A 230,686-nucleotide genomic window follows, 5' to 3' on the forward strand; every position below is an offset into this window, starting at 1 on the left:
TCTTTTTTCTTCAGACGCCCCGGGAGATCATCTCTCCGGGGCGTTTTCCTTTTGCCACCCCCCCCCACCCCCCAACCCGGCAGCGCCTAGCAGGGTGTATACGGCAGGCGCAGCGGTGAGGCTTCACTCCAGGACGATCCGGCGTTGCTCATACGCTAATCCTGTAAAAACGCCGTAGCCCCCGCTCACTCCTGACTTCAAGGGGCTGGGTTGGGCAAAAGGATTGCCATTAGACGACCGCGCATCTTGTAGAGAGCGTAGGTAGTGGTAATAAGGTTCGTCCAAGTGAAACAGCCTGACAAACAGCGTATCCCCATACTCATAACTATAGTTGGTTGCCAAGGGGACCTGATCACCGCCTAGCAGTACATCATCTAAAAGAATATCTACATCGGCACCGCTCGTCAGGCTATCCCGGTTAATCAAGAGCCGGTAATAATCCTGCGTGTTAGGATCGTCAGTAAACAGCGTTAGCAGGTACGCAAAGTTCCTGTCGTTATAAAACCATGCTAACGAATCGATCTCCACCCTACGTGAGAGTTTGGTTGTAGCCGTAATGCGTCTGCCTTCTACGTCATCAATCGTCAAGGTAAATGTGTCTTCGTAGTTGGAAGGCACCGTCTCTACCGAGGCATAGTTGTATACTTTGTTCGTCGCGGTATCTACCAAGAACGTAGGTTGCAAGCGTACGGCTTGCTCATTGACTCGGATTACTACGTTGGCATCTGCAACAAAGGGAAAGTTCAGCGAATCGAAATACGCTTGCGTCTGCGTCAACAGCAAACGGTACGGCTTGCCCGGTTCTAGATAAGCCTCCACGACCAACTCCGATTGATGAGCAGGCAGTACAATTTCCACTTCTTTCTCTAAGTTGCACGCGGCCAACAGGCAGAGCGTAAGGAAGTTGAGGAGTTGGATAGAAAAGGGAAGGCAGCGTAGCATAGTTATAGATACGAAGATTTAGGTGCCTTATACTTTTGGCGACGTATGGGTTTGTGCTCAGGATCTTTAAAAAAGCGGAAGTTGAATGTGATGGCCGGAATGACCGGAAACAACGAAACCTGCCGTGCACGAAAGGTCACAAACTTCTGTACATCTTCGGGAGAGCCTGTAAAGTCATCGGGGTCAATCCACTCCTGATCGAAATAAATAAAATAAGGATTACGCCGATTGTATAAGTTATAGATGCTGAACGTCAGGTCGGATTCTCCCCACCGCGGGCGGAAGTGCCACACCAGCCCCACATCCATTCGATGATAAGGCGCCATGCGAAATGTATTGCGTTGCTGATACTCAGGGACGATGCTAATTCCCGGGGGAAATCCGGTCGTGCCGGTGACGTCAGAAAAAAACAGACGGCCCACGGGCAGCGTAACCGCGTTGCCCGTGCCGTAGATCCAGGTGCCAGTAACCGACAAACGTGGCGACAGGTGGTGGGTGACGACCAGGGAAATGTCGTGACGGCGGTCATAACGCGGGAAAAAGATCGCGCCATCATTGATTTCGGGAAACTGCCGGTACGACCACGAAAGGGTATAACCTAGCCATCCGGTGGTGTTGCCCTGTTTTTTTTCCAGGTAAATCTCGTTCCCGTAACTCCACCCTTTCCCAAACACAAACTCTTTCTCTAAATCATTGTTCACAAACAAGTTAGCGCCATCGCGGAAGTCGATCTGGCGCTGCAGCTCCTTGTAATACCACTCGTCTGTCAGAAGCAATCGGCCGTCGAATAACAACAGACTTAATCCGGCAGCGAGTTGATCCGAAACCTGAGGGCGAACCAGGCGAGTCGACGGATACCATACGTCGGTGGGCAACGAAGCACCTGAACTAGCCACCAGATGGATAAACTGCCGCATGCGGGCGTAGCTCGTCTTTAGCGCTACTTGGTCAGAAATCCGGTACCGTAGCGATGCTCGAGGTTCAAGTCCGGCGTAACGCTTCCCTTGATAGAGAAATGCTGACCATCGCAATCCGGCGTCGAGTTGCCAGGCGGGACTGAAATCGATCTTGTCACCTACATAAGCACCTAACTCGGTGGCTTGTAAGGCATTCCCTGCACTGAACAATTCTTCGTCGGCACGCCCGGCGTTCGCCCGGCCTACATCGAACGTATGATGGGTATATAAGCCGCCGAAGGTAATCTGGTGGGAGGACGGGGGCGTAAACGTAAAGTCACTCCGAAACGTCCGGTCCGACACGCGCGACCCAAGCGAAAATTTGAAGGCATCGAAATTGTAACGTACGCGGTAATCGTAATCGGTATAGATCAGACGATTCTCGGCAGAAAGGCGGGAACCGAATTGGTGCTGCCAATTGAGAATAGCGGCAGTGTTGCCCCAGTCGAACCGAATGTTGAACGGATCTTGGTTGAACAAGAAATTATCGCGCCCGTGGTATCCCGAGAGCGTAAGCCGATCGGCGTCTGAGAAATGCGTAGAAATTTTTCCGTTCAGGTCGTAGAACGAATAGTCCGGAATGGCGTTGTAGTCCGGATTGTCTTCGTTCAGGCGATTGATTTGCCGGGTGATCACATCGAAGTAGGTACGGCGGCCGGACAGTAACACCGTTGTGTAGGACGTACCATTCCGATGTTTCAACAAGGGGCCTTCCACGGTAAGACGTGAAGAAATCAAGCCTACTCCACCGGTCATCTGCCATTGTTCAGCCTCGCCTTCGCGCATCGTGACGTCTACGACGGACGAGAGGCGACCGTTGTACTGGGCCGGAAATCCCCCTTTGTAAAGCTCAACCGACTCTACCGCGTCGGTATTGAATACGCTGAAGAAGCCAAACAGATGGTTAGCATTGTAGAGCGGGGCGCCATCGAACAACAGAAGGTTCTGGTCCGAGCCACCCCCGCGTACGTAAAGCCCGCTACTGCCTTCGCCCCCGGACTGGACACCGGGTTTGAGTTGCAGCGTTTTGATGATGTCAACTTCACCGAACAGGGCCGGCAGCAGACGCGCTTCCTGAGCCGTTACTTTTTCCACACTCATCTGCGTGGTGTTCAATTTATCCTGTAACTCACTGGCCGTCACCACTACTTCCTCCAACTGTTCGGTCTGTAGCGAGACGGCGAGCCGCTCGGCGCGTTGGCGTAAGTCGATGCGTCGCGTCACGGTCAGGTAACCTACATACGAGACCTGCACCAGCAGCGTATCGGCAGGCAGGCGGATTGCAAAATATCCTTGTTCGTCGGTAGACGTGCCACGTTGCAGGGACGGAACGTAGATCGTAGCCCCAAACAGAGGGACGCCTGTTTCTGCCTCTTTCACCCAGCCGGTCAGCACACGTTCCGTCACACCTGGTTGTGCCCACGAAGTCGCTACTGTGAAAAGCAGAAATACAGTAAGGGCGTAAAGTCGCGTCATGCAAGCGTTCGTTCGCAACGAAGATGAGAAAAAGCTGATAGAAGCATACGCAAGAACGGCACACGTCGGATTATGGGGCCCTCCATCGCCCAACGCGGCGCAGGCTTCTTTTGGAGATGGAGTGAGGTGCGGTCTGATCGAAAGACACGCCCAGTTTGTAAAAAGCCAAGACTTTTTTAGGCGCCGTTTCGAACATTCGGCAAGATCGGTAGTTCTATCATCAGTCACGAGGTTCTGTCCAGAAGGCTGAACGTCAATTGGTTCGGACGGGTTGGACTTCGTGGTTAACGTTTTGCAGAAAGAGCGCTCACTTCTGTAAACGCTGGTTGGGTATTGACTCAACAGGTGTCTTCATTTTTCATCTTTAATTCTACTTTTTATGAAGCGATTATCCTCTTTAACGTTAATTACGCTCTTGTTCCTCGGAAGTCTGGGGCTAACCAGTGCAGTACATGCACAGGCAAGGGTGCAAATCATTCACAACGCGGCCGATGCTGATGCCGCCATGGTAGACATTTATGTGAACGATGGCATTTTGTACGACGATGTGGCCTTTCGAACGGCTACCCCCTTTTTCGATGCTCCTGCCGGCACAGCGTTCGATGTCAGCGTACAGCCCATGAACAGTACCGATACGGTGGGAGCCCTTTTCAAGCAAACGTATACGTTAGAAGACGGTGAAACGTACGTGATTGTGGCCAACGGAATTTTGCCGGGGAATTTTGATAACTACTCGGCCGATTCAGCTTTCAACCTCTACGTGTACCCCATGGGGCAAGAAATTGTTACCGATGCGAATGCAGTAGATGTATTGGTCTTCCACGGCGCTACAGATGCGCCTGCGGTGGAAGTGAGTGCCGAGGGAGTGGAAACTCCGCTGATCGACGAAATTGCTTACGGCGAGTTTGCCGGGTATCTATCGCTGCCTACGGGAACCTACACGCTGACCGTCAGCACCGCCGACGGCACCACGCAAGTAGCACAGTATACCGCTCCGCTGGAAGGCATTTTTGCCGGGCAAGCAGCGACGGTGCTCGCGTCCGGATTTCTGGACCCTTCCATGAATAGCGATGGAGCCGCGTTTGGCCTCTACGTTGCTCCGGCAACGGGTGGAGAGCTGATTGCCCTGCCGGTCGCTACTGCCGCCGACGATTTTATGACGCGGGTATCGGACCTGCGGGTGTATCCTACGCCGGCTGTGTCGGGAACCTTGTACGTAGAGTATTCGTTGCGCGAAGCTGGTCCGGTTACGTTGAACCTGCTCACCTTGCAAGGACAAAAAATTTCTTCGCAGCACCTTGGCGTACAGCGCGCCGACCAAGGTCAACGGATTGCGTACTCTACACAAGGCCTTGCGCCAGGCATGTACATGCTTCAGTTCCAAACGGGACAAACGCAACGTGCCTATCGCGTCGTGATTCAATAAAGCATAACCCCTTTACTAGAAGCCACCTTCGGGTGGCTTTTTTTATGCAATCAGGGTAAGAAGGCCGGTCGGATAGGAGACACGCGTCAGAAACAAGCCTTCGGGAGGGGCGGCGTGGCCAGCCTGCCGTCGGTCTTTCGACTGCAAAATGTGTTGAATGTCCGCTACCTCTTGTTTGCCGGTGCCCACGGCCAATAGCGTACCTACAATCGCGCGCACCATGCCCCTTAAAAAGCGATTGGCCGAAATGTGGAAAACAAGCTTCTCTTGTTCTGTGTCCCAGTGAGCGGCAGTCACCGTGCACCGAAAATGCGTTACGTCAGTCTTAACCCGACTGAAACACTCGAAATCTTCGTGAGAAAGCAGCAAGGCGGCGGCCTGGTTCATTTTCGCTACGTCGAGCGGAGCGGAAAAATGCAGCGACAGATGAGGCGCAAACGGATCTTTGTGCGGCATCAGGTGATATTCGTACGCGCGCTCCAACGCGTCGAAGCGTGCGTGCGCCTCGTCGGGTACCCGGTACAGATGTCGCACCGCCACATCGCTAGGCAAGATGCCGTTCAGAGAACGCAAGAGGCGGTCAGAAAGGGGGTGGTCGCTATCGAAGTGAACAAATTGCTGGCATGCGTGCACGCCTGTATCGGTGCGTCCGCTGGCTACCACGGCCGTGTCGCGTCGCAGCAGGGTAGACAAGGCCTGTTCCAGTTCGGCCTGCACGGTGTGAGCGTTCGGTTGGGTTTGCCAGCCGTGGTAAGCGGTTCCCTGATAAGCTAGTTCAAGAAAATAACGCACCGGAAAACGAATTAAGTGTGAAAGATCTAATTCTCGAAAAAATCAATCGGAAAATTACGAGGACCTCTGGTGTGGCGCTAAGCTACGTATACGCCCGAAACCAGGCTTCTCCGAAAAAAACAAGGGCCTCCGGCGGCAATTCATGAACCTAAGCTACGCAGCGTCGTAGGTAAACAGAAGGTGTAATTGCTAAACTTGTGGCGCAATCTAACCCTAAACCCTTATGAATAAACTTATTTCTCCCGTGCTTTCGCTCGCCGTAGCGGCACTTCTCTTTACCTCCTGCGACAGTTCCAGTACGTCGTCGGAGACCGATCAGGATACGACCTCGACCGAAGGAGCCATGATGGAATCGGCCAGTGAAGTAACGCTGACCGAAGCTACCGACGTGGCCGACGACGACATGGAAGGCATGTTGCAATTGACTGCTCCCACTTCGACCGAAGGAATACCGGCCGGAAATGTCGATTTCAGCTTCGAAGTAAAAAATTACGAACTCGGTGCGCAGACGCCCGGTGCCGATCAACTGGGCATCGCGAACTCAGGGCAGGGGCAGCACATCCACTTCATCATGGATAACGCGCCGTATTCGGCCCTGTATGAACCCAAGCACAGCACGCAGCTAGACGCGGGTTACCACGTACTGCTGGCGTTTCTGTCGCGCTCGTATCACCTCAGCATCAAAAACCCGGAAGCGTTTGTGCTGCAGGACATGGTGGTAGGCGATGCGCAAAACGTCGAGAAAGCCGACCTCACAGCGCCGCACATGTTTTACAGTCGCCCCAAAGGTGAATACACTGGCAACGATGCCCAGAAAGTGCTGCTCGATTTCTACATCGTGAATGCCGACTTGGGCCAGAGTGGCTACAAAGTACGCGTCAGCGTAAATGGTGAAGAGGTTCAGACTCTGACCAAATGGGCGCCTTATTATCTGGAAGGCATGCCAATGGGCGAAAACTCCATCAAACTAGAATTCCTGGATGCCGACGGTAATCTGGTAGATTCGCCGTACAATCCGGTAGAGCGGACCATCACCCTGACCGGTGCGGCCAGCTAAGCTTATAAAGAGCAACACTCAGAAGCCGGTGTCAATGCCGGCTTTTTTTATGACATAGGGGCAGACAAGCCGCACAACGGAGATCTGACGCAGATCTGCTACCTTTGACCCATGGCCCCCTACGACCTGAATGGCGCGTCCGTGCTGATTACCGGAGGCACGGGTTCTTTCGGAAGTGCTTTTACGGCGCGACTGCTGCAACGCTTTCCGGACGTGAAGCAGATCACGGTTTTCTCGCGCGACGAGTACAAACAATCGGAAATGCGCCGCGCTTTTCCGCAGTCTCCAGTGCGGTTTGTGCTTGGCGATGTGCGCGATGCCGCCCGTACAGAGGAGGTAATGGCCGGTGTGGACGTCGTGATTCATGCGGCCGCGCTGAAACAGGTCGGCACCGCCGAACAGCAGCCCGGAGAGTTTGTAAAAAGCAATATCAACGGAACCGAGAATGTGGTGCGAGCTGCCACGCGACACGGCGTGCAGCGGCTGATTCATCTTTCTACCGATAAAGCGGCAGCTCCGGCCGGGGTGTACGGTGCCACTAAACTTTGTGCAGAGCGGCTGGTTTCAGCGACGGCGGCTTCGTCGAATGCCCCGGTGATGGCTTCCGTACGGTTAGGAAACTTCTTCGGCTCACGAGGCTCCGTAGTGCCAATCTTTCTGGAATTGCGCAAACAAGGCTGGTTTCCTATTCGTCAGCCGGACATGAGTCGCTTCCACATGACACTGCCGCAGACCTGCGATTTTGTTTTGTTCGCCCTGGCCTTTGCGCAAGGTGGAGAAGTGATGGTACCGAAATTGCCTTCGTACCGGTTGGCCGATCTGGCGCATGCCATCGACGCAGACGCCCGCTTGCAGGTAACTGGCCTGGAAATGGGCGAGAAAGTGCACGAAACCATGGTAACCGAAGCAGAAGCTCCGTTCACGTTTGAACTGGACGATTGTTTCATCATCGCCTCGCCCGACCGTTCTACCCACTACCTGTTCGAACGAGGAGCCCGACCTGTGGCCGCTGATTTTCAGTATACTTCTGACCGAAACTCTACCTGGCTGTCGCCTGCCATGCTACGCGAGGCGTTGGCCGAGCTTTATGAGCAAAATTTTGACTTTTCCCGCCCTTCAGTCTAAACAGGCTGCCATCTCCGTCATTGGTCTGGGATACGTAGGGTTGCCCATCGCGTTGGCGTTGGGGCAGCATTTTCGTGTGATCGGCTTTGACCACGAGACGCGCCGCATCGACGCGCTGAAGCGTGGCCAGGACCTCAGTGGCGAACTACCCGCCGAAGATTTCCGCGGAGCCGACGTTACGTTTACCGACCAGGCGGCCGACCTGCAACAAGCGCGTTTCCACATCGTCGCGGTCCCTACGCCCATCGATTCGCACAACAACCCTGATTTGCGCTGGCTGGAAGCCGCGAGCCGTTCGATTGGTAACGTGCTGCAACCGGGCGATGTGGTGGTGTACGAATCGACGGTGTATCCGGGCTGTACGGAAGAAGTGTGCGTACCGATCCTGGAAGCTACGTCGGGCTTGACTTTTCCCGACGATTTCAAAGTAGGCTATTCGCCGGAGCGGATTAATCCGGGCGACCGCGTGCATACGCTGCGGAAGGTGACGAAAGTCGTGGCGGGCTGCGACCAGGAGGCCCTCGCTGTGATCGCCCAGGTGTACGAGACCATTGTGGAAGCCGGGCTGCACTGTGTCTCTTCTATCAAAGTCGCCGAAGCGGCCAAAGTGATCGAGAATACGCAGCGCGATCTCAACATCGCGTTGATGAACGAACTCTCAATGGTGTTTGACCGTATGGGAATCAACACCCACGAAGTGCTGGAAGCGGCGGGCACCAAATGGAACTTCCTTAAATTCACGCCGGGGTTGGTCGGCGGGCATTGCGTCGGCGTAGATCCTTACTACCTGACGTACAAGTCGCAGGAACTGGGGCATCTGCCGAAAGTGATCCTGAGCGGCCGCCAGATCAACGACGGCATGGCGGCTTGGGTCGCTAAAAAAACGGTGCAGCGGATCGTGAAAATCGGGAAAGACATCGTCGGCGCACGTGTACTGGTGTTAGGTATTGCGTTTAAGGAAAACGTACGCGACATCCGAAACTCCAAAGTAGCCGATCTGGTAGCCGAATTGCGCGATTTTGGCGTCGATGTCGACGTGATGGACCCATTACCCGACCCTGAAGACGTCCGGCACGAATACGGCATCGAGTTGATTGAACAACCGCGCGGGCCTTACGAAGCCATCGTGTTGGCCGTGGCTCATACTGCTTTTGAACAGGTGGATGACACTTGGCTCCATACCCATCTGACTACACCAGGGGTGTTGATTGATTTGAAAGGAGAACTGCGAGCGCGTATCTCGGAGGTGGATTATTGGAGTTTATAAAGAAAATATTTTTAATAATCAAGTTTTAATGCAGCGTAACCCCACATGCGTTTTTGATCGCAAGAGTTGGGTTTCTCAGTAAGCTGTTTGCGGACAGTGGGTTTGCGTATTACCTTTGTCAATAGAGCTATCTCTTAATTACTATGAAAAAAGCACTTTTAACTGGCGTAACAGGTCAAGACGGCGCCTACCTCTCGGAGTTTCTTTTGAAGAAAGGCTACGAAGTACACGGTATCAAGCGCCGCTCGTCCTTGTTCAACACCGACCGGATCGACCATCTGTATGAAGATCCGCATGCTGAGAATGTTCATTTTAAGCTGCATTACGGTGACCTGACGGATTCGACCAACCTGATCCGTATTATCCAAGAAGTGCAACCTGACGAAATTTACAACCTGGGCGCTATGTCGCACGTCCGCGTAAGTTTCGATACACCCGAATACACCGCAAACGCCGATGGTATTGGTACACTCCGCATTCTGGAAGCGCTTCGCATCCTGAAGTTGGAGCAAAAGACCAAGATCTATCAGGCCTCTACCTCAGAACTGTACGGACTTGTACAGGAAGTACCGCAAAGCGAGACCACGCCTTTCTACCCACGCTCGCCGTACGCCGTCGCGAAGATGTATGCGTACTGGATCACGGTCAACTACCGCGAGGCGTACAACATGTTTGCCTGCAACGGTATTTTGTTCAACCACGAGTCTCCGTTGCGTGGGGAAACCTTCGTAACCCGGAAAATCACCCGTGGTGCAGCGCGCATTGCCCTGGGAATGCAAGACAAACTGTTTTTGGGGAACCTCGATGCACGACGCGACTGGGGCCACGCCAAAGACTATGTCGAAGCCATGTACCTGATCCTTCAGCAAGATAAGCCCGAAGATTACGTCATCGCTACCGGCATTACTACTCCGGTACGCGAGTTCGTCCGCATGGCGTTCAAGGAACTGGGTATCGAACTGGAATTCAGTGGGGAAGGCGTAAACGAAAAAGCTGTGGTAGCGGCCTGTGCTAATCCGGAGTTCCAACTGGAACTTGGCAAAGAAGTGGTCGCAATCGACGAGCGCTACTTCCGCCCGACCGAGGTGGATCTGCTCATTGGCGATCCTACTAAATCGAAAGAGAAATTAGGCTGGAAGCCCAAGTACGACCTGGCCGCGTTGGTCAAAGACATGATGCAGTCAGACGTCAAGCTGTTCCAACGAGATGCTTACCTGCAGAAGGGCGGCCACAAAGTGATGAATTACTACGAATAGTTGGGTTTTCCCAACTATTCGTTTTTTCAGTTAACCTTACGTCTCATGGATATGAATCCTTCCTCGCGTATCTATATCGCCGGCCACCGTGGCATGGTGGGCTCGGCCATCCTCCGCCAGCTTCAGCAAGAAGGCTACACAAACATCATCACGCGTCGCTCCAGTGAGCTGGACTTGCGGAACCAACAGGCCGTGGCCGACTTTTTTGCGGCCGAAAAGCCGGAGTACGTCTTTCTGGCCGCTGCGAAGGTAGGGGGCATCCACGCCAACAACGTCTACCGGGCCGATTTCCTGTACGAAAACCTGATGATCGAGGCAAACGTCATTCATCAGAGTTACGTGCATGAGGTTAAGAAACTGATGTTCCTGGGCTCGTCTTGCATCTATCCGAAAATGGCGCCACAGCCCTTAAAGGAAGAGTATCTACTGACCGGGCCGCTGGAGTCGACCAACGAGCCTTATGCCATTGCCAAGATTGCAGGCATCAAGCTGTGTGAATCGTACCGGTTGCAATACGGCTGCAATTTCATCTCGGTGATGCCCACCAACCTGTACGGCCCGAACGACAACTACGATCTGAACAACTCGCACGTGTTGCCGGCGCTGATTCGCAAGTTCCACGAAGCCAAAGAAGAAGGAAAACCCTACGTAGAAGTATGGGGCAGCGGCAGTCCGAAGCGTGAGTTTCTACACGCCGACGATCTGGCAGAAGCCTGCATTTACCTGATGCACAATTACAACGAATTGGAATTGGTCAACATCGGGACCGGAGAAGACCTCAGCATCAAAGAACTGGCCGAAACCATTCGCGATATTGTGGGCTTCGAAGGCGAGCTGCGTTGGGATAGTTCAAAGCCCGACGGTACACCTCGGAAACTCATGGACGTTTCCAAATTGCACAGTCATGGCTGGAAACATAAAATCGGCCTTCGCGAAGGCATTACCCGCGTTTACCAGGAGGTAAAGGAACGCGGTTTCGAGAAGGCCCCTGTGGCTTAGCGAGGCCGGTTCTACATCATCAGCTCTCGCTCGAGCGCTAGAACTAGTCAAAAGGGCTGAAAGAGAGCCCTAATTAGGCTGCAAGAAAAATTAACGTTTGTTCTTCTAAAGGGATTGGTCGAAGTTGCAGAAGTTGTGCTTCGAACCAATCCCTTTCTATTGTCAAAGAGGAAAGATCGCAAGTAATGCACCGTAGTCGGACAAAATCACCCGTCAAGCAAGAAGAACCGGCAGCTTGGCTAATGCATTAAGGATGAACTTATTAGTAATAAGCCCTACAGCGGATTTAGGGGGCGGGGCCGAGAAGGCTATCGTAGAAAGTATCGTAGGATTAGCGCAGTCCGGGCATGAGGTCTCCTTAATTCTGCCAGCCCCGGGCCCCCTTGTAGAGTTGTTAAGAGATCACGTAAAGGAGTTTTTCTTTCTCCACTTCGACTGGTGGATCACTCCGAAAGGAGCCCTCACCTCATGGCAAAAAGCGAAGTTTGCGTACGGGTTCTACACCGCAGCCAAGAAAATAGAAGCGGTCATCGCTAAGGTACAACCCGACTGGGCCCTGACCAGTACTATCGCGACACCGGTGCTTGCTATGGCCGCAAAAGCGCAGTCGGTTCCTCACCTTTGGTACATTCATGAGTTTGGTGAAGCCGATCACCAGCTTCCTTTTATCTATGGGAAAAGCCTGAGTTACCGGTTTATCAACACCAGTTCGCAGCGGATCATCGTCAACTCGCAAGCCATGCATGCGTTTGTCAGCCAGTACATCCCTCCTCAAAAACTGCGCTTGGTGTATTACTCCGTAGCAATCCCGGAAAAACCTAATCAACCGGAACAGAATCCGTTCAAGACACCCCTGCAATTGCTGATGATGGGGCGTGTCAGTGCAGGAAAACGCCAGGAAGATGCGGTGGCAGCAGTACATTTGTTGAAGAATAAAAGCATCCCAGTAAAACTCACCATTGTCGGAGGGCGTAAAGACGGCTATGCCGCTTATATCACGAAGAAGGTAGAAGAACTTTCGTTAACGGACGCGGTAGAAATGGTCAGCTTTACCGCTCACCCTTTTCGGTATTATCAAGAGGCTGACGTAGTACTAATGTGTTCGGTGTCAGAAGCGTTTGGCCGTGTTACGGTCGAAGCGATGAAAATGGGGAAACCCGTGGTCGCTTCCGATACAGGCGCCAATCCGGAATTAATCGGTAGCAACGAGCGTGGCCTTTTGTACCGAGCGGGCGATGTACAGCATCTGGCAGATCAGATAGAAGCCCTATACAGAGATCCTAAATGGGCTACACACCTAGCAAAAGAAGCATGGTCGTGGTCGTGGCATAACTGCAATGAAGAGAAGCATTTGCAAGACCTTCTGCAAGTCTTAGTATGATTGACGTCTCTATCATCATTGTAAACTACAATACGGCCGCATTCACCCGAACGTGTATTCAGTCCGTATTTGAGAAAACCAAACAAGTCTCTTTTGAAGTAATTCTGGTCGATAACGCCTCGACCGAGTGCGATCCCGACACCTTCGAAGCCGAATTTCCTGCCATTAAACTCATCAAAAGCGAAAGAAACGTAGGATTTGCGAAGGGGAATAACCTGGGTCTACAGCAAGCGAAGGGGAAATACATTTTGCTGCTCAATAGCGATACGGCGTTGATCAACGATGCAGTTTCTCTAGCCGTCCATAAGATGGAGCAAGACCGGACCATCGGTGCCTTGTCGGCTCAGCTGTTACATGCGGATGGACGTATACAACCTGTCAGCGGGCGTTTCTTCAGTATTTCTATGGAAGTACGCGAATTGCTTCGGCTCAATAAACGTCTTACGCCACCTGAAAGGGCTGATCAATTTCTAGGACCAGAATTTGATCACCGTACAGAAAAAGAAGTCGATTGGATCTGGGGCGCTTTTTTCATGATTCCGCGTGAGGTGGTGGAGCAATTTCCTGAACGTAAATTGCACGATGACTTTTTTATGTACATCGAAGATGTGCAGTGGTGTTATGCGATTCAAAAACTAGGGTATAAGGTCATGTATTTCCCCGAGGCAAAGGCCTACCACTACATTTCAGCCAGTTCGCCCTCGTTAAGAAACGAAAAGGAGAAGTATTACCAAAAGACGTTGCCGAACGCTTTCAAATTGATGCAGTTGGTCAAAGGGAAACACTACCCTTACATTTATTACGCGATCAAAGCAGTGCATTTGTTAACGCTAAGACGGGCTTCAGACCGGCATGATGCTTGGCGGCATGTACAGTTCCTGACTCGCCAACTTCTGACTTCTACAACGCGATGATAAGTAGCAAGGCTTCTATTTCGGTCATCATTCCTGTGAAGAACCGGGCACATTTGCTTCCGGCTACGCTTGATAATATACTGTCACAAACCCTGCTTCCGCTGGAAATTCTGGTGATTGATGATGGTTCAGAGGACGATATTGAACGCGTCAAACAAGCTTACAAAGGGCGTGTGTCGTTTCACATAAATCGGGGAACAGGGCCGGGAGCGGGGCGGAACACGGGTTTACAAATGGCGAAAGGCAAGTACATCCAGTTCTTTGACTCGGACGACTTGATGACCCGTAATAAACTGGCACTGCAGAGCGCTGCGCTAGAGGCATCGGGCCGAAATATGGTGTATGGACCGTATGTTATGGCCGAAGAGGTTGAGACTGATCAGTGGAAACAGCGTGATGTAGTGATGCAATTTGACCCATTGCCGGCGCATGTTTCCTTAGATCAATGGGTTTTGCGAGGCTGGTGTTCCATCACGCAAGCGTGCTTGTTTCGGCGTGAGATGCTACAAGCCGTAGGTCCCTGGCGTGAAGATTTGATGCCTCACGAAGACAAAGAATATATGTACAGAATTGGCTTGGCTGAGCCATGGCCATTGCACGTGCGTGGCGGGTTTGTACTTTATCGGCAGCACGGTAGCCAAATTACCGACAAAAGCACTTCTCTACGCGCAAGAGCCCTTGACGGTCTTAAAGCACACACCAGTATTGCCGGCCAAATTGAGAAAAGCCCGGATGTGCGTACGGAACTTATTTGGAGAGGGCGGCTACAGCATCAGTACCGCTATATAAAGCCTACTGACGAAGAACTTAATCAGTTTGGAATCGCACCGCAACGCGATCCTGATCCAGTAAGTAGCTTATTTTTCCGCTTGAATAATCGTTTTGAGCGATTTCGGACGGGATCAAATTGGGAAACCATGCATGGGATTAATAAGTCCCCTACTTTGTTTGAGCACATCGTAAAACAAGTGTATGCATAGGGCGCTAAATGCATACTTTCAGAATGAAGAGTGTTATTATTTTAGGATCGGGACGAAGTGGCACCAGTACAGTAGCGGGTCTTTTTTCAAGGGCCGGTTACTTCCAGGGGGATAACTATATGGAGGCAAGGACTGCCAATCCCAAGGGATTTTTTGAAGATCTGGAAGTCAACCAGATCAACGAAGATATACTCGCCAGTGCTTACCCCCGAATACCAGAACGAATAAGAAGAATACTGCTGCCCGCTTATCCGTTTCCAGGGGCTCGTTGGTTATCGCGCGTGAGAAAACCTGACCAACTCTCGTGCGAGCCAGCGTTGGCAAACCGTATAAAATCAGTCCTTCAGCAAACGCCTTTTTGTCTGAAGGATCCTCGCTTTAGCTATACGTTGCCGTTCTGGCTTGAGCACATAACCGAACCGACTGTGCTGTTATGTGTTTACCGGCATCCGCAGCAGACCATCGAAAGCATAATGAGAGAATGTCGCGAATTTGGTCCTCTGCATACGCTAAAAATGAATGCCAAGATTGCGGAAGAAATCTGGTATTTGATGTACAAGAGTATTCTAAGTATGCATGCTCAAGTTGGTAAAGAATTTAAGTTCTTGTTTATTCATTTTGAACAGTTATTTGATCAGACAAATGTCAAAAAGATACAAGAAGCTGTAGGGGTTCCCTCTTTGCACAACATAGCGGAAAAGGCAATAGTGAGGAGTAAAGATCCTTTGAAAAATACGATAGGCGCAACGACAGCAAAAGTCTATGCTAGCTTAAACGAACTTTCTGGTTTTACAGAAATATGAGTGTTGATGAAAAACATAAAAATTCTTTTTGTCGGAAATGATGCGGGCCGGACCGGAGCTCCTATCATACTGCTGAATTTTTTGAAGTGGCTTTCTGAAAAAAACGGCTTTTCTCTTCAGCTGCTCTTATGGAATGATGGGGACCTGTTAGAAGAGTACAGGGCCGTTTGCCCTACCAGAGTATGGAATTTCAAGGTGCAGGAGTATGACAACTTTGCCAAGCGGGCTTCCTTGAAATCGGTAGGCTACGTGTACGATACCGCTATTAATAAGCCTAGAATAAAGGCTTGGTTGAAGCGGGAAAAAATGGATCTGATCTATGTGAACACAGGGGCTACAGGACCGCTTATTCCACTGGTCAAGCGCTATCAACCTCAGGCTGCTGTCATCTGCCATGTGCATGAGCTTGAATTTATTCTACGGTTTCACTGCGGACACTATTTTGAGGCAGCCAAACCTTACGTTGATCATTTCATTGCAGCTTCGACGGCAACGGCAGAGAACTTACTAGTAAACCACAATGTGGCGCAGGAGCGCTTATCGGTTGTATATGAATTTGTGAAGCCTATCCACTTGGAAGCAACGGATATTGCGCGTCACCGTAACGAGATCCGTAAGAAGCTGGGTATTCCCTCTGATGCTTTTGTAGTAGGATGTTCAGGCGTTGGAGGGTGGCGCAAGGGAACGGATTTATTTTTGCCCATTGCGAAGCAAACGCTAATCCAGGCAGGTACTTCAGACATCTACTTTGTTTGGATTGGCTTTGATAAAGCAAGTGCCGACATGGCAACCATAAAGTTTGATGCAGAGAAACTACAGATAGAGAAGCACATAAGGTTACTTGAAAAGGTGTCCAATCCTATCGATTACTACTGTGCTTTTGACTTGTTCATGCTTACTTCACGCGAAGATCCTTTCCCGCTTGTTTGCCTTGAAGCGGCCGCCTTATCGGTGCCCTTCATCTGTTTCGAAAAATCGGGAGGAATGCCAGAATTTGCAGAGCAAGGGGCTGGTTTCTTAGTGCCTTACTTATCGATCAATGACATGGCTGCCAAGATTTATAGCTTAAAAGCGACCCCGGATATGCTCCACGAAGCCGGAAGAACAGCAAAGGCTATGGTAGCGGAAAAATATGCCGGTGAAAAAATTGGAGAACAGCTACTGGACACGATAAAGCAATTCGTCGAGCCGTAGCGGACTATGCAATTGTTTCCTGAAATCAGGGTAATGTATCCTGACCATGACTGGGGAAGTGAGTACGTTCCGGAACAAACACAGAGATAACCAGTACCTCATATGCCTGTTGCTATGCCCACACTTGGATTTTACATCCTCTCTTACCAACCACCGGACCCCGTTTTCTTAAAACTTCTGGCACGGTTGCGTGAGATTCCGGGGGCTGTCATTGCGGTGCATCACGATTATGAGCAAAGCGATTTTCCAACGGAGGTAATTGAGCAATATCAACTACAGATGGTACCCCAAAGCCGACGAACCTATTGGAGTCATCTGAATAACGTCCTGGCGACTTTTGACGTCTTAAAGGTGTTGTACGAACACCCTAACCACGTAGATTGGTTTGTGGCATTAACGCCAGGATGCTATCCAATAAAAAAAGCGGAGGAAATCGTTCAGTTTTTTGCCGAGGCCAAAGAAGATTACTACCTCGATATACGCGAAGTAACTTATAAGCAACCCAAAATTGAATTAGATAAGTGGATTGCAGATGGGCTTTACAAAGAAGAGATGTTGAAAATACCTTTCCTTTCAAAGAAAGGACATTTCTACTGGCGCAGTATCTACAAAGAGCGCGCTCAAGAGCAACTTCCGTTTAACGATAAGTTTAAGCTTTACCACGGGTCAAATTGGATGATGATGAACCGAAAGGTAGTGGAAAAACTATGGGAGGATTCTCCTTACCACCATGCGTTAGTAAACTTTTATCAAAAGCACATTCATGGGGAAGACCAGCACCCATGTCCACAAGAAGTGATCATTCCGAGCCTGATCGGCAATCTAAAAGAAGTAAACGGCATTGTCACAGAAAATTATCGCTACATCGACTGGAAAGAGGCAAGCGACTGGCATCCGAATACATTAACCATACGGCACTGGGAGGCCTTGAAGACATCAGACGCTTTATGGGCAAGAAAATTTAACTTTCCGGAGAGCACCGAGTTGCTGGAAAAAATAGACGACGAACTTTTATCATGAAAAATATTGCTGTTATCGGAGGCGGCATTTCTGGCATTTCGGTTGCGCGCATGCTACAAAGCAAGCATACTGTAACAGTATTTGAGCGGGAATCTAGCATCGGAGGCCTGATCAAATGCGAACGTGTTGATGGTAATCTATACCATAAAGTAGGCGGACATGTGTTCAACTCTAAAAATCCTGACGTTACGCGGTGGTTTTGGCAACACTTCGATCAGGAAACTGAATTTGTAAAAGCACGCCGAAAAGCTGGAATCCTGTTTGGAGACTTTACGGTCGATTATCCGATCGAAAACCATTTGTACCAATTACCTGAAGAGTGGGGAAGGCAGGTTTTGCAAGAGTTGGTAACCATTAACAGACAGGAAAAGAAAGCGCCCTTCGAATATGCTCATTTTGAAGAATTTCTGCGGGCAAACTTTGGGCAAACATTGTATCGCCTGTACTTTGAGCCTTATAACAAGAAGATATGGAGGTTTGACTTGAATAAAGTAGCCATGGACTGGCTTGAAGGCAAGCTGCCCATGCCTGAGCTGAACGAAATTCTGATGGCAAACATCTTCCGAGCGGAAGAAAGCGAGATGGTCCATTCGACATTCTTCTATGCTAAAAATGGGGGATCGCAATTCATCATCGATCGTCTAGCGCAAGGATTACAGATTGAAACGAACTTCAACGTCACCCAAATTCGCAAAGAACAGGCGAAGTTTGTCATTAATGAGTATGCTGCTCTGTTCGATTGTGTCATTTTCTGCGGAGATGTGCGCCAACTTAGCACTATGTATGTGTCTTCTGTTCCTGGCTTAGAAGAAGCGTTTGCGTCCGTGGCGCCCCTCCGTTCCAATGGAACATCGAATGTGTTTTGCGAGTGCGATCCGTCACCTTGGTCGTGGCTTTACCTACCAGATCCTACTCTAAAAGCGCATAGAATCATTTATACTGGCAATTTAAGTGAGACAAACAATGCTGGTACGGAAAGACTAACCTGTGTGGTTGAGTTCTCGGGAAAACACAGCAACGAGGAAATGCAGCGTGAGCTCAAACGGTTACCAGGCAACTTACACCCCTTGGCCTACAACTATGAACCTAACTCGTATGTCATTCAAGAGAAAGGAACGCGTCAGGCAATCGAATCGGTGAAATCGACGTGCGAAGCGGCAGGTTTATTTTTGTTAGGGCGCTTTGCCGAATGGGAATACTATAACATGGACAAGGCCATGGAGGCAGCCATGGATCTCGCAGAGGCACATTTTGGCGTGAACCATATATGAGTACGCTTCTTGATTGATTTTGCTAAGAGAAGAGCCATTGTACATCGCTAACAGACTACTTGAGATGAAGTATGATTTCTTATAACCCTTCTCTACCGCTGATCTCTGTCCATGTACCCAAATGTGGTGGTACAAGTTTAGATCAGGTACTGGAAGGGTGGTTTTCTGCCACTCATCTTTATGACCCCAACAAGCACCCTCGGTTGTATCCTTACATCAGTGGTAATGTCTATCTGCAGTTACGGCGCTTCCTCAACATAGGCTACCATCGACATTACCGTATGGATTTATTTCAAGCCGATCCGATAAAAATTGATTTGGAGAATACCTATGGGTTGCTTTTAAATAAGCGTATCCCAGTTTGCATTCACGGCCATTTTAATAACGAAAAAGGCTATGGCGTTTGGGATTACTACCCTACTGCAAAACAGTTTATCACGGTATTGCGCGATCCGCTTGAGATGGCACTTTCTATGTACTTCTACATTAACCAGAACTTTGCAAAAGACGGACTCATTTACTTTGATCAGAATCGGGCCGATCCTCGTCCGCAGCAGAGTTTGAATGGATTTATCAGCGGGCATAAAATCAACATACAAAAGTACTTCCCTATGGAATTAAACGTAGGGAATCTGCAGAAGCAATTGAATACGTACTTTATCCATGCCGGGGTTATAGAGCATCTTCAAACCTATCTGGATGGGCTTGCTGAAAAATTAGGAAAGAAAAAAGTAGAAGTTCCTGTATTAAATGCGGCAAAGCGTAGCTATGAGCCGAGCAAAGATGCCATTGATCGTTTCAAAGACAAAAATAAGCTGGAGTACGCTTTTTATGAGAAAGTCGCGGAGATCAATGCCTGACCCACCATCCCTATTCCTCTCAATTCACGTCACAGTCCCATGCCTTCTTTTACTTTAGTTTCTACGGTTTTTAACGAAAGCCAGCGCTTAGCTCAGTCGATTGAAGACTTGGAGAACCAGTCAGTTGCTCCGGCAGAGATCGTGATTACCGATGCTGGTTCAAAGGACGGCACGTATGAGCAGCTTCTGGAATGGGCCAGTCGGAGTAAGTCGACCGTCAAAATCCTGCAAAAAGTAGGATGTAACGTGGCGGAGGGGCGCAACCTGGCAATACAAGAAGCCACGCAGGATATAATTGTTTCGACAGATTTTGGTTGCCGGTTTGATGCTGAATGGCTGGCATCCCTGACAACGCCTTTTCATGATCCGGAGGTGCAGGTAGTGGGCGGAAACTATACTGTACTCGAAAAAGATCAGAAAACGCTTGCTGCCAAAGCAGCCTATGTGCTTTCCGGTGGATATCAATACCACCTTGACGATACCTTTATCCCTTCTTCGCGTTCCATTGCTTACCGGAAAGACGTATGGCGGCGCATAGGTGGGTACCCGGAATGGTTAACCCTGGCTGCTGACGATCTTGTCTTTGGGAAGCTGATTCGTCAGGAAGGTATCTCCATCTACTTAGTTCAGGAAGCACACGTGTATTGGGGAAGACATACCACCCTTCCAGCATACGGAAAAGAAGCGTTCCGGTATGGACTAGGGGATGGGGAGGCTAGAGTAAACCAGCGAAGTTTTGTGTCGAACTCGGTCGAGACTCTATTGCGCTATGGACTGTTGCTAGCCGCTCTGGATGCCGGTCGCTCGCTCGTGATGAACCAAACACTCAAGAGGCGACATGCGGCGATAATACCCCTGCTGTCGGGGCTGCGTTCGTACCGCTACGCGTACAAAAACTGGTCGCGTTTTCGCAAGCAGGGCTATTCGGCGGAAGTGCTCGCTACGATGCTCAGAATGATTGAGACCACCCGGTACAATTACATAAAAGGGTACCTTCGTGGCTATCTGGGGAGTTCAGCTTTGCAGAAAGAAGAAGCCCGTAAGTTGCAGAAACGCCTTTCATGAGAGTTATTATTTACGAATCCAGTTCTTTTGGAGGATGTTTCCACTACGCGCTTAGTCTACATCAGGCGTACCAAGCCGATGAAAGAATCGAAAGTGTGCATTTGCTAGTACCACATGGAACGGAATACCAGGCTCCAGGTGTGCTGTCCCTCTTGAGCAACGACCAGCCTTCTACACAAAACTCATTAGGAAGAAAATGGACATTCGTATGGCGCCAGTTGGCAAGTCCGGTGCGGCTGTATTTGTATCTGCGACGCCAGCCCTCTTCTATCGTTATCATCAACGATTTTGAGCAATTGACAGCCCCTCTCTGGGTACCTCTGCTAAGACGTTTGAAACGTCGTCACCAGTTTGTGCTTGTTTTGCATGACCCTGATCGAGACGCGTATCCTCCTTCGGTAGTGTATGCAGGATTTACGATGCGCTTGATCGTCTCCCTGATGGACTTGGTGCTGTATCATGAGTACTTGCCCGACAAACCGTATTACAAAGTGCCGGAAGCAACGCGTTTCGTAAGCATTCCCCACGGGATCTATTCTCCGCACGAACCGGATCAGCACTTGCTGGAAAACATTACCCAAAGGGCAGAGGCTAGAAACGTAATTTCCATCATAGGCAATATCAGGCAAGAAAAGAATTATGACGTAGCGATCCAGGCATTGAAATTCTTGCCCGATGTTCAACTTCTGATTGCTGGCAATGCCGCTCATTCGGGAGTAGATGTTGAAGCACTTCGTACCATGGCCGTTGAGCACGGAGTGGCAGATCAGGTGATCTGGATTGAGCGTTACCTGACAGACGAAGAGATGGCGGCGGCAATTATAAAAAGTGATGTGATTCTGCTGTACTACCGCAGTTCGTTTGCATCGCAAAGCGGTATCTTGAATCTGATTGCCCCATTCCGAAAGCCAGTCATCATTGCCGATAGCCAGAGTAGTTTGGCGCAGGTGGCCCGCACTTATGGCTTAGGAAAGTTAGTGGCGCCGGATCAGCTGCCAGCGCTGGTTAGCGCTATTCAGGAGGTACTCACTACGCCTGAAGTAGCGCAACAGGGTTGGCCTGCATACACTGCATACGCCTCGTGGCAGACGCACGTAGATAACGTACTAGATGCGCTAACATGAATTTATTACTAGGCTCCCTCCTGAATTTCCTGTATAACGAGCTGTTGACCCACGTGCCTTGGCATGGACTGCGAAAAACATTCTTACGGATCTTCAATAAAAAAATTCACCCCACGGCGGTAGTGCTGATGCACACGCGGATTTTGAATTTCTGGAAGATCGAAATCGGCCCCCGTGCTATTATCAATCAGCGCTGTTTACTGGATTGCCGTCGGCATCAAATTCGTATCGAAGAAGATGTGGACATTGGGCCTTATACCAAGATCTGGACGGAGGGGCACGACCCCGATTCCGAGGCTCATGCCCTGCGTGGCGGAGACGTAGTACTGAAAGATCATGTTTGGGTTGCTTCGGGCGTAACCATCTTGCCAGGTGTAACCCTGGAGCGAGGTGCGGTGGTAGCAGCGGCGTCTGTGGTTACTAAAAACGTAGGAACCTTGGAAATTGTAGGCGGAAATCCGGCGAAATTGATCCGCATGCGGCACAATCCCTTGCATTATCAGATTAATTACCGACCTATTTTGGAGTAAGCGGCATGAAAGAACGTACCGTAATCCTAGCACATGCTGGAAAGCAGCACAGTTACCAAGTCGCCAAAGCCTTGCTTGAATTGGAGTGCCTGGAAAAGTTTTACACAAGCTCTTACGTTAGTTCAGCTCTGTGGCAGCGGTATTTTTTACAGACCCGAAATACGTACTTTTCACGCCGGTTTTTGCCTGGATTAAGCGGAAAAAGAGTAGACGCAAACTGGCGGTTTGAAGTAAAAGAAGTACTACTGAGGAAGGCATTCGGTAAGTCGAAACGGGTGCAGGAGGCTGTCTACGCCCGCGATGTCGCCTTTGATCAATACGTAGCGCGGCAGCTGCGCCGTCAGCCGGGCGAGATTTACTGGGGTTTCCAGGGGAGTTGTTATGCAAGTTTGCAAGCCGCTCGCGCGGAAGGAAAGATCACCCTCTGTGAGCTGGCAACTGCGCACGTAACGGCGGCGAAGCGTATTTTAGGAGAAGAAGCGCGCTTGCATCCTGAGTGGGCCGATAGCATCGATAATCTGGAGTTCCCGGCCTCGTATGAGAAACGCCTGGAAGAAGAGCCTCTGTGTGCAGACTGGACAATAGCCGCTTCGGACTTTACGCGCCGCTCGCTGTTGGAAGCAGGCGTTCCTGCCGATCGAATCTTGGTTTTGCCGTTAGGGTTCGATCCCACTCGCATTCCCTTTCATCCTAAAAAAGAATCTGATCCGGCAGCTCCGCTGAAGTTATTGTATGCCGGAACCGTAACGCAACGGAAGGGCGTAAAATATTTGCTGGAAGCGATGCAAGGGATCGCTGCGAAGGAAGTGGAGCTACATGTAATCGGAGGAATTCAGGGGAGTGGCAAGGCCTTCAGGCAATACGAACGCGTATATACGTATCATCCTCCCGTCGCACAGGAAACACTCTTTGAGGCATACGGCCAATATGACGCGCTCGTCTTGCCTACCATTTTCGAAGGGTTTGGGCTTGTGATTGTGGAAGCTTTGGCCGCAGGTCTGCCAGTCATCACAACCAGCCATTCTACGGGAGAAGCACTTATCAAAAATGGCGATAATGGCTACCTGGTCCCGATTCGAGATGTATCCGCTTTGCGTACGGCCATCGAAGCGCTAAAAGAAAAAAAAGCAACGGGTGCTTATCTGGCGATGCGTGCTAACGCACGTCAAAGTGTAGAAGAGTATAGTTGGCTACAATACCAAAGCAGGCTCGAAGCTTTGCTGAAGACCATTAGCTAGGTGGAGGAAAGGATAACGTACTGTAGCGAATAACGAGCAATAGATGGGAGTAGTCGACTTTCTTATCATCGGAGCGCCCAAGAGTGGCACTACCTCGCTGTATAATTACCTGAAGCAGCATCCAGGAGTGTTCCTGCCTGAGCTAAAGGAGCCCAAATACTTTGCGTTAAAAGACGTAGATTTAACATCGCTTACGGGTAATCCGGTGGCCATTGACCAGATACGTCATTCTACGGTAACCACATGGACCGATTATCAATCTCTTTTCGAAGGTGCACAAGCGCAGCAGTTGAGAGGAGAAGCTTCTCCCATTTACTTTCATAACGCTCAGGCCCCTACCAACATCAAGGCACTTGTGCCGGAGGTGAAGCTCATCGTCATTTTGCGCGACCCGGTAAGTGCTGTGTACTCAGATTGGCTACATAACATAAATGAAGGATTTGAAGACATCTATGATTTGCATAAAGCCCTGACTGCATGGTCGAGTTATAGAGAAACTAATAAATATATTCCTTACTTGGACTACCTGACGAAGCGCTATTACGGCCGCCACCTGCAACGGTATTATACCCTGTTCCCCAAAGAACAAGTGCTGGTGCTCTTTTACGAGGATCTGTTGCAAGACGCTAGCCTCGTCATGAACCAGGTAACGGACTTTCTGGGACTAAGCCAACACAACCTTTCGTATACGCAAGTTCACATGAAAGGTCGGGGGAAACCCGTTTTTACTACTTTACACCGTTGGGGCAAAATGCTGCACCACCAGTCGTCAAGCGTGGTAAATAACCGGTACACGAGACGGTTGGTGGTAGAGATCGATAAGATCAATCGCAAAAAGGCGTTGCTCTCAAGAGAGGAACGGATGTATCTTGAAAGCTTGTTTCAAGATGACATTCGGCTATTAGAAGAGTTGACGCAAAGGAATCTGACCCATTGGCGCTCAGGAAATGAAAGACGGTAACAGCTTTATATCAAGGGAGGGAGGGGAGTATGCCTATTGAGGTTGTAGAGTTTTTGGTAACGTCTTTACTGGTGCTTTCTGGATTGTACTTTTTCAGAAAGAACGACGAGTTTCTGATATTACTTGCCCTGTTCTTACTGAATACGGGGCTTTATCGCTACGAAGTAGTTCAGTCAGGAGTCGTGAATTGGGTGCGGGTTGCGTACAGCACAGGCGTTGATTTTTTCACCATGACCGACGAACTGGCGTTGGAAGCACTTAACCTTTTTTTATTGGGAACAGCCGTTATGATGGCCTCCTACGCTTTTTTTCGAAAGCAATTAAGGCCGCTGCGTGCCGTAGACTCAGAAGAGCTTTTTAAGGGTTTTATAAAGAAGAAGAAAAATCTGATCATTGGGTTGTTTGTGTTTTTTCTGGTCGCCAACTCTTTTGCTAGAGGTGCCATCCGCGGGGCTATTGCCTATGGCAATAGCTATGCACTGCTGTTCGGGATGGCCATTGGCGGGATTATTCTCTTGATGTACCTGGTTTTCAAAAACATGACCTTCAAGCGGGCGGGTTTGTCAAAGCTGGTATTTGGAGCGCTGATTGTGTTCGCCGCTACTATGTCGTATGGAACGAGTGGGAGGTTTAAGTTTCTTTCGTGGGCCATCGGCATTGGAATCTTGGTGGTGAAAGACATGAAGCCGTGGAAAAAGGTCCAATTATATGCCGCGGGAGGGTTTGGTCTGATTGTCTTGTTTGCATTAGCCGGCGTGGCGCGAATGCAAAGCGTGGAAAATATGACGACCAGCGAGAAGGTTTCCGTGGCGCTTGACCGATTTAGCGCGGGAGAGGACCAAAACATGCTGGATGGGTTCATGATGGTGCTGCAAGTATATCCTGAATTGCTGAATTACCATTATGGTACCGAACACCTGGAGATTCTGGCGCGCCCTATCCCCAGGTCATTGTGGCCCGATAAGCCCGTGGGAGGGTATGCCAATAAGTTAGGATTGAATGACAATATGGGAGGGGCAACCGTGGGGATTTCTCAGACCATTTATGGGTCGTTTTTTGGGGAAGGGGGCATTCCGGGTATCATCATCTTTTCGATTCTGTACGGATGGCTTTTTGCGCGCCTTTTCCGCTATGCGGAGCGTTACCGGTCCGATATGCGCTGGCTGATCAAAGGCATGGTGTTGGCATCGGCGGTGCCTTTGCTACGAGGAGGCGATTTGCCAGGAATCTATGCGTTCATCGGTATGAGTTTCTGGCCGGTGTTTATTCTAATCTACCAGTACAACCAACACCTGAAAAAGCTTGAGCGCCGCAGAAAAAGAGCGCTACGGCAGGCGGCGACGACCACTGCGCCCGCGGAAGTAGTACTCTCCTGAGGCAGGATGATACACCACAAGTTTCTTCAGGCATTTTGTACTTTTGAAGGTGCCCTTCCAGAACATACTTCGGCGACTCAAGCGAGAGACTTCCTCCGGCAATTACCTGCCTGAAGTAGACGGCTTGCGCTTCCTGGCCATCGCCATGGTGCTGTTTTTTCACATGTACTGGTACTTCGTAGTCAGGCATGTGGGTACGTACGCAGATGCATTGTCAGATTACCCCTGGCTTAGCCGGGTGATGGTAAACGGACGGCAGGGGGTTGAGCTGTTTTTTGTGATTAGCGGATTCATTCTTGCTCTGCCTTTTGCGGGCCATTATTTGAAGCAAAAGCGCAACGTCGCGCTAAAGCAGTATTTTCTGCGCCGGGTAACGCGCCTGGAGCCTCCCTATCTGCTGGCGCTGGTGATTCTATTCCTGGCCTCCATCGCGGTGGGTAAATACACGTTTGCAGAGCTATTCCCAAGTCTGCTAGCTTCAGTCGTGTATCTGCACAACATCATTTTTCAGCAGTATCCGCTAGTGACCGTCATCGCTTGGTCGTTGGAAGTCGAAGTCCAGTTTTACATACTGGCGCCCTTGCTGGCAACAGTTTTTGCCCTGCCACCCTGGGGACGGCGTCTGGCTCTGCTGACGGGTATCCTCGGAATGCCGCTCTTGCAGGCAGCGGTGTCTTTACCTTTTGTATCGCTTTACAATTTCCTGCAATTCTTTCTAACGGGCTTTCTGCTGGCGGATGTGTACCTGACCGAGCGTGTGCAACTACCGAATCGCGGGTGGAGCATAGTAGGGGGGAGCCTACTGCTCTTTTCCATTCTTTGGTTGGACATGCACGCGAGCTTGTGGCAAAAAAGTGTTTACCCATTAGCGATTGGCTCGTTCTTCTTTCTGGTGTTTGCGGTCCCGTTTTGGCGTAAATTGTTCAGCCGCCAAGTGCTGGCCGTTATCGGGGGAATGTGTTACTCCATCTACCTCTGGCATTACGCGCTGATTTCGCTCTTTGGACCCTTGCTGCTGAAAAAGCAGATAACCGCCTATTTTCTGACGGATTTCTTCCTTTACACGCTGCTGCAACTGATTCCCATCTTGGTGTTTAGTAGCCTGTACTTTTACCTGATCGAAAAGCCCTGCATGCGTCGTGACTGGTACAAGCACCTCTGGTTCTGGAAATCGCAGGCCTATCCGGTCAACAAGTGATAACAGGCAAGGTCATGCAAAAAATCATCTTGTGGAGCTCGCTTGCGTTAAACCTCTGCGCCTTGCTGGCGGTGGTTGTGCTGAGTGCGCGCTTTAGCCTGTGGGATAAGTTTATCTACTACGGCCGGTCGTTGCCCCGGCAGCCGGTCTGGCAGGAGGAAGTGCGTAAGCATCAGGCGTATGCGCAATTGCATCGCCAGCCCGTCCGCATCGTGATGGTCGGAAACTCGCTGGTGCACGGAGGCGAGTGGGCCGAATTGTTGCAACGATCAGACGTAGTCAACCGGGGCATCAGCGGCGACGTTACGCGGGGCATCCTCGATCGGCTGGAGCCGGTCCTGGCGTTGAAGCCACGCTACGTCTGCATCATGGCCGGGATCAACGACCTGAGTGCTCGCCGTTCGGTGGCTGACGTATTTGCGATCTACCGGCAGATCATCGAAACTTGCCGTGCCGAGGGGATCAACCCCATTCTGATGTCTACGCTCTATACGCGCATGCCCGACTACCTGAACCAGGAGGTGGCGGCGTTAAATCAGGCGTTGCAACGCTATGCGCAACAAGAAAATATCGCCTACCTGGATCTAAACCCGATACTAGCGCCAGAGGGGCGTCTTCAACTGGCCTATACGTACGATGGCGTGCACCTCACGGCAGAAGGTTATCTTCGTTGGGCCGAAGCATTACGTACGCTGTTGCAAACCCTCGCCCCCCTATAGCTCATTAGCCTGTTTGTCTATGTCCCTAACCCCGTCTGAAGAACATGTTTTGTTGGTCTGGAATCGCATTGGCGACTATCACCGGGCGCGGTGGCAGGCCCTAGCCCAGCAACTTGGAACCGACCGGGTATTTGGGGCAGATCTGGGCGCGGCCGATCTCCTGTACAAGTGGGAGAGTACGGATCAGACGCAGGCTACCTACGTGCTTCTGTCCGAGCAACCGGTCGACCAGGCGGATCTTCTCACGCGCATAAAGCGGTTTCGACGCGTGGTGCAGGAACGCCGGATTACCACCGTCTGTCTGTCGGGATACGGGCAGGTGGAGTACCGTATCTTCATCGCCATTGCCCGCCGCATGGGCTGTCGTGTGATTCTCTTCGCCGAATCGTGGTACGGAACTAATCCGTGGGTGAACCGAATCAAACGTTTCTTTTTCCGACGTTGGGTCGATGGCTGGCTGGTGTCGGGTGTGCGGGCTCAGGCACATTTTGTGAACCGACTAGGCATTGATCCCACCCGGATCAGGACGGGTTATAGTGTCGTGGACAACCATCATTTCGCGCAAGGGAATAAAGCGAAAGACAGCTCCCTGCCTACCTTATTGTGCGTAGCGCGGTTCAGTGAAGAAAAGAACCTGACCGCCCTTCTTAAGGCCTTTCGCAAATCGCGACTTATCGATCAGTGGCGTTTGCAGCTTGTGGGAGGTGGTCCGCAGCAGAAGGAGCTGGAAACGCTTGCCACTCATCCACACACCCAACTGCACGGTTGGGTAGCATATGCGCAACTGCCCGACCTCTATGCCCAGGCCGATGCGTTCGTTCTGCCGAGTGTGTTTGAACCCTGGGGCTTGGTGGTGAACGAAGCGATGGCGGCGGGTTTGCCGGTGCTGGTGTCAGAACAGTGCGGCTGTGCCCCCGATCTGGTATCGTCCGAAAATGGGTGGGTGTTTGATGCCGAAAAAGAGGAAACATTGGTAGCAGTGCTGAACCAACTGGCCGAGGTTTCGGTCGAAAGCCTGCGCGCCCGGGGCAAACGTTCGCAAGAAATCATTCAGCATTTTACACCTGACACCTGGGCGTCGGCCATTGTCGCGTTGTTGCAGGAGAATCCTTCGGTTACTGATGTGAAGATTCCCGTGCAGCAAGCGCGGTAATCCGGGCAATTGGTAACTTGCCCCTCATGACACTCGCACGCGTCATCAACCTGGTCGATAATGTGACGCCGGTCAACACCGGCATCTGGCAGGCCGCCATTGCAACGGCACCGCGCCTGAAAGCGCACTACGGTGTGACGTCGGAACTGTGGTTCCCGGATCGTGATGCCTTCGAACCCGAGCAGTTCCCGGATACCACCGCCGTTCCACTCGCCTCACTCCAAACAAAACACGCGTTGCCGACCGCTCAGGCGCGCGGTGCTACGCCCACCGACACGCTGGTCGTTTCGCACGGCAACTGGCATTTTCCGACGCGTTGGGGGGCTGCCTTGCGCCAGGCCGGATACGCCTGGGTATACGTGCCGCACGGCATGCTAGAGCCCTGGAGCCTGCGGCAGAAACGACTGAAGAAGTGGGTGTATTACCGATTGTTTGAAGAACGGATGCTGCGGCAGGCCGATGCGGTGCGGGCGGTGGGGGGACCCGAACGCGATAATCTGTTGCGGCGGTTTCCGCACGTGCATTTGATTCCAAATGGCGTGCCCAAACTGGACGGCGTTTCATTGCAAAAGCCCGCGCGGCGGACGGTGCTGTTCATGGCACGATTGCATCATAAAAAAGGCGTGGTGCCGCTGGTCGAAGCCTGGTTGCAATCTCCGTTGCACAATCATCCGGACTACCGCCTGGTGGTAGCCGGGCCGGACGACGGCGAACTGCCTCGGATAAAGGCGCTACTCCCGCCCTCGGACGAAACGAACATCGAATACGTGGGGGCGGTATTTGGCGAAGCCAAACAACGACTGTTGCAGGAGAGTCAGTTTTTTGCATTGCCCTCGTATAGCGAAGGCTTCCCGACTACCGTTCCGGAAGTGATGCAACACGGGCTGATTCCCCTCATCAGTAAGGGCTGCAACTTTCCGGAGGTATTTGCCGTCGGGCTGGTCATTCCGGCAGAACCCGCGGTGGCATCGATCGGACAGGCACTTCATCGTTTACCGGAAATTAGCGAAGAAAGGCGCGAAGTGTGGGCGAAGCAGGCACGCGATTTTGTGTGGCAGCATTACACGCTCCAGGAAATTGCCGCCCAGCAGATGGCGCTTTACACACGGCTCTTAACGAAAAACTGAAAACGCCCTCCCTGTGGACGTTTCCCTTCAAGATTTGTGGGTACCGATCCTGACGCATCTCGTCAACTTCGGCGTTAGCGTGTGGGTCGTGCACGAAAAGGGGGGATTGCGCGCAAATCTTCCTTATAGTCTGGTATTGGGGTTATATTTTGTTTTCACATTCTACACACCTGTTGTCAACGTCTGGGCCGGCAACCTGACGTTGTACGGTCATGCATTCGGCGCGTATGTAGAGTCTGGACTCTTGCTGTACAGCATGGGCGTCGCCGCCTTTTCGTTAGGATATTTGTTACTTCCTGCTCCTGCCCGCAGGCCGCTGAAGTCGCGCTGGTCGGCCGCTTGGGTCCAACAAAAATTGCCGATGCTGTGGGGTATTTTTGCTGGAGTAATCTTTGTTAACTTGCTGATTTTAGGTGTCTTGTCGAATCGGTGGTCACTGACGCTGCTGTTTTACGCCGGCGGCTATTCGCCCTATTTGGAGGCCTGCACCGATTCACTGATCACGCTCTTCACGCTGGCGCTTGTGTGTCGAGTGCGCCTCCGGTGGCTTGTAGTGGCTGGCGTGTTGCTGTTCGGATTATTCATGCTGGCCGGATGGCGCTACCGTATTGTGATGCTTCTCATTATAGTCGGGGGATGGTGGCTGATGCAGGCGCGGGTCTCGCCCCGCTTCTGGACAAAAGCCGTATTGGGGACCGTACTGGCAGGCATCGTCGTGATGTGGATTACCTTGAATCGTGCGGTGATCGTCCACGGCTGGTACGAAGCCATCACGTTTGACCTGACGCAGTTCGACGAGTCTGAAATTCGGTACCAGACCAACAATTCGCAGGCATTCTTTTCGGTACTGGAATACCTGGACCGTCCTGACGTTTCGTTCGACTACGGACGCACCATGTTTGGCTTTATTCTGGTGCGTCCGTTGCCTGCATTTTTGTTTCCGGAGGGCCAAAAGCCCGACCCGCCCGCGCTGACGCTCCTCCACCAGGCATTTGCGCCTACCGACGAGCGCGTCACGGCGGCGCTGACCAACCTTGGCGAATGGTACGTGGCCTTCGGGTTGCCGGGAGTGGTGCTGGGAATGATGGCGTTCGGTTGTTTGCTGAGCCGGTTTCCTCCGCCCCGTATGGCCAGGGCTTCCACCTCGGACGTGGCCCCCATGCCTGAACAACGTCCTGCGGCGCCGGTGTTGCACCAGACCCTATATCTGTTGCTGACCGCCTGGCTGTTTCAGTACGTTACCCGGGGATATTTGCCGCAGCATGTGGAACTGGCCGTTTACCTGATGCTCCCTTTAGGAGCCCTGGCGTGGTGGGCCCGGCGCGAAGCCAAACGATAGATCACTGCATCTTGGACCTTTCTTCTACCTTTGCCGTATGGCGGAAGTTGACCTGAGCCGATACAATAACGATTGGTACTCGCCCGGGGCGCCCCGGTGGAAACAACTCGTGTGGTTTTTAACGAACGCGCTGTTTTTTATCAATCCACTCAATCCGCTCAGTGGCCTGAAAGTAGCGTTACTGCGCCTGTTCGGAGCGCAGATCGGCGAAGGCGTGATGATCAAGCCCGGGGTAAACATCAAATATCCTTGGTTCCTGACCATCGGAAACCACGTCTGGATTGGGGAAAACGTCTGGATCGATAACCTGACCCACGTCACCATAGACGACCACGCGTGTTTGTCGCAAGGGGCCATGCTGCTCACCGGAAGCCATGACTACAAACAGATTACATTTGACTTGAAAGTAAGCGGCATCACCCTGCGGCGCGGCGTCTGGATCGGAGCCAAGGCGTTGGTCTGTCCCGGCGTCACTGCCGAAACCCATAGCGTGCTGGCTGCTAGCTCCGTCGCTACCACCGATCTGGCTCCCTATATGGTGTACCAGGGCAACCCGGCCGTAGCCAAACGCCCGCGAGACGTGCAAAGCCAAATTCTAGAACGCCGCTGAACGCCGATCGGCTCATCCTATGAAGGTATCCATCATTACTGTAGTGTATAACGGTGCTTCTACAATCCGGCAAACCCTGGAGTCGGTGCTGTCGCAACGTGGGGTCGATCTGGAATACATTCTGATCGATGGTGCCTCGACCGATGGCACAACGGAAATTCTCCAGAGCTACCGGCACCGCATCGACACCCTGGTGTCCGAACCCGACGGGGGCCTGTACGACGCCATGAACAAAGGACTGGCGTTGGCGACGGGCGAATACATCGGGACGCTGAACGCCGACGACTTCTATCCCGGCGAGGACATCCTGCAAAACGTGGTGCGAAAGCTGGAGGCGACCGGTGCGGATAGTTTATACGGCGACTTAAAATACGTGGACCAGGAAAACACGGCCAAAGTGGTGCGAAACTGGCAAGCGGGTCTGTTCCGTCACGATTCGTTCCTGTACGGATGGATGCCACCGCATCCTACTTTCTTTGCCAGAAAACAAGTCTACGAACGGTGGGGGGGATTTCGCACCGAACTGCGTACCGCTGCCGACTATGAGCTGATGCTCCGGCTGTTGTACAAGCATCGTATCTCGACGTGCTACCTGCCGCAGACGCTGGTGCACATGCGTACCGGGGGCGTTAGTAATCAGACGGTAACGGCTCGCTGGCGTGCCAACCGGGAAGATCGCCGCGCGTGGGACATGAACGCACTCCGGCCGCGGCCGTATACCTTGCTGCTCAAGCCGTTGCGGAAGGTCGTGCAGTTTTTGGAACGGTAACTCGGTAAAGTGATACATTTGAGGTTGGTAGTCGGCGTTTGGCCTTCGGCAGGGCTTGCGGATTTCCTCCGGTGAAGGGAGAGCCTGCCGACACCTTTATGCAAACTTTGATAACGTAGTAAGCTTTGATACCGCAACTGTGGCATAAGTGGATAGTACTGGTCACCATCGTGCTATTGGTCATCTTTTTGTACAAAGAGTACATCCGCCCGGCCCTGACGTTCTTTCTGGCGGTGATTCTGCTGATGATCGTGGGCGTACTGACGCCCGGCGAAATTCTGGCCGGACTTTCCAACGAACCGATCGCAACCATCATCCTTCTGATCATTTTAACGGCGGTGTTGCGCAGGAACTACAGCATTGAGCTGATGTTCGATTCGCTGTTCCGAAGGGCGCGCTCGGTGCGGTCGTTTCTGTTGCAGATGATGGTGACGGTCGCTTCGCTTTCCTCCATCCTGAACAACACCCCCATTGTCGCCGTCATGACGCCCTACGTTTACCAGTGGGGCAAGCGGCGCAGCATTGCTCCGTCAAAGCTGCTCATGCCGCTTTCGTTCGCTACGATGCTCGGCGGAATGATTACGCTCATCGGGACCTCTACCAACCTGGTGCTGAATGGATTTCTGAGCCAAAGCCAGGAAACGCTGTTGGAATTCAAGGATTTTTTGCCCTTGGGGGTATTGGTAACGGTCGTAGGAATACTCTACCTGATCACACTGGGCTACAAACTGTTGCCGGAAAACCGCGACGCCCTGGATGCGCTAAAAGCCAATACGCGCGAATACGTGGTTGAAACGCAGATCATCAACGGTTCGACGCTGGTTGGCAAAACGGTGAGCGGCGCCGGCCTGCGGAATTTGCGTGGGATTTACCTGGTGGAGATTGCCCGCGGTGGGCGCACCATTTCGCCCGTCTCGCCCGAAGAGCTGCTCTATCATCAGGATGTACTGTATTTCGCGGGCAATACCGAAACGGTGGTCGATCTGATCAACGAAGACAACGGGTTGGTGTTGCCGCCTCAGGCAACGTCCGATTTGATTCCGGGCGGCGCGCTGGAAATTGTCGAGGCCGTAATTCCTGCGAATTCGTCATTGGCAGGGCGTACGGTGAAAGAGGCCGATTTCCGCCAACGCTACAAAGCCGCCATTGTGGCCATTCACCGAAACGGCGAGAAAGTGCGGGGGAAAATCGGAAACATGCGCCTTCAGGCGGGTGACCTACTGCTGTTGTCGGTGGGCCGGGAGTTCCGGCGCAACATGAACCAGATGCGCGAATTGTACGTGATTTCACGGTTCAGCAATCCCCGACAGCGCCGCAAGAACCGCTACCGCCGGCTGTTTCCGCCGGCTGCCATTGCGCTGATTGGCTGCATCGGTATGGGGTGGATCAAATTGTTTCCGGCCCTGCTGATCCTGCTGAGTATCGCGTTTCTACTCAAAATGGCGAAGATCGACGACGTGAAGAAGGAAATCGATTTTAGCATGGTGGCCATCCTGGTGCTTTCACTAGCCTTGGGGAACGCTTTGTTAAAGACAGGAGGCGCCGATCTGGTGGCCCGATCGTTCATTGCTGTCGCCAATCCGCTGGGGACCATCGGCATCGTGACGGGGCTGTTCATACTAACCACAATCCTGACGTCGTTCGTGACCAACGTGGCGGCGGTTTCCATCGCCTTCCCCATTGCCTATTCCCTGAGCCGCGATTTGGGTCTGCCTCCCACCGCGCTGTACTTGACCATTGCGTTTGCGGCTTCGTGCGCGTTTCTGACCCCCATCGGGTACCAAACCAACCTGATGGTTTACGGGCCGGGCGGCTATACCTTTCGCGATTTCTTCCGGGTTGGCCTGCCGTTGGTACTGATCTATGCCTTGACGTGCATCTTGTATATAATTATCCGATATCAATTTATCTGAGCTATCTTTGACCTGTCGGTGACTTGGATCGGAAGTCTTTTTCTTTTGTATGAATCCCAATATCATTCCTCATCAGCACGCCATCCAGAAGGCAGACCGCCATCGGTTGGCAGAGCATCGTTCGTTTATCCTCTGGTTTACAGGGCTATCCGGGTCGGGTAAGTCCACACTGGCCAACCGCCTGGAACAAAAGCTGTACAAAGACGGCTGCCGGACGTACATCCTGGACGGTGACAACATCCGGACCGGACTTTGCAAAGATTTAACCTTTTCGGAAGAGGACCGGAAAGAAAACATCCGCCGCATTGGCGAAGTAGCGAAACTGATGGTCGATGCGGGCGTAATTGTACTTTCTGCCTTTATCTCGCCGTTTCGGGAAGACCGTCAACTGGTACGCGATCTGGTAAATAAAGGAGAATTTGTAGAAATTTTTGTAAATTGCCCATTGGAAGTTTGCGAACAGCGCGACGTGAAAGGGTTGTACCAGAAAGCACGTCGCGGAGAAATTCGTAACTTTACGGGAATTGATTCTCCATTCGAACCACCCCTGTCGCCTGACATCGAAATACGGAGCAACGAACAGTCGCTCGACGACTCGGTTGACCAACTCTACAGAGCAATCTTACCGTTTCTCAAACCATCTGCTGAGTAATTGTTGTTTTAGACCTAAGTCTAGCAAGTCTATATAGTAAACTAATAATAGTTTAAGCCTAAAGTAGTGACAGTATGCTGAGTTACTATATCAATCACCTGAAAGAACTGGAATCGGAGTCGATCTACGTGATTCGGGAAGTGGCAGCCCAATTTGAGCGGCCTGCCCTATTATTTTCTGGAGGTAAAGACTCCATCGTAATGACGCACCTGGCCTGGAAAGCCTTCTATCCGGCGCGCATTCCGTTTCCGCTCATTCACATCGACACCGGCCACAACTTTCCGGAAACGATTGCGTTTCGCGACCGGCTCGTAGAGCGCCTGGGCGCAAACCTGATTGTAGGATCGGTGCAAGAATCGATCGATCAGGGACGGGCCCGCGAAGAGAAAGGCTACAACGCCAGCCGGAACGCTTTGCAAACGGTGACCCTTCTGGACACGCTCGAGAAACACAAGATAGACGCGGCCATGGGCGGTGCTCGTCGCGACGAAGAGAAGGCGCGCGCCAAAGAACGTTTCTTCTCACATCGGGATGAGTTCGGACAATGGGACCCCAAGAATCAGCGGGCAGAACTCTGGAACCTGTTCAACGGGCGTAAGCACATGGGCGAACACTTCCGGGTGTTCCCGATTTCGAACTGGACGGAAATGGACGTGTGGCAATACATCCACATGGAGAAAATCGAAATTCCTGAAATCTACTTTACCCACGAGCGCGAGTGCATCGTGCGCGACAATCAGATCCTGGCACATTCTGACTTCCTGAACCTGCGGGATACAGAGCAGCCGCAACGCATGACGGTTCGTTTCCGGACGATCGGCGACATGACGTGTACCGGCGCGGTTGAGTCGGTGGCATCCAATCTGGAGGAAATCATCGCCGAAGTGGCCACAGCCCGGACGACGGAACGTGGAACGCGCGCCGACGACAAGCGTTCGGAAACCGCCATGGAAGACCGTAAACGCGCGGGTTACTTTTAGTCTGACAGGGCAGGGGACACCTTGCCCGGCTATTCTGTAGAATTCACTGATAATTAAGATTCTGATGCCAAAAGCGAAAGATTATTTAGATATGGAGCTGCTGCGGTTTACGACCGCCGGTAGTGTAGACGACGGAAAAAGTACGCTGATCGGTCGTTTGTTCTACGACAGCAAGGCGATTATGGACGACCAGTACGAAGCCGTTCAGACCAGCAGCAAGCAAAAAGGACTGGGGCATGTCGACCTCTCGCTGTTGACCGATGGCCTGAAGGCCGAACGCGAGCAGGGCATTACCATCGACGTGGCCTACCGCTATTTTGCCACACCGCGTCGTAAGTTCATCATTGCCGACACGCCAGGGCACATCCAGTACACCCGCAACATGGTTACCGGTGCCTCAACGGCCAACATGGCGCTGTTGCTGGTTGATGCGCGGAACGGCGTTGTGGAGCAGACTTGCCGCCACTCGTTCATCGCCTCGTTGCTGCGGATTCCCCACATGGTTATCTGTATTAACAAGATGGACTTGGTGGATTACAGCGAAGACCGGTACGAAGAGATCGTCGAGGATTACAAAAAGTTTGCGGCCAAGCTTGACGTAAAAGACATCCGCTTCATTCCGATCAGCGCCCTGAACGGGGACAACGTGGTGGATCACTCCTCCAACATGCCCTGGTACAAAGGCCCTACGCTGTTGTATCTGCTGGAGAACGTCCACATCAGCAACGACTACAACCACATCGACTGCCGCTTTCCGGTGCAGTACGTGGTGCGCCCGCATTCTGACGAGTACCACGACTACCGAGGCTATGCAGGCCGGATCGTCAGTGGCGTTTACAAGCCGGGCGACGAGGTCATCGCACTTCCTTCCGGATTTACGTCCCGCATCAAGGCCATCGACACAACCGACGGGCCGCTGAAAGAAGCGTTTGCGCCCATGTCGGTAACCATGACCCTGGAAGACGACATCGACATCAGCCGCGGCGATATGATCGTCCGTGTGAACAACCAGCCGCAATCCGGACAAGACCTGGAGGTAATGCTCTGCTGGTTGAACAACCGGGCGCCTCAGCCGGGTGCCAAGTACTACCTGCAGCACACGACGCGCGAAGCCCGGTGTGTGATTAAAGAGATCCTCTACAAAGTGGACATCAATACGTTGCACCGACTGGAAGAGGACAAAAACATCGGCATGAACGACATCGCACGCGTGCGGTTGCGTACCACCGTGCCGCTGTTCTACGATTCTTACCGGAAGAACCGCGCGACCGGAAGCCTCATCCTGATCGACGAGGCAACCAACGAAACCGTCGCAGCAGGCATGATTATCTAAACAAAGTTGGCGTTGAAGCGGAATGCTTCGACGCACCTGTTATTTGTAAAGGCAGTAAGTGGCGTTGGTCGCGTGTTTGTACGTAACCAGCGCCACTGTGTACATGGCCCCTTTAACCCGAAATTGGAGTGAAGCAACTACTGGAAATCGCAAAGCAGGCCGCCCTGGAAGGCGGTGCTGCCATCATCGAAGTGTACGAAGGTGCTGACTTCGGCATCGAAACAAAAGGCGACCAGTCGCCCCTGACCAAAGCCGATCGGCTGGCCCACAAAAAAATTGTCAGCCATCTGGAACCTACGGGCATTCCGATCCTGAGTGAGGAAGGCAAGGCCATTCCTTACGAAGAGCGGAAGCAATGGACACAGTTCTGGCTGGTAGATCCGCTGGATGGCACCAAAGAATTTATCAAGCGTAACGGTGAGTTCACCGTCAACATCGCCCTGATTGAGCACGGAAAACCTGTGTTAGGCGTTGTCTACACGCCGGTACTGGGCAACCTCTATTGGGGCATAGTCGGTGAGGGAGCCTTCATGGCCGACCGCAAGGGCAATACAAAACCCCTGACCTGTCCGTCGACAGACCTGACGCAAACCGGCATTCGGGTCGTAGCTTCGCGCTCCCACTTGAACGACGAAACCCAAGCCTTCATTGATGGACTCAAGGAACCCCAGCTCGTCAGCATGGGCAGTTCACTGAAATTCCTGATGCTGGCCGAGGGCAAAGCCGACGTGTATCCCCGGTTTGCCCCTACCATGGAGTGGGACACCGGCGCTGCCCAAGCCGTAGTAGAAGCCGCTGGCGGAGAAGTGTTGCGCCACCCGGAAAATACTCCCCTGGAGTATAACAAAGAAAACCTGCTGAACCCTTACTTCTGGGTACGGGGCAAGTAAATTACGATAGTACAGCCGAGGAAACCGAGCCCATCACCTGATGCAAGTGATGGGCTCGGTTTTACTTTAGTGGGCCTGAGTTTCCACTTTTGCATTGACAATTAGTACTTTCGTCGTCTCGTGCGTCTTTCTGACCAGACGCAAAGCGGTCCCTATGCTGTTCAACTCCTTTCAGTTTCTTCTATTCTTTCCGATCGTTATTGCGGCTTATTTCGCCATTCCTTCCAAATGGCGTTGGGCGCTGCTGCTGGTGGCTAGCTACTACTTCTACATGTGCTGGCGCCCTGAATACATCATTCTGATTTTGTTTTCTACGGTGATCGATTACTGGGCGGGGCGCCAAATGGGAAATCGTGCGACACAGCGCGAGCGGCTGCCCTATCTGGTGATCAGTCTGATCATGAACTTAGGCTTATTGTTCAGCTTTAAATACCTGAATTTCTTTGGAGTCTTTATCTGGAAAGCACTTGCGACCGTAGGCTGGGAGCCCGGGCCAACGCCCTGGCATTGGGATATCCTTCTGCCGGTGGGGATCTCTTTTTACACGTTTCAGACCATGAGTTACTCCATTGATGTGTACAAAGGTGTGACTTCCCCAGAGCGGCATTTCGGACGATTTGCCTTATTCGTTTCGTTTTTCCCTCAGCTCGTCGCGGGACCCATCGAACGCTCTTCGCACTTATTACCGCAGTTTCGCCAGCACATGACCTTCGACTATGATCGGATTGCGGCGGGATTCCGACGGATGGCATGGGGTTTTTTTAAAAAGGTGGCCATTGCCGACAAGCTTGCCATCATCGTAAACGAAGTCTACAACCATACGGAGCGTTACGACGGCGATCCGGCTTCTCTCCTGATTGCTACCTTCTTTTTCGCTTTTCAGATTTACTGTGATTTTTCCGGCTATTCGGACATTGCCATCGGTGCTGCCCAGATCATGGGGTTTGACCTGATGGAAAATTTCCGGCAACCGTATTTTTCCAAATCAGTCAGTGAGTTCTGGAAACGCTGGCATATCTCGCTCTCTACTTGGTTTCGCGATTATGTCTACATTCCTCTGGGAGGCAACCGAGTGGTCAAGTGGCGGTGGTACTACAATTTGTTCATCACTTTTTTGGTAAGTGGGCTGTGGCATGGGGCCAACTACACATTCGTCATTTGGGGAGCGCTCCATGGTTTTTATCTGGTCAGTGCACTGGTGCTTAACGATCTCAGGCAAAAGATGCACGTCAGCATTCCTCTCTCGCAAAGCTCGGTTCTCTTGCAAAAGGATAGCTGGCCCTGGAAGACGTTGCACGTGGTGCTCACATTTGTGTTGGTGATATTCGCGTGGATTTTCTTCCGGGCCAATACGTTAACAGATGCGCAGTTCGTCCTTCGGAACTTACTCCGGTGGCCGACTGCGGCTTGGCAGTGGCAGAATTGGCATCTCTGGGAATACGTACTGACCTCGAAGGTGGTGGTAGGTTTCGGGCTAATTCTCGTGCTGATGGGAGTGGAGTTTTTACAAGGCCAAGGCTGGCTTACGGCACAGTGGCCCCGCCGCGTTCCCCGCCTTGTGCGCTACCCGGCTTATGCTGCCTTCGTCGCGATGATCTTCTTGTTAGGAGAGTTTGAAGCACAATCGTTCATCTATTTTCAATTTTGATGCGCACTTCTGTTCTAAAAGGGCTCTTGGGTGGATGGGGAGTTATAAGTCTGGCTTTGTTCCTGCTCTTAAAGCAGGAACGCCTGCCGGGGTGGATGAATACAGCATTGGAGGGGAAAAAAGGTGATCTGTACTACCTCACCAAGTTATCGGCGTTTAGCCAGGCACGAAATGATCAAGACTTCTTACAGCAGGAAAGCAAAACGTCCAGCAACCCTGAAAATGCTGATGTCCTGATCATGGGTGATAGCTTCATGCAGGTATTTGCGAAGGCTATCGATCGGTTTTCAACAAAGCACGATCAGCAAATCTATGTTGTCAGTACAAGACATAATCCGGCGCTACTGGAGCCGCTTTTCAAGATAAATACGTTTGAAAAATTGCTGCAAAAAACGCAGGTGAGGCGGAGACGTGGAGCGCCGCGCACGCTTATTGTAGAGAGTGTTGAGCGTGAGCTAATACGGCGTTTTGCTACGCCTCAACCTATCACCCAGCCTTCTGGACTTGAAAAAAGGTTTGCGGATCTGGCGTTTAGGGCACAAGCTAAATTTAATCAGTGGTTTGTTTTAAAACCTGTCAAAGTAGATTACTTTCTGAAACATAGTGTAGTAACCAGCGCTGCCTACGGAGCGTGGGCGGATGCACGCTTCGCCCTTTTTCAGGAAGTGCCGGGCAACCACCTCTATACCCGAAATCCTCCTTGGCTTTTCTTTGGCCCTACCCAAAGTAATTTTACGGACATTCGTCCTGATTCTTTGATCCAAGAAATCACGGCTAATCTTGTCCTCTTACAAGCGAAATTGTTGGGGCAGTATAACTTGAAACTGGTTTTTATGCCGGTTCCCGACAAACTCTCGGTGTATGGGCATCTGGTGACCGAAAAGCCCTATGATAACTTTGTGCCGCGTCTTTGCAAAGCGCTTGAACAGGCCCATGTACCTGTGATCTGTCTGTACGATGATTTCAAAGCCAGCGCTGAGCCGGTTTACCATCCGACCGATACCCATTGGAACCCTGACGGAATGCGCATTGCTGTGCAGAAGATAGAGCATTTTTTGCCTGCCAGCAACAGCGTATCTATGCAGGAAGGAACTGACCGGTAGCCTCTGGTGCCTAAGCGAAGGTATTCAGGGGAAGAGGCAACCAGATAGGGGGAAAAACGTAAGTTTGCAGGGTAGCCAACAAAAGGCCAGTCGAACATTATCATCCTCCTCACAGCATAAAAAGCTAACGGTAAGCAGAACCACTTACCACAGAGCTGCTTACTTCGGCTGGGAGTGAAGTATACAGCAAGTAGTTATTTTCATGATCGATTACTCTCAACAAGTTACCGTCTATTCGCCTGAGAGTGGATTACGTCGGCCCGGGAGCTTTTTCCGTAGCTTCTGGAAAGACCTTCTCGCCTCGCGCGAGTTAGCCTGGCGCTTGTTCATGCGCAATTTGCAGGCCAGGTACCGGCAGTCTATTTTAGGACACTTATGGGCTTTTATCCCTCCCATTGCTACTACGCTGGTCTGGGTTTTCCTGCGTGGAAGCAGTGTACTGAACATTGACGAGCCTAAGATTCCTTATGCCGCCTTTGTGCTGACCGGATCGTTGCTATGGCAATTTTTTTTGCAAGCCTTGAACGGACCATTGGGGATGGTACAAGGCGCACGCTCGATGCTGACCAAAATCAACTTTCCGCGCGAAGCATTGTTGTTGCAAGTCTTGTATAATAATATCTACAATTTTCTGATCAAGGCTACGCTGCTGGTCATCGTCTTTGTCGTGTATAAAGTAGTGCCCGATGAGCGGATCTTGCTGGCCCCCATCGGGATTTTTGGATTGATGATGTTTGGGTTTGCCATTGGATTACTGCTGATGCCGCTAAGTGTCTTGTACACGGACGTGAGCAATCTGGTCGGAGCCGTTATGCCCTTCATTTTCCTGTTGACGCCGATCATCTATCCGGTGCCCAAAACAGGCATTGCCGCTGTAGTAGGTAAGTACAATCCCATCAGTCCACTGATCAACACGGCTCGCGACTGGCTGACGGGCGTAACTCCCGAGTTTGCTCCCGAGTTCTGGATTATCACAGCTATTTCCATGGTGGTGTTCTTTCTGGGATTGATTCTATTTCGACTTGCCTTACCGCATCTGATTGCGCGCATCGGCTCTTAACAAAAGTTTATGAACGACGAAGTGTTGGTAAGCGTCGAAAACGTTTCCAAAAAATTTTGCAAGGACCTGAAGCGATCGCTCAGGTACGGGGTACAGGACATCGGCACCGAGTTGCTGGGACTACACACCCGACACGAACGTTTACGGCCCAAAGAGTTTTGGGCGGTCGATGACATCTCGTTTGAGTTGAAACGCGGAGAATGTCTCGGTCTGATTGGCCACAACGGCGCGGGGAAAAGTACCCTGCTGAAGATGTTGAACGGGTTGATCAAACCTGACAAGGGACGGATCACGATGAAAGGGCGTATCGGAGCCCTGATCGAGCTACAGGCTGGCTTTAACCCCATTCTGACCGGGCGTGAAAACATCTACATCAACGGTTCGTTGCTGGGGTTTACCAAGAAAGAGATAGACCAGAAGTTCGATGCCATTGTCGAGTTTGCAGAAATCGCCGAGTACATCGACACGCCCGTGCAGAACTACAGCTCCGGGATGAAAGTACGGCTGGGCTTTGCGGTGGCTTCGCAGATGGAGCCGGACGTGCTGATCATCGATGAAGTACTAGCCGTAGGCGATGTGGGATTTCGGATCAAATGCTTCAATGTGATTGCGGAACTGGTGCAGAAAGCTGCAGTCATTTTTGTTTCCCATGGGATGCCACAGGTAGCTCGTATTTCTTCGAGTGTCATGCTGATGGACAAAGGAAAAGAAGTATATCATGGGACAGACGTAGGGAAAGGGGCTGAGCTCTACTATCGATCATTTGATAGTAGCGCTGAGTCAGTGGTATATGGCGACTACCCGCATATGATGCGGAATCTACGTATCTACACAGACGATACAGAAGATACTAACGCCTTCAAGCATCTGGATACCTTGCATATTCAGTTTGACCTATCGTTGCCTGATGCGTTTTCTCCTTTTCGGATGGTCGTCATTATACATGATAATGACTTAAAACCCATTGCGACGGTTTCCAAGAGGGTAGATCATCAGCCGGCCGGAGAATTCAACATCCAGCTAACGGTTCCATCGGTAGCTTTAGATACCGGTAAATACGATGTTGCAATTGCTTTCTACCATTTTGATACTCTTGAGCGACCTACTGTTCTGGCCAACTACCGAAGCGTAGGCAACTTCTACATTAACAACACTCGAGCTGCCTCAGGAGCACCTTTCTCATTACCTGCGGAGTGGGACATTTCGCAACTAATTTCAAAAACATGAAGCGACTCATCAAAAGTTTTTGGCCTAAGTCGTTAGAGAAGGAGATGCCAAGCCAAGACAAAGACACATCTTCAGTGGAAGTTTACACTCCTAAACCAGACGACTTTTTTCTGGTTTCCTACCCTAAATCCGGGAGCACATGGGTGCGATTCCTGTTAGCGAATTACTTCTTTGATGCAGATATCGACTTTGTTTCGATACGGCCATTTGTTCCTGACCTGCATAGCAATAGAGATTTGGTCGATAACCTACAGAAATCGCCCCGTATTATCAAACATCACTTGCTCTTCGAAGAGCGCTTTGAAAAGGCCATCTACGTGGTGCGTGACGGGCGCGACGTAGCAGTAAGTTATTATTTTTTCAACCAGATGCAGGGGCAGATTTCCAAAGAAACGAGCTTCTCTGAGTACTTGAGAAAGCACTTTTTTAAGGACCTAAAACCGTTTGGAAGTTGGGGGACAAATGTCCAATCTTGGTTAGCGCATACCCATGACAGGCAGATAATTGTCGTGCGCTACGAAGATTTGTTAAAAGATGCGGCTACAGAATTGGAGCGAATTGTTACTTGGATGGGGCAGCCGCTTGATGCTCAGAAGATAGCGCGGGCTGTAGAGCACTCACAACTGAAGGCGATGCGAGAGGCGGAGTACAAGTCGTTGAAGCGAGGACCTGAATCTGAACATAAGTTTACTAGAAAAGGCGTCTCTGGAGATTGGAAAAATCACTTTTCTGACGAAGACCTGAAATGTTTTCAAGAAAAATTCGGTGAGCAATTAAGTGCATTAAAGTACGGATAATATGCTTGAAAATATATCATTCCTAGCTACATGTGTCGGTGCTTATGGTGATTCTGGATTAGGCACAGGCGGTTTTTTTTTATGGCATCGCGGTGAAGGTGTCGTAATCGATAATCTAGATTCTACCGGACTAGTTTTTACAAAAGGGTTATGTTATCGTTTCATAAGAGCATTGCAAACTTTGGTTATTTATGATGCATCAGGCGTACGCTCTACTGTAAGGCTATCAGAGGCAAAAGATGTACATGATATCTATGTAACTGAAAAGGAGGTAATAGTTGTTTCAACAGGAACGAATGAGGTGCATTGGTACGACTGGCGAGGGGAAATAATACGAAAATGGAGCCCTGGGGGGAATGGCGATGCATGGCATTTAAACTGCTTATACGGGGTAGATACGGAGATCTATATATCAGCATTTGGTAAGTTCGATAATCACCGTGACTGGAACGGCAACTGTCGTGATACAGGTTTTGTCATGAAAATGCATACAGAGGAGCTAATTATTGAGGGATTAAGCGGGCCACACAATCCTAGAAAGATACATAACCGATGGCTGATATGTGACTCTCATAAAAGAGGCATTCGGATAATTGAGAATGGTGAGAATAATTTTGTTAACCTAGGAGGCTTTACAAGAGGAATTGCTGTGACTTCAAAAGGTTGGTTGGTTGGTGTGAGTGCTGATCGTAAGTCAGCGCTTGAGAACCCAACGGGAAAGATAAAACTTGTAGAGTCTGAAAGGTGTGAAATAATGGAAGAAGTGTCTGTACCTTTTCCAGAGATATACGATATCGTAGAAATTACTCCTGAGTTTGGAAGTGCAATTATTTCTGATCCAAGCAAGTATTTGATAAGCTTGAGTGATAAGGAAAAGGCAAATTTAAAAAATCAAGTAAACTTAGGTCTGGAAGAAATCTATCGGCAGAATGCTATCATAGATCATCTCAAGAAAAAGAATGCTTATTTAGCTAAAAAAAAATCCAAAGACAGTTTGTTTAAAAAAGTATTTCATAGAATAAAGAGTAGGCTTGGTTGATATGGGGCTTATTAATATATTAAGATGGATTAAGTTTGTTTATAAAAATGATCCATCAGTATTACAAAAGGCAAATCAGTTGAGTATTGCTAAAAATATTAGTATGCCTAAGGATTTAGCTATAATTGAGGATGCAGCTGTATTGTACCCTGAGGCTACTATTAAGAATTTTCAAAAAAATAGAAACAAAATAGTTATAAAGAGAAATTCAAGAATAAGAGGGCACTTAAAGTTACTGGCCTATGGCGGATATATTGAAATTGGAGAGAACAGTTACATAGGTGAAAATACACAGATATGGTCAGGAGAGCTTGTGAAAATTGGCAAGAATGTCCTGATTTCTCATGGCGTGAGTATAATTGATACAGATTCTCATGAGTTGAATAGTAGTGATAGAGTAGATACTTATTTATCATTACTCAAAGATGGCCCTCCTACAGACCAGGGTTCTATAAAAACTGGTAGTATCATTATCCACGATGAAGCTTGGATAAGTTTTAATGCAATTATTTTAAAAGGTGTAACGATTGGAAAGGGCGCGATCGTTGCGGCAGGAACAATCGTTACCAAAAACGTTCCTGATTATGCGGTGGTCGCTGGCAATCCAGCTAAAATTATAAGGTATACTACCTGATGACGTGGGAAGAAACAATTGAGTACATCCGCAAGACACCGGCCTATGCTTCGTTGGTGCGCGATGCATATCTGGATGCCGATCTTGCAGCTAATGTTGTACTTTTTCGACAGAGCGAAGAGTTTCAGGAAACCCTCCGCCTATTACGGCACTATCATCCGCAGGCCCAATCTATACTAGACATTGGCAGCGGAAATGGAATTAGTGCGGTAGCTTTTTCTTTGGAAGGCTATCGCGTCACAGCTGTTGAGCCTGACCCAAGTGAAACCATTGGGGCGGGAGCCATTCGGCGCTTGAAAACGGAGTATAACCTGTCGGAGTTAGAGGTATACGAAGCTTTGGCTGAGGAAATTCAGTTTGCTGATGCTTCGTTTGATGTCGTGTATGTAAGACAAGCCATGCACCATGCGCGTGACCTGAAACAATTTGTAAAGGAAGCGGGGCGTGTGCTCAAAAAAGACGGCCTCTATTTTACAGTACGTGACCACGTCGTATTCAACGACGGCGATAAGGTTTGGTTTCTTGACAATCATCCGCTGCAGCAGTACTATGGTGGTGAGAATGCCTTTACGCCAGGGCAATACCAGGAAGCTATAATAGAGGCGGGGATAGCTTTACTTAAAGAATTCCAATATTATGACAGCGTGCTGAACTACTTCCCGTTGACAACGGCGCAAGTGCAAAAGATGCTTGCTCAACAGCAGCGCAAATTTGTTCAACGCCAGCCTTTTCCTTTGCGTGTGTTGATCAATCGCCTTCCATGGTTGCGTCATAAAATAATTCCCCAGAGCTTGGACGAACGCAAAGTGCCAGGACGTATGTATAGCTATATAGGTCGTAAACAATGAAAATAGTAATTATAGGGAGTAAAGGATTTATTGGGTCACATTGCCTTGCTTATTTTCGGTCACAAGCCGACATAGAAGCTTGGGGGTGTGATGTTGTTACCGATTATGTAGACTCAAATTACTTTCTGATCGACGCCACCAATGCCGATTATCGGGAAGTATTCCGTGACCAAGGGTTCGAAGTTTGCATAAATTGCTCAGGGGCTGCTAGTGTGCCGCAATCGCTCGAACATCCCTTGCGAGATTATACACTCAATACCAACAACGTCTTCCGTATGTTGGAAGCCATCCGGCAATTCTCACCGCACTGTCGTTTTATCAACTTGTCGAGTGCTGCTGTATACGGTAATCCATTGTGGTTGCCGATCACCGAAGATGTACCGGTTCGACCGCTTTCGCCCTACGGATGGCACAAGCAGTATAGTGAGCAAATTTGCCAGGAATTTCACGATAGTTTTTCGTTGAGGACGTGTTGTCTGCGTATCTTCTCAGCCTATGGTCCAGGCCTTCGCAAACAGTTCTTCTGGGATTTACATACAAAAGCTCAACGAAATCAGAAAGTTGAACTGTGGGGTACCGGCCAGCAAACACGTGATTTCATCTACATCGATGACCTGATTCAAGTGATTGCTTTAGTGATTAAGCAAGGGGAGTTTGCCGGAACGATCTACAATGTGGCAAATGGGGAAGAAGTAAGTATAGGTGAAGCCGCTTCTGTATTCATGGAGCACTATCCTGTTCAGGCAGACCTCAAGTTCAGTGGATACGAACGACCGGGCGACCCTTTGCGTTGGTGTGCTGACATACGCAAAATCAAAGCGATGGGATATCATCAGCAAGTAAGTTTGACTGAGGGATTAAAAAGATATGTACAGTGGCTCGAAGAAAAATAGGTATAGTATTTTATAACACCCCAGAATGGATTGGGGGCGTGTATTACATCCTTAATTTAGTCAGTGCTCTGAAACGTCTGCCTAACGAGCAGAAACCACATCTGGTCATCTTCACCGAACAAGAAGATGACTTTACTATGGTACAGCAGACCGGCTACCCATATTTGTCAGTGCGCTATTTCCCACAGTATTTTCATCTTCCTGAAAAAAGTCTGGAAAAAAAGATAAATGCATGGAGTCAACGTTTGTTTAGACGGAATCTTTTAGAACGTCGTCCTACAGCAAATGATGCTAAGGTGGTTTTTCCTCTAAACTTGTGGCACAAGAGCTTCAATAGATACTTTAGTTTGATACCACATAAAATATATTGGATTGCTGATTTTCAGGAACGCAAGCTGCCACAGCTATTTGATGAAAGCGAGCTTGCTGATCGTAAACGCTTTCAAGAGATGCTGGCTAGAGGTAGAAAGAATGTAGTTTTCAGCAGTAATAGTGCCGCTCAGGAATTCCGCCATTACTATCCTGAGGCTACTACCCATGTGCATGTCATGCCCTTTGCTGTAACACACCCACCTTATCAGCATTTAGACTTAGACGCAATTAGACAGAAATATGGCTTGACGCAGCCGTATTTTTTTTCACCGAATCAGTTTTGGGTTCATAAGAACCATCGTATTGTTTTAGAAGCAATAAAAGTGCTGAGTCGAACGCAGCCTGATTTTGTAGTAGCTTTCTCAGGCAAGCAAGAAGATTATCGCGTTGCAAATCATTTCCAGTCACTTCAGGATTTTATACAGGAAAATCATCTCAATAAATATGTGCGATTTTTAGGGTTTTTGGATCGTGATGAACAGCTAAAGATTATGGAAGGAGCGGAAGCAATTATTCAACCTTCGCTTTCAGAGGGTTGGAGCACTGTAGTGGAAGATGCGAAAGCGATGAATCAAAGAGTGCTGGCCTCCAATTTAGATGTTCATCAGGAGCAATTGCATGAACAGGGGCAATATTTCGATCCAACTGATGCTAGCGAGTTAGCCCAGCTTATGCAGAAGGCCCTTGCGGTGGATAGAGATAGGCCTGCTTTTAAGTACGATGAATCTGTAGATTTTTTTGCTGAGCGATTTTTACATATAGTAGATAGCATTACTGCTAAATAGTAAATAGATGTTACCTAAAATAACGGTTATTACTCCTTCTTTCAATCAGGGGAAATACTTAGAAGATACAATCAACTCTGTTTTGTATCAAAGCTATCCAAACTTAGAGTACATACTCATGGATGCCGGTAGTACGGATGAATCTCTTGATATTATTAAAAAGTACGAGCGCCACCTTGCTTATTGGGTAAGCGAGCCGGACGAAGGACAAGCTGACGCTATAAATAAAGGTTTTGCCAGAGCAACCGGTGATATCATTTGCTGGCTCAACTCTGATGATTACTACCTGCCAGGGACTTTAAAGTTTGTTGCCGAAAACTTAGCAAATAAAGATGATTCGATTCTTTGTGGTAATTGTGTCCATATAGTAGAAGGAAAATCAAGGGCTTATCCAAGTAAAGTGCACAGTACACTTAATAAATTAGATATTAAGTATTGTGATACTATAGTGCAGCCAAGTAGTTTCTGGCCAAGGGTACTTTGGGAAAATATTGGGAAATTAGATATCTCGATGCACTACGCATTTGACTGGGAATGGTACATCCGGGCTCAAATAGCCGGAGCAAAGTTTATCCCAACGGCCAAGAACTTATCGGTTTATCGTATCCATGAAGAACATAAAACGGGTACTGGAGGTGAGAAACGCCTTCTGGAAATCAAGCGCATCATTGAGCGATATCACGGCGAAGCCACGGGAGATGCCTTTTGGGCCATACATGAAAAGATCGATGAGATCAGAAATATGCGTAAACGGCTACAAAGATGGGGGCTTGACCGAGCCGAGGGAAAAATTCTTAAAGCAATGGTACCCCAAGCAAAACATTTAAGTTGGTTTGAGATTGTTCAATTAAGCTATATGGCAAAAGAAATTGTAGTTTAACTCTGTGAAAAATAAGGGCTGATTCTAATTTTATTAATGACTGCTTCTGATGGCAAAGTTCGATAAATTGATATTCCTACATATTCCTAAAGCGGGAGGATCTACACTGAAAGATGTCTTAAATAGGTATTATTCAGAAGAGAATGTCTATTATCTAGAGGTTATCGATCAACGAATGCAATTGAAAGAGTTTATAGATCTTCCTAAAGAAAAAAAGGAATCCATCCAGCTGTTAGAAGGCCATATGGGGTTTGGATTGCATAACTATTTTGAGCGTAAAGAACAGGTTAAGTATATCACATTCTTTAGAAATCCGGTTGATAGGTTGATTTCTTTATATTACTACATTCTTAAGAATAAAGACCATTACCTGTATGACGAAGTGAAATCTAAAAATTATGCGCTCAGGGATTTTTTGATGAGTGATCTGACCACAGAATTGGATAATGGTATGACAAGGGTGATCGCAGGAAAGTATCCGCCTATAAATCAATGTAATGATGAGATGTTCTATACAGCCATAGACCATCTGCAACAGTATTTTGTTGGCTTCGGTATCATGGAGCGCTATGATGAAAGCTTAGCATATTTTCAAAAAAAACTAGCGTTGGACTCAGTTCCTTTTTATAAAAAGGTAAATGTTAACAGAGAAAGAAAAGAAGTAATTGATAATGAGTTGGCTACTTTGATAAGAGAACGTAACTTTTTAGACGTAAGGATATATGAATGGGCTCTCATTCATTTTGAAAAAGAACTATTGAATCTAAATGATATAGATCATTCACTACAACTCATCAGAGAATGCAGCAAAGCATACAGTGAAGGTAGGGTGAACGTTTCTACAACACTTTCCAGAAAAATATATCAGGAGGGCTATTGGCAGGGATATAAAGATGCTTCTCGTGACTTTCATCCTATAAGGAGAGTCAAAGCGTGGTTAACAAGAAAGAGATAAGGTGTGAGAGCAGGATGAATTAGCCGCAAATCTAAGCTTAAATAGGACAACTGATGTGTGCACAATTCCATGGGGATCATTAAAAGATGGACTGGCAAACTTTTCCCACCGGCTAAAGAGCCTGACGTGCTACTTTTTGCTAGCCGGCGAGGGGGGTCTACAGTAGTAGCCCAAATGTTAGCATCTACACCAGGGACATTATTGGTTGATCAGCCTTTCGATCTTTTTAAACCCGATATACCTGAAGGGCAGCTCAAGTTACAATACCTTCCTCAAAAAGAGCTAAGCCAGTTTATTACGTTATCATCTGACGATGAAGAAAAAGTTAGAACGTATCTGAAGCTTATCATTTCTGGAAATTTATTTCGGGGGGCACATTATAAATCTGCGTGCCGTAAAGTGCTCAAAATAGTAAATGCTTCTCCATTAATAGATTGGATGGCAGATTTACCAAATATTAAAATAGTATATCTAGCTCGCCATCCGGCTGCACAAGCGCTATCTGTCGTAAAGAACCAATGGGGAATAACAGCTAAGCCCTATTTGGATGACGTTAGATGGCGTTCGGCATATCTTAACAAAGAGCAGATTCAACTAGGGTATCAGTTGCTGGAATCAGGAACATATTTGGAAAAAGCTGTATTGAATTGGATACTAGAAAATATATATCCACTTCAGTTTAGTGACACTGAAAAGCTCGTGCTTTTTTATGAGGATTTGATTACCCAGCCTGACCTTGAAATACAAAAAATCTGTGAATTCGCCAAGATAGCAAAACCGCATGCGCTTAAGAATGTGTTAGCAACGCCATCGAAAAGCTATCGTCTTAGTGATCCAACTACTATCAAAGCAATTAACGAAGGAGAAAGTCTCGGAATTATATATAAGTGGCAGTCCGAAATGACCTCTTTGCAAACCGAAGCCTTACAATTAATCTTGGATACTTTTAAAGTCACGTGTTATCGGATGGATACACCCTTCCCGTGTAAATAATCCGTACAAATTCCTATTTATGCCTAGAGTTTCTGTGATATTGCCAACATTTAATAGTTACAGTTTTATAAAGGAGCGTTTAGAGACGATCCTGCAGCAAACGTTAAGTGATTGGGAATGCATTGTGATTGATGGTATGTCTACTGATGGCAGTTGGAACTTTTTACAGAATAAAGCGGCGAGCGACACTCGTTTCAGGTTATATCAATACCCGCCTAAAGGGCCTTACGATGCCTGGAATAAAGGAATAGAAAAAGCAAAGAGTGAGTACGTATATATAGCTACCAGTGACGATACTATGTATACTGACTGTCTGGAAACTATGGTCAATGCCCTAGACCTAAACCCTGATTGTGATATTGCGCACTGCAATCTTATCATTATTGACGAACATGGGAAACCATTTATGGATAAATGGCAATGGCGTCAGTTTATGCCAGGAATATATTTTAATGGATGGTTGGATCAGCCGCATAAACGCTTGGCTCCGCACGATGGGATATTGCATGCCAGTTTACACACTGTATATCATTCTATAACTCAGCTATTAGTTCGAAAAGTTCTTTTCGATAAAGTAGGGGCATTCTCGACTAGATTTGGTGCAATCAGCGATTTTGAGTGGGGAATGCGTGTGTCACTGATAGCGAATACGGTTCATATACCCCGTCCGTTGGCTACTTGGCGGGTACATGGTCAACAGCTGACCCAAGGTAATAAAAACATACATGAAAAAATTTATCATACGAGTCAGCTCATCAAACTCGTTAAGTATGCTTTTCGAAAAGCCGTGCATATAAAGCCCAAATTAAAAGGTATAAGTTTGTTTGAGCTATTGTATCCATATTTTCGTGAGATGTTCTACTATGAGTCGAAGCTGGAAAAAAATAGATATTTATTCTTGCTCAAATGGCTTTTGATAAGGCCGGATGTGGTTTATCATTTTCTTAAGATTCCTGAAATGTTTTCTTCTGAAATGCGATTGCGTCAGGAAAATATTATGTGGACTAGAAAGGCCTTACGAGACTTTGATCTTAATGGTCATTTGGTAAACTTAGCTAGTTAGTATGTGTGGAACAAAAAGACGGATATTGCGGTTCACCCCTTTTGAAAGCGATGCTTGGGGGGGGGGCGGTAAAAGAAGGAGCGCTCAAGTTTCTGAGATTTTGTCGGAGATACCGAAAGTTGAAGTCTTATCCATAAACAAGGTTATTAGGTTTAATAACTACTCCCTCAAGAGAGCGATAGGGTATTATCAGCAAGGCCTTGCGATAAAAAGAAAACACCAAATCCCGTGCTCCAATCATCTATTGATTGTAGCAAATCTGGCAATTGCCTACAAACAATACCTGGAATTGATAAGGACCTATTGGCCGGTTGATAAAATTATATGGGAAAGTGGGAGCGGTTATTCAGGTATAATGGACTTTGTGCTACCCTGCGTTGCTGTAGATCTAGGAGTTGATGTTATAGCGCTTCCGCATAATTTAGATTCGCTGGTCCCAACAAGACGCTTCTCATTATCAGGTGAAGTTTCTCCAAATTGGCTCAACAAGGAGATACACTTTCTTAAAAAGTGTAGTCAAGTCTTTACAATATCAGCGGAAGAGTTGTGGTTATTGCAGTTACATGCGATACCTACTAGCTATTTACCCTATTATCCTTCGGAACCAGTCGCTGCAGAACTTCAAAAGATACGAGATTTTCGGTCTGCATCGCAGCAAAGCGAGCATGTACTCATGTTAGGGACAGCTCGCAACCCACCTACTCGTATGGGAATGGAAGAAGCTTTAAATCATCTTACTAATACTCCAATAGAAGTCATAGTCGCTGGATTTGGAACTGAAACTTTGCAAGAGAATTACAAAAGATTTGCGAATATTCATGTTCAAGGTGAAATTACTCATGAGCAACTCATGGCTTTACTGAGACGGGTGAAAGCAGCACTTATTCATACTGTGCCGAGCTCTGGTGCTCTGACTAGAATTCCCGAGTTACTTAAGGCTGGGTTGCCTGTAGTTACAAGCGAGGTAGCAGCACGTTCCTATAACCATATCGAAGGAATACATATTTATAAACAGTTAGCGGATATACCTCAACTGTTGATGAAGAAATTGTCGGTAGGAGATTATCCATCAATTAGGTGTCATATAGAAAACTTTATAAAATATGTGTAAAGTAAAGGCCTGTATATTTTGAATTTTGCCCATATCATCAATCCAGTACAGGTTAAAGCAACCTCAGATCTGTTCGTGGCCCAACCCGTTACGTTCGAAAGTATGGCCCGGGCACGGCAAAACGGTGCTGCCTTGGCGCAGGTGACGTTGCTGACGGCCCAGTATCCGGAAGATCGCGATATCATTCCAGAATGGTATGTACAGACGCCCGATTTGATCGAATCAGTGCTGGATAAAACGAGTTTCCGAAAAGAGCGCAAGCTGCCGATCATGCGGCACATACTCGATCGGCTCTATGATGGTACCGCTGAGGATACAGATTATCTGATTTACAGCAATGCCGACATCGCCCTTATGCCCTTCTTCTATGAGGCCATTGCAAAAATTATAGAGCAGGGGTATGATGCTTTTGTGATCAACCGGCGTACCATTTCAAAAGATTTTACGCAGCCGGAAGAGCTCCCGTTAATGTATGCCGAGGTGGGGAAGAAACACCCCGGCTTCGACTGTTTCGTATTTCGACGAAGCTTGTATCCTCAATTCATCTTGGGAGATGCCTGCTTGGGAGCTAATTGGATTGGTCGAGTGCTCATCGTCAACCTGATGGCGTTTGCCAATAAGTTCCGTGTCTTCGAGCAAGCCCACCTCACCTTTCATTTGGGTGACGATCGGAGCTGGCGTAATCCGGATTTTGCCGATTACGATGCGTTTAATCGTCAGGCGCTCATCACCATCATCCATCAGTTGCTGGAAAAACCTCATGTGCAGCAGAAGCCGGAAGTTGTGCATTTTTTTCAGGAAATCCTGAAGCGAGATCTAAAGTATGGTGTTGATCCTCAACAACAAAGAGAGCAAGAACAGACTCCTTTTCTCCCAAAATTAACTTTGTGGATACGTAAGGTTTTACATAAGTTGGCAGAAAGAATGGCCAGGAAATTAGGTAAGTAGCGGGCAAAATCGATAAGGCAAAGCTATGCGAAGGGTCCTGGTAGTAATTCTTCTTTGGAACTTCATTGTTCAGCTTGGATGGGCGCAATCCTGGGAATTCGCAGCCTTGCCAGCTGAAGGGCAGGCCTTCAGAAAACTAACTTTTCAGCTCCAGACTCCAGAAGTTTTTGGCAATCCTTTCGATACCCAGGAAATACAACTGTGGGCAGAAGTACGCACCCCTTCTGGAAAAGAAGAAAAGGTGCCGGGCTTCTATTACCAGCCGTACCGGATCGACGAGGCGCGGAAACAGATTACCTCGGCGGGACCCGCACATTGGGAAGTCCGGTATACACCCGAAGATGCAGGCCTTTACCAGTGCCAGTTTAAGACTCTAAGAGGGGGAGATACGTTAGCTCTGGCAAAGCATAGTTTCCAAGTTAGTGAAGCCGCCAACGAGCAGAAGGGATTTATCCGTGTAAACCCAGTGCATCCTAAATACTTTCAGTGGTCTCACACCAAAGAAACACATTTTCTGGCGGGCATTAATTTGTTTGAGCCTGCCTTTGTTATGTGGAATGCGCCTGCGCCCTACCCTAATGGGCTAGACGCCGCAGAAGGATACCGTCTTTATTCTTTGCTTAAAAAGAGGTTAGATGACTTGATTGCGCAGGGAGGAAACACCATACGCCTGCGACTGGATTCTTGGTGGCAGGCGTTGGAAATCAACGAAACCCCACTTCCCGAGACTATTTCAGGATTCCCTAATGGCGTGCCGGGCTTTAAAGAGGGGGCCTATCATCCGCTGATGAGCTTTATCATCGACCAGTTGGTGGAACACGCTGCGGCCAATCAGGTCGCCGTGATGATTACCAGTTGGAATATGAACAACAAGGTACAGTGCCGAGATTATTGCACGTATGTACAAAGCTCGCATCGCAATCCGGACTTGATCCGCAGGCGGTTGTACTACCAAGTAGCCCGTTGGGGCTATAGCCCAACTCTATTTGCCTGGGAGTATTTTAACGAAACGACAGCGGGCAGAGGGGTAAACATTAAAGAGCACTTCTGGCAGGATGTCACTGCCTGGCTGAGGCAGATCGATATCCGTTCAAACTACCGTCTCATCACCAATACCAATGAAGCAACAATAGATATGAATAACAGTCATATCTACCGCTCGCCTCGTCAACACTTTCTGGATTTAGCCGAGTTCGAATCACAAGACCAGAAACCATCAGCAATCACAGAAGGTGGCTATGGGAGTAATGCTCAAAGTAAGAATGATACGGAAGGTCTGGTTCCACACGAATTGTTATGGGGGCAGCTAATGGGGCATCGGAGTGGGTATTTGGTATGGCATGTGCCCTCGCAACTAGAGCCACATGGGCTGGGACAAAGGACTTTTATGCCTGTCCGTGAGTTTCTAAAAGGCATATCTCTGGGCGATTACGACTGGCAAGCAGCGGAAGCGGTACTAGTGGAAGGCCTTGGCGGGCAGATCGTACGAGGAATGGTTGGCGATGAACAATTAGGACTCCTCTGGATCATACGTACACCTTCTACTCAGAAAAAGGAATTGAGAGCACAGGATGGGAATAGCTACCAACTCAGCGCATTGAAGCCGGGTAACTATTTGATTGAATGGTGGGATACGTGGAAGGGACACATTGTTGAAAGACAGTGTATCCATTCAGACGATGGCAAGGTGCTAGTCGCGGTGCCCGATGGGGTCACGCGAGATATAGCAGCTAAAATTATAAGGGTCGATTCCACTTCTCGCAGTTGGGCGCTATGGTGTGAACCTGACCTGCAAGCAAAAATTTATCCTAATCCGAGCCAAGGGAAGTTTTACATCGATAGCCCCAAGAGGATGATTAATAGTGTCGAGGTCTTCAATTTGCTAGGACAACGAGTCTATGTACAAAGAGGCCTAGAGGAGTATACGCTAGAATTAGATTTATCTTCTACAGGACCAGGGGTAAAATGGGTACTATTGCACCTGGAAACGGGTACAGTTACTCGGAAGCTGGTTATTTTATAGTCCTCTGGCATTGTCTCTGCTGGGAAGTAGAAACAAAAAAACTCTTGCTGCAAAATCCTATCTTCATTGTTGGCTTTCCTCGCTCGGGGACTACTTTGTTGCAATCGATGGTTTGCACACAACCCGGGCTTGTGTCGTTTCCCGAGACGCACTTTTTCTCGGTAGTAACCGGCTGGGTCAAGACAGACGCCCAGGGGACGTTGCCTTTTGAGCACATAGAGGAAATTATAGCACGCCAGGAAAAAATGCTGCGGTTTGAAATTTCGGCTTCTCTCAAGCGGGAAATGTTCGCCTTAGCACAGCACAATCAATTGACAAAACCTTGGCTGTTCGAAGCAGTCGTTAAGGATTTTTGCCTGCAACAAGACTTAGAAACAAAAGGGCAATGGGTGGAGAAGACGCCCGATCACGCTCGTTTTATTCAGCAGATTGCCCGATACTACCCACATGCCTGCTTCTTGGGCATCACCAGACACCCCTTAGAAGCAATAGACTCTTTTTACGAAAAACTTGTAGCACACCGCCGGCCCTATCTCGATTTGGCGCGACAGTGGCTAGAGACCGTGCAAAGTATGGAAGATTTTGCTTCACAGTGTCCTTCAAGAATCTACCTGCTACGCTACGAAGATCTGATCGCTCATCCTGAAACGTGCTTGCAAGATGCTTTCAACCACTTAGCATTACCTTATCAGGCAAAACTAATAAAGCGATTTAGCGAAAAAGCGGGGGCTCTTATATTGCCCCACGAAACTTGGAAAAAGAGCAACGTGGAAAGTATAAGGGAACGAAGAAAGAATCGATCCTTTGAGAAGCGCATTCCTTTCATGGCCATCCTAAAAATACAAGAGTTATTGCAGGAGAAAATGACCAATTACGGTTACGATTTCAGCTATAAGATGCTTTCTTCGGTTTACCGTTTATGGAAGAAGTAAAGCAACACTAGCGTAATATCCTATGCTGAGAACATCCTATGCTGAGGTCTGCGTGTAACTATATGGAAAATTGTCACTAAGCAGTAGGTGTCCTATTGTTTAGCATCGCATAGATGAATATTCATCATAAGCCAGACTTTGTTTGTATCGGACCTGAAAAAACGGGTACTACGTGGTTGCATCGGCAGATGAGCACCCATCCACAGATTTTCCTGCCTCGATTTAAGGAGATTCGTTATTTCATTGAGGGGAGCCATGTGCCGGTCGGCAGCTTTCGTAAGCGAGTATCGAGTAACCATTGGCATCACCAGGAATTAAACCTGTACCAGCAGCGGCGTTGGGATTTCTACCGTGACCACTGGAGGAAGTTGCCATCCATGATGAAAGAAATAGGGTGGGACTTTCGGTTCTTGTTTTTGCCACGCACTGATACGTGGTACGCTCGCCTGTTCCGTGCGGACCAGGTGAGCGGTGACATTACCCCGCTCTACTACCTGCTGTCAGAAGAGGAGATTGCGCGGATCCGTACCACATTCCCCCAGATGAAGGTCCTCATCATTCTCAGAGACCCTATTCAGCGAGTGTGGTCAAAAGCTAAAATGAACCTGAGTCGCCACAAGGGGCAGGCCTACGAGCAGATTGTTGAGGAAAAAATGTATCATTTCTTTGATTACATCTTTCAACGTGATGGGTGCTACCTTTCGTTTCTGACTCGCTGGTCAACTCACTTTGATCAGGAGCATCTGTTTATCACTTTCTACGACAAGCTGCAAGAAGATCCACTCGCGTTTATCAACGAAATTTATGCTTTTTTAGGCGTGGAGGAGTTATCGTCTGATGCGGTAGGAGATCACTTTTACCGTAAAGTAAATGCAGAGTTAAAAGTACAGATACCTCCCAAGTATGAATCCTATCTTTTTCGATTGTATAAAGCGTGTATCGTAGCACTAGAAAAGAAATTTCCTACGTATCCACAGCAATGGTTGGAACGTTACGCTCACTATGGTGACGAGTAAAACATGACTAGTACAGATTTGCGCCTTCTTTTTCTGCGAGAACAGTTCAATCACATGGGGCGGCACAGTGGATACGATCTTTTGTTTACGGAAGTGGAGCGTCTTCAGTTCGCTACGTGTTATAGCCTGGCGCGTAACCCCAACCAGCGCTTGCCTCGTGGCTCTACCAGACTCTCCAATTACCTCCTGCGAGGTGCCTCACCGGCGGCGGCACACACCCCACAAAGCACTTTGCTGGAATGGCGGGCCTGGGAGTTTGCCCAAAAACATGCCATTGATATCATCCACGTTGGCTACTTAGAGCAGCATTACGGGTACTTACAGCGAAAGCAGCAGGCCGGGAAAACTAAAGTAGTGGCTTCTGTTCATCAGCCGGCCAGTGGATGGAAAAACAAGCGTTTTGGGAATCCGGCCATGGTGCGGTCGCTCGACGGGCTCATCGTGCTGTGTAAGCAAGACTGTAGCTACTTTACACAGTGGCTTCCCAAAGAAAAAATTCATTTCGTACCTCATGGCATCGATACAGAATTCTTTTCACCTGCTGATCGCCCTTTACCAAAGCAAGAGACGGTGCGCGGAATTTTCGCCGGGCATTGGTTGCGTGATTTTGATGTCTTGGTGAAAGTGGTCGACGACGTAATGCAACAGCATCCCGGCGTGCATTTCGATCTGGTGATTCCGGCCAAAGCGGCACTAACACCCGCGAATGCCATGCGATTGTTGCGCTACCCTCGGGTGGTGTTACACCAGAACATTTCGGACGAAACGTTAGTGAATCTCTACCGCGGGGCTTCTTTCGTGCTGATGCCGCTTTTGGATAGTACTGCCAATAACGTACTGTTGGAAGGAATGGCTTGCGGATTGCCAGTGATTGCCACAGATGTTGGAGGGGTAGTCGATTATGTCGATGCCTCATTCGCGGATTTAATTCCGCCTAACGATATCCAGGGAATGGTCGAGAAAGTGTTGACCATTGCCGCGCAACCTGAAGAAAGCAAAAGGCGAGGCCAGGCCGCCCGAGACTTTGCAGTAAAGCATTTTTCCTGGCCAGTAGTTGCTCAGCAAATGAGCCGTGTTTACCAGCAACTTGGCTAGAAAAGTTTCATCTTGGCTTTCGGCTTATCTTTGGCAGAGAGACTATGTTAAATTAATTCAATTGTAATGAGCGTTCCCCGGATCGCCGTGCTTTCCCCCGAAAAAGCACCCTATTCCACAACCTTCATCAAAGCGCACCTTGATTTACTGGCGGCGGAGGTGCATCATCTATACGGAATTTTCTTCCCGGCTTATCTGGGAAATGGCGAGTCTCTGGCAACGTATGCAGGAGCTACGCGCTACTTCCATAAGGTGAAAAGTTTCGGACGCGGTACCCAAAACAAATACAAGGAGGCATTGCTAGCCCATTATTTGAAAAAAGAGCGTATTCAGTTGGTGCTAGCCGAGTTTGGGCCTGTAGGTGCGGAGGTAATGCCGGTTTGTCGGCAATTGGGAATTCCTCTGATCGTGCATTTTCATGGGTTTGATGCGTACGTACATCAGGTGATAACGCAGTACAAAGAACGCTACTTGGCGATGTTTCACTATGCTGAGGCAGTCATCGGTGTTTCTCAGGAGATGCTCCGCCAGTTGCGTACGTTGGGCGTGCCTGACGAAAAATTAGTGTATAACTGCTATGGACCTAACCCGGCCTTCTTCGAGATAGAACCTACGTTTGCCGCCCCTCATTATCTGGCCATTGGCAGGTTCGTGGATAAAAAAGCGCCTTACCTCACGTTAGCCGCTTTTCGAGAAGTGCACAAGAAAGTGCCTCAGGCAAAATTGACCATGGTGGGCGACGGCGACCTGCTGGAAGTATGCCGTGCATTGCTTGATGGCTGGCAATTGCAGGAGGCCGTTGCGTTGCGCGGAGCTGTATCACACGATGCCATCCTGGCCGAGTATGCGGATTATACCTGCTTTGTCCAGCACTCCATCGTAGCCCCCAATGGTGACTCCGAAGGGACGCCGGTCGGAATATTAGAGGCGAGTGCCGCGGGGCTTCCGGTAGTTGCTACCCGGCACGCCGGAATTCCTGATGTGATCAAACACGAGGAAACCGGTTTCTTGGTAGCCGAAAGAGATATAGAAGGGATGGCTCATTTTATGGCCGAAATGGCAATAGATTTAGAGAAGGCCGCTTCAATGGGAGCTGCCGGCAGGGCCAGAATTCGTGCGTCATTTACTCAGGAGCAGCACATACAACGTCTGGATGCGCTAGTGACTAAGGCACTTGACAAGTGATATAAAGGGACGATTCTATGCAGACGAGCCAACAAGATCGCGCGGAGGAGCCTTTGGTGTCTATTATTGTTCCCCTCTACAATCGGGCCGCTATGTTGGAGGAGACCATCAGGTCAGTGACCACGCAGCGGTACACCCATTGGGAGTTACTTCTTGTAGACGATGGCTCTACTGATGCTACGGTAGAGATTGCCGCATCGTATGCGCAGCACGAGAAACGGATCACTTTGCTAAAGCGTGATCGATTGCCCAAAGGAGCGCCAACCTGTCGGAACATAGGATTTCAGCATGCTCGTGGAGAGTACATTATTTTTCTGGATTCTGACGATCTCTTGGCTCCCCACTGCCTGGAACAGCGAGTGCAAACAATGCAGCAGCACCCCAACTGCGATTTCCTGGTCTTTCCTATGCTGCTGTTTCAGCAACATCCCTACGATGACGACAAAGTTTGGAATGTTGATACGCAGGAAGATGACCTAACCCGGTTCTTGCGTTTGGATGCCGTCTGGCAAACAACAGGGCCCATTTACAAGCGAAACGTTATTGCTACCGTGGGGGGCTTCCATGAGGGCTTGTCATGCTGGCAGGATTATGATCTGCATATGAGAATACTGCTAAGCGACTTCTCGTACCGCAAGTGTTTTGCAGTTGAACCGGACTGTTTTTATCGGATTCACGTGGCTGAGAGCATCAGTCAGGCTACCTATAGTAAGGCTCCACAAAAGATACACGATCGGGCTCAGGTCCTGCTGGAGATTAGAAAACGCCTGATCGGAAAGCATGAGAACCACGAAAACCGACGGGCACTGGCAACAGCTATTCTTGCGGTAGCCAATGACTGGGTCGTAATGGCTTCTGATTTATGGCGGGGGTGGGCTTTGTGGCGGGTTGCGCGACAGGAAAATCTGATCGGGAGAAAGGAGTGGCTCGGAGGAACATTACATCTTATGAACGATTTTCTATTTAAACACAAAATTCATGCGTCGGAACTGATTCGTAAGGTGTACTACCTTACGCGTGTGCGCCTCGTCATGCGCCTGTTACCCCCCGCTATCCTCGAGCCCTCTCTGGGCATTTTTCGCCATAGGCAAAGTGCCTTATCAGGAAAAAACGCTGTTTAGCATACCTAAATCACTCACTGATGGCCGCCGACCATTCCCCCCTTGTATCAATTATTGTCCCCAACTATAACCATGCGCGCTACTTGCCAGAACGACTGGAGAGCCTGTTCGGCCAATCGTTTCAGGACTTCGAAGTAATTCTGCTGGATGATGCCTCAACAGATCAAAGTCAAGCTGTCCTCAAGCAATACGAAGACCATCCTCAGGTGAGTCAAGTCGTTATCAATACCCATAATAGCGGCAGTCCTTTTCAACAATGGCACCGAGGGCTGCAATTGGCTAGAGGGAAGTATACGTGGATTGCGGAATCTGACGACGTTGCCGAACGTAACTTTCTAGCGGTTTTAGTGCCTATTTTGGAAGCAAACCCAGAAGTGGGGGTGGTGTACGCGCAATCCTGGATTATTGATGAGAACAGTCAACGCATTAAATCTTTAAAAGAAGGCTACCCTCTTAAATGGCGTCAGGATCATATCAAATCAGGAAGAGAGGAAGTGCGTGGGCAGATGCTGTTGTGGTGCCCTATTGAAAATGCGAGTGCTGCCTTGTTTCGTACCGAGATAGCTCAAACTCTACCTACGTATTTTGCGACTTTCAGATATTGCGGCGACTGGTTGTTCTGGATTGAGATGTTGCTGCGCTCAGACGTGTATTACTACACCCAGGAATTAAACTGCTTTCGCAAGCATAGTCACTCTACTACAAGCAGTTCTGTTAAGACTGGGGGCTACCTGCTGGAGGGTTACCGAATTGTACGCTACGTTAAAGCGACTTATGGCGTACCTGATGTTTCCAGGATAAGTGAGGGCAAAATGCGTCAGTGGTTGTTTAGAGAAGAAGTCCCGGCGGAGCTGAAGTGGCAACTCATGAAAGAAGGTTTTTATTTCGATAAGCTAGTGCCTTATCGTATGGTGAAAGCTTGGCTTAGAAAGCTGCTATGACCCATTCTGCCCAAGCAAACTCTTCAACTCACTCATACTCTCTTGCAGTTGTGTGAATGCTAAAAAGAAGAGGATGTAGCCTGTTTTGTCCAAATAGAGCAAGTAAGTATTTTAATGTTTTTTACGACAGAATAACCTCTCGATGTGGAGATGGAATGGAATGTAATTGATATTACATTGGCATCGTAACGCAGGTAATAGGCTTATTAGTAGAGTTGGTAGCATATGGTTTCCTTTACCATCGGAATTCTACCTTTCTACAAATGAGAGCTTTGAAACCAGCTTACTTTTTAATTCTGTCTTGTCTGTCTTTTTCTCTTTTAAAAGCACAGTGTCTGCCTACCGCCTCGGTTATTCCTGATACGGTTTGCCTGGAGCAAAGTGTGCAAATCGCAGCGCAAGAAGATTTTGCCAATGCTACCTATGCTTGGAATTTCTGTACCGGACCGATTGGAACGTTTACGGTTGATACTCAGCAGAATATAGCTTCTGCCACTAGTGCAAACGATGCGCGGGATATTACGCTTGTACCGGATAATAACACTTGGGTAGCTTTTGTATCCAGCACGGGTAGTAACACGCTGTACCGGATGAATATGCCAACAGGCCCCCTTGGCAACATGGGCGCAGCTGTAGAAGTGAACATTCCCGCCGCCGCAGGGCTTAATTATCCGGAAGAAGTCAAGTTCGTTAAAGACGGAAACAAATGGTATGCTCTCGTAGCAAATTTGGCAAGCTCTACCCTCACACGGCTGGATTTTGGTACCAATCTGTTGAATACGCAGGTAAGCGCTGTAAACCTTGGCAACCTCGGCGTTTTAAGCGGGCCGAGGGGGATTGAGATTCGAAAAACGGCTAGTGGCTACGTTGCAGTGGTTGCCAATAATAACTCTAAAAGTCTTGCTGTACTCAACTTTGGGAATTCCCTGGCAAATACACCGACCGTAAGTAGTACCATAGTTTTACCGGGGGCAGCACAAATTATTGATGTGGCTGTGGAGCAAGAGTGCGGAGAGTGGTATGGCTACGCGCTGGACAATTCAACCAAGCAACTTTACAAAGTGAAGCTGGGAACAGACTTTCTGAGCCCTACTTTATTGTCTGTGCATAGCCTCGGCAATATTTCCACCAACATTCCGGAAGTCCATATCCAATGGAAAGCGGGTCAATACTATGTATTCCTGTTAGGGAGCAATGGCATGGTCTGGGTAGCCGATGGGGGGAAAAGCTTAAGCAGTACGGAGTTGAGTCAGCCTTCGGTCTTTGCCCAAGCTTCCAGCAGCAATGCTTTTGGTATGGATTGGGCATCCGTCGCATCTGAACTAGTGTGTATAACACTCGATTCCAAGACGCGAAGGGTAAACAGATTTAGGGTCACTCCTTCATGTATCGTTGACGGGAGTAACACAAGTGCAGCCCAACCCTTTGTTAAATTTACAAAAGCTGGGAAAGCCTTCATCGATCTTGCTACCACTACCGAAGGCGGAAGTGTGCAGCGAAGAACCTTTCCTGTGTGGGTAAAGCAAACGCAAGCCCCCCTGCTCGACTTCTCGGCAAACAAGCAGTGCATTACCGAGGAGACAATCTTCGAAGCTATCGATGGGTCAGAAGCTATCTCCTCCTGGAGGTGGGATTTTGGGGATGGCACCACCGCCGCAGGAAAGCGTGTTTCGCATCGGTATGCGCAACCAGGCGAGTATATGGTGACGCTAGTTGGGGGGGGCAGTGCATGTGGTAATACACTACGTCGTGGCGTACGCATTTATCCTGCCGGAACCTCTTATCCGGAATCCGATATGACGCCGCCTACTGCGCTGTGTTCGCAAGAACCTGCCCAATTCACGGATGCGTCTACCTGGAAGGACGGCACGATTCGGCGTTGGCGCTGGGATTTTGGTAACGGGCAGTACAGTGAAGAGCAGCATCCTGTTGTAACGTATGCGGACCCCGGTACTTATCAGGTGACGTTACTTGCATCCGATTCGAGTGGGTGCGGTAATCCGGTGACGAAAACGGTGGTAGTACAGCCGGGGCCCGATGTGGCGTTTGCGTTTTCGCGCGTGTGCTTTGGCGATTCCGTAGCGTTTCAGGATCTGACATCTTTTCCGAATGGAACGGCATTTGCCTCGCGGAGCTGGAATTTTGGTGACACGGCTAGCGGTACTGCCAATTATTCTTCTTTACCTGCCCCTACGCACTATTACGCGGATACGGGGACCTATACGGTTACGTTGGTAGTCAGCACGGCGAACGGCTGTGAAAACATCCTGCAAAAGCAGGTCCGGATTTATGCGTTACCGGAAGCGGATTTTACTTATGAAATGCCGGCCGTTGCGCTCGATTCTAACTACTTCACCGACGTCACGAAGGCCATTGGGCAGAAGGTACAGACGTGGCACTGGGATTTTGGCGACGGCGGCACGGATACCCGACAGCATCCCGCTCATTTTTACAATCAGCCCGGTAGCTACACGGTGCGACTGGCCATTCTGACGGAACAGGGCTGTGCCGATACCCTTACGAAGGTAGTGCAGGTGGAGAACCGCTGTCCGGAGGTAAGCTTTTCTTTGTCAGCAACAGAAGTGGACGCTGGCGAAGCAATCACGGTGACGCCGGCCGTGTCGGCAGATGCGGTGTCGCTAGAGTGGGACTTTTGCACTGGAGATCTGGCGTTGGATCCGCTGGTGCAGATTGGGACACTGTTGCCTGCTGGGCTGGCCGCCGCGAGTGTGCCTGCCGTGGTGCAGCAAGACTCGGTCTGGTTTGCGTTTGTGGCCAGTAGTACAGGGAATCTGTATCGCGCTCCGTTGGACAGTAATTTGGCACCACTCCGCTGGGATTACGTAGGCAATCCTTCTGGGAAATTATCGAATGTCAAAGAGTTGCATCTTCTTAAAGAAGGTAACACCTGGTATGGGCTGGCCATTAACCGGGATAATCAAAACCTGATCCGCATCACGTTCGGCAGCCGCCTGGACAACGACGATGTACTGCCTATGGCAGAAGTAGTGCGTTCGCTGGGGGTGACACCCTCCCACCTAAAAATCGTTCAGGAGAAGGACGCTATCTTCGGTTTTGTGGTAAGTGAAGGAAGCAATGTCGTGCGCCGGTTGAGTTTCGGCAGCTCGGTACTGGCCCTGCCTACCGTCGAAGCCATTTCTTCTCCTTTGCTTCCCTCGGGCATAAGCTTGCGTGACCTTGCCTTGGTGCAGGACTGCAACGAGTGGTGGGGCGTGCTGGTTTCCAGCGCCACGACGTACTATCGATTGGAGTTCGGCCGGTCGCTGGCCAACAGCCCGATCATTAAGAACCTGACCAACCGCGTGCGGACGGCCGACGGCGAAGTGATGCTGCTCGACAATCCCGTCAGTGTTTCGGCTTTGCAGGAAGGAGGAGCGTTTTATGCACTCGTACACAACGCTTCCGGTGTGCTGTGGCGCATGCAATTTGGCGCCTCCATGCGGAACGACGAAGTGGCTGGAACGCGTTTCGCTAACTTGGGTATGGCCAACCTGGAAGGGGTTCGCTATGCGAAGCGAGGCTCTACCTGGGCTGGGTGGGGGGTAAACCGCTCGACTCGGCAGCCCTACCGGGTGATGTTCCCGAACGCCTGCCATGCCTCGGTGGCTACAGTACAGACAACTAGTGCCGAGCCGCAGACACTCACGTATGCCAAAGGTGGCGACTACCAACTTGCTCTTCGTGTGACCAACGCCCGGGGAGATGCCCGGTCCGTATCGCGCTCCATTCACGTGAACGCCAAAGAAACCACGCCGATCACGTGCGAGTGGGCGGGTTTCAACGCACCAGCTACCGTCTGTGCTTTCGATAGTGTCTCCCTGCAAAACGTCTCCGGTGCGCAGGCAACGAATTTTAGTTGGGATTTTTGTGTAGGTGAACTCTTAAAAACCCCTACTACTCGAACGACCGTTTCCGGACTTGCCGGAAATCTGTATCTGGGTTTGGAACCGGTGTGGTACCAGGGCAAATGGTATTTGTTCTCTCCGCTGTTCGACGCGTCGGCCAAGGCATCGCTCGGGCGGTATACGTTGAGTAGCGACATGAGTACCGTTACGGCCAGCACCAACTGGGGCAACGTGGGCGGAACGCTCAATTACCCGGGGCATCTACGAATTGTGGAAGACCACAGCGCCTGGTGGGGATTGGTTGCGAACCGCGCTGATTATACCCTAACGCGCCTGGGCTTTGGTAATGCGCTTACCAACGATCCCACTGCTGAAGCATTGCCTTTGATCAACCGGGCCAACGGCGATCTGGAACTGGTCAAAGACCCGCGTGATGGCTGGGTGGCGCTTGTGTCCAGCCAAACCGATAATAACCTGGCAGTGCTACAATTTGGGTCGAGTCTAGCCAATGGGCCTACGCTCTCCTACATCGTGCCGGGCACCGCAGGCATTCCGGGAACTACGGCGTTGGAAGCAATGGGCGTCATCCGCGAGTGCGATCACTGGTATGTGTTATTGAACGCCCCCACTGTAGAACGCTTTTATCTGCTCGATTTCGGGAATTCTTTGCTCAATACGCCTACTCTGGAGAACATCTCGTTTCAGATTCCTGGTGTGACGGACGTCAATGAATTGACCCTTGTGCGCGATGGCGGAAACATTCTGGCGTTTATGTCGCTCAACGGTGGAGAAATCGTACGGGCCAACTTTGGTGCCTCCATTCGCAATACGCCCACACTTACGCGCTTCTCCAACCTCGGGGTGGAGCGCCCGTGGGGACTGAAGTTTGTGCAAAACGGAAGTACGTGGACAACCTTTGTGGCCCATAATGCCACCACTGGCGCCAAAAGCATCAAGCGGCTGGTGTTTCCCGAAAATTGCGGATTGGCTACTGCCCCGGTAAGAAAGGGGGCTGCGCCCGGCCCCTTGGTGTATACCGAACCCGGGTTGCATCAGCTTTCCTTAACTGCTTCCGATGCTAACGGAAATACCACCACCTTCACGCGCTCGATTCAGGTGCAAATGCCCGTGCGCCCTGACTTCGAAACGGCTGGCGGGCAATGTGTCGGACAACCCATCTCGTTTCTGGAAACCACTACGGTCAGCGCGGGGGGAATTCAGGGCGTGCGTTGGGATTTTGGAGACGGTACCTCTTCATCAGAATTTAGCCCGCAGCATAGCTACACGGCTACCGGCACCTACACTGTGCGTCTGACCGTGACGTCTACCCTAGGATGTGTAATTCCGAAAGAACATACGTTACGCATCTACCCCAAACCACATCCGGATTTTACCTACGAGGCGGAGCCTTGTGCGAACGACTCTATCGTTTTCCGGGATGTCAGTCAGTTTGCGACCGACACCATACGCACCTGGTCGTGGAATTTTGCCGGGTTGGGTACTTCGCGAGAGCAGAATCCGGTTTTCATCTTTCCGGAAGCGGGAACGTACCCCGTCACCCTGACGGTCCGTGGCGTGAGCGGCTGTGATACTTCCGTCACCCGCAACGTTACCCTGAAGCAAGGGCCCGTCGTCGATTTTGCGGTGAATGGAAAGCAAGCTCAGACGTTACAGTTTTGTCTGGGCGAAATCCTGAGCTTTCAGTCTGCGGTCGACTTGAAAGGGACTGCCCAGCAGAGCTTTGCCTGGAATTTTGGGGATGGTACTTCGTCCAACGAACCGAATCCGGTCCATGTGTTCAGCACCCCGGGAACGTACCGCGTGGCCCTGACGGTCGCGAACGACCTGGGCTGCACGACCACCCGCAGCCGACAGGTACAAGTCCGCACGCTGCCCTCCGCTGATTTTTCGTTTACGGCCAACTGTGTGGGCAATACAACCACCTTTACCGTCACTAACGTCTCGACTGACAGTAATTACGACTTGCAGTGGAATTTTGGCGACGGTACCGAAGCAACCGGCGATGTAGTGCGTCATACGTACGACAGTGCAGGCACGTATAACGTGCGTCTTACCATTCTGACGCAATTCGGTTGTGCGTCTACTACCGTACAACAGGTGCCGGTGACAAATGCTCCGGCGGCACAGTTTGCCTTTGCACAAACTTGCGGCTCCTCCCAGGTTGATTTCTCAAACCAAGGCCTAACGGGTACTGGGGTCGTCTACGCGTGGAGCTTTGGCGACCTGGCAGCCGGGCAAGCCAACTTTTCGGCGGAAGAAAACCCAGCTCATGCGTTTACTGCTCCGGGGCGCTACCGGGTAGCACTACAGGTCACTGATCTGGCTTCCAATTGTTCGTCTGTTGTACAGCAATGGGTGGACGTGTACGAGGCGGGCAACGCCGCATTTGCTTACGAGGGGCAATGCGTGAATCAGCCCACACAGTTTTGGAATCAGAGTACGCTCGAGGGTGATTCTGTCGTGCGGTACCATTGGGACTTTGCCGGAATAGATAGCTCACAATTGCAGCACCCGAGCTTTACCTTTCCCGACACAGGACGTTACGAGGTGCATTTGGCGATTGAAACGGCGCGCGGGTGTTTCGACGATACCACCCTATGGGTGCAGGTCTTCGCCTTCCCCATAGCCGATTTTACGTACGGTTCCACCAGCGGTCCCTTGCCGTTAGCCGTGAACTTTACTAACCTAACTCAAAACGCCTCCTCGTTCGAATGGACGTTTGGCGATGGTGCGACCAGTACGGACGCTAGTCCTGTACACGCGTTTGCCGAAGAGGGCGCTTTCGAAGTAGTGTTGATTGCGAGGTCGGAGGGAGGCTGTGCCGACACCCTGCGGCAAGTGGTGAACATCGAAGAGCAGGTCCGGCAGGACGTACACCTGACCAACCTGGAAGTAATGGAAAACGCCGGCAGCCTCACCGTACGCGCGGAGCTGAAAAACGAAGGCAATACAACGATCACAGGACTAACCTTACGGGCCGAACTGGGGAATGACGTGATCTTGCAGGAGCAATGGATCGGCGAGCTGCGTCCCGGCGGCACGGTTACCCATACGTTCGCTTCGCGGTTACTCAACCGTGCTGCGCTCCCGTACTTGTGCGTAGCGGTGGACGCTCTTCCGGCAGAAACCCAGGTGGAGAACAACCGACTCTGTAACGTACGCACTACGCAACTTCAGGTCTTTGAGCCGTATCCGAATCCGGTCAACCATCAGGCCGAATTGATGTATGTCTTGCCGACCGACGGGCGGGTAGAGCTGCAGGTGGTCGATATGACAGGGCAGGAGGCCTTACGCGAGGTAAACGAAACGGCCGCGGCAGGCGTGCATCGGCACCAGTTGTTGGTTGAGGCCCTGCGCCCCGGCGTTTACCATGTGGTAGTACTGTACGCAGAACAGCGTGTGGTGCGTAAGCTGGTCGTTTTGCATTAAGCGAACACGTTAGCGGTACTCAAGAGGCGGCACATAGCCCGTCTGGATGGTTTTAAGGCTACGCCATTTGCCCAGACGGTACGGCCGTTTGGAAAGTACGCGGAAGAGCTGGCCGGCGCTGAGCATCATTGCGCTGCCTCCCAACGTAGAACCAGCCAGCGTGGGGTTGAGCGGCAACATCACGAGTCCCAGTATACCGAACCCAATGCCCGATGTGGTGCCGTTACGGTAAGCCGCCTGTAGGGCATAGTATCCCTTTTTGCGAACGTAAATCTTTCGGATTTCCTGAATGGGCAACACCGCATCCATCACGAGGATGCTGTTTTCCTGCACGCCCTGCAAAACGGTCTCGTACCGGTATGGGTCATCGTAGAGCTTGAATTCCAGCACGTCGCCCGGAAAGAACCGAATGCGTTTCCGGAGCCCTGGCTTTTCCAGCGTCAGGATGCCGGTGGCCGATGACTGCGCTGACAGAGTGGCCCGTACCGACGACTGAGCCGTAGATTGTGCCGTGGCTTTCCAGGGGAAAAGCACCACAGTAAACAGCAGTACCCAGCACCAGTGCGGTCGGAAGTTCATCGGGTTAAACAACGTTAGGCGTACGAAGCTACTTCTTTTGCAGGAGTACGCAAGACGCACCTGCATGAAGAAGACGCAGGCTAACGCTGAGATGTTGCTTCTGCAACGGTACAGACACGAAAAAGGGCCGCTCCATGGAGCGGCCCTTTTGATTGAGGAACGTGACCTTTGTACTATTGTTTGATCACCATGCGCTGTTGCGGTGCTTTGCCCGGCGTTTCTACGCTGATCATGTAGGCACCCACAGGCAGGTGTGCTGTATTCATTTCCCATTCTACCTGGCCTTCCGGAATCGATTGCGTTTCCATCAGTTGACCTGTAGAGGTGAAGACCCGTACGGTAGAGGCCGGCATCGACGCTTCGAAGCGAAGGCGAACCTGATCGTTGAACGGATTCGGATACACTTGCATGTCTGTAGCGACAGTTTGCAAGGTGCTTTCGGTGGTAACCAGATCGGTGGCGGCACCGGAGTTTGCTTTCTGGATGACGATGCCCGACACAACCGCTGCTTGTCTTCTGGATTTGAAGCGGATTTTCAGGTGACCATCGTTTACCCGGACGGTTTTGGTAACGGTGTAGGCCGTGCGGTACCCTGCTTTCGCGTAGATGTCCAGATCGTTGATCACCAGTTTGCCTTCCATTTCTACGTCGAACAAACGTTCGTTACGGCTTGTGAACCAGTTCTCCGAGAACTCCATCGTCACGGTGTAGTCGCCATTCGGTACCGAAACTCCGTACGAGAAGTCAGCTCCAAACCGCTCGTATTGGTAGAGCGAGTTATCCGAGGTGTTCTTGATGTTGTACGTCGTGGCCCGGCGCTGGCTGCCGCCTTTGTAGTAAGCCGAATTGTCTTTCTCGAACGAGATACCACGGCTGTCGGTCAGGCCGAAAGAGGCACCACAGTTCAGGGCTTTTACCAGTCCACCTGGGGCAGACGTCCGGTCGCCTTCGCTACCGCTGGTCGGGGTAATGACCAGCGCTGAGACGCGGCACTCACGGTAGTCGATGTCGAACGTTACGTTCATCACGCCGTCTTTCACCTCAACCGTTTTTTCCAGATCGACGGCGTTAGCGTAGCCGCCCAGTTTGTGCAGATCCACATCCTGGAAGAGCTCTTTTCCTTCTACATGTACGTCGAAGCGACGTTGTCCATTGGACTTATACTTCAGTTCAGCAGTTTTGATGGTGAGCTTGTAGCTGCCGTTTTTCACCGGAATCGAGTAGGTGAACCAGCCAATGCGCTGTGTCTGGTAGAGCTTGTCGTCGCTGGTATTACCAATCGACAGCGAAGAGTAGTTGACGGTCGAGCCGCGGCCGTAGTACTTATCGGCCATGTAAGTCACACCCTTGCTGTCAGTGTACTGACCACCGCCGGCGTTGATGGCAATCTGACCGTTGGTTGGGGTCGGTGCGGCAGGAGAATCGTCTTTCTCGTCGTTAGGCGTCGTGTCAGGTGAAGAAGGTGACGAATCAGGGCCGCCTCCACGCCATCCTTTGCCTTTCGCCGGGCTGCTGCTCGAGAGGCCAAAGTCGCCGGAGCTAGCGTTTTTCCACTGAGGGTTACCCGTTTTGCCGCTGCACTCGTGGCCTTTTTGGTTGCACAGGGTCTTCAGGTCCTTGTGCGTAATGGCGTAGCTGCCGCTGGTCTCGATGCCGACGCGGACGCTGCTGCTGGGCGAACGGTAGAAGTTGTTGTTCGTGCTGTTGTTGCTGGACTTCGATCCTTGGTAGATGATGATGTGGGCACCTTTCGAGTTGTTGTGCGCATCCAGAATGTTGTAACGCACTTTGTTGTTTTTCAACTCGTTGCCGCCGCGAGGCATGCCGTGCAGTACGATGTCCTGCTCGTTGTTATAGAAGGTGTTGTACTCGACGATCGCGCTGGCCGAAGCCGAGATGTAGACACCTTTCAAGTCGTTGTTGTAGATACGGTTGTCTACTACTTTAACGCTGTAGTCATCGCCGCCGAACGAGTGGCCAATTTCGTAAGCAACCCCATGTCGGTTGTTGCTCAGGATGTTGTATTCAACCACGTTGTCGCCGAAGCAGTCATCGAACCAGACGCCGATGCCGTTGTTGTCGCGGACGTAGTTTTTCGAGATGGTCAGACCCCGTACGCCGTTGGTCGACTTGATGCCGCCAGAGTGCCACGCGGTAGAGAAGTTGCGGTAGTTGTTGTCCTCGATCGTGCAATTCTCGATCAGGCTGTTCATGTGCGGACGATCTTCGTCGTACTTCCAATTCGAATACCAGATAGAACCGTTGACGGTGATCCCGTTGCTACCGTTGTGAGTGAAAGAGCTGCGACGAATCTTGTGGTTGTTGCCGCGCATCAGTACGCCGCAGAAATCGCCGTATTCAAAGCTGCAGTCTTCAATTTTCCAGCCGCTGTAGCCCGTGGTGAGCATGCCGACGGCAACACGGTTGCGGGTAGAAGTGGTGTGACGGATCGAAAGATTCTGGATCGTGACGTTGGTCGTGTTGCCCCCGTTCAGGATTTCGTCTTTGACACTAGCCTCCATGTAATGGTTGTTGGGGCTAGAGCGATCTTTCAGCATGCAATAGAGCACATCCGATCCTGGGTCGTAATAGAAAGAGCCGGGCGTCAGGCTGGTAGAGCTGTTCGAGCCTACGATCGACAGGATCATAGCCCCCCCGATCGCCGCGTGAGTAACGTTCCAGCCGCAACGGTTTCCGCGCTGTTGCAGCGGCTTGCCGTCTACAAACAACTGCTGGCTGTTGGTTTTCCAACCCGTCTTTTTCCAGATGTCGCCAGAGTGTTTTTCCCAGCCGGTTACCTTGTCGGAGCCTGCAATGATGGTCTTTCCGGCACCTGCGCCTTTGATGGTAATGTCGTTGTTGGTGACGAGCAGATCACCTTCACGATACGTACCTGCGGCCAGTGTGATCGAGCCCCCGTTGCTTACCTTTTGCAAGGCTTTACCCAGCGTCCGGAGAGGTTTGCTGGAGGAGGTACCCGAGTTGCCATCGCTTCCCGATGGGCTGACATAATACTGAGCATAAGCAGTAGACCCACAGTACATGAGGGCTACAAAGAGTAGCAGTGCAATTCGCTTCATAAGTTTTAACGCACTTTATGGTTCAACAATCGTTTGAGCAAATCCGCTTTTATGATAAACATCTCGACCAAATTCTGCCTTGAGCAGGTGGCAGAAGTCAGTTTTTGAAAGAAAGTAGGGTTCCTATGTGCGTAAAAGCAGGTGGTGTGTACATAGACTTACTTACTTGTGCTTTCTGCGATGCCTTCTTGCATTTTGTTTAAAAGCTTCATGACAAAGATGTTGCATAAAAACTAGATTTCCAAAGCTGCTCCATAAAACTTTTTAGAGTCGCATGTAAGAAATGGATAAGGTTGTGCCTGAGCGTAATTATGCAATTGGTGTTATCATGTAAAATGTCCCTTTAAATGAAGATAATATAATATGTTATGCCTAAAAACAGGATAGAATCTATCTTTTTAGGATAATCGTAGGGATTATAACGTGAATGCATGAAGGTGAATAGGTATAATCATATATGGAGAAATTCTGGTACTATATGAATTTTTATTAATAAAGTACAACAAAATAGCCAGATATGATCAAACAAAAAGGAGGGGTGCAAAAGGGATTAAACCATTGAGGCGATCAGGAACTATTTGGATTATATTTATAGGTAGTTACATGAATTGTGGTGAGAGATATAGGATTATTTTTGGCCGCTGTTGATATATGGAAGTGAGTGGCTGGAAAGAAATTATGAATACGCTTTGTAAGGGGCTGTTTTTCAGTGATTTACAAAATCGCGATTTAGAAAACCTCTTATGTTGTAACAATATTTACTCTGTACTTTGCTGCGGGAAATCGACCAGCATGGTAGGGAGCGAAAAAAATAGTCGGCGTGTAAGGCAATAGCCCGAAGCGAAGTAAGGAAATGCAGGACCTGACAGAGGGGAAAACACAGAAACGGCAAAGCCCTCAGTGCGAGGGCTTTGCCGTTTTATAAAAGAACTGGAATTACAATCAGATGTGAATGACCTCGTCGTAGGCGGCCGCTGCTGCTTCCATGATGGCCTCCGACATGGTGGGGTGGGGGTGCACCGACTTGATGATCTCGTGGCCGGTCGTTTCCAGGTTGCGGGCCACAACTACCTCGGCAATCATCTCGGTGACGTTGGCGCCGATCATGTGGGCACCCAGCCATTCACCGTACTTCGCATCGAAGATTACCTTGACAAAGCCGTCTTTCGCACCCGCCGCGCTGGCCTTGCCCGAAGCGGTGTAGGGGAACTTGCCGACTTTGACTTCGTAGCCGGCTTCCCGGGCCTGCTGCTCGGTCATACCGACCGAAGCGATCTCCGGCTGGCAATACGTACAGCCCGGAATGTTATCGTAACGCAACGGCTGCGGCTTGTGGCCCGCAATTTTCTCTACGCAGATAATGCCTTCGGCAGAGGCGACGTGCGCCAGCGCCGGTCCCGGCACAATATCGCCGATGGCGTAAACGCCCTCTACGTTCGTACGGTAAAACTCATCCACCAACACGCGCCCCTTGTCGGTTTTTACGCCGACCTCTTCCAGGCCAATGCCTTCGATGTTGGTCGAAACGCCTACTGCCGACAAAACAATGTCGCACTCCAGCGTTTTCTCACCGTTCTTGGTTTTTACCTTCACCTTGCAAGCCCCCGGTTTGCCGTCTACCGCTTCCACGCTGGAATTGGTCATGATGTCGATGCCAGCCTTCTTGTACATCTTTTCCAACTGTTTGGAGACTTCTTCGTCTTCGTTCGGAACGATGCGCGGCATAAATTCCACGATGGTGACCTTCGTGCCGATCGAGTGGTAGAAGTAGGCGAACTCCACACCAATGGCACCGGAGCCCACAATCACCATCGACTTCGGCATTTTATCGAGCGACATGGCCTTGCGGTAGCCGATGATTTTCTCGTTATCGATCTTCAGGTTCGGCAGTTCGCGGGCGCGGCCGCCCGTGGCCAGAATGACGTGCTTGGCTTCGTAGGTGGTTTTCTTGCCGCTGGCGTCGGTCACTTCTACCTTCTTGCCTTTCAGGAGCTTTCCGGTTCCGTTGATCGTTTCGATCTTGTTTTTCCGGAACAGGAACTGAATGCCCTTGCTCATGCCATCGGCCACTCCTCGGCTCCGTTTCACCATGCCGCCGAAGTCGACCTCGGCACCGTCGACCTTGATGCCGTAGTCCTGGGCGTGTTGGATGTACTCAAATACTTGAGCGCTTTTCAGAAGCGCTTTGGTGGGGATACAGCCCCAGTTGAGACAGATGCCGCCCAGCGATTCGCGTTCGACCACACCGACTTTCATTCCGAGTTGGGATGCGCGAATGGCTGCTACGTAACCGCCCGGGCCGCTACCAACCACAATCAGATCATATGATGATGCCATGAGGAGTTGAATTGGATCTAGTAAGGATGCGCAAATTAATGCTCACTCCCCGGACGAGCAACCTGCATGGCAGAAGGATAAACGCGGCAGAATGCCGGTCGGTCAGTTGCCGAGCGGAATCAGCTGGAACTCGACCCGGCGGTTGGTCCGGCGGTCTTCTTCCGTACGCTCGGGCGTGACGATGGGGCGCTCGCTGCCGTACCCGATGGCCTCGATGCGGTCCGGATCAATGCGCCCGTCGGCAATAAGGTACAGCTTGATGGCCTCGGCCCGGCGTTGCGAAAGGTCCTGGTTCTTCTCCCGGTCACCGACCGAGTCGGTGTGGCCCGAAATTTTCAGGCCGAAGGCGGGGTTGTCGATCAGGAAGTCGTACAACGCATCCAGGTCGCTGTACATGTCCATCAGGATGTCGGCCTTGCCCTGTTCAAACTCGATGGAGGTGAAGCGAATCTTTTTACTCAGGATCGATTCGGCTTTGGCCTTGATCAGCGTGTCGCCGTTGAGGCGGAACTGTTGCTCGATCCGGAAAAACTCTTCCCCCTGGATGATCAGCAGGTAATTGTTGTTGTTGATCAGGTCGAAATCGAACGAGCCGTCTTTGCGAAGCGCCTTCGGCGCCACTTCGATGCCGTTGTCCAGATCGACGATCGAAACGATCCCCCCAAACGGTTTGCCCGTTACCGAATCGGTCAGAATGCCGCTCAGGCGGGTATCGGCCAGCGGCTGGGCGCCCATCGGCAACGGAAACGAGAACAAGTCGAGGTTATTCATCTGATCTTCCGAGCGGGCGTAAAACAAGTTTTTCGACTCCGAATCGATGGTGAAGTAATTCTCACTACCGATGCCGTTCACCAGCGGGCCAATGTTGCGTGGCTCGGTCCAGCGACCCCGGCGGTAGTACGATTTATAAATGTCGAAATTGCCGAAGTTGACCAGGTGGCCGTTCGAGCTGAAATACAGGACGTTGTGTTTGTGGTGGATGAATGGGCTGACTTCGCTGTTGCGCGTGTTGATGACCGGCCCCAGGTTCCGGGCCGGCGACCAGAGGCCCCCGCGTTTTCTGACCGTATAATAAATGTCGGACAGCCCGAAGCCCCCCAGCCGGTCGGAGGCGAAGTAGAGTGTATCGCCCGAGTGCGAAAGCGCCGGCTGCGAATCCCAGCCCTGGCTGTTCACGCTCGGTCCCAGGTTGCGAATGTTGCCGTACGAGCCGTCTTCCTGACGGTCGGCCACGAAAATATCACAGTCGCCGTACCCCTCGCGGCTTTCGCAGCGCACAAAGTAGAGGTTTGCGCCGTCGGGCGAAAGCACCGCCGACCCTTCGTTGTAGGGCGAGTTGATGTCGGTAAACGGTTCGGCCTCGCTCCAGCCAAACTCATCTTTCCGGCTGATGAAAATGTCTTCGTTCACCGTTTTCTGCAGCACGCCCTTCTGGTTGCGCTTCGACGAAAACAGCAGGACGTCGTTGGCGGCGTTCAGCGTCGGGGCGTAGTCGTCCGAGTAGGAGTTGACCACATCGCCCATGTTGAGCAGCACACCCCGGGGCGGCCGCAGGGTATCGATGGTCTTGCGGTACTCTACCAGCTCGTAATAATAGTCCAGCGGAATGAAGTAGTCGCGGTCCAGCTCGGTGAGCGAGTCGTAGTGCAGTTTGATGCGGGTGATGGCGCCGCGGTGGTGTTTGAGCGTCAGGCGGTAAATCGCTTTGGCCTTGCCCACCTGCCCGAGCCGTTCGTAAAGTTGCCCCAGCCGCCAGAGCAATTGCGTATCTTTATAAAAATTGCCGATGCGAAATTTACCGACGTAATCTTCCAGGAGCGGAAGCACTTGTTCCCATTTCTCTTTCTTCTCCAGGCGGGCTATCTTTGATAATGCTTTAGGGTTATAGTAGCGTAATTCAACGCCACCTTCGTAGAGATGAGGAAACCGGAAGTCGTAATTTTCGAATAGCGTGTCACGACCCGCCGTGCTCACGTTGATGCCGTTCATTTTTTTCTCCTGAGCCCACGCCTGCCCAGTAAGAAAGAAAACAACTACTGCAGAAAAAAACCATACGGATGGTTTGCTATTCATGGAGTTCCGCACAAGAAACGGTCTGAAACTTAGGTACGTTAGACATTTTCTGACAACGCTACATTCCGGCACTTTGGTACTCATTACGTTAGGCCTTAGCCGTAAGAAATTCGTTAAATCGTATCGTACACAGTTGGCCATCATGTCTTACGTTTCCCGCCGAAATGTCGAAAGATTCGGGTATTATGGCAGGTTTAGCGATCTGGCACTTGGCTTGTAAAGGTAAAACTAAACGGATGAGCGGCTTTTGACGTTCATTTATTTCTTTTGGCGTGTCAGTTTGACACCCCGACTTACAACTATATGAAAGATAATTTTCTAGGAATACCTTCTTCTTATCTGGCGAACATGGCAGAGCGTGACAACGGCGAGATGATTCCCATCCTGCCGACCGAAGAGGAGGACGATAAACTTGCGGCAGAAGGAATTCCCGACGTATTACCGATTTTACCGCTAAAAAATACGGTGCTTTTTCCGGGCGTTGTGATTCCCATCACGGTCGGGCGGCAGAAGTCGATCCGGCTGGTGAAGCGGGCCTACAAAGGCGATCGCATCATCGGGGTGGTGGCCCAGCGCACCGATACGGCCGAAGAGCCTTCGACTGAGGATTTGTTTGGCGTGGGGACCGTGGCGCACATCATCAAAATGCTGGTACTGCCCGACGGAAATACCACCATCATCATTCAGGGGAAACGCCGCTTCAGCATCGAAGAGATCGTGCAGACCGATCCGTACATGAAGGCGCGCATCCAGCTCATCACCGAAAACTTTCCCGACGTTCGGAAGAAAGAAACCAAGGCGCTGATTCAGTCGCTGAAGGACATCGCTTCCAAAATCCTGAAACTCAATCCGGAAATTCCACAGGAAGCGCAGATTGCGCTGGACAACATCGAGAGTCCTTCGTTCCTGACGCATTTTCTGTCGTCGAACATCAATGCCGACGTGGCCGAAAAACAGGAGTTGCTGGAGATCAACGACGGCATGCAGCGCGCCACCAAGCTGATGACGGCCATGATGAAAGACGTGCAGATGCTGGAGCTGAAGCACGAAATTCAGAACAAGGTCCACAAAGACATCGACGAGCAGCAGCGCGACTATTTCATCCGCCAGCAGATCAAGGTGTTGCAGGACGAACTGGGGCAGGAGGGATCGGAGCAGGAAATCGAAGCCCTGCGCGAACGCGGGATGAAGAAGAACTGGCCCGACGCCGTGGCGCAGCAGTTCAACAAGGAGCTGGACAAAATCTTGCGCATGAATCCCGCCGCCGCCGAGTATCCGGTTGCCATGAGCTACGCCGAGTTGCTGGTCGACCTGCCGTGGGACGAGTACACGAAGGACAACTTTAATCTGGTGCGGGCGCGCAAAATTCTGGATGCCGACCATTACGGCATGGAGAAGGTCAAAGAACGCATTCTGGAATACCTGGCCGTGCTGAAGCTGAAAAATAACATGAAGGCCCCCATCCTCTGCCTGTACGGCCCTCCGGGGGTGGGAAAAACGTCGCTGGGGCGCTCCATCGCGCGGGCACTGAACCGCAAATACGTGCGCATGTCGCTGGGAGGCGTGCACGACGAGGCCGAGATCCGTGGCCACCGGCGTACGTACGTGGGTGCCATGCCAGGGCGTATCATCCAGAACCTGAAAAAAGTGGGTTATTCCAACCCGGTCTACATCCTCGACGAGATCGACAAGGTAGGCTCCGATTTTCGGGGTGATCCTTCGTCGGCCTTGCTCGAAGTGCTGGACCCGGAACAGAACAGTACGTTCGCCGACAATTACCTGGAAGTGGAGTACGACCTGTCGAAGGTGCTGTTCATCGCAACGGCCAACTCGCTCGATACCATTCAGCCCGCCCTGCGCGACCGGATGGAGATCATCGAGATTACGGGCTACACGCTGGAAGAGAAAGTGCAGATTGCCAAGCGGCACCTCATTCCCAAACAGCGCGAAGAGCACGGCTTGTCGGGCAAAGACCTTCAGTTTACCGAGAAAGGCATCATCAAAGTCATAGAAGGCTATACCCGCGAGTCGGGTGTACGCAGCCTGGAGCGGAAAATCGGCGCGGTGGCGCGTCGGGTGGCGCGGTACGTTGCGATGGAAGAGGACTACCAGCGCTCGATCCGCCCCGAACAGGTGACGGAAATTCTCGGTGCCGAAATCTTCGACCGTGAGTTGTACGAGGACAATGGACGCGCCGGTGTGGTGACGGGGCTGGCCTGGACGGCAGCGGGTGGCGAAATTCTCTTTGTTGAATCGGTACTGAGCCGGGGCAAAGGCAAATTGACCCTTTCGGGGCAGTTGGGCGACGTGATGAAAGAGTCGGCGGTAGCGGCGCTCTCGTACTTAAAGGCCAACGCCAACCGACTGGGGGTGCCGTACCAACTGTTTGACCATTACGACATCCACCTGCACGTACCGGCGGGCGCGGTGCCCAAAGACGGCCCTTCTGCCGGGGTCACCATCCTGACCTCGCTGGCGTCGGTCTTCACCCAACGGCGGATCAAGAAATTGGCCATGACCGGCGAAATCACCCTGCGCGGGAAGATTCTGCCGGTCGGTGGCATCAAAGAGAAAATTCTGGCGGCGCGCCGGGCGGGCATCCGGGAAGTGATTCTTTGCAAGAGCAACCAGAAAGATGTAAAGGAACTGGAAGCCGAGCTGCTAAAAGATTTAACCATCCATTACGTTACTACGGCAGAAGAGGTGCTGGAGCTGGCCCTGTCTAAAGACAAGGTAGAAGAGCCGATCGAACTTTCGTGGCCCCAGGATCACACCGCTGAAAAAGAGAAGGCCAATGCCTGAGTGGCGCATGGGTCTTTTGCATTCACCTAACTTCTGACGCTTTTATCAAGTTTTATGCGCCGACGCTTCCTCTTGTTTGTCAGTTTCTTGCTTACCCAGCAGGTGGTAGGGCAAATTGGAGGACGCGCGGCATTCGATTTTCTGAGCCTGCCGGTCAATGCGCGGTTGGCGGCCCTGGGCAACGTCAACGTTTCGCTGTCGGACCAGGACGTGAACATGATGATGGCCAATCCGGCGCTGTTGCAGGCCGACATGGTGCAGCACGCTACCCTCAACTGGGCGCCCTATTACGCAGGGATCAACAGCGTGTCGCTGGGCTACGCGTTCGATACGCCAAACGCCGGTCCGGTCGGCGTGTCGTTTGCGTACCACAATTACGGAACTCTGACGCAGACCGACCCCACCGGTGCCGTGATGGGCGAGTTTTCGGCGGCAGATTACTGGCTGGGCGGCACCTGGGCACACCGATTGGAGAATTACTCGCTGGGCGGCACGGTCAAAGTCGCCGGATCGTCCATCGGGTCGTACAACGCCTTCGCAGTCCTGGCCGATCTGGGCGCAGCGTTCCACCATCCGACGCGCGACTTCCACGTGGGGTTGGCGATTCGGAACCTGGGCTGGATTTTCGATACCTACGCCCCGGGCGCTACGCGACCTACTTTGCCGCTCAACGTACAACTGGGCCTGAGCTATAAGCCCGAGCACATGCCGCTGCGCTTTTCGCTCACGGCCCACCACCTGGAGCGCCCCGACATTGTCTACCTCGACCCGTCCAAACCCGGCACGTTGGACGCGAACGGGCAGGAAGTAAAAGAAGAAAAAAAACTGGGCGACCAGATCATGCGCCACCTGGTGTTTGGGGGCGAGTTTGTATTGAGCCCCAACTTTTACCTGCGTGCCGGGTATAACCATTTAATTCGACGCGAGTTACGTCTGCAAAGCCGGTCGGGGGGAGCCGGTTTTTCGATCGGCGCGATGGCGCGGATCAAAGCCTTCGAAGTGGCCTTCGCGCGTGGGTGGTACCACGTGGCCGGAGGGACCAGTACCCTGACGCTGACCAGTAACCTGCACTCGGTTTTCCGCAAGAAAACCCCCGCTGCCACACCGCAGTAAAGTTTAAGATGAAACCCTTTTTATTATGATTGAGCAGAACCAATACCTGACACCGCGCGAGATTGTGTCAGAACTAGATAAATACATCATTGGGCAAAAAGACGCCAAGCGCAACGTGGCCATTGCCCTGCGCAACCGCTGGCGGCGCATGAGCGTCGACTCCGACATCGCCCGCGAAATTGTGCCGAACAACATCCTGATGATCGGGGCCACGGGCGTCGGCAAAACCGAGATTGCGCGTCGTCTGGCCAAAATCGCCGATGCGCCTTTCACCAAGGTAGAAGCCTCGAAGTTTACGGAGGTGGGCTACGTCGGGCGCGATGTCGAAAGCATGGTGCGCGACTTGGTCGAGCAGTCGGTCAACATGGTGAAACAGCGCAAAAAAGAGGAAGTAAAAGAACGCGCTACCGAACAGGTAGAAGAGGTGATCCTCAACGCTTTGATTCCCGCGATGAAGCCCCCGCGCTCCGTTTCGACCACCAACCCGGCTGTGGAAGGGGAAGTACCGGAAGACGACTACACGCTGAATCAGAAAACGCGGGAGCGCTTCCGTGAAAAACTGCGGAACGGTGAGCTGGACGACCGGAAAATCGAAATCAACATTCAGCAGAGTCCGGCGTCGGGCATGGGGATGATGGGCCCCGGCGGCATCGACGAAGTGTCGATGATGAACCTCCAGGAAATGCTGGGCAACATGCTGCCGAAAAAGAACAAGAAGCGCCGGGTGTCGATTGCAGAAGCGCGCAAGCTTTTGCTCGAAGAAGAAGCGTCCAAACTCATCGACATGGATGAAGTGAAGGAAGAAGCCATTCGCAAAGCCGAAAATACAGGCATCATTTTCATCGACGAGATCGACAAAGTCGCCAGCGGAAGTGGCAAACAGGGCGGCCCCGACGTGAGCCGCGAGGGCGTACAGCGCGATCTGCTGCCCATCGTAGAAGGGAGCGCCGTCACGACCAAGCACGGCGTCATTGCAACCGACCACATTCTGTTCATCGCCGCCGGCGCCTTCCACGTCTCCAAACCGTCGGACCTGATTCCGGAACTACAGGGGCGTTTCCCCATCCGGGTCGAACTGGACAACCTGACGGTCGACGACTTCTACCAGATTCTGAAAACTCCGCGCAACGCGCTCACCAAGCAGTATGCCGCTCTGCTGGAAGCCGAGTCGGTCGAGCTGACGTTCCAGGACGAAGCCCTGCGGAAACTCGCGGAAATCGCTTTCCGCATCAACTCCGACGTCGAGAACATCGGGGCGCGCCGCCTGCATACGGTCATGAGCCATCTCCTAAACGAGCTGATGTACGACGTGCCCGACGTGATCGGACCCAACGCCAAGATCGTCGTCACGGACGATATGGTCGAGGAACGGCTGCGCGATCTGGTGAAGAACCGCGACTTGAGCCAATACATTTTGTAACGCGTCCAACGCAATATGACCTCACAAGGCCGCTCGTACGAGTGGCCTTTTTTTATGCGCTTCCGGTCCGCGCTCCCTGGCCACTATTAGGGAGTAAAAGCTTGCGCGAAACCGACGGGGGTTGGGTAAATCGCAGAAAGCGGGTTTTTACAGGATTAGCAAGGAAATGCGATGCTGTTAATAAATATGTGGCAATTTATCGTACTTTATTACATCCCTTTTTCTTTCCACCGAATTTGCCCTACGAGCTGATAATCAGCGATTTATCGAAATAGTCGAAAAATATTGTATTAATCTTTGAATTATTTTTGTCTTATTTGTATCATTGTGAGGAAAGAGATAAGAATGACGGGTATCTCTCGAAATATGAAATAATACAGATGGATACATACACGTGTCCCACTGTCGCGAGTACGAAGGATCGCAAGAAGAACGTGGTATAAATGGCGTCTGAAAAAGGGCCCTTCACACCACAACTACCTGAGGATCATACGCGAGCTTCCTTCCGAAAGTCAGTAAGTTTCTAAAATAAGCTAGTTATAACAGTAAGCAGTCTAAAGAAAAGACTGCTCCAAAATAGGTATGTGTCCTTTGCAATAGCCCTTGCAAAGCAGTGCTCTCTTGTTTCTTGTGCGCAAGGGGTCGCTGCTGTGGGCTATTACAAGGCCGTGCTGCTTACTCTTTGATCACCATCTGCTTAAACCAGTCATGTCACACTTTGTACGCTGTTCAGCCAGGCGAAATACCATTCCGTCTGTGCTCCACTTTTTGCATCGGCTCATCGGTCTGCATGCTCCCCTCTCGTTACCCCTTTTGCTGGCCCTGACGCTGGTCAGCCCGCAGACCTGGACCCACGCCGCGTCGGCCCCGTTGCGCGCGGCAGGTGCTACGGCCGCCAGCGTTCCGCTCGACGATCCGATCGAGGTCAAGGTGAACTTCATGAGTGAGTTGCTCAACAACGACAGCGGCGATACCCTCGAAGCCCCGACGGGGTATCTGAAAGATTTCGGGCAGGCGTACGGAACACGCCAAACACCGGAAGGCTACGACTACGGTTGGAAGCGCGTAAGCGACGGCCAACCGTTTGACGTTTCTCAGCATGCGCTGGACAACAGCAATGGAAGTGGCCGGAACCGCCTGGGCAGTGCCTACACGTCCGCTTCCGACCAGGCCAAACTGGAAGGAACGCTGGTCCACACCCAGGGAAATTATCTTAGCTCCTGGGCTGCACAACCGCGAGGCCAGGAAGTGTACTGGGAAGTGGCCGTGCCCAACGGCACCTACGAAGTCACCATCGGCGCGGGTGAATACACCGCGGGGGTAGATCCTGAAATTCACACCTTCAATGCCGAAGGGATAACCGCGATCTCCACCTTCGTTCCGACCGGTGCCAATGCCAGCAGCACCCGGGTGACCAACGGCACGGTTACCGTCGACGTGACCGACGGAGCCCTGACAATTACGGCCCTGGGCGGGATCAATTCGAAAATCAACTACGTCGAAATTACCCAAACAGCAACACCGGCACCTACGCCCGGTGTATTCACATTTACGCCCGCCGGGCTGGAGCTGTCCCTGACAACCGGGACGACCGGCACCGCCACGGCCGATCTCGCGGTCAGTGAAGGCACGCCGACCATCGGCATGGTGGCCGACCCGGCAGCGACCTGGCTGACGCTGCCCGCAGCACCTGCCTTGGGGCAGAATACCTTTGCTGTAGATGCCACGAACCTGGCCAAGAACACGCAACACAGCACGCCCGTTGTGGTCAGTGCCGTTGGGTTCTACCCCGCCGTGCTTCCGGTCAACCTAGACGTGACGCCTTTACCCCCGGTGGCCGTGCCTTTCCGCATCAATGCGGCCGGTCCGGAGCGGACCATTGGAGGAGACGTATTTGCGGCCGATCAGTTCTTTATCCACCGTTCGACCGAAACGACCAATACCAGTACCGGTTCGTACGGAGCGATCGACGGTGTACCCTCCGGCGACGAAGCGCTCTATTACGACCGACGCTACGGCGTGGACATGGGGTATGCCGTTCCGGTGGCCGATGGGCAGTACACCGTATTGGTACACATGGTCGAAAACTTTCAAACGGCTGCCAATGCCCGTGTTTTCGACATTTCGATCGAAGGCACGCAGGTGGAAGACGATCTGGATCTGTTTGCGGCGGGCGGTAATCGGCAAAAGGTGCTGATCAAGCGAAGCTATGACGTAACGGTCGCCGATCAGGAGCTGAACATCGATTTCCTGGCGTCTATCAACAACGCCATCGTCAATGCCATCGAAATCCTGCCGTTTACGCCTGCCAACACGGCACCGGTAGTACTGAACCCGATTCCGGACCAGACGGCGACAGAGGGTGTCGCGTTTAGCTTTGCTGTCCCGGTCACGACGTTCGACGATGCAGAAGACGATGCGCTGACCCTGACGGCTACGCTGGCAGGCGGCGACGCCTTGCCCGCTTGGTTGAGCTTTGCCACCAGCACGTTCAGCGGCACGCCAGAGGCCGGAGATGTTGGGATGTTAGCGATTGTGGTGACGGCCACCGATGGGAGTGAAGCCGTCAGTGATACGTTCGACTTAACGGTAGAGGCGGCCCCAGTGGTCAACCAGCCGCCCACGGTGGCCAATGCCTTGCAGGACCAGACCGCTACGGAAGGCATTGCATTTAGCTTTACCGTGCCGGTCAACACGTTCAGCGATGCCAACGGCGACACGCTCATGCTCACCGCTGCGTTAGAAGGTGGCGCTACGCTGCCCTCCTGGTTGAGTTTCGCTGGAGCTGTTTTCGAAGGTACCCCGATGGCCGCCGACCTGGGTACCCTCAGCCTCGTGGTGACGGCTTCGGACGGTAGTGAAGCCATCAGCGATACGTTTAACCTAACTATTGAAGCGGCACCGGTAATCGGCTGTGATCCGATCAGTTCATTGCCTTGCGAAGACATCGCGGTTAGCCTGCCCTTCTCGCTCGATTTCGATGGAACCGAAGGTGGCCTGGCGGACAAGAACGATGTAGGAACGGGCTTCACCATGGTCGATGCTTATTCCGGTACTCGCCTGGCGGTCGATGGAAGCGTTAGCGTGTCCGAGGTGCCCGGCTATGAGCCAAGCCGCCTCACGGTCAACGCCGGTACACTGACCATCGCCACCAACAAAGGCATTGGCTTCCTGACCAACAACAATCAGCTCAATACCCTGGGCGTCGGCTTTTCCGGGTCAGCACCTTTCGTCGTAGAGACTACGTTACTGCAGCCTTTCAACGGTACAAGCTCGCAGCAGGGCGGAATCTGGGTCGGTAAAAACGACAACACGTTCCTGAAACTGGTAGTGACCGGCAACAAGGTAGAGATGCGTCAGGAAGTGAACGACGGAAGCAGCACGGTGAACGACACGACCAACCCGGACCAGCGCATTACCGAAACCATCACCAACCTGAATCAACAGACGGTCCGCTTGCGGCTGGTCGTCGACCCGCTTGCCCACACGGCGACCGGCTTCTACTCGACCGATGGCGTAACCTATACGAATGTCGGCACGGCCTACGGTACGCCCGCCCTCGACATCAGCGCAATGAACCTGACGGACGGCAACCTGTACGCAGGCCTGTTCGCTACGCACCGCAACGCCTCAACGTCGGTCAATTATACGTTCGAGGCGTTTGCTATTGCGCATCCCCTCACCAATACGGCACCGGTGGTGCTGAACCCGATTCCGGATCAGACGGCGACAGAAGGCGTCGCGTTTAGCTTTGCTGTCCCGGTCACGACGTTCGACGATGCAGAAGACGATGCGCTGACCCTGACGGCTACGCTGGCAGGCGGCGACGCCTTGCCCGCTTGGTTGAGCTTTGCCACCAGCACGTTCAGCGGCACGCCAGAGGCCGGAGATGTTGGGATGTTAGCGATTGTGGTGACGGCCACCGATGGGAGTGAAGCCGTCAGTGATACGTTCGACTTAACGGTAGAGGCGGCCCCAGTGGTCAACCAGCCGCCCACGGTGGCCAATGCCTTGCAGGACCAGACCGCTACGGAAGGCATTGCATTTAGCTTTACCGTGCCGGCCAACACGTTCAGCGATGCCAACGGCGACACGCTCACGCTCACCGCTGCGTTAGAAGGTGGCGCTACGCTGCCCTCCTGGTTGAGTTTCGCTGGAGCTGTTTTCGAAGGTACCCCGATGGCCGCCGACCTGGGAAGCCTTAGTCTTGTGGTGACGGCTTCGGACGGTAGTGAAGCCATCAGCGATACGTTTAACCTAACTATTGAAGCGGCACCGGTGGTCGATGCTTGTACGCCCCTGAGCGTGCTGCCGTGCGACGAGCTTGTCGTCGAGTTGCCGGTCAATCTTTCGTTCTCGGGAGCGGAAGGTGGTCTGCTGGACAAGAACGGCGCGGCGACCGGCTTTACCATGGCCGTTCCGCATTCGGAAAGCCGCCTGCCTGCCGACGGCGCGGCGACCTACCCGGATGTCAATGGCTACGAGCCCTCCAAGTTGCTGATCGAAAACGGTACGTTGATCGTCACCGCGACCAAGGGCATCGCCTACCTCGACCCGCCCGCCAGCAACGAAAACAACAACCAGATCAACAGCCTGGGCGTAGGGCTTCAGAACCTGACGCAGACGTTCAGCCTCAAGACGCAACTCAATGGCCTGGTAACCGGAGGCGATGCCGCTCAGGCGGGCCTTTGGTTCGGAATTGACGAAGACAACTTCATTAAACTGAACGCCAACAACGATAACCAGATCGAACTGCGCCGGGAGGTGGGGGGCGTCTCCGCCAATACCGATCAGGTGCAGATCCAAGGGCTTTCGCTGGCCAACGCCACCATCGTGTTGCGCCTGGAAATCAATCCGCAGGCGCGTATCGCTACGGCCTATTACACAATCAACGGTGGGTCGGAAACGCTCTTGTCGGTCGGTGGCATTTCAACCCTGTCGCTGCCTGCCAGCTACTTTACCGGGACCAGCGTGAGCGCTGAAGTCGGTGCGGCTTCTTTTGCCGGGGTGTACGCTACCTACCGTAAAGGCTCGGTGTTCAACGCCACGTTCGACTACTTCACCCTCGAAGAATTCACGCCGCCTAACGTCGCGCCCGTCGTGGCAAACGGTCTTGCCGATCAAACCGCCATGGAAGGTGCCGCGTTCAGTTTCGCCGTTCCGGCCAACACGTTTAGCGATGCCAACGGCGACACGCTTACGCTCACCGCTACCGTAAACGGTGGCGATGCGTTGCCGACCTGGCTGGAGTTTGACGGCAGCACGTTCAGTGGCACTCCCTCGGCAGGCGACGTGGGTACGCTGAACATCGTAGTGACGGCCACGGATGGCAGCGAAACGGTCAGCGATAACTTTGTGCTGACCATCGAAGCGGCCCCGGTACCCTGCAGCCCCATCAGCCTGTTGCCCTGCGATGAGCTGGCGGTCACGTTGCCGTTTGCACTGGATTTCACCGGCAACGAAGGTGGCCTGGCCGAAACCGGTTTTACCATGGTCGATGTTCCTTCCGCGCGTCTGGCTGCCGACGGTACGCCTACCTACCCGGACGTGCCTGGGTATGAGCCCGGTCGCTTGAGCTTCACGAATGGAACGCTGCAAATCCTCTCCAACAAAGGCATTCAGTATTCACAGCCTTCGGGCACCCCGAGCAGTTCAGAAACCAACTCGCAACTCAACGCCCTGGGAGTAGGCTACGACGGGCAAACGCCCGTAATCCTCCGGACTACCCTGGTGGGCATCAACTTCGTCCCCAGCAATGGCAACACCAACTCGCAGCAGGCAGGTTTGTGGATGGGCCTCGACGAAGACAACTACGCCAAACTGGTGATCTACCGGAACGGCGCCAACGTGGGATCGCCCGAACTGCTGATCGAAACCAACGTTTCGGGGACCTTGAATTTCGGGACGAACAACGACAGCATTTTCGACATCAAGCCCAGCGTTTCCATTCCCAACCTGTCGACACATACGGTCACGTTGACGATGGTGCTCGATCCGGCAACGCAAAAAATTACCGCTTCGTATCAGGTCGATAGCGATCCCGAAGTCACCCTGGGTACCCTGAGTGCGCCGGCCACGTTCTTCACCGGGACCGATCACGACAACGATCCGGCCACGACGCCGATGACGTACGCCGGGATTTTCGCTACGCATCGTCGTGCGACCAGTGCCTTTACCGCCACGTTCGAAGATTTTAGCCTGGAGCCGGTTGTGGCCACGCAGGCCCAGCTGATCTTTACGCCGTCCGATCTGTCGGTCAGCGTCCCGAGCGGCAGTGCCACCAGCTTTGCAGTACACCTGAACACGTCCGACGAATTTGAGCGGGAAGTGACCTTTACCGCCACCGAAGGAACCAGCGGCCCGGCACCGCAGTGGCTCACGTACCAGGAGAAAACCCTCACCGCTGAACACGAGGTGACTCATCACACGTCGCTGCCGGAGCCTTCGTTCGACGTAGATGCCGCCGCCCTGACGCCGGGTACCTACACGGCGGTGATTACCGCCTCTGCCGAAGGGTACGAGCCTGCCCAACTGACGGTGGAAGTAGTGGTGTCGACCATCGAAGAGGGATTGCGTCCGTACGTGACCGCCGTTCGTCCGGCCGACAACGCCACCAATGTGCCGCTAGCGCAGTCGATTTCGGTCGACTTGCAGTTCCCCAGCGGAAAGTCGCTCGATGGCAGCACCGTCAACACAAGTACCGTTAAGCTTTTCAGGATCAGCGGCAATGATACCACCGAAGTGGCCGGAACCACGGTGAACGACACCGGGGGCAACGATGCCATCACGCTGTCGGCCCCGTTGGCCTTGGGCACAACGTACCTGTTCACCATTTCGGATGCCGTGCGCGACCAGAACGGCTACGCCCTGTTGCCGTTCCATTCCAAATTTACCACGGTGGTCTCTGAAGACGATGTGCCGACCGATCTGGCCGGAGTTTCGTTCACGGAGCAAATCCTGATCGACAACAACTTTGGCAGCGATGGCTTTACGTCGCTGGTCATCGGACCGGACCATCGCCTCTACGCGGCGACCTCGGGCGGGAAGATTGAGCGCTGGGACATCAACGCTAACGGCACCATCGACAATCATGTGACCATCTCCCCATTCGGCGGAAGTCGTCGGTTGCTGATCGGCTTTCACTTTGACCAGAGTGCCACCGAAAGCAACCTGGTGGCCTGGATCAGCCATTCGGCACCGGCCTTCAGCGGTGTGGCCGATTTTACCGGAAAAATTTCGCGGATCGACCTCAACAACCCGGCTGCACCGCAGGTCACCGACTACGTCATCAACCTGCCGCGTTCGTACAAAGACCACTCGACGAACAGCATCGACTTTGGACCGGACGGCGCGCTGTATTTTATGCAGGGCAGCAACACGGCGATGGGTGCGCCCGACGGCGCCTGGGGGAACCGGAGCGAACATATGCTGACGGCAGCGGTGCTGCGTCTGGACCTGAATAAACTGCCGGCCAACCTCCCGCTGGATGCGAAAACCACCGACGCCGGCGGAGCTTACGATCCCTATGCTGCCAATGCGCCGCTGACCATCTTCGGGTCGGGTGTGCGTAACGCCTACGATCTGGTGTGGCACAGCAACGGCCAGCTCTACGTGCCGACCAACGGATCGGCGGCTGGCGGCAACACGCCTGCCTTGCCGAGCGGCACGGTCTGGTCGGATGGGACCACCTACAGCGGGCCGAACATTTCGGCCCTGAACGACGTGCGCGACACGCAGAACGACTACCTGTTCCGCGTGGTGCAGGGCGGGTATTACGGCCATCCGAACGTGCTGCGCCACGAGTACATTCTGAACGGTGGGAATCCCACCGCGGGCGAAGATCCCGGTGAGGTAGTCTGGTCGAACGGTGGCTATCCGGTCGGCACGCCTGTCGAACCGAACTACCGCGGCTACGCCTACGACTTTGGCTTGAACAAATCGCCCAACGGGGTGATCGAATACCGCAGCAACGCCTTCGGGGGTACGCTGCGTGGCAAACTGCTGGTATGCCGCTTCAGCGGGGGCGATGACCTGATCGTGCTGGAGCCCGGCGTAGCGAATCTCGACATCATCAAGGCGACCGAAGGCAGCCAGGTGCCCGGCCTGCGTCGTCCCTTCTCCAATCCGCTCGATGTGGTGGAGGATCTGACCAACGGGAACCTGTACATCTCCGAATATTTCGATGGCAACGGCGACGGCCAGCCGCGCATCACGCTGCTGAAAGCCGACGTGCCGGCCGTAGACGCGCCGCAGATTGCCCTGGATGCCGACCGCTTGATCTTCGATCAGGTAACCAGCCAGGGCGCTTCGGCCACGGTCAACCTTGTGGTGAGCAATGCCGGCTCGGCCGACCTGGAAATCAGCCAAATCGACCTGACGGGTGCCCTGAGCAACCAGTTCCAGCTCACCAATGCACCAGTAGCGTTCCCGGTCGTGCTGGCTCCCAACGCGACGCTGACGCTGGGCGTGAGCTTCGATCCGACTTCGAACGGACCGAAGGTGGCCTCGTTGCAGATCCTGAGCAACTCGCTGGAACAGTCTACCGCGACGGTTGCGTTGCAGGGACTGGGCAAACAAGGCACCGGTGGCAGTAACGAACCCTCGCTCCAGTGGATTCTGGATACCTACGGCATTGCCATCAACGTAGGCGACGACAACCCGTCGACCAACATCATCCACAGCAGCACTACGTCGCAGAAGGCCGCCTTGCTGGGCGATGAAGTGAGCATGCCGCGGTTCGAAAAAGCCGGCACCGGGCCCGTCACTGTGGAGTTGCTGTCCGTCTTCGGACCGACCGACAACAACCCCGTCGTGGGCTTTGGCTGGTACGAAAGCGGATCGGCGGCCGCCACGCACGAGTTGTTTACGGTGAGCAACAATCCGGTGGCTAATGGGCAAACCCTGAACGCCCCGGTCACCGGTAATCTGCAGTTCGATCCGGGCGCGCAGTCGTTTGGGTTCTACAGCCGCTGGCCTTACTTCAGCAACCGCCACCTCTACAGCGAAGATGCGTTGAACACCTTCAGCGGGGCCATTCCGCACCACGTGCGGGTGTATCCGTTGCCGGGCGAAGCGAACGCCTATGTCATTGCAACGGAAGAGCATACCTCGGGCTTCGATTACCAGGACATCGTTGTCATTGCGCGAAATGTGAAGAAGTACGAAGAAGGCCCTGTGGTAGCCGACGTGATTCAGATCAACTTCTCGGACGAAGCGACCACCCCGCCCAACGGCTACCTGAAAGATTTCGGGAGCGCTTACGGCGACCGGGGGAACGGCTATAGCTACGGCTGGATCAGCACAACCAACGGCAGTCCGGTATCGCTGGTCGGGCAGGGGCGTAACCGGACTACTTCCGGACAGAGCAACCCGCTGTTGGCTACGAGCATTCACATGAATCACCCGACCACGCCGCCGTCGGGCTACTGGGAAATCGCCGTTCCGAACGGTTCGTATACCGTGACCGTAACGGCGGGCGATGCCAACGCGGGAAATGATCCGGAAGTCCATCGCGTCAACGCCGAAGGCATCAACCTGATCAACAACTTTGTTCCGTCTGGAAGCTCCTCTGCTGCCACACGGCACACCACTGGCTCGGGCATCGTGCAGGTGCTGGACGGCAAGCTGACCCTCGATTACGCGGGTGGCGGCGTCAACACCAAGTTGAATGCCGTGGTGATCGAACCGTACGACGTACCCGTGGCGAGCACGCTGCGCCTGAACGTGGGCGGACCGGAGTTCACCGACGCACAGGCCCGCGTGTGGGACGCTGACCAGTATTTTACGGGAGGCGTGATCAGTTCCAAAACGTTCGACGTGCCGGGCACGACCGACGACGCACTGTACCTCACGTACCGCTATGCCGAAGGGGCCAATGGGGCTTCGGCCGGGGCTCCGTTCAGCTACAACATTCCGGTGACCAGCACCGATCCGGTGACGGTCAAGCTGCACTTCCTGGAGCCGTACTACGGCGCGCCGGGTGGCGGGGCCGGTGCCGTAGGCGCGCGTCTGTTCCACGTCGATATTGAAGGCAGCCGGGTGCTGTCGAACTTCGATCTATATGCCCAGGAAGGCGCAGGCAAAGCCATAGTGCGCACCTTCGAGAACATCGCGGTGACGGGCGGCATCCTCAACATCGACTTCACTTCCGTGACGAACAACGCGATCATTTCGGCCATCGAGGTGATCGAAGGCGAGGGGGGAACTACCCCACCTCCCGCCACGGCTCAGTTCAAAGTCAACTTCTCGGATGCGGCTACGGTGGCCCCGAACGGCTGGCTGAAAGACTACGGACAGGCCTTCGGAAACCGGGGGAACGGCTACAGCTACGGCTGGTTGACCACCACCGGGCAGAACGGGCTGGACTTGACCAAGAACGGACGCAACCGCGCACGTCCTGCCATCGACCTGCTGCTGAATACGCTGGTGCACATGCAATACGGCACCTCCATCGATCCGAACCCGAACAGCGGCACGTTCGAAGAAGGCATCTGGGAAGTGGCCGTTGCCAACGGCGCTTATAACGTGACGGTCAGTGTGGGCGACCAGGGCAGCGGCCAGAACGGCTACGACAGCCAGCATACCCTGAACGTGGAAGGCGTCACGGCCATTGACCAGTTCCAGGGATCGGCCGCGCAGGAGTACCTGGAAAATACCGTGACCGTAGTGGTAACCGACGGACGTCTGACCATCACCGCGTTCGGCGGCGTCAACACCAAGATCAACGCGATCGAAGTCGTGCCGACCGAAGGTTCTGACCGGCCCTACGTCATCTCGTCCATTCCGAGCAACGGCGCGACCAACGTAGACATCCGTGACCTGACCATCTCGGCCAATAACCTGTACTTCCCGGAAGGTACCGACCTGGATGGCGCAACGGCGACCAACCAGAACGTGAAACTGTTCCGCCTCACGGCTAACAACCAGGTGGTAGAAGAAGTCGCCGGTGACGTAAACGATACCGGCGGGGGCGATGCGCTCAGCTTTATCCCGAGCCAGCCGCTGCTGACCAATACCAAGTACAAGTTTGTGATTACCGAAGGGGTAAAACTGACCAACGGCGCCGCCTTCCTCCCGTACGAAGCCATCTTCACGACGGGAAGCGAGGAAGTGGTGCCGCCGGTCGATCTGGCCGGTGTCTCCTTCACCCGGTCGACCAACTTTGGCGGCAACGAGCTGCTCGACCGCTTCACGTCACTGGTCGTGGGGCCGGACGGGAAGCTGTACGGCAGCACCTTGGGTGGTTCGATCAAACGCTGGGACATGCAGCCCGACGGTTCGCTGATCAACTACGAGGAACTGCAACCTGCCCTGACGGGTAGCCGCCTCGATTTCAGCGGCCCCGAAGCGCGCGCCATCATCGGTCTGGCCTTCGACCCGAACGCCACGGCCGAAAATCTGGTGGCCTACATCACGCACTGTAAGCTCATCAACTTTGAAGTCAACAGCGCCGACTCGCTGAACTGGGACGGCAAGATTACCCGCCTAAGCGGCCCGAACCTGAGTCAGACGCAAGATCTGGTGATCCACCTGCCGCGTTCGCGCAAGGATCACCTGACCAACAGCATCGCCTTCAAACCCGGCGAAGACCGCGTGATTTACTTCAACCAGGGCAGCAACAGCGCCGGTGGCGAACTGGACGGTACCTGGAAGAAGCGCGAACGCATGCTGGCGGGGGCCGTGCTGCGGTTGGATCTGGACAAACTGCCCGCCAACCTGCCGCTGGACGTGCGCACCACCGAGAACTTTGCGGTGCTGAATACCGCGCCTTCTACCGGCCTGACCCTGTCGGACGGTACTTACAATCCGTATTCGCAGGATGCGCCGCTGACCATCTTCGGGTCGGGTGTGCGCAACGCCTACGATCTGGTGTGGCACAGCAACGGCCAGCTCTACGTACCGGCCAACGGTACGGCGGGCGGTAGCAATACGCCGGGGTCGGCCAACTACGTGAACCGCGACCCGTCGGGGCTGGGCGTACGCCGTCCGGACGGCACATTCTACAACCACACCGCCTTCCCCGCCATTCCGGCGACCAACAACAATGCGGTGCAGAAAGACTGGCTGTTCCGCGTGGAACAGGGCGGCTACTACGGCCATCCGAACCCGTACCGGGGTGAGTTTGTGCTGAACCACGGCGGCGCGTCTTACAACGACGTACCTGGCCAGGCCGGTACACATGTCGACGTGCCGAACTATCCGGGTTCCATTGTGCCGGACCCGAACTACCGCCGTCCGGCCTTCGACTTCGGCTTCAACAAATCGCCCAACGGGGTGATCGAATACAAGAGCAACGCGTTCGGGGGCAAGCTGAAAGGCATGCTGGTGGTGTGTCGCTTCAGCAACGGCAGTGACCTGATTCTGCTGCAACCCGGCGGCGCGTCGAAAGACATCGCCAACTCGTACCTGAATGTGACCGGCCTGACCGGCCTGGATGATCCGCTCGAAGTGGTGGAAGATCCGAAAACCGGGAACCTCTACGTGTCGGAATACGATCGCAGCAACAACGGCGTCGCCCGGTTGACGCTCCTGAAGGCCAACGTCCAGGCGACGCCGCAGCCGGAACTGGTCGTTACGCCGAGCGAACTGATTTTCGAAGCAGTGAAAGGCGTGACCACCGCACAGCAGCAGGTAACGGTGAAAAACGCCGGTACGGCCGATCTGAACATCACGGGCGTGACCCTGAGCGGCAGCTTTGCCAATCAGTTCGACCAGGTATCAGGCCCGGCGACCGCCACGCTCGAACCCGACGAAGAAACGACGTATGCCTTTACGTTCTCGCCCGACAACAACGGCAACAACCTGGGCGACATGTCGGCAACGTTCTCGATCACCAGCAACGACACAACCGGCGGCAGTACCAAGTCGGTCGGGTTATACGGCCTCAAAAAGAATGGCTTCGAAGGTGGGAACGAACCCGCGCTGCAAGCGGTGGTCAATACGTTGGGGTACGGCATCAACGTAGGCTGGACCGGCCTGACGCCGCCGTCCGATCCGACCGGAACCACGCCCAAGGGGCAGGAGGTACAAGTGCCGCTGTTTGTGAAGGCCGGCACCGGGCCGGTGGGCATCTTGCCCGTAGCGCGCTACTCGCCGGCCGAAGAGCTGCCGTTCGGGTGGTATCAGAACCAGGGTGGCAACGTGACGCACCACCGGGTGGGTGTCCTGGAGAACGGCTTGCCCAGTGCGCAGACGCTGTTCCCGGGTCTGGCGTCCGGCAACCAACAGTTCGAGCCGCAAGGCGCTATTTTCGGAATCTACGTCGAGTCGAACTCGTTCGGGCGATTCAACTACACGGAAGATGCCCTCAACACGGGCGGCGTGCCCCACCGCACCCGGATTTACCCGATGCGCGACCGCGCCGGGCAGCCGATCGCCAACAGCTTCCTGGTCTGCTTTGAGGACGCCAGCAACGGCGACTACCAGGATTACGTGTTCGTCGTCTCGAATGCGAAGCCGTACGAAGCGGGCTCGTTGCTGCTGACCTTCGCGCCCGACGCCCTCAACTTCCAGTTGAACCCGAACACCGTGTCGGCACCGAAGTCGGCCACGCTGACCACCAACGGTGCCGTGACAAGCAGCGGCGTGACGCTTTCGGCCTCGAAAAACTGGGTGGTATTGCCCAACCCGGTTACGTTAGGAAGCCCCATGCCGTTTGCGGTCGATGCCAGCAGCTTAGGCGTAGGGCAGCACACCGCTACGGTGACGGCCTCGGCGCCGGGCTACGTTTCGACTACGATCCAGATTACGGCGACCGTGACCGACGAGGTCGTGTGGGCTTATCAGTTCAACTTCCAGGACGGCTCTGTTACTTCGCCGGCGGGCTACGTGGACGATATCGGAAGGCCATACGGGCTGCAAAGCAACGGCATGACGTTCGGGTGGGTGCTACCGGGCACAACAACGCCGGCAGACGCCTCGGCCAATACCCGGAACCGGCAGGTGAACGGGGTGAGCTCACTGCTCAACACCTTGAACATCATCAACCACGCCACTAGCGCCGACCTCTATCCGCCGCGCGACTGGGCGATTAGCCTCCCGAACGGCAAGTACTATGTGAACGTGAGCGTGGGCGATGCCGGCTCGGACAACGACAGCCAGCACAAAGTGGATGCGAATGGCGTAACGGTGGTGACCTACGATGAAGAGACCAACGGACCGCTGGGCATGCACCACGGCGAAGGTACCGCGATGGTCGACGTCGTCAACGGAAGGATGCAGCTTACGCAGGGTTTAGGCGGTCGCATGACCAAGGTGAACTACGTGCGCATTGCGCCGGTCGACGTCACCAAACAACCGCCGACGATCCTGGCGACGTTTGATGGCCTCTCGTCCGACGTAGACGAGTACCGCGGTGCCGTGACCGTCACGCTGGAGGCGACCGACAACAGTGGATCGGGAATGGCTTCTCTGACCTACAGCCTGAACGGCACGGACTACACGACCTATACCGAGCCGCTGGTGTTCGACGAGACCAGTGCGTATACCTTAACGGTTCGCGCCGAAGATAACAACGGCAACGTGACGTCCCGCACCTACTCGTTTACGGTGATGGAAGCGAGCGGAGCGCTGGCGGCCATCGAAAACATGACCAAAATTCCGGGCACCGACCGTGGCTTCCCGGCCGACGATTTCTACACGTTCCACCGGCTGGGCGATCCGCAACAGGCGAGGGTACACGATCAGAACGTGATGCGCATTCACAATGAAGGCACCAGCGACCTGATCATCACGGCCATCGCGCTGCCGGATGCGACCAAGTTTACGTACACCATTCTGCCCGATGACGACCAGTCGGTCGAGCTACCCCTGGTGATTGCACCGAACAGTTCGCGCGATCTGCAATTGACCTTCATCGGCACGACGGGCAACAACAACAACGCGGTCTTCACACAGCAGATTTCGTTTACGTCGAATGCCGACAACGCCGCTACGCTGACCGCTACGTTGCGGGGTGCGTACTCGCCGTTCCCGGAAGGCGGCCGCGAGATCACCGCCCAGCAGGTCTTCAACTCGTTCGGGTTCCAGACCAGCATGCTGAGCTACGTCAACGACAATTATGAAGTGGTGAGCAACCCGACGACGAACCCGAGCTCCAACTATCCGAAGGCGGAACTGGTTGACGGCGGCTACGAAGGCGACATGATCCTGTCGAAAACCTTCGTGCAGGCCGATCCTACAAAACCGGTCATCGGCATCCAGTTGTCGGCGCTGCACGGCGGACCGGGCTCTGACTACGGACGGTTCATCGCGGTCAACAACGAAAACATTGTGGCGGGCATGAATTTCTCCCACAATCAGTATTACTACCAGACGCTGTTGCCGCAAAACAACAGTGGCGTGATCAACAACGACCGGGCGACCAGCATCACGCAGCCGTTCCGGATCAGCGTGGCCGGCTACAACACCGGCGGGCACCAGGATACCCTGCTGGGGGTCCGCGTGTTCAAGGTGATCGACCGCGACGGCAACGTCATCCCGAACGAATACATCGTGCTGCAAGACTTTGTGCAGAACGGGTGCGGTGCCGGGTCGGCCAACTGTGACTGGAACGACAACACGTTCTACTTCATCAACATCCGTCCGGAAGCCCTACCGCAGGTAACGCAAATTCAGGACACGATGGTGGTGGCGCAGCGGGCCTTCAACTACAACGTAGCGCGCTACTTCGACCGTGGGTATCCGGGCAACCAGCTGACCTACACGGTGAGCTCACTGCCCGCCTGGATGCAATTCAATGCCCAGACGGTTACGTTTAGCGGCACGCCGACGGCCAATGCGACAGCGACTGAGGTTACGCTGACCGCCACGGATCTGAACGGACTGGTAGTCTCCTCTACCTTTACGATTGGCGTCGATACGCCCCCAACGCTGGCTTCGCTGGGCAACCGGCAAGACCCTGTAGGGACTGAGCTTACGGCGGTGGCGATTGTGGAGGCCGACGATGAGGACGACCTGACTTACGCCGCGACCGGTCTGCCGACCGGTGTGGTGATGGACGAAACAACGGGTCTGGTCACCGGCACTCTGACGCAGCGAGGTACGTATGCGGTTACCGTGACGGTCGACGACGGCTCTTTTGCGCCGGTTTCGGTGAACCTGACCTGGGACGTACAAAATGCGGCACCCGTTGCGGATGCGGGCATCGACCAGCAGGTACAGACCTCGACGGGCAGCGCCGACGTGACACTGGACGGTAGCCGTTCGCAAGATCCTTACGGTGCCATCACAAGCTACGTGTGGCGGGAAAACGGGAACCAACTGGCGACCGGCGTAACGCCAACGCTGACTTTGAGTGTCGGCACGCACCAGCTTGTTCTGACCGTAGAAGATGCCGACGGCGCGGTCGACACCGACGGCGTGACCATTACGGTGACACCGTTCACACCCAATGCCGGACCGCTGGCTTCGGCGGGTGCCGATCAGTCGGTGGTCGATGCCGATAACAACGGTGTGGAAACGGTAAGCCTGAACGGTTCCGGGTCTTCGGATAGCGATGGCGAAATTGTTTCGTACGTCTGGAGCGAGAACGGCAACCCGCTGGCGACCGGCGCGACACCAAGCGTAAGTCTAGCGGTAGGGGTGCATCAGATCACCCTAACTGTCACTGACGACGACAACGCGACGGCAACCGATCAGGTGCAAGTGACCGTAACGAGTCCGACCGTTGAGGAAGGCTTCACGCTGCGGCTGAACGCGGGTGGACCGACGGTGAGCTACCAGAGCGAGACGTTCACGGCCGATCAGGGCAGCGGCTACTACAACAGCGAGCACACCTACAGCAACCCGGGCCTGAGCGTGCCGAGCCTCTACCAGACCGAGCGGGGCTCCACGGCCGACCAGGGCACGCTGAGCTATGCCATACCGGTGCCCAACGGGCGCTACACGGTGCGCACCCACCACGCTGAGCTCTACTTCGGGCAGTCGGGGCCGGCCGCCCAGGCGGGTCAGCGGGTGTTCAGCATCAGCCTGGAAGGGGCGGTGGTGGATCCGTCGCTGGACCTGCAGGTGGTCAGCGGGGGCGCTCCGGTGGTGCGGACCTTCACCGATGTGGAGGTGAGCGACGGAGTGCTGAACCTGGTGCTGAGCGCCACGGCCAACCGGCCGACGCTGGCCGGGCTGGAGGTGATCGCCACGCCGGTGTCGCCGCTGAGCACGTACCGCATCAACGCGGGCGGACCGACGCAGACGGTGAACGGGGTGACCTGGACGGGATGCCAGACGGGCAACTGCCAGGGCTGGGTGGCGGGCGGCTTTGTGCACACCGACTTCGGCAGTGCGATCAGCGGGGTGCAGTCGCCGCTCAACCAGAACCTGTTCCAGACCGAGTGGACGGGCGGGCAGACCAACGGGGTGGGCGTGGGTCAGGTGGCCTTCGGCTACCACCTGCCGGTGACTAACGGACGCTACCAGGTGCGGCTCTACTTCGCCGAGCTCAACAAAGGGGGCGTAGGCCAGCGGGTGTTCGACGTGAACCTGGAAGGCGGCGCGCCGGAGCTGGTGAGCTTCGACATCGTGCAGGCGGCCGGCAGCCAGAACGTGGCGCTGATGCGTCAGTTCGAGCTGGAGGTGAGCGACGGGGTGCTGGACATCGACTTCATCCGTCGGGTGGAGAACGCCAAGGTGAGCGCCATCGAGGTGGTGCCGGCCCCGGGCGTGGCGCGTCAGGACTACTGGCTGGAAGCCGAGTGTGCGCAGGTGGGCAGCAACTGGCAGGTACATGCCGACGCGTCGGCCTCGCAGGGGCAGTACGTGGAGGTGCAGCCGGGGCTGAACAGCGGGGACGCGGCACCGGCGGCGGTGGCGGCCAACCGGGTGCGGTTCAGCGTGACGGTGAGTCAGGCGGGCAGCTACCGGCTGTATGCACGGCTGCGGGCCGCGAGCGGGACGGACGACTCGTTCTGGGTGCGGATCAACGGAGGCAGCTGGATCAAGTGGTGGCAGGGCTTGCAGACGGGCAACAGCTTTGCCTGGAAGCAGGTGAGCCAGGGGCCGTTCAGCCTGAGTGCGGGGGTGAACACGATCGACGTGGCCTACCGGGAGGACGGGGCGCAGCTGGACAAGCTCTACCTGACGGCGAGCGAGAACCTGCCGGCCGGCCTCGGACAGGACGCCTCCAATTGCACAGTCGCGCCTAACCAGCCGCCGGTCGCTGCGGCGGGTGCCGATCAGACCGTGATCGATACGGACAACAACGGCACGCAAGCTGTACAACTGAACGGTACCAATTCTACCGATCTGGACGGAACCCTGCAAAGCTACGTTTGGAGCGAGAACGGCAACCCGCTGGCGACCGGCGCCACCCCAACCGTAACCTTAGCGGTGGGCGTACACCAGATCACCCTGACTGTCACCGATAACCGAGGCGCCACGGCGACCGACCAGGTGCAGATTACGGTTAACAAACCTGTCTACAACCTGACGGTGGGCGTGAGTGGCAACGGTAGCGTAAGCCCGCAGAGCGGCAGCTACGAAGCTGGTAGCGTCGTTACCCTGACGGCAACGCCCGCCAACGGCTACCTGTTCGACGGCTGGAGCGGCGCGGCAACCGGTACGACCAACCCGCTTACGCTGGTGATGGACGGTAACAAAACCCTCCAGGCTACTTTCGTGGCAGAACCGAGTGCAGGCTTCACATTGCGGCTGAACGCGGGTGGGCCGACGGTGAGCTACCAGAGCGAGACGTTCACGGCCGATCAGGGCAGCGGCTACTACAACAGCGAGCACACCTACAGCAACCCGGGCCTGAGCGTGCCGAGCCTCTACCAGACCGAGCGGGGCTCCACGGCCGACCAGGGCACGCTGAGCTATGCCATACCGGTGCCCAACGGGCGCTACACGGTGCGCACCCACCACGCCGAGCTCTACTTCGGGCAGTCGGGTCCGGCCGCCCAGGCGGGTCAGCGGGTGTTCAGCATCAGCCTGGAAGGGGCGGTGGTGGATCCGTCGCTGGACCTGCAGGTGGTCAGCGGGGGCGCTCCGGTGGTGCGGACCTTCACCGATGTGGAGGTGAGCGACGGAGTGCTGAACCTGGTGCTGAGCGCCACGGCCAACCGGCCGACGCTGGCCGGGCTGGAGGTGATCGCCACGCCGGTGTCGCCGCTGAGCACGTACCGCATCAACGCGGGCGGACCGACGCAGACGGTGAACGGGGTGACCTGGACGGGATGCCAGACGGGCAACTGCCAGGGCTGGGTGGCGGGCGGCTTTGTGCACACCGACTTCGGCAGTGCGATCAGCGGGGTGCAGTCGCCGCTCAACCAGAACCTGTTCCAGACCGAGTGGACGGGCGGGCAGACCAACGGGGTGGGCGTGGGTCAGGTGGCCTTCGGCTACCACCTGCCGGTGACTAACGGACGCTACCAGGTGCGGCTCTACTTCGCCGAGCTCAACAAAGGGGGCGTAGGCCAGCGGGTGTTCGACGTGAACCTGGAAGGCGGCGCGCCGGAGCTGGTGAGCTTCGACATCGTGCAGGCGGCCGGCAGCCAGAACGTGGCGCTGATGCGTCAGTTCGAGCTGGAGGTGAGCGACGGGGTGCTGGACATCGACTTCATCCGTCGGGTGGAGAACGCCAAGGTGAGCGCCATCGAGGTGGTGCCGGCCCCGGGCGTGGCGCGTCAGGACTACTGGCTGGAAGCCGAGTGTGCGCAGGTGGGCAGCAACTGGCAGGTACATGCCGACGCGTCGGCCTCGCAGGGGCAGTACGTGGAGGTGCAGCCGGGGCTGAACAGCGGGGACGCGGCACCGGCGGCGGTGGCGGCCAACCGGGTGCGGTTCAGCGTGACGGTGAGTCAGGCGGGCAGCTACCGGCTGTATGCACGGCTGCGGGCCGCGAGCGGGACGGACGACTCGTTCTGGGTGCGGATCAACGGGGGCAGCTGGATCAAGTGGTGGCAGGGCTTGCAGACGGGCAACAGCTTTGCCTGGAAGCAGGTGAGCCAGGGGCCGTTCAGCCTGAGTGCGGGGGTGAACACGATCGACGTGGCCTACCGGGAGGACGGGGCGCAGCTGGACAAGCTCTACCTGACGGCGAGCGAGAACCTGCCGGCCGGTCTCGGACAGGATGCTTCCAATTGTAACAGCGCGCTCGCACGCAGCGGCCCGTCTGCCGCGACTGCAACCGCTGACGGAACCCCGGTCAGCCTCATGATCTATCCGAACCCGAGCCGCGGTCTGTTCCGCGTAACGTTCGACGGCGAGCAGCCCGAACACGGAAAAATCTCCATCATCACGACCACGGGCGTCATCCTCAAAGAGATGACCGTAGAGCGTGGCGAATGGGAAATCGACCTCGGCACACAAGCCGCGGGCGTGTACCTGATGCGACTGGAATTCGGCGATCAGATTCGCCACGAGCGCATCCAGAAATTGTAAAGCACAGTTTGCGTGAATTGTGTGCGGGGAGCCTGGAAACAGGCTCCCCTTTTTTATGCGTAAGGTCACCGTGGGAAACCTTGCAGCGTGACAAAAGTCCCATTTCCGGTAGCCTTTGGGGAGGAGAAAGGACCAGAAGCAGCAAAAAGTACGGTCGGGTGGTGGTTCAACCGCAACAAAAATATTTTGGGAGTACGCAGAACGTGGTGTAAGACGCTCTATAACATAACGTACTGATTGCTAGAGTATCACCCCGAAAATGACGCCCCGGAAGGCATAAGGGGAGTGTACTAAATGATAAGAGATGAAAAATTTTTCATGCTTATAACAACATTTATACTGCGATTTCTTGGAAGAGAAAAAGGGATTTGCAATATTTGTAATATAATTAGTTCAAATAGTTCTTTTCGGGTCTTTTGCGTTGAAGTGTAGTACGACACGATGGATCGCAGCCCTAACTTTTACGCGGCTTACCCCTTGCAATAGCGTGTAAACCGTGCTAACCACCTCCCTCTCAAGTTGTTAAGACCTCTTTTCCAGCAGGTTGGAAAAGGAGCCAAGCGTATGCCTGCAGTTGAACTTATGCGTCCTATAGAATATAACTATATAGACTTTATTTTGAATTTAACCACTGTTAGCCTATCGTTTTTTTACTCATGAAGAGAGCCATGTCCATTTCGTTTGCACGAGAAATACAAGGGCTGCCCCGCACACGCCAGGAGGCCATGCCTTATGTGATCTCGCGGTGGAACTGGTGGATGTTCATCCTGTTCGCGGGGTGGATGTTTGTCAGTTCGGCCGTGTTGGCAAATGCGCCCAACACGGTGCCCACCGCCTTTCCTTTCACCAGCCAGCACAACAGCGGCCTTGCCAGTCCCACAGGGGGCTCGGGAGGCGCTGCCTATCCGTTCTGGATCAACAGCACTAGCACCGCCGCTGCCGCAGAAGCTACCGAAGAGATTCGGATCAACTTCGGCGATGCGGCCAACGCCTCGGTAACGGGCTACCTGCCCGATTTCGGCCAGGCCTACGGCGATCGTGGGAACGGCTATACCTACGGCTGGATCAGCACCACGACGGGAGCCCCCGTTTCCCTGGAAGGACAGGGACGCCGCCGGACCAACACGTCCGACGCGCGACTGGCTACGCTGATTCACATGGATCATCCTTCGACGCCGCCTACGGGCTACTGGGAACTGGCTTTGCCGAACGGCACTTACCAGGTCACTGTCGCCGTGGGAGACGGGAACGTCAGTTCTACTCCGGAGATCCACCGCATCAATGCCGAAGGCATCACGCTGATCGACAACTTTGCTCCCTCCGGTGGATCGGGTGCTGCAACCCGCTTCACGACAGGAATCGGACAAGTCGAAGTGGTAGACGGAAAACTTACCCTCGACTATGCCGGGGGCGGGAAAAATACCAAGCTGACTTACGTAGAAGTGCTGCCGGTGGCTGCCAATGCGGGTTGCACCCCGCTGAGTCCGTTGGCCTGCGACGAACTGATCAAGCCCCTGCCGTTCTCGCTGGCGTTTGACGGTACAGAAGGTGGATTGTCACAGACGGGCTTCACGCTGGTGGATGCGCCGTCGGCTCGTTTAGCAGCCGATGGGCCGATCAGCAACCCTGATGTGCCGGGCTACGAGCCGGGCCGTCTGAGTTTCGAAGCCGGAAATCTGGTAATCGAGGCAGACAAAGGTCTGGCGTACGTAACCAACGAAACCAGCACCGAAGTAAACTCGCAGATCAACGCCCTGGGTGTGGCCTTCACGGCCGGTGCCGACGATTTCGAGCTGACTACCCGTGTGGTCAACCCCTACGAAGACAACAGCAGCAACGCCGAGCAAGCTGGCGTATGGCTGGGAAAAAATGAAGACAACTTTGTGCGCCTGGTTGTGGTGAACAAAGGCGTCGTGGAGATGCGCGTCGAAGTGAACGGCATCTCCGAGCGGACCGATGCCATCAAAACCAATTCGTTGGGGTCGCTTGCCAACCGGACGGTCACGCTGCGGCTCGCCGTTGAGGGCGACAAATTTGTCGGGTACTATACCCTCGATGCAGGCACAGAGGTGAGACTGGGTGAGCTGCCGGTCGGTGCCGGTCTGTTGGATGGCCTGGTGATCGACGGAAAGCCGGTGACCCTGGGTGGGGTTTACGCCAGCAAGCGCCGTGAAGCGGCAGCAACGACCGTGCGCTTTCGCTTCGCTGACTTCAACATTACGTCGAAGGCCGTAGAGCGTCCGTACGTGATCTCTTCTACCCCGACCAACGGGGCCACGAACGTAGACATTCGGGACCTGACCATCTCGGCCAACAACCTCTACTTCCCGACGGGCTATCGCCTGATCTCTTCGACGGCAACGGCCGCAACGGTGCAACTGTACCGCCTGAATGGCGCGGCAGCTACTCAAGTGGCGGGTGACGTGAACGATACAGGGGGGGGCGATGCGCTGAACTTTAATCCGAGCGCGCCGCTGCAAACCAACACCCGCTACCGGTTTGTGGTGACCGATGGTGTAAAAGCCGTTAACGACGCCGGCGAGCAGGTTTCGTTTCTGCCGTATAGCGCCGAGTTTACCACCGGGAGCGATGAAATTACGCCGCCGGTCGATCTGGCAGGCGTCTCGTTTACGCGTGTGACCGACTTTGGCGGCAACGAACTGCTCGACCGCTTTACGTCGCTGTTGATCGGTCCGGACGGCAAACTGTACGGCAGTACGCTGATGGGATCGATCAAACGCTGGAACATTCAGCCCGACGGTTCGCTGACCAACTACGAGGAACTGCGCCCCACGCTGACCGGAAGCCGTCTGGATTTCCAGGGAACCGAGAGCCGGGCCATCATCGGTCTGGCGTTCGACCCGCGCTCGACGGCCAGCAACCTGATTGCGTACATCACGCACAGCAAGCTCATCAACTTCGAGATCGTTAGTAGCGATTCGCTGAACTGGGATGGGAAGATTACCCGCCTGAGCGGCCCAAACCTGAATCAGGTGCAAGATCTGGTGATCCACCTGCCGCGTTCGCGCAAGGACCACCTGACCAACAGCATCGCCTTCAAACCCGGCGAGAACAACGTGCTCTACTTCAACCAGGGCAGTAACAGCGCCGCCGGTGAAGTCGACAACAACTGGAAAAAGCCCGAACGTCTGTTGGCGGGGGCCGTACTGCGGTTGGATCTGGACAAACTACCGGCCAACCTGCCGCTGGACGTACGCACGACGAACAACATCCGCGCGATCAACGATGCGCCGGCTACTGGCCTGACCCTGTCGGACGGTACCTACAACCCGTATTCGCAGGACGCGCCGCTGACCATTTTCGGTTCGGGCGTGCGCAACGCCTACGATCTGGTATGGCACAGCAACGGCCAGCTTTATGTCCCGGCCAACGGTACCGCGGGGGGGAGCAATGCACCGGCTTCTGCCAACTACGTTTCGCAAGACCCGACGGGTCGTGGCGTACGTCGTCCGGACGGCACGTTCTACAACCATACCGATTTTCCGATGGTGCCTGCCGCTACGGGCAACGAAGTGCAGAAAGACTGGCTGTTCCGGATCGTACAAGGTGGCTACTACGGCCATCCGAACCCGTACCGGGGTGAGTTTGTGCTGAACCACGGCGGTGCTGCCTACAGCAACGTACCCGGCCAGACCGCAACGCACACGGACGTGGCAAACTATCCGACCACGTTGGGACCTGACGCGAACTACCGCGAGCCGGCGTTCGATTTTAACGTGAACAAATCGCCCAACGGGGTGATCGAATACAAAAGCGATGCCTTCGGCGGAAAGCTGAAGGGCATGCTGGTGGTGTGTCGTTTCAGCAACGGCAGCGACCTGATTCTGCTGCAGCCCAACGGCACGACTTACGACATCGCCAACTCGTACCTGAACGTACCGGGCTTAACCGGTCTGGACGATCCGCTCGAACTGGTCGAAGATCCGAATACCGGTAACCTTTACGTATCGGAATACGACCGCAGCAACGACGGTGTCGCCCGGTTGACGCTTCTGAAAGCCAACGTGGCCCCTGCGGAAGAGCCTCAACTGGTCTTCACGCCGCAGTCGCTCTCGTTCGAAGCCAAACTGAACGGTACCGCAGAGGCGAAATCGATGACGTTGGCAGCCTTCTCAGGCTCGGTCAATGCCAGTGACGTGACGCTCACCGCCTCCGAGAACTGGATTACCCTGCCCGGCACAGTTACGTTGGGTAGCGCCATGCCTCTGGGGGTAGATGTCGCCGGATTGGCCTCAGGCCAGTACACCGGACAGGTTGTTGCCTCGGCACCCGGCTTTACGGCCGATACGCTGCTGGTGAACCTGACCGTGACGCAGGAACTGACTTGGGCGTACCAGATCAACTTCCAGGATGCCGCCACTACGCAAGTGCCCGAAGGATACCTGCGCGACAACGGAGCCCCCTTGGGGGTGCGCCAAGGCGCGTATCAGGGCGACGGATCGCTGTATTACGGCTGGGTAACGGCCGGTACTACAACACCGGCCTCGAACGAAGCCGCGGCTCGGAATCGTGGCGTGGCCAGCGCTAGTCTGTTGGTCAACACGCTGACGCACATGCGCCATCCTTCGCCCGACCAGTACCCGCACCGCGACTGGGTAATCGAACTGCCCAACGGAAGCTACCGCGTGAACGTAAGCGTCGGCGATCCTTCCGGGGATAACAACAGCAAGCATACGGTCTACGCCAACGGCGTGTTGGTCGTGTCGTTCGACGAGGCAGCCAGCGTAGCGGCCAAAACCGGCCATATTGGCGAAGGTAGCGCCGACGTAGAAGTGACCAACGGGCTTCTGGTTCTGACCGGCGGCAGCGCCAGCAGCAACACCAAGCCCAACTACGTGCGCATTGCGCCGCTCAACAGCCTGAAAGTACCGTCGATTGCGGCCATATTCTCAGGGACCACCAGTGCACCTGACGTGTACCGGGGTAGCGTAGAGGTGAAGCTGGAAGCAACGGATTTCAGCGGCAAGGGCATCGCTTCCCTCGCCTACAGCCTTAACGGTACCGACTTTACGGCGTACACCACGCCGGTGACGTTCAACCAGCCGGGTAGCTATACCCTGACCGCGCGTGCGCAAGACAACGCCGGCAAAGTGGGAACGCAGACGTTCACCTTTAAAGTAGAAGCGGCTTCCGGGGCGATGATCGCCATCGAGAACATGACCAAAGTTCCAGGTACCAACACCGGTTTCCCGGCCAACGACTACTACACGTTCCACCGCATCAACGATCCGGTGAACGAGCAGGGCATGTACACTAACGTACGTGACCAGAACGTTATGCGGGTGCACAACACTGGAACGGCACCGTTGGTGATCAGCTCCGTGCAGATTACCGACCAGAACCGGTTCAAACTGGTGGCCGTCAACGGCACCGACGTAACGAGCAAGATGTTCCCGCTCACGGTACAGACCGGCCAGTATACGGACCTCACGTTCCGCTTCGTCGAAGGCAAAGGCGCCAAAGGCCTCTATACCGAAAAGGTAAGCCTCGTTTCCAATGCCGATAACAGCAAGTCGCTGGAAGCGACGCTGCGCGGGGCCTACATGGTGCGTACCAGCGGTTTCAACGAGGTGCCGGTACAGGATGTATTCTATGCATTTGGTTTCCAATCGTCGCTCAACGGCGTGTTGCACCCGTCGTCCGATTATCCGGTGGCGGCCGATGTAGACGCGGGCGTTCATGGCGACCTGGTGCTGTCGAAGTACTTCGTGCAGGCCGACCCGAGCCAGCCCGTTCGCGGCTTGCAGCTGGCGTCGATGCAGGAGCAGGGATCGGTAACCACCAAGCTGATCTACGCCAACAGCAACTCGACCATCGGAGGCTTTTCGTTCACATACGACGGCACGTGGCAGACGCTGTTGCCAAAGAGCAACTACGGCAGTGAGATCGCGGGCGACATGGCCAGCTCCATTTCGCAACCGTTCCGCATCAGCATTGCGGGCTACAACACCGGCGGCAGCTACCGCTCGGCCGGCAATGGCTACGCAGCAAAAGAACTGCTGGGCGTACGCGTCTACAAAGTGATCGACCGTGACGGCAAGGTCATTCCGTATCACTACATCGCCATCCAGGACTACATCGGTTCCGGCTGCGACATTGGTTCCGGCAACTGTGACTGGCAGGACAACGTGGTTTACCTGACCAACATCAAACCGGCTACCGACCCGTCGGTGCAGGCCATCCCGGATACGGTGGTGAAAGCCAAGAGCGAGTTCCGCTACAACGTAGCCCGCTACTTCGACAAGGGATATCCCGGCAACAAGCTGACCTACAGCGTGGAGCAACTGCCGACATGGCTGCGCTTCGACGGACAAACCGGCGGGTTCCGCGGGACTGCGCCGCTCGATGCCGCTCCGGAAAATACCCTGACCGTAAAAGCGACTGACGTCAACGGCATGGTACTGACCTCGACGTTCACCATTCGGGTGGATGCGCCGCTTACCCTGACGGCCCTGGGCGACCGGGAAGACGAATTGTTTACTGCATTCGAGAACCTGGAAGTAGTAAGTGTGACCGGACAGGGACAGAAAACCTACGCCGCCACGAACCTGCCGGAAGGCCTGACGCTGGACGCACAGACGGGGCTGATCAACGGCGCGCTGACGAAGCACGCGACCTATGCAGTTACCGTAACGGTTACCAGCAGTGCTAACGAAACGGCAAGCGCCACGTTCCAGTGGGTGGTGACCGATGTGGCGGTAGTGGCCAACGCGGGCGACGACCGCACGGTGCTGGATGCCGACCACAGCGGTGCCGAAGCGGTGACGTTGCAGGGCGAAGGCTCGTACGGCGACAGCCTGACGTACAGCTGGAGCGAAAACGGAACGGAAATCGCGACGGGTGTTAACCCGACCGTGACGCTGACCCTGGGCGAACACCTGATTACCCTGACGGCCACGAACGCCGAGGGAATCAGCGACACAGACGAAGTGAAAATTACGGTGGTGGCCAAGCCGGTCTACAACGTAACCCTCCTGACCGAAGGCGAGGGCACCGTGACACCGCAGAGCGGCAGCTACGAGGAAGGCGCCGAGGTAACCCTGCAAGCGACCGCTGCCGAAGGGTATGTCTTTGCAGGGTGGAGCGGCGATGCCAGCGGCAACAGCAACCCGTTGGTGCTGGCCGTGACCAAAGACCTGACCATCACCGCACGGTTTGTGCCGGTTAGCAGTGCCTTTGCCGTGCGCCTCAATGCCGGTGGTCCGGATCTGCTCTGGGAAGGCATGGAGTTCACGGCCGATGCGTCTACTTCGTTCGTGACGAGCAGCAGCTCGACGTACAGCAATACCAACATCAACGCCCCGGCGCTCTACCAGACCGAGCGGGTGTCGGCACAGGATAACGGAACGCTGACGTACGCCATTCCAGTTGCCAACGGACGTTATACGGTCCGCACGCACCACGCTGAGCTGTGGTTCGGCCATGCAGGCGATGCCGCCCGCGCCGACCAGCGCGTGTTCGACATCTACCTGGAGAACAACCTGGTAGAGAACGACCTGGACATGTACCTCGCCCGTCAGGCCAATCCTTCGACCGATGCGGTGGTGCGGACGTTCCAGCACATCAACGTAACGGATGGTGTCCTCGATCTGCGCATGGTCGCTTCCCGCAACCGTCCGACATTGGCCGGGGTGGAAGTGATCGCCGAAGCGATAACTGTGCCGACAGCCCTGTGGCTGGAAGCCGAGTGCGCCACTGCCGTAGGCGGCAACTGGGTGATCGGCACTGACCGCAACGCCTCGAACGGCACGTACGCGTCCATCAAAGATGGATTCAACACGCTGGCGCAGCCTCCGGCCGACGTAGCCGCGAACCGTTTGCGCTTCGAAATCGACATGGAGAACGCTGGCGCTTATCACCTGTTTGCACGGGTGTCGGCACCGAACGACGCGTCCAACTCGTTCTGGGTACGCATCAACGGCGGCTCCTGGATCAAATGGTGGGAAGGCCTCAACACCAACGGCGGCTTCGCCTGGCGTGAGGTAGTCGACGGACCGTTCGACCTGCATCAGGGCAAAAACACCATCGACTTTGCTTACCGCGAAGCGGGTACGTTGCTCGATAAGCTTTACCTGAGCAACGAAGGGCAGCAGCCCACAGGACTGGGCGACGACGCCTCCAACTGCGTGGTGGTGCCGAACGAAGCACCGGTTGCCGAAGCCGGCATGAGCATGCGTCTCAATGACGAAGACTTCAACGGACTGGAGACCGCCGTACTGAACGGCTCAGGCTCGCGCGATGCCGACGGCGAAATCGTCAGATACTCCTGGCAGAAAGACGGAGTGGAGATTGCCACCGGCATAACCGCTACGGTACAATTGGGCGTGGGTACGCACCAGATTACGCTGGTCGTGACCGACAACCGAGGCGCGACCGCGACCGATCAGGTAGAAGTGGTGGTGGTGCAGCCGGAGCGTCCGCAAACGACCGATGTCTGGCTGGAAGCCGAGTGTGCTCAAATGGGCAGCAACTGGCGTGTGTCGAACGACAACGGCGCTTCCAACGGGAAATACGCTGCGGCGAAAGAAGGCCTGAACAGCTGGTTTTGGGTACCGTCGCGCGACAGCGACCTCCTGACCTTCAACTTCCAGGTGTCTGAAGCCAAGGAGTACAACTTCTTCATCCGGGTGAAAGCACCACGGAGTTCGTCCAACTCCTTCTACGCCCGCCTGAACGGGGGCCGCTGGACGCTCCTGAACCTGTCGACCAATGCCAACTTCGTGTGGCGCTCGGTAGGCTCGGCCGGACTGAACGCCGGTAACAACACCCTGGAGATTGCGTACCGGGAAGACGGCACGCTGCTGGATAAGATCTACATCACGGCAAGCAACCAGACGCCGAGTGGTTACGGCGAAGGCGCTACCAACTGTGGCAGTCCGGCCGCCAAAGTGGCCCAGCATGCGCCCGCTTCGGCAGTGACCAACACCGTGTCAAGCGCTACGGCTCCGGCCGAAGAGCAAAGCCGTGTGACCACCGCCGCTGCTGAAACGGCGATGCCGACGGCCACGAGTGTGTACCCGAATCCGAGCCGGGGCCGCTTCCAGGTGGCCTTTGACGGAAGCACGCCGACGCAGGGCAAGCTGACGGTCATCTCGACCACGGGTGTGATCCTACAGCAGGTACAGGTGGAAAGCGGCAACTGGGAAATCAACCTCGAATCGCAGGCCACAGGTGTTTACCTGCTGCGCATCGAGTTTGGCGACCAGGTGCAGCACCAGCGCATCCAGAAACTGTAAACCGTATAAAACCAACACAACTGAAAAGCCGCTCCGATCCTTGGGGCGGCTTTTTCTGGTTAAGACGAAGGGGAGGAGCGTAGCCGCAACAGCGACCGGTCGCTCCAGGGAAGCTTGCCGTTCAATTCCATCCGGCGGATCTGCCAATACACGATCAGGCTACTCAACACGCCGATCAGCGACCCGGCGTATACGTCCTCGAAAAAGTGCTGCGACAGGTACATCCGCGAGTAAGCCACGAGCATGGCCATCACCAGCCACACCACCGACCAGGATTTCTGGCTACTGGCCAGCGCCAGAATGCTAAAGGCGGCAAAAGCTGTGATGGTATGGCCGGAAGGAAAACTGTGGGCCGAGTGCACATCGATCGATTCGATCAGGCGCAGCAGGTCCGGCTCCTTCTCAAAGTAAGCACGCGGACGGGGGGCCGCAAAAAGGTTCTTCAGCGCGACCGAAATCAACCCGCTGAGCAGAAAGGCCAGTCCGGTCATCAGCGCGCGGCCGAAATGGACGAACAGCAACACAAACACCAGAAATAAGGAAAAGAGCCCGTCGCCCAGAAACGTGACGTAGATGAAGAAGTAATCGGAAAAGGCGTGGTAATGCTGGTTGACAAACAGAAAAATATCGCGCTTGGTGCAAAAGAGCATCAGCACGGCCCCCAGGACTAACACAAACGCATAGGGCCCAAAAAACCAGCGATTTTCGTAAAAAATGGAAGTAAGGTTCGGCTGTTCGGTTCGCGAAAGATCTTTCATGGCAGCAAAAGGAAAAAATTTTGGGCGGATGAGGAACAAAACTTAAAAAAAGATCATTTGATGTATGTACATATAAAGTAAATGTATATATTTGTGCTACGATGGGAATTGAACAGGACATAAAGCAACAGAAGCGCTTCAGCACCGAGTTTCAGAAGTTGATGGTCAATCTGATGTACACTACCAATCAGATCACCTACAACCAGGCGCAGCGGCTGAAGCCCTATGGCCTGACGCTCCCTCAGTACAATGTATTGCGGATTTTGCGTGGCCAGTACCCGGAACCCGCCACGGTCAACCTGATCATCGAGCGCATGCTCGACAAAATGTCGAATGCCTCACGCATCGTCGACAAGCTGGTGACCAAAGAGCTGGTGGTGCGGCACACCTGTCCGAAAGACCGCCGGGCGGTCGACATCCTGATCAGCGACAAAGGGTTGAAGCTTCTGGATAAGATCGACCTGCAATTGGCCGAGTGGGATCAGGAAACGGCCCACCGCATTACGCCCGAAGAGGCAGAGCAGCTCAACGGATTGCTGGACAAGATGCGGGGGTAGGAAAGGCAAAAAATTTGCAGCTTTATGTGTACATACATAATATGTAAAAACATTGCATGAAGATTCAAGTATTTCCGGCCGATACGCGGGGAAGCTTCCGCTACGGCTGGCTCGAAGCTAATTATTCGTTCAGTTTTAACCGTTGGTACGATCCCAGCCGCATGAACTTCGGATTGCTGCGCGTCCTGAACGACGATCGCGTGGCGCCGGGTGGGGGATTCGGCACGCACCCTCACGACAACATGGAGATCATCACGATTCCGTTGGCGGGGGCGTTGGAACACCGTGATAGCACGGGCACCCACGGCATAATTAAGGCGGGCGATGTGCAGGTGATGTCAGCCGGTACGGGCATTACGCACTCGGAGATGAATGCCTCTCAGCAAGAAGAGGTACGGTTGTTGCAGATCTGGATCTTTCCCGAGAAAGACAACGTCGCTCCCCGGTATGACCAGAAAAGCTTCCCGCGTGAAACCCGACAAAACCAACTCTTGACCATCGTTTCGCCCGACGAAACCGACGACGCACTGCGCATCCACCAGGAAGCGTGGCTGACCCTCGGCGCCCTGAAAGCCGGGGCTACGGTCGAATACAAAACCCATCGTCCGGGGCACGGTCTCTACGCATTCCTGATCGACGGCAGCGTACAAGTGGCCAACGGACAGGCATATACCCTCCAGCGTCGCGATGCCGCCGGCATTACCGATACCGAGCAACTGACCATCACGGCCGCTCAAGACAGCGAACTGTTGCTCATCGAAGTTCCTATGCACTAGTTAATTCACTCAATCATAACTCGTTTTATTTACGCTACTCATGAAAAAAGTAAGTTCTTTCTTCTTCGCTGCGGCCCTGATGGTTGCCGCTACCGTACAGGCCAGCAATGGCCCGCAGGCCACAACTCAAACCGTGGATACTGACAAAAGCAGCCTGGAATGGGTCGGTAAAAAAGTAACCGGTCAGCACAACGGCACCATCGACCTGAAAAGCGGTTCGCTGCAGGTGAACGGCAACAAAGTAACCGGCGGATCGTTCGTCATCGACATGAGCAGCATCGTGGTGAAAGACATCCAGGATGCTGAGATGAATGGCAAATTGACCGGTCACCTGAATTCTGAAGATTTCTTCTCGGTCGAGAAGCACCCCACGGCTACGTTCGTCATCACCAACGTGAAGGCGCTCAAGGGCAACCAGGCCGAAATTACGGGCGACCTGACGATCAAGGGCATTACCCATGCGGTAACGTTTCCGGCTACCGTTTCGGTGAGCAAACAGGGGACCAAAGCCACTGCCGAGTTTGACATCGACCGCACCAAGTGGGACATCCGCTACGGTTCCGGCAGCTTCTTCGAAGGCCTGGGTGACAAGGTGATTTACGACGATTTCACCATTCGTCTGAACCTGGTGACCAATCCGGAAGCCTAAGCTAAAACGATTCTAGACCAGGGGCAGGGCGGGTTCGTACGAATCCGCCCTGCCCTTTTTTATGAAAACCTACACGGCGTTCGTACGTAAAATAATTATTGGTAATTTACGTTCACATAGTGAGATCATTTGGCGAAGTCCTCTATTCGCCTAATCATCTTCAGTATTATGTAAAACAATCAATTATTCCACCACAATTACAGTAGCTTACCATGAAAAAGATGATCCGTCAGATGCGTCGGGCCGAGGTTGAGAGTAAATATCTTCCGAAAAAAGAAGATAAAGCGAAAAAAGGATTAGCCACCAACGGTGCTAAAAAGTAGTCTCTAACAATCGATGTAACGTACGCAGGCGCCCCCACCGGGCGCCTTTTTTATTAGGGTAGGGCGGCCATGCGAATCATCAGCTGTTCCCACCGGTCGCGCATTTCGCCAAACGAGCCATCAAAGTGACTGGCCATCATCGCGAAGGCCAGCAGATCGCCGGAACGGGTGGTAACGTAGCCGACGTAACAAAGCACACGGTTGATCGAGCCGCTTTTGGCGTGCACGTTTCCCTGGATACTACTGCCGCGCCCCAAACTGCTCAGCGTACCGCTCCGGCCGGCGACCGGCAGCGATTCGTAAAAACTGGGGAACGACGGATCGAGGCGCATCGCGCAGCAGAGCTGGGCCATGTGTTCGGGTGTGATGCCGTTGCCCGGCGAGAGACCACTGCCGTCGTAGATCTGGAAGCCGTGCGCCACGTCGAGCTGCTTCCGGTTCCAGAAAGCTTCGGCTTCTTTCAGGCCGGTGTCCGTGCTGCCGAGGCCTTTGCGGGCATATCCCAGTGTTTTGAGTACCGCTTCGGCGTAGAGGTTCAGGCTGCGCAGGTTGATCTGATCCACAATCTCTCCCAGCGGCGGCGAAAGCGTGGTGGTAATTACCTGCCGCCCTTTTGGCTCCGGCAACGGCTGGGTGCGTGCCGAGCCAGGGGCCTGGGTCACCTTAATGCCCTGTTCCTCCAGCGCCTGTGTCAGCTCGAAGGCCGCTTGCAGCGGCGGGTCGGGCAACGATCCTTTGATAGAAAACTCGGCTGGGCCGGCCGGAATCGTGCCACGTAGCGTCCGGTACGACGTAAACGGCACGCCGTAGATGTACCCCTGGTCGCCACTGCCCACGGCCCCCGTCAGCATCCGGTTATCGAACTGGAGACCGGGCACCACGGGCACGGTCCGGATCACCGAGGCCGGCTCGCCGGGTTGGCCCGGCTTAAAATAGAGGTGGTATAAGTTTTCGCGGAAATTCAACCCAAATGCCGGTGCCCCGTAGTAATTTCCAACGTCTTGCCAGATCCACCCGTCGGGCATGTCAGAGTCGAACGCACGGTCGTCGGCAATGACCTGACCTTCGATGCGTTTAATACCGTGGTCGGCGACGGCTTGTGCCCACTGGCGCAGGAGCGCCTCGGCGTCGGGATAGCCCTCGAAACGGTCGCTACCAAGTGTAGGGTCGCCCGTGCCGCGGATGTAAAGGTTGCCGTACAGCGTGCCACTCTGGTCCAGATTACCGTCCCATTCCACGAAGGTGCGGTAGCGGTAGTTGGGCCCGAGTAAGCTGAGGGCTGCCCCGGTGGTAACGAGTTTCAGGGTCGAGGCGGGCGGCAGGGCGCGTTCGGCGTGGCGCGAGACGATCGTCTGCCCATCGCTTACGCGTTTCACCACGAAGCCCCAGCCGGCGTGGCGTAACGCGGGGTGAGCCTCGAGTTGGTCCAGTTCCTTGCGCAGTGCGTCTAGCGCCGGAACCGACTGAGCCTGAACGCGTAGGGACAAGAAAAGAAGGCTAGCCAGTAAAAATCCAACTCGGGACGAGCCGTGGTGGGGGAGAGAAAAGCACTTTGTGAAGAAAGAATATAGATGCATGTGGATTGTGAAAGAATCTCCTTTGGGCCGGTTCGGTTCGCGGCTATTTTTGTAAAAGTGCGGTAATATTTTATGAACGAAAAAATCCTGCAAACCTATCTTCGGAGGCTGACCAACCTGAGCAGCAGTAACAAATCGCTGCTGTTGCTCAGGCTGTCCAGTGTGCAGGATATCGATTTGCACGCGTTTGACTACGTCACGCAGCAGGGGGCAGCCCAGCAGCCTTCGTTTGCGCTGATCGAACACTTGATCGCCCGCCGCGGGTCAATTGATCTCGGGCCGGTGGTCGATAGCCGCGACGGCACGACGGCGGTGTTGAGCCAGCGGCTGAAGAAAATCGCCCGTACGGAGGCCATGATTCGGGAAGAGCGCGGTGCGCGCGACCTCTACGTGGGGTGGCCGTTTGTGCAGGGGCGCTTCCCCGACGGGACGCCCGTACGAGCGCCGCTTCTGTTTTTTCCGGTAGAACTACGAACCGACAAGCAGCGCTGGAAACTGGCGTCGCTGGCCGACGAGCCCATTACGTTCAACCAAAGCTTTCTGCTGGCCTACGCCCACTACGCCGGCATTCAGCCCGACGAGGCGCTCTTCAGCGAGAACTTCGACGAAGCACCGACCGACAGCCTGGCGTTTCGGACGGCGGTCTACGAGATGCTGAAGACCAGTCCCATCGAAGTGAATTTTCATCGCGAAACGTTCGAAAATAAGCTTCTGGACTTTACGACCTACCGCCGCGCCGACTACGAAGCGCTGTACCGTCCCGGTCAGTTGCGGCTGGTGTCCGAAGCGGTGTTGGGGCTTTTTCCGCAGGCCGACTCGTTCCTGGTACCCGACTACGATTTTCTGCTGAGCCTGAACCCCACGCCCGACGTGGCCGAACTGTTGCATGCCGACGAAGAGCCGGACGTGAGCCGCCGCATTCGCGAGGAGCAGACCTACACCGTGCTGCCCATCAACGCTGCGCAGGAGGAAGCGCTGCTGCGCGTGAAAGAAGGGCGCTCGCTCGTGGTGCAGGGTCCTCCGGGGACCGGCAAGTCGCAGCTCATCTGCAACGTGATCGCCGATTTTGCGGCGCGTGGCAAACGCGTCCTGGTGGTTTGTCAGAAACGGGCCGCCCTCGACGTGGTGTACGAGCGGCTGAAGCACGCGGGCATGGAAGAGTTTACCGCGCTGGTCCACGATTTTAAGAACGACCGCCGGCAACTGTTCGCCCAACTGGCCAAGCAGATCGAGCAGGTCGACGAATACCGCAACAACAACAACAGTCTGGACGCGCTGCAACTGGAGCGCAGCTTTATCGAAACGAGTCGCCAGATCGAGCAGCACGCCGACGAGTTGACGCAATTTCGGGAGGCGTTGTTCGAAACCGACACTTGCGGCATCTCGGCGAAAGAATTGTACCTGACGTCCGATCCGCACGCGCCAGCCCTCGCGCTGGAAGATCTGTACCACGCGTTCGATTTCCGGAATCTGACCACGTTTCTGACCAAGCTGAAGCGATACGTCGACTATGCCCCACGTCTGAACCGGCCGGATCATCCCTGGCTGCAACGGCAGAGTTTTGCGGAGCTGGGCCTGAAGGATCAGAACGTGTTGAGCAACCACATCATCGCGATTCCCGATGCGGCACAGGAGTTTTATGAGCTGACGCAGAGCCTGTTGCGCCAGCCACTGGACCTGGCGACAATCCTGGACATCGCCGCGGCCAAAAAAGATATTTACCGGCTGTTGGTGCTGTTGAACGACGTAGAGGTGTTCCGCTTCTGGCAGTACATGCTCGACGTGACGCCCGAGCCGCAGCAGCTTTCCCCGCTGAAAGATCAGCTGTACCAGACCTTCGAAGACGAAGGCATTTGGGAGCGTGGTACACGCGAAGAGGTGGAAGAATTACACGAGAAAGTCACCGACGCGCTGCACCAATCCGAGTCGGGTTGGAACTGGATGCGGTGGCGTCTTTTTTCGCCGGACCGTCGGCTCATTGCCGCGCAACTGGAAAAAGAGGGCTTGTCACTATCGCCCGAAAGCCTACAGTGGCTCTCGAAACGCCTGCAAAAGCGCCTGAATTTCGAGCGCCTGATCCGACAATTTCAGCAGATCGAGTGGTTGCCGCCGCTGGCCCACACATTCGACAAAGAAGCGTTGGTCCGCTATTTCCAGAACGTCAACAAGACCGTGGTGGCGGCCAACATTTTCCGGCACCTGACGTCGTATCCGCACTTGTTCGACTTCAAAGAAGTGACGTTCGACGTGATGTACGAAAATACGGTGCAACTGGTCCGGCGCTGTGAGTACGTGCTGGCCCTCCACGAAGAGTGGTCCCGGCTACTGACCGACGCGCAGATCGAAAGTTTGTGGACGGGGACGGTGGTGCCGGGCACAATGCTTAAGGCCCTGGCGATGGATTTCGAGTGGATGGTGGAATTTGATCGCGTGCGGGCAGAGTTGAGCCCCACCGAACAGGCAGTGCTGACGCTGGTAGAAAAAGGACTGGCCGAGCAGCAATTGCCTGATGAATCGTACGGCACCGAGGCGTTGCTGCTGTTTCAGAACAGCCTGCAACTGGCCTGGATCGAACATTTGGAGCAGAAGTACCCCATTTTACGGTCGGTTTCTTCCAAGCGGATGGAGCAACTGGAGCGGGGGTTGCAGGAGCACATCGTGAACAAGCGGAAGCTGAGCAAGGAAACCCTGCAGTTGCGGTTGCGCGAAAACACGTACCAGACCGTAAGCTACAACCGCCTGCGGAACCGCGTCACTTACCGCGATTTGTACCATCAGGTCACCAAAAAGCGTCGGTTGTGGCCGGTGCGTCGCCTCATTCAGGAATTTTCCGACGAACTGTTCAACCTGGTACCGTGCTGGATGGCATCGCCCGAATCGGTGTCGGCCCTGTTTCCGATGGAACAGATGTTCGATCTGGTGATTTTTGACGAAGCGTCGCAGTGCTTTTCGGAGAAGGGATTGCCCGCCCTCTACCGCGCACAACAGGTGATGATTCTGGGAGACGACAAGCAGCTTCAGCCCAACAACCTGTACCGGGTGCGCTGGGACGACGAAGACGAGGAAGCGCCCGAGGCCGAAGTGGATTCGCTCCTGAACCTGGGAAACCTGTACCTGCCGCAGTTGCAACTCATGGAACACTACCGCAGCCAGTCGCTCGACCTGATTGAGTTTTCCAACCAGCATTTCTACAAACGGACGCTGCGCCTGTTGCCCGATTTCAACGAGGCCAACCGCGAAGAACCTGGCATTCATTTCGAGAAAGTACAGGGGCAGTGGGAAAATAACACCAACCGAACGGAGGCCGACGCCGTGGTGCGGCTGGTCGGTAATTTGTTGCGGAAGGGCGAAAAAAGCATTGGCATCGTGACGTTCAACGCACCGCAACAGGCCTTGATTCAGGACCAGTTGGAGGCGGCTGAACTGGCGTTGCCGGAAGAGTTGTTCGTGAAAAACATCGAAAATGTGCAGGGTGACGAACGTGACATCATCATCTTCTCGATCGGCTATGCGCCCGATGCCAAGGGGAAATTGCGGATGCACTTCGGGAGTCTGAACGCCGACGGGGGCGAAAATCGGCTGAACGTGGCGGTGACGCGCTCGCGCCTGAAAGAATACGTGATCAGCAGCGTGTGGCCCTACGAGCTTCGGACGGATGACGCCCGGCACAACGGCCCGAAGTTGCTGAAAGCGTATCTGCAATACGCGCTGGACGTATCGCAACGGAAGTTTCGTCCGCAACCGCTGCCCTACACACAAACGCGCAACGAGTGGCTTCTGAAGCGGCAACTGCTCGAACAGCACGCCGCACTGGCGATGGAATTACCGTTCGCGGACCTGACGGTAAAAACTTTCCACCGTTACTGTGCGCTGATCATGACCGACGACGAACTCTACTATCAATACCTGTCGGCGAAAGAGGCACACGTCTACCTGCCTGAGACCTTCCGGGCCAAGCACTGGAACTTTAGACGAATCTGGAGCCGGAATTTCTGGGCTGAGCGCAAAGAAACGGTCACCCACCTGCGTCAGTACATCGACGAACGGCTGGCGGTGCGCACCAGCGCTTAGTTAATAATCGATTTCGAGGTTGAAGCGCTGCCGGAACTCTTTCAGTAGCGGATTTTCCTGTGCCCACTCGGTAAACCGTTCGGATGGCGTATAGGCCTGCTTCCGCACTTCCTGCGGAGCCGCAATCTCCGACTGGATGGTGATCTGCCGGTTGCGTAGCGTTTGGCGGAGGTATTCCAGCAATTCGGGTCGGAGTTGCTCCAGCGTGTCGCTCTGGAACTTATGATCGAGTTTCAGGTGCAGGCAGGTGCCTTTCACCGTCAGCGGACGGCCCGACAGGGCGTAGTAATTCGGATTCTCTTCTTTCAGCCGCTCGACGTGTTTCGTAAACACCTGCATGAGCGTGTCGGGCACTACGGGTTCGTCCTGCACAATCGGCTTCGGTGCTTCGGCAAGCGCCGTTGCCGCTTCCTGCACCGGCGCGGCCGTTGTGGCAGCGGGGTGGCTCACTTGGGTGCGTAGGGCGTTCAGGTCTGGCAGGCGCACGGTGCTGCGCGCCATGGAAGGACGCGGTGGCGGTGCCGTTGTTTTGGTCGGGGTCGGTGCCGCAGAAGCTACTTCGGCGGGTTGTGCGGTGGCTGCCGGTTCGCCGACCGTCGGACGGGGTATGGCCGGAATGGTGGGCTTGGGTGGCGCTGAGGTGCCCTGGCCTCCTGATGGGGGAGGCGTCGCCACTGGTTTGGGCGGGATGGCCGCTGTGCCGTTGGCGGGCGGTATAGGCGTCGCCGGCGTTGCAGCACCAGCAGGGGCGATGCCATTGTTCCCATGAGCAGAAGGCCGCGCCTCGGGGGTAGGTTGTGCGGCAGGGGCACTTGGCGTATCGTGGGGAGCGCTCGGTGCTTCGCGCTCGAACTTCACCAGGTTGACGGCCGACTGCACGTGGCACAGTTTCATCAGCACAATTTCGACGTGCAGACGTTGGTTCTTGCTGTTTTTATAATCCTGGTCGCACTGGCTGGTAAGGTGAAGTGCCGTCATCAGGAACGAGGCCGACGCCGCGCGAGCCTGCTGGCGGTAACGGTCCTGCACTTCTTCGGACACTTCGAGCAGCGAAAGCGTCTGTTCGTCTTTGCAGACCAACAGATTGCGTAGGTGTTCAGCCAGGCCCACCACGAACTGATGGCCGTCGAAGCCTTTGCGCAGCACCTCGTCGAACAGCAACAGGGCGTCCGACATCTGTCCCAGCAAAGCGGCCTCCGTCACCCGGAAGTAGTAATCGTAATCCAGGATGTGCAGGTTGTCGACCACCTGCCGGTAGGTAATGCTCCGGTCGGGCGAAAACGTGCTGATCAGGTCGAACATCGAGAGCGCATCGCGCAGCCCGCCGTCCGCCTTCTGCCCGATCAGGCGCAGCGCTTCCGACTCGGCCGGAATGTCCTCCTGCCGGGCAATGCTGGCCAGGTGGTTGGCAATGTCGCGGACCTGAATGCGGTTGAAATCGAAAATCTGGCAGCGCGACAGAATCGTCGGGATGATCTTGTGTTTCTCGGTCGTAGCCAGGATAAAAATGGCGTACGACGGCGGCTCTTCCAGCGTTTTCAGAAAGGCGTTGAACGCCGCATTGGACAGCATGTGCACCTCGTCGATGATGTACACCTTGTAGCGTCCAACCTGCGGGGCGTAGCGCACCTGCTCCACCAGATTCCGGATGTCTTCGACCGAGTTGTTCGAGGCGGCATCGAGCTCGTGGACGTTGAACGAACTGCTGTTGTTAAAGCTTGTACACGAACTACACTGGTTGCAGGCTTCGCCGTGTTCCGTCAGGTTTTCGCAGTTGATGGTCTTGGCCAGAATGCGCGCGCAGGTCGTTTTCCCCACGCCACGCGGCCCGCAAAACAGAAACGCCTGCGCCAGATGTTGCTGCGCAATCGCATTTTTCAAAGTCGTCGTGACGTGCTGCTGACCCACGACCGTATCGAACGTTCCCGGACGGTACTTCCGGGCCGAAACCACAAACTGATCCATTGGACCAAGTTAACAAAGTCGGTCGGGAATGGAAAGACAGTCCGGCCAATGTGGATAACAATTGGTCGGGCACGATCCTGGAACCCACCAAGCTGCTTCCGGTTTCCCGACGTCGGGCACCGGTGTTCCGGTATTCTCTCAAAAACTCAGCTTGATGCCGTTGGTGAAAAGAATGTTGACCTTTTCGATGGGGACAATGGGCGTGGCGTCGTACTGCCCCGCCAGGCGCGAACTAAAGGCCAGCACCCGCGTCACCTGCAAGGTCAGGTTTACGTCGCCACTAAGCCGGGGTTGAAAAAAGTGGTTGAACCGCGCCTGATAATACACAATGGCGTTGAAGCCCAGCACGTCGTTCGGCGACCAGCGCCCCGCCACGTAGTTGGTACTTTTCAGGAAGTCCGTCTGCGTCACCGTTGCGTTTTCGGCGTTGGGCGGCAACCAGCGCTCCTGCTCCCCCATCAGGCCCGGCCCCAGGGCCAGCGAGAATTTCTCTTCGTCGATGATCTCGTAGCGCAGGCCAGCGCCCAGCAGCATCCGTTGCCGCAGCCCCCGGCTCTGGTCGTACTGATATTGCGCAAACGTTTCGTACGACAGCGGCTCGTTCCGCAGGAAGTTGATCCGCCCGTGCAGGTACGCATCACTGATGACCGACGTACCGCCGACGCGCACCAGGTTGACTGTCGAAATCAGCATGTAGTTGTGCAGGGCCGACAGATAAGCCACGTTGGTGACCAGTTTCAGGTCGAAAACACTTACCTGCTGGTAGCGGTAGTTGGAGGTCAGATCTACGCTGCCCACCCAAATGTTGGTGCTGTCGTCGCTCAGCCGGTCCTTTTCTACGTTCAGAATTTGCGCATGGCCCGCCCAGGGCAACAGCCACAGCAGCACAACAAACAGACGGGCGAGAAGGGGAGAAAAAGGAAAGATGGAAGGAAGTAAACTCTTTTGCCTCATATTGCGTTATCTTTACGCCTCTTTCTTCGGCGAAGTTATCCGGACCGGACGATTTTACGGAGAAAAGATCACCCTGGGGTCGACTGGAATTGACAGCTTGGTGAGTAGAGTGTAAGCATGCAGGGAGTTGAGCGAGTCTTCCTTAAAAAATTCGTTCGAACAATAATTGGCGAAACTAACTACGCCCTTGCTGCCTAATTTAAGATAATTAGCTAATGCAAGTGTCTCGCCGGCGTTGCGGTCCTGTAGCGTCGGTATATGAGGCATCGAACCACAGGACTAGCGTGCGTGGTGTCGTGACGCGCATGGCGAACTTCAGCGACTACGGAGGCTGATCAGGTCCGTTCGGTACCTTTGGTCTCTCGACAACCCAAACCGCAACTAAGCATGTAGAAGGCACTCGTACTGCCTTGACTGGACCAGGGTTCAAATCCCTGCGACTCCACAATAAGCCGCCTCTGTCAGATACAGAGGCGGTTTTTGTTTTTCAGGGGTCCAAAAATTGCCTGTCTAACTCTTAAAATGAATTACTTACATTGCAATAGGTTACGTTAGTTGCCAAGCTTTGTAACCAAAACACCCCGCTGAGATCTCCCTTAGCGGGGTGTTTTTTTCATTAATCCTTTCTGTACTAGCTATACTAGGGGTTCGTACAAATCATGATACATCAGTAAACCTCCTACTGGTGTGAAAACCATGATATCAATTATGGTTTTAATGATTATTGTTTGTACTTTGTAGTTGCGCATATCTCCTCTATTGGCGTGATATACGCTACTACCTATGAAATCTACTATTCGCATTTCATGCATCGTTCATCAAGGTCATATTCGTTTACGCCTGGACATGCCTTTTCTTTGGGAGTTAGTCGATAACGTTAAAACCATCTCGGGTGCCCGTTGGAGCAAAGTATTGGGCTGCTGGCATTTGCCAGATTCGTACAAGACGTTAAATGAGATAGCGCAACTATTTCCTCTTGCGGACCGCTCGAGTTTAACGGATGCTTTGTCTGTGCCGGAGGTAGGAAAATCCTACACAACTCTTGAGCCGGTATCCCCAGACGTACAACTTGAATATTTGCCCATAAGCTCCTTTTGCGAATGCCAAAGCGAGAACAGGATGTGCGCTTTGTACGCAGCCTGCAATGGACACGGTGGGATGCAACGCATCGAGTGTGGCATATCACCCGGACAAGTCAAAACATAAAGTCACTTCGTCACCATTTTGGCAGTCGCCTGATGGAGAAAGAGATAAAAGAAGAGAAGCTATCCGTCTTCAAGAAGAAACGCTCTGCTACTGAAACAAAGCTGCTACTAATTCTTCTCGTGAAGGGGGCAGGATGCGCTTGATCTTTCCCTATTATGCCCCCTTGATTGCTTTTGTCAAGTCGCAGCCTTACCCTCGCTGGGATGTAGCCAATCAGTTTTGGACTTTACCTGATGCAGAGAGGGTGCGCCAAGCGTTGCAACAGTTCTGCAAAGAAATCAAGTGGGAAGTAGAGGATCTACCCACCAACATTCGAAAAGGACAGTCCAGGATTAAACCTGAGCAACTGCCTAATTACCGGAAATGCCCGGAAGCATTTTTGGAAAAGCTACACCTCCAGCGCTACAGCCCAAGTACGATCCGAACCTATAGAACCTTATTTAAAGAGTTCATTAACCGCAGGGGCGGACCCCTATTTTCATCACCAAGACTACCGAGAACTCACTGAAAAAGACATTTTGATGTTTTTGCGCTACTTGGTCGAAGAACGACAAGTGCGCAGATCATATCAGAACCAAGCCGCGCCACGGTGGCTATCAACGCCATCAAATTCTGCTTCGAAAAGGTGCTAGGAGGGAAGCGCAAATTCTACCGCATCGGCGGTCCGATTTATCGAACGCTTCCATCGAGAGAAGGCCTTACCTACGGTGTTGAATGAGGACGAAGTAAAGAAAATTTTACTTGCTACCGCGGCGGCGGACCGCTACAAACCTAAAGCACCGTTGTATGCTAATGGCGGTCCGCCGCCGCGGTAGCTTATTCAGCGGGCTTACGCGTAAGTGAATTACGTGATCTCAAGATTGCGGACATTGATAGTCAGCAGATGCAGATCCATATCAGGTCCGCGAAGGGAAATAAAGATCGTATTGGGTTACTATCAGATAAGACGCTTCACACATTAAGGGAGTACTATCGGCTCTATCAACCTATCGACTATCTGTTTGAAGGAGAAAAGGGAGGGCGTTATACATCCAGAAGCATCCAACAGGTCATAAAACAGGCAGTAAAACGTGTGGGTATTCGAAAAAATGTCACCATGCACACGCTTCGCCACCGCGGCGGCAGACCGCTCCTTTGCAATGCACTTGTTGGAACGAGGCACGGGGTGCCCCGCACCGATTTACGTTATATTCAACTCTTGTTAGGGCATGGCAGTAGTAAGACGACCGAGATATACACCGCAGCGGTGGCCGCTCACGTGAGCACCAAGTCGCTAAGTGATGTACGGAGTCCACTAGATAATATGAAATGGTAAAATAATTGAAACTATATGAGAAGCGCTACGCCAAATTAGAGTATATATGCATAAATCATATGCTTTATCTAAGAAAACCCAAACAAAAACTATAAGAGATGTATGCGCTACATAGCGCATATACACTCGTTATGTACAATTAGAATAAAATGAGCAGAAGTATTTCAATTTGGTACGAACAAAAGGATGCCGACACGGATATTGAAGTCGGAAATCGAGATTTACTTGGGACTCAAAATTCGAGTACGGAATTTTGGAACATAGGATCGCTTCAGGATTTTGGAATTAAGGAATTAACAAAATTAGGATATACGGACCCGGTTTGGTTTACCGGCTGGGAAGATTTAAAGGGATTAGAAAACGAGATTTCAATTCTGGAGAAGAATAAAGGACAGATAGACTTCAATGAAGTATTGAAAAATAGGTGGATTGAAAATTTGAGATTTTGTTTCGAAAAGTTAGTGGAGTTAGCTCCTCCTGATTCAGTTCCGAATTTTATGATTGGATAAAACAGAAAAGCATATAACACAAAATAAACGACATTGAAACGTCGGTTTATTCAAACCGTTAGCCATTATTAGAAAATGAAAGAATGGACCATATACTATCCGATAGGCGAACTGATCACTATTGACCATTACAATGATATTGAACCCAAGATAAGATCTTTAATTGACGAATTAACGGATAATTATGTCTTATCTACGGACGATAATGGTATCAAAGGTCCTTTAATTAAATATGGAATTTTGGACCTCACATTTAAAGAAAGGGGATTTCAATATCTAAAGGTATTCGGAAAGGGAAAAGAATTAGGCTATGTGCCTCAAAGCAAAAAAGCAGATAATTTTAATGCCGATGATCTGCAAGAATATTTGTCAAAATATATGAATGATATTGATTCTTTCTTTCCGATAGAAATTGAGATCGTGGACTGTTGTAAGACTGATAACGAATGGGTGTGGTCTGAAAAGTATTTGTATTCGTAAGCGGCTAATTGAGAATGATAAGATTAAATAACAATGGCTAACAAAAAGCAGCTGAAAGGCCTCTGATCTTTAGCCAGATAGCTTGTTGCTCCAAGCAGCAATATTGATAACTTGAAAGATCAACGCCAACAAGTCGGCCCAGCAGCTCGCTTCGGTCGTTATCATCAATCAAATGAACAAAGAGCAAAAACGCACATATAATCTTGGATACATAAACGGTTGGTTAGCCAACATGGCTCGAATAAATGACAAAACCAATTATGGATATGATTTTGGCTTACATTTTATAGATAAAGAGAACAGAACTTTGAATGAAATTTTGGATAAAATGTTCGAGAACATATGTGAGTCATACGAGCTAAAAGAAATTGAAGCCCCAAAAGAACTTGTTACCAAAACATTAATTGAAAATTGGGTTTATGAATTCCAGTCGAATTCACAAACAACACATTCTTTAAAAGATGAGAATAACAACTTTTCACTGTCTGATAGCGAATGGAAAACAGAATGGGTTGAAGAACTTGTATCATTATTATTTGCAACCACTGAACCTCTTAAATGCTATGAACTTTCGGTGAAAAATACTAAGGGGTTCTATTGTTGTGATGGGGTAGATTATATTTTTGAGAATGAAAGTAATGTTTATCGCTTGCATTTATCTGTAAGTGACTAAAATGAAAAGATGATAACACGGTATATAGCAAATAGGGCGTTCGGTGGTTCTTGGAAGTTCAGCGCTATTTATCAACACCACCAAATCGTTGATTTGGCTTTTAAGAATGAATAAGTTAAAAACAAAATAAACGATTTGGCTCGGAGCTAACTTGAAAGTTCAGTGCTTTCTACAGCCCTACTTGCCATATACTAATCGTTGTGGGCAATATTAATTGAAATGAATGCTGGAATTAACTGAAATTGGAAATCACTACTTCAAATTAATTGAGGAGGAAATAACAGTTAGTGAATTTGAGGAATGGGTGTATAAATTGGATCCTGTGACTTCTGGATTAACAAATGACGAACATTTAACCCTCTTAAGTATTAATTATTCCTCTAAGTCAGTTAAGTATGAGGTCCGAGACGCTTTAAAAAGATTCATTAATTATCGTAAGTACACCACGATAACGTTGCTTAAGTCATTGACAACAATTCTAAATAAGAAAGGTGGTTTGGACAAACCTTATGAATTAAGTAATAATGAATTTGGACAGCTATTGTACGTTTCAAAACAACTTGACCAAAAATTCACGCTCACATTCAATACTTCTTTTGTTACACTTTTACAGTGTTATCCAAAGGACATGGACTCAAGTGAACGACTTATAATTTACAACTCCAAACTTCCTAGTTCTAAAAAGTTGGTATCTTCTTTATGTAAGTGGATTTGCAGCGAAGAAGTGAGATTAATTGTATCTAAAGAATTAACCGGGACAACTTGGTGGGACTACGGAAAGGAAGTTGATGAAAGAGACACTGAAATAAAAATTACAATCAGGACTGACAAAAGGTGGTATGACTTGAGGATAGACGAGCTAAAGGTTTTAAGTATAATTGAAAAGTAGTGAATACTGCCCACAACAATAAGCAGCTGCAAGGCCTCTAAAATTAGTACAAATAGCTAGTTGCTCCAAGTGCCAAAATTGAAACACGAAAAAGAAACGCCAACAACCCGGCCCAGCAGCTTGCTTCGGTCGTTGTAGCCAATTAAAACTAAGAATATGGGATTAGATATGAGACCTTTAGGAAAACCAAAAAAAGGATTTGAAAAAAGGTATATCGAAATTTTTAAAATGGTGGAATCGGATAATATTCCGAAACCCACTTTTTGGGACAAGCTAAAAGGGAAAAAGTTTCCCACAAAAAATGAATTGATTCAAGAATGGTTTGAAAATCAAATCCCAACTTATGAAACTATTAAAGCACCAATGGTCGGAAGAGACCAAGAAGCTGAGGAATGGTTAAAAGAAAAATACGAGGAATTAGAAAAAAAGCCGTCTTGGGAAGAATTCTTGAAAGAACATCAAGGTTTTTATGTTATTCCTCTTGCAAAAGAACAAGATGGTGTTCCCTGCTACATTTCTTTGGGACAGGATGAAAATGTTTTCAGAGGACAATTTCTTGTTGACTGCGTTGATATAATTGGAGAAGACCTTGCGAATGAAGCTTGGGAAACTAAATTAGCAGAAGACACATTAGACTATGGAAACAGATTAATGTCTGTGGCTGAAAAAATTGCCAAAGAAAATAATTTGGAACATCTGAAAGACCAAAAAATACCACCAGATGCTGACGAGGAAACTATAGAAAGTAAATTACATATCGTTTACTCTTTAGCAAAATGGTTGACTTTTTATGGGAAAAATGGACACGGATATGAAGCTGATTTTTAAAAAATAACTGGCTACAAGTAATTGCTTGTTATCGTCTACTTCTAAAAATCCGCGAGGATTTTCAGCTGGTGTGTACTTGCTGAGTTTAGGGCTAATCCACGCAACTACGCATAGCCCAAACCGTTAGCGCAAATTAAGCATGAGTAAAACCAATATATTTTTATTATTTGTTCTCTTCAATCTGGCAAGTCTTCAAATACTTGCTCAATACCAAATCAATATTAATCAAATAGGCCTGGAATTGGGGGAAATGGTTGATCCCAATTCTAATTATCAAACAGACCTAGACTCATTATTTTCTTTCAAGGCATTAGAATGGGAAAAGGTCAAGTTTATTGAGAAAAATGAGGCATTAAGAATATATCATGAAAATATTGATAAAGAAGAGCAAGAGGTGCTTCCAATCTTTGAAATTAAGAATTCTTCGAAAATCATATTGCCTATTTATGGAGATGGACACTGGAATAAAATATGGGCTAAAGTGGTGATTGATAAAAACACCATGAAAGTACTGGATATTAAGTTTGAACATCGAAATGAAGCCCCGATTTTTGGAGCAGAAATAACTAGTCAGACATTCAAATCCAACTTCATTGAAACGAATGTAAATTTTACACAAAGCTTCTCTTTATACCAAAACGATAAATTAGTTCTAGATGGAGAACAAAGAGTTGATGGTATTTCTGGCGCTACGATTACCAGTAAAGGAGTTGTGAATATGCTAAACGAAGGACTCTCTAGGTATGAAACATACTTGCACTAATAATTGCTATGAATGGGGTTTCATCGGTCAGGAAAGTTTGGTGGGGACTAGACAGTCCGCCACAAGTTTTAAATTTAAATCAAAATGTGGCTATATACGCTGTCAGCTCATCTGGATGTAGTCACGTTGCAGATGGGCGCTGCCTCTCGTCCCTACCGACTGGAGATCAGCGGAAAAGGTCAGCCGGTACTGACCTGGACGTTTGTGGGGATTGACCTGCCGGACTCCACACATAATGAACAGGCTAGTCACGGATACCTGCGCTTTTCGATCAAACCATTGACCTGCCTGAGAAGACGGTCATTGAAAACTACGGCGACATCTATTTCGATTACAACGAGCCTGTGCGCACGAACAGCACCCTTAACCGCATCTATGACATACCAGGAGAGATCGTAGATTCCATCCGCCTGGAGGCTGACGATGTCGTCATTAGTCCTCAGATTACCTCGTTTGCGCCGCAGGCCGGACGGCCGGGCAGTCTGGTGCTGATCCACGGCATGCATTTTTCTACGCTGCCGGGTGAGAATACCGTACGCTTCCAAGGGGAAACCGCCGAGGTGCTGAGCGTCTCCGATACCTTACTACAGGTCCGGGTGCCCTCCACTGCGCGTACCGGACGCCTGGAAGTGGAAACCAGGCACGGGGCGGGGGGGAGTGATCGTCCGTTCGAGGTGTATTTGCCGCCACAACTCCAGTCCGTTACTCCCTAGGAAGGACGCGTGGGAGTCCATGTCACGGTACAGGGGCAGCGTTTTCTGCCACCGACACCGTGTTGTTTGTGGGGGGAGAAAGCCCGGTACTACAGGCCAGCGATCGTACGCTACTGGTGCAAGTGCCGGAGACGTCCCAAACAGGAGTGGTACAGTTGTGGGCACGAGGAGCACAAACCACAAGTTCCCAACGATTTGTGGTATGGTATCCGCCACAGCTTCACGGGATAAGTAAAGACACAAGCCGAGTAGGAGAGGTAATCACGTTGTCAGGGGAAAACTTTGCGCAGGAGCCTTCCCGTAATGTAGTAAGGTTCGGAACCGTAGCCGGAAAAGTGTTGACCGCTACGACTGACCAAGTAGCCGTTCAAGTACCCGAGAATGTGCAGAGTGGCGTGGTCAGTATCGAAACGCCGGGGGGAGTAACCGATAGCCCTCGCCCTTTGGTCATTATTCCACATCCAGTGCTGTTGTCCTTTACTCCTCCGCAGGGAAGTGTGGGAACAACCGTAACCCTAAAAGGACAAGCTTTCGGTACCTACGAGGTAGCCAATACGGTCTGGTTCGGACCCTGGGAACAGCAGGTGGAAGCCCAGGTGACAAAGGCAACGGATAGTACCCTGGAAGTGCGGGTGCCTAAAGGAGCGCAAACGGGCACCTTAACCATCACAGGGGTGGGTGGACGCAGTACCTCTTCCTCGGTATTTACCGTAGATGTACTCCCCCCGCTAAAGCCCTTGCATTGTATCCCAACCCGAACCGGGGTGCCTTCACGGTAGATCTGAGCCGGGCCGATTTCGATATAGAGGGTTGGCGGATCTATAATGCACTGGTGCAAGCGCTGCAAGTTTCCTTTACAGCAAATCAGGAGCACTACTACGTGACGTTACCCGCCTCTGCGCGGCCGGGTCTCTATAGCGTCTTATTTCAAACTGAGCGAGGCCAGGTCGTCAAAATGATCTCGGTGCTCTAATACCTGATGTTCAGAAGGAACACAAAGAGTCGCGTGATGTAAGGAATAGGAATAGAAAGCGTCCTGATAAGCCTTGAGTTTTCCTAAGTTGCCGACTGATTCATCGAACCAGCTAGCTTTTTGATCGTGCGCGAGCAGCCTTCCCGGCGTGGGCTATTTTGGAGTTTCCTGTGCCTGTTGCTGTCGCATCTCGGGTGGGGGCAGTCCTCCGTTCAACACCTATATTTCAACAGCACACAACAAATCGTCGAACTGGATTTTGCGACGGAGCCGCCTACCGTGCGACCGTTGGACCAGGGCTCGGGCGGTTCTGTAGGCGAAGGCATTGCGCAACTGGAAGACAGTTTGGGCAACGTCATCCTTTGGGTCAACGCCCGTGGGGTATATGACCGGAATGGCGAACGCATGCCGGGCTCGGAAGGCATCTTCGCCGATCCCTCAGCCACTGAAATTGCCATCTGTCCGGACCCCGGATCGCTGTCCCGCTATTACCTTATTTACAATCAACTGAGCGACGACGACCAGGCGCAGGCGCCGCTTTTTTTCTCCGTCGTGGATCTGACAAAGCGCAACAGAGCGGGGGACGTCATTCTTCTCAATCAATCGCTGGATACCCGCTCCCATGCCGAAGGTCTAGAGGTGGTTCCCATCCCCTGCAGCAACGACTATTGGCTATTGGCGTATCGACGCGACGAGGGATTCGTGCGCTTCCGGGTGACGGAACAAGGTATTGAAGCGTCTATCCTCATCGCTCCGTTCGATGCGGACGCGTCGGGCGGGCGGGGAGAACTGGACTACTACCAGGGACACCTCGGTTACGCAGTCACTTACCGTCAGCGGCTCTGGGTAGGTGATTTTGATCCTGCCTCGGGAGAGGTGGCCAACGCCCGGACCGTGCCCTTCCCCAGCTACGTCAGCGGCACCAAATTACAGGATACCGGGCTCTACGGACTGGAGTTCTCTCCCGACGGCACCAAAGTCTACTGTACCGACTTCAATAACCGTGACCTGTTCGGCAACGTGGTCAATCCCAATCTATTTCGCTACGACCTGATCAGCGGAAAAATCGATTCCTGGACAATTCCGCCGGCGACGGAGAACTGTAGCGGTACGCCACAGGGGCTGGGTCAGCTGGAACTGGCCCCGGACGGCAACCTCTACGTATGCCAGGCGGGTGGGTGTGGCATCACGGTCATTGAACAGCCCGATGCCGCGGAGCCGACCTTCACCACGATCCCGGTCACCGCGCCGTTATCTCTGGGCGTATCGGACCAGATTCAGGCGCCCGTGTTGCGACCGTTCCAGGTAAGCGAGGACCAAACGCTATGTGCTGGTGATTCGGTATTCCTGTGGGCCACGGGGGGGCTGACATACCAATGGAGCCCGACGGAAGGGTTGCACGATCCGACGAGCGCCCGGCCAATGGCGAGTCCGAAGGAAACGACTGTCTATACGGTGCGTGTGGATCGGGGAGGAGGGTGTGTCGACTCTGCGCAGGTAGCGCTCGAAGTGAGCCCTCGTCCCACCCTGGAAATAGCGGATCAGGTAATCTGTGCCGGAGACACGTTCGTACTGTCATTTCCCCCGGAAGAGAACACCTCGTACATCCTTGTCCATCATGGCACGGAAACGGCTATCTCGCTTCCCTACACTTTGCCGGAAGCGGGGCCATACGAACTGATTGCTCGTCACGCGCAAGGGTGTGAGACCGCGCAGGCGTTCAGGGTTACCGAACTACCTTCTCCAAAGATGGACTTGCCGGAAGCCATGCAATTCTGTGGCCCTCCGCCTTATATCGTGCCAATGGAAGCAGAAGTCGGAGTTACCTATCGCTGGTCGACGGGGGCGACGACGCCTCATCTCGAAGTGGACACCTCCGGTACCTATTGGGTCGAAGCTACCCAAGGCTCGTGCACCGTACGAGACTCAATCCGGATGACGGTTGCGCAACCCCCTCGGGCGGTCAACATCATCACCCCGAACGGCGACGGACGAAACGAGCGGCTCGACTTTGGGCCACTAACGCCGCAAAGTCGCCTGACCATCTACAACCGCTGGGGAAAGCTGGTTTACACATCCGACGATTACCAAAACGAGTGGCGTGCACTAGGCGAGCAAGGCAAGCCTCTCCCCGCGGGCCTCTACTATTATCATATAGACATCCCCTCCGACTGCGGCGAAAGCTTCAAAGGGTGGGTGCAGGTATTGAGATAACTACAAAAACGATAGCAACCGGATGAAAAAGTATTACACGTGTCTATTTTGGATTTTGCTGATGCCATTTGCAGAAGCTCAAACTTGGGAGTGGGCTACTGGAAGTCCTAGTGGCACAGGAATAATAGGAATGGATATAGATAGTGAAGGTAATGTTTATTCTACAGGACATTATATCAAATTTATCAACGATGGAAATTCTCTCACATACATTGAAGCAGATGGAATCAGAAAAAAAAACGCGCAAGGCTTTGGAGAATGGAACAAGACTTATCGACATATAAATCTTACACATGTCAAGGTAGACCCGAGTGACCAACCGATTTCGTTAGGGACTTTTATAGACTCTGCAGACATTGGGCCATACAATTTATACAGAGATCAAACAACATATTTACTAGTAAAGCATGATCAGAATGGGAATGTCGTTTGGAATACAGAGATAATCGGCGATATATGGTCTTCGTTTAGAGGAAGAGAGCAGATGTCAGTAGACGATAAAGGAAATACCTTCGTATTAATCGGTATCAATAACTCCATTTTAATTAATGACTCAACATACAGCAATAGAGAAAATCATAAGCTTGCGCTGCTAAAATTTGATCCCTATGGGAAATGTGTCTGGGCTAATTTCTTAAATGATTTTTCTTCAAGTGAAGGAGTTTATAAGTTTTTTGTAGGAAGTAATAAGCGTTTATTTTTGATAGGGAAGAGTGATAGTGCAGATAAACCCGTTGTCATAAATCAGGATACCATACCTCAAACCGAGAGGAATTTGGTTTTACTTCAAATTCTTGATAATGGTTCGATTCGATTACATCAATTGATAAATGCACCTTCTACCTATATCGAATCTGTTGCTACAGATCAGAAAGATAACCTGATCATCATAGGTTATTATACAGGGGGGAGCTGCTTTGGTAAAAATTTTTCAAAATATTCAGATAAGTATAAGGTTTTCATTGCGAAATTTTCACCCACAGGCACACTGATATGGTGCCGTACTATTGGACAGAAAGGGTTTGGATTTGGAGGATATAAAAATTCAGCACAGGTGGCAGTTGTTAGAAGTGGCAAGATATATATAGGCTTGAAATTTAGGCCTTATTTCTGGCAGCTAGCAGGACATGTGGATGATAGGCAAAATTGGTTATTAGCTTTTGTGCGCTTCAGTGAAAATGGAGATTTTGAATGGGGGAATGTGGTTCAGTATAATAACTTTAGTGGTGGAGGATTTATAAGCGAAAGACTACAGAAGTACTCTTGCCGAAACATTATTCCATTTGAAGACAAGGTTTACGTAAATGGTACCTTTGATCAACTTACCATAACTTTTGGAGACTACGAAGCTGGAGTATCGTATAGCGGTAGAGGAGTATCATCTCATCATTATATTGCAGCATTATCAGAAGGAAGTAATAACATTGAGGGAGTCATTTATCAAGCTCAAGACAACTGTGATAGCTTAAAAGTAGCAGCACAGTCTTTTATAGTAGTAGAGCCAGGACCATATTATAGCTTTTCTGATACAACTGGAAGCTATTCTGTACAGGTGGATACAGGTACGTATGCGATTCGTCCACTCTATACCCAAACTCCAGGATTTAATAAGCAATCTTTCTGTTCTCCAACTTCGTATACTGTTCAGTTAAATAAGACTGCGACTGATACAAGTGGATTTGACTTCGTAACGAAGTTGAATGCATTTCATCACCTCACCACTACCATCTCCTCCGACCGCCGACGCCGATGCTTCCGCAGTACCACTACCGTCAGGTATGCCAACGAAGGGGCGGCACCGGCTAGCCCAGTACAGGTGAAAGTCAAGTACCCTGACTACGTGGTGCCTATTTCTAGCACCATTCCCTGGAGTTCGGTGGAAGAAGGAAATGTGTATGTATTTGACCTGGGCAGCCTGGACCCGCGGCAATCGGGCACCATTCAGATTACTGATTCCGTCGTATGCGGCATTGATTCTATCCGGGGCTTGACTCAATGTACGGAAGCGCGAATCTTCCCGCTCAATCCCCGTGAGACGGCCCCCAATTGGGATCAGTCGGATCTGGTACTGAAGGGGAAATGTCAAGACAACGGCTTTGTCCGCTTTGTGATCCACAACCAGGGGCAAGCCATGCAAGACAGTAGCAACTACCGCCTCTACCTGGACGCCCAGTTGGTATATCAGGCAAAGCTGAAATTGCAGGGCGATGACAGCCTAGTATTTCGGGTACCGGTCAACGGACAGACCGTGCGTCTGGAAGCAGATCAGCGAGCGGGACATCCGTACCAACAGCAAACGAACGTGACGCTGGAAGGCTGCGGTACGAACAGCGAGGGTAAAATCAGTGTCGGGTACGTAGCCCAACTCCCACCCGATGATGAACCAGAGGAAGTGTCAATCGACTGCCTGCCCATCATTGATTCGTTCGATCCAAACGATAAGCTGGCCCTACCCATTGGTCGTTTCGAGCAACACTATGTACGACCGGACGTAGCGCTGAATTACAAAATCCGCTTCCAGAACACGGGTACCGATACGGCTTATCGGGTCGTTGTGGTCGATACGCTCGAGGCGGGCCTGGACCTGGCGACGTTTCAGCAAGGGGCCGCTTCACACCCGTACCGCCTGGACATCTCCGGGAAGGGACGACCGGTGCTGACCTGGACCTTTGCGGGCATCGACCTGCCGGACTCCACACGCAACGAGCCGGGCAGTCATGGCTTTGTGAGCTTCTCCATTCACCCTTACGATACGCTTCCGGAAATGACGCGCATCGAAAATGAGGCGGACATTTACTTCGATTTCAACGAGCCAGTACGGACTAACATCGTATTTCATACCCTCACCGACAGTGTGTTTGCTGATTTTACTAAGGCGCCTCCGGTGGAATTCGAGACAGTAACTGCTGCACCATCCTGGGATAGAGCAGGTATCATGCTCTATCCTAATCCCACCCGAGGATGGTTTACTCTGCAATGGGCAGATCCAGAATTGCCGTTGTTTCAAGTAAGGGTAATCAACTCACTCGGTCAAGTAGTGGACGATTATTGGGTAAACCCTAATCAGCGATCCCAGCGCTTGATGGTAGATTTGTCATCTTTATCCTCGGGGGTTTACGGAGTAGTGTTAATTACGGATCAAGGCTCTATGGTAAAAAATATCATCCTTCAGAAATGAGATCAGTTAGGTGGTCCCCACAGTTCGGACAGCATTCAATAGGCTTTACAAAGATCGTGTATCACAATATTAAAGAAATAGCCTTTTTGGCTAAGTTAGGCCTATTTTTATGTAAATCATCGTAAAAAAAGGATATAGAGGTTCAAGTCCCTGCGACTCCACAGCATAAAGACGCAATTCGCACGTAGCGCGGGTTGCGTCTTTTTTTTGCTTGTACATCACGCGCTCGTTTTTTTAGCCGGTTCCTGAGATTGGGCAGGGCGATGCAATGGCGAGGAGCCTGAAGGTGAAGGACAAATATCTACTGAAAAGGGCGTATACAGGCGTTCTGGCGAGCCATTCCCCTCTTTTTTACCGATAGTCCCCCCGGGCTTTTGGGTCGGAAGCCGGAGGTTTGAGCCATGCTCTGTCTCTGCCCTCTGTGGGGTGGGAAGAGCGCTTTCTGACAATCTACTACTTCTTACACCCATGAAGCCTCACGACGCTTACGCCCCTCGCTGCCGCAATTTTTCCTGTCGCGTACGACCGTTTTTACGTGCCGCGCGCGCGCCCTTTGTCAGCCAGATATCCTTTTCAGACCAGCCCTGAACCACGCCAATGCTGTGGGTAGCGGAGGGCTTTTCTCCGTTGCATGTGCTGGTCCGGACACAGGCGTACCCTACTGCGGAAATTCTGCGCCTCGCGCCTGCCCGAACCTGTCGTGCAGTGGCATGCACTGTAGCACAACCCTTCTATTTATAACAACTCAACCTATGCAAAAACATGTACGTACTCAGGCGCTGTTTTGCCTGATGTGGATGCTCCTGATCGGCGTCGCCCTGCCCGCTTTCGGGCAAAGCGCGACCCTGCAGGGGACCGTGATTGACGACACCGGAGAGGGAATTCCCGGCGTCTCTGTTCTGGCGAAGGGAACGTCCGTAGGGACCATTACCGACGTATCGGGGAACTATACCCTTACCATCCCTAACCCGCAAGATGCCATTCTGGTGTTTTCGTTTGTGGGCTACACCACGCAGGAAGTGCCGGTGGGTTCGCAGACTACGATCAACGTAACGCTGGCCTCAGACATAAAGGCCCTCGAGGAGGTCGTGGTCGTAGGGTACGGCACGCAGAAAAAGGCCACCCTGACCGGCTCGATCGCCGAAGTAGAGGGGAAAGAAATCGTGAAAAGCCCGCAACCCAACCTGTCCAACGCGTTGGCGGGACGTTTTTCCGGCATCATTGCCAACAACCGCGGCGGAGAGCCGGGGTACGATGGTTCGAGCTACACGATCCGGGGATTGGCGACGACGGGCAATAACGACGTGCTGGTGGTGGTCGACGGCGTGCCGGGCCAGATCGGCGGGCTGGAGCGCCTGAATCCCAACGATATCGAGAGCATTACCATTCTGAAAGACGCCTCCGCCGCCATTTACGGTTCGCGTGCGGCCAACGGGGTTATTCTGGTGACGACCAAAAAAGGAACGGCCGGCAAGCCGGTGATCAGCTACAGCTTCAACCAGGGCTTTTCGTCGCCGACGCGCCTGCCCAAAATGGCCGATGCCGCGACCTACGCGCAGATTCGCAACGAGATCGCCTATTACAACAACCCCGACGGGGGCATGAATCAGGTGTACGACGAGAACGCCATTCAGCAGTTTGCGTCCGGTGCTGATCCGCTCAATTACCCCAATACTAACTGGCAGGACGCGACCCTCAAGCAGGTGGCGTTGCAAAATCAGCACAACCTTTCGGTCAACGGAGGCTCGGAAAACATCCGGTATTTTGTTTCGCTGGGCAAGCTATTTCAAGACGGACTTTACAAAAACGGCGCGACGAAGTACAACCAGTACAGCGTTCGCTCGAACCTGGACGCCAACATTACGCCCAACCTGAACGTGGGGCTGTCGCTCTCGGGTCGCAAAGAAGATCGCCAGTACCCCATTGCCAGTGCGGGCGACATTTTCCGTTCCATCTACCGGGCTTACCCCACTGTGGCGGCTGTGTATCCCAACGGGCTGCCTTCGTCGGGCATCGAAAACAGCAACCCCGTGTTGCTGGCGACCGACATAAGCGGCACGAACCAGAACCCGCGGTACGTGTTCAACGGCATTCTGAAGGCCAGCTATACGTTGCCGTTTGTGGAAGGACTATCGGTCGACGGCTTCTACTCGGTCGATCAGCTCGTCAACAAAACCAAAGCGTTCAGTACGCCTTACGTCGTGTATACCTACGCGTCCGGAACCGGTGCCTACAACCCGACCATCGTGGGGGGCAGCGACCAGAAGGCCACCCTGTCGGAAGAGTTCAACTCGCAGAACCAGACGGTCGCCAACATCAAACTGAACTTCAACCGGCAACTGGGTAGCCACAACGTCAACGCCTTTGTGGGGTACGAACAGAGCGAGCGGCGGGAATCGACCTTCGGGGCGTCCCGCATTCACTTCCCTACGACGCAAACGCCGGAACTGTCGCAGGGGGGCGCTGCCGCCACCGACTACGACAACTGGGGCAGCAGCTACCATTACACCCGCAAGAGCTACATCAGCCGGATTGCCTACAACTTCAGCGAGAAATACCTGGCCGAAGTGCAAATGCGCGTCGATGGCTCGTCGACCTTCCCGAAGGGCAAGCAGTACGGCTTTTTCCCCTCGGTGTCGGCAGGTTGGCGCATTTCGGAAGAGTCCTGGTTCCAGAACAGCCTTCCGTTCATCAACAACCTGAAACTACGCGCCTCGTACGGTCAGCTCGGGAACGACAACGTCGGGCTGTTTCAGTACTACGACAACTACCAGTTTGCGAACCGTTACGTGATCGGCTCGGACGTCCACACGGGCATCGACCTGATCAAACTGGGCAACCCGGACATCACCTGGGAAGTAGCCCAAAAGACGGACATAGGTTTGAACGCGGTATTCCTCAAAAACTTTACGTTGGAACTGGTCTACTTCCAGCAGAAACGCTCGGACATCCTGACCACGCGCAACGCTTCCATTCCCGGTGTTTCGGGAATCGTAAACCCTTACAACGACGGCAGTGCGTCGTACGTCCCGCTGGTGCCGTCCGAGAACATCGGGAAGGTGAACAGCAACGGCGTGGAGGCAACGCTGGGCTACCAGCACACCGGCCCGGTTAGTTTCGGCATTACGGCCAACGGGACCTATGCCAAGAGCGAAATCGTATTCATCGACGAGGCGGCCGGCGCCCTGGATTACCAGCGGCAGACGGGCCAGCCACTCAACACGTACCTGCTGTACCGCACAATCGGCATTTTCCGCACGGAAGACGACCTGAGCCGGTATCCGCACGTGCCGGGGGCCAAGGTGGGCGACCTGATCTACGAAGATTACAACGGCGACGGAGAAATCAACGCCGACGACCAGGTGCGTTCCAAGTACGGCAACATTCCGCTGCTGACTTACGGCCTGACCCTGAACGCCGGCTGGAAAAACTTCGACCTTTCGGCCGTCTTCGCCGGGCAGGGCATGGTGAGTCAGTACGTGCTGCCCGAATCCGGTACCATCGGCAACTATTACAGCAGCTGGGCCGACAACCGCTGGAGCCCCTCCAACCCGGATGGTACGTATCCGCGGGTAGACGAACGTGCCTCGTCGGCCGTGAGCGGAGGGTTGTATCAGAACGATTTCTGGCTGAACAACGCGTCGTTCCTGCGCCTGAAAACCGTGCAGTTGGGCTATAACGTCCCGACCACGGTGCTTACGCCGCTCAAAATCTCGTCGTTGCGGGTGTACGCCAGTGCCTTTAACCTCTTCACCATCACGCCGGTAAAAGACTACGATCCGGAAGGCAACAGCACCAGCGGGCAATTCTATCCCCAACAGCGGATTCTCAACCTGGGCGTCAACGTCAGTTTCTAAATTCCGACTTCCCCGAACATGAAAAAATATACATTCCCCCTTACCCTGATTACCCTGCTGGGCACCTTCCTGGGGATGGTCTCGTCCTGCCAGGAAGATTTCCTCGACGTGGTGCCGACCGACCGGGTGTCCGATGCGTCCATTCTGTCCGATTCGGTTCTGTTCGAAGCGTTTGTGATCAACCGCTATCTGGGCGTACGGCTCGCCAACAAAGAAGGCGACGGCAACGTGCCCGGCTTTGGTCGTGGGTTCGAATACGCCCTGTGGAGTTCGCTGACCGACGAGTCGATCTACAACAACGACGATAATACCTGGCTGGTCCAGCAAGGCCAACTGGCCCCGGAAAACACAGGCATTGCCGGGACCCTGTGGGGCCGTAGTTACCGGAGCATCCGGGAGTGCAACTACGCCCTGGCCCACATCGGCGAAGTGGAGATGAGCGCGGGCCACAAAGCGCTGCTGACGGCCGAGCTGAAATTTATCCGTGCGTTTCGGTACCAGGACCTGATCCGGAACTACGGCGAAGTGGTGTTGGTCGGCGATCAGGTAACGGAGCTGGGCGACGATTTCTCCTCGCCCGAACTGTTTGTGCGCTCTTCCATCGAAGAGGGCATCACCTACGCCGTGGGGCAACTCGAAGAGGCGGCCGCCGTGCTTCCCGTCGCGAACGACGGAAGCTGGGAGGTAGGGCGGGCCACCAAAGGCGCGGCCCTGGCGCTGCGCTCTCGCCTGCTGTTGTATGCGGCCAGCCCGCTTTACACCGGCGGCACGGACGAGCCGGCCAAGTGGCAGAAGGCCGCGCAGGCCGCCCAGGACGTAATGAACCTCGGGATCTACACGCTCTATCAGGCCGGGTACGGCAACCTGTTTCTGGACGTCCGCAACAACGAGGAGGTCATCTTCGCCCGTTACTATAATCTGAACGCGCTGCACACCGCACTGGAAATTGCCAACGGCCCGAACGGCTACGACGGCTGGGGGGGTAACGTTCCGCTGCAAAATCTGGTCGACGACTACGAGATGATGGACGGCACGCCGTTCGACTGGAGCGACCCGACGATGAGCGACGATCCGTACGCCAACCGCGATCCGCGGTTCTACGAAACCATCCTCTACAACGGCGCGCCTTACCGCAACCGTCAGGTGGAAACCTTCCTGCCGGGCGGCCGCGACAGCAAAGACGGCCCGTCGAACTGGAACACGTCGAAAACCGGCTACTACCTGCGGAAATTTGTCGACCCGAACCTGCCGATCCAGAACCCCTGGGGCATTGCCGGGACGCAGGACTGGATTTACTTCCGGTATGCGGAAATTCTGCTGAGCTATGCCGAAGCGCAAAACGAAGCCGTAGGCCCCGACGCCAGCGTCTACGAAGCCGTGAACGCCATCCGCACCCGTCCGGGCGTCGAAATGCCGGCCTTGCCCGCAGGGCTGTCGAAAGAAGAAATGCGGGAGCGCATCCGGCACGAACGGCGGATCGAACTGGCCTTCGAAGAGCACCGCTTCTACGACGTGCGTCGCTGGAAGATTGCCGAAACTACCGAAAACGTGCCTGCCTACGGCATCGAAATTACCAAGTCGGATAACGGGAGTCTGTCGTTCCAGCGGAAAGTAGCGTTGGAAGGCCGAAGCTTCTCCGAAAAGCACTACTGGCTGCCGATTCCCCGGGCCGAAATTCAGGCGACTAACAATCAGTTGGAGCAGAATCCCGGCTACTAGCCGACCGCGACTGAAAAGCGTTCGCCCGACGAACGCGGGCGCTTTTTCGCATGCTGGAAGAGCAATGCAATGTTGTTTGAGTGATGCCCGGGGGGCACATCAGGGCCTCCCCGGGTACTTCTTCCACTTTTTTCGTAACGAAATGCTTGGTGCGTACTCGCCTGCGCACAGCACCTCACGCCATGCACACCAACTTCCTTTTGTCCCTCATCGGTTGTGGTCTGGCCCTGGCGCTGGCAAGCTGCCAGCCTCCGCCCGACCAGACCCCGACCGAGCGCTCCGGCGCTCGCGAAATCACCGTTACCGTCGATGCCGCCCAAACCTACCAGACGCTCGAAAACTTTGGCGCTTCCGATGCCTGGGCCTGCCAGTTTGTAGGGCAATGGCCCGAGGCGACCAAAACCCTTCTCGCCGACCGGCTGTTCAGCCTGGATACCAACGCGCAGGGACAGCCGCAGGGCATCGGGTTGTCGTTGTGGCGGTTCAACATCGGGGCGGGCAGTGCCGAACAGGGGGCGGAGAGCGGCATCGGTGACGAGTGGCGTCGGGCCGCGTCGTTCCTGCAGCCGGACGGGACATACGACTGGAGCCGACAGGCCGGGCAGCAGTGGTTTTTGCAGGCTGCGCAGCAGCGCGGCGTCGAGCAATTTCTGGCCTTTGCCAACAGCCCGCACGTGACGATGACCCGCAATCGCAAAGCGTATTCGTCTGACGGTCTTTCCAACCTGGCCCCCGACCGCTACGAGGACTTCGCCGCGTACCTGACCACCGTCGTACAGGGCGTCCGGCAGCAAACGGGCATCGACTTTCAATACCTGAGCCCGGTCAACGAGCCGCAGTGGGACTGGAAAGACGGCGGGCAGGAGGGAAGTCCGTACACCAATGCCGAGATTGCCCAACTGGTCCGTACCCTGAACCGGCATCTGGAACAGGCCGGCGAATCGGTCAAGATCGACGTCGCGGAGGCCGGCAAAATCAACTACCTCTACGAAACGGACGACAAACCCCAGCGCGGAGAACAGATCGCCGCCTTCTTCAGCCCCGGCTCCGACGACTACATCGGCGACCTTTCGCACGTTAGCCCTACCATTTCGGCACACAGCTACTTCACGACCTCGCCCGCCGGTCAGGCCGCTTCCATGCGGCAGCAAGTGGCCCGGGCCATCGAGGCATCGGCCACACCATTGCACTACTGGATGTCCGAATACTGCATTCTGGGCGACAACGCAGGCGAGATTGACGGAAACGGACGCGACCTGGGCATGCCCGCGGCGCTCTACCTGGCGCGGGTGATGCACAACGATCTGGTGATGGCGCAGGCGTCGGCCTGGCACTGGTGGCTGGCCATTTCGCCCTACGATTATAAAGACGGCCTTCTGTACGTTTCCAAAACCAAGGAAGGCGGGAGCTACCACGAAAGCAAAATGCTCTGGGCCATGGGCAATTACAGTCGGTTTGTGCGTCCCGGCGCGGTTCGGGTGGCGGCCAGCAGCAGCGACGGGGCGGTCCTCGTGTCTTCGTTCGTGCATCCCGAGCAACAACAGTCGGTGACCGTGGTGATCAATCCCGGTGCCGACACGCTGAGCCTGACGCTGGACTTCAAAAACGCGGACGTGCAACGGGTGCGGCCCTACATCACCGACGCAACCCAAAGCCTGCACCCCGCCGACGGGTACGACGCTCGCCAACCCCTTATTCTTCTGCCGCGCTCGGTCACGAGCCTGGTGGGCACACTTCGCTGACAACGGCCTGATGTTTCTTCACCTCCAACGTTTGATCACTTTTTCTATGATGATGCTTCGCTCTGTCCTGCTTTGTTTCCTCTTCCTTCTGACCACCCGTGGCCTGCACGCCCAGGATTTTGGGACGTCGACTTCCCTGCACCAGTGGTTTTTTCACCTGGGCGATGTGCCGAACGGAGAAAAGCCCGACCTCGATTATAGCGGTTGGGAGGCGGTCAGGGTGCCGCACGACTGGTCCGTGGCGCAATTTGCCAGCCCCGACAACGCCAGCTGCACCGGCTACCTGCCGGGCGGCATTGGCTGGTACCGCACTTCCCTCGACCTGCCGGTCACCAAAAACGCCAAACGGTATTACCTCTATTTTGAAGGCGTCTACAAAAACAGCGAAGTGTGGGTGAACGGCCAGTGGGTGGGCAAACGGCCCAACGGCTACGTCTCGTTTCTCTACGACATTACGCCCTACGTTCAACCCGGGGGGGGCAACACAGTAGCCGTCAAGGTCGACCACAGCGACGATGCCGATTCGCGCTGGTACACGGGCTCGGGCCTCTACCGCGAAGTGCATCTGGTCACCGCCGATCCGCTTCATCTGGCACTTTGGGGTGTGCACTATGCCGCTACGCTGGGAAAAGGCCCGTCGGCCCGCCTTCAGGCGCAGGCGCGCTTCCAGAACGAGACGGAGCAGGCAACCACCGTGCAGGTAAAGCACGAATTGCTCGACCAGGACGGAAACGTAGTGGCGGTGACCGAAACGCGGCAGAAAGTCGCGCCGGGAGCGGCGGCCGAAACGAGCCAGACGCTCAAGGTGGCGCGGGTGAAACGCTGGAAGCTGGAGGCTCCTTACCTCTACTCCCTCCGCACGACCCTCTCCGCACACGGTGCCGTTACCGACCAGAGCGAAGTGCCGGTCGGGTTCCGGTCGCTGACGTTCGACGCCGACCGCGGCTTTGCCCTCAACGACGAATGGATGAAGATCAAGGGCGTCTGCCTGCACCACGATGCGGGTGTGCTGGGAGCGGCGGTGCCGCGCGAAGTGTGGAAGGCGCGCCTCTTGAAACTAAAAGAAATCGGGGTGAACAGCATTCGGATGAGCCATAATCCGCAGGCCACCGACCTGTACGACCTGTGCGACGAACTGGGCATGCTGGTGATGGACGAAGCGTTCGACGAATGGGAATACCCGAAAAAGAAGTGGATCAAAGGGTGGAATGTCGGGAAACCGGGCTTCCAGGGCATCGCGGAGAACTTCGAGGCGTGGGGCAAGCAAGACCTGGCGGCGATGGTGTACCGGGATCGTAACCATCCTTCCGTTATTCTGTGGTCCATCGGCAACGAAGTCGATTATCCCAACGACCCGTACAGCCATCCGATTCTGGACTCGGTCGGCATCGGCCAGCAGCACACCACCGGATATTTGCCCGATCAGCCTCCGGCCGAACGACTGGGCACCATCGCGCAGGAACTGGCCGCGGTGGTCCGTTCCATCGATACGACGCGGCCCGTCACGGCTGCCCTGGCAGGCGCGGTGATGTCGAACGAAACGGCGTATCCGGCCGCGTTGGATGTGGTCGGGTACAACTATACCGAAAGTCGCTACGAACTGGACCACCAGCGCTATCCGAAGCGGGTGCTGTACGGGAGCGAAACCCGCCACGACCTGCAGGCCTGGCAGGCGGTCAAAAACCATGACTTCATCTTCGGACAGTTCATCTGGACCGGGTTCGACTACCTGGGCGAGGCGGGGCCCTGGCCTTCGCGGGGATTTGTGACCGGCATGGTCAGTCAGGCTAACCAGATCAAGCCCAGGGGGTATTTTCGCCAGGCCCTGTGGTCCGACCAACCCATGGTCTACGTGGGCACGTATCCGGTGCCCCAGCGGCGAAAGTCGTACCTCTCGATCGATGCGCCACACCTGTGGAACTACCCGGACGACACCCTGATTCGGGTGGTGGCCTACACCAACGGCGACGAAGCCGAACTGCTGCTCAACGGCACGGTCGTAGGCGCGCGCAAACCGCAAGATCCGCAGACCGCCATCATCGCGTGGGACATCCCTTTCGCGCCCGGCACGCTCAGCGTGGTGGCCTACCGGGCGGGCAAGCCCATCGCTACAGACGAGGTGGTCACCTCAGGACGGCCGACGCGGCTCGTGGCTTCTCGTGAAGGCGACGCCCCGGCGCACGCCGACGACGTGGTGCTGGTGCAGGTCGAAGTACAAGACGAGGCTGGTCGCCTGGCCTCGCTGGCCGATAACCGGATTACGTGCGAGGTTGCGGGTCCGGGGCAATTGCTGGGCCTGGAAAGCGGTACGGCCTTCGCCAACGAAAACTTCAATTCCAACCAATTGCGGTGCGTCGACGGAAAGCTGCTGGCCTACGTTCGCGCTACGGGGCAGCAAGGCACAATTCAGCTTACCTTTACCGCGCCCTACCTGGAGAAAGCCGTAGTGACCATCCCCGTCGGGACCGCGGTACGGTGAGGCCGCTGGGTCCGCCCAAAGCCGTTGCCTGAAGTCCCTGGCGTTAGAAACGAGAGAAACGACTAACTTAGGTAGGCGATTGTTCCGGGCGCCGGGGGAACCTGTACCAGGGATTTTTGTAGTGGCACGATGACGTTTTGACCCTCCACCTTATGCTTGTGCGTACGCTGACCAACCTGTTGTTTCTCCTGAGCCTCCTGCTGTCGGCGGGCGTGAGGGGACAGACCGCGCCTCACCTGTTCACCCAGTATAAATTTCATCGCCTCAACGAAGCGAACGGACTGACCAACAACATCGTCACCGACATTGTACAAGACAGCCTGGGGCAGATCTGGGTCGGTACCGAAGAGGGACTTTTCCGTTACCAGGGCACCAAGTTTCAGCCGTTTCTGAAGGACCGCGAGGACACGAACACCCTGCCTAACAACTACGTCTGGAAGCTGTTTGTGGACGAACAGAACAACATCTGGACCATGACGGACAATGGGGTGGGGATGTACAGCTACCAGACCGACTGCATCCGCCGCTTTATGCCGGAGCAGCTGGTGGGTGGCGTCACTTCCATGGCCCGGGCGCCGGACGGCACGCTGTACTTCGGGCGGTACGAGGGCGGCATCTGGCAGGTACGCGACGGACAGGCGCGGCTGCTTCCGCTGTTCGATCCGGTCAGCCAACAGAACATGAACGGCCTGGGGGTGTTGCACATGAGCATCGCCCAAAACACGCTGTGGGCGGTGGTGAGCGAGCGGGGGCTTTTGTCCATAGACCTGGCGACAGAGCGGGTGCGCTACCTCAGTGCGCAGGAAATCTGCGGACAGGAGCGTTTGAAGGTTTTCGACCTCTACGTCGATGCCGAAGCGCGGGTCTGGCTCGGCTCCAACGCGGGCGTGTTTCGGAGCGACCCCAGCCCGACGGGAGCGGGAGCCTTTCGCCCGGTGCTAACCGATGCGCTGCCCCCGGACGACTACCTGAGCATCTGCCTGGACAACACCGACCAGCTTTGGGTCGGCTCCCGGCAGCACGGCGTCTACGCCTTTCGGCAACAGCCCGAAGGGACCTACCGCCCTTCGGAGCACTTTGCGCCTTCGTTCGGCGACGATGGTATTTCGCACCGAACCATCAGCAAAATTTTTCAGGACGACGAAGGCTTGTTCTGGCTGGGCACGCACAACGGCGGCGTCAACGTATTCAACCCCGAGGGCGAGCTGGTGCGTTTCCTGACTTATCAATTCTACAATCCGGCGTCGCTGAGCTACCAGAACGTGTGGGGCATGTGCGAAGTCGGCGACGGAACCATCTGGGTCGGGACCGACGGCAAAGGCATCAACCGGCTGGACCCGAAAACGGGCGTGGTGGACCGCCATTTTCTGCCCGACCTGCAGGACAAAGCCATTCTGTGTTTGATGGAAGACAGCCGGTCGCGGGTCTGGATCGGGACGTACGCCAACGGCGTCTATCTGTACGACCGCCGTTCCGACCGGCTCAGTACGTTTCGGGTCGGGAGCGAGCATACACAACTGCAAGTCAACGACATCCGCGCCTTTTTCGAAACTCCGTCCGGCAAGGTCTACGTGGGCACCAACCAGGACGGACTCTACACATTCGAGGAGGAGACCGGCCGGCTGGTGCAGGTGGTCGGGTCGGCCGGGCTGGACATCCGCGCCATTACTTCCACCCGCGATCAGCAACTGTGGCTGGGCACCTACGGGCAGGGGTTGTTGCACTACGACGAGCGGCGCGGCAGCTTCACCAACCACCACTGGGCGCAGCACGACGAATTTGCCAAGGAGGTGATCTTCGACATTTACCGGGACGGCTCCACGCTCTGGCTGGGCACCCGCCACCACGGCCTGCTGGCCTTCGACACGCAGACGCTGACCTACACCCATTTTGCAGATGTGAAGCGCATCAACGAAAGCGCCATTTCGGGCGTAACCAAAGATGCGCTGGGCAACCTCTGGATCACGACCAACACCGAAGTCATTGCGTTTGATCCCGTGCAGCGACGCGTCTTTCCGTTCAGCAGCAACGGGAATTTCCAGACCGGCCACGCCAACTACGGGTCCATTTTCCGGGCCGACGCGGGCTTTGTTGTGGTCGGTGGCATCAACGGCATGAACCTCTTCTACCCAGAACAACTGTTTCAGACCGAGGTTACGCGGAACGTGGTATTCAACGAACTGAAGATCCTCAACAAAACCGCCAACGCCGTAAACTCCGATGTGTTTCCAGCCGGGAAAAGCATCTTTCTGACCGACCGGGTCATGCTCGATCACAAAGACAACATCTTCTCCATCGGTTTTTCCATCCCGGGCTTTAATGTCTCCAAGCAGAACGAAGTGGCCTACCGACTTGAGGGCTACGAAACCGAATGGCAGTACGGGGCCAACGATGCCGCCACCACCTACCGGAACGTGCCCCCGGGCCACTACACTTTTCAGGTGAAAAACCTGCAGACCGACACCCTTACCCGACAGCTGGCGATTGCCATTGCCCCGCCTTTCTGGCGCACGTGGCAGGCCTACGGGCTGTATGCGCTGGTGTTGGCCCTGCTGATCTGGTGGTTCAACCGGTTTATGCACAGCCGGATCATCCTGAAACAGAAACTGGCGTTCGAAAAAGAGTTGCGCGAGAAAGAGCACCACGTGATGCAGGAAAAGCTGCGGTTCTACACGAACTTTTCGCACGAACTCAAAACCCCGCTTACGCTCATACAGGGACCGGTCAACGACCTGGCCCGCACCATCGAAGACCCCGACCAGCGACAATACCTGCAACTGATCCAGAAGAACACCCGCATTCTGCTCAAGTTCATCGAACGCATGCTGGAATTCCGGAAGCTGGAAATGAACAAAACCATTCTGAACGTGGGGCGGCACAACCTGACCATTCTGGCCCAGGAAGAGGCCGAGCGGTTTGCGTACCTGGCCAAAGAAAAGCGCATCAAGTTTGGGTTTTATTGCGAAAGCGAGCTGCATGCCTGGGTCGACCTGGAGAAGATGCAGATCATCCTGAGCAACCTGCTGTCGAATGCCATCAAGTTTACCGGCGAAGGGAAAGCCATCCATTTCGGCATCGCGCAACACCAGGAGCAACTCGTGATCGAGGTAAAGGACGATGGCGTCGGCATCGAGGCCACCGAAGTCAAAAACATCTTTTCGCCTTTTTACCAGGCGAGTAACTCCGTTGGGGCGGGCGGCACCGGCATCGGGCTGGCGTTGTGCAAAAGCCTGGTGGAGCTGCACGGCGGCACCATCACCGTCAGGAGCCAGGCCGGCAAGGGGACGCAGTTTCGGGTGCAGCTGCCGCTGGGCAAAGACCACCTGCTGGAGAAACCGCACGTCCGGTTTGTGGTGACAGATGCGGAGACGCAGGAGGCGCCCCGCTGGGCCGATTCTGAGCAGCAGCTGGCGGCCGACGAGTCGGCAGTCAACGATCAGGTGATGCTGGTGGTGGACGACAACCAAGACATTCTGACCTACGTGCATTCGCTGTTCAAAGGAGAATTTCGGGTGATTACGGCCGAAAATGGCAAAGAAGCCCTGGAAAAAGCCACGCACCACATTCCGGACCTGATCATCTCGGACATGATGATGCCGGAAATGGACGGGATTGCACTCAGCAAGGCGCTGAAGGAAAACATGGCGACGAGCCACATCCCGATCATTCTGCTGACCGCGAAAAATTCCAACCAGGCCAAAATCGACGGATTCGAAATCGGCGTCGACGACTACATCACCAAACCTTTCCACTCCGAGCTGCTGCTGGCGCGGGTCAAAAACATCCTGAACAAGAGGAAGTTGCTGGAGCTTAAGTACGGTGTCAACGAACTGATGGACCCGGCCACGCGGCAGGGTTCGCGGGAAGAAGATTTTGTGTTGCAGGTAGAAGCCGCCATCCTGGGCATGCTGGAGAAGGGGACGTTCGAAGTGCCGGAACTATGCCGGGAAATGGGCATGAGCCAAACCTCGCTCTACCGGAAAATTAAAAGCATTGCGGGCGTCTCTACGCAGTTGTTTATCCGCAAAATTAAAGTAAAACGGGCCGCGCAACTGATGTTGCAGGGGCAAGGGACGATCACAGAAATTGCCTACGCACTCGATTTTGCCGACCTGAAATACTTCCGGAAGTGCTTCAAAGAACAGTACCAGATGACGCCCTCCGAATTTATCGCCGCGCATCCGACCGCCGCGCCACCGCAAGACGACCTGATGCAGGCGTTTCTGGACGTCAAAAAATAGCCAATTTGCTCCGCCATTGTCCCTTGACTTTATCCCTACCTATGCGCTCTGTTTTGAGAAATCAACCCCTACGCATCGCTTGGTGCATCAGTCTGTTCAGTTGGGTGGTGAGCCCCGCAGTTGCCCAGTCGCCTGTGGCGGTAACCAGCCCCGACGGTCTGTTGAACGTGACCATCACGACGGAGGGCGGCCGTCCTTCTTATACGGTACAGTACCGTGAGATTACTTTTGTGGAGGCGTCGCCACTGGGACTCAAAACGTCGATCGGCGACTTTACCAGCGCGTTGCAACCGGTGGGGCACCACACGACTCCGCTGCGCGAGACCTACACGCTGACCAAGGCCAAGGTGAGTCGGGTCGATTACGAAGCCAACGAACTGGTCTACCAGTTGATCAATCCTGCGCAGGATACCCTGCACCTGGTGTTCCGGGTGAGCAACCACGATGTCGCTTTTGCCTATCGGCTCACCACCAAAGCCCGGGTCACCAACGTGCTGGTGGAAGAAGAAGCGACCGGTTTTGACCTGCCCGCTGGCACTACGACGTTCCTCACGCCACAGGCCCCTCCCATGACGGGCTGGGAAAAAACCAAGCCCAGTTACGAAGAAGAATACACATACGACGAGCCCGTGGGCACGCCCTCCAAATACGGCGTGGGCTACACGTTCCCGGCGCTTTTCAAGGTGGGCGACCACGGCTGGGTGCTGATTTCCGAGACGGGCGTAGACAGTCGGTACGTCGGGTCGCGCCTGGGCGAGGGCACCCGCGAGGGATTTTACCCCCTCAGGTTTCCGCAGCCCGGCGAAAACAACGGCATCGGTGGCACCTCTGCGGCGATGGCCATGCCGGCCCACACCCCGTGGCGCACCCTTACCGTCGGCGAGACGCTCCAACCCATTGTGGAAACGACCGTGGCCTTCGACGTGGTAACACCGCGCTACGAGGCAACACGTTCGTACGAAATGGGGCGTGCCACCTGGAGCTGGATCGTCTGGCAGGACAACAGCATCAACTACGACGATCAGGTAAAATTCATCGACCTGGCCGCCGACCTCCGGTTCGAGTACGTGCTCATCGACAACTGGTGGGACCGGAACATCGGGCGCGACCGCATGGAGGCGCTGGTGGCCTATGCCGCTTCCAAAAACGTGGGGGTGCTGCTCTGGTACAATTCCAACGGCTATTGGAACGATGCGCCTCAAACGCCGCAGGATTGCATGAACACTGCCCTGGCCCGCAAAAAGGAGATGGCCTGGCTACAGCGCATCGGGGTGAAGGGACTCAAAGTCGACTTTTTCGGGGGCGACAAACAGCCGACGCTGCAACTGTACGAGGACATTCTGGCCGATGCCAATGCCTACGGACTGACCATTACGTTTCACGGCTGCACCCTGCCCCGGGGGTGGGAGCGGATGTACCCCAATTTTGTCACCGCCGAAGCGGTGCTGGCGTCCGAAAACCTGATTTTTCAACAGCGAGCCTCCGACCTGCACGCCTACCACGCCACCATTCTGCCCTTTACCCGCAACACCGTAGCGGCCATGGATTTTGCGCCGGTGTTTTTTAACAAGCGCCTGACCCGCGACCAACAGGGCGGATCGATTCGGCGCACCACCGACGCCTTCGAAATGGCAACGGCAGTGCTTTACAGCTCGCCGGTGCAACACTTCGGCATCACGCCCAACAACCTGGACGAGCAGCCGGATTACGTGCTGGATTTCCTGCGGGAGGTCCCCACCGTGTGGGACGAAACCGTGTTTGTCGAGGGCTATCCGGGCCAGCATTGCGTCATGGCCCGCCGCAAGGGAATGCGGTGGTACGTGGTCGCCGTGAACGGCGAAAAACGCGCCAAGCAACTGACGGTATCGTTGCCCATGCTGGCCGGTCGGGAAGTACAACTTTTGTATGATGAGAAAGGCCGCACCGCCGGTTTTGCCACCAAAAAAGTAGGCAGCAACGGTCGTTTCAAGCTCTCGCTCCTGCCAGAAGGGGGCGCGGTCATTGTAGCTCCCTAGCGGGCGGCTCAGTCTTGCTGCGCGACCGTGGGCAGGTCGCTCTGTAGCTCGTCGAGGGCCTCTTCCAGTTCCTTGAGCGACTTTTCCATCCGACGCTGGAGGCGGTCGTAATCCTCGGGTTTCCGGCGGCGCACTTCCGTGAGTTGATCGTCGACGCGCACACGGGCCTGTTCGAGTTTGGTAATGGCGGCATTGACGTCCTGCTGGCCGGTCGAGGTGCCTCCGGCGTTGGCCTCTTTCAATTGATCGATTTTAGCGTTGATGGATTTGATGCTGTCCTGCAGCACTTGAATGCCATAGGCGTGCCGGTCTTCCAGATAATCGGCCTGTGTTTCAAGGGCGTCCTCCAGTTCTTCCCGGACGTTTTGCAGGGCTTTACGCGCTTTGGCCGTCTGTTTCTGCACGTCGTCGCGCGAGGTCTCCGAATGGCAGCCGGTAAGTAGAAAAAGAGAAAGGAAAATATAAAAGAAGAAAGATTTCATGTACTCGTTTTTCTTTTCCTTACGGAATCTGTTGCCAACGAGTTCGTCCTAAACTCTGCGGGGTGGGGTCGGTCCCGCGCTACTCTTTCGTGAACTTTCGGGTATAGTAGTTCTGCTCGTCCCACACTTCCACAAAGTAGAGGCCGCGGGGCAAGGCGGCGATCGGCACCCGGAGTGCGTTGCCGTCGGCGGTTTGGGTGGTTTCGCGTACGACCTTGCCCGACGGACCGATGAGCCGCAGCCGTACGGTTCCGCCAGCCGTAAAGCCTCCGCTGAGGGTCAGTTCGTGGGTAGCCGGGTTGGGATACAGTTGCAACAGTGCCGGGGAAAAGGCGGTCTGGCGCGGTTCGGCCAGCGTATCGGGCGGAACCACTCCGGCTTCGCGAGTGCGCAGGGCCGTCACCGTGTCGGCGAGTGCGAAGGTCCCGTCGGGCCGGTGGGCGTCGTCGGGCTGGGCCTTTCCGGAGAACGCCAGCAGCCAGCAAACAAAAAAGAGGAACCGTTTCATAACCTACAGGAACTGGATAGAAGCCGAAAACGGGCGAAGGTTTAAGCATCCTTCCCCAAATGTTCAGGGAAGGATGCACGAGACGAGATAGATTACTCTTGGATGCTGCCGCTGGTGTTGTTGGCGAACGTAACGGTGGCGTCGCTGGTCAACGTGCAGTTCTGCTGCACAATGATGCCCCAGCCTTTGCTGTCGCTGATCTTGCTGTTCGACACTTTCAGTTGGGCCTGCGCGAAGCCGTACAAGCCGATGTTGGCCAGCAGATCTGACCCGAAACCCGGGAAATTTTTCGAACCTCCGTACGAGACTTCGGCGTGGGTCAGTTCGTTCAAGGGGCTCGACGAGCGAACCAGAATGCCACGCCAGTAGCCTTTGGTGCGGTTTTTTCCGGTAAAGACGATCTGCTGGGCCGCCGTTCCTTTGGCGACCAGCGAGCCTTCGGGCGTGATTTCCAGGTAACGGTCGGCCGCGAATTCGAAGACGGCGCCCGGCTGAATGGTCACGGCCTTGTTGATGATCACGTCACCGGTCACCAGGTACGAAGCGCCGTCGGTAAAGGCGGGCCAGGTAGCATCCGCCGCATTTTCTTCATTGGCCTTCGAGGCGTAAATCTCCACGCCATCGTAGCCGTTGCTGCCCTTGAATTGCGAGGCCGCGTCCAGCATGCCCACGTTCTGCGCATCCGTCAGCAGTGCCGATTTGGCGCTGTGGTGAATCGTGTTGGCTTCGAACTGTTCCAACACGCTACCCAGCGGGATAAACATGCCATAACCGCCGCTGTGCGCAATGGTGGTGTGCGCTAGCTTCAGGTGGCTCTTCGTGAAGTTGTATAGCGAAAGCGCCGTCGGGTAGTCGGAGCCGATGCCCGGAAAGTTTTTGCCGCCGGCGTATTCCAGATCGACGTAGTTCAGTTCGTTCAGAGAGCTGGTTGACCGCACCAGAATGCCGCGCCAGAAACCTGCCGTTTTGTTGCGCCCCGAGAAGGTAATGTGCTTGTCGGCCGTGCCTTTGGCAATCAGGTAGCCGTTGTCGTCCACGAGCAGCATCTTGTCGGCTTTGAACTCGAACGTAGCGCCCGGCTCGATGCGCAACCCGCTTTTGACGTTCAGGTCTTCGCTGATCAGGTACTTGGAACCGTCGCTGAAGGCCGGCCATACGGCCTCTTCCTGGCCTTCTTCCATATTCCCGAAAATCTCAATACCGTCGAAGCCGTTGCCTCCCGTGAAGCTGGAAGCCGCGTCGAGCTTGCCCAGCTGGTTGATGGTCAGGTACAGGCTTGTGCCGGCCAGGTTGCGGAACTGGTTCTTTTCAAAGGCCGCAAGCGTTGTGTTCTGAAAGACCAGCATGCCGTAGCCTTTGCCGTCCGTGATCAGCGTATTTTTAAGGCTCAGCGAAGGGGAGCCGAACGGGTACAGCGCCAGCGAGGCCGGAAGCGTTGACCCAATGCCCGGGATGTTTTTGCCCCCGGCGTGGCGGATCTCGGCGTAGTCGAGGCTGTTGAGGGCGCTTGCTGATTTCACGGTGATGCCCCGCCACGAACCGGCGGTTGCCTCTTTCCCCACAAAGACGATTTTTTTGTCGGCCGTTCCGTTGGCCACCAGCGAACCGTTCTCTTCGATGCTGAGGTACTTGTCGGCCACCACCTGAATCGTCACGCCCGGGTCGATCGTTAGTTTGGCCTGCATCAATACGTCGCCTTTCATAAAATAATCGGGCAGATTCGGGTCAGACACGCGATCCACCAGGTGCAGGTCGGTCTCGTACGTGCCTTCCAGTTCGGTAGGGGCGGTGCTGGCGTCAGTCACCGTTACGACTACTTTGTCTTTGGCGGCCTGGTTGTCGGGATTGGTGACGGTCAGCTCCGCTTCGTATTCGCCGGGCAAGTCGCCTACGAACGTGGGTTGCGCCGTGGTGGGGTTCGTTAAGGTGGCCACGCTGCCTGCCGGTTTCTTCGTGAAAGACCACAGGTACGTGAGGGTGCGGTTTTCGCTGTCTTTGGAAGCGCGTCCGTCCAGCGTAACGGTCGTGCCTTGGGCAGCCGTCTGGTCTGCACCGGCGTTAGCGGTTACCGAGGTCTGCGGAGTGGGGTCAGGTTTTTCTGTACAGGCCGCCAGCAGGGCCAGCAGCAGTAAGGGAAAAGAAAAAATGCGTTTCATGGAAATGGGCATAACGGGGTTAAAAGATGCACCAAAGGTAGAGGGCCACTGGGCCGTCCATCTTGTAAAAAGACGACGTGAAGCGAGGCCTTACCAGCAGGAGAATCGCCCCGAAGATTTTGTGTATCTTGAAACTTTATGCGCCGGGTTGTGACTTTTCGAAGAAGACCGGATTAAAGCTAGCGTAACTGTGAACAAGATGATTTTGACCCTGCCACGTACTTTCCAGTTTCAGGAGGCGACGCTTCCCGGAGAGGCGCAGCTGATTGCGGAAGCCAAGCGCAACCCGGCCCGGTTCGAAGTGCTCTACAACCGGCACTACGAAACCATCTTCAACTACCTCTACCGCCGGACCAGCGACGAGGACCTGGCGGCCGACCTGACGTCGCAGACCTTTCTGAAAGCGATGCTGAACCTGGGCCGTTACGAGTACCGCGGCATTCCTTTTTTGGCGTGGCTGTACCGCATTGCGGGCAACGAAATCAAGAAACATTACCGGAAAAGCGGGCAGGCGCAGGTCTTCAGCCTAGAAGTGTCGTCGTTGGCCAAGTGGCTTCCCGACGAAGAAACGGCCGATACGGAAGAAAAACTACAGCAGCTGGCGGGCTACCTGGAGCGCCTTGCCGAAGACGAGGTGCTGATTTTGCAACTGCGGTTTTTTGAAGAAAAATCGTTTCAGGAAATCGCGTACATTATGGACATCGGCGAAAGTGCCGCCAAGATGCGTGTGTACCGCACGCTAACGAAGTTGAAACGTTTTTTTGAGCGATGACCCGCCACCAGATCAAAATCAGGAAAGAGCAGCTCACCAGTGGGCGCATTCGGCAACACCGCAATTTCCACGCGTTGTCGCACGAATACGCACGTGCGGCGCAACGGCAGCGCATCTTCAAATTTACGGCCATGATCGGCCTGTTGCTGGTTGTGGCCCTGGGCTTCTACGGGCTGGATCGTTGGCAGCGGCGGAGTTACCAGTCGGAAGCGCCGCCCCATCCCGAATTCCATCCGACCATCGTGACCGATACGGTCCTGACGCCTTTGCCACCGCCGCGGCGCTAGCGGCCGCTGGCGGTTATGTGCGCGGCACGGGCCTGCGCGGCACAGCAAAGCGTTGTTCCTCGGGCGTCGTTTCCTGAGGGCCGTACCGCCGTTCCACAAACTGCACTTGTTCGGACTGCTGCAGCACCACGGTCGAGCACCGCGTGCCATACGTGGGCGTTGCGATAAACATAGTGCTCAAGGCACGTTCCCATTCGAGGCTGACCCCCGTGCTGGGGAGGGCAGTATCGCCGGGGCGGTCGGCGTTTTGCAGCAGCGCCAGCAGCGCATCGGGCGCGGGCGTAACCGCCCTATCCAGATGCTCTTTCAGCAGCGTTTTTCCCAACGTGACTTTCGGCCAGGGGGTGTTGAGCAGGTGGTTGCTGAGGCCGTGCACGCCCGGGGGCACCGCCCGCACCTCTTTTTCGATGTTCGAGTAATACCACACTTCGTCGGCTGTGCCGACCAACAGGTTAAATCCGCTGTAATCGTCGGCGTGCCGGTCAATCGCTTGCAGGTACGCTTCGGGCTGGTGCGCCCCGCGCAGGAAGTTAGTAGGCAGTTCGCCCCGCGAGCGTGCGCCGCTTTGTTCTCGAACCGGATCGCGGTAGTTGGTCACCGCCGCCCAGCGTCCCTGCGGCGTTATGCCCAGCCAGGTGCCTCCCGCCTGCAAATCGCGCCCGGCCAGCAGCGACTCCCCCGGCCAGAACTGAGCGGGGGCTGTAGGGCGTCCGTAAAACTCGTCGCGGTTGGCGGCCAGGATCAGCGGATAATGGGGATGAACCTGCCAGGCAAAAAGGATTAAACACATCGGATTGTTGTCATTCAGGGAGCAAGGTAGCTTACGAGCCGGAATTGGAGGTGTCGGGCGAAGCACCGGAAGAAGGCGGGTCCGCTTTCTTGTATTTGCGGCCCGCCTCCCGAAGGGCGCGGTCTACGATCCATTCCAACTGTCCGTTTGTACTGCGAAACTCGTCGGCCGCCCAGTGCTCCACTGCTTCCATCATTTCGGGGCTCAGTCGCAATACAAAGGCTTTTTTCTTGGCCATGCCGTGGTGTGGTCGTGATAAATCTACTGGTGTAACGTGCCGGTGTTGACGACCGGCGTCGCGTCTTTGTCGGAGCAGAGCACGACCATCAGGTTAGAGACCATCGCGGCTTTGCGCTCTTCGTCCAGGTCGACCAGCTCCTTCTTCGATAATTCGCTGAGCGCCATCTCCACCATGCCTACGGCCCCTTCTACAATTTTGTGCCGCGCCGCGACAATGGCTGTGGCCTGCTGGCGGCGCAACATGGCGTTGGCAATCTCCTCGGCATAGGCCAGATAGCCGATGCGCGCTTCGATCACGTGGATGCCCGCCATCGACAGACGCTCTTCCAGTTCGCGCTCCAGCGCTTCGTTCACTTCGTTAACGCCCGAACGGAGGGTAATCTCAGCCTGACCGTCTTCAAAGTTGTCGTACGGATACGAGCCCGCAAGTTTACGCACCGCCGCGTCGGTCTGTACTTTGACGAAGTTGGTATAGTTGTCTACTTCAAAACTCGCCTTGTAGGTATCCTTTACCTGCCACACCAGAATGACCGAAATCATGATGGGGTTGCCGTGCAGGTCGTTCACCTTCAACCGTTCGCTGTCGAAATTGCGGGCGCGCAACGACACTGATTGCTTCAGAAGCAGCGGATTGACCCAGAAAAAGCCGTTTTTCTTGACGGTACCCTGGTAGTCGCCGAAGAGAATCAGGACCTTCGAACCGTTGGGATTGACGATGATAAAACCAAAGCTCAAAAAAGCGGTCAGCACCAGCAAGGAAGCACCCAGCCCAATGCTATGCAACGCAAACAGGCTAAACAAGCTACCGACTAACAACAGCAGCACGCCCACGAACATCAGGTACCCAGACAGAGGAGTGTGTATTTTTTCCATGGATTTTACGAGGCTAAGGGTGTAATTAAAATGATATTGCAATGATATCATTTTGGGCGGGGCATTTGCAAGCATTTTGTACTCCTCTAGAACCTTTCATCACATTTTCCAGCTTTCCCTAGGCCTTTCGTTTTTTTGGTTATATTGGGCCACATATCGCAAAAAAACCTATAAAGAAGGTTCGATATTGAACTTTTTTTAGAGAATTCTAGCTATTTTTGCTAGCTTATTAAAAGTAAACTTATAATTGCAACCATAACCGGAGCTACTCTCGTATTGCTCATGCGAGCCTAAGCTTCGGCATCCACCGCACAGGCGTTGACATTCGCAGGGAGAAGATGTCGACTAGTAACAACCAAAAACACCGATCGCCTTTGCAATAAGGCTTCTTGTGGCCGGATCATTTTAATTTTTGCTTATGCAACCGATATTCATTGGTGGGTGCGAGCGTAGTGGAACTACTATGTTGGGGAGCATGCTGTCGGCTCATCCCAACTACCAGGCAACGCCGGAGTCGCAATTCAAAAACTACCTTTTTAATTGGTTTGATTATCCGGATACGCTGCAACCGGACGAGTGCCGGCGTATTCTGGACTTTTTACCTACCAACTTCCGGTTCCGCCTGTGGAATTTGGTGGCCGATAAAGAAGCACTTCTGGAGGCGTGTCGAACGCGTTCCATCGGCGGACTTCTGGTCGAACTGGCCCGTCAGTACGCCTGGCAGGTAGCCCGCAATGCACACGCCACGGTCTGGATCGACCACAGTCCCGATAACATTTCGCTCACCCGGGAATTATTACATTACTTACCCGAGGCGCGTTTCATTCACATTGTGCGCGATGGGCGGGCCATCGCCGCTTCGGTGCTCCCCCTCGATTGGGGCCCCAATACCATCAAAGGCGCGGCCGACCTGTGGACGCAGCGCCTGGCGCAAGGGTTTACGGCCGAACAGGCACTGAAAGCATCGGGCCGCTTCACCACCCTGCGTTACGAAGATCTGGTGTGCGATCCGGAGATGACGCTCCGCAAACTGTGTGCGGAAATCAACCTGGAGTTTCATCCGAACATGCTGACCGGCAACGGGTTGCAAACGACCGTGTACAACAGTCGCCAGCATGCTTTGGTGGGCAAAGCACCCGAAAAGGATCGCATCAACGCCTGGGAAGAGCAATTGCAGCCGCGCCAGATCGAGATTTTTGAGTGGATGACCGAGCCTATGCTCCGCAACCTGGATTATCCGCTGAAGTTCAACGGAAAAGCGCGTGCTCCCAAACGTACCGAGTGGTTGCAGATGGAAGTAGAGCATTACCTGGGCAAGGTTAAAAACGTGATTCGCCGGAAAAAGCGAATCAAGCGCGCCCTGTTGACCGCACCTAAAACCTCCATCAGCGAGCAGCGGGTGGTGCAGGTCGGCGCGCTTTCGGCCGGCGCCTGATTACCCTTCAGAAGGTGTGGGCTGCAACCGGACCTGTTGCGCAGTGCGCGCGCAGATGATGTGCGCCAGCCGTTCGCTGAAGTGAAGCATCTTCATGATTTCTTTGGGACTAGACAGGCGTACTTGTTTGAAAATAAGAAGCGCCCGGCCGTTGCTTTCCAAGTAATAGCGGTCGTTCTGCTCCAGAAAACGGATGAGGGTCGGCGTGAAGAACCGTCGCAGGGCTTCTTCGTTTTGTCCATGGAGGTAATAAAGCGACGAAAATGTAGGGAACTCCGTGAAATCAATGTCGCGTTGTCCCGTCCAGGCGCGTAACCTGTCCACCAGCCCTTCCCGCTCCAGCCGAAACGCGGGCATCCGTACCGGAACGTGCACTACCTGAAGGGTCGCGTGGTACTCCTCTTTGGCCAACAGCGCGCCCTCTGCAAACGTCACATCGCTCACTTCCCAGCGTGTATCCAACGTCGGGTAAGTCCCCGCCAATCGATTACGATTGAATTCCAGCGGACGGGTGCTGAAGAACGCAAAGCTGCGCAGCGACGTTACGTGCCAGTTGCGTTCAGGATCGAATCCCCAGGCCCGCACGGCCGCGGCCTGCTTCAGTTTCTGCTGGCGGTGCGTCAGCCGGCGGGGCGGGTGGGTCTCCAGCACATGCAACGCAAACGGATGGCTCGAAGACGTGCGATGGATGCTCAGCCCCGTAATGTCGAACGAGCCGCCTTGCCGCGTGTAGTCTTCCGCAAATTGATGGACCGTCTCCAACACCGTATAGTCGATCAGGCGGGCATGCGAGAAATCCGCGACTACTTCCTGGCCTAACGGCAGCTTCCGCAACTGTTTTTGCAGGCCAATCAGGTTGAAGAAGTTGATGATCCCCTTTATCTTAACGTGCAGGGCCGCTTCCTGTTCGGCCACCACCCGAATGGACGGGGAGGACAGGTACCGGAAAAACGTCTGGTACGGCAAGTTTGACCGAAGTCCGTGCACCAACAGCGTAAACGCAATGCCGACGCCGATGCCCCCGATTAGACCCAGCAGCAACGTCGCCAGAATGGTAATGACAAAAACCAGCAGCTGCTCCCAACCTTTCTGGCTCTGTTCGGCAAATACTTTAGGAGCGGTCAGTTTGTAGCCCGTAAAAATCAGAATGGCGGCAAGCGCAGCCAGCGGTACTTTCTGGATGAGGCCACCCAGCAACAGGACGAACACCAGCAGGAAGGCTCCGTGAAAAAAATTCGCCCAGCGCGTGGCCGCCCCGTGGTTGATGTTGACCGAACTGCGTGCAATCACCGTGCTGACGGGCAAGCCGCCGAGCAGGCCAGACAGCACGGTAGAAACCCCAATGCCGATCAACTCCCGGTTGTAGTGCGTCTTGCGCCGGTACGGGTCCAGGCGCTCGATGGCTTTGCAACTCAGCAGCGACTCCAGCGAAGAAACCAGCGTGACGGACAGCACCACCCACCAAAACGCCGGCTGATCGACTTTACCGAAATCGGGCAACAGAAAACTCTGCAGCAGATCGTCGGGTAGCTGAATAAGGAGTTCGGGCCCTACTTTAAATTGATAGTGCCCCCAGGTGATGTGGCGCGCCCAAAAGAAGTTGAACAAAAAGCCTAGCGGGACCGCAAACAGCAAGACCCACATGGGCGACGGAATGAACCGAACGACCGAATTACGCACTTTAGGGTGTAAGATCAGGATGGCCAACCCGGCGACGGCAATCAGCGTGGTGTAAGGATTCAGGTCGGCCAGGCTAGACGGAATTTCGATCAGCGTACCCAGCGAAGAGGCAGCGCCCGATTGCTGGCCCAACGAGACGTGCACCTGTTTGCTGATGATCATAATGCCGATGGCAGCCAGCATGCCTTGCACCACCGAGGCTGGAAACGAATCGCCGAACTTGCCCAGCCGCAGCGCACCCAGCAGCACCTGCAAGACGCCAGCCACGATAAAGGCCGCCAGCACGTACCGGAAACCGTGAACGGCGTCGTCGCCCAGCGCTTGTACTCCGGCCAGGGTTACGACGATCAGCCCGTTGCCGGGACCGCTGATGCTGATGGGGTGGCCCCGAAAAAAAGTGGTTAGCAAGCCGCCGATCACGGCCGGAATCAGCCCCGCCATCGGTGGCGCTCCCGACGCCAGGGCAATGCCCAGTCCTAAGGGAAGGGCAACGAGCGAAACACTAAAGCCAGCAATCAGGTCATTTTTCCAGGAAGAAGAACGTGTGGTAAAGGTCGGTGCAGACAAAAGAGGTGAAAGTTGGTGGTGGTCAGTTGGATACAAAGTGCCGCCCAAGCGGTGCAGAAAAGCGATGAAAATAGGCGAAACACCGTTGAGTTCCAAACCTGCGGGCGAAAAGCCCGCCTGGCGGGCAGGGCCGTCTCGGTTTCGCAGAAAGTTTCGGGTATTCCTAGCAAGTGCTAAGAAACAAGGCACGAATGCACGATTTATGTGTGTTGAAATCTGTATAATTGGCTTTTTATCAGAACTCAATGAAGGAGGCTACGCCGAAGAAGCGTAAGGTACGTCGCCGAATAGGGTGGATCTTTTTGCTCAGCCTGCTATCCATCGTGGTGCTGGTGCAGGTACTGCTGTACTACTACGCAACGCCTCTGCTGAAAACGTATCTGCAGCGCTCGGTGGCCGCGCAAAGCGGCGGCTATTACGCCATCGATTTCGATGCCCTACGCATCAACCTGTCGGCCCGTAGCCTGACCATCAGCCAGTTTCATTTGTACCCGGACACGGCCGTGGTGGACCATCTGCCCGACTCGGCCCGGCAGGATGCATCGCTGTACGAGGTGCATATTCCTACGCTGGAGTTGAACAACCTCCGCGCGTATCAATATTACCAACACCGCATCATCAGCTTTAAGCAGGTTCTGGTCAAAGGTCCGGAGGTAAATGTCATCGGGGTGCCGCAGCGCGCGAACCCTTCGCACGACAACCTGATCCGTACGCTCTACGAATTGGTACCCGAAACCATCCAACGCCTGCAAGTCGACCGGCTCGAACTGGTAAACGGCGATTTTGGCCTGTTTACGGGCGACACGCTGGCTGAGCAGCTCTCGAAAGCGGAGGAACTGACCATTGCGCTCAAGAATTTCCGCATCGATTCAGCGGCGTTGTTCAACCCCTCACGGATCTTCTACTCGGACGATATCGAGTTCCGGCTGCGCAATTTCGGGCTGGAACTGGCCGACAACCTGCACCGGATGCACGCCGGTGAGGTAAGCATCAGCAAGCAAACCGGCGTGGTCCGGGTAGAGAACTTTCACCTGGCGGCCGATCCCCCCGCCGCCGCGGGGCAGATCGATCCCCGCATGCGGCTGTACGTGACGGTTCCCCAGTTTGAGTTGCAACTGAAAAATCTGGACCAGGCCTACTTCAAACGGGTTGTCAACATTGACCACGTACACTGGCGTACGCCCACCATCCGGTGCTACCGCCCCACGACTTCCGACGCCCCGGCAATGCCCGAACAGTCGCTCGATTCGCTGTCGTTCGAGCTGTATCCGTTGGTAGCCAACTACCTGCAGTCGCTCACGATCGACACCCTTTCGATTGGCGAGGGGAAGTTCGAACTGTACCGCGACAACCTTGCACATCCCGATAGCCTGCCCCGCCTTCAGGTCGACAACCTGACCCTGGCGTTGCGACATTTCCGGATCGACGCGACGGCCAGTCGGGACACCAGCCTGATTTTCAATGCTCAGGACTTTGAACTGACGCTTAACAATTTCCTGCTGGGGCTGTCGGACAAGCGGCACCAGGTGCGGGCCGAAAGCGTAAAAGTCTCGACCATCACGTCCGAAATTCAGGCGCAGCGTGTGTCGGTACGCCCGCTACCCTCAATACGCGGACCGTTCCGCGAAACCACAGAGCTGTACCGGATTCAGGTGCCGGAAGTACACATGAATTCGGTGGATCTGCATCGCCTCTACCACGCGGGCGAACTGACCATGGCCTTGCTGAGCGTGGCGCAGGCGAGTGCCGACCTGAGCCGCCATGGACCTACGCGCATCGATACCGTCGACGCCTCGCCGCGTTTGTACACGCTCATTGCCGAAGAGGTCAATCTCGTAGAAGTCGATACGCTGCGGCTGCGGCGGGGCACGGTGCAACTGGCGCGCTATTGGGGCACGCAAAACGATACGTTGTCGGCCGGGCAGGTCTCGTTCGACCTATTTCACTTCCGCCTGGATTCGACGACGCTGTACCGCGACGACCGGGTATTTTATGCGGACGATCTGGAGTTTCGGCTGGCCGATTACTCCCTCCGCCTTTCGGACAACATTCACCAGTTCAGGGCGGCGCAGGTCGGCATTTCGACACTCCGCTCTGAAGTCTATGCACGCGACATTCGCATCTTTCCGACCGATGGGGGCAGTCTGTCGCATCGTCTGGAGCGACGACAACAGAACGCGACGTTCGATGTGTTGGTGCCAGAGGTCCGCGTGCGAGGGGCGGACATTCGGCGGGCCTATTTCCAGCGCCGCCTGCGCATTGGCGACATCGAAGTGACGGACCCGCACCTGGAGCTGACGCGCTTTGCGGGCATGAACAAAAACCGGACGCAAGACCACGAGCGCCTCGATCTGTATTCGCTGATTTCCGACTACCTGTGGTCCATCGAAGTCAATAAGATGCGACTCTTAAACGGGGAGCTTACGTTCCAGGTGCAGAAAGAAGGGGAGACCAACATCTTGTTTCAGCACGAGGTTTCGGCCGAAATGACACGTTTTTACCTGGATGCCCAGGCCGATCAGAGTGATCGTCTGTTCTACGCCGACGACATCGACGTCCTAATTCGGGACTATACGCTCTTTTTGCCCGACAGTCTGCATCAGGTGAAGGCGGGCCAATTGGTGCTCTCTACCGGACGCTCCGAAATCGTCGCTTCAGAAGTACAGCTTTTTCCGGCCGCACAAGAGAGCTACGGGGAGGACGTCCGGCGGTTGTACCGCGTGCAAATGCCGCAGATCCGCATGTCGCAGGTAGACCTGAAGCGATTGTACGAAGACAATAAGTTGTACGTAACCGGACTGACGCTGGCAGAACCCACCATCGAGATTGCATGGCTGCCTGCCGCGACGGAACGCAAAAAGAAAGTGCGCAGCATTGAGCGCCAGCGGGCACCTACCATGCCCCGGTCGCTGCGCGAGGTACACGTACAACAAGTGCGCGTCGAGAAAGGCAAACTGGTGGTCAGCCAGCAGGAGGCCGATGGCCGTTCCAACGAGTTTTCGTCGGCGTCGGTCGATCTATCGCTTCGCAACTTCGACCTGGACGACCAGCGGCTCCGCTCACAGAGCCTGTTGGGATTGCTTTCCAACAACTTGAACGTACAACTCCAGCAGTATACCTGGAAGCTGCCCGATAGCTTGCATGTGTTGCAGGCAGGGTCGATTCGCTTCATCGCCAACGAAGAGAAAGTCGAACTGGGCGACGTCCATCTGGCACCGCGCCCGCCCCGGTCACGACCGGCCACACTAGGGGCGAAAAAGCCCATGCGTTTCTTCCACGTCGACTGCCCGACCATCAGCTTGGAAGGCATCGATCCGGCACAAATGGTGGAAGGGGCCAGCCTGCAATTGCGTTCCATCTTGCTGCGCGGACCCCGCATCCGGATTGACGACTACGCCCCGCCCAAAAAAACGAAACCGGCGAAGGAAGTCGATCCGTACGAGTTGATTCGCAGCACGTTCCGGGATGTTTCTGTGGAGCGTATCCATTTTATGCGGGGCGATATTTCGTACCAACGGTTGCGGCGTGGCAAAGACAACCCCATTCGGCTGGAACGTCTCTCCGGGCAGATACAAGGGTTCCGGCTCGACTCGGCCAGTTACCGCGATACCCGTCCGTTCTACGCCGACGATGTGCGGATGAAGCTCGAAAACTATCGGCGCGAAGACAGCCTGCGCTTTTTTCAGGCGGGAGAGATCGGATTTTCCACGGCCGAGCAGAAAATCTGGCTTCATCAGGTAGAAAGTGCACCATTTGCCGATCAGCCTACGTTTGCCCAGCAGGTCGATAACCAGAAAGACTACGTCCGCTGGAAAGCCGACCGGATGGAAGTAGACCGGTTTCAGTTCGATACGTGGCTGGACGATGGGAGCATTCGTGCGTCGGACGTGCATGTCAAAGGGCTGGCTCTGACCGATTTTCGGGATAAATCCATGCCGCGCGACGAGCATTACAAACCCATGCCGCGCGAAATGCTGCAACGCATCCGGGCAACCGTGGCGTTCGATACCGTACGGCTTTCCGAGGCCCACCTTACGTACGAGGAGCTAGCCCCCGAGGGCCAAAAGCCCGGCCGCATCGATTTTACGCGGGGAAACATTCGCCTGTTCAACGTAACCAACGACCCGGAACGCATTCAGCAGCATCCGGTGATCGAAGCGCGGATCGACATGCTGGTTATGGACCAGGGTCACCTGATCGGCACGCTGCGTTGCCGTCTGGACGATCCGACCGATCCCTTTACACTCCGGGGGCGTATGACCTCCCTGAGCCTGTCCAAACTGAATCCGCTGCTCGAACCGGTCGCCTTTGTGGTGATCGAAAGCGGCGTGGCCGAGCAAGTCGATTTCGACATCAAAGGCAATCGCGAATTTGCCGAAGGCGACATGCATTTCCGGTACAACGATCTCAAAATATCGCTGGCCAACAAACGGACCGGCGACACCAACAAACTCGGGGTTGAGATCGCCTCCTTTTTTGCCAATGCTTTTGTGCTACGCTCTCGAAATCCGCGCGTGCCTTTTGGGCCGTTGCACCCCGGGGAAGTCTACATGGAGCGCGACAAAAACAAATCGTTCGTGAATTACTGCTGGAAAGCGTTGCTGAGCGGTATCAAGACCAGCATTGGCATGAGCGCCGTCAAGAAAAAGGACAGAAATTACCACGTCGCAGAGCAGGTAGACGAGTAATTGCCCACCAGAAAAGAGGCTTTGCCGAGCTGCTCCTCTGCACCACAGCCGGTCGCAAATTTGGTACAGGTTTGTATGATTATCCGATCAATTACCGAATTAGCTGTAGGGAATAGGTATCAATAGGATTCTGCAGATACCGTAGGCAGGAATCGGCCTGGAATTAACCAGTTGATTGTGAATGTTCTAGTTTTTCCGAATGCACTTTTTTAAGCCAGAAGAGGGGGTGCTACTTTTTGTTAAAAATGTAACAATATGTAGTCGAGGTCTTTTCTACTTTTGGCGATTATCAAATTTGTGTAGTTATGAAGCATTTGGTTTGGATCCCCGTTTCGCTGTTGGCGAGTAGTCTCTTGCTCGGAGGTTGCCAACGCGAAGAAGTCAACAAAGTAGACGACGACACCGCCGAACAGGAAATTGCCGAAGAAAACGCGCTGGCCGATCAATATTTTGAAGAGCTGACCAGCATTACCGACGAAGGTGCCAAAGGAAGCATCGATTCGTACCGGATGGTGGGCACCCCAGCCAGTCCCCCGGAAGGAAGTATCATCGCGGCCACCAACTGCGTGACGCTGACCCACCAATCGAACGAAGAGGGCGGCGTTATCACAATCGATTTCGGTACCGAGAACTGCCTTTGCAAAGATGACCGGTACCGCCGTGGGAAAATTATCGCTACCTATGAAGGTACGTATCAGACGGCCGGCACCACCGTTACCATTACGCTGGACGACTATTACGTAAACGATTTCCACGTGGAGGGAACAAAGCGGGTGATCAACAAAGGCGAAAACGAGGCGGGGAACCTGTGGTACGAAGTTTCAGTACAGGGCACCATTACCCGACCCGACGGGCGGCAGTTTTCCCACACTTCCACGCATCAGCGCGAATGGTTGGAAGGGAACAGCACCCAGGCCTGGGGAGACGATGTGTTCGGAATCACCGGAAATGCTTCAGGAGTCAGTGCACGTGGCATTGTGCATACCACCGAAATCGAGGAGGCGATCATCATCAAACGGGCCTGCCGGTTTCCGGTGAGCGGCATCGCGACTTTTACCCGTGAGGGTGGGCTGGTCGACCGTTCGCTGACCATCGATTACGGCGACGGTGCCTGCGACAACGAAGCGGTCGTGACCAACACGCGTGGTCAGTCGGCCACCATCATGCTGCGCTAGCAATCCATCTATTCATATATGCAAGGCTTGCCAAATGCGATGCGTTTGGCAAGCCTTTTCTTTTATCATGCGGTCTGCGCGAAACCGGCCGGTAGGGCACTGGCCGCCGCGCTGTCGAGCAACCAGTACAATTTCCCGCCGTCGGGGCGAATGAGTTGAGCAGGATACTGATCGGGCTGGTGCTTGCCCAGCAGCACTTCATAAATCGCTTTGGCTTTGTTTTCGCCATACCCTGCAATCACCACCAGGCGTGCCTGGTTAATGAGTGGCGCCGTCAACGTAATGCGGTACATGTCTTTAGAGGGGATGTAAGGGGCTACTACCCAGCGCTCTTCTTCGCGAATGGCGTGTGTGCCCGGAAACAGCGAAGCCGTATGCCCATCTTCACCAATACCCAACAGCACCAGGTCAAACACCGGAGGCCTGCCCTCGAAGTACTCCGCTAAGGCCAGCTCGTAGGTACGGGCGGCTTCCTGAGGCTCCAGTCCGCCGTCTATCGCAAAGATGTGGTCGGCCGGTACCGGAACTTTGTCGAGAAGGGTCGAAAAGCCCGCCCCCACATTGCTGTCCGGATGGTCGCGGGGTACGGTCCGTTCGTCCCCCCAAAAAACGTAGGTGTGTTCCCACGGAATGTCCGTGCGGTTCACCAGATGGTCGTGAATGGCTTTGGCGGTGTTGCCGCCCGAAAGGCAGACGCTAAAGCGGCCTCGGGCTTCTACGGCTTTTTGCGCTTTTTCAACAAATAGATCGGCGGTGGCTCGCGCCACTTCCTGAGGAGTTTCAAAGGATCGGATAATCATGAACTTGCAGCGGTTTCGCTGGGTACAGCTTGGGTTTTCGGATAAAGAGAGCGGACATTGGGCGTAAACCAGTGGCGGCCGTCGCGGGTAATCAGCGTTTCGGCCGCTTCGGGCCCCCAGGTGCCCGCCGGGTAATTGGGGAACGAAGGCATGGAGTTTTCTTCCCACGCTTTCAGGATCGGCATCATCAGTTTCCAGGCCTCTTCCACCTGGTCGGCCCGCATAAACAGGGCGGCGTTGCCGGTCATGGCGTCCAGCAGTAGGGTTTCGTACGCTTCCGGTGTCGGAGAGTTGTCGTACGTGTAGTCATAGTCGAACTTCATGTCGACGGGCGTCAGCGACATCTTTAGTCCGGGTTGCTTCGATTGAAAGCGAAGCGAAATGCTCATTTCGGGCTGAATGTTGATGATCAGGCGGTTGTCGTGCCAGCTTTCGGTGGCCTCGGGCGGAAACGCATGGTGCGGCACCGGGCGGAACTGCAACGTGATGACCGAAGCTTTTTCGGGCATGTGCTTGCCTGTGCGCAAATAAAAGGGCACCCCCTGCCAGCGCCAGTTGTCTACAAAAAACTTGATGGCGACGTAGGTCTCGGTGTTGGAGTGCGGGTCGATGCCCTCTTCCTGACGATAGCCGACCTGACCGTTGTTGGGGCCGTACTGTCCCCGTACTACGTTGTGGCGTACGTCGTCGCCCTGAAACGGCCGGATGGCACGCAGAACATCGCTGCGGCGGTCGCGCACTTCGTCGGGCTCCAGCGAAACGGGCGGTTCCATGGCGACCGTACAGAGCAGTTGCAGCAGGTGGTTCTGCACCATGTCTCGCAGTGCCCCGGCCGTATCGTAATAGCCGCCCCGGTCTTCTACGCCCACGGTCTCGGACACGGTAATCTGCACGTGGTCGATGTAATTACGATTCCAGAGGGGTTCGAACAGCGCATTGGCAAACCGAAATGCCAGGATGTTCTGCACGATCTCTTTGCCCAGATAATGGTCGATGCGGTAGATCTGCGACTCGTCAAAGATGTTAAGCAGGATCTTGTTGAGTTCGCGTGCGCTTTCGAGGTCATGTCCGAAGGGCTTCTCGACGATGATGCGCGAACGCTTTACGTCTTCGCAGATTTGGGCAGCCCCCAGGTAACGCGCGATGGGTTCGATAAACCGTGGCGCCACCGAGAAGTAGAACAGTCGGTTGGCCTTGGTGCCCCACTGCTCGTCCAGCGCGTTGAGGCGATCGTTCAGCACACGATAGGAATCTACGTCGTTGATGTTGGCGACCTGGTAAAAGACCTTGGCCGCAAACTGTTCCCACTGCTGATCTTGGGGCGGGCCGGTGCGCGAAAACTCGTTGACGGCGTCGCGGAGTTCGTCACGAAAGGCCGCATCGGAGTAGTCCGTGCGCCCCAGGCCAATCACGGCAAACTCGTCGGGAATCCACCCTTCCAGCATCAGGTGATAGAGGGCGGGCGTAAGCTTCCGACGGTTCAGGTCACCGCTTCCGCCAAAAATAACCACGATGGTAGGGCCAGGTTTATGAGCTGATTGCATAGAAAAGCAGGAATTTTCGGTTGGGAAAACTGGTCAGGCAAAAGCCTCTTCAAACGCTCTTACGGTGGTCTGTGCTTTTGAGGTATCTAAAACCGCAAAAACCACCTTTTTAAATTGATTTTTAATGGGCGCCTCCTGTAAGACGCGCGCAAAGTAGCCGGCTACGGCCACGGGGTCGTTCCGAAAGACGCCACAACCCCAGGCGCCCAGAATCAGGATTCGGTGTCCCTGTGCCAACGCCAGGCGGAGCACTTTTCGGGTCCGCTCCAGCATCACCGCCTCGACCTGCCGGAGGCCGTCGTCATCATGGTTCTGAAGCAAACCGCCTTTGTTTACGGCCGGAGCCGTAATGATGCTCAGCAGGTAAGGGCGCGGCAACAGTTGGTCGCTGTCGTCTCGAATCACCGGCACCCGTGGTGAGTAGATCATCCGATCGGTGTACAGACACGAGGCAAAGCGACGGTGGAACGCGTACATCGGGCCATGCGCTGTTTGGCACAGGTACAGTCCCGACGCGCGCGCCAGGCTTTCTTCCTGGGCCTGACTTCCGTTCAGAAAGCCACCGCCCGGATTTTTGGCCGAGGCGAAATTCAGACAGGCAACCTCGGGCAATTCTTCTTCCACTACCAACCGGTAGGCGGCCTGTAAGGTGGTTTCGTTGGTGACACGCAGCTCCGTCGTGTACGTTTCGGTTGTGTCCCACGTCAGGTGGTCAAACGCGTCGGGCGTCAATGCGCGCGTGCCTTGCACAGCCGCTGCCAACGACGCGGCGACGGACACCCGTTGCCTGAGTGCGTTGGTGTAAGCGCCTTCCTCAAAAATGGTCAGCGTTTCTTGTGCTACTGCCGCCCGCTGGTTTCTTGATGACATGGCGCGTCAGCTTAGTCTCCCCACTCGGTGTGGAAGGTCCCTTCCAGGTCGGTACGTTCGTAGGTATGAGCACCGAAATAGTCGCGTTGTGCCTGAATCAGGTTCGACGGCAGGCGTGCGCTGCGGTAAGCGTCGTAATACGCCAGCGCCACCGAGAGGCCCGGCACCGGAATGCCGTAATAGGCCGCCCGCGCCACCACGTTCCGGGCATCGACCTGTTCCTGACTCAGCAACTTCGCCAGGTGGTCGTCCATCATCAGGTTCGGCAGGTCGGGCTGGTGGGTGTAAGCCGCCGAGATGTCTTCCAGCAGGCGCGCACGGATAATGCAACCGCCCCGCCAGATGCGGGCGACCGACGCCAGATCGGTGCCGTAATTGTACTCGTCAGAGGCCGCCCGCAGCAACGCCATGCCCTGCGCAAAGGTGACAATAAAGGCGAACGAAAGCGCATTGCGAATCTCCCCGATTACGCTGTCACGGTCCTCCTCAAATTGCGAGGGCGGGCCCAGCAGCGTCTCGCTGGCTTCCATCCGTTGCGGTTTCAGAGCCGAGAGGTAGCGCATCGTGACGGCCACATCGATGTTGGGTGTCGGGACGCCGAGGTCCAGCGCACTTTGCGAGGTCCACTTGCCGGTGCCTTTCTGCTTGGCGCTATCCAGAATGAAATCGACCAGATAGCTATCGGGCTGATCTTCCAGGCGTTGGTCAAAAATGGCGGCGGTGATCTCGATCAGGAACGATTGCAACTCGTCGTCGTCCCACGCTTTAAACACCTCGTGCAGCTCTTCCGGCCGCAGGCCCAGCCCCCGTTGCATCAGGTCGTAGGCCTCGGAAATCAACTGCATGATGCTGTACTCGATGCCGTTATGCACCATTTTTACGTAATGACCGGCCGCCCCGGACCCCATGTAGGCCACGCAGGGCTCGTCTTTGACCTTGGCGGCAATGGCTTCCAGCACGGGCCTGACCCGCTCGTAGGCTTCCTTGTCGCCCCCGGGCATAATGCTCGGCCCGCGTCGGGCACCCTCTTGCCCTCCGGAAACACCCATCCCGAAGAAGCGAAGTTTCTTCGCGGCCAGCTCTTTGGCACGGCGCTCGGTGTCGGGAAAATGAGAATTGCCGCCATCGAGCAGCAGATCGCCTTCGTCCAGCAGCGGACTGATCGCTTTGATCACCGCGTCGACCGGTCCGCCGGCCGGGACCATCATCAGGATGCGACGGGGCTTTTCCAGCAGATCGACAAACTCTTCGAGCGAGGCCGTGCCGCGAATGGGCTGATCGCCCGTTTCGTCGGTGAGCGATTGCGCCTTGGCGCTGTCAGTATCGTAGCCCACCACCGAGAAGCCGTGGTCGCCGATGTTCAGAATGAGGCTATGGCCCATAACGCCGAGGCCGATGACGCCAAAATCGTAGGTGCCGGAGGCAGAATTGGTAGATTCCATCAGGTAGGATTAAAAATATGAGCGGTCAGGGCCGCTCCAATGATTTCATTTTCGACAGGCGGCGTTCGTGGCGTGCTTCGCCAGAGTACTCGGCCCGGAGGTATGCCGCAACGATTTCGCGCGCCAGTTCGATGCCCGTCACCCGACCGCCTAAACACAGCACATTCAGTGCATCATGTTCTACGCCCTGGTGGGCCGAATAGGTTTCAGTGATCAGGCAGGCCCGGACGCCCGGCACGCGGTTCGCCACCATGGTCGCCCCTACGCCGCTGCCGCAAACGGCAATGCCCCGCTCAACTTCGCCCGCCGCTACGGCCCGCGAAAGCGGAATCACAAAATCGGGATAATCGTCCGCCGCATCGTAGTGATCCGCCCCGAAATCCTGGATTTCGTACGTTGCCGATAACCATTTTTTCAAAGCTTCTTTCAGTTCATAGCCGCCGTGGTCGGCCGCCAATCCGAGCTTTTTCATGGGACAAGGGTTTTGAGCAAGGGGCCGTCAAGTTGGCGGAATCCCCCGGCATTGTCAAGGAAACAGGTCGCGATGTGGTGGTGTATTGAAGTGGCGAAGTTGAGGTGTAGCAACTGCAACATCTCGGCGCCACACCGCTCCATCACAACATCACCACCTGCTTTCACCCCTGTTCCCAGGTGCCTTCCTCGATGATTTCCAGTACGTGCCCCTCAGGATCGTGAAAGTAGAAGGAGCGTTTGCCGTTTTTCCAGACGCTGTCTTCCACAATCGGGATGCCGAGCGACTGCACGTGGCGGCGGGTGTCGTCGTAGACTTCCGGTACCACTTCGAACGCCAGGTGAAGCGCGCCTTCTCCCCCATGCGGCGGGGGCGATTGCTGCTGGCGCGATTTTTCGGCCACGAAGCACAACAGGACCGAGGCCCCAACGCGGAAAAAGATGTGACTGTCGTCCGTGCGGTTGATGACCGGAAAGCCCAGCTTGCCGTGGTAGAACGCCTCTGTGGCGTCCAGGTTTTTCACGTACAAGCACGTCTCCTTGATTTTGAGGATCTGCATGCGTGGGTGAGGAAGCGCGGTAAAAGAAAAATGTCATCCCGAAGGATCTTTTGCCCGGGGTAACGCGTGTAGTACGCAGGGCTAAAAAAGCCTTCGGAATGACAGGCGTAAAGCTTGCGTCAGATCATGGGAAAATGCCCATGTTTTCGTAGCTGAGTCCGATTTTTTCGATGGCGTTGACAAACGCTGCCGTCCGTAGGTCCGTGACCTTTTTGTTCTGTTGCATCACGCCCAAAATCTCGTGAAAAGCCTCGATCATGGTGTCTTCCAGCCCGGAGCGTACCAACGCCAACTCGTCCGAGCCTTGCGTCAGAAACTTCTTCTCCTGAGCCGATAGGCTATGTTTGGTGCTGCGCTCCACAAAGTCGACCAGCCCCCGGAAGTGTGCCTCTTCGGCGCGGCGTTGCAGGCGACCGAACCGTACGTTCGAAATGTTTTTCAGCCATTCGAAATACGAGACCGTCACCCCGCCGGCGTTGAGATAGAGGTCGGGCAGAATCAGCTTGCCTTTCTCCAGTAGAATCTTCTCTGCCTCCTGAGTGACCGGGCCATTTGCCCCCTCGGCGATGATCTTGGCCTGAATCCGATCGGCATTCTCCGCGTGAATCTGGTTTTCGAGCGCTGCCGGAATCAGGATGTCGCACGGTTTCTCCAGCACCGAGCCCGAGTCTTTGATAGTCTGCGCACCTTCGAAATTCGTGATCGACCACTTGTTCTGCTTGCGATGCGCCAGCACCGCCTCCACGTCGATGCCGTCCGGGTTGTACAGCGCGCCGTCCTGTTCGGCAATGCCAACGACGATGGCCCCCGACTCCTGCAGGAATTTGACGGCGTGGTAGCCTACGTTCCCGAAGCCCTGAACGATGATGCGTTTTCCGGCCAGGCCGGGCGAAAGCCCCAGGTTTTTGGTGAGTTCGGTTTGTTCGAGCGCTTCACGAATGCCGAAAAAAACGCCTAGGCCCGTGGCTTCGGTCCGTCCGCGAATGCCACCCAGCCCGACGGGTTTTCCCGTTACGCAGCCCTGGGCGTTGGTGTCGCCGTATTTGAACGTCATGTACGTATCGGCAATCCAGGCCATTTCGCGCTGTCCGGTACCGTAGTCGGGGGCAGGCACGTCACTGGCCGGGCCAATCAGGTTTTTCTTGATCAGCTCGCTGGCGTACCGCCGCGTGATCTTTTCGAGCGTCCGTTCCGAGTACTTGCTGGGGCTGATCTTGACACCGCCCTTCGCGCCTCCGAACGGTACGTTGACCACCGCGCATTTGAACGTCATGAGCGTAGCGAGTGCTTTTACCTCGTCTTCCGACACAAAGCGGCTGTAGCGGATGCCGCCCTTCGTTGGCATTTTGTGGTTGCTGTGCTGCACCCGGATGCCCTCGATGGTCTGGACCTTGCCGTCGATCTCGACGGGAAATTTTACTTTGAAAACACTGTTGCAGAAGCGGATTTGCTGCAGCATGCCGGAGGGCAGGTCGGTACAGGCCGCGGCTTTATCGTAATAGTGGTGAACATCAGCGAGGAATTTGGTTCCCTCGGCGTCTGGATTTCGTTGCATAAGCGTTGCGATTGTTTGTAATTGGTTACGTGAATGGCCCGGGCAAGTTAGCGAGTGGGGAGGGCATACCAAAAAGCGGTAAAGAAAAGGAATCTTTACCGCTTCGTGAAGATAAAAAGGGGAGTGTGCTAGTCGGCCAACCGTAACTCGATGCTGCCGAGCCCACCGCTGATGTCGATGCGCAGGTTGTGCTTCGCGTGTCCGTACAGGTCGTTGACGTAGTTGCCGCCGTCTTTCTCGAAGCCGTCGGCGTCGATGCTGCCCAAGCCGCTGGCGTGGACCCGCACTCCCACGTTACGGGGCAAAATAAGGGTAACCTGCCCGATACCGCCGTTAATGTCGGCGTTGAAATCGTGGTCCCAGTCGCCCGAGAGGTCGATGGTTACTTCGCCCACACCCGCGTTGATTTCCAGTTCCCGCGCCGAGGAGCCGCGTAGGTCGATCTCGAAATCGCCGGCTCCGGCGTCCATTTCAATTTCGTTCAGGTTGAGCGAGCCGAGTTCCAGATCGGCCGTGCCCGCCGGTAGCTCAATGTCGAGGTTCATCGGCGTGCGGTCGTTCAATTGCAGGTTCCAGACGTTCTTTTCGCCTTTGCCCAGCTTGATGTTGTTGTCGCTGCCCGGTTGAGTGATGTCGAGGTAGCCAATGCCGCCCTCTTCGCGGTAGTTCACTTCCGGCTCCCACTCTTTCCGACGCACGACAAACTCGCCGTTCACCAGGTCTTTCGCACCGCCCGACAGGTTCAGCACGCCCGCCCGGAGCTTTAATCGCGTTCGCACCATATCGGCCTTGGGCCGCGCAACATGCGCATTGGAGGTGAGCAGTGCTACGGACGTGTCGCCACCGCCCGTCTCCTCCGAATCGTCGTTCCAGTCAGAACGGGAGTCGGAACTGCACCCTTGTGCCGTGAATGCCAGTAGAAAGAAAAGGGGATAGAGAAGCGTTTTCATGTCGTTTCGGAAGTTGATTCGGGTAAAGTAGCCGATTCAGGACAGAGCATCAAGCCCACTTCCACAAACGGTCGAACGCCAACATTTTCGGTTAGCTTTGTACGTGATTTGAGGAAAAAGGTAAGTTTTTCTGCGCAGACGGAGGTTAGTTGATTCCATCTCATGGAGAAGATCAAAGATGTCTTATCACTGGTGCTGGTGGTTTCGTTAATGCTCGCTTGTGAGAAGCCAAGAGAATACGCCATTGATGCGGCTGACACGGAAACGTACATCAAAGCTGACTTGGACGAATTGCTGGATAGGCGTAATGAATGGCACGGTCAGCAGGTAGAAGTCACGGGGGTACTCGTCACAGGATTCGAAGAGTGTGCCCTTTACAGGTCAAGGTGGGCTGTATGGACAAGGGATCACAAAGAAGCCTTTTGGCTGGATTTCAGAAAAAACTTTATACCTGTGATGACTGAGGATGAATTTGAAAAACTGACGAACAAAACCATTACGGTCAGAGGAGTTCTGGACAGTAAGCACCATGGACACATAATGCAATATGCCGGAACCATCTCAGACATCGTTTACATACATGAATGATAGCCTAGGCTTGATACACAGCCGGATCAAGCCTGCCATGTAGTTGAGCTAAGCAAAGAAGTAAACAATCACAAAGTGGACGAACGCCACCCTGTTTAGTCAGCTTTGTGTCAGAACAGGACGATTCGCTATGGCGACTTTCCAGGAGAAATACATCAATCCGTTTACCGATTTTGGGTTTAAGAAGCTCTTTGGCTCTGAGTTCAACAAAGATCTGTTGATCGATTTTCTGAACCAGACACTGGGCGGCCGCGAGCACATCCAGGACCTGACCTATCTCAATTCTGAAAGCCAGGGAAAATCGGAATCGGACCGGAAAGCGGTGTTCGATCTGTATTGTGAAAACGAGCGGGGTGAGAAATTCATCATCGAAGTGCAGAATGTCCTGCAGTTCTACTTCAAAGACCGGAGCCTCTTCTACGCGACCTTCCCGATTCAGGAACAGGCCATCCGTGGGCGCGACTGGAATTATGCACTGAAAGCGATCTACACCATCGGCATCCTGAATTTCAGCTTTCCCGATTCGCGGGGCGACCAGCGCTACCGACGCGAGGTGCGATTGATGGACGTCGAAACGCACGAAGTCTTTTACGACAAGCTGACGTTCATCTACCTGGAGATGCCCAATTTTCAGAAGAAAGAGGAAGAACTGGAAACACAGTTTGACAAATGGCTGTTTCTACTGAAGAATCTGCCTAAATTCCAGGAACGGCCGGTCAAGTTGCAGGAACGCATTTTTGAGCGGGTGTTTCAGGAAGCCGAAATTGCCAAGTTAAATTCCGAAGACATGAGAGCTTACGATGAAAGTTTGAAAATCTACCGTGATAACTACAGCATCATGGAAACCCGAAAGCTGGAAATGGAGCAAGCCCGCCAAGAGGGTCTCGAAAAGGGACTACAGGAGGGTAGACAAGAGGGTAGACAAGAGGGTAGACAAGAAGGTCTTGAGGAAGGAAAACAAAAGGGGCGGATCGAGATTGCCCGTACCATGAAACAGGCTGGTCTGCCCCTGGAGCAGATCGCTTCTCTGACCGGTTTATCCCAGGACCAAATTCATCAGCTCTAACGCATTCCGTTCCTTCGTGAACCCAAAAACCAGTTTATGAATCTTTCCACGCCCACGCTCTCTCCCCTGTATTGTCCCAGCCTGACGCGCTACGAACGCCGCCGCGCCCGTGAAGTCTTCATCGGCGATGTCCCGCTGGGGGGCGATCATCCCATTCGGGTGCAGTCGATGACGACCGTCGATACGATGGATACGATCGGCTCGGTAGAACAAAGCATCCGGATGATCGAGGCGGGGTGCGAGTACGTGCGCATCACGGCGCCCAGCCTGAAAGAGGCGCAGAACCTGGAAGCGATCCGCAAGGAACTGCACCACAGGGGCTACCGGACGCCGCTTGTGGCCGACATTCACTTTACGCCCAATGCCGCCGAACTGGCCGCCCGGATCGTGGAGAAAGTGCGCGTCAATCCCGGCAATTATGCCGACAAAAAACGCTTCCAGACCATCGATTACACCGACGCGACTTACGAAGCCGAACTGGACCGCATCCGCGAGCGCTTCACGCCGCTGGTCAAGATCTGCAAGGAATACGGCACGGCCATGCGCATCGGCACGAACCACGGTTCGCTGTCGGACCGCATCCTGAGTCGCTACGGCGATACGCCCCTCGGCATGGTGGAATCGGCACTGGAGTTTCTGCGCATCTGCGAAGACCTGGGCTACTACGAAATTGTGCTGTCGATGAAGGCCAGCAACACGCAGGTGATGGTAGAAGCCTACCGCCTGCTGGTCCAGAAACTGGACGAAGAAGGCCTGCAACCGTATCCGCTGCACCTCGGTGTGACGGAAGCAGGCGAAGGCGAAGACGGGCGGATCAAGTCGGCGGTGGGGATCGGCACGTTGCTGGAAGATGGTCTCGGGGATACGGTGCGCGTGTCCCTGACGGAAGAACCCGAATTCGAAGCACCAGTCGCGCAGGCTCTGATCGACCGTTACACAAATCGGGCGGGCCATGCGCCCATTGCGCCCATCGAGGCGTATCCCATCGATCCGTACCAGTACCACCGGCGGCAGACCCGCGAGGTAGTCAACTTCGGCGGAGCGGCCGGGACGATGAACGTACCGCGCGTCATTGCCGACATCAGCCGGGTGGACGATCTCCAGATGGAAGACCTGAAAGCCATCGGCCACTTTTACCTGCCGGTGCTCGACAAGTGGAAAATGAACGACCAGGGGGCGGATTACCTCTATTCCGGCGACCGGCCCGCGCCCTTCATGCTCGCCAACGGCACCCGCGAAATTCTCAACCACGCGGCCTGGCTACAGGTCGACGACCAGCAAAACAAATACCCACTGTTCGAAGGTGAAGCATTTCTCCAGCCGAACACGAAGCGCCATCCGCACCTGAACTTCGTTCGTTTGCGCGACGACGCCTGGACACCGCAATGGGCCGAGGCGCTGCGCCACGATACGACGGTGGTGCTGATGGCATACACGGAAAACGCCCACGCCATGCCCGCCCTGCGTCGCCTGTTCGTGACGCTGTTGAATGAGAAAGTCACGGTGCCGGTCGTCCTTCAAAGGCAGTACACCGACCGCGACGAAGCGCACCTGCAACTCGATGCCGCTACTGACTTCGGTGGACTTTTAATCGACGGGATGGGCGACGGCGTCATGCTCAGTACGGACTTGCTGCCCACGCTGGCCAAGCCTGAGCTGCTGGAGCGGATCAAATTGTACAATGCCACGAGTTTCGGCGTTTTGCAGGCAGCCCGCACCCGCATGTCGAAAACGGAATACATCTCGTGTCCGTCGTGTGGGCGCACGCTGTTCGACCTCCAGGAAACCACGGCGATGATCCGCAAGCGCACCGACCACCTGAAGGGCGTCAAGATCGGCATCATGGGTTGCATCGTGAACGGTCCCGGCGAAATGGCCGACGCCGATTACGGCTACGTCGGAGTCGGAAAGGGAAAGATTGCGCTCTACCGCGGACAGAACGTCATCAAGAAAGCCGTTCCTGCTGAACAGGCTGTCGACGAACTGATCGGCTTGATCCGCGAAGACGGCCACTGGCGCGAACCCGACGCGGTGGAGTAACAGAGAATGCGTTCGTCTTTTCTCAACTAAACCCTGCTTCTTTTTTTGAAAAATCGAGAACTATCCTCGCCTGAGGATGTTATGATGACACTATGGAAAACGAGAAAGTGCAGGCTCCTGAAAGACAGCGTTCGCGCGAACGCAACACCATAAAAGATTACTTCGCGCTGGGCGATTTGTTCGGCTATTTTTTCCGGGTGTTCCGTAAGCCCGATCCGAACCATAAGCCCAATTTCAACCTGCGTATGATGCACGGCATCAACAAGATCTCGATCATCATGTTCCTGTTTGCCCTGATCGTGATGATCGTGCGTTTTATTTCGCGCATGTAAAAAGTTGATCCTGAGTAAACATTATTGATAATCAGGGTGTTATAACGATATAAAAGCAAGAGTACCCATCGTTTTTAGTTTTTGGTTTAAGTGGTTAAAGGCCCCGGAAGTACCCCCAGTGGACTATCCGGGGTTTTTTGTAGGGCTGCGAACCTCTCAGGGTGCTTTAAGGTTAATCGAAGATTAACGTAACTTGCGTGATGATGCCCCCCGTACCTTCTGCCCTCATTACCCCCTTACGCCTGGCGGACCTGACTGCCCAGTTGGAGGACGTCATCAGCGAAGCCTTTGCCGAGCGGTACTGGGTCACGGCCGAAATCGCTTCCCTGAAAGTCAACGCGCACAGCGGCCACTGTTACCTCGACCTCGCCGACGAAGGGGCGCAACTGCGGGCCTGCCTCTGGCGGAACCAGTATGGCGCAGTGGCGTCGCGTTTTGCGCAGGCAACGGGCAGTGCTTTGCAGGCGGGGCAGCAGGTGCTGATGCAGGTGAGCGTCCGCTACCACGCCCAATACGGTCTTTCGCTAACAGTACACGATGTTGATCCGGCCTACACCCTGGGCGAGGCGATGCAGCGGCGTCAAGAGACCTTTGCGCGACTGGAGCGGGAAGGGTGGACGCAGCTCAACAAAGCGCGTACGCTGTGCACGGTACCCCAGCGCATCGCCGTGATCTCGTCGGCGACCGCCGAGGGCTTCCGCGACTTCCGGACCTTGTTGCAACGCAACGCGGCGGGCTATGCCTTTCGGATCGAACTGTTTCCCGCGCTGATGCAGGGGCAGGGCGCACCGGCCAGCATCGCCGAGGCCATCACCACCGTTTCCGCTCAGGCCGACCGGTTCGATGCGTTGGTGATCATCCGGGGCGGAGGCGCGCAACTCGACTTGGCCTGTTTCGATGAGTTTTCGCTGGCGACGCAGGTGGCGGGCTGTCCGTTGCCCGTTCTGACGGGGATCGGCCATGAAGTCGATATCTCGGCGCTGGATCTGGTCGCGCATACGCGGTGCGCCGTACCGCGCGAAGTGGCTTACTTCCTACTAATGCGGGCGGCGGCGTTCGAAGAAGAAATCACGACCCTGCAACAGGAGCTACAGCATGTGGTGGCGCGTCGGCTGGAGCACGCGCAACATACGCTACACCAACAGACCGAAACCTTGCGTTACGCGGTGCGGCAACGACTGCGCGAAGCCGATCACCAGCTAGAGCGGGCGCACTTGCGTGTCGCGGCGGCCGATCCCGAGCAGTTGCTGCGTCGCGGCTATTCCCTGACGACCGCCAACGGCACCATCGTGCGGGAGGCGGCGGACGTGCCTCCCGGACAACTCCTGAAAACCTGGCTGGCGAACGGCACGCTCACCAGCATCACGGTAGACGAAACCACAGAAAACGAATGGAAGAACCTTTGACATTTGAAGCAGCCCAGCAGGAGCTGGAAACCCTTTTGGAAGACCTGGAAGGCGACGTGACCCGCATCGACGACCTGCTGGAAAAGGTAAAACGCGCCCGTACCCTGATCGACTTTTGCCGCATCCGCCTCCGCCAGGTCGAAGCCGCCACCGATGAGCTTTTAGACGAAGAAGGGGAGGCGTGAAGTCAGATGGCAAATTGCACATGACAGATTTCAGATTGCGTGAAGCACATTCTGCCTGTCATCGCGACCAGTTCAGACTTTCGGAGAAGACTACCGAACCATTTCCTCGATAAAGCGCCAGGAGGAGTAGTCTACACCAATTTTGCATAGGGCTATTTTGGCCGATTGGCAGGCTTCTTCGTCGAAAGGAAACGAAATCTCGTAAAGGTTCACGAGCAGATTCTCGAGGGCGACTCCCCACTCATTATACTCTACTAACTCCTCTGCATCTGCAATCCATTCCGCCACTTCTTCGCTTTTTTGAGTTTTGTTCAGGCGCATTATATGGGCGATAAACGCCTTGACGCTTTCTTTGCGGTGGTTCCTAAACATGCTTTTAAAATGCCTAATGAATGCATAAGCCAGTAGAGCCATTTGCTGCTTCATCACAAATTCCTGCCAGTTCGCTTTGATATAGACCTGTTAAATTCAAGAAGTTATTATCGCTCCTCTTTTATCTTCTTTGCCTTGCAGGCTTTTATTCTGCTCATGCTCATTACTTCTTCACTAGATTGATGTTCATCGCGAAGTTGCAGTTCTCACAGTCGCGGAGCTGAGAGGTGGCAATGCCGACGACCTCTCCCTGCAGGTTCATAACCGGACTGCCGCTACTCCCCGGCGAAATGGCCGCGTCGATCTGCAACATGGCGTCCGAGTAGGTTTTCTTTCGAATGGCCGACACCACGCCCCGCGTCACCGTGCTTTCCAGACCACGCGGGTTACCCAGTACAAAAATGTCGGTGCCCTTGCGAGGCGTTGCCTTGGCCAGGTCCAGGAACGGATAGGTCTTCGTGGCGACGCGGAACACCACGAAATCGAACTCCCTACTTTGCTTTAGAATCTCGGTGACCGGATAGCGCCGTCCGTCGTGTGCGCGGATGTACCAGTCGTTGCTGCCCTCGAACACGTGGTAGTTGCTCACCGCCAGCCCTTCCCCGATGAAAAACCCGGTACCCTGCCCGTCGACGCGTCCCTGCGCATTGCGTCGCAGCACCACAAAGACGCACTGTTCGGCGTACTCAACCAGATCGGCAAACGAATTGAGGCGGGGCTTCACTTCTTCGTCGGGGAGCGCCTCCGCAACCGACTCATCGGAGCGGCGCACGGGCGGGCGGGCTTCCAACGGGGCTTCGGGATCAGCCGCCTCCGACTCTTCCGGCAGGGCGTATTCCGGGACCAGCCCACCCGACTGGGCGTAGCGCCGGAAGGCATTCAGGCTGTCGGTCAGGTACAGTTCGTCGAGCGGCGTCAGGCCCCGGCGCAACAGTTCCCCGTTCAGCGCTTCGCCCCGCAGCGTCGTCGCGTAGCCCCACACCAACTCCGTTCCCTCATCGACTTCCGGATAGTTGCTCCGGTCGAACCGGACCTGCACCTTCTGGTTCAGGACGTGTTCTTCCAGAAACGACTGACTCTCCGCGTTGCCTTCCACGCCGATTAAGCTCACCGCTACACCGTTTTTCAACACCAGCGTATCGCCGCCCCGCACCGCCGTCACCGTATGCGGAATGTCGGTGAAATCGGTGTGACAGGCCGCCAGCAGAACGGCCATTACGCTCAGAAATGCCTTAGTTTTCAAGCTCCCCAATTTTCGGAATAATCTGAATCAAGAACCGTTTGTTTTGCCCCTCCTGCGCGCCCGTGTACCGCCCCGTCCCGAACACGCCACTCCCGGCAATGATCACCTCCAGGTTGCCCTCTTCGAACGTGATGCCCTGTTGCCGCCAGAGGTTGCGCAGCGCCAGCGCCCGTTGGTAGCTGAGGTCGTAGGTTCGTTGGATGAAGTCAGGATCGCGGTTCAGGGCGGCATCGTCGCGGTCGCGGGCGGCCATCCCTTCGATGATGATCAAATAATTAACGTTCTCGTCGTTCCGAATATTTTTGATGAGGTTCTTCAGCCGCAGTCCTGCCTGCCGTAGCGGCTCGTGGTAGCGCGCATCGATGGTCGACTCCCACGAGGCAAACTGCACCGGTACTTTCAGTTCATGGCGCTTATTGTCTTCGTCGTACACGAAATATTCTCCTTCCAGTCCCTGCAACGACCGCTCGATTTCCTGCAACTTCTGGTACTGCTGTGCCATCACTAACAGCTCGCCTTCCCGGTCCTTAAACAGCTTGAAGCTGAGCACAAACAGCGAGAGCATCACCACAAACAGCGCCGTCATCAGATCGACATAGCTGGGCCAGAAAAAGTCTTTACTCGGTTGCATCAGAGGTGAAATTACTGCTTTGCTTTTTCAAAAGCGTAAAAATGGGATGAAAGGGGGAGGGAAGTAAGGAAGGTAGCGGTCGGATCGCTTGAAAGAGGGGTGTTAAGGTGATCCGCCCGCTGGCGTAGGCAGCGTATCGGCCCTAACTCCCACCCCAGCCGTCCCACGGCGCGCAACCATCCGAATTCAGCCGTGGGAGGTCATTTCACATTTTCTCGTTTCTAAAAGAGTTTATCAGTGATCTCCGGGTCGAGTTGCGTTCGCGCTTCCTGAGCGAGTTGGTGTGGGTCGGAGGGCAAATCGAGAAGTTGCCGGGCGAGGGTTTGATTGCAGAAGGTGCCTCGGCGGATGCCAAGGTAATCCGGTAAGGACGAGTAAGGCCCATCTTCGGGTTGTGACACGAGTTTGGCGCGGAGGGGGTTGTGGTGGATGTAATAGAAGCAGAGTTGCGGGTAGTGCTGATCCGATTGTTCCAGTGGTTTGGAATGGGTGTTTTGTGTGAAAAGAGAGCCTGTGCGGCCGTAACACCGATTGATCGCTGTCACGTACGAACCTAAGATGATGCGCATACCCTGACTAAATTGCTCCGTGTCAGACTCCTGTGGAAAAAAGACCAAAAAATGAAAGTGATTCGGCATCAGGCAATACGCCAGAAATTCCGCATGAGGGCGTAGGTGCTTCCGCATTTTGCTCAGGAAGTAGCGATAAATTTTCTCCCTCAAAGAAAATCGGCTGGCGGTTGTTTCCCCGATTATAGAGGTGAAACAGCTGTTCCGGAAAAAGCTTCATGGCAGTTGAGAAATGGATGCGTTCTATCTTGAGAAAATCATGGTAGGCGTCCCCCGGCTAATGTGGGTTCGTGTGCGGGAGACGTGGGACGACTGAGATAGTAGAATTAGTCATAAGATCGTGTCATGCTTGAAGAAAAATATATCATCAACGGATTGAAACTCCCTGAAAAACTTGTGGTCATGCTTCGAAATGGCCATTGGAGGGCTCCTGATGATAAAACTGGCATCCAACAGGTACTTGACTTGCCGGAGCATCTAAAGGGGAGATTTGATGAATATGAGTCGTATGCTGCCGATTTTGAAGTATATGATTTTGAGTTGATGGAGCGCGAAGTAAATGGCATGAAAAAATGGCCGAAAGCGGAATGGTTTGATGAATCAGGATGCATGTTTCTTGGGAAAGCTGATTCGACTGTTAAACCCGGTGATATTGACGTAGAGAAATCAATACCTATTGCGGACCTTGGGAGGGGTTCAGATTCTCCTTTTGTACTCGATTATCGTGGAAGTGCTGAAAGTCCTACTGTTATGATACTGCGATGGGGTGGAGACGCTGAACAAGACAACAGGTGGATGAAGATAGCGGAGTCCTTTGACGAGTTTGTCGAAGCAATAGGAATAATTACTTCAGAGGGAAATACCTGGAATTGTTATGATTCTTAAACCCATAACCTGTCTCATTTTGTCTCTTCCATATAAGCACACATCAGCCTGAGGTAACAGGTAAAAGGCATTGACGCTACATCCGTTCGCGCATGCGTTGCCACCAGCTCTTGTTGAAGTTCACGTTGAACTGTTCGAGTTGTTCCAGGATGTGCTTTTGCGTGGTGCTGTCTTCCAGCATCCGGTTCAAGAGGAGGCGATGCGTCTTTTCCCAGTCGCTGCGGAGGGCCGTGATTTCCTCCTTCATGCCCTGAAACGGCTGGAGATAGGCGATCATTTTTTCGTAGACGTTTTCCTGGTTGAGGCGGGAGAAGTGCTGGCGCAACATCTCGCCGGCGTCCTGTTCTTCCTTCTTCATCAGGCCGATACGCCGTTCCACCACCTTCGCGATGTCGTGGCTGGCCTCGTCGAAGTGCTGTTGGATGGCGTCGGTGATGCTCTGCATCTTGTCCTGGTGGGCGCTGAGGTAGCCGAGTTGCTTGCGGAGGAGTTCGTCGTTGCGCTGGAGGTACTCGCCGAGGTGATCAAGTTGCGTGAGGCGCCCCATGATCTGCGTCATCTGGTCGGCGACGACCTTGCCGCGCTCCAGGGAGTCGTTCATCGACCGTTGGTAATCGTGGAAGCGCTGGAAGAGCGATTCGGTCTCCTGTAGTTTGTCGAAGACCTTCAGGTTGGCCTCGGCCATCTCGTGGTACCCGACCTGTTCCAACGTCTGCATAAAGCGCTGTTGCAGGTTGACGTAGTCGGCCAGGTCGTGAAAGAGGTTCCGGAAGTCGCTGACCCGACCCAGGAAGTCGCGGTTGAAGGCGTCCAGGATCTGCCGGATGCCCATCAGCCCGGTCGTCATGTCGGATTGCAAACGGGGCAATAGCCGCGATTGCAGGAAGGTATAGTAATCGTTCTGCGCCCGGTCGCGGGTCAGGCGGGCCGTTTTGAGGCGCTGGTTCCCGAACATCGTGAACAGCAAGCCGAAAAAGCTGCCGACCATCGCGATGACCACCCCGACCAGGAACCGCTGAATTGAGGCTTCTTCCACCCCCGTAAACAGAATGCTGGTCAGCCCGATGATCACCCCCAGAAACGTACCGAGCAACCCCACGTATAGCGGAGTCGCGATGTTGGCCTGCACCGCATTTTCCTCCGCCTCCGACTTTCGTTCTGAAATGTCTTTCAGAATGTTGAAATCGGCAGCGGTGCCTTTGTTGTATTCGAGGTAGGTGTTGGTGTCCTCCGCAATCTCCGCAAACGTATCGGAGACGTCCTGTGCGGCAATCAGGTCCACTTCGAACGCTTCTGCCGTTAGGGGAGATGGCGTCTCGGCGTCCTGTTCATTCGCTGGATGAATCAGCACCCGCTGGATGCGGAGAGCGTCCCGCTCCGGATACAAGGTGGCCAGCTTGCGGATTTGCCCCAGGTTCCGCACAAAGATGACGCTTTGCAGCACCACGATCAGGCCAATAACACCAAGTTCTAATAGGAATAGCAAGGGCGGAAGGGGTTAGGAGGATTGAAAATTACAGATTGCAAATGACAAATTGGGCGGAGGGCATAGGTCAAACGTTGCAGGTCGAAAGTCCCAGGTCCCTTGCTTTTCACCCTACATCCTCTTGTCATTTCGAACGCTAGTGAGAAATCTTCTATCATTTGTAACGAGATCTCTCACCGCTGCGGCACGGTCCGCCGTTGCGGGGCCGCTAGCGTTCGAGATGACATAATTGTTAGTAGCCCAGCTACTCAAACGCGATTTTGGCTTTCTTTTCAATTTTCCAGACGCTGCCGTCGCGTTGCAGTGTGCCGCGCTCCAGGTTGACGATCCGCGTGGGATTGGGCGTTTGCTGCGTGTAGTCGCACGCCTCCTCAAAAAAGCTGTAGCCGTACTCCATCGCGTAGCGCTGCACCTCCGGATCTTCCGTTACGCAAAACGTGGTGCGGTCGGGGCGCTGGTGAATCGTGAAGATGCTGTCGCGCTGGCGGTTCGTGGTGAATTTGCTTTCGTGGAACGCCCCGTTGTTCGGGTTCTTCACGTAGCGGATTTGATCGGTGGGGACCGGAGCCATTTCGCGCTGCGGGGGCGGGGACGCTTGAGCCGGGGGCGCCGCAGGCATGGGTTGCGGAGCCGGGGCGGACTTGCCACCCCGCAGGCGCTTGTCCAACAGCCGTTCTACTTCCGGCCGCACGGTTTCCCAGGGGGAAGGCGGCGTCGGCGGTTTGGCCGATTCCAGCTTTTTGAGACGTTCCTCCAGGTAAGAGAGACGTTGCTGCATTTCGTCCCGACTTGCCCTTCGGTCGATGCGTGCATTCAATTTTTGTAGCAATTGCCAGAGGGCCACGCCCAGCCCGACAACGCATACGCTCAGTGCGATCAACCACCAGAGATAGTCGGGCGCTTCTGTGGGAGTCGCCGCGGGCGTCTGGGTGGCCTGAACAGGCGTGTCCAATACGGGTTGAGGCTGTTGTACCACCTCGCCCAATTGCGGTTCACTTTGTGCCAGGGCCATGAGTTGCTGTTCCAGACTATCGACTTTCGCGGCGCGTGCGCCCGTGCGGCGGGCTTTTAATTTGCCCGTGATTTCCCGGATCAGCTTTTCTCTCTTTGCCATTTCGGTGCTGAGCCCTGCGTAGATCGCGGGTTTCTCGATGCTCTGGTAAAACGAAAAGGCGCTTAAGCTGTCGCCCTGGATGCTGCGCACGAACGAAACAGAATCGTCACAGAAAACGGTCGGCACCAAGTCCGCCCGCTGGTTGTCGGTATAGATAAACCGAATCGTTTCACACCAGATCTGCCGCCGCCCGTCCGAATCCTGTGCCTGTGCTCGTTGTACTGAAATCACACTAGCCGTGAGCATCATGACGCAAAAGCTCGTCCGTAATGACGGAATGAATCGCGGGGACGGCCTCTCTGTCGCTACGAGTTTACTGCGCATGGTACTGGGCGAACACCTCTTTGGAAAGTTCATACAGCGTGTGTTTGATCGGGAAGAAGAACAGGGTCTCGTTGAGTAAGTCTTCGCGGACGTCGCGCCGTTCCATCGCCCGGTTCAGGCCATTGTTCAGGCTGTCGCGCAGCTTGCTCTGGATGCTCTGGCGAAGGGCGGGTAAATCGGCTTCGATGGCAAATTCGTCCTTGAACATGCGGGTAATTTCGGGCGTGTCGAGCATCAGCGCGAAGAAGCGCTCGGCGTTCTGGATCACCTGATCGCGTAGGGCCACGTCCACATCCTTGTAGTGCACTCCGGCGGCCTGCACTTCCTGGCCTTCGCCGGTGCCGACCAGCCGTACGTTTTGCGTCTCCGTAGAGCCGTGGACGTTGGGCGTGTAGTACACCCCGCCGTTGGCCGTCGCTTCTTTGGGATTCGGGGTCTGCACCAGCCGGAAATTGGCGGGTGGTTCTTCGCCGGTTACCGCTTTCAGCATCAGGCGCGTCAACCGTTCCAGACTGCCCAGGTTGCTGCCTCCGGCCAGACGGTTCAGGTACAGACTGCCCTTGCCGCTGAACGTGATGTAACGCGGCAATTTGATGCCCAGCGCCTGGATGATCTGCGCGCTGTGGTACATGATGGCCGCGAAATGCAGCAGCAGGATGAGGCGCAGGTGCTTGACGCGGTTCAGTTCGTCGGAGAACTGGTAGCCGTTCACCTGGTCGTACGTGAACAGGAGGTTGACCACGTCGGCCGAGTTGAAGTCCGGATTCTTCAGCGCCTCTTCGAAGTAGCTGATCACCTTGCTGGTCTGCTCCGAACGCGGAATCCGCGCGATTGACTGCCGGAAGGCCTGCAAAAAGCCATTGTCTTTCTGCGAGATGGTATTGAAGCCGTCGCCCCACAGCGCATCGCCCGCAAATCGAAACGACGAGCCGTACGTCGGTTGCTGTTCCACGAAGAAAAGCAGGTCGGTCGTGCCGCCACCGATGTCGATGTTCAGCAGGTTCTCGTCCCGGCCGGGCACCACCTGGCTCGTCGCGTTGAGGTAGTAGTACGGCGCGGCCGATTCCGTCAGGTAGATGGGCGTGCGGTCGGTCTTGAAGATGTTTTGGAAATGCGTCTTCCACTTGTCTTCAAACTGGTTGCGCGAGAAGTGGTCGAGGCTCAGTGGCGCGAACCAGACGATGCGCGTCTGCCCCACGATGCCGTCGTTCAGGGCCACCTTGTTGCGGATCAGTCGCAGCAGTTCCCGGAAAAAGACGTCGATGCGGTCGACGCCCTTCTGGCCCAGGTCGGTTTCCCATTTCAGGTTGGTGTGGTAGCGCGTGTGGGCCGGAATCTTGTTCTCAGCGTTGACCGAAAACCCGATGTTGATGTTGCCCAGCAAATCCGTCGGACGGTTGCTGAAGTCGCGGACTTCGCAGACGGCCGTGCGAATCGGGAACTGGAAGAAGGAACTGCCGTCGATGATCGACGGAATAAACTCGCGCGTCTGGATCGTATGCAGCTCGATCGCATCACCGAACGAGCCAGGGCCGTAGCGGTCGCCCGCGCGCTGGCTGGCGTCTTGCAGCGGTTGGTTCAAGAGAACGACCTGCAAGTCCTCTTCCGAAATGGTGAACGGCCGGGGCGGTTTGGTCGGGCTGTCGGTCCAGGCGAGGTGGGTGTTCGTCGTGCCGAAGTCGATGGCAAACGTGTATTCCTTCGTGCCGCGCGTCAGCCGCTCCCAGCGGGGAATGATCAAGCCTTTCACCGGATCACCGAACTTCCCTTCTTCGGGATGCACCAGTTCCGCAAAGTCGAAATGCGTGTTGAACACCTCGTAGTACGTCGAGCCGGGGTTGCCCTCGCCCTTCTCCACCCGTACGGTTTTCTTCAACCCCCAGGCACTGCCGCTCTCGGTGATCGGCTGGTTGTCGACGTAAAACTGGAGGTCGTACGGCCGGTAGGCGTAGTACCCGGAAATGTCGAGGTCGACCAGCATCACCTTGTAGAGGTCGTTGTACTGCCGCTGATCCTCGTACTTGTAGAACGGGAACACGCCCATGCCGATCTGCGCCGTGAGGATCTTGCCCTTCTCGGGAATTTCCCGCCCGGACGCGTCTTTCGGGTTCTGTGGATTGTCGTAATAGCGCCGTTCAAACACGATTTCGCCGCGCTTCACCGGGATGCGCAGTTGCACCCGCACGCCGCCGTATTCAATGAAAAACTTGAGCTGCCGCGTCAGGTCTTCCAGCTTGAAATACCGGAAATATTCTTTCTTGATGGGCAGCAGGTACGGAAACTTGAACAGCAACTGCCGCTCCGTGTCGGCTTCGTACTGCACCTCGCCGGTATTGAAACGGGCCGAGTTCAATTCGTACGGGAGTTTCAGCAGGTAATCTTCCAGGAAATCGCCGATCGCCAGGTACGGGTACGGCTCCGCCAGGCCGGGCAACACGCGATCCGATAAGGCCTTGCCTTCTTTGATCGGCACTTTTGTCTCCTGTTTCCATTCGCCCGCCACGTAGCGCCAGCCAGGGTAATGGCCCTCTTTCAGCACCAGCGGTGGCCGTTCGTCGGCCGGAACGGTCGCGGCAATCACAAAGTCGCTGACCTCTTCGGGTTTGGTCGTGCCGATCTTCTCGCCCGCCAGCGGCACCTGTTTCACCACCACGGGGCTGTTGCTTTTGTCCAGCAGCGGACCGTATTCTTTCTGAAACTGGTTCGCGTCGTAGCCACCTTCTAGCCGCATCCGATTTACCTCCTGTTCCAGGTCGGGGCGTTGCTTCAGCGAACGCTCCAGGTATTCGGCCATCTGCCGACAGAAGTTCTCCTCCCGCAGGGGCGGATAGGCGAGGAACAACTTGTGGAGGTACAATTGAAACGGCTCGGGCCGGTCGGGCAGTGCCACGGGCTTCTCAAAAAAGCGGTAGCCTTTCGCACTAGTCAGGTCGAGCGGTTCTACGTCGGGCGCGGCGAAAAACAGCGTAAACGGCGACGACCCACCAATCACCCGGTAGTTGTAGTACAGTAGGTACAAGTCACCGAAGCCATAGAAATGACTCCGCAGGTTGGGGTTGGTCAAACCCAGGTACAGGCCCAGGGTTTCGCCCAGCAGCCGGTGCTTCGGATGTGCCTTTAATTTCTGTACTTCGCCCGCCAGGTTCCAGCGATGGAACTGGAGGTTCTTGCCCGCCTGCCGGAACTTGGGCAGGTTGAAGACGATCTCGAGCAGATCGAGGCACTGCGACACGAGCGTATGGTAGATAGTGCGTTGCCGCAGATCGCCCGTCCGGTCCTGGGTAACAAACTCGAAGGCCGTCTCGAACAGGTGCATCCGCGCAAACGGACTGGGGATGGAGGTGATGACCTTGCGGGCCTTGCCGCCAGACGGGTCGTCAATGTCCTGGATGTGGGTAGCGTCGATCTGAACCGACTGTTTCCACCCTTCGATATCTTCAGAGCCTTTCGCGTGAGGCCGGAGTACTTTGGGCATAATGGATTTTAGGTGTGATGTGGCGAAATGGTGAGGTCAGAATTACAAATGGCAGATTTCAAATTGCACATTGGCTTTCAGGCTGCCGCGCAGTCTCAGGTTTCAAGTCCATGTTTTTACTATGTCATTCCGAACGCTAGTGAGAAATCTATCAGCTTAGCTTATTTTATGTTTCAATCAAGTTCCGGAAGCTTTTCGTGAGAGGGGTAGAACCCATTTTCCAAGAAAAAGCAGTACTTCCGAAGGTCAAGTTTTGCTTGGTGTTGGAGATAATGTGCATACCTCTTATCCTGGTTACAATTATGTTTGATGAGTTCTTGGTGTTTCAAATGAGCCAGGAGGTCGTCTTTATTCTTCCACCAGTCTCTGACTAATTGCACGGTCCAATGTTGATTGCCATCACAGTGATAAGCACTATAAATTTCCACCGCTCCGGCGTTGCATACTTGCCACAACTCGTTCTTGGTTCTAGGTTGAATCATCACATGCTCCATGTAGTGCTCATCTATTAGGACATTAAGGGGCGCTTCGCAAATGCCTGTTCCGCATGTGTCGGTTTCACTGGTATAAAATGGCCCAGGGAAATTGAGCATCCCTTTTTCCGTCCAACTCGACTGACCTAAATCAGAATTTTGTCTGTAGCCTAGAAATGTATGGATCGTATTCTCGTCCAGGTCTTTTTGATAAATCAAGTGCGCAATCTCCTCATCCAGGGCAGGAATTTCGTTGTTGACCCACATGTCCACGTTGTACCCAACATACTCCTCTTCCTGAGTCAGAAAGTGCTTTTTGGATTCGTGCTTTTCTTCTGAAAAGTAGTTCTCAGATTCGTTCGGGGTGTTCGACTTGAAGAGCTTTCGAAAGAAATCCATTAGTACAGGTTTTGAGTTACGGGTTCACTATCTTCTCTTCATACTCTTTTGTCATTTCGACCATCGGGAGAAATCTATCAGCTTTTGAAACAAGATCTCTCACTTCGTTCGAGATGACAGAATGTGCGATCTAACGCATAACCTCTTACAAATTCTATCTTCATGGCTTCAATCGCGCGTAAATGGTGCTATCGAGCAAGACGTCGTTTTTGATGGCGGCTTGGCGGAGCAGCGCTTCCCGAACGAATCCTGCTTTTTCGAGGGCGCGGATCGAGCCGACGTTCGTAGCAAAGGGTTCGGCGTAGATCCGAACGAGGTCGAAGGTTGCGAAGGCATACGCCACAATCAGTTTGATCACTTCGGTTATGATGCCTTTTCCCCAGAAGGGTTCCGCCAGCCAGTAGCCGATTTCGGCGTTTTTCCGGTAGACGTCCGACTTCAGAAAGATCCCGATGGTACCGACCGCTTCCCCATCAATGTCGATGGCAAAGTGAGTCATCGGCTCCGATTGGATGGTCATGTACCGGATAAACTCTTCGGCGTCCTGTTCGGAATACGGATGCGGAAACACGTCACGCAGGTTATCGGCAATCGCCTTGTTGTTGGCGTACTTCGCCACGGCAGGGACGTCCTGCATCGTAAATGGCCGTAAAACAAATTTCTCTCCGGTGATGATCATGGTTTATTATTCTCCACTTTTTGTCATCTCGACCATCGGGAGAAATCTTGTTTCAAATGTTTGAAGATCTCGGCTCCGGCCGCCCGGTCCCGCTGGTCGAGATGACAATCTAATGGATCTTAACCCTGTGTCCTTTGCACCATGCTCCCTGCGCTCTGCGCTTAAATCGTCGGGACTTTTTCCTCGTAGGCTTTGCCGGTCACCTCGTGGAAGAGCTTGATGAACTTCCGGTTCGGATCGGGCTCGTCCTGCATCTTCTGTTCGGCCCGGTTCAGTTCGATCTGGAAATAGCCCGGCGTCAGTCCCTTCTTGAACAGCCCCGTGGCGATGGTCTTCCCGTTGATCAGTGTGTTGAAATCGTCCGTATCCAGGTTGAAGGGCTCAAAGCCGCGGCGGTTCCCCGCCAGTTCGCTCAACCACGTGTAGTACCCGTCCAGGAACGTGCCCAGGTCGCGGTAAAACGAGTCGTTGCGCATCGCGTGGTCCAGCTTCAGGCCCTTGTAATAGTTCTTGCCTTTGTCGTCTTCTAGGTGCTCGCGGTAATACTTCGCCAGCATCATGAACTGCGTCAGGGGCCGGGCGATCTTATCTTTTGTATCCGCGTAGAGGTGATCCAGGAAAATTTCCGGACGGTCGTCGCGGAGGCCGTACTCGTGGTAGCGCGTGGAACCGCCCGTCAGTTCAGCCGCATCGTACTCCATAAAATCCACGACCGACAGCGCCGACAGCAGTTCCACCAGGTGCGCGTCGTTTTTCTGGGCCGCGCCGCCTTCCCGGTTTTCGTACGGCTTGTCCGACACGTCGGCGAGGTAGTAGAGCGCGTTCAGGTCGTTCAGGTTGGTCCGGTAGTAGGAGAGGGCCGCCTTCGTCTTGGTCAGGAACGTGTTGGAGTCGATGCGGCTGCCGTCGTCGGTCTGGAGCGCGAAATAGGGCAGCACCGTGATGGCCCCGACCAGCGCCTGGGCAATGGCCCCCGCATTTTGCAGGCCCGAATCCGGATCGCGCAGGTTCTTTAGCAGCAGCGGAAAGCCCGCCGCGCCCGTTCCCCCGAAAATCGACGAGATGATAAAGATGCGGTCGCCCGTCTGAAAATTGTCGGCAAAGAACCGGATTTCGGGCGATGCCTTGAGTTGGTTCAGCACCACGCTGCCCACGTTCGGACTGCCTTTGAAGCCCACCGTCAGCGGCGAGTTCAGGTTGTCGTCGGTGTAGAGCAACTGCATCAGGCTCTGCGTGTCGGGCTCCAGATCGGGGAAATGAATAAAATCCCGGAAGCTCTGGTTGATCCCGCCGAAGTCGAAAATGAACGTATCCTTGATCTTCCCCTCGCCGCGTGCTTCCATGTCGGCCAAGGTGCTGACTTCCTTCCCGAAGAAGCCCGCGTCACGCCCCAGTTTCTTGTGGAGTCGTTTGTAGGTCTTCAGCAGTTCGACCGCCCGCAGCATGTCGGCATTCTGCGAATCGGGATCGATCAGGATCGGGACGATGCGGTCGCAGTTTTTGATGGGAACGCCGGCAGCCATCAGCATCGTGAGCGACCGAAGCACCCGCGAGCCGGTTCCACCGATTCCGAAAAGAAAGAGTTTGGGCATAAGAAGGATTACAAATGGCAGATTTCAGATTACAAATTGGGTCAGGCTGCAAGGCCTTCGCTGGTTTTGTCATCCCGTAAGCCGGGCGGCCGGTGCTGGATCTTTCTACATCTGTAGAGAAATGAACTTGAAGTGTTAGAAGATCCTTCGCGCTGCTCAGGATGACCAAAGGTGGATACATCGCCACACCACGACTTCGCCACCTCAACACCTGCTCTAAAAAGGCGTTCGACTGGCCATGGACGATTTCCACTTGACGGCGAACGAGAACGCCAAAAAGAAGACGGCGCTCCAGAGGGCGTTGGCCGTGCCGAACCAATAGATGTACGAATCGGGCGTGGCCTCGTTGAGGTTGCAGTAGTAGGTGGCGTAGATGTAGGCGATCACGGCGTTGAGCATCAGCACCAGCAGCCAGTGGTACCAGAGCGAGAACCAGTGAATCCGCAGGAAGTGGTTCAGGCCGTAGTAATAGACCAACACCAGCCCGAGCGTGATGAGCAGCGTGACGCCCCCCACATCCGGAAAAATGATGTCGCGGTACAGCGGGGTATCGGCCGGCGGCTGCGGATTCCCGGCAATCAACTCGTAAAGCGAACGAAACAAACTTTTCATAGACTATAGGTCCTAGTTAATAACTACTGTCATTTCGACCGTAGGGAGAAATCTTTTGGCATCAAAGGGCATGTATCTGTAGTGTTAAAAGATCTCTCACTTCGTTCGAGATGACATTAGGGAATTGAAATTTTACCGCCACTGCATTCAGGTGTGGACGATGAGCCATTAACATTATTTAAACCACGTATCCCGTCTCACACCAGCCAATGATGTTGCCTTGAGGATCAAGGATTATATAGTAAATATCGCCATAGGAACGATGAATTTGACTGATGGTAACGATCACTGACCTATCATCTGTCGTATATGCTCTTCCAACAAAGACAGCCGGATACTTTCCATCGGGACGCTTTCTTATTTTAAATCGTTGGTCATTTAAATCTGTTAAGGCCAACTGAGTATGAAGAGAAGGGTAATGGAGTAGACTATCATTTAAGGTCAATCCGAACTTTTCAATGCACTCAGGATCAGGATAACCAAACGGATTGCCTCTTTCTGTTTCGAGCTGAGTATAAATTCTAATTTTTTTATTGACCGGCTTCTTCGCTAAAATCTCGTTACGGTAATAGCCAAAAGCAATTTGCTCGTAGAACGGTTGTAAATTTTGCCCTATTCCAATTGGGATTCCGACTAATTGAAATAGAAAGATGTAAAGGATAACGCGTTTCACAGGCTGTAGCATACTTACACTAATACTCCGATCAAGAGTTTCTACCGCCCTACCTCCACCTGCGTTTGCAGTTGAAACGCTTCGCCCTCTTCGCGCTCGCCGTAGGCTTCGTGCAGTCCGGCAATCATGTCACTAAAGAGGTACGTTTTCGGGCCGCCTTCCGCGATGGTCTGGTCATTTTGCGTGGTCCAGGCTTCGATCCAGGCGGGCGAGGCATTGGGCAGCGAGAGCGTGATGACGCCCGGCTTCTTTTCGTCGTAGAGGTCCGTCACCTTCAACCGCACAAACCGGTCGTACTGACGCAGGCGATCCCGGTCGCGGGCATTGACGTCGCCTTGCATCACGTCCTCCCGCGTCATCACATCCACCAGTTCGGCGGCGCAGTTCTGCGGATCGAGGTGTAGGTTCTTCTTCAGGTAATCCGTGGTGGTCAGGTCGCCGGGCAGGTCTGTGGTAGCGAGGCCAATCGTAAACTCGGGTTGCTCCTGTTTCAGCGTTTTGGCTTTGTCGAGCGTGATGGTCGCGCACGCCTCGCCGCGGTCGGCGCAGTACCAGCTTCCCGTCCGGGCCGATCCTGGAATGATCGAGAAATCAGGCGTTTCGTAGGCAAAGCCGACGTGGACAGTGTTCGGTTCCTGCCGCAGGTTGTTTTTCAGTTCGCCTTCTAGGTAGCGGACCTGCGCCGGCGCACCGATCACCCAGACGTAGTAGGGCACCTCTTCGCCGTCGAGTTGAATCACCTTCTGGCCCTCCTTCCGGGCGGGGAAGTACTTGCCGTAGAAATCGGACGTGAAGCCCAGGATTGAGACGGCCAGTCCCTGCCGCCGGGCGTCGGCGAAAATGTCGCGCATCTCGGTGCGCACCAGGCTGGAGCGGCTCGTTTGCGGCGAGTCGTAAATGAAGTCGGAGATGATCAGGTTGACCGTATTGGTGTTAAAGGCCTGATTGGCCACGTTTTTCAGCAGTTCGGCCAAGGGGCTGGTGGTGGTATAGTTGAAATTCGATTTCAGAAGGTCGTTCTGCACCGTTTCGTACGACATCGGACGGTCCGTGCTGCCCAGCAGGCGATAGTTTCGCACGCGCACCCGGTCGGCATTTTCTACGCCCGACAACAGGTCGGCGACCGTTTCCTGAAACCGGTTGGCGCGGCTTTGCTTGGGCATGAAACCTTTCATGCTACCCGACACCTCCAGAAACACGTTGACCGTGTCGATGCGCACCGCGGTCTGGCGCGGTGGAGCGGGCGTGGCACTCTCGGTGGTCGTCGTGTCGCTCGGTTCGCGTTCGGGCGAGCGGCGGGTGCAGGACCACAGCAGCGGGAGCAATACAAAAAGAAAACAGGATTTCCGGATCATAGCGTTGCGAACAGTAACGATCAGAAATGTACAAACGATACATCGAATCGCGACAAGGTAGGCAGTAAAGTGGGCAGCCGAAAGGATTTCTGCAAAATCAACTGGGAAGAGTGGGGGATGCACTGGGGTAGATGGTCGGACCTTTGGGTTGGCGGTGGAAGAGAAAGAACACTCATCTGGACATGATTTGCCCTGAAAAGCGGCCACTGGTTGCCAAGTTTGAAGTAATTTCCGCAGATTGTCGTGCATCTATGAAGAAATTGTTCCTGCTCCTGTCTCTCACCCTGTCCTGCCAATCTGTGGATCACGAAAAGCCTGCTACCGCGTCGGAAACGACCCAGCCGGCCGAGGCTCCGCCCGTCGACCTGACACTCGCGGAAGCGAATCGGCTGGTGGCCCTGCCGCTGAAGTGTATGCAAAACGAGTTTCCGAACAAGCCGAGCGAGACGCTGGAGAGCGAGGCCGACCTGCAACCGCCGTCGGTGGTGCATCCGGCGTTCTACGGCTGTTTCGACTGGCATTCGTCAGTGCACGGCCACTGGATGCTGGTCCATCTGCTGAAACAGTTTCCGAACCTGGACCGGGCGGAGGAGATCCGGGAGAAGTTGCAGGCCAACCTTTCTGCCGACAATATCCAACAGGAGCTGGTGTACTTCACGAAGGATGTCAACAAGTCGTACGAGCGGACCTACGGCTGGGCATGGCTCCTGAAATTGGAAGAGGAACTGAAACGCTGGGAAGAGCCCTGGGCGCAACAACTGGCGAAGAACTTGCAGCCGCTGGCCGATCTGCTGGTGGTGCGTTACCTCGATTTCCTGCCTAAGTTGAATTACCCCATCCGCGTCGGAGAACACACCAATACGGCGTTCGGACTCACCTTCGCGTGGGATTACGCGGAAGCAACCGGTCAGACCGCCCTCCAGGAACTGATCGCTCAACGGGCAAAAGACTTTTACGGTGCGGATGCGGGCTGTCCGCTGAACTGGGAACCCAGCGGTTATGATTTTCTGTCACCCTGCCTGGAAGAAGCCGACCTGATGCGGCGCGTCCTGCCGGAAGCAGAATTCCAGACGTGGCTCGGCCAATTCCTGCCGCAGTTGAGCGACCCGAACTTCACCCTGGAGCCGGGAAAAGTGTCGGACCGCACCGACGGGAAGCTAGTCCACCTGGACGGCCTGAACTTCAGTCGGGCGTGGTGTCTGTTGGGCATTGCGCAGACGCTCCCGGACTACGCGCACCTGAAGCCGATTGCGTACGAACACATCCGCCACTCGCTGCCCAACATCGTCGACGGGGCCTACGAAGGCGAGCACTGGCTGGCCTCGTTTGCTATCTACGCACTGAGCACCGCGGAGCAGAACCAGCCGTCTTCTTAGGCGTGATACGTCTGTTTGGGCCTATTGAGAAAAGGAAGGCACAAAAGCAAAACGGCGACCCCTCTAGGTCGCCGTTTTGCTTCGAATACTTTTATGAGTTTATTTTACTACGTAAGGAGCCATCTTATTGAATAAATCCGTGAAGATTTTCTTGTACCAGCCTTCTATCTTCTTCATTTGTTCGATCTCCTCATCCGTGATAATCATATCTCTATTTTTTTTAGGATGAGTGATTCTATGACGCACTTTTATGCAATCTCTAAACTCTTTCCATTCTGACCTGCTAGCGTCGAATAAGGTTTGTATGTCGAATACTTTTTCTGCACAACGTATCATGAATCTAAAGTTGCCAGCAAGCTTTATAAACTGAACGCTTGAGTTAATTCTTCCATTTTCTTTGACCTCATAAGATGCTTCAACTAACATCACAGCTTCTGGCACTGTAATCTTCTGAGTATAATGCCCATGAGAGAAAGTTAGCTGCTTTATCATATGAATTGATCCTTCAACTAAAGCAAAAAATACTCTTATATAAACTCGTCTATTATACTGTGTATTTGACGCTTCGAGCGTTTCTAAAGAATGTTGGAGATCTTCAAATAGGGTCACTATAGCTGTGTCTAAAGGAGTTGTGTTAGGTGCTTGCATAGTCTAAATATAGCAAAAACGGCGACCGCATCAGGTCGCCGTTTTTGGTCTTCTATGTTGTCATTTCGAACGTAATAGAGTGTAGTGAGAAATCTCTTTTCAAAAGCTGGAAGATCTCTTACTATCGTTCGAGATGACAAAAAGTGTTGAGGATGTCAGACCTAAAACGCCAGACCTGAACCCAATTTGCAATCCTTCTCACTCCCCGAAAATCCGCAACTCGGCGGCGCGGACGATGCGGTGCAGCATCTCGGCGTAGGAGATGTCGGCCAGCTTCGCCATTTTGGCGAGGTGCCCGTCCCAACACCAGCCCGGGTTCGGGTTGGCTTCCAGGAGGCGCGGTGTGCCGTTGCTGTCGAGGCGCCAGTCGAAACGGGCGTAGTCGCGGCAGCCGAGGCGGCCGAACAGTTTCAGGCAACTGGCCACCAGGAAGCGGCTCGTCTCTTCGGGCAGCTCGGCCGGAATGGACTTGATCTTCCAGTAGGGCGATTGGGGGTCCCACTTCGCTTCGTAGCCACAGATCTTCGGCAGACCTTCCGGCAAGGCGGAGTAGTCTTCTTCGATGATCGGCAGAACGGTGTAGTTGTCGGGCAGGTTGCCGATGATGCCCACGCTGATGTCTTTGCCCGTCAGGTACTCTTCCACCAGAATCGACGTTTCGTAGCCCATCTTTTCGCGGACGTACATCAGGGCCGATTCCAGTTCCAGGATGTTGTGGCAGACGCTGTTCTGCGTGATGCCCATGCTGGAATCGCCCTGGTTCGGCTTCACGATCACCGGAAACTGAATCGGAAAGTCGATGAAGGTGGTGTCTTCCGGCTTGATCACGAACGCCTCGGGCACGGGCAGGTCCAGCTCACGCGCTACGCCGCGCACCAGCGACTTGTCGTAGCAGTAGGCCAGGCACTGCGGGTTACCACCGCTGTACGGGATCTCCAGCATTTCGAGGAGGGCGGGCACGTGCAGTTCCTTCGTCGCTTCGTTGTTGAATCCTTCATCACACAGGTTGAAGACAAAGTCGATCTTCTCCTTCTCTTTCCGTGTTGCCAGCTGCTGGAGCATTTGCTTGTGGTTGTCGAAGTAAGAGAACTGAAAATCCTTGCTCTCGCCCAAGGCTTCTTTCAGGGCGTTGATCGTATGAAAATCGTCTTCGTCGAACGTGCCGTCGGGTTTTACCTTATCCTGGATGCGCGGGTCGCCCATCATGACCATCACCGAACGTTGCGTCTTGGTTTTGGAACGCTTGGGTGCCCACTTTTTGTCGGCCACGCCCGTTACCAGAATGCGGCGGGCCATCATGCCCAGGTCCTGGTTGCGTTGCGATTGCGTAGCGGTCAGTACTTCGTTGTGCACTTCGGGCGAAGCAAACCCGCTGTTTTTCAGCAATTGCGTAATGCTCTGCGGAGTATAGAGGCGCTCAGCATAAAACTGGTCGGCAATGACGCCTTTCTTCGTATGGGTAATCACCTCACGCGACACGAGCCGTTCGCTGTCGCTCGACAGGCTGCGCTCCCGGCACACGAAGTAGTTTTTATCGATCCACTCCCAGCTGCGTGCCTCGTAATTCTTACGGATGTAGTCGCCGTCGGTCAGGTCGAGCAGCAGCTTGCCCTGCGGTTTCAGGATGCGCATTACCTCTTTCAACACCTTATAGTCGTCGTCGAGCGACTCGAAATACCCGAAACTGTTACCGGGGATGATCACGTAGTCGAACGTATCGGTGCGGTAGGGCAGCTTGCGGGCGTCGCCTTCCTTGAAGTTGACATTCAGCCCTTCGGCCTTGCTCTGTTTTTTGGCGCGGTTGATCAGGTAGTGCGAGCGATCCAGCCCAAACACGTTGGTAAAGCCCCGGCGTGCCAGTTCCATGCTATGACGCCCCTGGCCACAGCAAAGGTCCAGAATGAAGGCCTCGTTCTCCGGGTGGATCACGTTCAGAAACTGATCGATCTCGTCCTGCGTGATGGTCGGATCGTCCACCACGTCGCCGTCCGTACGGAGGTAGTTGGCATTGAAAATTTCCTTCCACCAGTCGGCTTTCACGTAATACTCCAGGCTATCGACCGGGCCGAGTACCTGGGTGATGTCACGTTTCTTGGTCTTCTTCTTCGGGGTGGTGGAAGGTTTGGGTGAGGTGATCATTGGATGGGGTTTGCTGTGTTTTTAAAGAAAGGTTAGTGCAAGTGATTAACGCCAAATCGAAAAAAACGTTCCGTGAAAACGGGCGCAAATATAGGGTTCTGCACGACCCTGCCAAGCAAAATGTCGGGGGACGGGAAATATATTTTTAAGCCTTTTCAAGTACTTGTAATTCAACAAATTAGGGCGTCAGGGCTTTCGGGTGCCAGGGGCGAGTTGGGTCACAGTTGGCGCAGCATCTGCTCGCGTTTCGCGCGGAACTCGGTACCCGGTTTCCACGACGGATACGTCGTGCCGTTGGCGACGTCGTAGCCCACCCGGAAGAGCAGTTGCAGGTCTTCTACCCCTCCGGCGAAGTTCCAGTCGGGCTTGATTTCGTCGCTCAGTTTGTGGTAGTCTTGCTCTACGTATGCCGCCTGACGCTGGCGGCCGTAGTCGGCGGGCTGGTCCCGGTAGTCGATGCCGTTGTCGGTATACAGGGCGGGCACGCCCTCTTTCGCAAATTCGAAATGGTCGGAGCGGTAGAAGTAGCCCTTCTCGGGGCTGTCTTCCGGCACCACCACGCGGTCCTGTTGTTGTAGGGCTTTCATCAGCGTATCGTCCAGCGTGGAATTTCCCTGCCCTACAATCACCAGATCGCGCGTACGTCCCCACGGATTGAGGCCGTCCATGTTGAGGTTGGCCAGGGTCTTGTTCAGCGGATAGAGCGGATGTGTGGCGTAGTACTTCGACCCCAACAGCCCTTTCTCTTCGGCCGTCACGGCCAGAAACAGCACCGAGCGCTTCGGCGGGGTGGGGAGTTTGGTGTAGGCATCGGCGAGTTCCAGCAGTCCGGCGGTACCCGTCGCGTTGTCGAGCGCGCCGTTGTAGATCTGGTCGCCTTCCAGTTCGGGGTCGCGGCCCAGGTGATCCCAGTGCGCGGTGTAGATCACGTACTCGTCCGGCAGTTCGCTGCCTTCCAGCTTCGCCACCACATTGTGCGAATCCACAAAGCGTAAATTGTTGTGCAGGCTCAGGTTGGCTTGTACGCCGAGGGGCACCGGCTGAAAATCACGCTTCAGGGCGGCTTGTTTCAGTTGCGCCAGGTTTTGCCCGGCCAGCGCGACCAGTTCCTGCGCCTGCGCGTAGGGCACCCACGCCTCGACCTGTACTTTCGGGTTCGGGTCGTTCTGCACGTCGAAGTTCTCGCCGCCCCAACTGCCACTCACGACTTCGTAAGGATACCCGGCCGGGCCGGTTTCGTGGATGATGATGGCTGCCGCGGCTCCTTTCTCCGCCGCAATCTCGTATTTGTAGGTCCAGCGGCCGTAGTAGGTCATGGCCTTGCCACGGAATACCGTGCTGTCCAGTTGAGACGTATCGCCTTCGAGCGGCACCGCGGGGTCGTTGATCAGCATCAGCAGCGTTTTGCCGGTCATGTCCATCCCCTTGTAGTCGTCCCACTCGTATTCGGGGGCGTCCACGCCGTAGCCCACAAACACCACTTCCGAATGCTGCACGGCAACGTCTTCCTGGTTCAGATGCGAGACGCCCATGAACTGGTCAGGATACTGAAACGTGAGCGTTTTGCCCTTTCCCTGAAACGAAGCTTTCACATCTTCGGCCGTAAAGCCCATCAGCGGCACCTTTTGTACATACGAGCCGTCGGGATTGCCCGGCTTCAGGCCCAGCTGACGGAACTGGTTGGTCAGGTAATCGACCGTCAGCGTTTCGGCGGGTGTCGCGACGCCCCGGCCTTCGAACGAGTCGGACGCCAGCACCCGCAGGTGGCGCATCAGGTCGTCGTGCGTGATGCTGGTCAGGGCCGAGTCGAGCGGCGTTTCGGTGTCGGACGTGGTTTCGGTGGGTGTGCAGGCGGACCCGCAGGCGAGCAACAGGGCCAGGAGTGCGAAGTTTTTCATGGAGGCAACCAAGGTTCAGGTAAACAACGCGGCGAAAAGTACGGGCTATGGCGGAGGGGCACAAGGGATATGAAAAATATTTCATCGTGCTGAAATCCAGCACCCTGCTGCATCTCGTAGGTATGCCGACCGCTTTCTCAAACCGCTGGTTCGGCTTGGGAAGGGCGGGGGCTCACCAAGAATCGACCTAAACGCTTTTTCACCTGTTTATTTCCTAACCCAACCCAACTCCCATGTCTCACACGACAAAACCTGAGCAAGAGGGCGTGCGCAACCATCACTCACGCCGCAATTTCCTGCTGTACAGTGGAGCTACCGTAGCCGCTACGGGGCTGATGCTGTCCGGCTGCGAGCCCTATTTTCCCACCCCCATGCCCGGCAACAACGGCGAGGGCGGCATCGACCTGGGCAGCGGCGATGTCGGTATCCTGAACTACGCCTATGCCCTGGAACAGCTGGAAGCCGCTTTTTACACCAAAGTGATCGATCGGCCGTTCGGCGGCATGACGTCCAAAGAGCGGGATCTCCTCGAGGACCTGAAGGAACACGAAATCATCCACCGCGAATTTTTCAAGGCGGCGCTGGGCACCAACGCCATTCCCGGTCTGGAAGTAGACTTCAGCGGCATCGACTTTAGCGATCGGATGAGCGTGCTCGGTACGGCCAAGGCCTTCGAAGATCTCGGCGTTTCTGCCTATAACGGGGCGGGGCGTCTGATCAAAGACGTGAATTACCTGTTGCTGGCGGGCAAAATCGTTTCGGTCGAGGCGCGCCACGCGGCGGCTATTCGCAGCATTTTCGGGGACGATGCCACTGCCTTTGCGGGCGATGATATCGTCGATCCGCTGACAGGACTCGACGTGGCCAAGTCGCCGCAGACGGTACTGGCCACCGCTTCGAAGTTCCTGAAGACCAAACTGAACGGAAGCAACCTTCCGACTATGTAACCCATCCTCACCGCAACACCTTAAGACATTACAACCATGAATATATTCACTTTACTGGATCAGCTTTTTGAGGGAGAGCCCTCGGCGACCAAAGCCACCTCGCGTCGGGAAGCCTTCACGATTTTTGGCGATATGGCCCAAAAGGCGGCGATGGCAGCCGTTCCGTTGGGGTTGGGCGCTCTGGTCAGCACGCCGGCCCGCGCCGCGCACACCACCGTGCCGGGAGTCCTGAACTTTGCGCTACTGCTCGAGTACCTGGAAAACGAGTTCTATGCGATGGGCCTCGACGCGGGCGTCATCCCGGCCGGTTCGAAGGCCGAAGCGATTTTCATGCAGATCAGCAAGCACGAGAAAGCCCACGTCGATCTGCTGAAAGTCGCCATCAGCGGCCTGGGAGCCACCCCGGTCGACAAGCCGATGTTCGACTTTACGGCGGGCGGGGCGTTCAATCCGTTTGGCAATTACGATCAGTTTCTGGCCCTGTCGCAGGCGTTTGAGGACACCGGCGTTCGTGCCTACAAAGGCCAGGCCGGTTACCTGATCGACAACGACGTGGTGCTGACCACGGCTTTGCAAATCCACTCGGTCGAAGCGCGCCACGCTTCGGAAGTGCGCCGCCTGCGTGGCTTCCAGGGATGGATCAACCGCAACGAACCGAACGGACTTCCGGCGGCGGCGCAGCCCGTCTACAACGGGGAAGAAAACGTGATGCAGGGGGGCGTCGACGTGACCACGCTGACCACCATTCCGCGGCACGTGGTAACCCAATCGTTCGATGAGCCGTTGACGCAAGAAGAAGTACTGGCCGTGGCAACGCTTTTTGTGAAGGCGTAGGCCGGTCCAGACTCGTAGAAACAAAAAAGCCGGAAGACTTGGTAACTTCCGGCTTTTTTGTGTTTGGGGCGCTTAGTACAGCACCCGGAATTTGATGGTATTCGGAATTTCCTTGAGGGCCTTGATCACGTCTTTGTCGTACGCTTTGTCGACGTCGGTAATGACGTAGCCGATGGTCTCGTTGGTTTTCAGGTGCTGGCCGACGATGTTGGTGCCGTGCTCCGACAACACGCGGTTGATGTTGGCGATTACGCCCGGCGTGTTCCGGTGGATGTGCAACAGGCGGTGCGCCCCGCCGAAGGCCGGCAGTTGCAGGTTCGGGAAGTTGACGCTCATGAACGTGCTGCCCGAGTTGATGTAGTCGATGATTTTGCCGGGCACAAACTCGGCGATGTTGAACTGGGCCTCTTCGGTCGAGCCGCCCACGTGGGGCGTCAGGATGACGTTATGCAGGCCGATTAGTTCGCTGACAAACGGCTCGTCGTTGTTTTTGGGTTCTTCGGGGAACACGTCCACACCGGCGCCGCGCAGCTTGCCGCTTTTGAGCGCCTCGACCAGTGCCGGAATCTGCACGACCGGGCCGCGTGCCAGGTTCAGGAACACGGCGCCGTCTTTCATCTGCCCGAATTCGTGGGCTCCGAAAAAGTTCTTGTTCTCCGGACGGCCGTCGATGTGCAGCGTCACCACGTCGGCTTGCCGCAACAGTTCCTCCAGCGTGTCGCACTTCTGCACGTTACCGAGCGCCAGCCGGTCCACAATGTCGTAGAAATAGACCTTCATCCCCATCGCTTCGGCCAGCACCGACAGTTGTGCGCCGATGTTGCCGTAGCCGATAATGCCGAGTTTCTTGCCCCGAATCTCGTTCGAGTTCTTCGCCGATTTATCCCACTGCCCCTGGTGCATGGCCATGCTTTTCGGAAATACGCCGCGGATCAGCGCAATCATCTCGCTGATGGCCAGCTCTACCACGCTACGCGTGTTGCTGTACGGTGCGTTGAACACGGCGACGCCTTTCTCTTTGCACGTCTCCAGGTCGATCTGATTGGTGCCGATGCAAAACGCTCCGATGGTCATCAGGCGGTTGGCGTGTTCCAGCACGCGGGCCGTCACCTGAGTTTTCGAACGGATGCCCAGAATCTGCACGTCGCGGATGCGCTCGCACAGTTCGTCTTCGTCCAGGCCGCCGTTTACGACTTCGAGCTGGTAGCCTTCCGTCTGGAAAATCTCGTTGGCTTTTTTGTGGATGTTTTCGAGCAGAAGAACTTTAATGCGGTGTTTGGGATAAGAAACGCTCATGGGAAGTTTGTTGACAAAAAGAAATTCTTCGAGGTTGGGCGCAATGTGATCGGCTTTTTCGAGCACATTGGCGCGCTGTACGTTCTCGGTAAAGGCGTAAAATTTATCGGCCAGGCCGGCCGCCCTGATCTCGTAGTCGGTGTAGCCATCGCCAATGACGTAGACTTTGCCTGGAAGCTGGAGGCGGTTGAGCAGCTTCACTTTGCCGTTGTTTTCCGACAGCACGTTCGACTGATCCACCCCGACAATGTTGCCTTCGGCGTCGTACGTGAATTCGTTGGCGTAGATGTTTTCGGGCCGCACCCCCAACGACGTGGCAATGGGAGCGACAAACTCGCGGAAACCGCTGGAAATGACGATGATGTGTTCGGCGTGCTGCGCAAAGAAGGCTTTGTTGCGCAGAAACGACTCGGAGATTTTGCCGTGCAGCGAAGCCACCAGCGGCGTGAGGTGGTCGCGGTGGGCGCTGAGCAGCGCCAGGCGTTGCTGTAACGATTCCGAAAACGTCATGGAGCCGTCCATTCCCTGGTCGGTGATGCGGCGCACGGCAGCGACTTTTTCCGCGGCGTCGGGCTGGCCTTCCAGCGCGATGGCGGCCAGTTCGTCGAGGCCTTCCACACGGGTGACGGTGCTGTCGAAATCGATGACATAAAATACGTCGGAAGCGGTTTGAGTATCCGGCATGGGCATGAAAATAAGGTGAGGCGGCATTGCCGGCGCAAAGTTAGGAGAGTGCCGGGGAAAAAGGACGAAAGCGCTTTTCTTTTCTAAGATTCCTTTCAGGATTCTGCCGGAGCGGGGACTGTAGCGGCGGGCAGCACCACACAAAAGACGGTCCCTTCGCCGGGTTGGCTTTCGACGCGCAACGTCCCGCCGTTTTTGCGGACAAACTCCTGGCAGAGCACCAGTCCCAGCCCGGTGCCTTTTTCGTTGGCGGTGCCTTTGGTCGAGTGGCGCGCGTCGATCCGAAACAGTTTTTCGAGCACCTCCGGTTTCATGCCGACGCCCGTGTCGCGTATCGCCACGGTCACGTCCGCCTCGGTCGTCTGCACCGTCACGTTTACCTGCCCGCCCGGTGGCGTAAATTTCAGCGCGTTGGAAAGCAGATTACGAAAAACCGTCTGCAACGAAGGAATATCGCCCAGCACACAGGCGTCGCCGTCGTCGCGCAGCGTCACGGTGATCTGCTTCTGGTGCGCCACGCTCCGCAGGTGCTCGATGCTGGTGGCCAGCACCGGCTCCAGAAAAAAGGGCTGGCGCTGGTACGTCATCCGGTTGGACTGCGACTGCGCCCACTTGAGGAGGTTATCGACCAGCGCTTGCAGGTTCTGGGTGGAGCGGTGCGCTTCGAGGCTCAGTTCGTTCAACTCGTCGGGCGACATGGATGCGGCGTATTGCGCCAGCAGGTTGGTGAACGACGTCAGGGTGGTGATCGGCCCCCGGATGTCGTGCGCCAGAATCGACAGGAACTTGTCTTTCGTGACGTTACTTTCGGCCAGGGCTTCGCGCTGGCGGACAATTTCGTGCTGCTGCTGCTCCAGTTGCTGATTTTTCTCCAGGATGGCCTGTTGCTGCCGGATCAGCGTCTCGTTCTGTCCCCGTTGGCGGCGGCTGTAGCGGAAAAGGACGTACACCAGCACGATCAGCATCACCAGCCCCGCTCCCAGGCTGTAGGCAAGCGTGCGCTGCCGTTGCAGTTCGGCAGTTTGCAGGGCCTTTTCTTTTTCGAGGAGCGTCCGTTCGGCTGCCTGCGTGCGGGCCTGGGCCTGGGCTTCGAACCGGGCCTCCAGCCGCCCGATTTCGCGCGACTTGTCTTCGCTGAAAATGCTGTCGTGCAGCGCTAGCTGGGCCGCCTGGTACTGATAAGCCTGGGAATAGTGGCCGAGGGCTGCGTGCGCTTCGGCCAGTAGCGCACACAACTCGCGGCCTTCTTTCTTGATGCCCATCTGCTGGGCCAGCGCGTAGCCCTGTTCGGCGTGCCGAATGGCGTGCACATACTTTCCGGCGTCACGGTAGGTCCGCGCCATTTCGTTGAGGTTGTTCAGCCGCAGTTCGTCGCTATGCAACTCCTCGCCAAGTTGCATGGAGTGGCGGAATTTGGCGAGGGCCGCGTCGTAATCTTTCCGTTTGCAGTCGACTACGCCCAGGTTATGAATGCAGATCGCAACGCCCCGGGTGAAGTTTTGGGCTTCGAAAAACTGCAGCGACTGCGTGTGGTAGTAGAGGGCGGAGTCGAGTTGATCCTCGTCTTTGTACAAAATGCCCAGGTTGACCTGCGCCGTGGCTACCCCTACCGAATCGTGATTGTCTGCGTGGAGCGCAATCGACTTCTGGAGGTACGATTTGGCCAGGGGAAAGTCGCCCTGTTTTTTGTAAATGATGCCGAGGTTGGTGTACGTCTTCGCGTAATCGTCGGGTTGGGCTTTGTCGCCTAACACGTCCAGCGCCTGAAAGTAGTAGTCCAGCGCGGTGGGGTAGTCGCTGAGGTTGTCACTTACCATGCCGAGCGCCCCGTAGGTATAAGAAATGCCCATCGTGTCATGAATCTGCTGGCGCAGGTCCAGGGCGGTCAGCAGATGCCGGTTGGCGTCGATGAGGCGCGTATTGTAAAAGTGCCCCATGCCGAGCAGATGATGCGCCCGCGCTACCTCGAACGTGTCGTGACGAGGCTGCGCAAAGTCGAGGAGTTGTTGGGCGTAGGTGATGGCGCGCGGTGCATCCTGGTAAAGATTTTCCCAGAACAACTCGCGCAAGATGAACGCGCGGCTGGAATCGGGGGCGGTGGGTAGGGCCTGCGTTAAACTGTCGACGTAAGACTGACCGAAGGTGAGGGCCGGCAGCATCCAACAACACAACCCGAAAAAAAGAGCAGAGCAAGCACGGAGAGAAGAAGACATGAGGCAGCACGGATACGAACGGTATCAAATATGATACTTTTTTCAGAGAAACTCCAGGGCTGCCACCCCGCGCCCCGCCACGGCATAACGGGCCGCACACGAAAAGCCCCCGTCTGTTGACACAACGCCTACAGACAGGGGCCTTTCCCCGACGAGCCAAACTTCTGAAAATTTACAGCGCGCCCACCGCCGGGGTGGGTTGGCGTTGCCTGAGCGACAAGACGGCATCGGTCAGGGCCAGCGCCAGCATGGCAAACAGCAGGACCAGCGTCGCTTCGTCAAAGTTCAGCGAGAGTGCTTCCAGGGCTGTAAAGAAAGGCGACAAGGTGAAGAAGCGGTACCAGACCACCGCCGCTCCGGCCACCAGCGCCAGGTTCACGTAGTTGAAAAACGACCCCAGCCGCTGAGAAGCCAGCGGCGACATCCGCTCTGTAATCAGGGTGTAATTGAAAAACAGCGCGTAGAAATAGGTGTTCAGGTAGAAGTCGTTGATGTTGAAAATCAGCAGGTTGGCAATGTGAAACGAGATGGTCACCAGCAGGTAGAACCGGAACAGTTGCCGACGCAGAATGGCCAGCAGAAACGTCAATTCCAGCCCTACGCCCATCCAGTCCATCGCTTCCCACACGCCTTTGCTGGTGAAATCGACCAGGTAAGGGAGCAGCAGCTCGCGTGATCCCTGCACGTAATAGAACCGGAGCATGTAACCGCGTACGGCCTGGGTGGCGGGGTCGAGCCAGCCGGCGATGATCTTCGGGACGCTGGCGCTGAACATGGCAAAGCCGAAACAGAGCACCATAAACGCTATGGGCCAGGCCGCCCGGTTCGGGTTCGGTTGGGCGTGTCGGTAGCGCGCGTCGATCGACCATAGGGTGCCCCAGTTGGAGAACGACATCATCAGTGGGACCAGAATCATTAACATGGCGAAGTGGCCGATCTTGCCGAACGAAAACTCGAAGCTAAAGCCGATCGTCAGAAAAACGGCGAGCAGCACCGACGTAATGCGGGTGTAGAAGCCGAACAGCAGCGCCACGTACAGCAGGCAGACGATGATTTCAAGGGAAATGAAGAAGCCCGCCGGGGGAAACGAGGACGCCACGAAGTTGGTCAGGCTGATGGGCGGGGGCTGAAACAGCACGCTGGGTTTGTCACCAATCCACACCCACGACGGCAGCCCCCCGATCACCAGGAAAAGCGACGCGTAGAAAATGCGGAAAAGGGCCTGGCTTTTGGCGTCGATGCCGTAGGTATCGAACGCAAAGCGATCAACCAGGTTCGTAACGAAGGTATTAAGGGTGCGACGAGATGACACGGCTTTCGATGATTTCGTTTTCAACAGTTCCGGAATCGGGAGTAACGATGAGGAATTTCCAGGTCAGCTTCAGGGAGTCGATGTCCGGGCGGCCCGTAAACTGAGACACGCCGTTGAACAGGTACGCGCGCATTTCCTCCCAGGCCGGCGAAACGGGTTCCCCCGGGCGCGGAAAGTGCTCGAACGAAAAGGCCGTGACCATCGAGCGGCGTGCCTTTCCTTCTACATCTTCGTACAACTCACCCGGGTCGATGGGAATCGAGTCGCCCTGCGCAAATGCGTAGAGATCAAAGGTTTTTAACGTGGCTTTGCCATCTTCCTTAAGCCAGATGGAGTTGAAGCGCGGATACACAAACGCTGGAAAGGGCTCCTCGTATCCCCAGGCCACCACCGCCTGGACGCAGAGAAAGGCGCCGGTAAGGATAAACAGAAGCCTGATCTTTTTTCTACTCATAAGGCAGCTTTGAGAACAAAATAAAGATAATTTTCAAGAAAGTCTGCTGACGCCCGGGTGCTTTCCTGTCGTGTACACAGGGGTTGGTATCCGAGGGGTATGCCATGAGCGGCCTTCTTGCCTTTTCGGGCCCGGACACGGTCCGAGGGGTGGGAAGAGGAAGGTCGCCTTAAATCAATAATGTGATTTTTTAGCTATAAAGATAGCTTATACTTAGAGATGTGCAATGACAAAAGTCATTTTAGGTTAGGAGGGCACAAAGGAAGCGGCAGAAGGGAGGGGGCATTCTACGGTACGCGCCTCTTTCTCCAAAGAAAAAGAGGCGCGCCGGGATGTATCATTCAAAGGGCATCTTCGCCCACGGATCATCGGGGGTTGTCATGTTGACCGCTTCCACGGCCGACACTTCGGGCACCGCGCGCTTGATCGCGTCTTCGACGCCGGCTTTCAGCGTCATGGCCGACATGGGGCACGAGCCACAGTTGCCCAGGAGTTCGAGTGTTACCAACCCTTCGTCCGTTACGTCCAGCACCTTCACGTCGCCGCCGTCAGCTTCCAGATAAGGCCGGATAGCGTTCAGGGCGATTTCCACCTTGGCTTTTATGTTCATATTGGAATCCATCGTCATCATAATTTAATCTCTACAGGGCGCGTCTGCGCCATCGAAGCGTTGCGGATGGCCACCTGTTGGGCCAGCGCTTCGGCTACCTCCTGAAACGCCTTCGCGGCCGGATCGTCCGCGCCGCGCAGTACTGCCGGGGTGCCTTCGTCACCGCTCTCGCGGATGGTCTGCACCAGCGGCACCTCCCCAATAAACGGCACGTTGTACTGTTCGGCCAGGGAGCGTCCGCCCCCTTTTCCAAAGATGTAGTACTTGTTGTCGGGCAGCTCGGCGGGGGTAAAATACGCCATATTTTCGACAACCCCCAGGATCGGAACGTTAACCTGCTTCTGGCGGAACATCATCATGCCTTTGACCGCATCGCCCAGGGCTACTTTCTGCGGCGTGGTGACGATGACCGCACCGGTGACCGGAACGCTCTGTACCAACGTCAGGTGGACGTCGCTTGTTCCGGGCGGCATGTCGATCAACAAGTAATCGAGGGCACCCCACTTGGCATCGCCCAGAAACTGACGCAGGGCCGAACTCATCATCGGGCCGCGCCAGACCACCGGCGCTTCGGCCGGTGCCAGAAACCCGATCGACAGCAGCTTGATGCCGAACCGGTGGATCGGGATGATCCAGTTTTTACCGTCTTCGTTCACCACGCCGGGGTTGGTGTCTTCGGCACCGAACATGATCGGAATCGACGGACCCGAGATGTCGGCGTCTATCAGCCCCACGCGCGCCCCCGTCTGGGCCAAAGCCAGGGCCAGGTTGGCCGCGACGGTCGATTTCCCGACGCCACCTTTGCCGGACGCAACGCAGATGATGTTCTTCACGTCGGGAAGCAGCGGCGTTTTGCCCACGCGGGTGGACGTTACGTCGGCCACCATATTGATAAATACCCGCACATCGTCGGCCACGTGGGTGTGAATGGCCTCCTCGCACCGCATGCGAATCAGCTCTTTCAGCGGACAGGCCGGGGTGGTCAGCACGACCGTGAAATGAACGTCCCGGTCTTTGACTTCAATATCTTTCACCATCCCGAGCGTCACCAGATCTTTCTTCAGATCGGGCTCCTCCACGTGGCGGAGGGCGTCCAGGATAGCCTCTTGCGTAATCATCAAACCAAATTCAAGTTAATAGTTCTGCAAGTTACCCAATCTAAAGGGTAACAAGAAAAGGCCGCGAAGAGTTGGCGCATCCGCCAGTATTCCCGTGGCGAAAGCACCTGTACAGGGCAAATTAGTGCGACGAGGAAGGCGGGGCCACCGGCGGCTGGTCGGCCAATTCGGGCCGATAGCGCACACCGCCGAACAGGTGCAGGTACAGCACGCGCGAGTAGCGGAAAAAAACCGGGATCAGAAACACGTTGGCTACGGCCACCGTCGTGATGTACACCCACAGCGGCGGATCGTTGAACACCACCAGCATGACGACAAACACCGTAATGAACAGCCCTACGGACATGGCGTAGCTGACGTACATGGCCCCGGCGAAAAAATCCGGCTCGATCTCGAAGCGAAAGCCGCAGTGCGGACAGTGCTTGTGCATTTTGGAGAACTTGGAAACCTTCAGGAGGGGGTACTGAAACATGGGGCCGACCCGGCAACGGGGGCAACGGGCGTCCAGGATCGCGGTGAGTTTGGAAGTGGCCATCGGCGCAAAGGTACCATCCTTACGGCAATGAGACGCCATGCGTTACCGCCTAAAATGCACAGCGCGCCTGCGGCGAAAGTACCACAGGGCGCTGTCTAATTCTGCGACCTATTTTACTGTTTAATCGTCGCTTTGGTCCAGGCATGGTCGCCGATCTGCAGGCGAATCAGGTAGTAGCCGGCGCGCAGTTCCTGGCCGAGGTCATTGTGCCCTGACCACTGCTGGGTGTAGGTTCCGGCGGCTTGTGTCTGGTCGCGCAGCGTGGCGACCCGCCGGCCGGTCGGATCGAACACTTCGATGCGCACCGGCTGCGGACGATCCAGCTGGTAGCGGATGGCGGTGCTTCCCTGGAATGGATTCGGATAGATGTTAAACCCGACGGCTTCGGCCGGCAGCGGGCGGTTCGACGTGAGCACCGAAGCGCGGATAACGGTGCCCGCTACATCGGACGAGATGTAGACCGTACCGTCCATGCCCATGGCCAACCCGCTCGGGAAGAACAAATCCTGCATCAGCGTATCGATGCCCTCGGCCGTCAGCTTCAGCAACATGCCGGAATTCATCAACGGTCCCGGAGGCGTAGTCATAAAACGCCAGCGTTGTAGCACCACCAGTTGCCCGTCCATCGGGTCGATGGCCATGTCGACTACGGTAGTCAGGCTGTCGTACAGCATGCTGACCGCCCCTTCTGCACTTACGGCGTATACGCTGGCCGCACTGTCAGAAAACGGGAAGCCCGTCAGCGTGCCGACCAGAAACTGATCCTCGTGCGCCAGGATGCGGGTAGGGACGGCGTCGGCCATCGGGGGACCTACGCCCGTGTTGTTGGGGACCGGCGGAAACTCCGCGAAGACGCCCATGGTATCGGCGGCCGGATCGTAAACAAGCACTGCATTGGCGGCGGCGTCGGTGATGAGTAGGTTACCCGTGGCCGCATCCATCACGAACGCAAACGGATTGCTCTCGGCATACCCCTCGTCGAGCACAAAGGCTGAGATGTGCAAAATGCTGTCGATGTCGGCGCGGGTGAGCGAATCTTCGCCCGGCATGAAGCCGGTGGTGTCGACCATCAGCAGCGCGCCGGAAAGCGAATCGCCGTCGACCCCTTCGCCCTGGACAATGACCACCTGGCCCTCCATAAAGGCGACACGCCACGCGCCGACAATTTCGTCCACGGCGTTGGTGTCTGAAGGCAAGCCTCCCAGGAAGGGATGAACCGAGCCGTCGGGCATAATGATGGAAATCTGGCCGTCGTCAGTGCCGGTGCCGCTTTCGGCGACCCACAGGCGGCCCAGCGAATCGAGGGTAAGGCCGATGGGGTGTTTCAGACCCGCGGCAAAGGGCGGGGCCGGGGCCTGCCCCCAGGTGAGAGTTGGATAAAGAAGCAACAGAAGGCCGATTGCGCTTTGCGTAATCAGGCGGGTACAGGGCTTTCTCATAGGAAATCGGGTTATGGATGGAGATAGTAAAGGCGCGCTCAGGTCCATGCACACGAAGGCACAGATCGCTTGTGGATCAGCAGGAAAAAGAATCTGTTGTCGCCGACCGGCGCGGTTGTGTAAAAGAACCACGCTGGTGGTGTGTTACCGTCCGGACTGCACAGACGGGAACGAGAAGAACTTCCCGGAGAGTAGAGTGAGCGGGAGCCTGTTCAGGGTGGTTGAAAAAGCGAAGCCCCGACGAAAGGTATGGATTATTTTGAAATTTGCCCTACGAGAATGGGTAAATTTTTTCTGTAACCCGCTTAGGGTAAAGTGTTTAGGCGCAGTTTCGATCGCAATTACCGGGCACCCAGCCAGGCCTGCCGCTTCTGCCGGAGGGCATCGGTAACGGGCCGACCGGCCTGCTCGAAAAGGACGGTCTCGTAATCGGGATTGGCCCGGAGCGTAAGCGTGGTTTCTTTCTTCTGGCCGTATCGTTCGTACTGGATGCTGACGGTTTGGCCGGGACGGTATTTTTTCAACAGGTCGTCCCACGTGAGCCATTTCTTGAGTTTTTTTCCGTCGAAGGTCAGCATCACATCGTCCTTCTCCAGACCGGCCTGGTACGCGGGGCCGCCTTTTTCCGGATTGCCGTCGAGCACCCACACACCCGTGCCCTCCCGAACTCGCACGCCCAGATCGGCCCGGTCGGGTGCGGCGGGGCGCAACACGACCCCGACCCCGGCCAGTAGCTGCTCATAGGGGGGAAGCTGGCTCTCGAAAACGTACTGCCCGAAAAACCGATCGCTGAATTCGTTTCCGGCGTAGTCTGCCAGCGTCGCCTGAAGGTCGCGTACGGTGTAGGGAAGCTCGGGTTTGCCGTAGCGCTGCCACATCAGCCGCATAAAGTCGTCGAGGTTCAGGCCGTTGCCCCGTTCACGCAGAGAAAGGTCGAGGGCCAGCCCCAGCACGCTGCCGTAGGTGTAGTAGGAGATGAATGTATTAGACCGGTTGTTTGGGTCGACGGCCGTGGCCGCATCGACAAACGGGGCTTGGTAGCTCATCTCGATCGGGTTGAAGTAATCGCGGGCCACGCCGGTCAGCACGGCATTCAGGCCGCGCCCGTCGGCGAGGCGTTTCACGTAGGTTTCCGGCGAGATCAAACCGGCCCGGCAGAGAATCAGGTTGGTGTAATAACTGGTGAACCCTTCGGCAAACCAGAGTTCGCCCGACATGTTGGCTTCGGTGTAGTCGAACGGCTGGAGCGACAGCGGGCGGATGCGTTCCACGTTCCAGCAGTGAAAAAATTCGTGCGACACGGTCCCGATGTTGCCTTCCATGCCGCCTTCGGCCAGTCCCTCCACGTCGGTCAGGACCGTCGAATTGCGGTGCTCCATGCCGTCGCCATCGACGTTGGGCAGGTAACAGGCCAGAAAGGTATAGGTCCCGAAATCGAAGTCGGGTAGCTCGCCGAACACGGCACGTTCCTGTTGCACGATTTTCTGTACGCCCGTCAGGTACTGATCCAGCTCGGCGGCGGTCCCGTTGTGGTGGAGCACAAACCGCAGCGTTTTGCCATTCTCCGTAAACTCCCGCACGTCGTAGTCCGAAATTTCGGTGGGGCTGTCCATAAAGTAGTCCAGGTTCGGAGCGAAATAGGTGGTGTCGTTAAAGGGTTTGAGTTGCGTCGCGACCTTCCAGTTCAGGTCATGGCGCGGATGGAACGTGACCCGGATCGGGCGCTGGGCCAACGGCGGCGCGAACATAAACGTCGCCGGAATGTTGAGGTGCGCGTGCGTTTCGTCCACCTGCGCGTAAGTACCGTCGCCCCAGTTGGCAAACAAGGTGTAGGTCACCGTCACGGTGCCGTCGTGGCCCGCTACGTTCCACTGGTACGGGTTGGGGCGGGTCACCTCCAGGTCCTTCCCTTGGCCATCGACCGCCTTCACGGCGTAGACGTTTTTGGCAAACTCGTGCAGCGCGTAGCGGCCCGGCGAGGTCCGGCTCATCCTGAGTTCCAGCACTTCCGGCGGCAGCGCGTGCATCGTGACCGACACCTGCGCTTCGTGGTGCGCGGCATTCGGGAAGGCGATGTCGTAGTCGGTGTAGGTCTGGGCGAAGGCGGTGGAAGTGAGCAGGCAGAGCGTGAGCAGACGAAACAGCATCGGCAGGGAGCATGAAGTGAACACTGTCGAGCAAATTACAGCATGCGGCCGACATGGCAGGGCTTGTGGCCGTCACGCTACAGAAAATCCTGACGCAAAGCGCCACGCCTGCTTTGCGTCAGGATGAACCGCTAGAGGAACTAGCGTTTGACAATTCGCCCGGTCTGGTACTGCCCGTTTTCGTGTTGCACGTGCAGAAAGTAAACGCCGGGTGTCCAGCGCGACAGGTCGATTTCCGCTCGGTCGTGGAACGAAGTGCGCCACACAAGCCGCCCCAGCGGATCGCGCAGCTCGACTGCCTGAAGCCCCGGCTGCGTGCTGACCAACGTGAGGTGGTCCTGGGCGGGGTTGGGGTAAAACCGCAGAGGCAGGTTGCCGGCCAGTTGCCGCACCGAAGTGACCAGTGCCGTCGTATCCAGCACCTGCGTGGTGTCCTGGTTGTTGATCTGCACCTGATCGAACCACAGCTTGGCGTCGCCCAGCGCGCCCTGTTCCGACACGATCTCGAACCGGTCGATGGCGGCCCAGTCGAACTTGCCGTCCGGGTTGTACCACTGGTTGTTGTCCCAGGCGCCTTGTTCGGTGAATTGACTCAGCGGGATGCGGACGTGATGCCAGCGCAGGTCGGCGGCGGCCCGGCTGGTGTCGAGCGTCAGGTTCATCCGCCAGGGATGGTCGTTCGGATCGTCGGTTTTCGTATCCAGAAACCGCAGGTCTACCTTGACATCGGGATCGGTACTGCGAAACAGGAAGTCCAGCGCATAACCCTCTTCCACCAACTGCGAGAGGTCTTTGTTCGGGGAAAAATCGAAGCCGATGGCGTTGTACTGCAATGCGCCGGTCCACGAAAGCGAATAGGCGCCGTAGTTGGGCTGTTCGGCGGTGTAGTAGTCGATAGGGCCTTCGCTGTAATTGGACGCCACAATGGACGAGCCGAGGTAGTCAGAATAGATCATAAACCCTACGGTGTCGGGCTGCGCTTCGTAGGGCGTTTGCGGCGGGACGGTCAGGCCCAGCGCTTCGAGCAGCGGCACGTTCAGGTCATGGTCGAAGAGGTCGTTCCCTCCCGGCTCGAACAATCCGAAGCCGCCGTGGTAATCCCAGATCGTCCAGGCGATGCCCTGCGCCTCCAGGTACGAACGGACCGTGTCGTACCAAAGTACCCGGTCGGCAGGGGGACTGTTGGGGATGTAGACGCCAAATTCGCCACAAAAGACCGGCACCTGCCGTTCGGTGCGGAACTGCACCACCAGGTCGAGCAGGCTTTTGACCTGCGCCACGGTAGCGTCCTGCGCGTAGTTGCCGTAAGCGCCTTCCACCCAGGTGCCTCGCAACGAGGCCGGCAGCGGCGGCATCCGGTCGGCATCGTAGGGAAAGGGCATGCCGGTCAGGTCTACCATCGACGGAGAACCCCAGGTCGCCCCCTGGTGGGTGAACAGAAACGGGTCGTAAAAGTGAAAGGTATAGATCAGGTTGTCGTCTTCGTAAACGGGCATCTCGTCCAGGTTATGAAAGCTGTTCCACTCGGCCGGGCCGACGATGATCGTGTGCGTGGTGTCGACGGTGCGGATGGTCGCCACGACCTCTTGCTGAATCATGTTCCAGGTGGCGTCGGCAATGCCGTGCGGCTCGTTCAGCACTTCGTAGTACAGATGCGCCTCGCTGTCCTGGTAGTGGGCCGCCACCTGCGTCCAGACCTTTTTCAGCACTGCGCCCACGTTGGGATCGGTATTGGCCGCCGGATCGAACGTGTGGTTGTCCAGAATCAGGTGCAGATTCAGTTCCTCGCTCCAGTCCACTACCTGATCAAGAAAAGTGTAAAACAGCGGATCGACAGTGTAGTCGGGCGCGCCGCTGGTCATATAATGGAGGTTGATGGGCAGGCGAATCACGTCGCAGCCCAGGCGCTGAATCTGCTCAAAATCCTGCCGCGTGTAGCGGGTAAACTGCACCTGCCGGGCGCTTTCGGCCTGAAACCAGTTGGTCAAATTGACGCCCTTGTGGAAGGGCACATCTTGCGCGCGCAGCGCAGTAACGGTAAAAAGCGCCACCAGCGACGCCGTACAAAAAGTAAAGAGGAAACGCATGGAAGTGGTGAGTTAACGTGAGGTAAAATTCGGTGAAAGTTTCAAACATAGCCAGTGCAGCAACTTAGCGAAACGGGGGCACATCTGGTGCCACAGATCCTCGTGAACTGGGACTTGCTTAAGCTGAATCACGCGCTCTTCTACGTTCGTCACGTTAGGGGAGCGATCGGGTCAGAAACGTAAAATGGTTGAATGGAATGAGAAAGGCTCCTTTGGTGAACGGAGGCATCGTCCCGGCACGCCAGAACGTCAAAAAAGCTGATCCGGTGTGACAGAAAAGCGAGTATACAACGCAGGGGACAAGCATCCGAAACCGGGGATGTGGGGATAAAAATAAAAATATGCCTGGTCGGTTGATAGTTTCCTGGTATTTTCCACTTAGGGATAAACGCAAGACGCACATGACCGAGAATCTTGTTTTGGAACCCGTTGTGGAAGACCAGGGAGCAGTCCGCGAGGCGCTGTTCCTGGATCTTTACCAGCGTGCCTTTCCGGTGGTGGCCCGCTATGTGGGCCGTCGGGGCGGCTCGTTCGACGAAGCTAAGGACGTCTTTCAGGATGCCCTCGTGATCTACTACGAAAAGCGCGTGGCCGGCACCCTGACGCTCCATGCCAGCGACAAGTCGTACCTGGTCGGCATAGCGAAGTATTTGTGGGGGCACCGCTACCGGGAGGAAATGCAGCACGTGTCGCTCGACCTGACGGACGACTGGACAGGGGAAGAAGCGGCGGCACCTTCGTCGACCCGTCTGTTGCGCTTTCTGGAAACGGCCGGACAGAAGTGCATGGAACTGCTCCGGGCATTTTATTACGACCAACTGCCCCTGAGGGAGATCGCGACGCAGTTCGGCTACGCGGGCGTGCGCTCGGCCACGGTCCGGAAGTACAAATGCCTGGAGAAAGTGAGAGACACTGTCAAAGAAAAATCCCTGCAGTATGAAGACTTTTTCGACTGACACCCGACACATCGACGCGCACCTGCACCAGCGGCAGGAGGGGGGCGAGGCGGCCCTGTTCGAAGCACGGCTGCTGCTGGACGACGACCTGCGCGAGAAGGTGCGGTGGCAACAAAAGACCTACCACCTCGTGCGGCAGTACGGCCGTCGCCAGCTCAAGGCCGAAATCGAAGCGGTGCACCAGCAGCTGTTTCAACGGCCGGAGCACGCCTCGTTCCGCCAGAAAGTCCTCCGGTGGTTTACTGCCCGCGACTAAATCCATACTCCTGTACTGAGCAAAAGCAACGCACGGCCTTCCGGGTCGCTGCCCATCACCGTGCCCTTTTCGGCTGCGGAGTGGGCCCACCATGCCCTTTTCAACGTCAACCGCTCCATCGCTGAGCCGTCCGTCGGCTGGACCACCGAGGCTGGGGCCGCCCGTCGGCTGAAGAGTTTGAAAACCTAAACCTCCGACAGTCCATCTACACCATTCTATTCACGCTATAACCCATTCACATCATGTTTACCCCAACTACCCCCCAGGCCAATCTGGTCCCGATGGTGATCGACAGCAGCAGCCGCGGCGAGCGCGCCTTCGACATCTACAGCCTGCTCCTGAAAGAGCGGGTCATCTTCCTGGGCAGCGGCATCGACGACCAGGTCGCGAACCTCATCGTGGCGCAGCTCCTCTACCTGAACAGCCAGAGCCAGAAGGAACAGATCAACCTCTACATCCACAGCCCCGGCGGCAGCGTCTATGCCGGACTCGCCATCTACGACGCCATGCAGATGATCGCCGCGCCCGTCTCGACCGTGTCGGTGGGTTTTTCGGCCAGCATGGGTACGGCCCTGTTGGCGGCGGGCTGCAAAGGGAAGCGGTACGCCCTGCCCCACGCCACGATCCACATGCACCCGACGGGCGGCGGCGCAAAAGGCTACACGGAAGACGTCCGCATTGCGACCCGCGAACAGGAGCGCATCCAGACGCAACTGTTCCATCTGATCGGCAAGCACTGCGGCCGGTCGTGGCGAGAGGTGGAAGAATTTTTCATCCGCGACAAGTACATGAATGCCATCGAGGCGCAGGAGTTCGGGCTGATCGACGAGGTGCTGGGCGATACGAGCGACCTGATTCTTCTGAAACAGTCGGCGCTGGAAGTCACGTTCTTCGGCAACGGCAAGCCCCTGACCAACGGATGATGGAATTGACAAAAAAACAAGTTGTCGCCGCCGAAGAGGCGCTGATCGCGGCGATGAGGCGGAACGATGCCGAGGCCCTGGACCCGATGCTGCACGACGCGCTGATCTTCCACACCCCGGACGGTCAGCGCGTCACCAAGGCGATGGACCTGGACGCGCACCGCTCCGGCGGGATGGTCGTCCATACGTTTGAGGTGCGTGAACGGCACGTGGAGATTGTGGGCGATACGGCGGTGCTTTCCTTCCACCTGAACGGCAGCGCTTCCGTCTTCGGCCAGCCGATGGACGGCCAGTTCCGCTACCTCCGCGTCTGGAAGTGGCTGGACCGCCGCCTGCAAGTCATCGGCGGCAGCTTCATCCGCATAGAGTAGGAGACCATGCCGCCGACTGACGGCCGGAAGCCTTGTGTAGGTTGCCACTCGTTAGAAAACAAGCGCGTGCAAGAGGTGGCAGGTATAGATTTCAATGGCTGGTCAAGCCGTGTTCGCGGCTTCATCATGCTATCGCAACGGTTTGTATATGGCTTGTGGCGGTTTCGAAGCAATTTCCTATCCACCGAAACCATACCTGGCTACGGAGCGAAAACCTTGCTGGCAGCTGTTCACCCGCCATAAGCTATATGCTTTGTTGGCATTAGTTTTTTATTTCTTTTTGTTTTAATCCCTGTTCTGAATCCGCTTTGTCAAGTACAACTGTCTTTGCCCAAAGATCTCCAAGTCGTTGGTTATACTCGGTATTTTTAATTGTCAGAATTCCTAGAAGTCCAAATGGCCAAAGGTCAATCATGTCAAGAAGGTGTCGTTTTAAGGATTGACCAAAAGTCAATGATTTCCGAGGGTCTGTTTTAGGTGCAACTTTTAATCCTTGACTTTTATTCCCTAAAGTAGAACCTGTCATTTGCTCAAGTCCAATAGTCAGAATAAACCAAACCACCGTTATTGAAAAACCTGGCCATCCATTTACCGAGTAGCCACCTTCGTCATTTGGTTCTCCGAACGAGTAAATCATTAGAAAGAAATACGACATTATCAGTCCGTAGTCAATAAGACCTGCTACGCATCGCTTTCCTAAACTAGGTTTAGTTTTCAGTTGATAGTCGTGTTCGAAGTCCATTTTTTAATTGACCCCAACGGTCTCGGCTAAGAAACGTACGGCTTTAGAACCGAATTTTTGTCGACCGTGACCTGATTTTTGTTGAAAGTGATAATCTTCATTTAACGTGTCGCCCGTATGTTTTTTATCCATTGTTGTACACGTTTTATTTGGTTTTTTCAAAGAGTATTCCATCGCCATCTGAGTTCGTAAAGAATTTGATTTTATGTCCGAAAATTCCATTTTCAATTCCTGCGCAAAGTATTTTACTCCCACATTTAAAACCCAACCTGCAACCACTATGCTCATAGTGATATTCATATTCACCTATTTCGCAAAGACCAAATTTTGGTATATCTAGCGAGTATGTCCCATTTTCTTTTAATTCTAGGATGTTTTTTTCAACTCCAAAGTCCCATGTTTTGACTTCGTACCTTCCTGTTATATCTGATCTTTTTGGTTCGTCGAGTATATAACCTTCGAAAAATTCGACTGATAAGAGCGTTAAAATCAGAGCGGTTCCCAGCAAAATGATGTTTTTTAATCTGTTTTTATTCATCTGATTTTAATGGTGTACAACGTATGGGTAACACACATGTGCGTTATTTCCTATAGACAGATGCCTCGCTCTTTTTACCCTGCATCGGCGGTAGCCTGCTTGTAGTCGCGGTTGACCACAAGGACAAACATGCCGCCTTCCTGTTGCAGGTAGCCTTGGTCGTAACAATAGTAGTACGTGTCGTTTTTGCGGGTGACGTACGTGCTGGTGAAGTGCTTAAAGTCGAAGCCCTGGCGGCGGAGCGCCTCTTCGGTCACCTTGACCACCCGGCCTTCGGGGTTCAGTTTTTCGAGAATGCGGCGGTTTTTCAGGAGGATGCGGTTGATGCGGCGCACCAGGTTGGTCGCGTCCGTGCGCTGGCGATTATGGTGGCTGGTGCGACACTGGTCCGAGCAAAAACGCTGGTCGGCGCGTCCGTGGAGTACGGTGCCACACTCTTCGCAATGGCGTTCTTCAGTTTCTGACATGAGCGGTAAAGGACGGGTACAGAGGCAAGGTAGCTAAAAATTATCCGTGTACAAACGTTTAAGTAAAATTAAACGTTTGTACACGTTTATAAACGTAAGTACATGTTTACCATACGATTACACCCTACTCTATTTATTTCCTTTGCATCAGTTCCATTGTTTAACACAAACCAACAAGTGCCATGAATGCTTTAAGAAATCGTGTGATGTTGATCGGCAAACTGGGTGCAGATCCTGAAATCAAGCAACTGAACAGCAGCCCGGGGGCAGCTCCCCGTACGCTCGCCAAATTTTCGCTTGCCACGGACGAGGTCTACCGCAATGCCCAGGGCGAGAAGGTCACCGAGACGCAGTGGCATAGCATCACCGCCTGGGGACGCCTGGCCGAAATTGCGGCCCAGTACCTGACCAAAGGCCGTGAAGTGGCGGTAGAGGGGAAGATCGTCTACCGCAGCTACGAGGATGCGCAGGGCAACCGCCGTTTCAGCACCGAGATCGTGATCAACGACTTGTTGATGCTGGGGCAGAAGCCCAAAGCCGAAACCGAATTAGACCCCCTGTTGGTCGCCTAGTGGAACGTGGCGGGTCGGCCGCTCCGGGGCCAACGCCTCGCGCGGTGCGGTCGATCCGGCCTGATCCCCTTCTTCATCATCATCCATCATCACTAACCTCAACGAATCATGTCAACTCCCAAAATGAATAAAGCGGCGGTCGTAGAACGCTACGACATCGCCAACTCCAGCGAAACCCTGCACCTGGCCAACGACGTGCAGAAGTTCATCACCGAGAACAAACTGTTCATGAACATCCAGGGCAAAGCCTACGTGAACGTGGAAGGCTGGCAGTACGCCGGTGCGCGGCTGGGCATCCTGCCCGTGGTGGAAGAACTGCTCAACGTCGGCGACGAGCAGGAGATCAAGTACCAGGCAAAGGTGAAACTCCTGAACCTGAAGCCCGACGCCGACGGTACGCCGGGCGTGCCCAACGGCGCGTCGGTGGTAGGGACGGGCTACGCCATCTGTTCCAACAAGGAGAACGGCAAGCGCTTCTACCAGGAATTTGCCATCGCGTCGATGGCCCAGACCCGCGCCATCGGGAAGGCCTACCGCAACATTTTGGCGTGGATCATCCGCGCGGCGGGCTACGAACCGACTCCGGCCGAAGAGATGGACTTCATGGTCAACCAGAATGGCCACACGCAGAAAGACGAACGGCGTGCCGAAACGGCCCCCGTTCCTGCGGCAAAACGTTACGCCACGGCGGAAGCCGGTACCGGACACGCCGCCGAATCGACAGCGAACTACCAGCCAAACGGCACGGCCAAGCCGGCAGATGCCCAGGCAGAAAAAGAGGCGGCAGGCCAGAGCACTGACGAATCGTCGGCCAAGCTGAAACCCGCCAGCGCACGTCAGAAAGCGGATATCCTGCTGTTGCTGAACCACAAGTCGATTACGACGGAAGAGAAAGAGCGCACCGTGCGCAACCTGAACCGCATCGACTCGATCCGGGCGCAGAAAGTGATCGTGAACCTGAAAAAGGTCATTCACGAGCGCTCCAGCAACGCACAGCATGCCGCCTAAAAAATAGGGGTAATGACTGTTACCTTCTGAGTAGCAACCGTATACAACAACGCAGTTCGAAGAGAGCTGTTTTCCGGGGCCGGATAAGAAGAAAGGTCAAGCGACCTTTGCTCTCATCCGCGCCCTTTTTTAGTGCGATCAACAAAAGCTGTGAGCGATTAGTCAACTCACGCGTTATGCGTACATAGCTCATTTTCTGTAATTTCCCTGGAGAGATCTCTTCCCGTCTCCCATACCTCCATGAAAATTTCGGCAAACGTTGAGAACAGCGCCTATGCGCACTCGGTGGTGGTGCGTACCAACGAAAAAGTGCAGGCGATTCCGATTCCCGGTAAAGCTACCGGCTACGGCTCGGCCGTGAACGGAGGCGAGCTGCTGATGCTGGCCCTGGCCACGTGCTTTTGCAACGACCTGTACCGGGAAGCCCAGAAGCGGGGCATCACCCTCACCCACGTAGCTGTCGAGGCCTCCGGCGAATTTGTGCAGGAGGGGGCCGCCGGAACCAACCTGGTGTACAAAGCCCGGATTGAGGGCGACGCTTCACGGGAAGAACTGGACGTCTTGCTCAAACACACCGATCAGGTGGCAGAAATTCAGAATACCCTGCGCGCGGGGGTGCGGGTGGAACGGGTGGATTGAGCGTATGCATGGATGCCCGGCTCTCGCGATAGTAGCCAGATTTTAGTCCCGTCTCACTCCGAAACTGACTACTTTGCGGCTTTGGTGCGGTGTTGCAACGCACGGAAGTAAGCGAAGCGCACCCCGAACGACCACTACGAGCCTGTTTCCCATGAGTGAACGCTATGCCCAGCGCGGTGTTTCTGCCGCAAAAGAAGACGTCCATGCCGCCATCCGTGCGGTCGACAAAGGAATTTTTCCCCGCGCTTTCTGCAAGATTGTGCCCGATCTGCTGGCCGGTGACCCGGACTATTGTACCGTGATGCACGCCGATGGCGCGGGTACCAAATCGTCGCTGGCTTACCTGTACTGGCGCGAAACCGGCGACCTGTCGGTCTGGAAAGGCATCGCACAGGACGCCATCGTGATGAACCTCGACGACCTGCTTTGCGTGGGCGTCACCGACCGCATTCTCCTGTCGTCGACCATCGGGCGGAACAAAAACCTGATTCCCGGCGAAGTGGTGGCGGCGCTCATCAACGGGACGGAAGAGATCCTTGCCCAACTCCGCGACCTGGGCGTGGGCATCTGGAGCACCGGAGGCGAAACCGCCGACGTGGGCGACTTGGTCCGCACCGTGATTGTCGACAGTACGGTAACGGCCCGGCTGCGGCGCGACGAAGTGATCAGCAACGACCGCATTGCCGCTGGCGACGTGATTGTCGGGCTGGCCTCGTTCGGGCAGGCCACGTACGAAACGCAGTACAACGGCGGGATGGGCAGCAACGGCCTTACCTCCGCCCGCCACGACGTGCTCCACACCGACTACGCCACGCGCTATCCCGAAAGTTTCGATCCGGCCGTACCCGCTTCGCTGGTCTACACCGGCACGCGCCACCTCACCGAAACACTGGACGGCGTACCGGTCGACGTGGGCCAACTGGTTCTCTCTCCGACCCGCACCTACGCCCCGATCATCAAAGCCATCCTCGACGCGCACCGGCCTCGCATCCACGGCATGGTTCACTGCAGCGGCGGCGCGCAGACCAAGGTGCTCCACTTTGTAGAAAAGCTCCACGTGATCAAAGACCACCTCTTCCCCGTGCCGCCCCTGTTCCAGCTCATCCAGCAGGAAAGCGGCACCTCGTGGCGCGAAATGTACCAGGTCTTTAACATGGGCCACCGCATGGAACTCTACACCGATGCCGCCACCGCCGAGCAACTCATCGCCATCTCCCGATCGTTCGGCGTCGACGCCCGGATCGTCGGTCGCGTGGAAGCCGCTCCCGAAAAGAAGCTCACCCTCACCAGCGAACACGGCACCTTCATGTGGTAGGAGGCGTGCGTATAGAGAGCGAAGATCGAACCCTGTTCATCCAACTGGAAAAGTTGCAAGAAGAGAACTGGCTTGAGACTAGTTTCGAAATTGGGGTTCATCTAAAAACCAAAAAGCTTGAAGGGCGCTTTCGAAGCATTTGGGTAGAGATTGAAGCGGTGCACCAGTTTATCACTGCAACCCGTTTGAGTTGATATGATCTTTCTTTGACTCATGGCCTCCTCTAAAATCAATACCCACAGCGGCGCGACCTTCCGGGAACGGTATATCCAACCGGGGGCGAGGCTGGATGCGCTGCTGAAGGAGGCGTTTCAGCGATTTTTTGTGGTGCGGGTGGAAGAGATGATTCGGATGATGAAGCTGCCTGTGCCGCCGACTCGCCACCTGAACCATACGTTTATGTTTCTGACGGAAGGGGAGGCGATCATGTCGATCGGGAGCGAGACGCACCGGATTGTAAAGGGCGAGTGTTTGGTGGTGCCCGCCGGACAAGTGTTTTCTTTCACGAATGTGGACCTCAACCGGGGCTACCTATGTAATTTCTCTGATGTGTTTCTGGTGGGCAGGTTCGGGAAACGGGAATTGGTGCGCGCGTTTGAGTTTCTGCAGGTCTGGGGCAACCCGCGGATCACGCTGGACGCGCCTACGGCGCAGCACGTTCGCCAGCTTTTTGAGCGCT

General features: G+C 54.5%; 161 protein-coding genes, 1 other RNA gene and 2 pseudogenes (1 of these 164 cut by a window edge). 108 read left to right on the forward strand and 56 right to left on the reverse strand.

The genetic code is table 11. From position 1 onward, the window contains the following. Nucleotides 1-123: 123 nt before the first annotated feature. Nucleotides 124-942: a DUF4249 domain-containing protein gene (locus BLR44_RS17010; RefSeq protein ID WP_089684189.1), complete on the reverse strand. Its 819-nt coding sequence runs from the start codon at nucleotides 940-942 to the stop codon at nucleotides 124-126. Nucleotides 943-944: 2 nt separating this feature from the next. Beyond that, nucleotides 945-3,374, reverse strand: coding sequence for a TonB-dependent receptor (locus tag BLR44_RS17015; protein ID WP_089684191.1), 2,430 nt, complete (start codon nucleotides 3,372-3,374; stop codon nucleotides 945-947). Between the two features lie 379 nt (nucleotides 3,375-3,753). Here BLR44_RS17015 and BLR44_RS17020 point away from each other — a divergent pair, with 379 nt between their 5' ends. Next, entirely contained in the window at nucleotides 3,754-4,800 is a 1,047-nt protein-coding gene (locus tag BLR44_RS17020) for a DUF4397 domain-containing protein (protein WP_089684193.1), read from the forward strand. A 42-nt stretch (nucleotides 4,801-4,842) separates the two neighbouring features. On the opposite strand, the gene truA is transcribed toward BLR44_RS17020, so the two are convergent. Further along, nucleotides 4,843-5,592 (reverse strand): tRNA pseudouridine(38-40) synthase TruA, encoded by a 750-nt coding sequence (gene truA, locus BLR44_RS17025; RefSeq protein WP_089684195.1) that lies wholly within the window; start codon nucleotides 5,590-5,592, stop codon nucleotides 4,843-4,845. Between the two features lie 223 nt (nucleotides 5,593-5,815). Between truA and BLR44_RS17030 the strand changes: the two genes are divergently transcribed. The 56 genes and pseudogenes from BLR44_RS17030 (at nucleotide 5,816) to BLR44_RS29170 (ending at nucleotide 70,681) form a co-directional block, all read left to right on the forward strand. Further along, complete coding sequence (locus BLR44_RS17030) at nucleotides 5,816-6,649, forward strand: hypothetical protein (protein ID WP_089684197.1); 834 nt, start codon at nucleotides 5,816-5,818, stop codon at nucleotides 6,647-6,649. A 111-nt stretch (nucleotides 6,650-6,760) separates the two neighbouring features. Further along, nucleotides 6,761-7,774, forward strand: a complete 1,014-nt coding sequence (locus tag BLR44_RS17035; protein ID WP_089684199.1) for a polysaccharide biosynthesis protein — start codon at nucleotides 6,761-6,763, stop codon at nucleotides 7,772-7,774. After that, a complete protein-coding gene (locus BLR44_RS17040) occupies nucleotides 7,737-9,041 on the forward strand; it encodes a nucleotide sugar dehydrogenase (RefSeq protein WP_089684202.1) in 1,305 nt (434 codons plus the stop codon). The genes BLR44_RS17035 and BLR44_RS17040 overlap by 38 nt, the downstream gene beginning before the upstream one ends. A 143-nt stretch (nucleotides 9,042-9,184) precedes the next feature. Beyond that, the gene (gene gmd / locus BLR44_RS17045) at nucleotides 9,185-10,297 is read left to right on the forward strand and encodes a GDP-mannose 4,6-dehydratase (protein ID WP_089684204.1); all 1,113 of its coding nucleotides are present in this window, start codon (nucleotides 9,185-9,187) and stop codon (nucleotides 10,295-10,297) included. A gap of 51 nt (nucleotides 10,298-10,348) precedes the next feature. Next, on the forward strand, nucleotides 10,349-11,296 hold the full coding sequence (locus BLR44_RS17050) for a GDP-L-fucose synthase (RefSeq protein WP_089684717.1): 948 nt from the start codon (nucleotides 10,349-10,351) through the stop codon (nucleotides 11,294-11,296). A 253-nt stretch (nucleotides 11,297-11,549) separates the two neighbouring features. Then, nucleotides 11,550-12,677 (forward strand): glycosyltransferase family 4 protein, encoded by a 1,128-nt coding sequence (locus BLR44_RS17055; protein WP_089684207.1) that lies wholly within the window; start codon nucleotides 11,550-11,552, stop codon nucleotides 12,675-12,677. Further along, nucleotides 12,674-13,591: a glycosyltransferase family 2 protein gene (locus tag BLR44_RS17060; protein ID WP_089684210.1), complete on the forward strand. Its 918-nt coding sequence runs from the start codon at nucleotides 12,674-12,676 to the stop codon at nucleotides 13,589-13,591. Before BLR44_RS17055 ends, BLR44_RS17060 begins: the two co-directional genes overlap by 4 nt. After that, complete coding sequence (locus BLR44_RS17065) at nucleotides 13,588-14,571, forward strand: glycosyltransferase family 2 protein (protein ID WP_089684212.1); 984 nt, start codon at nucleotides 13,588-13,590, stop codon at nucleotides 14,569-14,571. The genes BLR44_RS17060 and BLR44_RS17065 overlap by 4 nt, the downstream gene beginning before the upstream one ends. Nucleotides 14,572-14,594: 23 nt before the next feature. Continuing rightward, nucleotides 14,595-15,374: a hypothetical protein gene (locus tag BLR44_RS17070; protein WP_143017346.1), complete on the forward strand. Its 780-nt coding sequence runs from the start codon at nucleotides 14,595-14,597 to the stop codon at nucleotides 15,372-15,374. A 6-nt stretch (nucleotides 15,375-15,380) separates the two neighbouring features. Then, nucleotides 15,381-16,568 carry a glycosyltransferase family 4 protein gene (locus BLR44_RS17075; RefSeq protein ID WP_089684215.1) on the forward strand — a complete coding sequence of 396 codons (1,188 nt, stop codon included), beginning with the start codon at nucleotides 15,381-15,383 and terminating at the stop codon, nucleotides 16,566-16,568. A 114-nt stretch (nucleotides 16,569-16,682) separates the two neighbouring features. Next, a complete protein-coding gene (locus tag BLR44_RS17080; protein WP_176956086.1) occupies nucleotides 16,683-17,588 on the forward strand; it encodes a beta-1,6-N-acetylglucosaminyltransferase in 906 nt (301 codons plus the stop codon). Next, nucleotides 17,585-18,859 carry a protoporphyrinogen/coproporphyrinogen oxidase gene (locus BLR44_RS17085; RefSeq protein WP_089684219.1) on the forward strand — a complete coding sequence of 425 codons (1,275 nt, stop codon included), beginning with the start codon at nucleotides 17,585-17,587 and terminating at the stop codon, nucleotides 18,857-18,859. Before BLR44_RS17080 ends, BLR44_RS17085 begins: the two co-directional genes overlap by 4 nt. A gap of 71 nt (nucleotides 18,860-18,930) precedes the next feature. Further along, nucleotides 18,931-19,719 carry a hypothetical protein gene (locus BLR44_RS17090; protein WP_218127110.1) on the forward strand — a complete coding sequence of 263 codons (789 nt, stop codon included), beginning with the start codon at nucleotides 18,931-18,933 and terminating at the stop codon, nucleotides 19,717-19,719. A 39-nt stretch (nucleotides 19,720-19,758) separates the two neighbouring features. Further along, a complete protein-coding gene (locus tag BLR44_RS17095) occupies nucleotides 19,759-20,784 on the forward strand; it encodes a glycosyltransferase (RefSeq protein ID WP_089684222.1) in 1,026 nt (341 codons plus the stop codon). Beyond that, on the forward strand, nucleotides 20,781-21,908 hold the full coding sequence (locus tag BLR44_RS17100) for a glycosyltransferase (RefSeq protein ID WP_089684224.1): 1,128 nt from the start codon (nucleotides 20,781-20,783) through the stop codon (nucleotides 21,906-21,908). Before BLR44_RS17095 ends, BLR44_RS17100 begins: the two co-directional genes overlap by 4 nt. Further along, nucleotides 21,905-22,438 carry an acyltransferase gene (locus BLR44_RS17105; protein WP_089684226.1) on the forward strand — a complete coding sequence of 178 codons (534 nt, stop codon included), beginning with the start codon at nucleotides 21,905-21,907 and terminating at the stop codon, nucleotides 22,436-22,438. The genes BLR44_RS17100 and BLR44_RS17105 overlap by 4 nt, the downstream gene beginning before the upstream one ends. 5 nt (nucleotides 22,439-22,443) lie before the next feature. Then, nucleotides 22,444-23,676, forward strand: coding sequence for a glycosyltransferase family 4 protein (locus tag BLR44_RS17110; RefSeq protein WP_089684228.1), 1,233 nt, complete (start codon nucleotides 22,444-22,446; stop codon nucleotides 23,674-23,676). A gap of 43 nt (nucleotides 23,677-23,719) precedes the next feature. Further along, nucleotides 23,720-24,637: a sulfotransferase family protein gene (locus BLR44_RS17115; protein WP_089684230.1), complete on the forward strand. Its 918-nt coding sequence runs from the start codon at nucleotides 23,720-23,722 to the stop codon at nucleotides 24,635-24,637. A 29-nt stretch (nucleotides 24,638-24,666) separates the two neighbouring features. Further along, a complete protein-coding gene (locus BLR44_RS17120; protein ID WP_089684232.1) occupies nucleotides 24,667-26,013 on the forward strand; it encodes an oligosaccharide repeat unit polymerase in 1,347 nt (448 codons plus the stop codon). Nucleotides 26,014-26,062: 49 nt separating this feature from the next. Continuing rightward, nucleotides 26,063-27,211: an acyltransferase family protein gene (locus BLR44_RS17125; protein ID WP_143017347.1), complete on the forward strand. Its 1,149-nt coding sequence runs from the start codon at nucleotides 26,063-26,065 to the stop codon at nucleotides 27,209-27,211. A 14-nt stretch (nucleotides 27,212-27,225) separates the two neighbouring features. After that, complete coding sequence (locus tag BLR44_RS17130; protein ID WP_089684236.1) at nucleotides 27,226-27,930, forward strand: GDSL-type esterase/lipase family protein; 705 nt, start codon at nucleotides 27,226-27,228, stop codon at nucleotides 27,928-27,930. 19 nt (nucleotides 27,931-27,949) lie between these two features. Further along, the gene (locus tag BLR44_RS17135; protein WP_176956087.1) at nucleotides 27,950-29,083 is read left to right on the forward strand and encodes a glycosyltransferase family 4 protein; all 1,134 of its coding nucleotides are present in this window, start codon (nucleotides 27,950-27,952) and stop codon (nucleotides 29,081-29,083) included. 26 nt (nucleotides 29,084-29,109) lie between these two features. Beyond that, nucleotides 29,110-30,210: a glycosyltransferase gene (locus tag BLR44_RS17140; protein ID WP_089684241.1), complete on the forward strand. Its 1,101-nt coding sequence runs from the start codon at nucleotides 29,110-29,112 to the stop codon at nucleotides 30,208-30,210. A 13-nt stretch (nucleotides 30,211-30,223) separates the two neighbouring features. Continuing rightward, nucleotides 30,224-31,549 carry an O-antigen polymerase gene (locus BLR44_RS17145; RefSeq protein ID WP_143017348.1) on the forward strand — a complete coding sequence of 442 codons (1,326 nt, stop codon included), beginning with the start codon at nucleotides 30,224-30,226 and terminating at the stop codon, nucleotides 31,547-31,549. A 37-nt stretch (nucleotides 31,550-31,586) separates the two neighbouring features. Further along, entirely contained in the window at nucleotides 31,587-32,159 is a 573-nt protein-coding gene (locus BLR44_RS17150; RefSeq protein ID WP_089684245.1) for a putative colanic acid biosynthesis acetyltransferase, read from the forward strand. A gap of 19 nt (nucleotides 32,160-32,178) precedes the next feature. Then, nucleotides 32,179-32,928, forward strand: coding sequence for a glycosyltransferase family 2 protein (locus tag BLR44_RS17155; protein WP_089684247.1), 750 nt, complete (start codon nucleotides 32,179-32,181; stop codon nucleotides 32,926-32,928). A gap of 125 nt (nucleotides 32,929-33,053) precedes the next feature. Then, nucleotides 33,054-34,841: an SLC13 family permease gene (locus tag BLR44_RS17160; RefSeq protein ID WP_089684250.1), complete on the forward strand. Its 1,788-nt coding sequence runs from the start codon at nucleotides 33,054-33,056 to the stop codon at nucleotides 34,839-34,841. A 49-nt stretch (nucleotides 34,842-34,890) separates the two neighbouring features. Further along, nucleotides 34,891-35,493 (forward strand): adenylyl-sulfate kinase, encoded by a 603-nt coding sequence (gene cysC / locus BLR44_RS17165; RefSeq protein WP_089684251.1) that lies wholly within the window; start codon nucleotides 34,891-34,893, stop codon nucleotides 35,491-35,493. A gap of 74 nt (nucleotides 35,494-35,567) precedes the next feature. Next, nucleotides 35,568-36,473 carry a sulfate adenylyltransferase subunit CysD gene (cysD, locus tag BLR44_RS17170; RefSeq protein WP_089684253.1) on the forward strand — a complete coding sequence of 302 codons (906 nt, stop codon included), beginning with the start codon at nucleotides 35,568-35,570 and terminating at the stop codon, nucleotides 36,471-36,473. Between the two features lie 64 nt (nucleotides 36,474-36,537). Then, nucleotides 36,538-37,806: a sulfate adenylyltransferase subunit CysN gene (cysN, locus tag BLR44_RS17175; protein WP_089684255.1), complete on the forward strand. Its 1,269-nt coding sequence runs from the start codon at nucleotides 36,538-36,540 to the stop codon at nucleotides 37,804-37,806. Nucleotides 37,807-37,934: 128 nt separating this feature from the next. Further along, nucleotides 37,935-38,696 (forward strand): 3'(2'),5'-bisphosphate nucleotidase CysQ, encoded by a 762-nt coding sequence (gene cysQ, locus BLR44_RS17180; RefSeq protein ID WP_317042798.1) that lies wholly within the window; start codon nucleotides 37,935-37,937, stop codon nucleotides 38,694-38,696. Nucleotides 38,697-38,850: 154 nt separating this feature from the next. After that, nucleotides 38,851-40,344 (forward strand): MBOAT family O-acyltransferase, encoded by a 1,494-nt coding sequence (locus BLR44_RS17185; protein WP_089684259.1) that lies wholly within the window; start codon nucleotides 38,851-38,853, stop codon nucleotides 40,342-40,344. Then, nucleotides 40,344-41,447 (forward strand): alginate O-acetyltransferase AlgX-related protein, encoded by a 1,104-nt coding sequence (locus BLR44_RS17190; RefSeq protein WP_089684261.1) that lies wholly within the window; start codon nucleotides 40,344-40,346, stop codon nucleotides 41,445-41,447. The genes BLR44_RS17185 and BLR44_RS17190 overlap by 1 nt, the downstream gene beginning before the upstream one ends. Nucleotides 41,448-41,649: 202 nt before the next feature. Next, nucleotides 41,650-42,507, forward strand: coding sequence for an ABC transporter permease (locus BLR44_RS17195; protein ID WP_089684263.1), 858 nt, complete (start codon nucleotides 41,650-41,652; stop codon nucleotides 42,505-42,507). A gap of 9 nt (nucleotides 42,508-42,516) precedes the next feature. Next, nucleotides 42,517-43,734: an ABC transporter ATP-binding protein gene (locus BLR44_RS17200; RefSeq protein ID WP_089684266.1), complete on the forward strand. Its 1,218-nt coding sequence runs from the start codon at nucleotides 42,517-42,519 to the stop codon at nucleotides 43,732-43,734. Beyond that, a complete protein-coding gene (locus tag BLR44_RS17205; RefSeq protein ID WP_089684268.1) occupies nucleotides 43,731-44,531 on the forward strand; it encodes a sulfotransferase domain-containing protein in 801 nt (266 codons plus the stop codon). Before BLR44_RS17200 ends, BLR44_RS17205 begins: the two co-directional genes overlap by 4 nt. Nucleotide 44,532: 1 nt before the next feature. Next, the gene (locus tag BLR44_RS17210; protein ID WP_089684270.1) at nucleotides 44,533-45,570 is read left to right on the forward strand and encodes a DUF4915 domain-containing protein; all 1,038 of its coding nucleotides are present in this window, start codon (nucleotides 44,533-44,535) and stop codon (nucleotides 45,568-45,570) included. Nucleotides 45,571-45,673: 103 nt separating this feature from the next. After that, the gene (locus BLR44_RS17215) at nucleotides 45,674-46,204 is read left to right on the forward strand and encodes an acyltransferase (protein WP_410493100.1); all 531 of its coding nucleotides are present in this window, start codon (nucleotides 45,674-45,676) and stop codon (nucleotides 46,202-46,204) included. Beyond that, on the forward strand, nucleotides 46,204-47,052 hold the full coding sequence (locus BLR44_RS17220; protein ID WP_089684275.1) for a class I SAM-dependent methyltransferase: 849 nt from the start codon (nucleotides 46,204-46,206) through the stop codon (nucleotides 47,050-47,052). Before BLR44_RS17215 ends, BLR44_RS17220 begins: the two co-directional genes overlap by 1 nt. Next, nucleotides 47,049-47,945, forward strand: coding sequence for an NAD-dependent epimerase/dehydratase family protein (locus tag BLR44_RS17225; protein WP_089684277.1), 897 nt, complete (start codon nucleotides 47,049-47,051; stop codon nucleotides 47,943-47,945). The genes BLR44_RS17220 and BLR44_RS17225 overlap by 4 nt, the downstream gene beginning before the upstream one ends. Next, nucleotides 47,927-49,102 carry a glycosyltransferase family 4 protein gene (locus tag BLR44_RS17230; protein ID WP_089684279.1) on the forward strand — a complete coding sequence of 392 codons (1,176 nt, stop codon included), beginning with the start codon at nucleotides 47,927-47,929 and terminating at the stop codon, nucleotides 49,100-49,102. Before BLR44_RS17225 ends, BLR44_RS17230 begins: the two co-directional genes overlap by 19 nt. A 7-nt stretch (nucleotides 49,103-49,109) precedes the next feature. Then, nucleotides 49,110-49,982, forward strand: a complete 873-nt coding sequence (locus tag BLR44_RS17235; protein WP_089684281.1) for a glycosyltransferase family 2 protein — start codon at nucleotides 49,110-49,112, stop codon at nucleotides 49,980-49,982. 49 nt (nucleotides 49,983-50,031) lie between these two features. Beyond that, the gene (locus tag BLR44_RS17240; RefSeq protein WP_089684283.1) at nucleotides 50,032-50,937 is read left to right on the forward strand and encodes a sulfotransferase family 2 domain-containing protein; all 906 of its coding nucleotides are present in this window, start codon (nucleotides 50,032-50,034) and stop codon (nucleotides 50,935-50,937) included. A 69-nt stretch (nucleotides 50,938-51,006) separates the two neighbouring features. Beyond that, the gene (locus BLR44_RS17245; protein WP_089684285.1) at nucleotides 51,007-51,930 is read left to right on the forward strand and encodes a sulfotransferase domain-containing protein; all 924 of its coding nucleotides are present in this window, start codon (nucleotides 51,007-51,009) and stop codon (nucleotides 51,928-51,930) included. A 19-nt stretch (nucleotides 51,931-51,949) separates the two neighbouring features. Next, nucleotides 51,950-52,993: a glycosyltransferase gene (locus tag BLR44_RS17250; RefSeq protein WP_089684288.1), complete on the forward strand. Its 1,044-nt coding sequence runs from the start codon at nucleotides 51,950-51,952 to the stop codon at nucleotides 52,991-52,993. A 1-nt stretch (nucleotide 52,994) separates the two neighbouring features. After that, nucleotides 52,995-54,104, forward strand: coding sequence for a hypothetical protein (locus tag BLR44_RS17255; protein ID WP_089684290.1), 1,110 nt, complete (start codon nucleotides 52,995-52,997; stop codon nucleotides 54,102-54,104). 18 nt (nucleotides 54,105-54,122) lie between these two features. Then, complete coding sequence (locus BLR44_RS17260) at nucleotides 54,123-55,052, forward strand: hypothetical protein (RefSeq protein WP_089684292.1); 930 nt, start codon at nucleotides 54,123-54,125, stop codon at nucleotides 55,050-55,052. A gap of 25 nt (nucleotides 55,053-55,077) precedes the next feature. Then, nucleotides 55,078-57,075, forward strand: coding sequence for a T9SS type A sorting domain-containing protein (locus BLR44_RS17265; RefSeq protein WP_089684294.1), 1,998 nt, complete (start codon nucleotides 55,078-55,080; stop codon nucleotides 57,073-57,075). 44 nt (nucleotides 57,076-57,119) lie between these two features. Next, nucleotides 57,120-58,007, forward strand: a complete 888-nt coding sequence (locus BLR44_RS17270) for a sulfotransferase family protein (RefSeq protein ID WP_176956088.1) — start codon at nucleotides 57,120-57,122, stop codon at nucleotides 58,005-58,007. A gap of 113 nt (nucleotides 58,008-58,120) precedes the next feature. After that, complete coding sequence (locus tag BLR44_RS17275; RefSeq protein WP_089684298.1) at nucleotides 58,121-59,023, forward strand: sulfotransferase family protein; 903 nt, start codon at nucleotides 58,121-58,123, stop codon at nucleotides 59,021-59,023. 3 nt (nucleotides 59,024-59,026) lie between these two features. Continuing rightward, on the forward strand, nucleotides 59,027-60,118 hold the full coding sequence (locus BLR44_RS17280) for a glycosyltransferase family 4 protein (protein ID WP_089684300.1): 1,092 nt from the start codon (nucleotides 59,027-59,029) through the stop codon (nucleotides 60,116-60,118). A 66-nt stretch (nucleotides 60,119-60,184) separates the two neighbouring features. Next, nucleotides 60,185-61,303: a glycosyltransferase gene (locus tag BLR44_RS17285; protein WP_089684302.1), complete on the forward strand. Its 1,119-nt coding sequence runs from the start codon at nucleotides 60,185-60,187 to the stop codon at nucleotides 61,301-61,303. A 17-nt stretch (nucleotides 61,304-61,320) separates the two neighbouring features. Next, nucleotides 61,321-62,424, forward strand: a complete 1,104-nt coding sequence (locus BLR44_RS17290) for a glycosyltransferase family 2 protein (protein ID WP_089684305.1) — start codon at nucleotides 61,321-61,323, stop codon at nucleotides 62,422-62,424. 20 nt (nucleotides 62,425-62,444) lie between these two features. After that, entirely contained in the window at nucleotides 62,445-63,365 is a 921-nt protein-coding gene (locus BLR44_RS17295; RefSeq protein WP_089684307.1) for a glycosyltransferase, read from the forward strand. A gap of 1,295 nt (nucleotides 63,366-64,660) precedes the next feature. After that, nucleotides 64,661-65,071: pseudogene (locus tag BLR44_RS29405) on the forward strand (PKD domain-containing protein); the annotation flags it as partial. Between the two features lie 90 nt (nucleotides 65,072-65,161). Then, a complete protein-coding gene (locus tag BLR44_RS29170) occupies nucleotides 65,162-70,681 on the forward strand; it encodes a PKD domain-containing protein (protein ID WP_317042799.1) in 5,520 nt (1,839 codons plus the stop codon). A gap of 9 nt (nucleotides 70,682-70,690) precedes the next feature. Here the strand turns inward: BLR44_RS29170 and BLR44_RS17305 are convergent, their stop codons facing one another. The 4 genes from BLR44_RS17305 to BLR44_RS17320 all read right to left on the reverse strand — a co-directional run bounded on the left by BLR44_RS17305 (nucleotide 70,691) and on the right by BLR44_RS17320 (nucleotide 78,666). Beyond that, the gene (locus BLR44_RS17305) at nucleotides 70,691-71,260 is read right to left on the reverse strand and encodes a hypothetical protein (RefSeq protein ID WP_143017349.1); all 570 of its coding nucleotides are present in this window, start codon (nucleotides 71,258-71,260) and stop codon (nucleotides 70,691-70,693) included. A gap of 173 nt (nucleotides 71,261-71,433) precedes the next feature. Next, nucleotides 71,434-74,340 carry a malectin domain-containing carbohydrate-binding protein gene (locus tag BLR44_RS17310; protein WP_089684313.1) on the reverse strand — a complete coding sequence of 969 codons (2,907 nt, stop codon included), beginning with the start codon at nucleotides 74,338-74,340 and terminating at the stop codon, nucleotides 71,434-71,436. 942 nt (nucleotides 74,341-75,282) lie between these two features. After that, nucleotides 75,283-76,677 (reverse strand): dihydrolipoyl dehydrogenase, encoded by a 1,395-nt coding sequence (gene lpdA, locus BLR44_RS17315; protein ID WP_089684315.1) that lies wholly within the window; start codon nucleotides 76,675-76,677, stop codon nucleotides 75,283-75,285. Nucleotides 76,678-76,779: 102 nt separating this feature from the next. After that, nucleotides 76,780-78,666 (reverse strand): OmpA family protein, encoded by a 1,887-nt coding sequence (locus tag BLR44_RS17320; protein ID WP_089684317.1) that lies wholly within the window; start codon nucleotides 78,664-78,666, stop codon nucleotides 76,780-76,782. 387 nt (nucleotides 78,667-79,053) lie between these two features. On the opposite strand from BLR44_RS17320, the gene lon reads away from it, so the two are divergent. The 5 genes from lon to BLR44_RS17345 all read left to right on the forward strand — a co-directional run bounded on the left by lon (nucleotide 79,054) and on the right by BLR44_RS17345 (nucleotide 113,715). After that, on the forward strand, nucleotides 79,054-81,552 hold the full coding sequence (lon, locus tag BLR44_RS17325) for an endopeptidase La (protein ID WP_089684719.1): 2,499 nt from the start codon (nucleotides 79,054-79,056) through the stop codon (nucleotides 81,550-81,552). Between the two features lie 54 nt (nucleotides 81,553-81,606). Continuing rightward, the gene (gene porQ, locus BLR44_RS17330) at nucleotides 81,607-82,665 is read left to right on the forward strand and encodes a type IX secretion system protein PorQ (RefSeq protein WP_089684319.1); all 1,059 of its coding nucleotides are present in this window, start codon (nucleotides 81,607-81,609) and stop codon (nucleotides 82,663-82,665) included. A 25-nt stretch (nucleotides 82,666-82,690) separates the two neighbouring features. Next, entirely contained in the window at nucleotides 82,691-84,085 is a 1,395-nt protein-coding gene (hslU, locus tag BLR44_RS17335) for an ATP-dependent protease ATPase subunit HslU (RefSeq protein ID WP_089684321.1), read from the forward strand. Nucleotides 84,086-84,841: 756 nt separating this feature from the next. Next, a complete protein-coding gene (locus BLR44_RS17340) occupies nucleotides 84,842-104,458 on the forward strand; it encodes a malectin domain-containing carbohydrate-binding protein (protein WP_176956091.1) in 19,617 nt (6,538 codons plus the stop codon). 668 nt (nucleotides 104,459-105,126) lie between these two features. Beyond that, nucleotides 105,127-113,715, forward strand: coding sequence for a putative Ig domain-containing protein (locus tag BLR44_RS17345; RefSeq protein ID WP_218127111.1), 8,589 nt, complete (start codon nucleotides 105,127-105,129; stop codon nucleotides 113,713-113,715). A 59-nt stretch (nucleotides 113,716-113,774) separates the two neighbouring features. On the opposite strand, the gene BLR44_RS17350 is transcribed toward BLR44_RS17345, so the two are convergent. Then, complete coding sequence (locus BLR44_RS17350) at nucleotides 113,775-114,473, reverse strand: phosphatase PAP2 family protein (RefSeq protein ID WP_143017350.1); 699 nt, start codon at nucleotides 114,471-114,473, stop codon at nucleotides 113,775-113,777. Nucleotides 114,474-114,574: 101 nt separating this feature from the next. Here BLR44_RS17350 and BLR44_RS17355 point away from each other — a divergent pair, with 101 nt between their 5' ends. Genes BLR44_RS17355 through BLR44_RS17365 form a run of 3 tightly spaced genes read left to right on the forward strand, consistent with a single transcriptional unit; the run spans nucleotide 114,575 to nucleotide 116,455 of the window. Further along, entirely contained in the window at nucleotides 114,575-115,030 is a 456-nt protein-coding gene (locus BLR44_RS17355; protein ID WP_089684331.1) for a MarR family winged helix-turn-helix transcriptional regulator, read from the forward strand. Between the two features lie 56 nt (nucleotides 115,031-115,086). Further along, nucleotides 115,087-115,806: a pirin family protein gene (locus tag BLR44_RS17360; RefSeq protein WP_089684333.1), complete on the forward strand. Its 720-nt coding sequence runs from the start codon at nucleotides 115,087-115,089 to the stop codon at nucleotides 115,804-115,806. A gap of 40 nt (nucleotides 115,807-115,846) precedes the next feature. Then, on the forward strand, nucleotides 115,847-116,455 hold the full coding sequence (locus BLR44_RS17365) for a YceI family protein (protein WP_089684334.1): 609 nt from the start codon (nucleotides 115,847-115,849) through the stop codon (nucleotides 116,453-116,455). A 376-nt stretch (nucleotides 116,456-116,831) separates the two neighbouring features. Here BLR44_RS17365 and dacB read toward each other — a convergent pair whose 3' ends face one another. Further along, entirely contained in the window at nucleotides 116,832-118,265 is a 1,434-nt protein-coding gene (gene dacB, locus BLR44_RS17370) for a D-alanyl-D-alanine carboxypeptidase/D-alanyl-D-alanine endopeptidase (RefSeq protein ID WP_176956092.1), read from the reverse strand. 162 nt (nucleotides 118,266-118,427) lie between these two features. Between dacB and BLR44_RS17375 the strand changes: the two genes are divergently transcribed. Then, on the forward strand, nucleotides 118,428-122,426 hold the full coding sequence (locus tag BLR44_RS17375; RefSeq protein WP_089684339.1) for an AAA domain-containing protein: 3,999 nt from the start codon (nucleotides 118,428-118,430) through the stop codon (nucleotides 122,424-122,426). Here BLR44_RS17375 and BLR44_RS17380 read toward each other — a convergent pair whose 3' ends face one another. Both BLR44_RS17380 and BLR44_RS17385 read right to left on the reverse strand, forming a co-directional pair. Then, complete coding sequence (locus tag BLR44_RS17380; RefSeq protein WP_089684341.1) at nucleotides 122,427-124,391, reverse strand: DNA polymerase III subunit gamma/tau; 1,965 nt, start codon at nucleotides 124,389-124,391, stop codon at nucleotides 122,427-122,429. Nucleotides 124,392-124,529: 138 nt separating this feature from the next. Then, complete coding sequence (locus BLR44_RS17385) at nucleotides 124,530-125,345, reverse strand: DUF481 domain-containing protein (protein ID WP_089684343.1); 816 nt, start codon at nucleotides 125,343-125,345, stop codon at nucleotides 124,530-124,532. A 75-nt stretch (nucleotides 125,346-125,420) separates the two neighbouring features. Between BLR44_RS17385 and ssrA the strand changes: the two genes are divergently transcribed. From ssrA to BLR44_RS17475, 18 genes and pseudogenes are all read left to right on the forward strand, one after another. Continuing rightward, nucleotides 125,421-125,793: a transfer-messenger RNA gene (gene ssrA / locus BLR44_RS17390) on the forward strand. 1,566 nt (nucleotides 125,794-127,359) lie between these two features. Then, a pseudogene (locus BLR44_RS29410) lies at nucleotides 127,360-127,866 on the forward strand (tyrosine-type recombinase/integrase); the annotation flags it as partial. 149 nt (nucleotides 127,867-128,015) lie between these two features. Further along, the gene (locus tag BLR44_RS17400; RefSeq protein WP_089684345.1) at nucleotides 128,016-128,375 is read left to right on the forward strand and encodes a hypothetical protein; all 360 of its coding nucleotides are present in this window, start codon (nucleotides 128,016-128,018) and stop codon (nucleotides 128,373-128,375) included. A gap of 75 nt (nucleotides 128,376-128,450) precedes the next feature. Beyond that, nucleotides 128,451-128,855, forward strand: a complete 405-nt coding sequence (locus BLR44_RS17405; protein ID WP_089684347.1) for a hypothetical protein — start codon at nucleotides 128,451-128,453, stop codon at nucleotides 128,853-128,855. A gap of 172 nt (nucleotides 128,856-129,027) precedes the next feature. Further along, nucleotides 129,028-129,528, forward strand: a complete 501-nt coding sequence (locus tag BLR44_RS17410; RefSeq protein WP_089684349.1) for a hypothetical protein — start codon at nucleotides 129,028-129,030, stop codon at nucleotides 129,526-129,528. Nucleotides 129,529-129,751: 223 nt separating this feature from the next. After that, nucleotides 129,752-130,417, forward strand: coding sequence for a hypothetical protein (locus tag BLR44_RS17415; RefSeq protein ID WP_089684351.1), 666 nt, complete (start codon nucleotides 129,752-129,754; stop codon nucleotides 130,415-130,417). 156 nt (nucleotides 130,418-130,573) lie between these two features. Next, on the forward strand, nucleotides 130,574-131,245 hold the full coding sequence (locus BLR44_RS17420) for a hypothetical protein (RefSeq protein ID WP_089684353.1): 672 nt from the start codon (nucleotides 130,574-130,576) through the stop codon (nucleotides 131,243-131,245). A 139-nt stretch (nucleotides 131,246-131,384) separates the two neighbouring features. Then, entirely contained in the window at nucleotides 131,385-132,008 is a 624-nt protein-coding gene (locus BLR44_RS17425) for an FMN-binding protein (RefSeq protein ID WP_089684355.1), read from the forward strand. Between the two features lie 344 nt (nucleotides 132,009-132,352). Further along, entirely contained in the window at nucleotides 132,353-132,721 is a 369-nt protein-coding gene (locus tag BLR44_RS17430; RefSeq protein ID WP_176956093.1) for an IPT/TIG domain-containing protein, read from the forward strand. 197 nt (nucleotides 132,722-132,918) lie between these two features. Continuing rightward, on the forward strand, nucleotides 132,919-133,500 hold the full coding sequence (locus BLR44_RS29415; RefSeq protein WP_176956094.1) for an IPT/TIG domain-containing protein: 582 nt from the start codon (nucleotides 132,919-132,921) through the stop codon (nucleotides 133,498-133,500). Nucleotides 133,501-133,871: 371 nt separating this feature from the next. Beyond that, nucleotides 133,872-135,908 (forward strand): T9SS type B sorting domain-containing protein, encoded by a 2,037-nt coding sequence (locus BLR44_RS17440; RefSeq protein WP_143017352.1) that lies wholly within the window; start codon nucleotides 133,872-133,874, stop codon nucleotides 135,906-135,908. 22 nt (nucleotides 135,909-135,930) lie between these two features. Beyond that, nucleotides 135,931-139,086 carry a T9SS type A sorting domain-containing protein gene (locus BLR44_RS17445; RefSeq protein WP_089684363.1) on the forward strand — a complete coding sequence of 1,052 codons (3,156 nt, stop codon included), beginning with the start codon at nucleotides 135,931-135,933 and terminating at the stop codon, nucleotides 139,084-139,086. Between the two features lie 752 nt (nucleotides 139,087-139,838). Further along, nucleotides 139,839-142,943, forward strand: coding sequence for a SusC/RagA family TonB-linked outer membrane protein (locus BLR44_RS17450; RefSeq protein ID WP_089684365.1), 3,105 nt, complete (start codon nucleotides 139,839-139,841; stop codon nucleotides 142,941-142,943). Nucleotides 142,944-142,961: 18 nt separating this feature from the next. Then, nucleotides 142,962-144,662, forward strand: coding sequence for a RagB/SusD family nutrient uptake outer membrane protein (locus BLR44_RS17455; protein WP_089684367.1), 1,701 nt, complete (start codon nucleotides 142,962-142,964; stop codon nucleotides 144,660-144,662). A 182-nt stretch (nucleotides 144,663-144,844) separates the two neighbouring features. Then, nucleotides 144,845-146,404, forward strand: a complete 1,560-nt coding sequence (locus BLR44_RS17460; protein WP_176956095.1) for a glycoside hydrolase — start codon at nucleotides 144,845-144,847, stop codon at nucleotides 146,402-146,404. A 46-nt stretch (nucleotides 146,405-146,450) separates the two neighbouring features. Next, nucleotides 146,451-148,883 carry a glycoside hydrolase family 2 TIM barrel-domain containing protein gene (locus BLR44_RS17465; protein WP_089684720.1) on the forward strand — a complete coding sequence of 811 codons (2,433 nt, stop codon included), beginning with the start codon at nucleotides 146,451-146,453 and terminating at the stop codon, nucleotides 148,881-148,883. A 152-nt stretch (nucleotides 148,884-149,035) separates the two neighbouring features. Continuing rightward, nucleotides 149,036-153,124, forward strand: a complete 4,089-nt coding sequence (locus BLR44_RS17470) for a hybrid sensor histidine kinase/response regulator transcription factor (protein ID WP_089684371.1) — start codon at nucleotides 149,036-149,038, stop codon at nucleotides 153,122-153,124. A 53-nt stretch (nucleotides 153,125-153,177) separates the two neighbouring features. After that, complete coding sequence (locus tag BLR44_RS17475; RefSeq protein WP_245706100.1) at nucleotides 153,178-155,139, forward strand: glycoside hydrolase family 97 protein; 1,962 nt, start codon at nucleotides 153,178-153,180, stop codon at nucleotides 155,137-155,139. Nucleotides 155,140-155,147: 8 nt separating this feature from the next. Here BLR44_RS17475 and BLR44_RS17480 read toward each other — a convergent pair whose 3' ends face one another. The 3 genes from BLR44_RS17480 to BLR44_RS17490 all read right to left on the reverse strand — a co-directional run bounded on the left by BLR44_RS17480 (nucleotide 155,148) and on the right by BLR44_RS17490 (nucleotide 158,285). Then, a complete protein-coding gene (locus BLR44_RS17480; protein WP_089684375.1) occupies nucleotides 155,148-155,621 on the reverse strand; it encodes a hypothetical protein in 474 nt (157 codons plus the stop codon). Nucleotides 155,622-155,700: 79 nt separating this feature from the next. Beyond that, complete coding sequence (locus BLR44_RS17485; protein WP_089684377.1) at nucleotides 155,701-156,129, reverse strand: T9SS type A sorting domain-containing protein; 429 nt, start codon at nucleotides 156,127-156,129, stop codon at nucleotides 155,701-155,703. Between the two features lie 92 nt (nucleotides 156,130-156,221). Beyond that, nucleotides 156,222-158,285, reverse strand: a complete 2,064-nt coding sequence (locus tag BLR44_RS17490; RefSeq protein ID WP_089684379.1) for a PKD domain-containing protein — start codon at nucleotides 158,283-158,285, stop codon at nucleotides 156,222-156,224. A gap of 199 nt (nucleotides 158,286-158,484) precedes the next feature. Between BLR44_RS17490 and BLR44_RS17495 the strand changes: the two genes are divergently transcribed. Together BLR44_RS17495 and BLR44_RS17500 are read left to right on the forward strand one after the other, a co-directional pair. Next, entirely contained in the window at nucleotides 158,485-159,057 is a 573-nt protein-coding gene (locus tag BLR44_RS17495) for an RNA polymerase sigma factor (RefSeq protein ID WP_089684380.1), read from the forward strand. After that, nucleotides 159,054-159,344, forward strand: coding sequence for a hypothetical protein (locus BLR44_RS17500; protein ID WP_089684382.1), 291 nt, complete (start codon nucleotides 159,054-159,056; stop codon nucleotides 159,342-159,344). The genes BLR44_RS17495 and BLR44_RS17500 overlap by 4 nt, the downstream gene beginning before the upstream one ends. A gap of 13 nt (nucleotides 159,345-159,357) precedes the next feature. Here BLR44_RS17500 and BLR44_RS17505 read toward each other — a convergent pair whose 3' ends face one another. Genes BLR44_RS17505 through BLR44_RS17515 form a run of 3 tightly spaced genes read right to left on the reverse strand, consistent with a single transcriptional unit; the run spans nucleotide 159,358 to nucleotide 161,247 of the window. Then, entirely contained in the window at nucleotides 159,358-160,134 is a 777-nt protein-coding gene (locus BLR44_RS17505; RefSeq protein ID WP_089684384.1) for an NRDE family protein, read from the reverse strand. 31 nt (nucleotides 160,135-160,165) lie between these two features. After that, nucleotides 160,166-160,372 carry a type II toxin-antitoxin system antitoxin gene (locus tag BLR44_RS17510; protein ID WP_089684387.1) on the reverse strand — a complete coding sequence of 69 codons (207 nt, stop codon included), beginning with the start codon at nucleotides 160,370-160,372 and terminating at the stop codon, nucleotides 160,166-160,168. Nucleotides 160,373-160,395: 23 nt separating this feature from the next. Next, nucleotides 160,396-161,247: an SPFH domain-containing protein gene (locus BLR44_RS17515; protein ID WP_218127113.1), complete on the reverse strand. Its 852-nt coding sequence runs from the start codon at nucleotides 161,245-161,247 to the stop codon at nucleotides 160,396-160,398. Between the two features lie 418 nt (nucleotides 161,248-161,665). On the opposite strand from BLR44_RS17515, the gene BLR44_RS17520 reads away from it, so the two are divergent. Beyond that, entirely contained in the window at nucleotides 161,666-162,682 is a 1,017-nt protein-coding gene (locus BLR44_RS17520; RefSeq protein WP_089684390.1) for a sulfotransferase, read from the forward strand. Here the strand turns inward: BLR44_RS17520 and BLR44_RS17525 are convergent, their stop codons facing one another. Next, nucleotides 162,683-164,929, reverse strand: coding sequence for a SulP family inorganic anion transporter (locus BLR44_RS17525; RefSeq protein ID WP_176956097.1), 2,247 nt, complete (start codon nucleotides 164,927-164,929; stop codon nucleotides 162,683-162,685). Between the two features lie 302 nt (nucleotides 164,930-165,231). Between BLR44_RS17525 and BLR44_RS17530 the strand changes: the two genes are divergently transcribed. Both BLR44_RS17530 and BLR44_RS17535 read left to right on the forward strand, forming a co-directional pair. Next, on the forward strand, nucleotides 165,232-169,617 hold the full coding sequence (locus BLR44_RS17530; RefSeq protein WP_089684394.1) for an AsmA family protein: 4,386 nt from the start codon (nucleotides 165,232-165,234) through the stop codon (nucleotides 169,615-169,617). Nucleotides 169,618-169,922: 305 nt separating this feature from the next. After that, nucleotides 169,923-170,792 carry a hypothetical protein gene (locus BLR44_RS17535; RefSeq protein WP_089684395.1) on the forward strand — a complete coding sequence of 290 codons (870 nt, stop codon included), beginning with the start codon at nucleotides 169,923-169,925 and terminating at the stop codon, nucleotides 170,790-170,792. Between the two features lie 65 nt (nucleotides 170,793-170,857). Here BLR44_RS17535 and pgl read toward each other — a convergent pair whose 3' ends face one another. The 8 genes from pgl to BLR44_RS17575 form a co-directional block, all read right to left on the reverse strand. Further along, nucleotides 170,858-171,592, reverse strand: a complete 735-nt coding sequence (gene pgl, locus BLR44_RS17540; RefSeq protein WP_089684397.1) for a 6-phosphogluconolactonase — start codon at nucleotides 171,590-171,592, stop codon at nucleotides 170,858-170,860. Then, nucleotides 171,589-173,136 carry a glucose-6-phosphate dehydrogenase gene (gene zwf / locus BLR44_RS17545; protein ID WP_089684399.1) on the reverse strand — a complete coding sequence of 516 codons (1,548 nt, stop codon included), beginning with the start codon at nucleotides 173,134-173,136 and terminating at the stop codon, nucleotides 171,589-171,591. The genes pgl and zwf overlap by 4 nt, the downstream gene beginning before the upstream one ends. 33 nt (nucleotides 173,137-173,169) lie before the next feature. Next, on the reverse strand, nucleotides 173,170-174,006 hold the full coding sequence (locus BLR44_RS17550) for a TIGR02452 family protein (protein ID WP_089684402.1): 837 nt from the start codon (nucleotides 174,004-174,006) through the stop codon (nucleotides 173,170-173,172). A gap of 11 nt (nucleotides 174,007-174,017) precedes the next feature. Next, the gene (gene gndA / locus BLR44_RS17555; RefSeq protein WP_089684404.1) at nucleotides 174,018-175,448 is read right to left on the reverse strand and encodes an NADP-dependent phosphogluconate dehydrogenase; all 1,431 of its coding nucleotides are present in this window, start codon (nucleotides 175,446-175,448) and stop codon (nucleotides 174,018-174,020) included. Between the two features lie 25 nt (nucleotides 175,449-175,473). After that, complete coding sequence (locus BLR44_RS17560) at nucleotides 175,474-175,920, reverse strand: RpiB/LacA/LacB family sugar-phosphate isomerase (protein WP_089684406.1); 447 nt, start codon at nucleotides 175,918-175,920, stop codon at nucleotides 175,474-175,476. A 163-nt stretch (nucleotides 175,921-176,083) separates the two neighbouring features. Continuing rightward, nucleotides 176,084-176,479, reverse strand: coding sequence for a VOC family protein (locus tag BLR44_RS17565; RefSeq protein WP_089684408.1), 396 nt, complete (start codon nucleotides 176,477-176,479; stop codon nucleotides 176,084-176,086). A 124-nt stretch (nucleotides 176,480-176,603) separates the two neighbouring features. Beyond that, the gene (locus BLR44_RS17570) at nucleotides 176,604-178,034 is read right to left on the reverse strand and encodes a Glu/Leu/Phe/Val family dehydrogenase (protein ID WP_089684410.1); all 1,431 of its coding nucleotides are present in this window, start codon (nucleotides 178,032-178,034) and stop codon (nucleotides 176,604-176,606) included. A gap of 128 nt (nucleotides 178,035-178,162) precedes the next feature. Beyond that, nucleotides 178,163-178,984, reverse strand: coding sequence for a toast rack family protein (locus BLR44_RS17575; protein WP_089684412.1), 822 nt, complete (start codon nucleotides 178,982-178,984; stop codon nucleotides 178,163-178,165). A 162-nt stretch (nucleotides 178,985-179,146) separates the two neighbouring features. Between BLR44_RS17575 and BLR44_RS17580 the strand changes: the two genes are divergently transcribed. The 6 genes from BLR44_RS17580 (at nucleotide 179,147) to xseB (ending at nucleotide 184,601) form a co-directional block, all read left to right on the forward strand. Then, nucleotides 179,147-179,572 (forward strand): hypothetical protein, encoded by a 426-nt coding sequence (locus BLR44_RS17580; RefSeq protein ID WP_089684414.1) that lies wholly within the window; start codon nucleotides 179,147-179,149, stop codon nucleotides 179,570-179,572. Between the two features lie 130 nt (nucleotides 179,573-179,702). Beyond that, complete coding sequence (locus BLR44_RS17585) at nucleotides 179,703-180,638, forward strand: Rpn family recombination-promoting nuclease/putative transposase (RefSeq protein ID WP_089684415.1); 936 nt, start codon at nucleotides 179,703-179,705, stop codon at nucleotides 180,636-180,638. 36 nt (nucleotides 180,639-180,674) lie between these two features. Next, nucleotides 180,675-182,678 (forward strand): (E)-4-hydroxy-3-methylbut-2-enyl-diphosphate synthase, encoded by a 2,004-nt coding sequence (ispG, locus tag BLR44_RS17590; protein WP_089684417.1) that lies wholly within the window; start codon nucleotides 180,675-180,677, stop codon nucleotides 182,676-182,678. A 149-nt stretch (nucleotides 182,679-182,827) separates the two neighbouring features. Continuing rightward, nucleotides 182,828-183,010 (forward strand): DUF6728 family protein, encoded by a 183-nt coding sequence (locus BLR44_RS17595; RefSeq protein WP_245706106.1) that lies wholly within the window; start codon nucleotides 182,828-182,830, stop codon nucleotides 183,008-183,010. 200 nt (nucleotides 183,011-183,210) lie between these two features. Continuing rightward, complete coding sequence (gene xseA / locus BLR44_RS17600) at nucleotides 183,211-184,416, forward strand: exodeoxyribonuclease VII large subunit (protein ID WP_089684421.1); 1,206 nt, start codon at nucleotides 183,211-183,213, stop codon at nucleotides 184,414-184,416. Beyond that, the gene (gene xseB / locus BLR44_RS17605; RefSeq protein WP_089684423.1) at nucleotides 184,401-184,601 is read left to right on the forward strand and encodes an exodeoxyribonuclease VII small subunit; all 201 of its coding nucleotides are present in this window, start codon (nucleotides 184,401-184,403) and stop codon (nucleotides 184,599-184,601) included. Before xseA ends, xseB begins: the two co-directional genes overlap by 16 nt. Before the next feature lie 90 nt (nucleotides 184,602-184,691). On the opposite strand, the gene BLR44_RS17610 is transcribed toward xseB, so the two are convergent. The 5 genes from BLR44_RS17610 to BLR44_RS28655 form a co-directional block, all read right to left on the reverse strand. Beyond that, a complete protein-coding gene (locus BLR44_RS17610) occupies nucleotides 184,692-185,027 on the reverse strand; it encodes a hypothetical protein (RefSeq protein WP_089684426.1) in 336 nt (111 codons plus the stop codon). Between the two features lie 109 nt (nucleotides 185,028-185,136). Next, nucleotides 185,137-186,216 (reverse strand): S1 family peptidase, encoded by a 1,080-nt coding sequence (locus BLR44_RS17615; RefSeq protein ID WP_245706101.1) that lies wholly within the window; start codon nucleotides 186,214-186,216, stop codon nucleotides 185,137-185,139. Then, the gene (locus tag BLR44_RS17620; RefSeq protein ID WP_089684429.1) at nucleotides 186,206-186,847 is read right to left on the reverse strand and encodes an OmpA family protein; all 642 of its coding nucleotides are present in this window, start codon (nucleotides 186,845-186,847) and stop codon (nucleotides 186,206-186,208) included. The genes BLR44_RS17615 and BLR44_RS17620 overlap by 11 nt, the downstream gene beginning before the upstream one ends. A 221-nt stretch (nucleotides 186,848-187,068) precedes the next feature. After that, a complete protein-coding gene (locus BLR44_RS17625; RefSeq protein ID WP_143017354.1) occupies nucleotides 187,069-187,416 on the reverse strand; it encodes a hypothetical protein in 348 nt (115 codons plus the stop codon). Between the two features lie 22 nt (nucleotides 187,417-187,438). Further along, nucleotides 187,439-187,636: a hypothetical protein gene (locus BLR44_RS28655; RefSeq protein ID WP_143017355.1), complete on the reverse strand. Its 198-nt coding sequence runs from the start codon at nucleotides 187,634-187,636 to the stop codon at nucleotides 187,439-187,441. A gap of 125 nt (nucleotides 187,637-187,761) precedes the next feature. Between BLR44_RS28655 and BLR44_RS17630 the strand changes: the two genes are divergently transcribed. Continuing rightward, nucleotides 187,762-188,301: a hypothetical protein gene (locus BLR44_RS17630; protein WP_089684433.1), complete on the forward strand. Its 540-nt coding sequence runs from the start codon at nucleotides 187,762-187,764 to the stop codon at nucleotides 188,299-188,301. A 76-nt stretch (nucleotides 188,302-188,377) separates the two neighbouring features. On the opposite strand, the gene BLR44_RS17635 is transcribed toward BLR44_RS17630, so the two are convergent. The 9 genes from BLR44_RS17635 to BLR44_RS17675 all read right to left on the reverse strand — a co-directional run bounded on the left by BLR44_RS17635 (nucleotide 188,378) and on the right by BLR44_RS17675 (nucleotide 200,483). Continuing rightward, on the reverse strand, nucleotides 188,378-189,787 hold the full coding sequence (locus tag BLR44_RS17635) for a BAR domain-containing protein (protein ID WP_143017356.1): 1,410 nt from the start codon (nucleotides 189,785-189,787) through the stop codon (nucleotides 188,378-188,380). 244 nt (nucleotides 189,788-190,031) lie between these two features. Then, nucleotides 190,032-191,150 carry a hypothetical protein gene (locus BLR44_RS17640; protein WP_089684438.1) on the reverse strand — a complete coding sequence of 373 codons (1,119 nt, stop codon included), beginning with the start codon at nucleotides 191,148-191,150 and terminating at the stop codon, nucleotides 190,032-190,034. A gap of 64 nt (nucleotides 191,151-191,214) precedes the next feature. Beyond that, complete coding sequence (locus BLR44_RS17645; protein WP_089684440.1) at nucleotides 191,215-194,700, reverse strand: acetate and sugar kinases/Hsc70/actin family protein; 3,486 nt, start codon at nucleotides 194,698-194,700, stop codon at nucleotides 191,215-191,217. Between the two features lie 173 nt (nucleotides 194,701-194,873). After that, complete coding sequence (locus tag BLR44_RS17650; RefSeq protein WP_089684442.1) at nucleotides 194,874-195,572, reverse strand: hypothetical protein; 699 nt, start codon at nucleotides 195,570-195,572, stop codon at nucleotides 194,874-194,876. A gap of 160 nt (nucleotides 195,573-195,732) precedes the next feature. Further along, entirely contained in the window at nucleotides 195,733-196,251 is a 519-nt protein-coding gene (locus tag BLR44_RS17655) for a GNAT family N-acetyltransferase (protein WP_089684444.1), read from the reverse strand. Nucleotides 196,252-196,412: 161 nt separating this feature from the next. Beyond that, nucleotides 196,413-197,843, reverse strand: coding sequence for an FtsZ/tubulin family protein (locus BLR44_RS17660; RefSeq protein WP_089684447.1), 1,431 nt, complete (start codon nucleotides 197,841-197,843; stop codon nucleotides 196,413-196,415). A gap of 216 nt (nucleotides 197,844-198,059) precedes the next feature. Beyond that, entirely contained in the window at nucleotides 198,060-198,455 is a 396-nt protein-coding gene (locus tag BLR44_RS17665; protein ID WP_089684448.1) for a hypothetical protein, read from the reverse strand. Nucleotides 198,456-198,633: 178 nt separating this feature from the next. After that, on the reverse strand, nucleotides 198,634-199,128 hold the full coding sequence (locus BLR44_RS17670) for a hypothetical protein (RefSeq protein WP_143017357.1): 495 nt from the start codon (nucleotides 199,126-199,128) through the stop codon (nucleotides 198,634-198,636). A 41-nt stretch (nucleotides 199,129-199,169) separates the two neighbouring features. Further along, nucleotides 199,170-200,483 carry a hypothetical protein gene (locus BLR44_RS17675; protein ID WP_089684452.1) on the reverse strand — a complete coding sequence of 438 codons (1,314 nt, stop codon included), beginning with the start codon at nucleotides 200,481-200,483 and terminating at the stop codon, nucleotides 199,170-199,172. 251 nt (nucleotides 200,484-200,734) lie between these two features. Between BLR44_RS17675 and BLR44_RS17680 the strand changes: the two genes are divergently transcribed. After that, nucleotides 200,735-201,859 (forward strand): DUF2891 domain-containing protein, encoded by a 1,125-nt coding sequence (locus tag BLR44_RS17680; protein WP_089684454.1) that lies wholly within the window; start codon nucleotides 200,735-200,737, stop codon nucleotides 201,857-201,859. A gap of 99 nt (nucleotides 201,860-201,958) precedes the next feature. Here the strand turns inward: BLR44_RS17680 and BLR44_RS17685 are convergent, their stop codons facing one another. From BLR44_RS17685 to BLR44_RS17695, 3 genes are all read right to left on the reverse strand, one after another. Continuing rightward, nucleotides 201,959-202,507, reverse strand: coding sequence for a hypothetical protein (locus tag BLR44_RS17685; protein ID WP_143017358.1), 549 nt, complete (start codon nucleotides 202,505-202,507; stop codon nucleotides 201,959-201,961). Between the two features lie 198 nt (nucleotides 202,508-202,705). Continuing rightward, nucleotides 202,706-204,646 (reverse strand): methyltransferase domain-containing protein, encoded by a 1,941-nt coding sequence (locus tag BLR44_RS17690; protein WP_089684458.1) that lies wholly within the window; start codon nucleotides 204,644-204,646, stop codon nucleotides 202,706-202,708. Nucleotides 204,647-204,864: 218 nt separating this feature from the next. Then, complete coding sequence (locus BLR44_RS17695) at nucleotides 204,865-206,544, reverse strand: M28 family metallopeptidase (protein WP_089684460.1); 1,680 nt, start codon at nucleotides 206,542-206,544, stop codon at nucleotides 204,865-204,867. Between the two features lie 233 nt (nucleotides 206,545-206,777). Between BLR44_RS17695 and BLR44_RS17700 the strand changes: the two genes are divergently transcribed. After that, complete coding sequence (locus tag BLR44_RS17700) at nucleotides 206,778-207,491, forward strand: ferritin-like domain-containing protein (RefSeq protein ID WP_089684462.1); 714 nt, start codon at nucleotides 206,778-206,780, stop codon at nucleotides 207,489-207,491. 36 nt (nucleotides 207,492-207,527) lie between these two features. Then, nucleotides 207,528-208,325, forward strand: coding sequence for a ferritin-like domain-containing protein (locus tag BLR44_RS17705; protein WP_089684464.1), 798 nt, complete (start codon nucleotides 207,528-207,530; stop codon nucleotides 208,323-208,325). A 72-nt stretch (nucleotides 208,326-208,397) separates the two neighbouring features. Here BLR44_RS17705 and serA read toward each other — a convergent pair whose 3' ends face one another. The 10 genes from serA to BLR44_RS17755 form a co-directional block, all read right to left on the reverse strand. Beyond that, nucleotides 208,398-210,305: a phosphoglycerate dehydrogenase gene (gene serA / locus BLR44_RS17710; RefSeq protein WP_089684723.1), complete on the reverse strand. Its 1,908-nt coding sequence runs from the start codon at nucleotides 210,303-210,305 to the stop codon at nucleotides 208,398-208,400. Between the two features lie 95 nt (nucleotides 210,306-210,400). After that, nucleotides 210,401-212,518: an ATP-binding protein gene (locus BLR44_RS17715; RefSeq protein ID WP_089684465.1), complete on the reverse strand. Its 2,118-nt coding sequence runs from the start codon at nucleotides 212,516-212,518 to the stop codon at nucleotides 210,401-210,403. Between the two features lie 172 nt (nucleotides 212,519-212,690). Continuing rightward, nucleotides 212,691-213,830 (reverse strand): HTTM domain-containing protein, encoded by a 1,140-nt coding sequence (locus BLR44_RS17720; RefSeq protein ID WP_089684467.1) that lies wholly within the window; start codon nucleotides 213,828-213,830, stop codon nucleotides 212,691-212,693. Continuing rightward, a complete protein-coding gene (locus BLR44_RS17725; protein ID WP_089684469.1) occupies nucleotides 213,808-214,284 on the reverse strand; it encodes a hypothetical protein in 477 nt (158 codons plus the stop codon). Before BLR44_RS17725 ends, BLR44_RS17720 begins: the two co-directional genes overlap by 23 nt. 337 nt (nucleotides 214,285-214,621) lie before the next feature. After that, nucleotides 214,622-214,906 (reverse strand): NifU family protein, encoded by a 285-nt coding sequence (locus tag BLR44_RS17730; protein WP_218127114.1) that lies wholly within the window; start codon nucleotides 214,904-214,906, stop codon nucleotides 214,622-214,624. Between the two features lie 5 nt (nucleotides 214,907-214,911). Then, on the reverse strand, nucleotides 214,912-216,015 hold the full coding sequence (locus tag BLR44_RS17735) for an Mrp/NBP35 family ATP-binding protein (protein WP_089684471.1): 1,104 nt from the start codon (nucleotides 216,013-216,015) through the stop codon (nucleotides 214,912-214,914). 118 nt (nucleotides 216,016-216,133) lie between these two features. Next, nucleotides 216,134-216,547, reverse strand: coding sequence for a DUF983 domain-containing protein (locus tag BLR44_RS17740; protein WP_176956099.1), 414 nt, complete (start codon nucleotides 216,545-216,547; stop codon nucleotides 216,134-216,136). A gap of 113 nt (nucleotides 216,548-216,660) precedes the next feature. Beyond that, on the reverse strand, nucleotides 216,661-217,986 hold the full coding sequence (locus BLR44_RS17745; RefSeq protein WP_176956100.1) for a ScyD/ScyE family protein: 1,326 nt from the start codon (nucleotides 217,984-217,986) through the stop codon (nucleotides 216,661-216,663). Between the two features lie 341 nt (nucleotides 217,987-218,327). Then, nucleotides 218,328-220,133, reverse strand: coding sequence for a M61 family metallopeptidase (locus tag BLR44_RS17750; protein ID WP_089684477.1), 1,806 nt, complete (start codon nucleotides 220,131-220,133; stop codon nucleotides 218,328-218,330). 140 nt (nucleotides 220,134-220,273) lie between these two features. Further along, nucleotides 220,274-222,220: a cellulase family glycosylhydrolase gene (locus BLR44_RS17755; protein ID WP_089684478.1), complete on the reverse strand. Its 1,947-nt coding sequence runs from the start codon at nucleotides 222,218-222,220 to the stop codon at nucleotides 220,274-220,276. A 401-nt stretch (nucleotides 222,221-222,621) separates the two neighbouring features. Between BLR44_RS17755 and BLR44_RS17760 the strand changes: the two genes are divergently transcribed. From BLR44_RS17760 to BLR44_RS17775, 4 genes are all read left to right on the forward strand, one after another. Beyond that, nucleotides 222,622-223,176, forward strand: a complete 555-nt coding sequence (locus tag BLR44_RS17760; RefSeq protein WP_089684480.1) for an RNA polymerase sigma factor — start codon at nucleotides 222,622-222,624, stop codon at nucleotides 223,174-223,176. Further along, nucleotides 223,157-223,432, forward strand: coding sequence for a hypothetical protein (locus BLR44_RS17765; protein WP_089684482.1), 276 nt, complete (start codon nucleotides 223,157-223,159; stop codon nucleotides 223,430-223,432). The genes BLR44_RS17760 and BLR44_RS17765 overlap by 20 nt, the downstream gene beginning before the upstream one ends. Nucleotides 223,433-223,674: 242 nt before the next feature. Further along, on the forward strand, nucleotides 223,675-224,355 hold the full coding sequence (locus BLR44_RS17770; RefSeq protein ID WP_089684484.1) for an ATP-dependent Clp protease proteolytic subunit: 681 nt from the start codon (nucleotides 223,675-223,677) through the stop codon (nucleotides 224,353-224,355). Further along, entirely contained in the window at nucleotides 224,355-224,726 is a 372-nt protein-coding gene (locus BLR44_RS17775) for a nuclear transport factor 2 family protein (protein WP_262482300.1), read from the forward strand. Before BLR44_RS17770 ends, BLR44_RS17775 begins: the two co-directional genes overlap by 1 nt. Nucleotides 224,727-224,988: 262 nt before the next feature. On the opposite strand, the gene BLR44_RS17780 is transcribed toward BLR44_RS17775, so the two are convergent. From BLR44_RS17780 to BLR44_RS17790, 3 genes are all read right to left on the reverse strand, one after another. After that, nucleotides 224,989-225,468, reverse strand: a complete 480-nt coding sequence (locus BLR44_RS17780; RefSeq protein WP_089684488.1) for an RDD family protein — start codon at nucleotides 225,466-225,468, stop codon at nucleotides 224,989-224,991. A 145-nt stretch (nucleotides 225,469-225,613) separates the two neighbouring features. Then, a complete protein-coding gene (locus BLR44_RS17785; protein WP_089684491.1) occupies nucleotides 225,614-226,006 on the reverse strand; it encodes a hypothetical protein in 393 nt (130 codons plus the stop codon). Nucleotides 226,007-226,080: 74 nt separating this feature from the next. Then, nucleotides 226,081-226,473: a DUF2116 family Zn-ribbon domain-containing protein gene (locus BLR44_RS17790; RefSeq protein WP_089684493.1), complete on the reverse strand. Its 393-nt coding sequence runs from the start codon at nucleotides 226,471-226,473 to the stop codon at nucleotides 226,081-226,083. A 182-nt stretch (nucleotides 226,474-226,655) separates the two neighbouring features. Between BLR44_RS17790 and BLR44_RS17795 the strand changes: the two genes are divergently transcribed. The 5 genes from BLR44_RS17795 to BLR44_RS17820 form a co-directional block, all read left to right on the forward strand. Next, on the forward strand, nucleotides 226,656-227,045 hold the full coding sequence (locus BLR44_RS17795) for a single-stranded DNA-binding protein (protein ID WP_089684496.1): 390 nt from the start codon (nucleotides 226,656-226,658) through the stop codon (nucleotides 227,043-227,045). Between the two features lie 108 nt (nucleotides 227,046-227,153). Beyond that, on the forward strand, nucleotides 227,154-228,053 hold the full coding sequence (locus BLR44_RS17800) for a hypothetical protein (protein WP_089684498.1): 900 nt from the start codon (nucleotides 227,154-227,156) through the stop codon (nucleotides 228,051-228,053). A 240-nt stretch (nucleotides 228,054-228,293) separates the two neighbouring features. After that, on the forward strand, nucleotides 228,294-228,692 hold the full coding sequence (locus tag BLR44_RS17805; protein ID WP_089684500.1) for an OsmC family protein: 399 nt from the start codon (nucleotides 228,294-228,296) through the stop codon (nucleotides 228,690-228,692). A 151-nt stretch (nucleotides 228,693-228,843) separates the two neighbouring features. After that, nucleotides 228,844-230,007: an AIR synthase related protein gene (locus BLR44_RS17810; protein ID WP_089684501.1), complete on the forward strand. Its 1,164-nt coding sequence runs from the start codon at nucleotides 228,844-228,846 to the stop codon at nucleotides 230,005-230,007. 213 nt (nucleotides 230,008-230,220) lie between these two features. After that, nucleotides 230,221-230,686 carry the 5' portion of an AraC family transcriptional regulator gene (locus BLR44_RS17820; RefSeq protein ID WP_089684505.1) on the forward strand. 449 nt of this gene lie beyond the right edge of the window, so 466 of the gene's 915 nt are visible here — the first part of the coding sequence; it begins with the start codon at nucleotides 230,221-230,223; the stop codon falls past the right edge of the window.

The organism is Catalinimonas alkaloidigena, from assembly GCF_900100765.1.
Taxonomy (GTDB): Bacteria; Bacteroidota; Bacteroidia; order Cytophagales; family Flexibacteraceae; genus Mooreia; species Mooreia alkaloidigena.

Excerpts from the sequence above, each read along its gene's own strand:
- BLR44_RS17715 (WP_089684465.1), bottom strand. The coding sequence starts at position 212,518 with ATGTCTTCTTCTCTCCGTGCTTGCTCTGCTCTTTTTTTCGGGTTGTGT.
- BLR44_RS17695 (WP_089684460.1), bottom strand. The coding sequence starts at position 206,544 with ATGAAAAACTTCGCACTCCTGGCCCTGTTGCTCGCCTGCGGGTCCGCC.
- BLR44_RS17690 (WP_089684458.1), bottom strand. The coding sequence starts at position 204,646 with ATGATCACCTCACCCAAACCTTCCACCACCCCGAAGAAGAAGACCAAG.
- BLR44_RS17130 (WP_089684236.1), top strand. The coding sequence starts at position 27,226 with ATGCAAAAAATCATCTTGTGGAGCTCGCTTGCGTTAAACCTCTGCGCC.
- BLR44_RS17070 (WP_143017346.1), top strand. The coding sequence starts at position 14,595 with ATGAAGAGTGTTATTATTTTAGGATCGGGACGAAGTGGCACCAGTACA.
- BLR44_RS17240 (WP_089684283.1), top strand. The coding sequence starts at position 50,032 with ATGGCAAAGTTCGATAAATTGATATTCCTACATATTCCTAAAGCGGGA.
- BLR44_RS17460 (WP_176956095.1), top strand. The coding sequence starts at position 144,845 with ATGCACACCAACTTCCTTTTGTCCCTCATCGGTTGTGGTCTGGCCCTG.
- BLR44_RS17310 (WP_089684313.1), bottom strand. The coding sequence starts at position 74,340 with ATGAAGCGAATTGCACTGCTACTCTTTGTAGCCCTCATGTACTGTGGG.
- BLR44_RS17065 (WP_089684212.1), top strand. The coding sequence starts at position 13,588 with ATGATAAGTAGCAAGGCTTCTATTTCGGTCATCATTCCTGTGAAGAAC.
- BLR44_RS17730 (WP_218127114.1), bottom strand. The coding sequence starts at position 214,906 with ATGGATTCCAATATGAACATAAAAGCCAAGGTGGAAATCGCCCTGAAC.
- BLR44_RS17100 (WP_089684224.1), top strand. The coding sequence starts at position 20,781 with ATGAGAGTTATTATTTACGAATCCAGTTCTTTTGGAGGATGTTTCCAC.
- BLR44_RS17275 (WP_089684298.1), top strand. The coding sequence starts at position 58,121 with ATGAATATTCATCATAAGCCAGACTTTGTTTGTATCGGACCTGAAAAA.
- BLR44_RS17700 (WP_089684462.1), top strand. The coding sequence starts at position 206,778 with ATGTCTCACACGACAAAACCTGAGCAAGAGGGCGTGCGCAACCATCAC.
- BLR44_RS17505 (WP_089684384.1), bottom strand. The coding sequence starts at position 160,134 with ATGTGTTTAATCCTTTTTGCCTGGCAGGTTCATCCCCATTATCCGCTG.
- BLR44_RS17650 (WP_089684442.1), bottom strand. The coding sequence starts at position 195,572 with ATGGATTTCTTTCGAAAGCTCTTCAAGTCGAACACCCCGAACGAATCT.
- BLR44_RS17745 (WP_176956100.1), bottom strand. The coding sequence starts at position 217,986 with ATGAGAAAGCCCTGTACCCGCCTGATTACGCAAAGCGCAATCGGCCTT.
- BLR44_RS17485 (WP_089684377.1), bottom strand. The coding sequence starts at position 156,129 with ATGAAACGGTTCCTCTTTTTTGTTTGCTGGCTGCTGGCGTTCTCCGGA.
- BLR44_RS17090 (WP_218127110.1), top strand. The coding sequence starts at position 18,931 with ATGATTTCTTATAACCCTTCTCTACCGCTGATCTCTGTCCATGTACCC.
- xseB (WP_089684423.1), top strand. The coding sequence starts at position 184,401 with ATGGAAGAACCTTTGACATTTGAAGCAGCCCAGCAGGAGCTGGAAACC.
- BLR44_RS17075 (WP_089684215.1), top strand. The coding sequence starts at position 15,381 with ATGAAAAACATAAAAATTCTTTTTGTCGGAAATGATGCGGGCCGGACC.
- BLR44_RS17795 (WP_089684496.1), top strand. The coding sequence starts at position 226,656 with ATGAATGCTTTAAGAAATCGTGTGATGTTGATCGGCAAACTGGGTGCA.
- BLR44_RS17285 (WP_089684302.1), top strand. The coding sequence starts at position 60,185 with ATGAGCGTTCCCCGGATCGCCGTGCTTTCCCCCGAAAAAGCACCCTAT.
- BLR44_RS17060 (WP_089684210.1), top strand. The coding sequence starts at position 12,674 with ATGATTGACGTCTCTATCATCATTGTAAACTACAATACGGCCGCATTC.
- BLR44_RS17250 (WP_089684288.1), top strand. The coding sequence starts at position 51,950 with ATGCCTAGAGTTTCTGTGATATTGCCAACATTTAATAGTTACAGTTTT.
- BLR44_RS17295 (WP_089684307.1), top strand. The coding sequence starts at position 62,445 with ATGGCCGCCGACCATTCCCCCCTTGTATCAATTATTGTCCCCAACTAT.
- BLR44_RS17810 (WP_089684501.1), top strand. The coding sequence starts at position 228,844 with ATGAGTGAACGCTATGCCCAGCGCGGTGTTTCTGCCGCAAAAGAAGAC.
- BLR44_RS17770 (WP_089684484.1), top strand. The coding sequence starts at position 223,675 with ATGTTTACCCCAACTACCCCCCAGGCCAATCTGGTCCCGATGGTGATC.
- BLR44_RS17510 (WP_089684387.1), bottom strand. The coding sequence starts at position 160,372 with ATGGCCAAGAAAAAAGCCTTTGTATTGCGACTGAGCCCCGAAATGATG.
- BLR44_RS17155 (WP_089684247.1), top strand. The coding sequence starts at position 32,179 with ATGAAGGTATCCATCATTACTGTAGTGTATAACGGTGCTTCTACAATC.
- lpdA (WP_089684315.1), bottom strand. The coding sequence starts at position 76,677 with ATGGCATCATCATATGATCTGATTGTGGTTGGTAGCGGCCCGGGCGGT.
- BLR44_RS17610 (WP_089684426.1), bottom strand. The coding sequence starts at position 185,027 with ATGAAGCAGCAAATGGCTCTACTGGCTTATGCATTCATTAGGCATTTT.
- BLR44_RS17750 (WP_089684477.1), bottom strand. The coding sequence starts at position 220,133 with ATGCTGTTTCGTCTGCTCACGCTCTGCCTGCTCACTTCCACCGCCTTC.
- BLR44_RS17625 (WP_143017354.1), bottom strand. The coding sequence starts at position 187,416 with ATGCGCATCATCTTAGGTTCGTACGTGACAGCGATCAATCGGTGTTAC.
- BLR44_RS17785 (WP_089684491.1), bottom strand. The coding sequence starts at position 226,006 with ATGAATAAAAACAGATTAAAAAACATCATTTTGCTGGGAACCGCTCTG.
- BLR44_RS17780 (WP_089684488.1), bottom strand. The coding sequence starts at position 225,468 with ATGGACTTCGAACACGACTATCAACTGAAAACTAAACCTAGTTTAGGA.
- BLR44_RS17355 (WP_089684331.1), top strand. The coding sequence starts at position 114,575 with ATGGGAATTGAACAGGACATAAAGCAACAGAAGCGCTTCAGCACCGAG.
- BLR44_RS17235 (WP_089684281.1), top strand. The coding sequence starts at position 49,110 with ATGTTACCTAAAATAACGGTTATTACTCCTTCTTTCAATCAGGGGAAA.
- BLR44_RS17345 (WP_218127111.1), top strand. The coding sequence starts at position 105,127 with ATGTCCATTTCGTTTGCACGAGAAATACAAGGGCTGCCCCGCACACGC.
- BLR44_RS17445 (WP_089684363.1), top strand. The coding sequence starts at position 135,931 with ATGAAAAAGTATTACACGTGTCTATTTTGGATTTTGCTGATGCCATTT.
- BLR44_RS17225 (WP_089684277.1), top strand. The coding sequence starts at position 47,049 with ATGAAAATAGTAATTATAGGGAGTAAAGGATTTATTGGGTCACATTGC.
- BLR44_RS17020 (WP_089684193.1), top strand. The coding sequence starts at position 3,754 with ATGAAGCGATTATCCTCTTTAACGTTAATTACGCTCTTGTTCCTCGGA.
- BLR44_RS17215 (WP_410493100.1), top strand. The coding sequence starts at position 45,674 with ATGCCTAAGGATTTAGCTATAATTGAGGATGCAGCTGTATTGTACCCT.
- BLR44_RS17200 (WP_089684266.1), top strand. The coding sequence starts at position 42,517 with ATGAACGACGAAGTGTTGGTAAGCGTCGAAAACGTTTCCAAAAAATTT.
- BLR44_RS17495 (WP_089684380.1), top strand. The coding sequence starts at position 158,485 with ATGATTTTGACCCTGCCACGTACTTTCCAGTTTCAGGAGGCGACGCTT.
- BLR44_RS17520 (WP_089684390.1), top strand. The coding sequence starts at position 161,666 with ATGCAACCGATATTCATTGGTGGGTGCGAGCGTAGTGGAACTACTATG.
- BLR44_RS17280 (WP_089684300.1), top strand. The coding sequence starts at position 59,027 with ATGACTAGTACAGATTTGCGCCTTCTTTTTCTGCGAGAACAGTTCAAT.
- BLR44_RS17660 (WP_089684447.1), bottom strand. The coding sequence starts at position 197,843 with ATGCCCAAACTCTTTCTTTTCGGAATCGGTGGAACCGGCTCGCGGGTG.
- pgl (WP_089684397.1), bottom strand. The coding sequence starts at position 171,592 with ATGATTATCCGATCCTTTGAAACTCCTCAGGAAGTGGCGCGAGCCACC.
- BLR44_RS17365 (WP_089684334.1), top strand. The coding sequence starts at position 115,847 with ATGAAAAAAGTAAGTTCTTTCTTCTTCGCTGCGGCCCTGATGGTTGCC.
- BLR44_RS17035 (WP_089684199.1), top strand. The coding sequence starts at position 6,761 with ATGGCCCCCTACGACCTGAATGGCGCGTCCGTGCTGATTACCGGAGGC.
- BLR44_RS17050 (WP_089684717.1), top strand. The coding sequence starts at position 10,349 with ATGAATCCTTCCTCGCGTATCTATATCGCCGGCCACCGTGGCATGGTG.
- serA (WP_089684723.1), bottom strand. The coding sequence starts at position 210,305 with ATGCCGGATACTCAAACCGCTTCCGACGTATTTTATGTCATCGATTTC.
- BLR44_RS17290 (WP_089684305.1), top strand. The coding sequence starts at position 61,321 with ATGCAGACGAGCCAACAAGATCGCGCGGAGGAGCCTTTGGTGTCTATT.
- BLR44_RS17400 (WP_089684345.1), top strand. The coding sequence starts at position 128,016 with ATGAGCAGAAGTATTTCAATTTGGTACGAACAAAAGGATGCCGACACG.
- BLR44_RS17685 (WP_143017358.1), bottom strand. The coding sequence starts at position 202,507 with ATGCAAGCACCTAACACAACTCCTTTAGACACAGCTATAGTGACCCTA.
- BLR44_RS17575 (WP_089684412.1), bottom strand. The coding sequence starts at position 178,984 with ATGAAAACGCTTCTCTATCCCCTTTTCTTTCTACTGGCATTCACGGCA.
- BLR44_RS17195 (WP_089684263.1), top strand. The coding sequence starts at position 41,650 with ATGATCGATTACTCTCAACAAGTTACCGTCTATTCGCCTGAGAGTGGA.
- cysN (WP_089684255.1), top strand. The coding sequence starts at position 36,538 with ATGCCAAAAGCGAAAGATTATTTAGATATGGAGCTGCTGCGGTTTACG.
- BLR44_RS17515 (WP_218127113.1), bottom strand. The coding sequence starts at position 161,247 with ATGGAAAAAATACACACTCCTCTGTCTGGGTACCTGATGTTCGTGGGC.
- BLR44_RS17630 (WP_089684433.1), top strand. The coding sequence starts at position 187,762 with ATGCTTGAAGAAAAATATATCATCAACGGATTGAAACTCCCTGAAAAA.
- BLR44_RS17350 (WP_143017350.1), bottom strand. The coding sequence starts at position 114,473 with ATGAAAGATCTTTCGCGAACCGAACAGCCGAACCTTACTTCCATTTTT.
- BLR44_RS17560 (WP_089684406.1), bottom strand. The coding sequence starts at position 175,920 with ATGAAAAAGCTCGGATTGGCGGCCGACCACGGCGGCTATGAACTGAAA.
- BLR44_RS28655 (WP_143017355.1), bottom strand. The coding sequence starts at position 187,636 with ATGAAGCTTTTTCCGGAACAGCTGTTTCACCTCTATAATCGGGGAAAC.
- BLR44_RS17640 (WP_089684438.1), bottom strand. The coding sequence starts at position 191,150 with ATGATGCTCACGGCTAGTGTGATTTCAGTACAACGAGCACAGGCACAG.
- BLR44_RS17095 (WP_089684222.1), top strand. The coding sequence starts at position 19,759 with ATGCCTTCTTTTACTTTAGTTTCTACGGTTTTTAACGAAAGCCAGCGC.
- BLR44_RS17805 (WP_089684500.1), top strand. The coding sequence starts at position 228,294 with ATGAAAATTTCGGCAAACGTTGAGAACAGCGCCTATGCGCACTCGGTG.
- BLR44_RS17490 (WP_089684379.1), bottom strand. The coding sequence starts at position 158,285 with ATGAAACGCATTTTTTCTTTTCCCTTACTGCTGCTGGCCCTGCTGGCG.
- BLR44_RS17110 (WP_089684228.1), top strand. The coding sequence starts at position 22,444 with ATGAAAGAACGTACCGTAATCCTAGCACATGCTGGAAAGCAGCACAGT.
- BLR44_RS17550 (WP_089684402.1), bottom strand. The coding sequence starts at position 174,006 with ATGTCATCAAGAAACCAGCGGGCGGCAGTAGCACAAGAAACGCTGACC.
- BLR44_RS17115 (WP_089684230.1), top strand. The coding sequence starts at position 23,720 with ATGGGAGTAGTCGACTTTCTTATCATCGGAGCGCCCAAGAGTGGCACT.
- BLR44_RS17385 (WP_089684343.1), bottom strand. The coding sequence starts at position 125,345 with ATGAGGCAAAAGAGTTTACTTCCTTCCATCTTTCCTTTTTCTCCCCTT.
- BLR44_RS17245 (WP_089684285.1), top strand. The coding sequence starts at position 51,007 with ATGGGGATCATTAAAAGATGGACTGGCAAACTTTTCCCACCGGCTAAA.
- BLR44_RS17010 (WP_089684189.1), bottom strand. The coding sequence starts at position 942 with ATGCTACGCTGCCTTCCCTTTTCTATCCAACTCCTCAACTTCCTTACG.
- ispG (WP_089684417.1), top strand. The coding sequence starts at position 180,675 with ATGAATCTTTCCACGCCCACGCTCTCTCCCCTGTATTGTCCCAGCCTG.
- BLR44_RS17620 (WP_089684429.1), bottom strand. The coding sequence starts at position 186,847 with ATGCAACCGAGTAAAGACTTTTTCTGGCCCAGCTATGTCGATCTGATG.
- BLR44_RS17585 (WP_089684415.1), top strand. The coding sequence starts at position 179,703 with ATGGCGACTTTCCAGGAGAAATACATCAATCCGTTTACCGATTTTGGG.
- BLR44_RS17205 (WP_089684268.1), top strand. The coding sequence starts at position 43,731 with ATGAAGCGACTCATCAAAAGTTTTTGGCCTAAGTCGTTAGAGAAGGAG.
- BLR44_RS29170 (WP_317042799.1), top strand. The coding sequence starts at position 65,162 with ATGACGCCGCCTACTGCGCTGTGTTCGCAAGAACCTGCCCAATTCACG.
- BLR44_RS17030 (WP_089684197.1), top strand. The coding sequence starts at position 5,816 with ATGAATAAACTTATTTCTCCCGTGCTTTCGCTCGCCGTAGCGGCACTT.
- BLR44_RS17580 (WP_089684414.1), top strand. The coding sequence starts at position 179,147 with ATGGAGAAGATCAAAGATGTCTTATCACTGGTGCTGGTGGTTTCGTTA.
- BLR44_RS17425 (WP_089684355.1), top strand. The coding sequence starts at position 131,385 with ATGAGTAAAACCAATATATTTTTATTATTTGTTCTCTTCAATCTGGCA.
- BLR44_RS17740 (WP_176956099.1), bottom strand. The coding sequence starts at position 216,547 with ATGGCCACTTCCAAACTCACCGCGATCCTGGACGCCCGTTGCCCCCGT.
- BLR44_RS17655 (WP_089684444.1), bottom strand. The coding sequence starts at position 196,251 with ATGATCATCACCGGAGAGAAATTTGTTTTACGGCCATTTACGATGCAG.
- BLR44_RS17725 (WP_089684469.1), bottom strand. The coding sequence starts at position 214,284 with ATGAGTAGAAAAAAGATCAGGCTTCTGTTTATCCTTACCGGCGCCTTT.
- BLR44_RS17800 (WP_089684498.1), top strand. The coding sequence starts at position 227,154 with ATGTCAACTCCCAAAATGAATAAAGCGGCGGTCGTAGAACGCTACGAC.
- BLR44_RS17480 (WP_089684375.1), bottom strand. The coding sequence starts at position 155,621 with ATGAAATCTTTCTTCTTTTATATTTTCCTTTCTCTTTTTCTACTTACC.
- BLR44_RS17420 (WP_089684353.1), top strand. The coding sequence starts at position 130,574 with ATGGGATTAGATATGAGACCTTTAGGAAAACCAAAAAAAGGATTTGAA.
- BLR44_RS17705 (WP_089684464.1), top strand. The coding sequence starts at position 207,528 with ATGAATATATTCACTTTACTGGATCAGCTTTTTGAGGGAGAGCCCTCG.
- cysC (WP_089684251.1), top strand. The coding sequence starts at position 34,891 with ATGAATCCCAATATCATTCCTCATCAGCACGCCATCCAGAAGGCAGAC.
- BLR44_RS17765 (WP_089684482.1), top strand. The coding sequence starts at position 223,157 with ATGAAGACTTTTTCGACTGACACCCGACACATCGACGCGCACCTGCAC.
- zwf (WP_089684399.1), bottom strand. The coding sequence starts at position 173,136 with ATGCAATCAGCTCATAAACCTGGCCCTACCATCGTGGTTATTTTTGGC.
- BLR44_RS17500 (WP_089684382.1), top strand. The coding sequence starts at position 159,054 with ATGACCCGCCACCAGATCAAAATCAGGAAAGAGCAGCTCACCAGTGGG.
- BLR44_RS17305 (WP_143017349.1), bottom strand. The coding sequence starts at position 71,260 with ATGAACTTCCGACCGCACTGGTGCTGGGTACTGCTGTTTACTGTGGTG.
- BLR44_RS17210 (WP_089684270.1), top strand. The coding sequence starts at position 44,533 with ATGCTTGAAAATATATCATTCCTAGCTACATGTGTCGGTGCTTATGGT.
- BLR44_RS17645 (WP_089684440.1), bottom strand. The coding sequence starts at position 194,700 with ATGCCCAAAGTACTCCGGCCTCACGCGAAAGGCTCTGAAGATATCGAA.
- BLR44_RS17470 (WP_089684371.1), top strand. The coding sequence starts at position 149,036 with ATGCTTGTGCGTACGCTGACCAACCTGTTGTTTCTCCTGAGCCTCCTG.
- BLR44_RS17190 (WP_089684261.1), top strand. The coding sequence starts at position 40,344 with ATGCGCACTTCTGTTCTAAAAGGGCTCTTGGGTGGATGGGGAGTTATA.
- cysD (WP_089684253.1), top strand. The coding sequence starts at position 35,568 with ATGCTGAGTTACTATATCAATCACCTGAAAGAACTGGAATCGGAGTCG.
- BLR44_RS17450 (WP_089684365.1), top strand. The coding sequence starts at position 139,839 with ATGCAAAAACATGTACGTACTCAGGCGCTGTTTTGCCTGATGTGGATG.
- BLR44_RS17790 (WP_089684493.1), bottom strand. The coding sequence starts at position 226,473 with ATGTCAGAAACTGAAGAACGCCATTGCGAAGAGTGTGGCACCGTACTC.
- BLR44_RS17055 (WP_089684207.1), top strand. The coding sequence starts at position 11,550 with ATGAACTTATTAGTAATAAGCCCTACAGCGGATTTAGGGGGCGGGGCC.
- BLR44_RS17265 (WP_089684294.1), top strand. The coding sequence starts at position 55,078 with ATGCGAAGGGTCCTGGTAGTAATTCTTCTTTGGAACTTCATTGTTCAG.
- gndA (WP_089684404.1), bottom strand. The coding sequence starts at position 175,448 with ATGGAATCTACCAATTCTGCCTCCGGCACCTACGATTTTGGCGTCATC.
- BLR44_RS17360 (WP_089684333.1), top strand. The coding sequence starts at position 115,087 with ATGAAGATTCAAGTATTTCCGGCCGATACGCGGGGAAGCTTCCGCTAC.
- BLR44_RS17135 (WP_176956087.1), top strand. The coding sequence starts at position 27,950 with ATGTCCCTAACCCCGTCTGAAGAACATGTTTTGTTGGTCTGGAATCGC.
- BLR44_RS17150 (WP_089684245.1), top strand. The coding sequence starts at position 31,587 with ATGGCGGAAGTTGACCTGAGCCGATACAATAACGATTGGTACTCGCCC.
- BLR44_RS17455 (WP_089684367.1), top strand. The coding sequence starts at position 142,962 with ATGAAAAAATATACATTCCCCCTTACCCTGATTACCCTGCTGGGCACC.
- BLR44_RS17320 (WP_089684317.1), bottom strand. The coding sequence starts at position 78,666 with ATGAACGGCATCAACGTGAGCACGGCGGGTCGTGACACGCTATTCGAA.
- gmd (WP_089684204.1), top strand. The coding sequence starts at position 9,185 with ATGAAAAAAGCACTTTTAACTGGCGTAACAGGTCAAGACGGCGCCTAC.
- BLR44_RS17105 (WP_089684226.1), top strand. The coding sequence starts at position 21,905 with ATGAATTTATTACTAGGCTCCCTCCTGAATTTCCTGTATAACGAGCTG.
- porQ (WP_089684319.1), top strand. The coding sequence starts at position 81,607 with ATGCGCCGACGCTTCCTCTTGTTTGTCAGTTTCTTGCTTACCCAGCAG.
- BLR44_RS17120 (WP_089684232.1), top strand. The coding sequence starts at position 24,667 with ATGCCTATTGAGGTTGTAGAGTTTTTGGTAACGTCTTTACTGGTGCTT.
- BLR44_RS17040 (WP_089684202.1), top strand. The coding sequence starts at position 7,737 with ATGAGCAAAATTTTGACTTTTCCCGCCCTTCAGTCTAAACAGGCTGCC.
- xseA (WP_089684421.1), top strand. The coding sequence starts at position 183,211 with ATGATGCCCCCCGTACCTTCTGCCCTCATTACCCCCTTACGCCTGGCG.
- BLR44_RS17255 (WP_089684290.1), top strand. The coding sequence starts at position 52,995 with ATGTGTGGAACAAAAAGACGGATATTGCGGTTCACCCCTTTTGAAAGC.
- BLR44_RS17775 (WP_262482300.1), top strand. The coding sequence starts at position 224,355 with ATGGAATTGACAAAAAAACAAGTTGTCGCCGCCGAAGAGGCGCTGATC.
- BLR44_RS17755 (WP_089684478.1), bottom strand. The coding sequence starts at position 222,220 with ATGCGTTTCCTCTTTACTTTTTGTACGGCGTCGCTGGTGGCGCTTTTT.
- BLR44_RS17760 (WP_089684480.1), top strand. The coding sequence starts at position 222,622 with ATGACCGAGAATCTTGTTTTGGAACCCGTTGTGGAAGACCAGGGAGCA.
- BLR44_RS17185 (WP_089684259.1), top strand. The coding sequence starts at position 38,851 with ATGCTGTTCAACTCCTTTCAGTTTCTTCTATTCTTTCCGATCGTTATT.
- BLR44_RS17015 (WP_089684191.1), bottom strand. The coding sequence starts at position 3,374 with ATGACGCGACTTTACGCCCTTACTGTATTTCTGCTTTTCACAGTAGCG.
- BLR44_RS17380 (WP_089684341.1), bottom strand. The coding sequence starts at position 124,391 with ATGGATCAGTTTGTGGTTTCGGCCCGGAAGTACCGTCCGGGAACGTTC.
- BLR44_RS17375 (WP_089684339.1), top strand. The coding sequence starts at position 118,428 with ATGAACGAAAAAATCCTGCAAACCTATCTTCGGAGGCTGACCAACCTG.
- hslU (WP_089684321.1), top strand. The coding sequence starts at position 82,691 with ATGATTGAGCAGAACCAATACCTGACACCGCGCGAGATTGTGTCAGAA.
- BLR44_RS17085 (WP_089684219.1), top strand. The coding sequence starts at position 17,585 with ATGAAAAATATTGCTGTTATCGGAGGCGGCATTTCTGGCATTTCGGTT.
- BLR44_RS17140 (WP_089684241.1), top strand. The coding sequence starts at position 29,110 with ATGACACTCGCACGCGTCATCAACCTGGTCGATAATGTGACGCCGGTC.
- BLR44_RS17080 (WP_176956086.1), top strand. The coding sequence starts at position 16,683 with ATGCCCACACTTGGATTTTACATCCTCTCTTACCAACCACCGGACCCC.
- lon (WP_089684719.1), top strand. The coding sequence starts at position 79,054 with ATGAAAGATAATTTTCTAGGAATACCTTCTTCTTATCTGGCGAACATG.
- BLR44_RS17535 (WP_089684395.1), top strand. The coding sequence starts at position 169,923 with ATGAAGCATTTGGTTTGGATCCCCGTTTCGCTGTTGGCGAGTAGTCTC.
- BLR44_RS17220 (WP_089684275.1), top strand. The coding sequence starts at position 46,204 with ATGACGTGGGAAGAAACAATTGAGTACATCCGCAAGACACCGGCCTAT.
- BLR44_RS17665 (WP_089684448.1), bottom strand. The coding sequence starts at position 198,455 with ATGAAAAGTTTGTTTCGTTCGCTTTACGAGTTGATTGCCGGGAATCCG.
- BLR44_RS17405 (WP_089684347.1), top strand. The coding sequence starts at position 128,451 with ATGAAAGAATGGACCATATACTATCCGATAGGCGAACTGATCACTATT.
- BLR44_RS17410 (WP_089684349.1), top strand. The coding sequence starts at position 129,028 with ATGAACAAAGAGCAAAAACGCACATATAATCTTGGATACATAAACGGT.
- BLR44_RS17565 (WP_089684408.1), bottom strand. The coding sequence starts at position 176,479 with ATGCAGATCCTCAAAATCAAGGAGACGTGCTTGTACGTGAAAAACCTG.
- BLR44_RS17570 (WP_089684410.1), bottom strand. The coding sequence starts at position 178,034 with ATGCAACGAAATCCAGACGCCGAGGGAACCAAATTCCTCGCTGATGTT.
- BLR44_RS17675 (WP_089684452.1), bottom strand. The coding sequence starts at position 200,483 with ATGATCCGGAAATCCTGTTTTCTTTTTGTATTGCTCCCGCTGCTGTGG.
- BLR44_RS17465 (WP_089684720.1), top strand. The coding sequence starts at position 146,451 with ATGATGATGCTTCGCTCTGTCCTGCTTTGTTTCCTCTTCCTTCTGACC.
- BLR44_RS17680 (WP_089684454.1), top strand. The coding sequence starts at position 200,735 with ATGAAGAAATTGTTCCTGCTCCTGTCTCTCACCCTGTCCTGCCAATCT.
- BLR44_RS17415 (WP_089684351.1), top strand. The coding sequence starts at position 129,752 with ATGCTGGAATTAACTGAAATTGGAAATCACTACTTCAAATTAATTGAG.